Raw genomic sequence first — 228,123 nt, forward strand, 5'->3', positions numbered from 1 at the left:
CCTTCCGCGGATCGAACCGGTGAGACAGACTGGATTGACCGAACCTGCTCATCTTTCGACCGGACGAACAGCTCATCTTTCGACCGGACCCGACAGCACCATTCTCGTCGACATTCCACCAGCGGAATCAAGGCAGGGTTCGGCCACCCAGAGCGGATTCGCCGATGCCACCAGGTGGTCGCTCTTCGTCGCGGCTGCCTTCCTCACTGCAGGGCTGGTGACCGCGACACAGTTGCAGCCCGCCAAGCGGCCCGGCGGATGAGGTGCTCGACACGGCTGTCGCCTGCTCCGTGCGATCCTCGTCGGAGCAACGACAGTGAGGGTGCGAGATGACATTCGTGAAGATGTGTGGGCTGCAGGACGAGGCAACAGTCGATCTTGCCGTCGAACTGGGGGTCGACGCGGTCGGTTTCGTCTTCGCCGAGAGCCCTCGGCGGGTCTCTGCCGAGCGGGCCGCGGCGCTCCGGGCCCGTGTCCCGGCGGGCATCCTCGCCGTCGGCGTCTACGTGAAGATGTCCCTCGAGGAGATCATCGCGACGGCCGAAGCAGCCGGTCTCGATCATGTCCAGGTGCACGACCTGCGGTCGTCGGACGACGTGCGCGCACTGCACGACGCCGGATTGACCGTCATCCGGGCCGTGAACACGGGCGGCATCGAGGCCCTCACGGACGACTTCGGGGCCGATTTGCTCCTCGTCGACGGGGCTGTCGCCGGCGCCGGGAAGACCTGGGACTGGCGGGACCGCAGTGCTCTGCCGTCCGGCCGGTGGATTCTCGCGGGCGGGTTGAATCCGGACAACGTCGAGAAGGCGATCACCACGTCCGGGGCCTGGGGTGTCGATGTGTCCAGCGGTATCGAGGCCGAACGCGGTGTCAAGGACCCCGATCTGATGAGAGCGTTCGCGGAGGCGGTGCGGCGAAGCACCGCGCAGTAATCTGCCGGCACCGACGCCGCAGCGTCAGTGCGCGGCCTCGGTCTTCTTCCGCTTCGGAATCAGGTGCATGATCAGCACGACGACCGCGCCGACGAGGAGCCCCACCAGGGCAGACACCACGGTCCCCGCGGTCCACGACAGCACACCACCGAAGCCGCCGTGCATCAGTTCGCCGAACCAGTGCTCGACGTCGTGGAGGCGGTCGGCGGGCCAGTGGAATCCGGCCTCGCCGACATTGATCAGCAGGATGTGGCCACCGACCCACAGCATGGCGGCGATCCCGACCACGGTGAGCACGGTCATCAGCTTGGGCATCGCCGCCACGAGACCCCGGCCGACGCGCTGGGCGACGGTCGACTGTCGTTGCGCGAGGGACAGTCCGACGTCATCCATCTTCACGATCAGAGCGACCACGCCGTAGACCAGAACGGTGATGAGGAAGGCGACGACGATGAGCACCGCCAGGCGGGTGAGGAACGGCTCGTCCTCCACCGACGACAGTGAGATCACCATGATCTCGGCCGACAGGATGAGGTCGGTACGGATCGCACCGCCGACCATCGCCTTCTCGAATTCGGGGCCTTTCTGCGCAGCAGTGGCTTCCTCTTCGTGGTGCTTGCCGCTGAGTGCTTCGTAGACTTTCTCGGCACCTTCGTAGCAGAGGAACAGGCCGCCGGCGATGAGCAGATAGGGGAGAGCCTGGGGGAGGAACTGGCTCAGGATCATCGCGACCGGCAGGATGATCAGGAGCTTGTTGCGAATCGACCCGAGGGCGATCTTGCGGATGATCGGCAATTCGCGATCGGGAGAGAATCCGTGCACGTAGCGCGGCGTGACGGCGGTGTCGTCGACGACCACACCGGCGGCCTTGATGCTGGCCTTGCCCGCCGCGGCGCCGATGTCGTCTATCGATGCCGCCGCCGCCTTCGCAAGTACCGCGACGTCGTCCAACAGGGCGACGAGACCACCAGCCACGGGAACCTCCCACAGTTCGGCTGTGCCGAGCCGATCGGCCGGCACGCGTTTCGCGAGCCGTCTCCGAACGCTACAGAATCCGCGGTGACGTGCAACGCGGGTGTGCGTAACGTGGCGGATGGCGACTCCGTCCTCGGTCGTGCCGCGACCCGTTCGATGCTCAGCGCGGCAGAACTGTGAGTACCCGGTGGATGCAGTCGTCGAACTCGCTCCCGATCACCCGATGCTCCCACCTTCACGAGGGGGAACGAGCGCCGTCCTCCTTCCGGGTCGCGGCGGAGCGATCCGGTCGGCAGCATGTGGGATCCAGCACGGCGCGTAGTGCCTCGAGCGCCTCGCTGCGCACGCGGTAGAAGACGTTCATCCCCTGGCGCCGGGACTCGACCATGCCTGCCTTCCTGAGCTGCCCCAGGTGGTGACTGGTGGTCGATTCCGCGAGGTCGACCCCTGCAGCGAGGTCGCACGTGCACAGTTCCCCTGCTTCCGCTGTGAGCAGGATCGACACGAGTCTGATGCGGATCGGATCGGCGAGAGCCTTCAACCGGAGGGCGACCTGCAGCGCGGCATCGTCGCTCATCGGTGCTGCGGAGACCGGAGCGCAGCAGATCGGCTCGGTGACGTCGATGACCGGGAGAGCCTTGGGCATGACCCGACCCTACGCACATACTTGACATATGTCGAAAAGGTGGGAGTCTGGCAACGTCAATAGTTCGATATAAGTCGCAGAGGTTGGAGGCCGCCATGGCACGCACTCAGCTCGCTCTCAACGTGGACGACCTGCAGGAGTCCATCACGTTCTATTCGAAGCTGTTCGCTACCGAACCGGCGAAAGTGAAGCCCGGTTACGCGAACTTCGCAATCGTCGATCCGCCTTTGAAATTGGTCCTCATCGAGAATCCCGGCGAGGGCGGAACGATCAATCATCTCGGGGTCGAGGTTGCGACGAGCGAGAAGGTTCATTCCGAGATCGCACGGCTGACCGGCGAAGGGCTCTTCACCGACGAAGAGATCGGCACCACATGTTGTTTCGCTACTCAGGACAAGGTGTGGGTCACGGGACCGGCCGGGGAGAAATGGGAGGTCTACACGGTGCTCGCCGATTCCGAGACGTTCGGAACGAGTCCCCGGAACATCGACGCGCCCGACGGTCAGGAACAGGTGTGTTGTGGAACTTCCCGCGAAGACACCACGCCCGGCGCGACATCCGCGAACTCCTGCTGCTGAGGATGCCGTTTCCCGTGGGGGTGAATGTCGCTGCTACCGAGGCGGTGTGCGCGAGGTCAACTCCGCGATCAGAGCCTCGACCCGGACTCGGATCTCGTCTCGGATGATGCGCACCGTCTCGAGCCCCTGGCCGGCAGGATCTTTCAGTTCCCAGTCCCGATAGGACTTTCCGGGGAAGACGGGGCAGCTGTCGCCGCATCCCATCGTGATGACCACATCCGACGCTTGCACCGCCTCCGTGGTGAGAACCTTCGGGTTCTCGGTGGAGATATCGATGCCGACTTCGGCCATGGCCACGACCGCAGCAGAATTGATCCCTTCGGCGGGGGCGGATCCTGCGGAGCGGACCTCGATTCGGTCGCCGGCCAGATGCGTCAGGAAACCCGCCGCCATCTGGGAGCGACCCGCATTGTGGACGCACACGAACAGAACCGAGGGGACGGAACCGTCAGGCATACATATCCTTTCGTGATAGGTCGACATCGGCCGCCGAGGGTTACGAGCCGGACGAAGCCACCGAGCGGGGAAAACGCTTGCGCAGGGCGAGAGAGACGTAGACCAGGGCGACGAGTACGGGGACCTCGATGAGCGGGCCGACGACTCCGGCCAAGGCTTGTCCGGAGGTGACTCCGAAGGTCGCGATCGCCACGGCGATCGCGAGTTCGAAGTTGTTGCCCGCAGCAGTGAAGGCCAGTGTGGTGGTGCGCTCGTAGCCGAGTCCTACTGCGGCGCCGAACAGATATCCGCCACCCCACATGATCGCGAAGTACGCCAGTAACGGCAGAGCGATGCGCACGACGTCGAGCGGCTGCGAGGTGATCTGCTCGCCCTGCAGCGCGAACAGGATCACGATGGTGAACACTAGGCCGTAGAGCGCCCAGGGCCCGATCCTCGGCAGGAACTCGTCCTCGTACCACCGGTGCCCCTTCGACCTTTCTCCGAAGTGACGAGTGAGGAACCCGGCAACGAGAGGCACTCCGAGGAAGATCAGCACGGATTTCGCGATCTGCCACGGCGAGACGTCGAGGGTGGTCTGTTCGAGGCCGAGCCATCCGGGGAGCACCGACAGGTAGAACCAGCCGAGGACGGCGAACATGATCACCTGGAAGACCGAGTTGATCGCGACGAGCACGGCCGCGGCTTCGCGGTCACCGCACGCGAGGTCGTTCCAGATGATCACCATCGCGATACAGCGGGCGAGGCCGACGATGATCAGACCGGTGCGGTATTCGGGCAGATCCGGCAACATCAGCCAGGCGAGCGCGAACATCAGTGCGGGACCGAGGATCCAGTTGAGTATGAGCGACGAGACCAGCAGCTTACGGTCGCCGGTGACGGTGTCGAGGCGGTCGTAGCGCACCTTGGCCAGCACCGGATACATCATGATCAGCAGGCCCGCCGCGATGGGCAGCGAGATGCCGTCGATCTCGACGAAACTCAACGCTTCGCCGAGGCCGGGGATCGTCCGGCCCAGTAGCAGTCCCGCGACGATCGCGGCGCCGATCCATACCGGAAGGAATCGGTCGAGGGTCGACAACCTTCCCATGACGGCCGCGTTCACGGAGGTGCCCTCGGTCATGCCGGTACCTCCGCCGGCTCGGTCGTGAGTACTGCCGAGAGTTGCTGCAGTGCAGACGGAACCACCCAGTAGTACACCCAGGTTCCTCGGCGCTCGCAGTCGAGCAGGCCGGCTTCGCGCAGCACCTTGAGATGGTGCGAGATCGTCGGTTGCGACAGGTCGAACGACCCCGAGATGTCACATACACAGGCCTCACCGCCGGCGTGGCTCGCGACGAGCGACAGCAACCGCAGGCGTACGGGGTCGCCGAGGGCCTTGAACATCCGCGCCAGGTCGACAACTCTTTCACCCGTCAGAGGCTCGCGTACGAGCGGGGTACGGCAGGCAACGTCACCCGCGCGTTCTTGATTCGACACCCATCTATATTGACAGATGTCGAATTCTGGTGTGGACGCGGGGTGCTCGGTCTGTCGTGGGGGTTGCGTCCACACGAAAGCCTCCCGGCGGAACAATGGCGGCATGGCCAATTCGCCGTCGGGTGACTCGATGCTCGATCGCGTCGTGCGCATCCTCGAGTCGTTCGACGACACTCAACCCCGGCTGACAGTCGGTGCGCTGTCCCGCAGGTCCGGTATTCCCCAGGCCACGACGTACCGGCTCGTCGGGGAACTTGTGCAACACGGACTGCTCACCCGGGAGACCGACGGCCGGATACGGCTGGGGCTGCGCCTGTGGGAACTCGTCGCCCGCAGCGCGCCCGCGCGCGACCTGCGGGAGGCGGCGTTACCGTTTCTGCAGGACGTGCAGTCCGTCGTGCATCAGCACACCCAGCTCGCGGTCCTGCAGGACGGCGAGGTCCTCGTGCTCGAGCGTCTCTCGGCATCCGATTCGGTGGTCAACCAGGCATCGGTCGCCCGCCGGCTCCCCGTCCACGACACGTCGCTGGGCATGGCGATGCTCGCGTTCTCGCCGCCGGAGGTGCAGGACTCCTATCGACACCGATTTCCCCGCGTAGACGAGCGATCCGCCGCTACGAGGAGAGATTTCCGCCGTACCCTCGCCGAGATCCGCCGCCGGGGCCATGCGCGTTTCGACGGCATGCTCGACGAGGGGACCACAGGGATCTCGGTGCCCGTCCTCACTCGGGCTGGGTACGCATTGGCGGCACTCGGCGTGGTGGTGCCGACGAGCGCTGTCCGGCAGCACGCGGTGGTTCCCGTCCTCATGGCCGCCGCTCGCGGCATCGCGCGCGGGGTCGGAGAGCGGCCGCCGGATGGCGCATCGTTTTCTCATTGAACGATAAGGGGGAGTGAGCGGCAGGAGGTGCGAACCACACTCGACGGGACGCGGACCGGACACGCGCAGCGAAGGAAGTACACATGAACCCAACCCGTACGGCCGTCACCACGCAGGTCGGCATCGTCGGTGGAGGCCCGGCCGGCCTCATGCTCTCCCACCTCCTCGCGACGGCCGGGATCGACAGCATCGTCGTCGAGAAGCGCGACCACGAGACCATCCGGACCACCCACCGTGCGGGCATTCTCGAGCACGGGTCGGTGTCGTTGCTCACCGAGAGCGGCGTCGACGGCCGTGTCCTCACCGAGGGACACCGTCACGACGGCATCGATCTACGGTTCGGAGGCGAGAGTCATCGCCTCGATTTCCGGGAACTCGTGGGTGAATCGGTGTGGTTGTATCCCCAGAACGAGGTCTTCGTGGATCTGGCCGCCGCCAGAGAACGCGACGGCGGCGATGTGCGCTACAGCATCTGCGACACAGAAGTTCTCGATATCACCACCGACGCACCGAAGATCCGATTCACCGACTCCGACGGCACACCGGTCGAGATCCGGTGCCGCATCCTCGTCGGCGCCGACGGTTCGCAGAGCATCTGCCGCAAGGCGATTCCGGACCAGGCCCGTACGGACCACTTCGTCGAGTATCCCTTCGCCTGGTTCGGGATCCTCACCGAGGCTCCTCCGAGTGCACCCGAATTGATATATGCGCGTTCCGATCACGGGTTCGCTCTCATCAGCCAGCGCAACGAGTCGGTGCAGCGAATGTACTTCCAGTGCGACCCTTCGGAGAATGCGTCGGCGTGGACCGAGGATCGGATATGGGCGGAACTGCAGTCTCGCGTCGACGGCCCCGACGGCTTCGAGCTGAAGCGCGGTCGCATCTTCGAGCAGATGGTACTTCCGTTCCGCTCCTATGTGTGCGAACCGATGCGTCACGGAAATCTCTTCTTGGCCGGGGATGCCGGTCACACGGTGCCCCCGACCGGCGCGAAGGGGCTCAACCTCGCTCTGGCGGATGTCCGCGTGTTGTTCGAGGCTCTCGACTCGTTCTTCGCCACCGGTGCGGAGAATCTCCTCGACGACTACAGCGACACCGTCCTCCGACGCGTATGGAAGGCGCAGAACTTCTCCTACCGGATGACTTCCATGCTCCACACCCGCACGGACGCAACATCTTTCGAGAAAAGGCGCGCCTTGGGTGAACTGGAGTCGATCGTCGGATCCCGGTACGGGCAGCAGTATCTCGCGGAAGCGTACACCGGTTGGCCCCGCCACGATCGCATCCGAGGAGTTGCTTCGTGAGGCGGTTGCCCGGATCCGGCTAGGCGGGGAGGGGGTCGGATGTCTTCTTCGCCAACTGGCCGGCGATGGCGGCGCACACGAGCAACTGCATCTGGTGGAACAGCATGAGGGGAAGCACGATCAGGCCGATGGGTTCGCCGGGGAAGAGGACGATCGCCATCGGAAGGCCGGTCGCGAGGGACTTCGTGGAGCCGCAGAACATGATCGCGACACGGTCCCGGTACTCGAAGCCGAGTCCGCGGGACGAGTACCAGGTGAATCCGAGCACGAGCGCGAGCAACACGGCGCACACTCCGACGAGGGCCACAAGCCGGCCCACGGAGAGCATCGACCAGATGCCCTCGTTCATGCCGCGGCTGAACGCCACGTACACGACCAGCATGATCGAACCGCGGTCCACGAGCTTGAGCGGTTTGCCGTATTCTTTGATCCAGCCGCCGATCCAGCGGCGCAGGAGCTGCCCTGCGACGAACGGCACGAGCAGCATCAGCACGATGTCGACGACCGCGGAAGCACTGAAGGTGACCCCCTGGGTGCTCATGGTCAGCGCGACCAGTAAGGGGGTGACGACGATACCGAGAAGACTCGAGGCGCTCGCGGAGACGATCGAGCCGGGAATGTTGCCGCGCGCCACCGATACCAGGGCGATCGCCGACTGCACCGTCGACGGCAGCAGGCACAGGTAGAGCACACCCAGATACAGCGGCTCGGTGAGAACGGACGGCACGAGCACCTTCGCGGCGAGGCCGAGCAGTGGAAAGACGACGAAGGTCGTCGCGAGGATGGTCGCGTGCAGACGCCAGTGTTTGAGACCCTCGATCGCTTCCTGTGTGGACAGGCGGGCGCCGTACAGGAAGAACAGCAACCCGATGGCGATCTTCGCCGCCCAATTCGCGGCCTCGAGCGCTACTCCGTCTGCGGGCAGGAGAGCAGCGACGAGCACGGTGGCGAGGATGGCGAGCAGGAACGGATCGAATCGTCCGAGCACCGGAATCTTGGAGAGCACGAATCGACGGTACGGCAGGGGTGGGTGATCACAGAAGAAGGTAACCGCGTTTTCGGTGATCATGAATTGTGATTACACTGCAACGATGCTCGATCCGGTTCACCTGCGCAGCTTCCTCGCCGTCGAGCGGGAACGTGGCTTCACGGCCGCGGCCGACCGGCTCGGCCTGCGCCAGTCGACCGTGAGCCAGCACGTCGCCCGCCTCGAAAAGGAGATCGGACGGCGGTTGTTCGTGCGCGACACGCACACCGTCGAACTGACGGTGGACGGTGCGGACATGGTGGCCTTCGCTCGTGAGATCCTCGACCGCCACGACGCTGCGCGCAGGCACTTCTCGGAGTCGCCGTTGAGCGGTCGACTGCGTTTCGGGGTCTCCGAGGATCTGGTGCTCTACGAGCTGCCCTCGATCCTGGCGGAGTTCCGACGCACTCATCCCCGTATCGATCTCGAGCTCACCGTGGACCTGAGTGAGGATCTGCAACGTCGCCTCGACGACAACGAGCTCGACCTGTTCTTCGGTAAGCGTCGTCCGGGCAGCCGTCACGGTGAGGTGATCTTTCGGGAGCGTCTGGTCTTCCTGTCCGCCCCGGACTACGTTCTCGACCCGGACGAGCCGACACCTTTGGTGTCCTATCCGCCGCCGTCGTTGACCCGCGACATCGCCCTCGGGGCGCTCCAGCGCTGCAGACGTGGCGTCCGTGTCGCGTGCACGACCGACAGTCTCAACGGTCTGCGCGCCGCTGCTCTCGCGGGGCTCGGTGTGGTGCTGCACGCCGAGCGCCTTCCACCTCCGGGCCTCGTCCCGGTGCGCGACCCTCAGCGTCTGCTTCCCGATGCCGGCGACATCGAGTTCGTGCTCGTCGCACGTCGTTCTGTGCTCAGCGCACCCGAGGCGGCGCTGCGTGCGGCCATTCTGGCGAATGCGGACCGCGTCCGCGTGTGACGTTGTCCCGGACGGGTATTCCAGTGCCACGCCCAAAGGGGATGGCACTGCTCACGCCGCAGGAGGAAGCATGTCCACAGACGCGATCGTGTTGCTGAAGGAAGACCACAAGGAGATCAAGAAGCTCTTCCGTGATTTCCGTCAGGCCGACGGCAAGAAGGAGAAGGGCAAGATCGTCGAGCGGATCATCGAGGCGCTCACCGTGCACACCTATCTCGAGAACGAATGCATGTATCCAGAAGTGCGATCACTGCTCCCGGATCTCGAGTCCGACATCCTCGAATCCTACGAGGAACATCACGTCGCCGATCTGCTGGTCGTCGAGCTGGCCGGAATGGATCCCGACGCCGAGCGGTTCGATGCGAAGACGACGGTGCTGATCGAGAACGTCGAGCATCACATCGAAGAGGAGGAGGACGAGTGGTTCCCCGAGGTGCGCGAGGCGCTCGGCCGTAAACAGTTGCAGGACATCGGTGCGCGGATGCTCGAGATGAAGAAGGATGCACCGCGATCACCGGCGCAGCCCTCGGCTCTGAAGAAGACGATCGATGCGGTGATCAGCTGACGGTGTGCTGAGGCCGGGTGAGGGAAGCGCCTCGCCCGGCCCGACTCGCCCGGTAGGCGTCCCGGCGGACCTCGCGGAGCCATGCCGGCCACGGTTCGACGAATCCCGGACAGTGGACGGTCGGATCGAAAGAAGGCTGTTCGGAATCGGCTTCGGGAATCTCCCGATTCAATATCAGGTGACCGGCCGGTTCCAGGGCACCGCGAGCGGAACCCACGAGAAGGGAGAACCGCATAGGCGCCTCGAGCGCCTGCACGGAAGTGGTGGAGGACGAATGTCGCCCGAGCGGAACGGCAGTGATCCAACGTGGGAGGGGGTCGGTGTCGGTCCGGTAGGCCATGAGTGTGCTGTAGCGGGCACTCGACCAGGATCGTGCCGGAAGCAGTGCCACTCGACCGGGCAGATAGGCGGACGCGAGGAGGATGTCCCACGGACCTGCCTCGAGTGGAAAGCGCAGTGCCAGGCCGAGCACGTCCGGCAGTCCGTCGGGCGTGCCGATGCCCCGCGACACTCGTGCCATCACGGGTGCGGTGCGGGGAATCTGCCGGGGCCACCAGGACGACTCGAGTTCGGCGCGCGCTTCGAAGGTTGCACCGCGCGGGTGGAACACACGCGCCGATCGCAGTGCGGATCCGGCGCGAAACGGCGCAGACAGCACCGAGGTCAGGGCGCTCATGCGCACCGCATACCCGCCGGCCGAGCGGTTCAATCGGGCACGGGACCGACATGTGGCGGGTTGCGTTCCGGGGTCAGGATGGAAGGCATGCGTTCACCTTTGCCGGACTATTTGACCGAAGTCCTCGAAGCCTGTGTCGACGACTCGGGCGCCCTCGCCGATTACATCCCCGAACTGGCGAAGGCCGATCCGGATCGGTTCGCCCTCACGCTGGTGACCGCCGAGGGTGCGATCTACTCGGTGGGCGATGACGACACCGAGTTCACCATCCAGTCCGTATCGAAGCCTTTCGTCTACGGTCTCGCGCTGCAGGAAAGGGGTTTCGACCAGGTTCTCGACGTGATCGACGTGGAACCTTCCGGTGAGGCGTTCAACGAAGTGTCGCTCGAACGCAACACCGGCCGGCCACTCAACCCGATGATCAACGCCGGCGCACTGGCCGCGCACGCTCTGGTGCTCCACGGCCGGCGACCGGAAGAGGCGGTGGAGTCGATCCGTTCTCTGCTGTCGTCTCTGGCCGGGCGCGATCTCGTGATCGACGAGAAGGTCGCGACCTCCGAACTCGGCACCGCCTACCGGAATGTGGCGCTCGCCAATCTCCTTCGGGGCTACGAAGTGTTCGAGGACGATCCCGACGAGATAGTCGAGGGTTACATCCGGCAGTGTTCGGTGACGGTCACTACCAAGGATCTGGCGCTGATGGCCGCGACGCTGGCCGCAGGTGGCGTCCAGCCGGTGAGTGGGGAGCAGATCTTCTCCCGCGACGTCGTGCGTCAGGTGCTGTCGGTGATGACGACCTGCGGAATGTACGATGCGGCGGGGGACTGGCTCTCCACCGTCGGCATTCCTGCCAAGAGCGGCGTCTCCGGGGGGATCATAGGAATCCTGCCGGGACAGTTGGGTATTGCAGCGTACTCCCCGCGGCTGGACGAGCACGGAACGAGCGTGCAGGGTGTCGCTGCCTTCGGCCGCCTCTCCCGCGATATGAACCTGCATCTGATGGATGCTCCGATCGTCGCGCACTCGGTAGTGCGCAGGAAACGCGTGTGGGGTGAGGGTGACGATGCTGTCACCGTTCTGGAACTGCAGGGCGACCTGCAGTTCACCAGTGCCGAAGTACTCGTGAGAGCAGTCGTCGACGAGCCACCGGCTACGAAACGCCTGGCGTTCGACCTGTCGCTCGTGCGCGCGATCCTGCCCGTCGGGCGACGTATGTTGCTCGAGATGATCGGTCGGCTCCATCGGGACGGCCTGGAAGTGGTCGTCGTGGATCCCGATGGGCACCTACCGGAACCGGACACCGGATACGGCTTCCGGCCACGGGTGTACGCCTCGCAGGACGAGATGGAGGCGCGTTCGTGACCGACCGTCGGCTACGAAAGTGACCCGCGGGACGCGTGTGAACGTTCCGGGAATGTCGGCTGGCATTCTCACCGAGCACTGGGCTACGGTGTCCTGCGGTGTGCCGGAGGCTGGTCGGCGAAACTTGTCGTATGCACGAAGGAAGATGCACTCATGCCGTTCACCTGTGAACGCCTCGCCGTTCCCGGAATCGTCCGGGTAGGAGGGTGATGGTGTTGCTCACACGTTCGCCGTATCGCTGTCCGGGTGACCACAGCGTCATCCACCATGCGTGCGCGGAACTGCTGACCCACTGGGAGCGTCCGGTGGAGGAGCACGTCGCCCGCACGTCGCTCGGCGAGACCTACGTGCTCACCACTGGTCCTGCGGCCGCACCTCCGATCGTGGTGCTCGCCGGTGGCGACCTTCCTGCGGCGGGACTGCGAATGCTCGCCGACCAGTTCGGCGTGCAGCGCCGCGTGGTACTCGTGGACATCCCCGGCCTGCCCGGTGCCAGTGCGGGCAGCCGCCCCGACAGCCGGATCCACGCCGTCTACGGGCACTGGCTCGTCGAGGTGCTCGATGCGCTCGGCGTCGATCGTGTTCCCGTCATCGGCCTGGGCTGGTCGGCGTCCGTGGCGGCTGCCGTCGAGGACCCCGACCGGATCGAGAAGTTGGTGCTCGCTGCGCCGTTGGGGCTCGTTCCCCGCGTCCGGTGGAACCGTGTGCTCGTCCCCGGGCTGCAATGGCGCAACGAACCCAACTTGGAGAACACCGAACGGTACCTGCGTGCTCTGGCCGGCCACGGCTACGAACCCGACGATCAGACCTTGCGCTGGTCCTGCCGGGTGGGTGCGTACTGCACGTCGTTGACCAACATGCCGCGTCTCGACCGATCCATGGTGCGACGCTGGCGGGGACGCTCGGTCGACGTGATCGTGGGCGAGAGGGACCCGCTCGTGCAGGTCGAGTCGTTGCACAAGGTCGCCGACGACATGGGAGCGAGCTTCACGTCGGTATCCGAGGCGGGTCATCTCCTGGCGGTCGAGGCGCCGGAGCTTCTCGCGGCGACGGCGTCCCCTTCGGCCGCGGAGAACTGAGAGGAAAGTAGCAGGCGCCGGACCGCCCCCGACGGGCATGATCATCAGTCCGGCACCGCCACTTCCGGTCACCTGCCGGGTGAAATCCGAGTGCTCGGGTACCCGTCGCCGGGCTCCGCTAACCCGGAAATATCACAGTTTGGTCACGGTGCCGGGTATGACCGTACCACCTGCATGGGCAAGTCGGTGCAGCTACGTGTCGGCGCGTTCCCGACTGCCCGGCTTGCGCACATCCGTGCTGGTCACGCGGCAGTGACGTGCCAATCGATCACGACCGACCTCGCACCGATGTACTCCAGCAACTCCCGAATCGGCCCGCCGAAGCGGAGTTGACGGTCGATCTCGCGTTCGTCGAGTCGGTCGTCGTCGGTGCCGAGGAGAACCCCGTGCACGGTGCTGCGGGCCGCGGAGACGACGAGGGCCTCCTCGGTGGCAGCCCACACCGGCACATCGTTCTCACCCGCCACGGCGCCGACGGCCACGGCGACGTAATCCCTGTCGCCGTCTGCGTCGTGGTACGCGACCAGGCGACCGTGCAGCAGGGATTCGGGCAGGATCCGGTCGAGTGTCACGCCCGAGGGAAGGCGGTCGTCGGGACCGACGCTCGGGTCGGGCGCGACGGAGTACAGGGGCACACGCCGAGACGTCCGGCCGAAGTAGGTATCGCGTCGCGCATACATCGCACCTGCGCCTCCTCGATGGGATCTCGTCTCTATCCGTAGTGTGCTCCCGGACCCCGACAACTTCGTGGCCCGTCCGCACGGGCGGAGATCAGTCGCGGGCCGCACGCACACCCGGCGAGAAGAGCAGACGTCCGAGGGCCGCGAAGATCGCCAGCACCAGCAGGGAACAGACCGCCGCAAGGACCGCGCCGCCCACCACCAGGGCATAGTCGCTGCGCGCGAGACCGTCCACGATGGGTCGGCCTACTCCGCCGAAACTCACCGACGCAGCGATGGTGGCTGTCGCGACGATCTGCACCGCTGCGGTACGCATGCCGCCGAGGACCAGGGGTAGAGCGACAGGCAGCTGAGCGCGCATCAGGATCTGCGACGGAGTCATGCCCATCCCTCGGGCAGCATCCGTCAGTGCCGGGTCGACCCCGCGGATCCCTTCGTAGGAGTTCAGCAGGATCGGAGGCACCGCAAGCGCCACCAGCGGCACCAGCACCGGTACCAACCCGATTCCGGTCAGCACCACCAGCAGCACGAGCAGGCCGTAGGTGGGAAGAGCACGGGCGGAGTTCGCCATCAGTGACACGAGCACACCACCTCTGCCCGTGTGCCCGGTCCACAGGCCGAGAGGCAGCGCGAGAACAACGGAGATGGTGAATGCGAGCATCGTGTACCCGAAGTGCTGTACGAGCCGCACGGGAATCCCGGATGGTCCCGACCAGTTCGCGGCATTGCCGAAGTACTCGGCAAGATGGTGCAGCAGTGTGGTCATCGGTGCGCCTCGGGAGTGTGACGCATCCACGGCGTGGCCAGCCGTTGGACGAGCACGAGCACCGCATCGACGACCAATGCCATCACCACGGTCACGACGATGCCGATGATCGCCAGATCGAGCCGGTCGAGCTGCACCGAAGCGGTGAACAGGGCCCCGAATGCCCCCATGCCGATCAACGCTCCGACGCTCACCATGCTGATGTTCGCAACCGTAGCGACCCGCAGGCCGGCGACGACCGCAGGGATCGCGAGCGGCAGGTCGACGGTGAACAGCCGTCGCGGGGTCGAGAATCCCATGGCCACCGCGGACTGGCGGACACTGTCCGGCACGGAACGCAACCCGTCGACGACGTTGGGTACGAGTCCCGCCAGTGCGTAGACGGCCAACGGCAGGACGACGGTGGTGTGGCTGATCCCGGTGAATGCGATGAGGAGAACGAAGAAGGCAAGCGACGGAACGGAGTACAGGACGCTGCAGATCGCGAGCACCGGAGAATACGCCCGCGGCCACCGCACGCACGCCAATCCCAGGGGAAGCGCGACGACCAGGCCCAGCAGCGACGCGCCGAGCGCCATGACGAGATGGTCACCGAGCAATTCCCAGAAAGTTCCGAGATATCCGGGAATACGAAGGCTCACGGCGACTTCCGCATCGCGACCGCGCGGGGAGCGTCGGCCGCTCGCCCGTTGTGTCCCGAACGGGCTGCCGCCGCTACGTCCTCACCGCTGACCACCCCGAGCACTCGGCCGTCGTCGTCTACCGCCACCGCATGACCCGACGGCGAGAGAACCGCTGCGTCGAGCACGACCCGCAGCGGATCGCGCCCCGGTACGAACGGTCGCCCTACTGGCACTATCGTCGAATCGGCCCGGGCACCACGCCAACCCAGTGGCCTACTGTCTTCGTCGACGACGAGAATCCAGCGGTCGCCGCCGAGGTCCTCGGTGCCGGTACCGGTGACCACCGGGTCCTGGCGTAACGGCAGGTCTGCGGACGAGAAGAACGACATGAGCCGAACGCCCCGATCGACACCGAGGAAGCCGGCGACGAATTCGTCGGCGGGGGAGGTGAGCAGGTCTTCCGGCGTTGCGTACTGGGCGAGCACCCCACCCGGACGTAACACGGCCACCCGGTCGCCGAGCGTGATCGCTTCGTTGATGTCATGCGTGACGAGCACGATCGTCTTGGCCAGTTCCGATTGCAGGCGGAGCAGTTCCTGCTGCAGTTCCTTGCGGACCACGGGGTCGACTGCCGAGAAGGGTTCGTCCATCAGCAGGATCGGCGGATCGGCTGCCAGCGCGCGTGCCACACCGACGCGTTGCTGCTGCCCGCCCGAGAGTTGTGCCGGATAGCGCTGTGCCAGTTCTTTTCCGAGACCGACACGGCCCAGGACATCCATTGCGGTGGCCCGGGCCTGCTTGCGGGTGGCTCCGAGCAGCCGAGGAACCGTGGCGACGTTGTCGACCACCGTACGGTGTGGGAAGAGTCCGGCGTGCTGAATGACGTATCCGATTCCGCGGCGCAAGAGATGGGGATCCTCGTCGCGGATGTCGCGCCCGCCGACGAGTACACGACCACTCGTGGGCTCGACCATTCGGTTGATCATGCGCAGCGAAGTGGTCTTTCCGCATCCCGACGGCCCGACGAACACCGTCAGGCTGCCTGTGGGGACCTCGAGCGACAGCCCGTTCACGGCAACGGTTCCGTCGGAATAGCGCTTCTCGACGTTGTCGAATGTGATCACGCGGCACCGACTTCCGTCAATTCAGGTTGTTCTGCTGCAACCATTCCTCGGCGACGACGTCGATATCGCGGCCGTCCGTGACCACCTGCCCGACGAGTTCGACGAGGCTGTCGGTAGTGAGCCTCTCGGACACCGCGTCGATTGCCGCGATGTCCTCGTCGTCGAGATCTGCCCGGTGGACGAGCGGCGTGACATTCTGAGCTCCGAACACCGATTCCGGATCCTCCAGGGCCACGAACGGTTCGGTGGTCAGTGAAGGATCGGTGGTGAAGATGTTCGCGGCCTGTACCGTGCCGTCCGAGAGCGCCCGGATCGTGATGGGACCTCCGGTGTCGGTGGGCACGAACTCACGGAATTCGACTCCGTACACCTCGCGCAGACCCACCACACCCTGTTGTCGTGTCTCGAATTCCGGTGGTCCTCCGAGAGCGAGTTCGCCTGCGATCGGTGCGAGATCGGCGATGCTCGTCAGGTTGTATCGCTGCGCTGTCTCCTCGGTGACGACGAGGGCGTCCTTGTTCTCGCCGGGGGCGGAGGTCAGGATCTCCAGCCCCTCCGGCAGAGACTCGGACAGGGCCGCGTTGACGTCCTCTGTGGTGGCGGCGAGGCTGTCCGGATCGATCCGGGCGAGCAGAGCGCCGTTGTACTCGGGGATGAGGGTGATCGCTCCCGAAGCGACCTGGTCGTAGTAGATCTCGCGGCTACCGATGTTGAACTGCCGGGTGACCTCGGTTCCCGCGCCTTCGAGTGCCTGCGAATAGATCTCGGCGAGCAGCACGTTCTCGGGAAAATTCGCAGAACCGACGACGACCGAGCCGCCGTCCGCCGAGTCGGCCGCGAGAGGATCGTCGCCCCCGTCGCCGGAACAGCCGGCCAGGACGATCGTGGATGCGGCGAGAAGTGCTGTGGTGCGCGCGAAACGTTTCACGGGTGGCTCCCTCGGAGACGGCACGGTCGGCTCGTCGACTTTATCCCGCCGGGTGCCCACTGTGCCGGATATGCCGCGTGAGCGGGTCGGCGGTCGTCGCCGTCCCGCTCACGCCGGACTGCCGCCCTACTGTCCTGTGCCGCGAGGAACCCATCGTTCGTGCAGCTGACCGCGCCGAACACCGGGACTCGTGCCGGGCGCCGCAAGCGCGGGCGCCGGTGCAGCATATTGGTTTCCGAGCGCCGGCTGCGGAGCGGACACCGGGGCAGCGTAATGATTTTCGAGTGTGGGCTGCGGTGCGGACGCCGGTGCGGACTGGTACTGCTCGAAGTTGTCTGCGGGAGGATCGGGCAGACGTCGAGGCCGATCGATCCGGTACGGGTCCTCGTGGGTTCTGGCCGTTCCCTTGAGCAGGCTCGTCGGTAGGTAGATGCTCGCGGTGATACCCGCATTGGTCGAGGAGTCGAAGGTGGGACGCAGGCGCACGGTGATGCCGTGGCGATCGGCGAGGCGGGCGACCACGAACAGGCCCATTCGTCGCGCGGCACCGGATCCGGCTTCGCTGTCGGACCCGAGTCGAGCGTTGATCTCCATGAGTTCGTCTGCCGGGATGCCGATTCCACGGTCCGCGATCTCGAGCAGAAGACCACCGTCCACGGCACGGGAGAAGGCGAACGCCACGGTGCTGTCGGGCGGTGACGCGCGCAGCGCATTGTCGAGGAGTTCGGCGACCATGTGGACGACGTCGGTGACGGCGCTACCGACCAGATTGCCCTCGGGCGGGTTTCCGATATTGACCCGCTGGTAGTTCTCGACCTGCGAGACGGCGGCGCGCAGCACGTCGACGAGCGGTGTGTCGGGAACCCGGCCGAGTCGCTGTCGGGTACCTGCGAGGACGAGCAGCGAGTCACCCGTGCGCCGCATACGGGCGGCGAGATGGTCGAGCGCGAACAGGTTCTGGAGACGGGTGGGATCGCGTTCTTCGTGTTCGAGCGAATCGATCAACGCGAGTTGCTGTTCCACGAGCGTCTTGTTGCGGCGGGCGAGCGTCTCGAGCATCTCGTTCACCTGGCGTCGCAATTGAGCCTGTTCGCCTGCGAGACGCAGGGCGCCCTCGTTCATGCTGTCGACGGCGCGCGCGACCTCGCCGATCTCCTCGCGGGTGTGCACGCGAACGGGAGAGAGCGTGACAGTATCGATCTCGGCGCCGTCCTTGATGGCGGCGAGCGCGGCCGGAAGATCTTCTTCGGCTGCACGCAGCGTGTCGTTGCGCAGTCGGCGCAGTGGCTTGACCAGGGATGCGGCGATCATGATCGCCAGTCCGAGGGCGAGTGCGAGGACGAGGCCGATGCCGATGGCATTCGCGAGGGCCTCGGTGCGTGCGTCCGCCGCGAGAGTGTCGAGGACGGCCACGGCGCGAGTAGCCGAGCCGGCGACCTCTTCCTGGTAGATCATGAGACTCTCGAAGATCGAGCCCTGCAAGGCACGGACGTCCCCGCCCCCGCTCTGGAGATCGCTAGTGAGAGTGCGCCGATTCTCGAGAATGGTGATGAGGGTGTCGACCTTCGCGGGATCGGCAGCGGGGTTCGCGGCGAAAGTGTCACGGAGGACGGCGAGTTTCGCGGCCTCGACGCCGAGGGCGTTGCTCCACATCAGCAGCGCACCATCGGATTCCGTCCTCAGATCGGAGAACGCGAGAACCTGGTCGAGCAGGGTCCACTGCGTGGTCCACAGGTCGAGAAGGGTGGCGCTCTCGACCGAGACCGCGGGATTGTCGCTGGCGGTCGTGATGGCGCGGTAGGCGGCCTGGGCGCGGGTGACGAATCCGTCGGCGCGTTCGCTGGCCACGGTCGGTGCCAGCGTTCCGGACGAGGCGCTGGAGAGCAGGCTTTCGCCTTCGGCGAGCAAGCGGTTGATCTGCCCGGCGATCTGCGGATCGATTTCCTTGGCGTCCAGCTGATCCGTGAGCCTGGCCGCGGCTTCGTTTGCGACCTGAGCGCCGTTGTCCACGGGCAGCGACAAGATCGTCGCGGCGGCGGCACCGGCGACACCGGTGGAGTATTCGGCGAGCGTGGGCAGAACGGAGACGTTCTCGGCCGCGGCGCGGTAGTCACCGCTCTCTTCGAACTGGCCGTAGACGCGCATCGAACCGTACGTGGTCGCAGCGATGATAGGGACGGCGACGACCACGGTCATCTTGCGCCACAGCCGCCAGTTCTCCGGCGTGTACTGCCGCAGTTGTTTCATGAGACTCACAGTCTTCCCGCCCCCGAACCTCTCTGCATGCCTGAGTCGGCGGCCGACCGAACTGAACTTCGGCAGGGGAGAATTTCACCATCGAAATTCGGGCCAGGGCGAATCACGGTTCGCTGCCGTCAGGACGTTGGCCAGAGTAGGTAGTTGTTCGTCGTGCTCACAAGATCAGGATGCAAGTCCGATAGCTGGTATACGACCTTGTGTATACATCGCGGTGGTGCGCTACTATGCCGCCTGAATTTCCCGTTCCGCCGGGTTTCGATGTCAGGGGGTCGAATGGATCTGCGACGGGTCGATCTGAACCTGCTCGTCGTCCTCGATGTCCTGCTTTCGGAACGCAATGTCACCCGCGCCGCTCGACGACTGAATATGTCCCAGCCGGCGACCAGTACAGCTCTCGCTCGGCTGCGCAAGCAATTCGACGACCCCCTGCTCGTCAAGAGCGGTCGCGTCCTGCGCCCGACCGCACGGGCCGAGGCGATCGCCGCGCCGCTCCGCGAGGTACTCCGGACCCTCGAGCACTCCGTCCTGGCCGTACCGACTTTCGATCCGACGACCGAGTCGCGCACTTTCACGATCATGACCAGCGATTATGCGGAGATCGGTCTGCTGCGGCGGCTGGTCCGGGGAAATACCCCTGCCGCCATCCGTTTCGATCTGCTTCCATCGAACGCCGTAAGCCTCGAGGCCTTCCGTCGTTCGGAGATCGACCTGGCAGTGTTGCCCGAGCACGTCCTCGAATCACTCGAGTTCGAGTCTTTCCGGCGACAGCTCTTGGTGTCCGACAGGTTCGTGGGGGCGGTCTGGTCGGGGCACCCGTACGCGGGGACAAAACTCACGCGGGACGTACTCGGACGTTATCCCCTGCTGTCCTACGCGCAGTACTCCGAGGAGGCCGGCCTCGGTCGCGCGCTGCTGCGTGCCGGAGTGGTAGCCCGGATCGGAGCGACCACCAGCAATCTCGCGGCTCTTCCGTGTGCCTTGGAGAGCACTCGCATGGTCACACTCATGCCCGAACGTATGGGCAGAAAGCTCGCAGAGGTGGCCTCCCTGCGAATCCTCGAACCGACCTTCGAGCTTCCGCTGCTGCGGGAATTCGCCGTGTGGCACGCCGAACGCGATGAGGATCCCGCCCACATGTGGTTACGGTCGCAACTCGATCCGGGCGGCCGTCGACGGGTCGCAGCGCAAGCAGTCTGAACCGCACGGGCGCTGTGGAACGGCTGCTCGGGCAAGCGATCCACAGCGCCCGGATCTTCTGCGTCTCGATCAGCGCCCCGTTCGGCGCTGGAGGATCACCGCGATGACCACGACGAGGATCGCGACCACTCCGACCGGTGCCATCCGCGCCGCGACCGACCCCCGGGCGTACTGCATCAGGTCGAGCGGTTCGGCCTCGGGCTGCGGTGGAGCAGCAGGGGACGGTGTCGGCGCGGGCGTAGGGGTCGACGGTGCGGGTGTCATCGCCGGCGCAGGGGTGGGGGTCGAGGGGCTGGCGGGTACGGATTCGTTGGGACGCGCCACTGCGGATTCGTTCTCCCCGGTGGCCGCTCCATGGCCCGGTCCGACGAACGCGCCACCCGGCTGTTCGGCACCCGGGCTCGCCGCGGTGAGCGGAGGGCTCGCCGGAACCGACTCGTTGGGCTGTGATTCGGCCGCCTGCGCTGTCGCAGCCTCCGTGGATGCCGTCTCGGGCCCGAGCTTCTTCGACAGGCAATCCGCGAACTGCTCGAGAATCTTGCCGCCGACGTCGGAGATCATGCCCCGCCCGAACTGCGCAGGCTTACCGGTGATCTTCATGTCGGTCTTCACGGTGCCGTCGGTGCGGTTCCCGTCGCCGCTGAGGGTGACGGTGATCGTGGCGGCCACCGTCCCGTTGCCGCGCGTGTCCTTCGCATCGGCCTCGATCACCGCTCGACGAGCATTCTCGTCCTTCTCGACATAGACACCGGTGCCCTTGAAGGTGAGCGCCACCGGTCCGAGCTTCACCTTGACGGTCCCGGTGAACTTGTCGCCGTCGACTCCGGTGAGAGTCGCGCCCGGCATACACGGTGCGACCTTCTCGGGGTTCAGCAGTGCGGTCCACACCTCGTCGACCGGCGCGGGGACGGACAGTGTGTGTTCGAGTTGCATGGTGTCCTTTCCGAACGTGTACTTCCCGGGATCCGGGCGTTCCGGGTGGATCGTCTAGACCCCGGTGGCAGTGGTCACCGCTCGTCGCGTGAGTACCCGGGCGAGGTGACTCCGATACTCGGCGTCCGCGTTTCCGTCCGTCATCGGATCCGTGCCCTCCGCGGCGTGCTCGGCGGCCGCGTGGATCGTCTCGGCCGTCGCCGGCTTGCCGACCAGTGATTCCTCGACGCTGCGCGCCCGGACGGGGACGGCCGCCATGTTCGTGAGGGTGATCCTGGCCTGTTCGATGGTGCCGCCCGGAGCTTCGAGGGTCGCCGCGACACCCACGATCGACCACTGCTGCGCCGCACGATGGAACTTCTCGTAGCGGGCGGCCCAGCCCGTGTGCTTGGGAACCCGAACCTCGACGAGGATCTCGCCTGGTTCGACGGCGGTGGTGAAGTAGTCCTGGAAGAAGTCGTCCGTCGCGATGGTGCGGCGTCCCTCCGGCCCCGCGAGGGTGAAGGTCGCCCCGAGCGCTACGGCGGGTGCCGCGAGGTCCCCGGCAGGGTCGGCGTGCACGAGCGACCCCCCGAAGGTGCCACGATGCCGAATCTGAGGGTCGGCGACGGTGGCAGTCGCCTCGGCCAGCAGTCGTGCGTGTTGCGCGACGAGCGGATCGTTCAACACCTCGTGGTGTGTGGTGGTCGAACCGATCACGAGCGCGTCTCCGTCGTCCCGGATACCGCGGAGTTCGGGGATCCGACCGAGATCGACGAGCACGGTCGGCGCGGCCATCCGCAGTCGCAGGACCGGCATCAGGCTCTGGCCGCCGGCGATGACCTTCGCGTCCTCGCCGGCCTCCCGCAACGCGGCGACTGCGTCGTCGACACTCGACGGGGCGACGTAGTCGAACTGGGTCGGAATCATTTCGTGCCTCCTCGGGCGTCGCGGAGCGCATGCCAGATCCGCATCGGTGTGCAGGGCATCTCGACGTCGGTGACGCCGAACTGCCGTACCGCGTCCAGTACGGCATTGACGACGGCCGGCGTGGAAGCGATGGTTCCCGCCTCGCCGACACCCTTGACACCCAGTGGATTTCCGGGGGCCGGGGTGTCGGTCCGGTCGGTGACGAAGGGAGGGAGATCCACGGCCGTGGGCAACAGATACTCGGCGAACGACGAACTCAGCAAGGTGCCGGACTCGTCGTGCACGGCCTCCTCGTAGAGCGCTTGGGCGATGCCCTGGGCGAGCCCGCCGTGCACCTGTCCTTCGACGATGAGGGGGTTGACGACGTGCCCGACGTCGTCGACGCACACGTACTTGCGGATGCGCGCGTGGCCCGTCTCGGTATCGACCTCGATCGCACACAGATGGGTGCCGTGCGGGAAGGAGAAGTTGTCGGGATCGTAGGTCGCTTCGGAGTCGAGGTTGGGTTCGATCCCGTCGGGCAGGTCGTGGGCTGCGAACACCGCGAGCGCGACGTCGGTGAGGCCGACGGATTTCGAGGTTCCCTTCACACGGAACTGTCCACCTTCGAAATCGAGGTCGTCCTCGGAGCATTCGAGCAGGTGTGCCGCAATGGGCCGGGCCTTGGCCACCACCTTCTCGGCGGCCTGGACGACGGCGATGCCGCCCACCGCGAGCGAGCGTGAGCCGTAGGTGTCGAGACCGCGGGGGGAACTCTGCGTATCGCCGTGCAGGATCTCGATATCCTCGAACGGAATTCCGAGCCGGTCTGCGACGATCTGACTCCACGCCGTCTCGTGGCCCTGGCCGTGCGCGGACGAACCGGTGACCACCTCGACTTTGCCGGTCGGAAGCATGCGGATCGCGGCGTGCTCCCATCCGCCGGCGCCGTAGTTCAGCGAACCGAGCACCCGAGACGGAGCCAGGCCGCACATCTCCGTGAACGTCGAGACACCGATTCCGAGCTGGACCGGGTCGTTGCGCTCACGTCGCTCGGCCTGCTCGCGGCGCAGGCCGTCGTAGTCGAACAGTTCACGGGCCTTTGCGGTCGCGGCTTCGTAGTTGCCCGAGTCGTAGGTCAGCCCGGCGACGGTGTCGAACGGGAACTCCTCGTGCCTGATCCAGTTCTTCTCGCGGAGTGCGAGTGGATCCATCGACAGTTCGACGGCGAGTTCGTCCATGATGCGTTCGATCGCGAAGGTGGCCTCGGGTCGTCCGGCGCCGCGGTAGGCGTCGGTGGGCACCTTGTTGGTGAACACGTTGGTGCACGAGAACCGGTAGGAACCGAACTTGTAGATGCCGTTGAACATGAACGCGCCGAGGATCGGAACGCCCGGTGTGACCAGGCGCAGATAGGCGCCCATGTCGGCGAGCAGTTCTACCTTCAGGCCGGTGACGGTGCCGTCCCGGCGAGCGGCGAGGGTGAGCTTCTGGACCTGGTCGCGGCCGTGGTGTGCGGCGAGCATCGACTCGCTGCGCGTCTCGGTGTACTTGACCGGCTTGTGGAGCCGGCGCGCGATGATCAGGGTGAGAACTTCCTCGGGTGTCACCTGCAGTTTGCCGCCGAAACCACCGCCCACGTCGGGGGCGATCACGCGCAATTTGTGTTCGGGGAGACCGAGGGTCATCGCGAGCATCAGTTTCAGCACGTGCGGTACCTGGGTCGCCGACCACATGGTGATCTGCGAGGCGGTCGGATCCACGACGACCGAACGCGGTTCCATGAAGGCCGGGATGAGCCGTTGCTGCCGGAAGGTCCGCTCGACGACTACCTCTGCCTCGCGGATCGCGTCCTCGACGTTGCCGCCGCTGCCGGCCTCGGCGGAATCGAAGATCCACGTCGCGCTGACATTGGTGCCGAGGTCGGGGTGGACGAGGTCGCCGTCCTGCGCCGCGGTCTCGAGGTCGAGGACGACAGGCAGGTCCTCGAAGTCGACGTCGATCGCGTCGAGGGCATCGTGCGCTTCGTACGGGCTGCGGGCCACGACGATCGCGACGGCTTCTCCCGCGAACCGCACGGCGTCGACGGCGAGAGCGGGCGCGTTCGGTGTCTTCATGTCCTCGGTGATGGGCCAGGCACACGGCAGACTGCCCTGTTCGTCAGCGAGGTCGGCGCCCGTGTAGACGGCGACGACACCCGGCTTGCTCTTTGCCTCGGAGACGTCGAGGCCGGTGATGCGCGCGTGTGCGACGGGGCTGCGCAGGATCGCCGCGTGGAGCATTCCGGGAAGCACGATGTTGTCGGTCCAGCGGGTACGGCCGGTGATGAGGTGCTCGTCCTCCTTACGGCGTCGCGCCCGGCCGAGTTCGGATTCGACGGTTCCCTCGGCGGTGGCCGGGTCCACGGTGCTCGTCATCGTGCAACCTCCTCGGTAGTTGCCGTGTTCTCGCGCAGTCGCTCCGCGGCGTCGCGCGCTGCGGCCACGATGTTCTGGTATCCGGTGCAGCGGCACAGATTTCCCTCGAGTCCGTGCCGCACGTCCTCGTCGCTCGGATCGGGATTCTCCGAGAGCAGATCGATGGTGGCCATGATCATCCCGGGTGTGCAGAATCCACATTGCAGAGCGTGCTTCTCGCGGAACGCTTCCTGTACCGGATGCAGTGCATCGCCGACGGCGAGACCTTCGACGGTGGTGACCGAGCAACCGTCGGCCTGCACCGCGAGCACCGAACACGACTTGACGCTTCGGTCGTCGAGCAGCACGGTGCACGCACCGCAATTGCTGGTGTCGCAACCGACCACCGTGCCGACCTTGCCCAGGCGCTCTCTGAGGTAGTGCACGAGAAGCAGTCGCGGCTCCACCTCGTCCGTGTACTGCGTTCCGTCGACGGTGACAGTGATGCGCATCGATCCTCCAGGTACCTTCGCATAGCGCAGTGATACAGATCACTGACACTCTGCTGCATATCGCGCGTAGAAAAGACCCGAATCGACGAAATAGCGTTCGCGTCTCCGAACCGGCCGAATGCGGCAAACGAGAACGAGAGGAAATCGATGACCCGTCTCGAGGGCAAGGTCGCATTCATCACGGGGGTCGCGCGAGGTCAGGGGCGTGCTCATGCGATCCGCCTCGCACGGGAGGGCGCGCAGATCGCCGGTATCGACCTCGCCGGTCCGCTGCCGGGAGTCCCCTACGATTCCGCAACCCTCGAGGATCTCGACGAGACGTCTCGGCTCGTCGAGGCGGAAGGTTCGACGGCCCGGCTGGCGCAGTGCGATGTCCGCGACCTCGACGGGACGAAGAAGTTCCTCGAAGAGGTGAGCGCGCAGTTCGGCGGCCTCGACGTGGTGGTCGCCAACGCGGGTATCTGCATCCCGCAGACCTGGGACGAGATCACACCCGAGAGCTTCCGCGACACCCTCGACATCAACGTCACCGGTGTGTGGAACACGATCACTGCCGCCGCTCCGCACCTCGTCGCTCGTGGAGGTGGCTCGATCATCGTCACCAGCTCGCTCGCCGGCGTGAAGATGCAACCCTTCATGGTCCATTACACGACCAGCAAGCACGCCCTCGTCGGAATGGCACGGGCGTTCGCCGCCGAACTCGGGCAGCACGACATCCGGGTCAACAGCATCCACCCGGGCGCGGTGAACACCCCGATGGGATCCGGCGCGATGCGTGAACGCATCACGCAGACCGCCGAGAGCAACCCCCGCCTCGCGGGCATGACCATGCCCTTCCTGAACAAGTACATGGCGGAGGCGGACGAGATCGCGAACATGGTCGCCTTCCTCGCGTCGGACGAGTCGGCCTTCGTGACCGCGCAGAGTTTCTCGATCGACGGTGGCGCTCAGTACTTCTGAGGATCGAGACCTTCGGATCGGGCAGGTTCTTCGTGGGCGTGGATGGGACCGTCGGTGTCGGCCAGCCGTCGCCCGCCCCCGCCCCACCGCAACGCGATGATCTCGGCGGCGATCGACACGGCGGTCTCCTCCGGGGTGCGGGCACCGAGATCCAGGCCGATCGGGGACGACAGACGTCCCAGTTCTTCCTCGGTCAGCTCCGTCTCCCGCAGGCGCGCCATCCGGTCGGTGTGCGTGCGGCGTGAGCCCATCGCCCCGACATAGGCCACGTCGAGCCGCAGGGCAACCTCGAGAAGCGGCACGTCGAATTTCGGGTCGTGGGTGAGCACCGCGATCACGGTGCGGGCATCCACGCGTCCGGCCTCTGCCTCGGCCGCGAGATAGCGATGCGGCCAGTCGACGATCACCTCGTCGGCGCCGGGGAAGCGGGCTTCGGTGGCGAACACTCCGCGCGCGTCGCACACGGTCACCGTGTAGCCGAGGAACGAGCCGATGCGGGCCATCGCCGACGCGAAGTCGATCGCCCCGAACACGATCAACCGCGGTGGAGGCTGAAAGACGTTGACGAACACCGACATTCCTTCACCTCGGCGTTCACCGTCGGTGCCGTAGTGGAGGGTGCCCGAGCGTCCGACTTCGAGCAGTCCGCGCGCGTCGTCGGCCACGGCGTCGTGCATGCGCGGTGAGGCGAGTTGCCCCTCGACACGATCGCGCCACACCACCAACCGCTGCCCGCGCACCGCCGGATCCGGATGATCGGTGACGGTCGCGAGGGCGACGGGATCCCCGGCACGGACGGAGTCGACGAATTCGACGAAACCGGGGAAGCTCTCGGTGTCGATCCGTTCGACGAAGACATCGATGATGCCGCCGCATGTGAGCCCGACGGAGAATGCGTCGTCGTCGGACACTCCGTAGCGCTGCAGGACCGGCTGACCGTGCTCGATGATCGTCTGGGCGAGTTCGTAGACGTCGCCTTCGACGCATCCACCCGAGACGCTGCCGGTGACGGTGCCGTCCCGCGCGACCAGCATCGACGCGCCGGGTTCTCGTGGAGCCGATCGGAACGTCGAGACCACCGTGCCCACCGCGGCGGGCTCACCGGCCCGGTACCGCCGGTCGAGCTCGTCCAGAATCTCACGCATGCCGGACCTCCTCGAGAAGCTCTTCCAATGTCGCGAGGCTGTGCCCCGCGAGGAGACGATCGATGTGCGGCAGGGCCGCAGAGATGCCCGACTGGATCGGTTCGTATCCCTCCCCGCCTGCGTGCGGGTTCACCCACAGTACGCGGTGTGCGAGGCGGTGCAGTTGCGCCATCTGTTCCCCGAGCAACAAGGCGTCGCCTCGTTCCCAGCCGTCGGAGAACATCACGACCACCGCGCCCCGCGCGAGGCCTCTGCGCCCCCAGCGGTCCAGGAATGCGCGGAGGGTGTCGCCGAGACGTGTTCCACCGGCCCAGTCGGGTACCGCGCGTGACGCCCCGGCGAGTGCGACACCGGCGTCGCGGGCACGCAGGGCGCGGGACAGCCGGGTCAGTCGGGTCCCGAGCGAGAACACTTCGGTGGACGACGGTGCAGCACGCGTGACGACATGTGCGAACCGCAGCAGCGCATCGGCATAGGGGCTCATGGACCCGGACACGTCGATCAGCAGTACCACCCTGCGCGGCCTACTCGCACGGGCGTGGTGTCGTGGTCGGACCGGTTCGCCTCCGGACGCCAGCATGTCGCGCAGGGTGCGCCGCGGATCGACCGGACCACGTCGGGAGGGACGCGAACGCAGTGCCCGCCGCCGGGGCGGACGAGGCCGCAGCCGGGTGAGCAGCTCGGCGAGGTGAGCGCGTTCTGCGGTCGTGAGCTCGGCGATGTCGCGATGGCGGAGGACGTCGGTGTCGTCGGCCGCGACCTGCAGCCGCGGTGCGGGGTCGCCGGAGCTGCTCCTTCGCCCTTCACCTCGCGTCAGCGCGGCGATGCGTGCTGTCCGGGTGCGCTGTCCCAGCGTCCGGGAGGCGGTAGGAACGGTGTCGCCGAACCAGTGCACGAATGCCGCGTCGTAGCGTGCCGTGTCGTCCGGTGTGCGGCACAGGGTGGCGCGACCCGCCCAGTAGACCTGCATGGGATCGCCGAGGTCGAGGCTGTCCAGCGCCTCGAGATAGGTGGTGGTGGAGTCGAGGGTCACGGGCAGGCCGGCTTCGGCGAGGGCACGGCCGAAACCCGCGAGCCCTGTGACCGGGCCGGAGCCGGCCGTCATCCCGCCCTCGACAGATCGACACCTGTGCGGGTGACTCGGTCGATGTCCTCGCGGTACTTGAGCACTGCGCCGAGCGTTGCTGCGGCGGTGGCCGCGTCGAGGACATCACGGTCGAGTGCCTGCAACGCGCGGGCCCAGTCGAGGGATTCGGCGATGCCGGGGGGCTTGAGGAGGTCCTGTTCGCGGAGAGACCGCACCGCCCTCGCGATCTGCTCGGCGAGGGAGCGTCCAAGCCCCGGTAGCCGCCGCTGCAGGATTGCGACTTCACGATCGAGATCCGGATGCTCGACCCAGTGGTAGAGACAGCGGCGTTTGAGAGCGTCGTGCACCTCGCGAGTGCGGTTGGAGGTGAGAACGACCAAGGGCGGGACCGCTGCCCGGACCTCTCCGAGTTCGGGGATCGTCACGGCGTTCTCGTCGAGCAGCTGGAGCAGAAACGCCTCGAATTCGTCGTCGGCACGGTCGATCTCGTCGACGAGCAGCACGCACGGAGATTCGATGAGCGCTTGCAGCAACGGACGGGCGAGGAGGTAACGCTCGGTGTAGAGGGAGCGCTCGGCCGCGTCGGCATCGAGCACGCCGCCGCTCGCCGCCTCCAGCGACCGCAGATGAAGCAATTGCCGCGGGAAATCCCAGTCGTAGAGGGCCTGCGACGCGTCGATGCCCTCGTGGCATTGCAGGCGAATCATCGGCAGATCCAGGGCTTGGGCGAGAGCCGCTGCCAGCGAGGTCTTCCCGGTGCCGGGTTCCCCTTCGCAGAAGATCGGTCTGCCCATCCGCATCGCGAGGAAGGCGACTGTCGTCAGGCCGTCGTCGGCGAGATAACCCGTGGTCTCGAGCGCGGCCGAGAGATCCTCGGGTGAATCGAAGCGTGTCGGGTCGCCGGTCATGAAGCGAGCCTAGGCCGTATTTTGTAAGCCTGGGGTACGGAGCCACTGATTGATCGCGGCATTACGCACGGTGGCGGTGTAGCGGACCGCGAGTTTGTCGTATCTCGTTGCTACCGCATGGTTCTGCTCGAGCAGGTTGATGCCGAACTGCGAACTGTCGCCGCACTGACCTGCAGTGACGGTGAGTGAAGGGACCCTGCGGCCCTGCTCGCATGCCAGATGCATCTTGGTTGTCCAACCGCCGCGTGAGTGTCCCAACGCGTGATCATCGGGCTCGGTGTCGACACCGCCCGGCGGCTCGGCCTGCCGATGGCCACGCGGGCCCCGGCGGCGTGCTGGTGTGCTCGGGCGATGGCCGAGTCGACGCCGACATCCCACACGATCTCACCGGCAGCAACGGCTCCAATCGCGCCACTGCGCGTCGCGACGATTTCTGTACCGGCCGCCCGATTCGGCGCACCCTATCCAGGTGGACCTCGGCGCGACGTCGTGCTTCGCCCGCCCCAGGACACTCCTGCGGCCTACTCTCGCGTCATGATCACCTGCGTTGTGGAATACACGATCGACCCGGCGAAAACCGACGACTTCGAGCGGTTCGCACGCGCATGGATCGCGCTCGTCGACAAACACGGCGGTACCCATCACGGTTACTTTCTGCCCAGTGAGGGTGCCAGTGACCGGGCGCTCGCTCTCTTCTCGTTCGAGTCCCTCGCCGCCTACGAGCGGTACCGCACGTTGTTCGATTCCGACGACGAGTTTCGCGCCGCCGACGCGATTCGTGACCGGAGTGGCTGTGTGCTCCGGTACGAGCGCACCTTCATGCGGCCGATCTTCGACGGCAAGCTGCCCTGAACCTCGGTGTGGAAACACGACCGGCCGATTCGGGATTCGGACCCGTTGCCGGTGAACCGAAAGGCGATCTTGTGAAACAGGGCCGCAAAGGGGATGAAACACAGTCACGGTAGCTTGGGCGCTCCGACACCCGACCGGAGGTTTACTGTGCCCGAACAGTTTTCACGGAGTGCCGCAGAACTTCTCACGCGGGGGCTCGGCCGTCGCCGTTTCATTCAGAGTGTGGCAGCGATCGGTGCCGGCGTAGGTGTCGCCGGGGTAGCGACGGCGTGCTCGGACGCATCAGCGGGACCGGCAGTCTCCTCACCTGCTCTGCCGTATGCCGGCGGCATTCCGATCCTGCAGCCGGGTCAGGGCAATCGGTCCGGTGACGTATACCTGGAATCGCTACCCGACCAGGTGCTCTGGGGTTACGTCCCGAACGTGCACAGCAGCCCGGTTGTGCGGATGAAGTCGGGGCAAACCATCACCATCGACACCGTCTCACACGAGGGAATCCTCGAAGACCAGGGCCGCAACCCTGTCGACTTCTTCGGTACCGAAGGTGTCGCCGCGGGCGACGTGCTCCAGGACGCTGTGGCCATCGCCGCCGAATACAAGCGCACGCCGCGCAACTTCAGCAAGGATGGACCGCACGTCGTCACAGGACCGGTCTTCGTCGAAGGTGCAGAACCCGGCGACGTCCTCAAGATCGAGACGTTGGAGGCCGTCCCACGCGTCCCGTACGGCATCGTTTCCAGTCGGCACGGCAAGGGCGCGCTTGCAAGGACCAACGACGGTGGAGCACCTGCGGGCATAGACATCGCCGAGGTGATGCCGCCGGTCGCCACAGACGGACGAGCCGCTCCCGATCCCACATCCCACGGCAACGTATCGGTGTTCACATCCATCGAAAACGGCCTGGGCGTCATGCCCTTCGGCCAGAACTCTCGCGTACGCTTCCCGCTCCGCCCGTTCATGGGCATGATGGGCGTGGCGTTTTCCACCGACGCCGATCCGACCTCACCGAATTCGAACTCGATCCCGCCGACACTGGGCGGTGGCAACATCGACATACGACTGCTGGGCGAAGGCTCGACCTTCTTCCTACCCGTCTTCGCGCCCGGCGCACTCTTCTACGTCGGTGACCCGCACATGGCGATGGGCGATGGTGAAGTCGCGCTCACCGCAATGGAGGGTTCACTGCGCGGGACCTTCCGATTGACCGTCTGCAAACCCGGATCGGGAGATGCACCGAGCGTCGCCTACGGTTACCCGTTTGCGGAAACAACCGAGTCGTGGATTCCCATCGGGCTGTCCGATCCCGACGGCGGGGTCGGCGGTCAGAGCAGCGACCTCGATGCTGCGATGCGGCGGGCAGTCGTCAACGCTCTGGACTTCCTCGAACACGATCAGGGCATGGACCGCGCGACCGCGTACGCATATCTTTCGGCAGCAGCCGACTTCACGGTGTCGCAGGTGGTCGACCGGACCGTCGGTGTTCACGGTCAGATCTACAAAGAGCATTTCAGCTGATCGTGTAGGCACACCGGATGGGGCTCGGCGATCGTCGGCCCCTTCCAGCCTGCTGGTGCTCTCTTTCAACGTCTGGGGCGATCGGGCACCCTGTTCAACTGTCGGCACCTGCGAGCGGTGCGATCGTGCGCGTGAACAGTGTTGCGCATCCTGGGCACAGGGTCTTCGGCTCGGTGGCCCAGCCGTTCACCTGGGCGTGAAGCTTCGCCTGCAGCGCGCTGTGTGCGGCGGTGCGGTAGCAATGATCGCAATGGTCGCAACGGAAGACCCACCGGTCACCGGACAGTGGGTCGCGGCGCGGAATCATATGTCCACCTCGGTGTCGACGAAACGGTCGGGAATTCGGCGCCGGAATCGATTCCGGTCAGGAAACGGATTTGCCCATGACGCGGGCCCACCATCCGTCGAGGGGGCTGGGGTCGGGCCAGCGAATCGTGTCGTCTGCGATGTTGTTCGGCGGGGACACGGTGTCGTCACGTCCCTTACCGGCGATCGGTGATTCGGAATGTGCACTGCGCACGGAGGTCACCCCTTTTGCCAACGGTGCGTCCGGTCGGCGGACGCACTCCACGCACGTGGGAGGCGTTCTTCGATGCTAGCCGCTTTCGGGCCTGCTCGGGTCGGGTTTCCCGGTATCCCCGCTTCTCGTGCAGGGACCTACAGACCGCTCGGCGGGGGAGGAGGCTCCCCGCCGAGTGCGGAGCGCAGACGTGTGTTGTCTTCTCGCAGTGCCGCATTGCTCTCCTCGAGTTCGAGGATCCGTGCGACTCCGGCGATGTTTATACCCGATTCGACGAGCTCGGCGATCCGTCGCACGGTCTCGAGGTCGTTGTCGCTGTAGCGGCGTGTTCCGCCGGCCGTGCGGGCGGGATTCAGAAGTCCTCGGCGTTCGTACAGGCGCAGGGTCTGGGGGTCGAGACCGGACAGTTCGGCGGCCACCGAAATCCCGTAGACCCCTCGCTGCGCTCGCAGTGACGGATCGTGCGCCATGGTTCCTCCGGTCAGCCGTGCCGGCCGTTCCTGTCCCGGCCGGAGTTGCAGAAGTGTTGACGAAATTCTAGCAATGTGCAGATAATAAAATCTGTGTCAGATGGCACAGATAATCGAATCGAGTGTGGCCGTGACGAACGGCAGGACAGTCGGAGGTGACAGACCCTATGTTGATGCGCACCGACCCCTTCCGCGACGTGGATCGTTTCGCGCAGCAGGTATTCGGCACCATGGCCAGGCCTGCGGTGATGCCACTCGACGCGTGGCGCGAGGGTGACCACTTCGTCGCAGAGTTCGACCTGCCCGGGGTCGAAGCAGATTCGATCGACCTCGACGTCGAACGCAACGTACTCACCGTTCGTGCCGAACGTCCGGAAGTCGATCGCAACAAGGAGTTCATCTCGACGGAGAGGCCGCGAGGAGTCTTCACCCGACGGCTTTTCCTGGGCGACACCCTCGACACCGATCGAATCGAAGCTCAGTATCGCGGTGGTGTTCTGCGCGTGACGATTCCGGTGGCGGAAAAGGCCAAGCCACGCAAGATCTCCGTGATCGACGCGGAAGGCAACGGCCAGGCCGCGATCGAGAAGTGAGTCGATGCGGCGAGCCGGGCCCGGCTCAGACCGGGCCCGGTCTCGTTCCGCTTCTCAAGGCTTGAGCATGATCTTGATGGCGCCGTCCTGCTTCTTCTGGAAGATCTCGTACGCGTGGGGGGCGTCGTCGAGCGGCAGTCGATGAGTGGCGAAGTCGTCGACTCCCAGAGGATCGTCGTCGGTCAGCAGGGGCAGGATTTCCGGAACCCAGTTCAGGACGTTGGCCTGGCCCATCCGCAGGCGGATCTGCTTGTCGAACAGCGTGAGCATCGGAATCGGATCGGCCGCTCCGCCGTATACGCCACTCAGCGAGATCGCGCCGCCGCGCCGCACCACGTCGATCGCCGTGTACAGGGCGTGGAGCCGATCGATGCCGGCCTTCTCCATGAACGGCTCGGCGATCGCCGACGGCAGGAATCCCGCAGCGCTCTGTGCGAGTTTGGCGACGGGCGATCCGTGCGCTTCCATGCCCACGGCATCGATCACCGAATCGGTGCCGCGCCCGTTCGTCATCTCCCGGATGGCGTCGCCCGGGTTGTTGTCGACGTCGCGCAGATCGACGACCTCGATGCCGCGGGAGGCCGCGCGAGCGAGTCGTTCGGGAACGAGGTCCACACCGATGACACGTGCGCCCCTGTGTGCCGCGATCCGCGCGGCCATCTCCCCGATCGGGCCGAGGCCGAGCACCGTCACGCTCCCGCCTTCGGGGATCTCCGCGTACTCGACGCCCTGCCATGCGGTTGGCAGCACATCGGAGAGATAGACGAAGCGGTCGTCCGCCGGCCCCTCCGGAACCTTGATGTGGGTGGCGTCAGCGTGAGGCACCCGGAGGTACTCTGCCTGCCCGCCCGGCACACTGCCGTAGAGCTTGGAGTAGCCGAACAGGGCGGCACCGGTGCCCTCCTCCCGGACCTGTGTGGTCTCGCATTGCGAGTGCAGCCCGTGGGAGCACATGAAGCACTGGCCGCAACACATCTGAAAGGGGATGACCACCCGGTCGCCGGGCTTCAACTTCGTGACCTCGGAGCCCACCTCCTCCACGATTCCCATCGGCTCGTGACCGAGGATGTCGCCGGGCGTCATGAATGCTCCCAGCACCTCGTAGAGGTGCAGATCGGATCCACAGATATTGGTGCTGGTGATGCGGATGACGGCGTCACCGGCTTCCTGGATCGTCGGATCGGGCACCGTATCGACGCTCACGTTTCGGCGGCCTTGCCATGTCACTGCCTTCATGTCGCTCCTCGGCTCGTCGGATGCGGGCATGCCGGGCAGGCGCCGGCATGTCTCCCGATGCCTACCCGCGCTCGGAGCGGACAAACGCTGCACCCGGACGAGCCGAACCGTGTCGTGCATGTTTGCGAGTGGCGGGGGAGAGGTATGTCGGCACAGAACCGAATCACTGCGACACATGTGTGCGGTCGCGCTGCGGTAGTGAACCGCGCGGAAGGAGGTCAGGTGACTGTCTCGGACCCCGAACCCCATGGAAATCAGGACCCCGAACCCTCACGCACGCCGGACCTGGAGCCTGGCGGCGGCGTGCCGCCCGGATCGACGCCCCCCGACTCCGGGACCACGTCCGGCCTGTCCGCCCCCGAACCGGACACGGCGAAGCGCTTTCCCATCAGTGGATGGCTCACGCTTCTCGCCGTCGCGGTCATCGTGATCATCTTCGTGGTTGCGATCTTCGGCATTTTGTCCTGAGCGAACTCGGGCGGTCCGCTCGATCGGGGCTGTGCCGGACACAGGCACCGTCGACACCGAGCCCCCTCGGCTAGTGTGCAGGCATCGGCTGGGGCACTGCCCCCGATTCGGTGCGCGCCCTACCATCGTGTCCGGCCAGGGTGTGCGAGCCCTCGGCGAGCAGGAACTGCCCCGCGCCGATCGCAACGGCGACCGGCCAGTCCAGCATGTCGAAGGCCACCAGGGCGGCCAACCCGGCGAAGTAGGCCATCTGTTCGGGTCTCGGGACGGGAATGTGTCCTACTCCGGGCAGGCGCACGGCGAATCGCTCGGCATCACGCACCAGATCGACGAGCGCTCGGTGCGATTGCAGGAAGGACTGGTCGTCGGCCATGGTTTCCTCTCTCGTCAGATCCCCGTAGCCCATGCGCCATGCGGTGCTTCTACCGTGGAGGCATGGCAAATCCTGTGAGTAGGGCGGGGCCCGATTTGGTACTGGGTGCTGTGGTCCGCATCCTCACCCCGCCGCTGTGTCAGGTCTATGCGGTCCTGATACGTGCGGGCGTGGTCGTCGTCGACGACCGGAGGACCGAGCGCTAGGCTTCGGCCTTCGCCGTGCGAGAGGAGCGTGCGGTCGGCGACGAATTCGTCTTCGTCGCCGGACCACCAGGTGGCACAGAATTGCTTGATGCCCCGGACTTTTCGGTCGGCGTCGTGGCCCGGGGCGTCGCACGGCCGGGGCCCTGGGGGGAGTGCCGGTTCCCGGTCAGCAACGTCACGGCCAGCGCACTGCCCCCGACGGCGGCGAGTACCGGCCACTCGACCAGACCGGTGATTCCGAGGGCGGCAAGTGTGGCCGCAGCGGCCGGAGTCGAGCCGGAGCCCTTGCTCAGACCTTCGCGTGCGCCGTCGACAGCGCCACGGACGCTACCGGCCAGGCCGCCGAGGGCGGCTCCGCCGACTGCACCGGCGACGCTGGTCGCGGCGTGAGCGGTATCGGTGACCAAACGAGCCGAGTCGCCGGCCAGGCGAGTGGAGGTGTCACGAATTCCCATAGCAGTTCCTCGGGTTCGGTGAACCATCATGGCCCCGGCCGGGTACCCGCCCTGTCGGGCTCTTCCCTCGGTCACTGCGATGTGCGATCCGGCCGCTACGCCTCACGAGTTCCGCGGGCATCGGAACATCGCCTCGACCGGATGAACACCTGTACTTCCCCTGCGCCCGAGGGTCGATTTCTCACTCTAGCCCTATCCGCCCCGAGACGCAGCTGTCTCCGGTGTGTCTGCGTCGACCCGCTAGTGCTCTCCGGGCGAGGGCTCCCGCACGAAGGCATCGAGGCGGCGGCGCAGCTCGCCGAGGCCCCGGGAGTCGGACATCGCGCGCATCACCGCATCCATGCCCGGGATACGCGCTGCCGTACCAGGAGCGAGTCCGGCCAGCAGGGTGGCGATCACGGCACAGCCGAGACCTTGTGCCCAGCCGACCGGCCCGACCGGTACACAACCGAGCATGCCGCTGATACCGGGGACACTGATGACCACCGCCATCATGGCCAGCGACCCGAATGCGGTTGCGACGACCAGGGGACTGCGCGAGTCGAGCAGGGTCTGTCCGAGTTGGGTACCGACGAGAGCGATCAGCGCCACGGTCGAGGCCCTACGCTGCGTTCCGGTCACCCGGGCAGTCAGCCACGCGGCGGTGGCGCCCGCAGTGGTGGTGGCGCCGCGCACCGCTATGGTCCGCAACAGGGCCGATCGCTCCGCTTCGATCCCGGCCTCGGCGTGACCGGTGCCGTTCTCACGGGGAGTGCTGACCGCGAGCGCCGCAGCGGGCAGAGCGTCGGTGAGCATGTTCACCAGCAGCAGTTGGCGAGCATTGAGCGGTGAATGCCCGGTGAGCACACTGCCGATCAGTGCGAACCCGACTTCGCCGGCATTACCTCCCAGCAGGACGCCGACGGCCGCGTGCACGCGTTGCCACAACTGACGTCCTTCGGCAAGAGCATCGAGCAACGCACCGACCCGCCCGTCGAGAAGTACCACATCTGCTGCCCCACGGGCAGGATCGCTGCCGCGCGAGGCCACTCCGATACCGACACTGGCTGCGCGGATCGCGGCGGCATCGTTCGCGCCGTCTCCGACCATGGCGCACACCTGGCCGGACTTCTCGAGGGCCTGCACGATCTGCACCTTGTGTTCGGGGGACATGCGGGCGAAGACCGCGTGCTCCGCGACGGCGCGAGCCTGCTCGGTGCTCGACATCGCCTCCCAGTCGCTGCCGGAGACCACCTGATCGGTGTCGACGTCGAGTCCCAGATTGCGCGCGATCGCGACGGCGGTGACCGGATGATCGCCGGTGATCAACCGCACTCCGAGGCCCAGATCCTTCAGGGCCGGCAGCAATCCGAGGGCATCGGCGCGCGGGGTGTCGGCCAGGCCGATCAACCCCACCGGCCTCACGGAAACGGTGGAGAGCGCGGCCAAGGCTTCGGGGTCCTCGACGGCAGCGCGCACCTGAGGGCGGGTGAGTGTGCGCTCTCCTACGGCGATGACCCGCAGACCATCCGCTGCCATCGCCTGCACCTGCTGGGCGAGGCCGGGATCGGGCCGATCGGCGAGGGCTCCGAACATCGCTTCGGGTGCACCCTTGACGGCCAGGTGCCGACCGGCGATCGCTGCGGCGAACGCCCGTCCGGAACGAAAAGGCAGATACGCGATCCGCATTCCCTCCTCGTCGGCGCTGCCCTGATCCGCGGCCTCCGACACGGCGACGTCGGTCGCATGATCGGGGGGTCCGCCGTTCTCGGAGAAACTGGTGCGCGCGGCATAGGTGAGGACCTGCTCCCGGGTGAAGCCTTCGGCCGGTTCGACCGATACGACACGCAGACGGTTCTCGCTCAAGGTGCCGGTCTTGTCGAAGCACACCACCTGCACCCGGCCCAGTGCTTCGACCGAGCGTGGGGTGCGCACCAACGCCGACGAACCGGTCAACCGACGCGCGGCGGCCATCTGTGCCAATGTGGCCACCAACGGCAATCCTTCCGGCACTGCCGCCACGGTCACTGCTACTCCGCTGGTCACCGACGCTCGTAGCCCGGTCCCGCGCAGCAGTCCCAACGCCGTCACCAGCACCCCGCCGACGAAACTGACAGGCATGGCCTTCCGTGTCAGGAGACCGAGTTGGCTTTGCAGGCCCACCTCGCGGACCTTCACCGGAGCCATGGCGCTCGCCCGCCGGGTCTCGGTCGCTGGTCCTACCGCGGTGACCAGGACGACAGCGGTGCCGGTGAGCACGGTAGTGCCCGCGTAGAGCATGCAGGCGCGTTCGGCCAGGGGCGCACCGGGCGTCGGCTCCGTCTGCTTGGACACCGGCAGCGACTCGCCGGTCAGCGAGGACTCGTCCACCTCCACCCCGGTCGCGACGATCAACCGGCCATCGGCCGGGACCACCTCGCCGGAGCGGATCTCGATCAGCTCCCCTCGCTGCAAGGACACCGCCGGAACGTCCTCGTAGTGGTGCTCGTCTGCCGGTCCGATGATCCGCCGCGCCGGCGGATCCTGGCTGCGAAGCAACTCGTGCAGTACCTTCTCCGCCCGCAATCTCTGAGTCGCAGAGATCGCAGCGTTGACCAGCAGAACCGACCCGACGAGCACCGCGTCCAGCGACGATCCGAGCACGGCGCTCGCTGCCGCACAGGTCGCCAGCACGGGGGTCAGCGGATCGGAGAGCTCGGTACGCACTGCCCCGGCGAAGTCTCCTACGGCCCGCACCGGCCGGCTTCCGGTGCGCCACGCGATCCGGACCGGACCTGCAGCGACCGAGACCCACCGGTCGTACGGTCGGGAGCGCACGGGAAGCTCTCCGTCCGACGGAGGGGGAAGCAGGCGCCGCACCTCCTCCGTCGACAGCGAGTGCCAGTCGTGCCCGGATCGCGGCTGCGGCGAGGGTGTTGCGAGTACTGCGCGGGCCGACGACCGGCCCAACCACAAGGCGGCACCCGCACCGGCGGTCACCGACTCCGGCCCGCTACCCGGTACGCCGGGCAGCATCAGAAGCGCACCCAGCACCGATGCGTTCAGCGACAGTTCCACTCCCCGGCGACTCGCCTTCCGGGCGGCGGGCAACGCATGCAGAATCCGCCATGCCGCCGCCAGATCCTCCACCAGCACATCGGCTTCCCAGGGGGGTGGCCCGTCCCCACCGACCACACCGAGGGAGAAGTCGGCGAGGGCTACTGCCTCGGGTGCATCGGCGGTGAGCACAGCGACGGTGCAACCCTCGTCCTGCAGCCGTTCGACCGTGGCACGCAGAGAGTCGCCGATGTCTACGTCGAATGGATAGAGATTGTCGAATCCTGTTCGTAAAGAACGTAATCCGTCGTCATCGACCGATACGACCCGAACCTGGGCAGCTCGGGCGGCGGCGAGGACCGATGCGGCGAACCGATCGTGGACGTATCCGACGAGCACCCGAGCCTGCTCGTCCCCGTCGAGTTCGAGGTCCGGCACAGCCGAGACCGGGTGCGGGCCAGGGCCGAGGGCACCGCGCTCCACGGCCGCTCGGGCAGCATTCCACACGCGGGTGCGGTTGTTCTCGGACACTCCGGAAACCCTCGTCACGCTCAGTTGCGTCGTGTACAGGGCGCGCGGGTCGACCACGAGCGCGTCGACTCTGTCCAAGCGCCGCAACGACTTCGATCGCAGTACGAGCACACCTCGCTCGGCCAGGCCGCTTCCGAGCGTGGATGCGAAGGCCTCACGCGCGGTATGGGCGGCCCTGGGCGCAGCCACGATCACAGCGTTACCGGCGACAGCCGGACTACCGGTCGACGAACCCAGCAGGGCTGTGGCACCCGCACCGATCAGGCCGGCGCGGTCACCGTGTCGCTCGATCGGGCCCTGCGCCAGTGGTGTGGCTCGGATGTCTTGGGGCGGAAGAGGAGACGATTCGACGTGCCTGGCAAGGATCGGTTCGAATGCGAGCCAGGCATTGCGACCCGCACGCGCCTCGGCGGCCTGCAGGGTGCGCAGTACCGAATCGACTGCCAGTGACGAAGGGGACACCGTCAGCGTCGAGACCGTCGAAGTCGTCAGAGCAAGGAGCATATCCGCTGTTTCCGGCCCCACCGCCGTTTCGATCGCTCGACGAAACCGGGGCAGATAGTCTGCGGCGACCACCGGTGCTGCGAGCGGCCCGGGCAGCCCGGGTATCCGCAGGTATCGCTCGACCAGGGTCACTGTCAGCCCCGCTACTGCGGCTGCCAGGGAGATATACCGGCGCGCCGGAACGATGTCGTCGCCGGGGAGTTCCCGGCTCCTCTCGTCGGAGCGGCCGACGCCGGAATCCTTCTCCACGTCGTCGACGATCCGGCACAGTGTGCGTGGATCCGGGCCGTCGGGACCGGTGGTCACCACAATCCGTGACCACGGCCGGTTCACCTGGACCTCTTTTACCCCCGGCACGGCGCGTAGCGCCCGGCGCTCCCGTTCGGCGGCCTGATCTCCGTCAGGATCGTCGGAACCGCCCATCTCGATCCAGACCCGCGGTGCAGCCACCGCTGCCCGCCGCACGCCTGCACCCGGGATACTGTCGCCGATCACCTCCGCGACCGCCCGTACCGCGGTCGCTGCCGAGTCGGTGACCGCTGTCGCCGGGGCTCGCAGCAAGGTGGACCCCAGGCCGGCCGCGGTCGCTGCTCCTGCGATCGAGACGTTCATCCCGGTGCCGACAGCAGCCATCGTCAGTCGGGCGCCGGCCCGAGCCCCGCGCTCGGGTACAGCCGCGACTTCGGCGGCCATCGCCGGCACCGAAAGGGCCGCCGACACCAACCGGTCACGCCACGAACGAGTAGGCGAAGAGGAGATCGAGACGGTCATGGATGCCTCCGACCGGACGACGGCGAGGGCGACCCCGTCGTGTTCTGTCGGCCGACCGCATCCGGGCACCGCGACAGGGCCTACTGGCCTCAGAGCCTAACGCCGTCCTGTTGCACAGGGCGGACGGTTCGGCGACCGCGGTGTCAATCGATATCTGGGCAGTTGATATCCCGGACCGGTTCCGCCTAGTGCCGACCGCGGCGCGGTAGCCGCACGACCTGCACGAAGAACTCGTCGATCTGTCGTACGGCGCCGATGAACTGGTCGAGATCGACGGGCTTGGTGACGTACGCATTCGCATGCAGCTTGTAGCTGCGGAGGATGTCCTCCTCGGCGGAGGAGGTCGTGAGCACCACGATCGGGATGTCGGACAGGTCGGGATCGGACTTGATCTTCGTCAGGACCTGTCGGCCGTCGTATTTGGGCAGATTGAGGTCCAGGAGGATCAGGTCCGGCCTCGGTGCCTGCGCATGAGTGCCCCGCCGGTACAGGAAGTCGAGAGCTTCCTCGCCGTCTCGGACGACGTGGAGGGCATTGCCGATCTTGTTGTCCTCGAATGCTTCGCGGGTCATCAGTTCGTCGCCGGGATCGTCCTCGACCAGCAGGACGTCCACCGGTTGGGCAGCGGGGTAGGTCATCATGGTGCTCCTCAGGCGGTGGTCCCGTGCTTCTGCTCGGCGGGGCGTGGTGCGATTCCGAGGGTGAAGCAGATTCGAGTGCCCTCAGGATGAGTATCGCCGTACTCGGTGTCGATCCAAATTCTTCCCGCGTGATACTCGACGATTTTCTTGCACAATGCCAGTCCGATGCCCGTGCCCTGGTAATCCTCGCGGGGATGGAGGCGTTGGAAGATGACGAACACCCGCTCGGCGTACTCGCTGCCGATCCCGATGCCGTTGTCGGTGACGCAGAACTTCCAGTGTCCATTGTCCGATTCGTCCGCAATACGCTCGCACTCGATCCGGATGACGGGCGTGCGATCGGGATGCCGGAACTTGATCGCATTACCGAGCAGGTTCTGCCACAGCATCGTGAGGAGTGTCGGGTCGCCCGTGAGTTCGGGCAGACTGTCGGGACGCTCGATGCGTGCGTTCGACTCCTCGATCGCCGTCGAGAGATTGGACAACGCCTTGTCCAGCGGCCGGCCGAGGTCGACCTGCACGTAGGCGTCGTGGATGCGTCCGACCCGGGAGAAATCGAGCAGGTCGTTGATCAGCACCTGCATTCGCTTCGCGCCGTCCACGGCGTATTCGACATACTGCCGACCTCGATCGTCGAGGACATCGCCGTATCGTTTCTCGAGCAGCTGGCAGAAAGAGGCGACCTTCCGGAGCGGTTCCTGCAGGTCGTGCGAGGCGACGTAGGCGAACTGCTCGAGTTCGGTGTTGGAACGTCGGAGTTCTTCGGCCTGAGCGTCGAGATCCTCGGCTTGTTTGGCCAGCAGGACATGTTGCTTGCGTGAGTCCGCAAGGGCATCCGCGATCCGGCCCCGCATGGTCTCGACGTCGTGCGCCAGCGCCCGGATGTCCTTCGGCCCCTGCGGGTAGATGTGCTGGTAAAAGTTCTCCTCCAGCGCAACCCGGCGACTGGCCTTGCGTAGCCGGCCGAGCGGGACGGCGACGAGGTTGTGGACGAGCGCGACCATGGCGAGCCCGGTCAGGATGAATGCGACGACCATCGCGATCAGGACCGAGTTGCGGATGATCCGGGATCGAGCGAGATCGTCGGTGTGCTCCTCGAGCAGCCGCGCGAGCGCACTGTTCTCCTCGACGAACATCGACCGGATCTCCCCGAACGCCAGCCGGGCCTCTTCCGCCAGAACGGGATCGAGGGGGCGGGGGTCGCCGGGGATGACGGCTTCGACCACCCGTTCGGTGTACTGCTCGCGCCACTGCCGGCCGGCGGCATCGATGGCATCGACGTCCGCGACGAGATCCGGATGCTCGGCCAGGAGTTGACGGAGGCTTTCTGCTGCTGCCTGCTGTTCGTCCCGGCCGACGAAGTACGGCTCGAGGAAGGCGGGGTTCGTCGTGAGCGCGTACCCGCGCGCGCCGGTCTGCTGATCGAGGAGGGCGGTCTGCATCCGGTAGGCCTGCACCATTGCGGGCTGGATCCGCTTCGTCAGCTCGTCGGTGATCTGCACGGTGCGATGGATGAAGACTGCACCGACGATCGAACCGACGACGGCGAAGACCGCGAGGATCGCGAATGCCACCTGGAACCAGCTCTGCACGACCAGCCGCGAGGAGATGCGCTCGATACGCGTTTCGGGAAGCGACGGATCTCTCATCGCTGCACTACCGTCCCGACGTCGGCGGAACGAACGAAACCGGTCACATCTACCCCAGCTCCCCGGTCCGTGCCCGATTCACGCCGAAAGGACACGATCCCGACGGCGGTGCGGACCGGACCATTCGGTCTGCGAACACACGTATGTACGGGCTGTCTGCTGAACCCAGGAGCGAACTGTAGCCCACCCTTGCGGTCGTGCCCGAAGCGGTAGCGGGCCAGGAATACCGCGAGGTCGTGGCGATGGGGCTAGGGTCGGTCCCATGACACGACGGGTGAGTGTGTGGGGTGGCGCGTTCTGGCTCAGTCGCAGACTTCGGGAGGAAGCGCTCGACGCGGCCCGCGAACTCGAGAAGCTGGGGTACTCCCGGCTGTGGACCTCCGGAGGTTTCGAGGAGGGGTTCCCGTCGGTCTACGGCGAACTGCTCGCGGCGACGACGACCCTGGAGTTGGCGAGCGGCATCGTCAGCATCTGGCACGCCGACCCCGACACGGCCTCCGCCGCGGTCGCCGACCTGGAGTCGCGGCATCCCGGCCGCTTCCTGCTCGGAGTCGGAACGAGTCACGCTCCCGTCGTCGAAGCACGAGAGGGAACCAGCTACACCAAGCCCTATACCCGGATGGTGGAGTACCTCGACGGGCTCGACGCCGCGACCTCGCCGGTGCCTGCGGAACGCCGGGTCCTCGCAGCCCTCGGTCCGCGCATGCTCGCCCTGTCCGCCGAACGTGCGGCAGGAGCGCATCCATATTTCGTTCCGCCCGAGCACACGGCGTTCGCGCGCAGCGTTCTCGGAGCGGAGCCTCTGCTCGCACCGGAGGTCGCCGTCGTGCTCGAAACGGATGAGGTCGTCGCACGTGGCGTCGCCCGCGAATACATGCGCGGCTATCTCTCCTTACCGAACTACTCGAACAACCTACGGCGTCTCGGGTACACCGACGATGATCTCGCCGACGGCGGCAGTGACCGGCTGATGGACGTGCTCATCCCGTGGGGCGACCTCGACAGCGTCGTCTCCGGTATCGAGAAGCACTACGAAGCGGGCGCCGACGAGGTCGCCGTCCAGGTGCTCACCGCAGATCCGCGCTCCTTCCCGGGCGCCGAGTACCGGCAGCTCGCGTCTGCACTGATCGGCTGAGCGGTCCCGGAGTAACCGATCAGAAGGGGCGCACCGTCAGGATCTGGGACATCGTGCCGATCGGACCCGACGTGTCGTGCAGCACCGTGCTCGTCAGACCGACACCGTCGGCGCCGAACGAAACCGATGTGTCGAAGCCGACCCATTCTCCGCGGGGCTCGGTGAACAGGTGGACGGTGAGGTCGAGATTGGGGAACGCGACCTCCTTGGGGTCGGCACGCACCGCCATGCCGTTGGCGATGTCGAACAGGCCGGCGGTGGCGGCGAGAGAGCTCACCTTCTCGTCGTCCACGAGCGGTATCGGGGTGCGGACCCAGAACGAGGCTCGGCCCGGCTCGACCCACGTGCGGCGCACCTCCACCGACCCGATGAATCCTCCCGGCCACACGGCCGTGGGGTCCCAGGGTTCGCTCTCCTCGGGAGACGGGATCGGCTGCAGGGTGGTGCCGGCGAGTTCGGTGGTTGCGCGGGTCTGCATCAGCCACGCACGGGCACGTACGATCGTGCGCCCGTCGTAGGCCAGAGTGGCCTCGACGAGTTCGATGGTGCGCCCGGGCCGGAGGACCTCGACCGTCGTGACGACGGGTCCGACCGGGACGGTACCGAGGATGTCGTAGGACAGGCGCGCGATCACGAGTCCGTCGTCGCGGCGGTCGTCGCGGTCCGTCTCGATGACGTGGGCGAGCAGTCCCAGCGCGGGCGCGATGTGCTGTTCCGCCTCGTTCCATGCTCCGCTGACGTGCTCGGTTGCGCGGAAGGACGTCGGGCCGAGTCGTTCGAAGTAGGTCACACCTTCTCCTCGGGTCGTGCAGTCGTGGACAGGGAACCGCGTGGAGTCGCGGTGAGCGCGGACAGGGCCATGTGACGGAGCACCGCGCGCGTGTTGTCGGGCGCGCTGGGATCGGCGCTGTGCGGAGTCGAGTTGATCAGCCCGAAGGTCGCGTGGGCCATCGTGCGCGCATCGGATTCGGGTAGCCCGGGCGTGATGCGGCGCAGAATGTCCACCCAGATCTCGACGTAGCGACGCTGGGTCTGCCGCACCTCGCGTCGCGCGTCGTCGGGAAGGGAGGCGAGTTCGCGGTCCTGAACCCGGATCAGATCGGGCTCGCCGAGGGCGAAGTCCAGGTGGAAGTCCACGAGACCTTCGAGGGCCTCACGCGGGTCGGGCACCGTCTCCGCGACTTCCGTGCCGCCGGCGAGGAGACGTCGGCTGATGTCGACGAGAATCTCGACAAGCAGGGCGTCCTTGTTGGAAAAGTGCCGGTAGACGGCAGGTCCGCTGATTCCGACGGCGGCGCCGAGGTCTTCGAGTCGGACGCCGACGAAGCCGCGTTCGGCGATCAGGTGCGCTGCGGCCCGCAGGAGGTCACGGCGACGTTCGGCCTTTGCAAGGCTCCGCCGCGTCGGCGCGGCTGCGGGGTCGGTCATGGATGAAAACTTCCTCGAGTGATCTGGACAACTCGGTTAATGATAACTAACCTAGATTTTCAGTTAATGACGATTAGGTCAATCTACCGAGGATGGTGTTCGTGACGACCGCTCAGACGGCCTCGACGACCAGCCGCGACCAGCACGAACAGCTGGTCCGAGAGCTCCGCGACAAGCTCGCTGCCGCGGCGCTGGGAGGCAACGAGAAATCCCGCGAGCGGCACGTCGCACGCGGCAAGCTGCTTCCCCGCGATCGCGTCGACGAACTGCTCGACACGGGGAGCCCGTTCCTCGAGCTCTCGCCGCTCGCTGCGAACGGCATGTACGACGACGAATGCCCCGGCGCCGGGATGATCGCCGGCATCGGCCGCGTCGCGGGCCGCGAATGCGTCATCGTCGCCAACGACGCCACCGTCAAGGGCGGCACCTACTACCCGATCACCGTCAAGAAGCACCTGCGGGCACAGGAAGTCGCGCTGCAGAACAACCTGCCGTGCCTCTACCTCGTCGACTCCGGTGGCGCCTTCCTGCCGCGCCAGGACGAGGTCTTCCCCGACCGGGAGCACTTCGGCCGCATCTTCTACAACCAGGCGACCATGAGCGCCAAGGGGATTCCGCAGATCGCCGCGGTCCTGGGTTCGTGCACCGCCGGCGGCGCCTACGTTCCGGCGATGAGCGACGAGGCCGTCATCGTCCGCAACCAGGGCACCATCTTCCTCGGTGGTCCGCCGCTGGTGAAGGCTGCGACCGGCGAGGTCGTCACCGCAGAGGAACTCGGCGGCGGCGACCTGCATTCGAAGGTCTCGGGCGTCACCGATCACCTCGCCGAGGACGACCGCGACGCGCTGCGCATCGTGCGCGACATCGTGTCCACCTTCGGCCCGCGTAGCCCGCGCCCGTGGGACGTCCAGCCCACTGTGGAACCCGCCGCCGACCCCGCCGGGCTGTACGACGTGGTGCCCACCGACTCGCGCATCCCGTACGACGTGCACGAGGTGATCACCCGAGTGGTCGACGGCGACGGCAACGGAAACAGCTCGTTCCACGAGTTCAAGGCCGAGTACGGCAAGACCCTCGTCACCGGTTTCGCGCGCATCCACGGTCACCCCGTCGGCATCATCGCCAACAACGGCGTCCTGTTCGGTGAATCCGCCGTCAAGGGGGCACATTTCATCGAGCTGTGCGACAAGCGATCGATTCCGCTGCTGTTCCTGCAGAACATCTCCGGCTTCATGGTCGGCCGCGACTACGAGGCCGGTGGCATCGCCAAACACGGCGCGAAGATGGTCACCGCGGTCGCGTGTGCCCGCGTGCCGAAGCTGACCGTCGTCCTCGGCGGGTCGTACGGAGCCGGCAACTACTCGATGTGCGGGCGCGCGTACTCGCCTCGCTTCCTGTGGATGTGGCCCAACGCCCGCATCTCCGTCATGGGTGGTGAGCAGGCTGCATCGGTTCTCGCCACCGTGCGCTCGGATCAGCTCGACGCCTCGGGCAAGCCCTGGACTCCCGAGCAGGAAGAAGAGTTCAAGGCTCCGATCCGCGCACAGTACGAGGAGCAGGGCAATCCCTACTACTCCACCGCGCGGCTGTGGGACGACGGCATCATCGATCCCGCAGACACCAGAAAAGTTCTCGGACTGGCACTGTCGGTGTGCGCAAACGCACCTCTCGAGCCGGTCTCCTACGGCGTCTTCCGGATGTGAGTGCACCCATGACTGATACGAATCGGATCGATACGGTGTTGGTCGCCAACCGCGGTGAGATCGCGGTGCGCGTCATCCGCACCCTGAAGGCGATGGGCATCCGCTCGGTCGCCGTGTTCAGCGAAGCCGACCGCGACGCGCGGCACGTCCACGAAGCCGACACCGCGGTACTCCTCGGACCGGCTGCGGCACGCGAGAGCTACCTGGTGATCGACAAGGTCATCGAGGCGGCACTTGCGACCGGGGCACAGGGAATCCATCCCGGTTACGGATTCCTCTCGGAGAACTCGGCTTTCGCGGCGGCCTGCGCCACTGCGGGCATCGCCTTCCTCGGTCCGTCGGCCCACGCGATCGAGACGATGGGCGACAAGATCACCGCCAAGGCGGCGGTGTCGAAGTTCGGTGTTCCCGTCGTGCCCGGCATCTCCCGGCCCGGCCTGACCGATGCCGAACTGATCACCGGTGCCGACGAGGTGGGTTATCCCGTACTCGTCAAGCCGTCCGCCGGCGGGGGCGGTAAGGGAATGCGCCTGGTCACCGACCCGGCCGATCTGCCCGCCGCGCTCGAATCCGCTCGCCGCGAGGCAGCTTCGGCATTCGGCGACGACACCCTCTTCCTCGAACGGTTCGTGCAGCGCCCCCGCCACATCGAGGTCCAGATCCTCGCCGATGCACACGGCAACGTCGTGCACCTCGGTGAGCGCGAGTGCAGCCTGCAGCGACGACATCAGAAGGTCATCGAGGAGGCTCCTTCACCCCTGCTCGACGAGGCCACCCGCGCCCGCATCGGTGAGGCGGCATGCAACACCGCGCGTAGTGTCGACTACACCGGTGCCGGCACGGTCGAGTTCATCGTCTCCGCAGACAAGCCGGACGAGTTCTTCTTCATGGAGATGAACACCCGGCTACAGGTCGAACATCCGGTCACCGAGATGGTCACCGGCCTCGACCTCGTCGAATGGCAGGTGCGTATTGCTGCCGGCGAACCGCTCGGCTTCGCACAGGACGACGTCACGCTCACCGGTCACGCGATCGAGGCCCGCGTCTACGCGGAAGACCCTGCACGTGGCTTCCTCCCGACGGGTGGCGAGATCGCCGACGTCGTCGAACCCACAGTGCCCGGCGTACGCGTGGACTCGGGTATCCGCGCCGGTACCGTGGTCGGCAGCGATTACGATCCGATGCTCGCCAAGGTCATCGCACATGCCGACGACCGCGCCGGAGCCCTGCGCCGTCTCGACCGCGCGCTCGCGGAAACCGCGGTGCTCGGTGTCGTCACCAACATCGATTTCGTCCGCTTCCTGCTCGCCGACGACGAGGTGGTCGCAGGCGCACTCGACACCGGCCTGCTCGACCGCCGTCTCGGGGACTACACCGCACCGGGTGTAGCGGATTCGACACTCGTCGCGGCTGCTGCTCTGCGGTGGCTCGAACACTGGGACGACAACGGCTCCGATCCGTGGGCGGTACCCGACGGCTGGCGGATCGGTGCCCACCGGCCGCTCGTCTTCCGGCTCACCGCCGGCGACCGCACCGCGCACGTCCACCTCACGGGGTCGCCGCGTGAGGGTCGTGCCGAAGTCGAGGACGGGCAGAGCTTCTCGATCTCGGCGGAGCGCAGCGGATCCACGCTCGCCGTCCTGCTCGACGGTCGCCGACACAGTTATCGCGTCGCCGAATCCGACGGCACGATCTGGCTTGCCGACGGCCACGGCAGCGTCGCCGTCCGCGAGGTGCGGGAGGCCTCGGTCCGCGGCGACGACGCACACGCCGGCGACGCCGACATCACGAGTCCGATGCCCGGTGCCGTCATCGCGGTCTCCGTGGCTTCGGGCGACACGGTGACGGCCGGGCAGGCGCTCGTCGTCGTCGAGGCCATGAAGATGGAACATTCGCTCACCGCCCCCATCGACGGCACCGTCGAGTTGTTCGCTGCCGCGGGTGAGCAGGTCAAGGTCGATCAACTTCTCGCGCGGGTCACCCCGCACGCCGACACGAATGAGGGACAGTAATGACGGAATACCTTGCTACGGGACAACTTCCCGACGAGTACGAGCAGCTCCGCAAGACGGTCGCCGACTTCGCGCGCACGGTCGTCGCGCCGGTCGCGGCCAAACACGACGCCGAGCACTCGTTCCCCTACGAGGTCGTGCAGGGCATGGCCGAGATGGGCCTGTTCGGTCTTCCCTTCCCCGAAGAGTACGGCGGCATGGGGGGCGACTACTTTGCACTGTGCCTCGCCCTCGAGGAGCTCGGCAAGGTCGACCAGTCCGTCGCCATCACCCTCGAGGCCGGCGTCTCGCTCGGTGCGACGCCGATCTACCGCTTCGGCAACGAGAAGCAGAAGCAGGAATGGCTGCCGCAGCTCGCCAGTGGCCGCAACCTCGCCGCCTTCGGGCTCACCGAGCCGGGCGCAGGTAGCGACGCCGGAGGCACCAAGACCACCGCCAAGCTCGAGAACGGTGAGTGGATCATCAACGGCAACAAACAGTTCATCACGAACTCGGGCACCGACATCACCTCGCTCGTGACCGTCACCGCTGTCACCGGTGTGCGGGAGAACGGCAAGAAGGAGATCTCCACGATCCTCGTGCCGACCTCCACGCCGGGCTTCACCGCGGAGCCCGCCTACAACAAGGTCGGCTGGAACGCTTCCGACACGCATCCGCTGACCTTCGCAGATGTCCGGGTTCCCGAGGAGAACCTCCTCGGCGAGCGGGGACGCGGCTACGCGAACTTCCTGCGCATCCTCGACGAGGGCCGCATCGCGATCGCCGCCCTGTCGACCGGCGCCGCTCAGGGCTGTGTCGACGAATCGGTGAAGTACGCGAAAGAACGCGAAGCGTTCGGCAGCCCGATCGGCAGCAATCAGGCCATCGCCTTCAAGATCGCCCGGATGGAAGCGCGCGCCCATGCCGCGCGCACCGCCTACTACGACGCGGCCGCTGCGATGCTCGCCGGCAAGCCGTTCAAGAAGCAGGCCGCGATCGCCAAGCTCGTCGCCTCCGAGGCCGCGATGGACAATGCACGCGATGCGACGCAGATCCACGGTGGCTACGGCTTCATGAACGAGTATGCCGTCGCGCGCCACTACCGCGACAGCAAGATCCTCGAGATCGGTGAGGGCACCACCGAGGTGCAGCTCATGCTCGTCGGACGGGAGCTGGGGCTGTGAGCGAGACCGTGCCCGACACCTCCGTGGAGAAGCGGATCATCCAGCGCGGCCTGTGGTTCGAGGAGTTCGAGCTCGGTGCGATCTACGAGCATCGCCCGGGACGGACGATCACCGAGGCCGACAACACACTGTTCACGACGCAGACGATGAACACACAGGCGCTCCACCTCGACGCCGCCTACGCCGCCGAAACGAGTTTCGGTGAGCGACTGGTCAATTCGATGTTCACGCTCTCGACTATCGTGGGTCTTTCGGTCACCCAGCTCACGCAGGGCACGATCGTCGCGAACCTCGGTTTCTCCGAGATCTCTTTCCCCAAGCCGCTCTTCCACGGCGACACGCTCTACGCCGAGACGAAGATCGTCGACAAGCGGGAGTCGAAGAGCCGGCCGGGTGAGGGCATCGTCACGCTCGAACACACCGGTCGGAATCAGCACGGCGACGTCGTCGCCGTTGCCGTGCGCAAGACCCTCGTACAGAAGAGGTCCACGACATGACCTGGAAATTTCCCGGCCCCGCCTGGCTCTTCTGTCCCGCTGATCGCCCGGAGCGCTACGGCAAGGCCGCCGACCGTTCCGACGTGGTGATCCTCGACCTCGAGGATGCGGTCGCGGCGGCCGACAAGCAGGCTGCGCGGGAGGCGCTCGTCGCTACCCCTCTCGATCCCGAACGTACCGTGGTGAGAGTCAATCCCGTGGGCACTGCCGACCACGAGGCCGACCTCGAAGCGCTGAGCCGCACGTCGTACACGCGAGTGATGCTGCCCAAGTGCGAGAGTGGTGACCAGGTGCGGTCGGTCGCGCCGCTCGAGGTGGTCGCGCTCCTCGAGTCACCCCTCGGGGTGCTCGCCGCCGAGGACATCGCCACCGCGGAGAACACCATCGGAATGATGTGGGGTGCCGAGGATCTCGTCGCGGGACTCGGTGGCAATGCGAGCCGTCGCGCCGATGGGACCTACCGCGCGGTGGCGCAGCACGCCCGGTCGGTGACCCTGCTCGCCGCCAAGGCGCACGCTCGCTGGGCGCTGGACTCGGTGTACCTCGACATCAAGGACACCGACGGGCTGTACGAGGAAGCGCTCGACGCGGTGGCGGTCGGATTCGACATCAAGGTCTCCATCCATCCAGGTCAGGTCGATGCCGTCCGGCGCGCGTACGCCCCGACCCCGGAGGAGGAGGCGTGGGCGCGACGGGTGCTCGAGGCTGCCGGATCCGAGCGGGGAGTCTTCGACTTCGAAGGGAAGATGGTCGACGCTCCGGTGCTGCGGCACGCCGAGCGGGTCCTGCAACGCGCTGCGGCTGCCGCTTCGGCATGACCGCCCCTCACCGGGGGTGGCGACGCAACAGCTGAGTCAGCCGATGGGCGCTGTCCAGTAGCGCTTCCCCGAGTTCGGGCAACCGGTCGGGGCGGAAGCGGCTCTCCACTCCGGTCAGGCTCAACGCCCAGGTGGGGGCGCCGCGGTGATCGAACACCGCGGCGCCCATCCCCCAACTGCCTTCGACGAGCAGTGCCGGATTGACGGCATATCCGGCCAGCCGGGTCGCCTCGATCCGTTCCTCGAGTGCGGAGCGCGCATGATCCGGTCCCCACTCCGGTGTGAGATCCACCCGTGAGAGATATGCCGCGATGTCCTGGTCGGGCATGTGAGCGAGGATCGCCAGGCCCGCGGACGCGACGCCGAGCGGGAAGCGGATCCCGATGTGGAGGACGTGCGAGCGCAGGGGGAAGCTCCCCTCCTCGCGCGCGAGGCAGACCGTCTCGTCGCCCCGCCGTGCGGACAGGAATGCGCTCTCGCCGGTCGCGCGGGCCAGATCGCGCAGCACGTCGCCCGCGAGACCGGTGATGTCGTAGCGCACGGATGCCAAGGAGCCCAGTAGGTAGAGCTCGGGGCCGAGGGTCCAGCGCCCTGTGGCTGCATCCCGGTCGACGAGGCCTTCCTCGGCGAGCGAGGTGAGCAACCGGTGCACGGTGGGTCGCGCGAGGGCGGTTGCGCGAGCCACCTCCGAAGTCGTCACGCCGCCGGGTTCGTGCGACGAGACGGTGCGCAGCAATGCTGCAATCCGCGTGACCAGTTGACCTCGCGCCTCGGACGACATGCAACCATCTTAAGTCCACTCAGTGAACGCAATACCAGCGTACGGTTCGATGAGCGACCAATTTTGCTCGTATCGGAACGAAGACTTGTGTTCTTCACCTGCAGCATCTTTATTTGAAGTCGAACAAGTGGATGCGTTCATCCAGTGGACGTATTCCCCGGTCGAGGAGTCCCGCGCTCCCTGGATCCCGAGAGGTGTGAGTTGGCAACGAAAGTGTTCGAAACGGCGGCGGAGGCCGTCGCCGACGTCCGTGACGGTGCAACGCTCGCGGTGGGCGGATTCGGATTGTGCGGTATCCCCGACATCCTGATCCAGGCCATCGCCGACTCAGGTGCCACCGATCTCGAGGTCTTCTCCAACAACTGCGGTGTCGACGGCCACGGTCTCGGAATTCTGCTGGGAGAAAAGCGGATCCGCCGGGTCACGGCATCCTATGTGGGCGAGAACAAGGAATTCGCCCGCCAGTACCTCTCGGGCGAGCTCGAGGTCGAGCTGACGCCGCAGGGCACTCTTGCCGAGAAGTTGCGTGCCGGTGGCGCAGGCATCCCGGCCTTCTTCACCCCTGCGGGGGTCGGCACGCCCATCTCCCAGGGTGGTCTGCCGTGGAAGTACAACGCCGACGGATCGGTCGCTGTGGCGTCGCCGGCCAAGGAGATCCGCGAGTTCCGCGGTAAGCGGTACGTGCTCGAGGAGTCGATCACCGCCGATTTCTCGCTGGTACATGCCCTGAAGGGCGATACCGAGGGCAACCTGGTGTTCAACAAGGCCGCGATGAACTTCAACCCGCTCGCCGCCATGGCCGGTCGCGTGTGCATCGCCCAGGTCGAGGAACTCGTCGAGCCGGGCGAGATCGATCCGGGCGAGGTGCACCTGCCCGGAATCTTTGTGAACCGGGTCGTGCACACCGGTGTCCAGGACAAGCAGATCGAGAAGCGCACCGTCAGCGCCGCGAAGGGAGCCTGATCATGACCACAGCTGTCGAGACGTCGGGATGGACGCGCACGCAGATGGCCGCGCGCGCCGCCCAGGAACTCGCCCCGGGGGAGTACGTCAACCTCGGCATCGGCCTGCCGACGCTGATCCCCAACTACCTACCCGAGGGTGTGCACGTCACCCTGCACAGTGAGAACGGCATCCTGGGCACCGGGCCCTACCCCACCGAGGACTCGGTCGATCCCGACCTGATCAACGCCGGCAAGGAGACCGTGACGGTCAACCCCGGTGCCGCCTTCTTCGACTCGGCGCTGAGCTTCGGCATGATCCGCGGCGGCCACATCGACACCGCCGTGCTCGGCGGCATGGAGGTCTCGGCCACCGGCGATCTCGCCAACTGGATGGTGCCCGGCAAGATGGTCAAGGGCATGGGCGGGGCGATGGATCTCGTCCACGGTGCCCGCAAGGTCATCGTGCTCATGGAGCACACCGACAAGCAGGGCAATCCGAAGATCGTCTCGGAGTGCTCGCTGCCGCTCACCGGTGAGGGGGTCGTGCAGCGGATCATCACCAATCTCGCGGTGATCGACGTGACCGCCGAGGGCCTCGTGCTGCGCGAGTGCGCACCCGGTGTCACCGAAGAGCAGGTCCGCGCCGCAACCGGAGCGCCGCTCAGCCTTCCCTGACGACCTGGTGGTTCCGCCTGCGGAACCACCGGAACATCCGCCTTCTCCGCACGGCCCCGGCTTCGGACATCGTTTCGAGCCGGGGCCGCGTCGAATTCAGCGCCGTCCGGGCCTCCTCGCGGCGACGTGCCCGCTCGGCCTTCCATACCTCGACCGCCTCCTCGGCGTCGACTTTGTGGATCGGCACCGGCAGACCGCTGGGAAAGCGCAGGCAGTCGGCGATCCTGCGATTGAGATCGGCGACGATCTCGCGCACCACCTTCTCGCTGGGAGCCGACCCGACCGTTCCGGGCAGCCGTTCGATCTCGCGTCGCAGCTGTAATTCGGGAGGCAGCAGCGCTTCCGTCGAAAGCCCCTCGCGCGCCAGGTAACTCTTGATCCACCACAGTTCGTCGTCGCCGTGATCGGGAATGGGCTTGCCGTAACCGGGGAGATCATCGAAATCGCCCCGCTCCTGCGCTACGCGGATCTGCCGTTCGATCCACGTCTCGAACGTGAGGTCCCATCGCTTGCGCTCGGTCACACATCCAGGATGCCAGTGGCGAGCACTCCGCCCGGGCGCCGCTGCGGTGTCCTAACCTGTGCCACGTGGAAGGACGTCGGGAGTCGCCGGTGCGCACCCGCCCCCCGGGCGACGGGGTGGATACCAATACCGTGCTCGGCAAGGTCGTCACGGTGCTGTGGGCGTTCACCGCGGACGACCACGTGCTCACCCTCGCCGAACTGGGCCGGCGCACCGGGCTGCCGAAGGGGACGCTGCACCGTATCGTCACCGATCTCGTCGGCGTCAGGCTGCTGGACAAGGACGCTGCGGGCTACCGGCTGAGCGGTCAGCTCTTCGAACTAGGTCTGCGAGCCTCGGTCGAGCGGGGTCTCGTCGAGGTCGCGATCCCCTTCATGGAAGACCTGTACGAGCGCACCCACGAGACCGTCCATCTCGGCATCCCAGAGGGTGTCGAGGTCGTCTACGTCTCCAAGATCGGCGGGCACCGTCCCGCGTCCACGCAGTCCCGGATCGGCGGGCGAATGCCCATGTACTGCACCGGCATAGGCAAGGCGCTTCTCGCCTTCTCGCCGCCGGAGATGCTGGCCGAGGTGGTTGCGGCCGGGTTGTCGCGCAAGACTCCCCGGACGATCACGACAGCCGGTCGGCTCGGCGCGAATCTCGCCACCGTGGTCGAGCGCGGCGTGGCCTTCGAATTCGAGGAGTCCGCGGTCGGTCTCGCCTGTGTCGCCGCCCCGATCTTCGACGCGGACGAACGTCCTGTCGCCGCTGTGAGCGTCACCGGTCCGGTCACACGGTTCCGCCCGGACAAGCATGCGGGCGCGGTGAAGGCCGCCGCTGCCGGTATCGCGGCGACCCACGCCCGGCGCGAGGCCATCCGCAACTTGTGAGGCCAACGTTCCACTCACCGGAACCTCACGCTATGTCGGAGCGCATGTCCCGGTAACGATTGGGCTTGACCATCGAACGACGAGGACGTGATGACTACGAGCTCCAACACCCCATCCGCGGCGGATCGCACCCGCGTCGCCGGCGCGGCGGCAGACCGCCTCATCGAGGCCACGCGCAGCTCCGTGCCGTGCGGCCCGGTCCGCGATCTGATCGGGGAGACCGACATCGACCTGGCGTACGCGGTGCAGCAGCAGCTCACCGACAGCCGGCTGGCCGCCGGTGCCCGCATCGTCGGCCGCAAGATCGGCCTGACGTCCCCGGCGGTGCAGGGGCAGCTCGGGGTCGATCGTCCCGACTTCGGTGTCCTCTTCGACGACATGGACGTCACGGACCTCGACGAGGTGCCCAGCGAGCGTCTGCTCCAGCCGAAGGCCGAAGCCGAGATCGCATTCGTCCTGTCCGCCGACCTCGACTCGGACGATCTCGATCTCGCGACGGTGCGGGCCGCCGTCGGGCACGCGGTCGCCGCACTCGAAATCGTCGACAGCCGAGTCGCCGGCTGGGACATCAAGATCACCGACACGGTGGCCGACAATGCATCCAGCGGCCTCTACGTGCTCGGCTCGCAGACCCTCACGCTCGACGAGTTCGAGCCGATCGACGTCACGATGCGCATGTACGTCGACGACGAGCTCGTCTCCGAGGGGAACGGAGCGGCATGCCTCGGCGATCCTCTGAACGCACTGCTGTGGCTCGCCCGCACGGCACGTGAGTTCGGACAGCCCCTGCGCGCCGGGCAGGTCGTCCTGTCGGGCGCTCTCGGCCCGATGGTTCCGGCGCCGCCCGGCGTCACGGTGCGCGCCGAGATTTCTTCCCTCGGAACCGTCACAGCGCGTTTCTCTTCCGAAAGCTCCACCGCACAGGAGAACTCATGACTACCAAGGTTGCCATCATCGGGTCGGGCAACATCGGCACCGACCTGCTCATCAAGATCAAGCGATTGGCCGACGCCGAACTCGAGACCCTCGCATTCGTGGGTATCGATCCCGAGTCCGACGGACTCGCCCGGGCGAAGCGCCTCGGCATCGACGCCATCTCGACCGGTGTCGAAGGCCTTCTCGAGCACCCCCGGTTCGACGAGATCGAGATCGTCTTCGACGCGACGTCGGCGAAGGCGCACGAATACAACGAGAAGCTCCTTCGCCCCCACGGCAAGATGCTCATCGACCTCACTCCGGCCGCGATCGGCCCCTACGTCGTGCCGCCGGTCAACCTGACCGAGCATCTCGACGCGCCGAACGTCAACATGGTCACCTGCGGCGGACAGGCGACGATCCCGATCGTCGCGGCCATCTCGCAGGTCACCAAGGTGCACTGGGCCGAGATCGTCGCCTCGATCTCGTCGAAGTCCGCCGGTCCGGGAACCCGCGCCAACATCGACGAGTTCACCGAGACCACCTCGCAGGCCATCGAGAAGATCGGTGGTGCCACCCGTGGCAAGGCGATCATCATTCTCAATCCCGCCGAGCCTCCGATGATCATGCGCGACACCGTTCTCGCGCTCGTCGGTGAGGATCGCAAGGACGAGATCGTCGCGTCGATCGAAGCGATGATCGCGAAGGTCGCGCAGTACGTGCCCGGCTACATCCTCAAGCAGGAGGTGCAGTTCACCGAGGTCACCGAGTCGATGGCGACCCTCACCGACCACACCGGCCCGCTGTGGAAGGTCGCAGTGTTCCTCGAGGTCAAGGGCGCAGCACACTACCTGCCCGAGTATGCGGGCAATCTCGACATCATGACCTCTGCGGCGCTGCAGGTCGCACGCGCCGTGGCGGCACGCAAGAAGGATCAGGTGACGGCATGACCGCGGCAACGACAACCACGCGTGAATTCGCAAGCGACGGAACAGCTCTGTACATCCAGGACGTGACCCTGCGCGACGGCATGCACGCCATCCGTCACCGCATCACGCCGCAGGACGTCGCGGCGATCGCCGGCGCCCTCGACCGTGCCGGTGTGGACGCCATCGAGGTGTCGCACGGCGACGGTCTCGCCGGTCACTCGCTGACCTACGGTCCGGGCAGCAACACCGACTGGGAGTGGCTCGAAGCTGCTGCGGGAGCCATCAATTCGGCAACCCTGACGACGCTGCTGCTCCCGGGTATCGGCACCGTCCACGAGCTGAAGCGCGCTTATGAGATCGGCGTGCGGTCGGTGCGCATCGCGACGCACTGCACCGAGGCCGACGTCTCTGCGCAGCACATCGCGGCGGCGAAGGAACTCGGCATGGACGTGTCCGGCTTCCTCATGATGTCGCACATGGCTCCGTCCGAGGAGCTCGCGCGGCAGGCCGCTCTCATGGAGTCCTACGGTGCCGATTGCGTGTACGTCACCGACTCCGGCGGACGTCTGACGATGGACGGTGTCCGCGAGCGTGTGCGGGCCTACCGTGAGGTCCTGAAGGAGACGACGCAGATCGGCATCCACGCCCACCAGAACCTGTCGCTCTCGGTCGCGAACTCGGTCTGCGCGGTCGAGGAGGGTGTCATCCGCGTCGACGCGTCGCTCGCCGGCCAGGGTGCCGGTGCCGGCAACTGCCCGATCGAGCCCTTCGTCGCCGTCGCCGACCTGCTCGGCTGGAAGCACTCCTGCGATCTGTTCGGGCTGCAGGACGCCGCAGACGATCTCGTGCGCCCGCTGCAGGATCGTCCGGTGCAGGTGGACCGCGAGACCCTCACCCTCGGTTATGCCGGTGTGTACTCGAGCTTCCTGCGCCATGCCGAGACGGCTGCGAGCATCTACGGCCTCGACACCCGCGACATCCTGGTCGAGATCGGTCGCCGTGGCCTCGTCGGTGGGCAGGAGGACATGATCACCGACGTTGCCCTGGACCTGCGCAATCGCACAGGAAACTAGGACACGCTAGTCGGCGAGCTCGCGGTACTCGGGATGCTCGGCGATGTACTTGTCGACGTACGAGCAGATCGCCACGATTCGCTCACCACGATCGCGGACATCGTCGAGTGCGAAGCCCACGAGCTTGCCGGCGAGTCCCTGGCCTGAATAACCCTTGTCGATCTCGGTGTGGTCGAAGACGAGGCGACCGTCGTCATCGGGGTGATACTGCGTGTACCCGATGACGGCGTCGTCGTCCCGGACCTCGTAGCGGTGCGCGTCAGGGTTGTGCACCACGGTCACGGATGCATCGCTCATGGGTCTTCCTCTCCACCGTCGACGAAGCAGATGTGACCCACAGCATAGAGAACGGGCCGCGGCGCGATGCCGCGGCCCGTTCCGTTGTGCCGACTACTGCGGAGGGTCGATGTGCTGGGCGAGGTACAGCGGTTCGCCGAGCTGCTCGATCAGATCGAGCTGGGTCTCGAGATAGTCGATGTGCTCTTCTTCGTCGGCGAGGATGTCCTCGAAGATGTTCGCCGACGTGATGTCGCTGACCGAGCGCATGTACTCCGAACCCTTGCGCAGCCGGTCGCGGGCTTCGATCTCGACCTGGAGGTCGGCCTCGAGCATCTCCTTGACGGTCTGGCCCAGACGCAGCGACCCGAGGCGCTGGTAGTTGGGGAGTCCGTCCAGGTAGAGAATCCGATCGGTGAGCGTCTCGGCATGCCGCATCTCGTCGAAGGATTCGTCGCGAGTGTGCTTCGCAAGCTTCGACCATCCGCGGTCCTCCTGCATCTTCGAATGCAGGAAGTACTGGTTGATCGCAGTGAGTTCGGCAGTGAGCTGCTCGTTGAGCATCTCGATGACCTTCTTGTCGCCCTTCATGGCACCTCCCGGGGTGGACCATCAAGTTCACCGCCGGGTAGGGGCTGGCTACACGGCGGTCTCGAGCTCGATCATCTCATTCCGCTGCCGGGCCTGCCGGATGATCGCCGAGATGTTCCGTACGCAGTTGCCGCAATCGGTGCCCGCACGACACTTCGCGCTGACCTCGCGCGTGCACCGCGCCCCCGCAGCCACCTCCGCTTCGATGTGGTGGTGGGTAAGGGCGTGGCAACTGCAGACGATCATCAGAGCCACCTTTCTGCGACTGAGGGGACACTCACTTAGGCTGCCCAAACCTTACATTCCGTTAGGCTAGCCTAGCTTGTGATCGTAGTCACAGAAATACCGGTGCGGATCCGTGTTATGCCCGGGCCCTCCCCAGGGCCCTCAGAACTGTTGCTGTTGCTGTAGCTGCTGCGAAACCACCTGGTTGATGCGCTGTAGCCCCGGCGAGGTGAGGCCCGGTATCTGATTCTCGATGGTGCGCACCAGCGACGAATCGTCGAGGACCTTCTCACTGGACTGGATCAGTACGGTGCCGACGCCCGTGAAGTCGAACTGCCGCTCCTCGCCGGATTGCACCCCGAAGCGGCGTGCACCGGCCGAGACGAAGCCGGTGATCCACGATTCGTCGTAGTGATGGCTGGGGGACGGGCAGTCCGCCCAGCCGACGAGTGCCTCCGGGTCGACCCGCAGCGGAGGCTCGGCGAACATCACCGGCCCGTTCGACGACGCGAGGAACCGGCCCGTGCCGATGAGCGTGAGGAAGCCGGGAACGATCGACTGGTTGAGCGACAGCCCCGGTTCGAAGGCCAGCAGGTTCGCCTGCCGGATCGTGAGGTTGCCGTCGTCGAGATCGTACGAGTTGATGTCGTATCCGCGGTCGCCGAGGATCAGCTTCCCGAAGCCTTCGGCGACGACGTAGTCGCCGAGATACAGCGGAGCCGAGAACTGGCTCGCCACCATGTGCAGCAGCTGTCCCTGCAGACCGTGGGTGAGCGCCGAGAACTGCACCTGCCCGTAGTACGCGATCATCGCGCCCTTAGACAGGAACCAGGGCGACTGCAAGTCGATGCAGTAGGCGTACGGATTGCCCGGCACGTTGTCGCTGTCGGTGAAGCTCGACGGGTTCAGGATGGTGCTCACAGTTTCTCCTCCGATGCCTGCACATAGACGATGCCCTGCCCGCTGCACTCGAGCTGCATGGCTTCCCCTCCGGTACGCCCGACATTTCGCCAGCTCATCGAGGATTTCAGCTCGGTGCGCACAGAGCCGTAGGACGCCACGAAGGCCTGCGGGTCCACGACCACCGGACTCGGGCCGCCGACCTGCAGTTCGAACACGCCGCCGTGGGCGAGCAACACCGCTGCGCCATGTCCTGTCAGCTGGGTGGTGAACATGCCCGTGCCGGTCATCGCGCCGGTCGCGGCGCCGCGCAGTGCCCCGAGCAGACCGCCTCCACCCCCACCACTGCCACCCGAGCTTGCTGCCACCGAGACGACTGTGGACTGCAGCTCGGTCGTATGCGCCAGCAGACGGGACGCCTCCACGCGCAGTTCCCCGCCGGCGGAGATGTCGACGATATGAGTCTCGAGCCCCCGGAAGCCGTAGTGCACGACGCCGTCGCCCTGCGCGAGCATCGTGGCCTCGTGTTCGCCACGCAGCATGCGGCCCGCCATGCCGGTGAGTCCGCCCAGGCCGGGGGCGCTTCCGGTCCCTCCCGGGACACCGTGCGGGGAGAACTGGACTCTGCCCGTATAGAAGAGCATCGCACCGCGACGCGCCACGACCGGCCCCGACCGTCTCAGATCGACGCGAACGACCTTGCTGTTGATCTTCGTGAAGCTCATCTGCCCCTACCGTTCCGCCGGCTGGATGGACACCACACCCACGCCGTCCCATTTGAGCGAGAACGCCTCTCCGCTGCCCTGGCCGATGGCGGACCGCCACGACACGTCGGTGACGAACGACTGCGTCAGCTGCCCCTTCGCGCACACGAACGCGTCGGGATCGACGACGAGCGGGTACTGCGGCGACACCTCGAGGTGGATGAGCGGCCCGCCGGCCGAGAGCAGCGCGACCTGCCCGGTCCCCGTCACCGTCGTGGTGAACAGGCCCTGACCGCTCATGCCGCCGCGCAGACCCGCGAAAGTGACGTTCGTGTTCAGCTGCCCGCTCAACGCGAGCAGTTGCTCGGATTCGACCTGCAGAGTCTCGTTGTGCAGATCCAGCACGGTGACGTCCTGTGCCTGATGTGCGAGGTGGACGATGCCCGTACCGCTGCACTCCATGAGCGACAGGCCCTCGCCGGTCGCACGCTGCCGGAGCCCGGCGAGAACCCCGTCACCGCCACCGAACCCGGCGGACTTGAAACCGATCTGTCCTTCGTAGGCCACCATCGACCCCGACAGTGCCCGTACGGACGAGTTGTTCAGGTGGGCTTCGATCACCCTCTTGGTCTTCGCCACTAACCGCATGCCGGGAAACGATAGCGTGAAACGACTTCGGTGGAGTGAACCCCGGATAGCGGGGCGCACTCCACCGAAGAAGGGCGACGACCTACAGGCCCAGGTCTTTGGCGATGATCGTCTTCATGACCTCGTTCGTGCCGCCGTAGATGCGGGTCACGCGCGTGTCGGCGTAGAGGCGGGCGATGGGATATTCGGTGATGTAGCCGTAGCCGCCGTGAAGCTGCAGGCACTTGTCGATGATGCGGCCGGCGGCCTCCGTCGCGAACAGCTTGGCGCGAGCTGCATCCGGCACGGTCAGTTCGCCCCGATCGTTGAGCTCTATCGCATTGTCGACCATGAGCTGCATCGCCTGCAGCTCGGTCGAACACTCCGCGAGCACGAACTTGGTGTTCTGGAAGGATGCGACCGGCTTCCCGAAGACCTTGCGGTCCTTGGTGTAAGCGAGGGCGTGCTGAATCGCGGCCGCCGCGGTCGCGGCAGCGCCGAAGGCGATCGTGAGGCGTTCCTGTGCGAGATTCTGCGTAAGGTACGAGAACGCCTCGCCTTCCTTGCCCAGCAGATCGGCGACGGGGACCTTCACGTCGTCGAACGACAACTCGGCGGTGTCGGAGGTCTTGAGGCCGATCTTGTTCAGCTTGCGGCCGACGGCAAACCCTTCGCTCGCGGTATCGACCACCAGGATCGACAGGCCACCGCGGCGGTCCTCGGGGTTGTACGGCGAGGTGCGGCACACGACCAGGACGCGATCGGCCAGGGCACCGCCTGTGATGAACGTCTTCGCGCCGTTGAGGACGTAGTGGCCGCCGTCCTCCGACAGTGTGGCCGTCGTCGAGATGCTGGCGAGATCCGAACCGGCACCCGGCTCGGTCATCGCGATCGCGAACATCAGTTCACCGGAGGCGAATCCGGGAAGCCAACGCTGCTTCTGCTCCTCGGTGGCGTTCTGCATGATGTACGGCAGGATCAGGTTGGAGTGCACCGACGACGAACCGAACGACACTCCGGCTGCGGAAGCCTCCTCCGCGACGATCACGTTGAACTTCAGCGAGTTCTCGCCACCGCCGCCGTACTCCTCGGGGACCTGAATGCCGAGGAGTCCGAGTTCGCCCATGCGGTTGTAGAACTCGCGCGGAGGATGACCCGCCTCTTCCCACTCGTGGTAGACGGGGACGACTTCCTTCGCGATGAAATCGCGGACGGTCTGCCGGAACGCCTCGTGGTCCTCGTTGTACAGCGTGCGCTTCACGCCTTGTCCTTCCGGAGATGGATTATGTTGTGGAAGAACATGTTACAGAGAATAGCTACGTAGTACACCCTTGCTGATGATGGTTTTCTGGATCTCGCTGGTGCCCTCACCGATGAGCAGGAAGGGCGCCTCACGCATGAGACGTTCGATCTCGTACTCCTTGGAATAGCCGTAACCACCGTGGATCCGGAAACTGGCCTGGGTGACCTCGGAGCAGTACTCGCTCGTCAGGTATTTGGCCATCCCCGCGGCGACGTCGTTGCGCTCGCCGGAATCCTTCAGGCGTGCGGCGTTGACCATCATCAGGTGCGCGGCTTCGACCTTCGTGGCCATCTCGGCGAGGGAGAACGAGATCGCCTGGTGCTGGGCGATGGGTTTACCGAAGGTGGTGCGCTGCTGCGCGTACCGGGCGGCGAGCTCGAACGCTCGGATGGCGACCCCGCACGCGCGGGCCGAGACGTTGACGCGGCCGACCTCGACGCCGTCCATCATCTGGAAGAAGCCTTTGCCGGGAGTGCCGCCGAGGATCGAGTCGGCCGAGATCCGGTAGTTGTCGAAGATGAGCTCGGTGGTGTCGATGCCCTTGTAGCCCATCTTGTCGATCTTGCCGGGGATGATCAGGCCCGGTGCGACCTCACCGAAACCCGCGGGCTTCTCGACGAGGAAGGTCGTCAGGTTCCGGTGCGCCTGGTCGGCGCCTTCCTCGGTCTTGACCAAGGCGGCGACGAGCGTGGAGCTGCCACCGTTGGTGAGCCACATCTTCTGGCCGTTGACGACGTAGTTGCCTTCGTCGTCGCGTTTGGCCTTGGTGCGGATCGCGGCGACGTCGGAGCCGAGCTCGGGTTCGGACATCGAGAACGCCCCGCGGACCTCGCCGGTGGCCATGCGCGGCAGGAAGTGCTGCTTCTGCGCTTCGGTGCCGTGCTGACGAATCATGTACGCGACGATGAAATGGGTGTTGATGACGCCGGAGACACTCATCCAGCCTCGGGCGAGTTCTTCGACGCACAACGCATAGGTGAGCAGCGACTCGCCGAGCCCGCCGTATTCCTCGGGGATCATCAACCCGAACAGGCCCATCTCGCGCATCCGGTCGACGATGGCCTGCGGGTAGGTATCGGAGTGCTCCAGCTCCTGCGCGTTCGGGATGATCTCACGGTCGACGAAAGTACGTACGGTGTCGAGGATCTCGGTCTGGAACTCGGTCAGTCCGAGAGTCTGGGCGAGGCGGGTCATGCGTGCTCTTTCCGGGAGGTGCGGATGGTGCCGGACGCTGCGAGGCTGTCGATCTCCTCGTCGGTCAGCCCCAGATGTTCGGCGAGTACCTCAGCGGTATCGTCTCCGTTGGCCGGCGCGGGCCGGACTTCGGGATAGCGGCCGTCGAAGGACATCGGGGTGCTCGGTGCGTGATAACTGCCGATGCGCGGTTGGTCGAGCTTGTGGAACATCGGGTTCTCGGTCACGCGGGGGTCGGCGGCGAGTTCGGCGAAGGTGCGGTACCGCTCGTGCAGGATCGAGGTGCCTTCCAGGGCCGCTTCGATCTCGGTGGCCGTATGGCGGGAGAACCACGCGCCGAACAGGCTGTTCAGGACGTGACGATGCTCGAAGCGGGTGCCTTCGTCGCGGAAGTCCACGCCCAGGGCCGATTCGAGGGCGGCCACCGCCTCGGCGGTGCCGGTGAGTTCGGTCAGATCGCGGAAATGCCGCGGAGTGAGCGCGACGATCATGAATCGGGCGCCGTCGCCGGTGGCGAAGTCGGCGCCGTAGGTGCCGTAGACGGCGTTGCCCACCTTCTGCCGAGCGGGACGACCGAGCTGGGCTTCGGCGATGTAGCCCAGGTTGCCGACGGTCGCGAGCGCGACGTCTTCGAGTGGCAACACGACCTTCGTTCCGGCACCGGTGATCTCGCGTCGGTAGACGGCCGAAGCGACCGACAGTGCGGCGTAGAGTCCGCACGAGACGTCCCAGGCGGGCAAAACGTGGTTGACCGGGGTCGAGACGTTCTCCGCGCCGGTGACCGACGGGAAGCCGGCGGCGGCGTTGACCGTGTAGTCGACGGCAGCGGTGCCGTCCGCGCGACCGAGAACCTGCACGTGGATCAGGTCGGGGCGGATCGCGGCGAGCTCGTCGTAGTCGAGCCACGAGCGACCGGCAGCGTTGGTGACGAGCACCCCGGAATCGATGATCAGATCACGGATCAGCACCTGAGCATCGGGATTACGGAAATCCGCCGCAAACGAGCGCTTGCCCTTGTTCAGGCCCGCCCAGTAGATCGACTCGTTCTCGTCGGTCACCGGCCAGCGGCGATAGTCGGCGGCACCACCGATGGGGTCGACCCGGATCACGTCGGCGCCGAGGGCGGCCAGGGTCATGCCGCACAGTGGTGCGGCCACGAAGCTCGACACCTCGACCACTCGCACCCCTGCCAGCGGTGCAGTGGACGAGGGCAACTCGTCGGTGGAAGCGGAGGAGTTCATGCTGGGCTCGCTCGTTCTCGTCACGGATTGTCTCGGGCACAGTCAGCATGCCCCAGGCCCCGCCACCGGCAACAGCACCGATCGGCTATCTCTCGATTAGCGCAGACCAATACTCTGGTCAGCGCAGGCCGGCGATCGATGGTGCGAATCTGCCTTGTGAACGGTCATAGCTATAAGTGATCGATTCCTTCACCACCCACACTGTGCGCGCGCTGCCGTGGCCCATGATCAATACGGGTGACGGCAGGCGGCCTGTTCTTCCCGAGGGGACATTCGCACCGTTCACACGGGTTCTTCGTCGGGGTGTCGGCTCGGTACCTCGTCGGTATAGCTTCCACCTAACGGAATCTTCCGCCGAAAGACTTACCGCTCCCGGCAGGGTGCATGGTCTCCTCGAATGTGAGGACCACCACCCGGCCGGTCGTCGTTTCCCCACAGCGGTTGCCCCGGCAACCGTGTCCTGCCAGAGCAAAGGATCGTTTCGCATGCGCGATGCCGTGATCGTCGACGCCGTCCGTTCCCCCATCGGACGCCGCGGTGGTGCACTGTCCGAGATCCACCCCGTCAACCTGTCCGCGCATGTGCTGACGGCACTGGCCGAGCGAACCGGCCTGGACCCCGCCACCGTCGACGACGTGCAGTGGGGTTGTGTGAGCCAGGTCGGCGACCAGGCCGGAATCGTCTCGCGCAGCGCCGTGTTCGCTGCCGGATGGCCGGTCACCGTGCCTGCCACCACCATCAACCGCGCGTGCGGGTCGAGTCAGCAGGCCGTGTCTTTCGCCGCCGCGACCGTCGTCTCCGGACAGAGCGACGTCGTGATCGCCGGTGGTGTCGAGTCGATGAGCCGCGTGCCGATGGGCAGCGCGAGCAAGGACGGACAGCATTTCCCGCAGAACGTGCTCGACCGTTTCGGGGTCGCCGGCTTCGGGCAGGGCATCGGCGCCGAGATGATCGCCGAGAAGTGGGGCTTCTCCCGCACCCGGCTCGACGAGTACTCGCTGCGTTCGCACGAACTGTCCGCAGCCGCCACGGATGCGGGAGCCTTCACCGGGCAGATCGCCCCGGTCGGGGACTTCGCCACGGACGAGGGCATCCGCCGCGGCGGCAGCCTCGAATCGCTCGCCAAGCTGAAGACGGTCTTCAAGGAGGACGGCGTGATCCACGCCGGTAATTCCTCGCAGATCTCCGACGGTGCCGGGGCCCTGCTCATCACCACCAGCGAATACGCTGCGGCCCAGGGCTGGACCCCGCTCGCGCGTATCCACACCGCCGTCGTTGCCGCCGACGACCCGGTCGTCATGCTCACCGGCCCTATCCCCGCGACCGCGAAGGCACTGAAGCGGTCCGGGCTGTCCATCGACGACATCGGTGTGTTCGAGATCAACGAGGCGTTTGCGCCGGTGCCGCTCGCGTGGCAGGTCGAGACCGGCGCGAAGCCCGACCGGCTGAACCCGCTCGGTGGTGCGATCGGTGTCGGCCATCCGCTCGGTGGATCCGGCGCGATCCTCATGACCCGCCTCGTACACCACATGCGTGACAACGGCATCCGCTACGGCCTGCAGTCGATGTGCGAGGCCGGTGGCATGGCCAACGCCACCATCCTCGAACTTCTCTGATCCACCTCGTCATCCAGCCGCTACGAATCTCGAAGGAGCACTATGGAACTCAAGGGTCTGTCCGTCGCCGTCACCGGCGGAGCGTCCGGTCTCGGTCTCGCGACCGCACGTCGCGTCCTGGCTGCCGGGGGCAACGTCACCCTGATCGACCTGCCGAGTTCGAACGGCGAGGAGGTCGCAAAGGAACTCGGTGACGGTACGGTCTTCGCGCCCGGTGACGTGACCGACCCGGAACAGTTCGCCGCGGCTCTCGACGTCGCGCACGAGCGTGGGGGTCTGCGCGGTGTGGTGCACTGCGCCGGTGCCGGTCGCAAGATGCGCGTCCTCGACAAGGAGGGCAAGGCCGGATCGCTCGAGGACTTCGAGTTCGTGATCCGCCTCAACCTCGTCGGTTCGTTCAACGCGTTGCGTCTCGGCGCCGAGCGGATGGCCGAACTCGACCTCATCGACGACGAACGCGGTGCAGTGGTCATGACGGCTTCCGTCGCCGCCTTCGAGGGCCAGATCGGCCAGATCAACTACTCGGCGTCGAAGGCCGGCATCGTCGGCATGACGATCGTCGCCGCGCGCGACCTCGCGAGCAAGGGCATCCGCGTCAACACCATCGCCCCGGGCATCATGGACACCCCGCTGCTCGCCCGTCTGCGCGACGACGTCCGCAAGTCGCTGGAGGAGACCGTCCCCAACCCGTCGCGTCTGGGCAGCCCCGACGAGTTCGGCCGCCTCGCCACCAACATCCTCGAGAACGGCTACCTCAACGGCGAGACCATCCGTCTCGACGGCGCCATCCGTATGGCACCGCGTTGAGCCGGAAGGCGATGAAGGCGTTCGTCGCCGAAGGCGTCCTGCCGTACAAGAAGATTCGCGAGGTCATGATGGTCGACGAGCTGCCGACCTCGCCGGCGGGCAAGATCCTCGAGACCGATCTGCGTTCGCGACTGTCGGTTTCCTGACGCATCACGGCGAAGCCCCCGGTATCGCGTACCGGGGGCTTCGCCGTGGGAAAGTGATCGTGAAGCTCAGGAGTTCTTCTTCTGTTCCTGCTTGACGAGTCCGCCGCCGATGATCAGACGCTGGATTTCGCTGGTGCCTTCGTACAGGCGCAGCAGCCGCACGTCGCGGTAGATCCGTTCGACCGGCACCTCCCGCATGTATCCGGTACCACCGTGGATCTGCACTGCGAGATCGGCTACCTTGCCGACCATTTCGGTGCAGTACAGCTTCGCTACCGAGGGCGCGATCCGGCGGTCGGTCTCCTCGACCCATGCCTTCGCGGCGTCACGCACGAGTGCGCGGCCGGCCATGACACCGGTCTGCTGGTCGGCGATCATCGCCTGGACGAGCTGGAAGTTCCCGATCGGGCTGCCACCCTGGGTGGCGGTCGCGGCGTAGGCGACCGATTCGTCGAGGGCTCGCTGGGCCTGGCCGACCGACAGCGCGGCGATGTGGACGCGACCACGGGCCAGGGAGATCATCGCGGCCTTGTAGCCGACGTCCTCACTGCCGCCGACCAGTGACGAGGCCGGCACGCGTACCTCGTCGAAGTGCACGTCGGCGGTCCAGGCGCCTTCCTGGCCCATCTTCGCGTCCTTGTTGCCCACCCGGACACCCGGAGTGTCGGCGGGGACGAGGAAGACCGCGATGCCGGTCCCGTTCTCGTCTGCCGGACGGGTGCGGGCGAAGACGACGAACAGGTCCGCCAGCGGGGCGTTTGTGATGAAGCGCTTCTCGCCGGTGATCACCCAGTCGTCGCCGTCGCGCACCGCCTTGGCACGCAGTCCCGACGGGTTCGACCCTGCGCCCGGCTCGGTCAGGGCGAAGGATGCGACGACCTCTCCGGAGGCGATGCCTTCGAGCCACTGCTCCTTCTGCTCGTCGGTACCGAAATTGACGAGAACCTGGCCGGCGATGCCGTTGTTGGTGCCGAACATCGAGCGCAGCGACAGTGTCGTGTAGCCGAGTTCCATCGCGAGTTCGGCGTCCTGCTGAAGATTCAGGCCGAGTCCGCCCCACTGCTGCGGAATCGCGTAACCGAACAGGCCCATCTCCTTCGCGGCCGTGCGGATGTCCTCGGGAATCGCGTTGGTGTCCGCGATCTCCTGCTCGCGCGGGACGACCATGTTCCGGACGAACGCGCGGGTCTGGGCGAGGATCTCGCGGAAGTCGTCTTCGTCGACTTCGGGTGCAGGGATGGAGAGTGTCATGTACCCGAGTTTCGTATCGCCCACGTGAGGTGTCCAATACGAATGGCGCCACTCCCGTATAGGCATTCTCGATGGTTCGGAAGGGCGTTACCAGCACCGATCGCCGTTATATTCGACGACATCGACACATTCGGGGGCCATATGTGCCCCGCCGAAAGGAATCTTGGATGTCTCTGCTGGAGAATCGCACTGCCGTCATCACCGGTGCCGCTCAGGGTATCGGTTTCGCCATTGCACAGGAATTCGTCGCCGCCGGTGCCCGCGTGGTGATCGGCGACCTCGACCTCGACGCCGCGAACGCCGCCGCGGAGAAGCTCGGCGGCCGTGACGTCGCCCGCGCGGTGCGGGCGAACGTCGTCGAGTCCGACGACTGGGACACCCTGCTCGCCGAGGCTGTCGACGGTTTCGGCTCGCTCGACGTCGTCGTCAACAACGCGGGCATCACCCGCGACGCCACCATGCGCACGATGACGGAGGAGGACTTCGATCTGGTCATCGCGGTGCATCTGAAGGGCACCTGGCACGGCACCCGCAAGGCCGCCGCGATTATGCGTGAGGCCAAGCGAGGCGCGATCGTCAACATCTCCTCGCTGTCCGGCAAGGTCGGCATGGTCGGTCAGACCAACTACTCGGCCGCCAAGGCCGGCATCGTCGGCCTGACCAAGGCCGCCGCGAAGGAGATGGCGCACCACGGTGTGCGGGTCAACGCGATCCAGCCCGGCCTGATCCGCTCGGCGATGACCGAGGCCATGCCGCAGAAGGCCTGGGATCAGAAGATGAACGAGATCCCGATGGGCCGGCCCGGTGAGGTCGGCGAGATCGCCTCCGTCGCACTGTTCCTCGCCTCCGACATGTCCTCCTACATGACAGGCACCGTCCTCGAGGTCACCGGCGGCCGCTTCATGTAACGGTCGCTCCGTCACCCGGTTCTCCCGAAAGGTCATCATGCGCGAAGTAGTCATCTGCGAGCCGGTCCGTACTCCGATCGGCCGCTACGGAGGAATGTTCAAGTCCCTCACCGCAGTCGATCTCGGTGTCGCAGCACTGAAAGGGCTGCTCGAACGCACCGGTGTTGCGCCCGAACAGGTTCAGGACGTCATTCTCGGTCACTGCAACGGGAACAGTGAGGCACCTGCGATCGGCAGGGTCGTCGCACTCGACGCCGGACTGCCGGTCACCGTGCCCGGCATGCACATCGACCGTCGCTGCGGTTCCGGTCTGCAGGCCGTCATCCAGGCCGCCTTCCAGGTCGGCAACGGCGACCACGATCTCGTCGTCGCCGGCGGTACCGAGTCGATGAGCAATGCCGCGTTCTATTCGACCGACATCCGTTGGGGCGGCGCCCGCAGCGGTGTGCAGATGCACGACGGTCTCGTACGGGCGCGCTCCACGGCCGGGGGACGCTTCTACCCGGTGCCCGGCGGCATGATCGAGACCGCTGAGAACCTGCGTGCCGAGTACGGCATCACTCGTCTCGAGCAGGACGAGCTCGCCGCGGAATCGCACGCCCGCGCCGTCGCCGCGCAGAAGAACGGCATCCTCGCCGAGGAGATCGTGCCGGTCACCGTCAGCAGCCGTAAGGGCGACGAGGTCATCGACACCGACGAACACCCGCGCGCCGACACGACCGTCGAAACGCTCTCGAAGCTCCGTCCGATCATGGGCAAGCAGGACCCCGACGCCACCGTCACCGCCGGCAACGCCAGCGGCCAGAACGACGCGGCGTCGATGGCGATCGTGACCACCGCAGAGAAGGCGTCCGAGCTCGGTCTGACCCCGCTGGTGCGGATCGTCTCGTGGGGTCTCGCCGGTGTTCAGCCCAAGATCATGGGTATCGGCCCCGTACCCGCCACGGAGGTCGCACTGAACCGGGCCGGCATCACCCTCGCCGACGTCGACCTCATCGAACTCAACGAGGCATTCGCCGCGCAGGCACTCGCGGTGACACGCGAGTGGAAGTTCGGCAAGTCCGACTTCGAGCGCACGAACGTCCACGGTTCCGGCATCTCCCTCGGCCATCCGGTCGGCGCGACCGGCGGGCGCATGCTCGCGACCCTCGCGCGCGAACTGCACCGTCGCGGAGCCCGTTACGGCCTCGAGACCATGTGCATCGGCGGCGGGCAGGGCTTGGCCGCGGTCTTCGAACGCGTCTCCTGACATCCGAACCCGCGGCGGCGGGGAGGTCGTGTGCGTGTTTCCTGGGAAGCCCGCACGACCTCCCCGCCGTTCTGCCAGACGGCCCTATCCGGTGCTGAGCAGGTAGAAGCGGAAGAATCCGAAATCCTCGATGGGCAGAACGTCCACACCGGCGAAACCCGCGTCGAGTGCGTAGCGCCGGAGCGTGGCGGGGCGCATGACCGTTCCTGTCGCGGCGCTCGGTGTGTGGCTCATGCCGTCGGGAAGGCACACCGTGAGGCTGTAGCCGTACATGAGTCGTTCGAGGTCGTCGCCGGGAGCGGTGAAGGTCTCGGCGACCGCTTCGTCCATGACGATCATGAACCCGCCGGGTGTGAGCGAACGCCGTACCGCAGCGAGAACCTCGACCGGATGCGGCATGTCGTGGAGGCACTCGAATGCGAACGCCGCACGGAAATGTCCTCCCGGCAATTCGGATGCGTCGCACCGGGTGAAGGTGACCCGTTGTGCCACATCGTCGCCGACGCGGCTCTCGGCATCGAGATTCGACCGCGCGAGATCGACCGAGGGGGCATCGATGTCGACGCCGTGCACGCGGGCATCCGGATAGGTGCGCGCCAGCGTGATCGTGGACCATCCTCCACCGCAACCGATATCGGCGATCCGTGCGCCGGGCTCGCCGAGCACCCGGTCGATCTCGGATATCGAGCGCAGGGCGCCGGGTAGCGACTTCTCGAACAGTGCTCTGTTCGCATCGGCCTGGGATTCCCGCACGTCACGGCCGAACCGGCTCCAGCTCACGCCACCGCCGTCGCGATAGGCCTCCAGCAGACCGGGAAGTTGCATGGTCGCGCCGCAGATCATCCGGGCGAGCGGCGCGAGATAGGACAGGCTGTGGGGATCGGTGAGTACCTCGCGACCCGCGCGCGACAGGACGAAGCGGGGCGGATCACCGTCGTCGACGCCCAGCAGGCCTGTCACGGCCTGCTGTTCGAGCCATTCGCGGGTCTACCGCGGGTGGGTGCCGGTGCGTGTCGCCAGCTCGTCGGCGTCGGCGGGCCCGTCCTCGGCGAGGCTTCGATACCAGCCGAGACGGTCACCTAGCAGGATGGCGAGGGTGTCCATGCTGCCGAGCACGGAATCGAGGACGCGCTGCGCGAAGGCGTCGACGGAGTCGAGATCGGTGGGGGAGGTCGTCGAAGCGGACATACGGATCATCTCCCGAAGCGGAAGCAGGCGTCGTACCCGTCCATCCTCGCGCCCGGCCTTCCGGATGTCACCGTCCCCCGGAAAGTCGACGTCACTCCTTCGGCGTGACGACCCCGGACGACCGTACGAAGTCGACGAACGCCCGGCCCGCCTTCGACAGCGACGCCGGGTCGAACACCAATCCGTACGCCTGCGCGAAGGTCGGCTCGCACGGACGGACCACGGCCACGTCCTGCACCGACTCGGCGAGGGAACGTTCGACGAACGATCCGCCCAGACCTGCGAGCACCATAGGCAGGCGGGCCTCCCGATGGTCGGTGAGTACCGAGATGGGCCGTCGCACCTCGGCGCGCCGCAGCGCGTGATCGATCGAATCGCTCACCGACCCCATACCTCGCGGTACGAAGACCATCGGGATGTCGGGGAGATCGGCCAACGGCAGAGGTCCGGGTGGGAGGTCGGTGCCGGGTGGATAGGCCAGCCAGTACTCCGTCTGCCCGAGCTCGATGATCTCGAGCCCCACCTCGTCCTCCCGGGACAGATGGGTGACGACGAATTCGCAGTGACCGTCGTGGATCACCGAGGCCGTGGACTCCTCCGTCCGCAGATCACCGAGCCGCGCGGTGACCTTGGGATGCCGGCGCCGGAATTCGGATACCAGATCGACGATCGGCCCGGTCGCGAGAGCGGGGAACACCATCAGATCCAGGCGGCCGGTCACCTCGGTGGTGGACACCGTCAGCAACTCCTCGACCACGTTCACATCGCGCAGGATCTGCCGGCTCGGACCGATGAGAGCCTTGCCCGCCGCTGTGAGCACCATGCCGCGCCCGATGCGATGGAACAGCTGCACGCCCAGCTCACGTTCGAGACTGCGCAGCGCCTGGGAGACGGTGGGTTGCGCGACCCCGAGTTCGGCGGCGGCACCGTTGATGCCGTCGTTCTCCACGACGGCGAGGAAATATTCGACCTGCCGGAACTCCATGTGGTCACCCCTCCCAGGTGCTGGCAGTGGTGGTCGCGACGAAGGTCGCGGCCGCCGGGGAAGGTTCGCCCGGTCGCATCACCAGTCCGACGGGACGCAGGAACGGCGGGTCCAGCGACCGCACCACGGCGCCGGGGATCTGCTTCTCCGCGACGCGTCGCGGAACCACCGTGCCGGCCGTACCACGTTCGACGAACTGCCACAGGGCGGCCTGGTTGGCGCAGTCCACCACGACATTCTGTTCCCCGAGCAGTTCACCGGTGCGCGCGGCGCTCGCGCGGGACCCGAGGTCGAGGACCAGCGGGAAATCGCGGACCTGCGCCCGTGTCACCGGGTCGGGAACGTCGGTCGCGAGATCGGGATGCAGAGCGAGCACCATCTCCTGCTCGAGCACCGGCACCGTGATCATGCCGGCGTGCTCGACCGACAGGTCGGTGATGCCGATCTCCGCTTCGCCGCGGCGCAATGCCGCATGCACCCCGGCCGGCCCTTCGGCGTCGCTCACTCGAACGGTCAGCTTCGGGTAGCGGCTGCGGAAGCGCTGGACGAACTCGATGACGGGGTGGATCGAGAACGTCGCGTAGGTCACGATCTCGACGCGGCCGGCCTCGAGATCGCGTACCGCCGCGACCTTCTGTTTCGCACGCTCGACGTCGGCGAGGATCCGGCGCGCCGCGACCTCGAGAGCGCGGCCGTCCTCGGTGAGCGTGAGCCGGCGTCCGGTGCGGTCGAACAGCGTGGTACCCAGCCGGCGTTCGAGGGTGCGGATCGCCTGCGACAACGACGGTTGCGAAATATACAGAGCACGAGCGGCCTTCGTGATTCCACCGTGGTCGACGACAGCCACGAAGTAGGTCACGAGGTGCAGGTCCACCCGGCTATCCTAGGCGACGGTGTGAATCGGGCCTCGGGAAACCTGCCGTGACCACCGGATGCGCGGCAGGTCTACTCGCCCTTCCAGACGGGTGCGCGCTTCTCGGCGAACGCCCGAGCGCCCTCTTGTGCATCGGACGACGCGAACACCGGGTCGATGAAGGCGCGCTGGGCGGCGAAGGCATCGGGATCGGTGTAGCCGGCGGCCATCGAGACGACCTGCTTGGTCGCGCGCACCGCGAGCGGGCCGTTCGCCGCGACGCGAGCCGCGAGTTCCTTTGCCACCGTCAGGGCCTGGCCGGGTTCCGTGACACGGTTGACCAGCCCGTGTGCGTAGGCAACCTCGGCGGTGAGCGGATCGCCGGTGATGGCCATCTCCATCGCTACGGGATACGGCAGGATCTTCGGCAGACGCAGGAGTCCGCCCGCGGCCGCTGCGAGCCCCCGCTTGACTTCGGGGATACCGAATTTCGCATCCCGCGACGCGACGATCAGGTCGGCGGCCAGGGCGAGTTCGCATCCTCCGGCCAGTGCCCAGCCCTCGACGGCGGCGATGAGCGGTTTGGTCGGCGGGGCCTCGGTGATGCCACCGAAACCGCGTCCCGGGATCGTCGGACGTTCGCCTCGGGCGAAGGATTTGAGATCCATTCCCGCGCAGAATGTTCCGCCGGATCCCGTGAGGATACCGATGGTCAGGTCGGGGCGCGCCTCGAACTCGTCGAGGGCTGCGGCCAGTGCTTTCGAAACCTCGAGGTTCACGGCGTTCTTGGCCTCGGGGCGGTTGAGGGTGAACACGGCAACGCCGTCGGCGAATTCGGTGAGGACAACGCTCATGTCAGTCTTCCTTCGAGTGGGTCGGGCGCGGAGAAAGTCCAGCGGTCAGGGATGCCGCCGTCGAAACGGACGACGTCCCTGGCGGCGAGAACGATGAGATGGGCTCGGGTTTCACGGCGTGCTTTCCTCCGACACTCGGGCGAACTCGTCGCGCAGTGTGCGCTTGAGGACCTTGCCGCTCGCATTGCGGGGCAACTCGTCGACGAAATGGATGCGCTGCGGCTTCTTGTAGGAGGCGAGGCGTTCGACGACGAACTCGAGGAGTTCGGCCTCGGTCGGCGTCCCGGCTCCGGGCGCGACCCGTACGATTGCGGTCACGGCTTCACCCCAGCGATCGTCCGGAATTCCGACGACGGCGACCTCGGCCACGGCGGGATGCTCGGCCAGGACGGATTCCACCTCGATCGGGTAGACGTTCTCGCCGCCGGTGATGATCATGTCCTTCACGCGGTCGGTGACGAACAGGTAGCCGTCCTCGTCGAGGTGTCCGGCGTCGCCGGTGCGCAGGAAACCGTCCGCGGTGAACAGGGCGACATTCTCCGCGTCGCGGCGCCAGTATCCGGACGTGTTGTTCCGCGACCGGCACACGATCTCACCCGTCTCGCCGACGGGAAGCGGTTCGCCCGTGGCGATGTCGCGGATCTGCACTTCGATGCCCGGAAGCGGGGTTCCGGCCGAACGCAGCAGGTAGGAGCGCGGTCCGTGAGGGTCGTGGTCGTGGGCGCGCAGGGCAGTGAGGGCACCCATCGTCTCGGTCATGCCGTAGCGCTGCACGAAGCGGCAGCCGAGGACGTCCATGGCCCGGGCGAGCTGGGTGGGCGTGATCGGGGAGGCGCCGTAGGCGACGAGGCGCAGACTCGACAGGTCGTGGTCCGCCAGCCCGGGCATCTCCACGAGCATGCCGATCGCGGACGGAACGAGGAAAGTGTGGGTGATGCCGTACCGGGAGATCGCGGCAGCCACCGGTTCCGGGCGCATCTCCCCGAGCAGCACCAGGTGCACGCCGGCCGACAGGGTCGTGCTCATCCATCCCACACCGGCGATGTGAAAGAGGGGCAGGGCGTCGAGAGCGACGGAATCGTCGGTGAATTCGTAGATCTCGAAGTTCCGGGGTTCGTTGAAGATGTTGTGATGTCTCGCCACCACACCTTTGGGAAGTCCGGTCGTCCCGGAGGTGTAGAGCTGCAGGACCTCGGCCTGCGGATCGTCGCCGAAGCCGGGATCGACACCGTCACCGGAGGCGACGAAGTCGTCCCACGCACGCGCGCCGGGAACCGAGGAGGCATCGCCCACCACGACGATCTGCACATCCGGCAGTGCCTCGGCAGCAGCACGCGCGGACGCGGCGAACTCGTCCTCGGCGATCAGAACGTCGAGCCGGGCGTCGTCGGCGATGTCGGCGATCTCGTCGGGACGCAGGCGCCAGTTCAGGGGCGTGAACACCAGTCCGGCCTTGGCACAGCCAACGAACGAGGCCGCGCCGGGAAGGTCCATGCGCAGGAGCGCGCCGATCCGGCGGGACCTGGAGGGGACCGTCGTGAGCGCCGAGGCGACCCGGTTGGTGAGCGTGTCGAATTCGGAGTAGGTGAGTGTCGTTCCGCCGGAACTGACTGCGGCCCGATCCGGATGTTCTGTCGCAAGCTGCCGAATTCGGTTGGGAAGGTGCAACTCGCTCACATCACGCTCCTGCTCGACACGGACACTGCGGACGTACCGTCCACGCCGGTCCAGTCGATCACGACGGTGACGGCGGCCACAAAGACCTGCCGCCGCACGAATCGTTAGGACAAACCTATGGGCGCGCATCGAACAGGGGTGTGTGCCGGGATCGGACTCCGGCACACACCCCTGTCGTCGATCGGTGGATCAGCCGATTTCGAGTTCGCCCATGCGCGCCCAGTCGGTGCCGGGAATCTCCGTGTTGAGAATGCGGGGTGTCTCGGCCAAGGCCGGCCGCATCGCCTCGAGTCCCTTGCGGAAGTGGTCGGACTTCACGTGCTCGGCACCGGCATCTCCGTCACGGAACGCTTCGACGAGAACGAACTCGGACGGATCGTCCACACTCCGCGACCAGTCGAACCACAGGTTCCCGGACTCGCTGCGGGTTGCCTCGGTGAACTCCGCAGTCGTCTCGAGCCACCTGTCCTGGTACTCGGGACGCACCTTGAAACGGACCACGATGAAGATCATCTTTCCTCCGGTCAGTAGATGTTCGAGGGGCGGATCATGCCTTCGGCGAGGTCGCCGAAGCCGGGTGCGGGGATCGCTCCGGGATTGCCCACGACCTCCTCGACCACGGCGGTCTCGGTGGTGATGAGCAGGGCAGCGATCGAGGCCGCGCTCTCGAAGGCCGCCCGGGTGACCTTGAACGGGTCGATCACGCCCTCGTCGAACATATCGCCGTACTCGCCGGTGAGGGCGTTGAATCCGTGACCGAGCGGCAGCCCTTCGACCACCTCGACGACCTGATCACCGTCGAAGCCTGCGTTGATCGCGATGCGCCGCAGCGGTTCGGCGAGTGCCCGGCGCACGACGTCTCGGCCGACCGCCTCGTCGCCGGGCAGGTCGAGGTCGGTCAGTGCCCGGTATGCCTGTCCGAGTGCGGTACCACCACCGGCGACGACACCGGCTTCGAGTGCCGCGCGGGTCGCGGCGAGCGCATCCTCGACCCGCAGCATCCGCTCCTTGAGTTCGACACTCGTGGCGCCACCGACCTTGATGACGGCGACACTGCCGGTCAGGCGCGCGAGCCGTAGCTGCAGGGCGTCCTGATCGGCTTCGATGCGGGCCCGGCCGAGCTGGGTCTCGAGCTGCGAGATGCGTGCCCGGACGAGGTTCGGGTCGCCGTGGCCGCCGACGATGGTCGTGTCGTTCTCGGTCACCGTGATGCGATCGCAGGATCCGAGGTGCTCGCGGGTGACCTCCGACAGTTCGATGCCGGTGTCCTTCGCGATCACGTGACCGCCGAGCGCCACCGCGAGATCCTCGAGTTCCGCGACCCGGCGGTGCCCGAAGCCCGGGGCACGCACGACGACGGACTGCATGGTCTTGTGCATGTTGCCGCCGACGAGCAGGTGCAGGGCCGGCCCGTCGACGTCCTCGGCCAGCACCACCAGGGGCCGGTCCGCGCGCTTGGCCGCCTCGATGCTCGGCATGATGTCCTGCACCTGGCCGATCTTCTTGTTGGTGAGCAACACCAGCGGGTTCTCGTGGACGGACTCCATGTGCTCGGGGTCGGTGATCATGTAACCCGAGATGTAGCCGTGGTCGAACTCGATGCCGTCGACGACATCCACGGACATGCCGAGCGTGTCGGATTCCTCGGTGGTGACGATGCCGGAGCGTCCCACGTGGGCGACGGCGTCGGCGATGACCTCGCCGATCGTGTCGTCGTCGCTGGCCGCGAGCGAGGCGATGCGGGCGAGATCGTGACGGTCCCGGATCTGCACCGAGTGGGCGTGCACGGCATCGACGACGACGGGGACCGAGCGTTCGATACCGCGACGCACCCTCATCGGATTGGCACCCGCCTCGACGGCCCGCAGCCCCTCGCGGACCATGGCCTGTGCGAGCACTGTCGCGGTGGTGGTTCCGTCACCGACCGTCCCGTTGGTCTTCATGGCGACTTCTTTGACCAGCTGCGCCCCCATGTTGGCGAACGGGTCGCGCAGCTGGATCTCCCGGGCGATCGTGACCCCGTCGTTGGTGATGGTCGGAGGGCCGGTGAGTTTCTCCAGTACGGCGTTGCGACCCTTGGGCCCGAGCGTCACCTTCACCGCGTCGGCGAGTGCGTTGACGCCGTACTCGAGCAGCGTGCGGGCTTCCTGTTCGAACCGCAGTTCCTTGGCCATTGCGGGCTCTCCTTTCGTCGGTGATGCGGTTCAGGAGCCGGGGACGAGGATCGCGCGGCCGCGCACGCGACCGGCGTCGAGATCGTCGATGGCCTGCTGGAACTGATCGAGCGGGTATTTCGTGGTGTGGAGCGTGACCTTGCCCTGCGCGGCGAGGACCATCAGGTCCTGCAGGTCGTTGTAGGAGCCGACGAGATTGCCGATGAAGTTGATCTCCGTCGAGATGATGTCGATGGTGGGTACGTCGATGTTCTCGCCGTAGCCGACGACGTAGTAGTTGCCGGCGCGGCGCAGCATCGCCACACCCTCTTCGGTGGCACCACCTTCGCCGACGAAGTCGATGACAGCTTCGGCGCCCTTGCCGCCGGTGAGGTCGAGGACCTGCTGTACGTGCGTGCCGTCCGCGACGATCGCGTGGTCGGCGCCGATCTCGGCCGCGAGCTTCACTGCGTCCGGATTACGGTCGACGACGACGAGCGTGGCGGGTGAGATCGCTTTCAGCACCTGTATGCCGATGTGTCCGAGCCCTCCGGCGCCGATCATCACACAGGTGTCTCCGGGACGAAGGGTCTTCGCGGCCTTGGCAACCGCGTGATAAGCCGTCAACCCGGCGTCGGCCAGCGCAGCGACGTCCGCGGGTTCGAGCGAGTCGTCGATCCGCACCACGCTGCGGGCAGTGGTGCGCAGGTATTCGGCATAGCCACCGTTGGTGTCGATGCCGGGGAAGGCATTGTTCTCGCAGTGCACGTCGTCACCGGACCGGCAGGCGCGGCACTGCCCACACGTGATCAGCGGGTGCAGGATCACCTTGTCGCCCACCGCGACGTTCGTGACCGCATCGCCCACCGCGTGCACCCAGCCGGCATTCTCATGACCGATCGTGTACGGCAGGTCGACCCCGCTCTTCTCGGCCCACTGGCCTTCGAGGATGTGGAGGTCGGTGCGGCACACGCCCGCTCCGCCGATTCGGACGATCACATCGAGTGGGCCTTCGATCTCCGGTTCCGGAACATCGGTGAGTTGGAGTTTCGTGTGGTACCCCACGACCTGCACGGCCTTCATGACACTCTCCTGACTGGAACGGGCGAAGTTGATCGGACATCGACGATCCGCGGGACCTCCGCCCCGTCGTCGTCGGAATAGCGGGTGGCGAGAAGGCCGCGGCAGAAGTGCGAGTTGCCTTCCATGGATATGCGTACGGACTTCGCGAATCTCAGCCGCATCGGAATCTTCTCGGCGGGGATGGTCCTGCCGTCCTCGTCGACGAATGCCCGCCCGGCCGGACACAGGGTCAGACCGAGGGCCAGGCGCCGCCGGAGCAGAGCCGATCGGTGGCGACCCGGCGGGATGTCGCTCAGGGTGAGCGATCCGACCTCGTCGACGGTGAGGTCCGTCTCGCGGAGCATCGATTCGATGCATCGCTCGAGCGCTGCGAGGTGGGCCTTGCGCAGGAAGGTCCGGCGAAGATCCTCGAGACTGTCGACGGCCTCGACCCCGAAGGTGCCGCGATAACCCGCATTCGCTGCGAGGCCGTCGTTGATCTTGTCGCTGTCGTGGTGATCGTCGAGCATGATCCGCACCCGGCCGATGCCCTCGACGGCCTCGAGTACATCCTGCGCGTCCGAGGCCATCAGGTAGGCGAAGTTGGGCGAGCAGAATGCGGTGGGCAGACGCAGGTGCACGGTCACACCCTCGTCGTCGAGAACCACCGAACGGACGAACCCGAGGTCGGTGATGGGTTCGTCCAGCTCGGGGTCGACGACCTCCGACAACGCCAGCAGGACGTCGTCGGCCGTCACGGGTTCGGTGGTCATGACGACGCCGCTTCCTGCGCGCCCGCGGCGACCTCGACCCCTTCCTGTCCCGCCGGTTCGGGAAGACGCAAGTGCTCGGGCACCTCGATGTCGTAGAGCGCGGCCGCGTTGAGGCCGAGCACCTTCTTCTTCTGCTCGATCGTCAGCGGGGCGTATTCGGTCATGTCCTCGGGGATCTGGAAGTCCACGAACTTCTCGATCAGCCACCGCGGTGTCCACAGCGCGTAGTCGCTCGAGAACAGGATCTTGTCCTCGCCGATCCAGTACATCAGCTCGCCGATGATCTGTGCGAAATAGCGCGGTCGGGTGTGGATGAACGGAATCGCCACGGCCAGACCTCCGTAGACGTTGGACTCTTGGGTCGCGATCCAGCAGAAGTCCTCGAGCCGGGGCAGGCCGACGTGTTCGACGATGAACCGCAGGTCGGTGTAGTCGGTGGCGACCTTGTCGACATCGGCGACGTCGAAGGCGTCGCGGTCCAGCGGCCGGATCGTGGGCCCTTTGTGAACGTGGATATTCTTGATACCCAGCTCGATACACTCCTCCAGGTACCGCCGCGACCATCTGTCGTCCAGCTTGTATCCGCGTGAGTCGCCGAACCATTCGGCGGTGTAGAGCTTGACGCCCTGCAGGTTCATACTCTCGGCGTCGCGCCGCAGCTGCTCGAGGCCGGCCTCCCCGTTACGCGGATCGTAAGCGTGGTTGTAGGTGAGCTTGCCCGGGTTCTTGCGGGTGAGTTCGAGGCACTCCTCGGTCTGCCCGAAACCGTCCTTGTAGAACTCGCTCAGCAGGGTCGCCTGGAAGATCGCGTGGTCGACGTACCCGTCGACGAACAGATCCTTCATGAATCGTTCGCTGCCGTAATAGGCGTAGGTGTCGAAGTCCCACACCTCGTCCTGTGGGCTGAGATTCTTGTGGTAGTCGTAGAAGCAGTCGATGAACTGCTGTCCGTGAATGTTCTTCAGGTTGGAAGGCCTTGCGTCCCAGATATGTACGTGTGCGTCAACGATGAAGTAGTTCTCGTCGTCCTTGGTGTACATGCGGTCCTCGATTCCTAGGGCGCGGTGAGGTCGAAGCCGATGTACTCGGCGGCGTCCTCGGGGCTGGCGAACAACATGGTCTTGTCGTCGAGATGCACCATGCGTCCGTAGTGGGTCGAGCTGATCTCCTCGAAGACGGATCCGTCGAAGTCGCTGCCGAGAGCCTCGGTCAGCTCGTCGTAGTCGAACTCGAGCAACTTCGTGCCGTCGACGCGGATCATCGAGGGATACTCCGTCAGTTCGACCCCTTCCTTGGCGCCCATGACGTCCGCGACGACTCGTCCGATCGGAGTGTTCATGAGCGTCACTCCGCACTTGTTGGAGAACTCGGTGGAGGATCCGAAATTCATGCTCACTGGTCCAGCTCCTTCGGTGCTTCCAGGCCGATCTCCTCGAGCAGGGACCGGAACTTCGACTGGGCGGATTCGAAACTCGTGGCGAAGGTGACGGCCTTGTCGGACGGCTGCGACCAGATCGGCTGCAGCGATCGGGCCGCCTCGATGCAGCGCGGCACCCACGTGCTCATCCAGGTGGAGAACAGCTCCTTGTTGGAATCGCCGAATTCTTCGTCGCGCGTGAGCATCCGGTACAACGACCGGGTGTAGGACAGATCGCGATCGTAGTCGTGTTCGCCGGTGCCGACGATCGTCGGAGTGATGTAGTCGCCGTTCCGCGCAGCGATCTGCATGATCAGCTCGGACCGGAAGAGCGATCCCACGAGTTGCTCGAAAATGATGTTGGTGGCGAAAAGCAGCTCGCACCAGTCGCCGACCGCGGTCAGCCGCTCCACCACCTCACGGGTGCCCTGCCACTCCGGTGCGGACTGCCAGACCTCCTTGTGCACGGAGCCGTCGAAGGGCACACCGGACTCGGAGAGGTCGAGATTGAACAACGCCAGATCCTGTGCGAAACGCAGCTTGTGCGCCGCGTTGACAGCAACTGCGTTGTTGATCATGTTGGTCGGACCGGATCGCTGGATCGAGGTGAAGACATGCAGTCCGAGGCCATTCTCGGCATGCATCCACGCGCCGAGGTTCCGGGCGATGAAGGTGAGCCAGGGGGTGTTCCACATCTCGTAGGCGTGCGCGCGTTTCGCGTTCTTCAGGCACAGATCCACCTGCCGGACGACTGCCGCGTTGTTGCGGTAGATCGACTGTTCCCATTCCTCGTTCGGATCGCGGAACTGGTGCCAATCAGAGGATTTCGCGTCCGTCCAGTCCTTCGGATAACCTCCGGGGCCGCCGGCGAACCCGTAGATCCAGCCCTGGCTGAGGTATCGTTCCGGGTCGGGTTGCACGTCGACGGTGACGTCCTCGTAGGTCGTCGCCCGCAGCTTCGCCGGCTTGTAATAGTTGTAGCTGCGGCTCTTCGAGCTCGGGAACTCCAGGGCGCCGGCCTCGGCATCGGTGAACTCGATGCGGGGGAAACTGCGCCGGTGAGGTTCTGCAGTGGCGGTCATCTGTGGATCCTCCTGTCACTGGGACGAAGTGGGGACTTCGATTACTCGAAGGTGGGGCTGGTGAACTTGTCGTAGAAGATCTGGTCCTTCGGCACGCCTCTGCTCTCGAGCAGATCCAAGGTTGCATCGACCATCGGAGGGGGGCCGCACAGATACGTCTCGCACCGGTGCAGTTCGCTCTCGTGGGCACCGACGACGTCCGGAACCATCCCCGTTTCCACTCCGGTGATGCCGTCGGGTAGGGAGCCCGTATTCTCCGACAAGCATGGCACGAAGACGAAGTCCCGTAACGTTTTCGTGAATTCTCGTATCTCGTCGAGATAGAAGAGATCGGCGCCGGTGCGGGCGCCGTAGTAGAAGCGCACCGGCCGGGGATCGCCGGTCTCGCTCATGTGCCGTAGCAGCGACAGGATGGGCGCCATCCCCGCCCCTCCGCCGATGCACACGATGGGCAGTACGTGACCGTTCTTGAGCGTCGACGACCCGTAGGGTCCGGTCAGATCCAGTTCGTCACCGACCTTCAACCCACCGTCGAGCAGGCCGGAGAAGACACCTCCGGGGTACTTCTTGATGAGGAACTGGACACGATCGGAGGTCGCGGGGGTCGTGGCCATCGAGAACGATCGGTGGTCGTCCGTCCCGGGAATGGTGATGTCGGCGTACTGGCCGGATTTGAACTCGAACGCTTCGGGCCGGGTGGGGCGAACTTCCAGGGAGACGATGTCACGGGTCACGGGTTCGATCGAGAGTATCTGTGCCCGCACGTTCTGGATCGGCGCGCCGCCGAGGAGTTCGTCCTCGTCGAAGTTCAGCAGTTCGATGGTGCAGTCACTGAACGCGTGTGCGCGGCAGAGCAATACGTAACCCTCTTCGGCCTCCGCGTCGTTGCATGCGAACGTCGAGTAGCGGTCCATCTGGATCTCACCGTCGAGGATGTAGGACTTGCAGGCCGAACATTGCCCCTCGCGACATCCGTGCATCAGATGGATGCCCTGCCGGAAAGCCGCGTCGAGGATCTTCTCGTCCTCGCTGACGTCCATCTCGATGTCGACGGGTTCGAAGTGGATGCGGTGGATGTCGGCCACGGGAACCTCCTGTGCGTCGGAGTAGGGACCCGGCCGGCGCGGATTCGGGGAATGAAACCGAGCCGGCCGGATCGGGTTGTGTCAGAGTGGGGTAGCGCCGGCGCGGTATTCCGCGATGTGCGCTTCCCGTTCCGCATCCGACATCTGGTTCAGCAGCACGTTCGGACTCTGGAAGGTGTTTCCTCGCATGTCGTCCAGGGTCCACATCTTCTTCGGGTCCAGGTCGAGGTGTGGCTGCCCGACGAGCGTCCGGCCGTCGTCGCGGACATAATCGAGATCCTTCACGATGTCGGCGAGATCCTTGTCGTGGTGCAGGGTCTCCCATTCGCGGAAGCCGGTGAGCCGTCCCATGTTCGGCGTCTCGCGGCCCTGATATTCGCTGCGGAACGCGACCGCGTCGGTCCAGTAGCACGGTTCCGAGCAGTATGTGCGCCACTGGCCGTCGACCTTCTCGACCACCATGTCCTCCCGGATGAGGCACGGCACCATGCAGGTCCAGCAACGGTGGGGATACTGGTATCCGACATCCTCGAAGGCGATCGGCTTGTTGCGGCCGGGGTATGCGAGCCGGTTGTAGTTCTCCCACCACTTGCCGAACTTCGAGTACCAGCCGGGATATTTGTCCTCGAACCACTCGAAGTCGGCGTCGGTCATCGCGTCGATTCGCCAGTAGTTCACCGGCCAGCCGGTCGCGAAGAACCGTGCGACCTCGTGCACGTAGCTCTTCTCGGTGATGCGCTTCCACGCTTCCTCGACGAGATCGTGCGGAATGGTCAGTCCGTACTTCTCGAGCGGCAGCAGGTAACTGCGGTAGTAGTCGTCGTAGATCCACCGCCGCCACATCTCCGCATAGGATTCGCGGTCCTTCCGGCGGTCCTTGGTGCCGTACTCGATGAACGTGCCGATCGCTGCGTCGACGACGCAGTGGTTGTTCCACCAGGCATAGCGCAGGTCGCGTTCGAGGAGTGGGCGGTTGCGTTCGTCGGCGAGCGCCATCAGCAGGATCGAGTAACCGTTGGAGATATGCCGGGATTCGTCCGACTGCACGGAATGGAAGACCGTGGGCAGCAGATAGTCGCCGTTCGCGGCGGCTTCGTCCGGCATGGCGACGAACAGCGTGTTCGTGAAGGCGGTCTCGGCAACCACTGTCAGGTAGATGTTCGCTGCCGTGATCGCATCGCCGGTGATGAAGCCTTCACCGAACTGCCGCCCGATGGTGCCGGCGTAGTTGTTCGCGAAGGCCTTCTCCGTGATGTCGAAGCCGGCCGGATCGATGTAGTTGTTCATGTACAGCTTCTTGAGGTTCATCTGAATCGTGGAGTGACGAACCTCGTCGATCATCTGCACCGCGAGCCCATTGTGGATCTCGGGATTGGGCACGGCGTCGATCGCCATGGGCATGGCGCGTGCCGCCGAGATCTCGGGGAATGGGATGATCGACAGGAACAGCTTCTGCCATTCCAGCCAGCGCTGCTGGACCTGACGGAACATGTTGCCACGAATCGCGCCGTCCATCGCGCCGTAGACGCGGTTGTCCTTCTCCTCTTCCATGGGGAAGTACGACCGCATGATCTGCTTGAGCGGATCCTTCTTCGGGGCCTTCTCGAAGGTGTAGTCGGTGCCGAAGCGCGTCGCGGGGGTGGCGAAGGTCGGTTCCCACGACAGCTCGGTGATCTTCGCATGCGCCTTGGTGAGGCTCTGCCTACTCAATGTGTGCCTCCTGGATCGGGACCGGCTGCTGCCGGCCGTGGGAGATCGGGGTGAGGCCGATACAACCGCTTACGAGGCGCACAATCTGTCTCAATGTGAGACGTGGATCACAGTTTGAAGGTTAAAGTAGTGGTTGAGTAATCCGAACAGCGATCCGTGGCGACCGACAATCGGGAGATCGACGGTGAGTGCACAGAGGCCGGGCGCTGCGTCGAATCGCGCAGCGTCCCGCGGTGAAGCCGGAGGTAGCGCGATCACATCAGGCGACGGTGGGCGGCGGCGGAACTGGTTACGTGTCTCCTGGCTGCGGTCGGAACAGGCGAACGTCGACACCGACCAGCCGGGCGCCGACTACGTCGACCCGGAAACAGTGGACACCGTGCTCACCCGCGCCGCAGCACCGGTATTCGACGTGATGGCGCGCGAGATCGAGAGCGAACCGGTCTCGCTCATCCTCACCGACTCCACGGGAACCGTGCTGCATCGACGACTCGGGGACAGCGGCCTCGGCGAGGCACTCGACAGTGTTCATCTCGCTCCAGGATTCCGATACGCGGAGACGAAGGTCGGCACCAACGGCATCGGAACCTCACTCGAGGTCGGCGCGCCGCTGCTCATCCGCGGGGACGAGCACTACAACGGGCAACTGCGGCGGTTCTCGTGCGCGGGGGCTCCCGTGACCCATCCGGTGACCGGTGCTGTTCTCGGCGCCGTGGACCTGACCACGCTGGCCGAGAACACCAATGCGCTCCTGCTGTCGTTCGCGAAGATGGTCGCGCACCGTATCCGGGAACAGATCCTCGAAGAGGCCGGTGAACTCGATCGGGCCCTGCTGCGCGACTACCATCTCGCCTGCCAGCGCTCGGGCAGGCCGGTCATCGCCATCGGCGACGAAGTGCTCATGATCAACGAACTCACGCAGCGGGTGTTCGACTCGCGCGATCAGGCCGCGATCATCGACCGTACCCGCGACTCGCGAGGCAGGTCCGAGCCGTTCACGCTCCTCGCCGACCTGCCCAGCGGCGTCACCGCGCGATTGTCCTATCGCCCCACCTTCGTCGACGACAGGCTTGCGGGTGGGATCGTGCACATCAAGGAACAGGTGAGCCGTCGGCGGCCACCTTCCGGTGGTCGCGTTCGTACACCTGTTCTGCGTACCGTCGCCGGGACGAGTACCACGTGGAGACGAACCGTCGAAGAGATGATCGACGCCTGTGCGCGGCGCGAGTGGATCGTCGTAGACGGTGAGCCGGGGACCGGCAAAGCCACTCTGATCCGGGCGGTGCACGAGTATTCCAGGAGCGGACGTGTTCTCGTCTCCGTGGATGCGTCGACATCGAGCCCCGACGAGACGGTCGAGCAGGTCGCTGCGGCCGCGGAGGATGGTTCGGATCTCCTGATCACACGTGCGCACAGTCTCGACGACGAGACGCTCGATGCCGTGAGCGAACTTCTACTCGGTGTGTCCTCGAATTCCGCTGCGGAGGATTCCTGGGTGGCGATCACGACGCACCCGGCCGACGGCCTGCCCGACACCCGACCGCTCTTGCGGCTGTTCCCGAAGACGGTAGTGGTGCCGCCGCTGCGCCACCACATCGAGGACCTTCCGGAGCTGTCACGATTTCTGCTCGACTCCATGGGCGCGGCGAATTCGACACTGTCCCGACCTGCGGCGAACCAGCTCGCACGACTGTCGTGGCCCGGCAACGTGAGTCACCTGAAATCGGTGCTCGAAGACATCTGCAGACGCCGGCGCTCCGGAACGATCGAACTCGAGGATCTGCCCGCAGAATGCCGGTCCACCACCCGCCGTCGACTGACGCGGCTCGAGTCGCTCGAACGCGACGCGGTCGTCGAGGCACTCGCTCTTCTTAACGGTGACAAGTCTGCCGCGGCAAAGGCCCTCGGAATGTCGCGGGCGACGATCTACCGGAAGATCCGCGAGTACGGGATCGAATACAGAGCAAAATCGGTCAGGTCTCGCGATCACTCGTGATGTGAGAATGACGGCATGCGCGAAACTGCCGACGAACTCGGCGAACTCCAGACGCTCCTCGACGTGTCCTTGTCCCGCTCCACTTCCCATCTGCGGTCGATCATCGACCGGCAGACCACGGCGACCGCCGCGCAACTCGTGGAGGTGCTCACCGGTATGTGCGTGCTCACGCTGGCGACGGTCACCGCCACCGGTGAGCCACGGATCAGCGGCGTGGACGGCCACTTCCTGCACGGGAAGTGGCATTTCGGTACGGCCCGCAGTGCCGCCAAGGCCCGCCATCTCGCTGCTCGCCCCGCCGCCAGCGTGGCCCACATGCGCGGGGAGGACCTGGGGGTGTTTGCACACGGGAGAGTGGAGATACTCAACCCGCAGCACGGTGCGCCGGCCGACGACTGGCCGGAACTGCTCGCGTACTTCAAGTCCTTCTACGGCGCGGACGGGTTCGACTGGGACAACGATGTGGTCTATTACCGCCTGCACCCGCAGTGGATGACCGTCTACGCGCCCGATATCGCGAAGCTGGTCGACGGGTGACGAACAGCCGTCCGAGTCGATCAGTCCTGCAGCGAGTTCCCATCCAGCACACCGCGCAGGTGCTCGGTTTCGGTCGGCAGCCTGTCGGGTGTGAACACCCAACGGCCTCCCGTCCACGGATCGGCCAGTCGTCCGTCCACCGGCAGGGTCTGGGCGTCGCTCCGAAGGATGCGCACGACCGGATCGTCGTCGTCGGGTGGATCGCCCGCGAGAACGACCGAGATACGTCCACCGCCAACAGATCTCGTGATCCGGACAATCTGCAGGAGGTCCTCGTGGTCGTAGCCGTACGGGAATCCGCCGAGGACGACGAGTACCGGTGAGGTCGGCACGCCCCCGTCCACCTGCTGAGCGAGGACGTCCAGATCCAGTGCATCGGCCAGGCCTCGAAGCTTGGCCGGGACCTGTGCGCGGTCGTGGACAGGTGGCCCGGCGAATCGTGCTGCGGTGAGGGCTTCGAGTTCGGCCAGGCTCCGCCCGGGATCGACGAGATGCACAAGTGTGCCGGGCCGGGCAGCGAGCAGCCGGACCACCAGGGATGAGACGACGGGCCCGAGTTCGGCGGGATCACCTTCGACCCACAGTGGACGGCTCAGCGGCGCCGGCAGGCCGAACGGAATGCGCAAGAACTCGTGATCGGCTGTCAGCTCGCCGATGAGCACGCCGTCGCTCGCCGTGTTCGCCCGCTTCCAGGCAGGGGAAGTCCAGGAGGCGAGAGCGGGTGGCAGGGTCGCGTCGAGGGTGAGCAGTTCGGCGGCGAGCGCTGCGCTGTCATCCCGGTACCGGGACTCGGCTGCTTCCACGAGAGCGTCGTAGCGTCGTTGTGCACGCCCCCTCACCCGTTCGGCCTCAGGCCCGGTGCGGCGAGCGGGGTCGGTCACGGCCGCCGAGAGTTCGTCGTCGAGTCGCTGTCGAGCGAACTCGATGCTCGACGTGTACGCGGCCGTCGACCGGGCAGCGTCCTCGAAGATGCGCCACAGCATTTCGAGAGGTGAGAGCCCGACAGCCGGTGTGGGCACTTCCTCCCCCTGAACCTGTGCCGCGTCCGTGGCGGAGATCTCCGGCGGAGCCTCGACATCGACTCCGTGCGCGGTGAACATCTCGACTAGCCCGCCGGCGTAGCCCTGTCCGAGCGCGCGCACCTTCCAGGTGTCGCGGTGACGGTATATCTCCCAGCACAGCAGTGCGGTCTCGGTGCCCGCCCCCGGTTCCACGTGAAACGTCGCGACGGTGCGTCCCGTCGCGACGGTCAGGCAGGTCGCCACCGGCACCGGTCGCTCGCAGCCCACCGCGCACAGCACTCGTGCGCCGGGCCGGATCGCATCGACGTCGACTACGATCGCATCGCCGTCGATCCGCACACCGGTCGTTGCGGGCTGGTTGTAGAACACCGCGTCGTCCGACGAGGTCACCTGGAGCCGGTCGTCCACGACGAACGCGCAGAGGTCCAGCAGGACGGACGCGGTCGCCGTGAAACGGACCGTACGGGTCGACAGCGGGGCGTTCTGCCCCGCTGTGAAGTGCTCGTCCACCGGCTCTACGAGGCCAGGAATCTGCCCAGTTGCGGCGCGGCCTCACCGGGATGCTTGGCCTGCATGCCCTCACCGATGGCCTGCAACTTCCACTCGCTGCCCTGTCGGTACACCTTCGCCATGACCATTCCTGTGAAGGGCATGCCACCCTGCAGCGTGTAGCGGGCGAGTTCGCTGTTGGTGGTGCCGTCCACCAGACGGCAGAACGCGTTCTTCACCTGCTCGAAGGTGTGGCCCTTGTAGGAGGTCACGATGAACATCACGGTCGTGACGTGGGCGGGGACGCGCGTCAGATCGACGAGCATCACCTCGTCGTCGCCCTCACCGGCTCCGGTGAGATTGTCGCCTTCGTGCTGGACCGAGCCGTCCTTCGAGCGCAATTGGCCGTAGTACACGACGTCGGCGATCTGATTGTCGGCGAACAGCACCGCCGACGCGTCGAGGTCGATGTCGGCGGAGCGGTTGCCGAACAGCCCACGCTTCTCGACCGGATCCCAGCCGAGCCCCATACGCAGGAAGGTCAGTGCGACACCGCCGTCCTTGCGCAGCGTGACCTTCTGGCCCTTCACCAGGCTGACGGGACGATCCTTCGTGAGGCTGACCTCGGCCGACTGGGCCGGTGACGTCGGCTGAACCGGTTGCGCCGGAGCGGGCGGGGGAGCGACGGGCTGCGGCGCAGGAGTGGGCGGCTGCGGTGCTGCGGCAGCCGGCTGGGCCGGGGCGTCGTCGACGGACACACCGTGGTCGGTCACGAGCGCTGCGAATCCGCCGGCATATCCCTGCCCCACGGCGCGGACCTTCCACGCACCCTGGCGCCGGTACAACTCCAGCGCGATCACAATGGACTCGCTGCTCAGCCCGTCGATCCGGTACTCGTACAGCACGGTTCCGCTGCTGTCGGACACGCGCGCGGTGGGCGGCGCGAATCGGCCGAAGCTGCTCGAGGGATCGTCGAGGGTGATCACGGCACGCACCTGATCGATGTCGGCAGGCACCTGCGCGAGCGACACAGCGAGCGACGCGGCCTGCCCCGGCGCTCCGGAAACGAGGCGCACGCCCGGGCCGGTCGGCTGGTTGAAGAAGACGAAGTCGGCGTCGGAACGCACCTTGCCGTCGGCCTTGACGAGCAGCGCGGACAGATCGGCGGGCGTGGTCAGCTCGAGCGAGACGACGACGTCGGACGCGGTGAGCGGTCCGTTCTGACCCTTGGAGAGCGGAGTCGGCAAGAGATATGTCCTCACTGTGCGGGTGGCCGGGTGACCTCTACTCTACGAAGCGACCGGGAGTCGAGCGGTTCGGGCGAACCAGGCAAGAATCTCCTCGCCGGCGGCGACACCGGCGGCCGCGGTCACCGACACGGTCGGGTGACGCCAATCCATCAGCTCGAGTTCGCCGTGTCGCGGCCGGATCGCGGCGTCCGCGGCCTTGAGCATCTCCGCGTCGAGCGCGCCGTCTCCTGCGGCGAAAACCGGTGCGTCGTGCGCGAGGACGCCGCGATCGCGGAGCCGGCGGTGCACCTCGGCGACCGCGCGGCTCTTGCACACGCTGTTCGGCATCGTGTAGATCTTCCGGCCCTGCTGTGAGGCGTTCCAGCCGCGCGACGAGCACCAGTCGTTCCAGTCGTCGAGGAACCCCGCGGGTTGCGTTCCGACGTCGACGACGAGATAGCAGAACAGGTCGTCGGCAATCCGGAACTTCGATACCCACTCCTCGGAGATGCGAGAGCGCAATTCGGTCGTGATCTCGTCGAGGCTCACGCCGCCCTCACGCACTGCGCGATCGACGCTCGTCCGCCAGTGCGGGTCGAGCCGCCCGTCTTCGAGGATCGATCCGCCGTTGCTCGCGATGGCGTACCGCCACGGCCCGCCGGGCAGGTCGATGCGACGGAACTGCTCGGGTGTGCGGGTGGTCGTCGGCACCACCTCCGCCTCTGCCGTGAGGGTGCGCAGTTGTTGCGCCGCATCGGTGGTGACATAGGACAGGGGAGCGCCCTCGTAGTACTCGACGCACATCAGATCCCGGCTGTCGAACTGGTCGCCGGTCATCGCGGCACGTGAATAGATGAGCGTGCGGTCGAGATCGGTCGCGACCAGCACTGGCGTAGGGGTACTCATGGCAAGTCCTTGATCAGTCCCATACAGGAGTACGCGAGATCGGGGACCTCCTCGACGGGGACGTCACGCGCGGCCGCGAGCATGCGGATGTGGGCGTGCTCGCTCCCGGTGATGTCGCGCACCAGTATCTTCCAGGGAACGCGTCGTAACAGCACGCGAGTTGTCTCTCCGACACCGGGTTTGACGAAGTTGACGCTCGAGATGCCGTAACGTGCCCGCACTCGTTCGACGGACTCCCATCCGGACCAGGTGGGGGTGCGGTCGGAGTCGAGGACCGCCTGTGCGGCCGCCGTGGCGTCCCCACACGTGTCGAACTCCGCGGTGACACTGTCGAGCAGGTGGTTCGACACATCGTCCGCCGCGAGTTCGGCGTAGAACTTCGCACCGTGGAACTCTCCGGGACCGATCCACGCGTCGTTGAGAACCGTTCGCGACACCAATCCGGAAACGGTCGAGTTCAGGCATGCGGACGCGATGAGGAAATCGTCCCGCGTTCCGTAGGTGCGTACGCAATGTCCGGGATCGGCGAGCACTGCGAGATCGTCGGAGAGGACGGGACCACCTCGCGCTGCGTATTCGGCCAGTGCAGCGGACAGTTCACGTGCGATGGCGCCCTTACCTGTCCAGCCGTCGACGAACACCACGGACTCGGGGTCGTGCCGCTCGGTGATGTAATCGAGAGCAGCGGAGTCGATTCCGCGGCCCCGGACGATCGACACCGTGTAGTGCGGCAGGGACAGGCCGTGCCGGCGCTGTGCCCACCGTCGGATCAGGATGCCGATGGGGGTGCCTGCCCGCGCCAGCGATACGAGGGTCAGGTTGGTCCCGCGTTCGGCGAGAAGCAGTTCGGTGACCGTGCCCACCGCGTGAGCCAACCTACCGGCCGTCGCGGCAAGCGCCTTGTCGAACAGTTCGCGATAAGCGGCGTCGGGTTGGTACTCGATCGGCAATGACTCGGCGTAATGCGCGAGGCCGGCCTGGATGCGCGCCTCACGTTCGGCGATGCTGCCCTCGAGGTCGACGTGGGAGAGATCCTTCAGCAGCCACGTCACCTCGTCGGAGGCATACGAGCCGAACTCGGGTCCGGTGAGCGGCACGGTCATGACGTCTCCCTGTAGATGCGCAGTGCCGTCGGATCGGCTGCGGGCACGATTACGACGAGGACGTCCTCGCCGGCGGCGGTGAGCACGTCGAGAAGACCCCCCGGTGCCCGGAGGCGATCGGTGTCGGCCGGCGAATCGATCACGAGCACCAGTTCGGGCCGGATCTTCGTCGGTGTGGGCCACTGCGCGTTGTAGAGATACCGCGGCACCTCGTTCTCGAACTCCGTGTCGATGTGTTCGGGCGCGGTGAAGCGGAATCCGCGGCGCAACGGATATCCGGCGACGTCCATCACGTAGGCGGGGGAGCGGGTGGTGGTCTGGAACAGGGTGGGGGTACCGCGACCGGCGAGCGCCTCGGCGAGTCGCAGCGGCAGGTACATCAGTTCCTCGTGCCCGACGACGATGGCCGGTCGGTCCGCCTCCCGCATCTCCGCGATCGTGTCGGCAACCGAGGAGAGAGCGAGATCGAACGCCGCTGTGTCGGTGCGCAGCACTCCGTGCCGCCCACCGTCGGGCACATGCAGGGGCCAGGGCACATGGACGAACCGGACGTCGCCGCGCCGATCGCCCACAGGGTTCAACGGCGGGTCGGGCAGCGCCGCGACGCGCGGGACGAGGTCGTCGGGCACGACCGAACGCCCGTTCGCGAGGCTCACGTGCTCGATCGTCGCACCGAGCTCGGCCGCGACCTCTTCGGTCCGTCGACGGTCCTCGGCCGAGCGCATGTCGACAAGGGAAGCGAGCACGTAACGATCACGGGGATGGCCGCGGTGCAGTGCCTTGATCGCGTCGAGGGCGGTTGCCCCCGTGGATATCTCGTCGTCGACCAGGACGAGTGGGGCCGAGTTCGCGAAGAGTGCCCCGGAACTCGGTTGCAGAAGATGGAAGGTGGCGTGCGAGTGCCCTTCCTCGAAGCCCGCGAGCACGTCTGCTCCCGGCACGTGCCGGCGCGTCGAATGCAAGTAGCATGCGGCAGTGAGGGCGTCGGCCACGCAGTGGCCCAGACCCGTTGCGGTCTCTGCGAACCCGAGGACGACCGCGTCGGAAGATGCTTCACCCAGCACGTCGGTGACGAGTCGTCCGAGTCGATGGCCGGCGCCGATCACCGCTGAGGGCTCGGTGGGAATGTGCTTGCCGAGCACCGTGGACACCAGTAGGTGCGCGCGACGCGGATTGCGCCGAAGCCCCGGCAGGACGAGTTCGGGCACGGTGAATCCGCACGCCGAGGAAGTGTGGTCGAGAGCGAACCCGAGCTCTGCGGTTGCCCAGGGGATATCGAGAAGGCCGGTCATCGATCCACCAGCGCCGTCAGCAGGTCGACGAAGGTGATGCCCTTGCGGGTGACACCGAATACCGAAGCGCGCAACAGGGTCTGCTCCGCCCATGTGCGGTGCGGTCGGCGTTCGTTCATCTTGTTTCCGTATCCCGAGGCCTGCACGCCCCCGGTGTCGCGATCGAGGATGTCCGTCGCGTCGTGATACTCCTCGTGCGTGACGGCCGACAACGCGTGTACGGCAGCGACATGCGACGGGTGGATGACGGTCTTACCCTGGATTCCGTTGGCTCGGTCGAGAGCGATCTCGCGCAGCAGGCCGTCGAGATCGCGGCTGACGAGTTGCTGCCGGAACAGAACTGCGTCCTGCTCCTCGAACGGCGTCGCGCGCAGCATCGGCCGGAACATGCGCTCGTGATCGGCGAAGTACTCCCATACCGGGCCGGTGATCACGAAACCCGTTCCGTCGGTTCGCCCGAGATGGTTCACGACGTCAGCGATCACATCGACGACGACCCGCACGTCGTAGATCGTCAGGTCGCGGTCGCGCCGGATGCCGAAGGTAGCGCACATGTCGGTCGCCCCGATACGGACGGCGAGCACGCGGTCGCGGTGTTCGGCCAGAATGCTGGAGATGGCGCGTAGTTCGTCGTCGCGCGTCTCCCGGTGCACCACCTCGGCCGATTCGATGACCGGCATCGCGTACAGATGCCGGCCGAGGAACGTCGACGCTGCAGCGACAGCCTCGAGGAAGGCGGGTCCGGTGCGGGCGGTGAATTTCGGCACGACGAAGCCGGTCAGCACGGACTTGCCGGCGCCGAGCATGGAGACGATCCGTCCGACGCCGTCGGCGGTACGAACGCGCACGAACAGCATCATCGTCGACGGTCCACGGCCGGCGAGCGTATCGAGAGTCGCGACAGCGTTCTGCAGTCCTTGTTCGACTTCGTCGTCGGCGACGGCGTCTTCGAGATCGAGCACCATCGAGGTCACACCCTCGGCAGCGCGCCGCACGATCGTCGAGACGAGATCGCCGCGCGTCGCGGGGACGTAGAGCGTGGCGCCGAGAGCGGTCGCGAGGCGGTCGCGGTTGTCGCTGTGCCCGAACGGCTCGGGGCGATGCAGGAACAGCTCCTCGACCGTCGCGGCGTCGAGATGCCGGAAGTGCTGCATTGCGCGCACTTCGGTTAGCGTGGCCCCGCTCATGGGTTCTCGGTCCGTCCTCTCATTCGATCGACCACTCCTGCGATGAAGGTCGACACCGCATCGAGGTCTCTGACATAGGCCCAATAGTCGGGGTGCACACCGGTGAGTGCGTCCACTGCCCTGTCGATCCGGCTCAACTGCGAGTCGAGGACGGAACCCCATTCTGCGGTGAGGCCGCGTTGCACCGCCAGGTGTTGTGCGTCACGGAGGCGGAACCGCACCTCGTCGACCTTGGCCCCCGGATTCTGCCGGACGGAACGCAGAGTCGCGAGGCGCGAGGTGACGGCGTCGACGAGTTCCTCGGCCCGGGACAGCTCGGCGCGGATCGCCGTGACCAGCGCGAGCGCGTCCTCGGGGCGGCCGTCGTTCGCGGCAGCGCGTGCCCGCTGGAGCTGTTCGTCGGCGCGGGCGAGAAGCTCTCTCGCCTGTTTCTCGTTGCCGGACAGATCCGCGGAACTGGCTGCATTGAATTCACGGAGGAGCGTGGAGAAGGCCGGTGCCAGGCCTTCTGCGCGCGTGTGGACTGCTCCGAGCCTGGTGGTGACCGACGCGAGTGTGCGCGCAGCCTCGTCGCGACGTCCCGGAGCCTCGGCGAGCGCGGTGCCGAGCGCGGCCGTCGCATCTTGGACCCGGAGGGCGGCTGTGCGGGTGGCGCCTGCGCCCTGTGCTGCATCGAGGCTGATCAGCGCCTTCTCGAGAGTTTCGGTGGCGGCTCGGACCGAAGGGTAGTGCGCAATACCGGCGGAATCCGGTGCCTGCGCTGCGGTCAGGGCGGCTTGCGCTTCGGTGCGCATCCGACGCGCGAGTTCGGGCACCGTGTTCGCCACGGCTGTCATGTGTTCGAGGTGACCTCGATTGTTTCCGAAAAATTCATCAAGTGTTCGTGTTGCTTCGGATATCTGCCGGAGAGCCTGTTCGTAGGCTGCGGCCGGAGCAAGCGGCTGATCCGGATCCGTCACTGCCAGCTGAAGATACGTCTCAGCGGCGCGATAACAGGCCTGCCGGATCGGGTCCCATTCACGGAGTAGGTGCCGTTCGGGCTCGAGTTCGTAGGAGGCGGACACACCGGCCTCGATGATCGACTGGCGGCGGTCCATGTCCAGGAACGCCGCGACCATCGCATCGTGTGCACGACGAGCCGCGGGATCTTCGGTATTTCCCCCGCCGAAAAGGCGGTTCGTCCATCGGCTCGCCACAGGACCGAATGGTACTGGTCGCACGCTCACGCGTCCGATCCGTCGTCTTCGGTCGACCTGAGGGGTGATCCCCGATGGTCGCGGGGCCGGTGCGCGGGACCGGGCATAGTGGATATGGGCGTACCTCGCAGCAGCTATTACTGTGGGGAGATACGCACACCGGGCGTGCCCACACCGGTACGTCGACCGTTGGAACGATCGAAAGGACCCCGCATGGGCGTCAGCTTGACCAAGGGCGGAAACGTCTCCCTCACCAAGGAAGCTCCGAACCTGACGGCAGTGGCCGTCGGCCTGGGCTGGGACGTTCGCACCACCACCGGCACCGACTTCGACCTCGATGCCAGCGCCATCGCGACCGGGGCGGACAAGAAGGTCGTCTCCGACCAGCACTTCGTCTTCTTCAACAACCTGAAGTCGCCCGACGGCGCGATCGAGCACATCGGCGACAACCGCACGGGTGAGGGTGAAGGCGACGACGAGGTCATCAACGTCGACCTCGCTGCCACACCGGCCAACATCGAGAGCATCTTCTTCCCTGTCTCGATCTACGACGCAGACGCTCGCAGCCAGTCGTTCGGCCAGGTCCGCAATGCCTACATCCGCGTCGTCGACCGCGCGAACGGCAACGAACTCGCTCGTTACGACCTCTCCGAGGACGCATCGACCGAGACCGCCATGGTCTTCGGCGAGCTGTACCGCAACGGTGCGGAGTGGAAGTTCCGCGCTATCGGCCAGGGCTACGCGTCCGGCCTCGCAGGCATCGCTCGCGACTACGGCGTCAACGTCTAGTCAGACCCTTCGACGGTTCCGGCTTCGGTCGACGTATCGAAGCCGGAACCGATGCAGTAACCACCCTGCAACGCCCTGATTCCGATTAGAAAGGCCACGCTTCGTGGTTCTGCGAATATTCGGTGCTTCCTTTGCGGTCACCGTTGTCTCCCTCGTGGTCGCCTTCCTCTACGGCGGTCCCCAAGCTCTGTTCCTCTGCGTGATCCTCGGCATCCTCGAGGTTTCGCTGTCGTTCGACAACGCGGTCATCAACGCCACCGTGCTGCGTCGGATGAGCGAGTTCTGGCAGAAGATCTTCCTCACCATCGGCATTCTCATCGCCGTGTTCGGTATGCGTCTGGTGTTCCCCCTCGCGATCGTGTGGGTGGCTTCCGGACTCGGGCCGATCGAGGCCTTGAACCTGGCGCTCAACCCGCCGGCCGACGGAGCTGCCTACTTCCCCGACGGCAGCCCCAGCTACGAGACCTTGATCACCGACGCGCATCCGCAGATCGCAGCGTTCGGCGGCATGTTCCTGCTGATGCTGTTCCTCCACTTCATCCTCGAAGAGCGCGAGATCAAGTGGCTGCAGTGGCTCGAGCGTCCCCTTGCGAAGGCCGGCAAGCTCGACCAGCTCGAGGTTGTCGTCGCGACCGTGCTCCTGCTCGTCACCGCCACCGTCATCGCCCCCTCCGACAAGGTCTCGACCGTCATGATCGCCGGCGCGCTCGGTATGATCACCTACATCGCGGTCAACGGCCTCGGCGAGATGTTCCACATCCCCGAGGAAGGCGAAGAGGCAAGCGGCGGACCGAGCGGCCTGGCGAAGGCCACCGGCAAGGCCGGATTCTTCCTGTTCCTCTACCTCGAGGTGCTCGACGCATCGTTCTCGTTCGACGGTGTCATCGGCGCGTTCGCGATCACGTCGGATCCGATCATCATCGCTCTGGGGCTCGGCTTCATCGGCGCGATGTTCGTCCGCTCGATCACGATCTTCTTGGTGCGCAAGGGCACGCTGTCCGAGTACGTGTACCTCGAGCACGGTGCTCACTGGGCCATCGGTGCACTGGCGCTGATCCTGCTGTACTCGATCGGCACCCATGTTCCCGAGGTCATCACGGGTCTGGTCGGTGTCGCTCTGATCGGTGCCGCCTTCGCCTCGAGCATCTACCGCAATCGCAAGATCGCGGCACGCGAAGGCGAAGAGGCCGTGAAGACCAGCATTCCCTGATCTTCGACAGTTCCGAATCACATGCCGATGGGAGCTTCTCGATCCGATACCTCGGGTCGGGTGCTCCCATCGGTTTTTCGTATCCCGTGCGCAACTGCGCAGCTACTCCGACGAAAGGCTCGACATGGCCATCGACTACAACAAGAAGCCCGAGCAGAACGCCGGCGGCATCAACCTGAGCAAGATCAATCTCACGAAGGAGTCACCGACCGTCAGCCTCTCGAAGGCCGGCTCGGGCCAGGGCGTGACGCGTGTGAACCTGAACTGGTCGCGTGGCGAGCAGAAGAAGGGCTTCCTCGCGAAGCTCACCGGTGCGAGCGGCGGCGTCGACCTCGACCTCGGTTGCCTCTACGAACTCGCCGACGGATCCAAGGGTGTCATCCAGGCGCTCGGAAACAGCTTCGGCGCGCTGAACACCCCGCCCTACATCCACCTCGACGGTGACGACCGTACCGGTTCGAGCACCGGGGGCGAGAACATGTCCGTCAACCTCGAGCGCCCCGAACTGTTCAAGCGTGTGCTGATCTTCGCGATGATCTACCAGGGTGCGCCGAACTGGGCGGCTGTGGATGGTGTCGTCACCCTCACCCCGCCCTCCGGGCCGCAGATCGAGGTGCGTCTCGACTCGCCGAACAACGGCGCGCGGATCTGCGCGATCGCGATGCTGCAGAACACGGGGCAGGGCGTCACGGTCGAACGTCTGGTCCAGTACATCGATGGCAGCCAGTCCGATCTCGACCGCGCCTTCGGGTGGGGCATGCAGTGGCAGGCCGGGCGTAAGTAGCCGACCTCGAAGTCGCGGGTTCCACAACGGGTCCGAGGCCGAGCGTTCACGCGATCAACGGCGTGACCTCGGCCTCGAACCGTTCGAGCTGCTCCACCCCGGCTCGCACCGACAATCTGTTGGGCACTTCCTTACGCGTGCTTCCGGACAGCGCCCGCACTCGTAACGCCAGATGCGAGATGCCGGCAGCGTCGAACGCACGGATGCGTTCGGCGACCTGCTCAGGTGTGCCCACCAGGTGGATTCCGCCATGGTCTTCTTCGGGCCCGACGGGCCGGTCGCGTAGATCCAGCTCGCACAGGGTGGTGTAGCGGCGGGAGATCGTCGCACGTCCGCAGGCAGCGGCGTACTTCTCGATCTGCGCGATCGCCTCCCCCGCCGCGGCCGGACTCAGATTCGTACCGTGGAAACCGTCGCCGTGACTCGCGACCCGGTGCAGCCCTCGGGCGTTGCTCGCCGCGAGCAGGATGGGGATCCCGGCTGCGGGACGCGGTTCGAAATGGATCGGGCCGAACGAATAGAACTCGCCGCTGAATCCGTCGGAGGGATCGCTCCAGCAGGTTCGCAGGATGTCGATGAACTCGGCAGTGGCCGAGCCGCGACGACGGAAACGGTCACCGGCTCCGAGCGCGCGGAATTCGTTCTCCTGCCATCCGGTACCGATGCCGGCCACCACACGCCCGGGCGCGAGCAGATCCAGCGAAGCCCACGCCTTCGCGACGACCACAGGATTGCGATTGGCGAGGACGAGGACCGACGTGCCGAGCTCGACGTGCTCCGTGGCGCCGGCCACCGACGCCAGCGCGACCAGCGGATCGACGGCAGGAGTGTCGAAGTCGACGGGGAAGCGGCGGTCCGGGTGATCATGCTCCGTGGTGGGGGTGAAGACCACGTGGTCGCTGGCCCAGACCGCGGTGAAACCGAGGCGCTCGGCGGCCGTCCCCGTGGTCAGGATCGCGTCTCGCGATGCGAGCGGGCTGAGATTGGGAAGCTTGACTCCGAAGGTGATCGCGCCGGACGTCACGGCGTGACCAGCCCGACGATCTCGTCCAGCCGTGCAGCAGTCGCGGCGTTGTCGGTCGGCACGTACTCCGCCGGTCGCGAGACCCCGGATGTCACCGAATCGATGACCGGAACGGCGAGATCGCCGACGGCGATTGCCTGTCCGGCGTCGGAGAGCAGGAAGTCGACGAACAGTCGTGCCGCGTTCGGATTGGGCGCGCTGTTGCCGATCGAGGCGAGCATGGCGAAACCTGTGGTCTTGTCCGGAACGACGACCCGCACGGGAGCGCCTGCCTTCTGCACCGTAGACACCGTGCTGAGCGGCGCGGGGACGAAGGCGCCGACCTCCCCGGCCGCGACCTGCTGGATGGCGTTGCTCACCGAGTCACCCATGGAGTAGTTCTGGGTGCTCCACAGGTCGGCGAAGTAGTCCTCGCCGAAGGTGTCGAGCCAGAAGTTGTAGACACCGGCCGTGGCGACGCTGTTCTGAGGCGCGGCGACGAGCAGTCCGCGTTCGAGCGCATCGCCGGAGACGAGGTCCTCCCAGGAGGTCGGGGGATTCCCTGTGATCAGGTCCGTGTTGTAGGCGATGCCCCAGGGCTGTTCGAGGACCGGCACGGAGTAATCGGTTCGATCGGCCGCGTCGACCCGTTCCAGGTTGGGGATCTGCGCCGGGTCCAGCGGGGCCAGCCATCCGTTCCCGGAGGCGCTCTCGGCGAAGACCGGATCGGGTTGCCACAGGACGTCGGCTCCCACCGAACCGGCCTCGGACTCGGCAGCAAACCGTGCGTCGAGGTCGGCACTGGCCTGGCGGACCACCTGGACATCGATGGAATATTCGGCCTCGAAGGCGTCGGCCAGGCTCTGGGTGAGTTCGGCGTTGTAGGCGCTGTAGACGACAACGCTGCCCTCTTCCTGGGCGGCGTCGACGACCGCGTCGAACGAGTCCATCGCGCGGCTGGGTCCTGCGACGCTGCTCTCGCCGCACGCAACGAGTAGAAGAGCGATGGTGCCGAGGGCGCCGAAGACGTGCAGTCGGCGTCGGATCGGTGACGGCATGGATGTACCTCTCTCGGGATGGGCGGTTGCGCCGGTGTATGGGTGACGGGGATCTATCGCCGACGAGTCAGGAATCGGGCGAGCGACAGTGCGGCGAGGACGAACGCCACCGAGATCAGGCTGAGGATGCCGGCGAGCGCTGCGAGTTGCGCGTGATCGCCGCCCTCGTACAGATCGACGAGCGTCGAGCCGACGACCGGATTCCGTGAACCGGCGAGGATCGCAGCAGCGTTGACGTCTCCGATGATGTGGACGAAGAAAAGGATCCCGGCCGAGACAAGGCCGGGGGCCATGAGCGGCAGGATGATCCAGCGCAATGTCCGGCCCTCACCGTGACCGGAGGTGTAGGAGGCGTCGGTGAGGTCGTCGCCCACACGGGAGAGCGCATCGGAGGACTGTAGTACGGCCTGGTAGAGGTATACCGCAACGAACGCGATGAGCAGCAGCCAGCGGGTATTGCCGAGCCGGAAGGGGTCGCCGGCGAAGGCCAGCACGAACGCGACGGCCAGCACGATGTGCGACATGTTGCCCGGCAGTTTGAGGACACCGTCGGCGACTCGGGCCAGTCGTGAAGTGCTGCGGTACAGATAGAGTGCTGCGAACACGGCTGCGAGAACACCGACCACGCTGCCGACGGTGCCCAGCCACAGGCTGTTGCGCAGCGCTTCACCGGCAGGTCCGCTGCTCGACAGAAGTGCACGGTAGTTCTGCAGCCCCAATTCGTCCCACTTCACGTCCGGCGTCCAGTAACGCTGAACCGAGACGAACAACAGCGCGGCCAGTGGAACCAGGGACATCAGCAGGAGATAACCGATCATCGCCAGCCGGGCCGGTGCTCGCCAACGTCCCAGCAGCACGACAGCATCGGATTGTCCTCGGGAGGAGATTCGGGCGTAGTTCCCACTGCGGGCACTGCGTGCCTGGAGCAGCCAGACCACACCGATCACCAGGAGCATCACCAGTCCGAGCAGGAGTGCGCCGCGGGTGTCCGGAGGGTACGAGAACTTCATGGACTGCACGATGCGGGTGGACATCACATCGATACCGGATCGGGTACCGAGGATGCTCGGTACCGAGTAGATGCCCAGACAGACCACGGTGACGAGGAAAACCGCCGACAGCGCAGCAGGTTTGACGGCCGGAAGGGTCACCGTGACGAAGGTGCGCAACGGAGAGGATCCCGACATGCGGGCCGCTTCCTCCAGTGCAGGGTCGAGGGAACGTAGCGATGCCGCCAGCGGTAGATAGGCATAGGGAACCATGTATGCCGTGTACGCGAGTATCACGCCGTACCAGCTGAAGATGTCGACCGGTCCGCTCTGGAGGTCAATTCCGATCGCGCCGAGTGCATCACGGATCAGGACGTTGGCGAAGCCGCTGTTGGGGGAGAAGAGGAAGGTCCACGCGATCGAACCTGCGATCGGCGGAACCAGCAGGGAAGCAATGGGAAGGAGTTCGCCGACGAGCCCGAATCGCGCATCGGTCCGCTCGTTGAGCCACGCGAGCATACCGCCGACGACCAGAGCGAGTGGCGCGGCAGTGAACAGGATGATGGCCGTGTTGGTGACGGCAGAGCGAGTGCGAGGGTCGGTGAAGACGCGTTCGAGGTCGTCGAAGCCGATGACGTCGCCGCCGAGGACGAACGTGCGCCAAACCATGATGGTCAGCGGGTAGAGCAACAGGAGGCACAAGACCAGAGTGACCACGGCCGTGACCGCATGCAGCGGCCGGTAACGGATCCCCTGCGGTCGAAGTATGGAACGCAACCACGTCCGCCTTCGGCCGGAAGGCCCGGACGCGGGCACCGGGAGGTCCGCGACGGACTGCGGAGTACTCACCGGTCGCCCCGCTCGCCTGCGGACAGTTCCGTGCCGTCCATGAGCCAGCAGTTGGCGGTGTCGAAGTCGACCCACACCTTGGATCCGGGTTCTGGCCCCGAGCTGTCGCTGGGGCGCCACACCTCGATCGGCTCGTCGCCCAGATCCACTCGGATCCGTACCTGTGCGCCGCCGAATACGACCGAGTGCACCATCCCGGAGTGTACGTTCGTCCCGGAGTCGGGTTCTTCATCCGTGATCCGGATCGATTCGGGGCGAACGACTCCGAGTACGTGGTCGCCGACCGCGAACTCGTGGTTCGCCATCCCGAGCATCGGCCCCAGTGCTGATTTGAACTCGACGACGTCGCCGTCGATGCGTGTGACAGGACCGTCGAACTCGTTGGTTCGCCCGACGAAGTTCGCCACGTACCGGTTCGCGGGCTGCAGATAGACCTCCCGAGGGGGAGCGAGTTGCTCGATCACCCCCTCACGCAGCGTGGCGATTCGATGCCCGAGTTCCATCGCCTCGGTCTGGTCGTGTGTGACGTACAGGGCGGCGAATCCGAGCTCCTGCTGCATCTCCAGCAGATCACCTCGGAGTTGATCACGGACCTTGGCGTCGACGTTGGACAGCGGTTCGTCGAACAGGACCAGATCGTTGCCCGCCACGAGAGCGCGGGCCAGCGCGACCCGCTGTTGCTGACCGCCGCTGAGACGACCCGGATACTGTTGCGCCAGATGCCCGACGCTGACCAGTTCGAGGACGTGTGCGACCCGCTCGGCGACGGCCGCGGTACCCAACCGGCGCCGACGAAGCGGATACGCGACGTTCTTGAACACGGTCAGATGCGGCCACAGTGCGTAACTCTGGAAGACGACGCTGACCGATCGTCTTTCCGGAGGCACGAGAATTCCTTGCTCAGAGGAGAAAACGGTGCGCCCTCCGATCGCGATCCTTCCGTTGTCGGGTTGCTCGAGCCCGGCGACGCAGCGCAACAGGGTGGTCTTGCCGCACCCGCTGGGACCGAGCAGCACCACGAACTCGCCGGCGTGCACCTCTAGGGAGATGTCGTCGACCGGCGTGATCGTGGCGCCGTCCCGTCGGCGGAAGCTCTTCTGAAGATTACGGATCTCGACCACGGCCGAACCGGTGGGCGTCGTTGTGTGCACGATCTCGGGCACCTCGCTTCGGCATTGCCTGATGTATTGGGAGACAACCTATTCGGCAATCGATTGGAGGTGGAACGTGCTCGTGCCGATCAGTGGGATCGTGGTCGGATAGCCGCTCCGCGATCAGTCGGTGTCGTCGACGGCGGCACCCGATTCGATCAGTTTCCCGGGTTCGTCCACACCCCACGCTGTGAGTACGGCCAGGGTGTCGCGCCCGGGTGAACCTGCCGGCCGCACCACGGCGGCAGGGGTCCGGGAGAAACGAGGGGCCGGTGCCCCCTGAACGACTCCGTCGATGTCCAGATAGACCTCGCGAGCGATGTTGTGCGGGTCGTGCGGAGCCTCGAGCAGGGACAGCACGGGGGCGCCACAGGCGTCGAACTTCTCGAAGATCGCCGTCCATTCGTCGCGGGTCCGCTCCGCGAAGCGCGCCGCGAAGGCGTCGCGGATTGTCGGCCAGTTCGCGCGGTCGCTCCGATCGGGCAGATCGGTGAGATCCAGTGCCTCGAGCAACTGAGCGTAGAACTGGGGTTCGACGGCACCGACGGCGAACCACCGGCCGTCACCGGTTGCGTAGACGTCGTAGTACGGAGCGCCGGAATCGAGTGTGTTGACGCCTCGTTCGTCGCGCCAGTAGTCATCGGCTATGAAGCCGTACTGCATGGCCATGAGAGCTGCGACTCCATCGACGATCGCGGCGTCGACGACCTGACCGTGGCCGGACGACGAGCGCTCGAGCAGTGCTGCCAGCACCCCGTACGCCAGCAGCATTCCGCCGCCGCCGAAGTCACCGATGCTGTTGAGCGGGATCTGGGGCGGCCCTCCCGCCCGGCCGACGGCGTGCAATGCTCCGGTGCGGGCGATGTAGTCGATGTCGTGGCCGGCGGTGTGGGCCAGCGGTCCGCTCTGCCCCCACCCGGTCATGCGGCCGAAGATCAGCCGAGGGTTGCGTTCCAGACACAGGTCCGGACCGAAACCGAGTCGTTCGGCGACGCCGGGGCGGTACCCCTCGAGGAGGACGTCCGCACGATCTACGAGTTCGAGTAGGGCCGCCACCCCTTCCGGCTTCTTCAGATCGAGCACGATGTGACTGCGATTGCGGTTCAGCACGTCGGTGTGGGGTCGTTGCGGTCGGCGTCCGGGGCGGTCGACGCGGACCACCTCGGCACCGAGGTCTGCCAGCATCATGGCTGCGAACGGCGCGGGCCCGAGTCCGGCGAGTTCGACGATCCGGATGCCGCTGAGCGGCCCTGTGGTCATCGGGCCGCCTCCGGGGCAGTGGTGGCGGTCAGCTCGTCGATCAGGTGACGACGCACGACCTTACCGGTCGGGGTCCGGGGAAGGTCATCGACGAAGACGACGTCGTCCGGGGTCCGGGAACCCCGGACCTGCTGCCGGGTCCAGGTCCGGACGTCGTCGGCGGTCAGTCCGCTGCCGGCGACCCGGACCACTGCCGCGGTGATCCGCTCGCCCCATTCGTCGTCGGGCAGACCGACGACGGCTACGTCGGCAACCTCCGGATGGGTCAGGACGGCATCCTCGACTTCGGCAGGCGCGATGTTCTCGCCGCCGCGGATGATCGTGTCGTCGGCTCGGCCTTCGATGAAGAGGTAGCCGGCTTCGTCCAGGCGGGCCCGATCGTTGGTGGGGAACCAGCCGTCCTCGTCGAGGACCGATCCCTTCTCGAGATACCGGCCCGATACCTGGGCGCCGCGGACCCAGAGCAATCCGGTCTCGCCGGGCGCCACCGGCACGCCGTCCTCGTTCCGGATGAGGACCTCGATGCCGGGCACGGGTCGTCCGACCGACACCAGCCGGGCACGCACAGCCGGATCGTCGGAGGCCATGGCTGCGCGGTGATCGTCGGGGCCGAGCAGTGCGATCGTCGAACTGGTCTCGGTGAGTCCGTAGGCGTTGACGAATCCGGTGTGGGGGAAGGCGGTCAGGGCGCGTTCGAGGACGGGCAGCGGCATCCGGGCGCCGCCGTAAGCGACGGACCGTAGCTCGGGGGTGTCGGCGGGTGCGCCGTCGAGATGGTCGACGATCCGGGCCAGCATGGTGGGAACCACCATGGCGCTGCTGATTCGTTCGGTGCGCACCAGGTCGAGCCACGCGGCGGGGGAGAAGTCGGCCAGATAGACCATCCGGCGTCCGGCGTAGATGTTCGTGAGAATCGTTCCCATACCGGCGATGTGGTAGGGCGGAGTGCTCACCAGTGCCGCGTCGGTCGCCTCCGCGCTGCCCAGATCGACGGTCTGCAGCACGTAGGAGATCAGATGGGAGTGCTGGAGCAGCACGCCTTTCGGCTCCGAGGTGGTACCGCTGGTGAAGAGGACGACGGCCACCGAGTCCTCGCCGACCTCGGCGGCAGCGGGCGACGGTTCAGTAGCCCTGAGGCGGGATGTGAAGTCGTCCACGGACATCGCGGTGATTCCACTGCCTGCGAAGGTGGTCAGGTAGTCGTCGTCCGCGACGACGACGGGTCGTTCGAGGCGGCGCGCCAGGGCTACGAGTTGATCGCCGGGGAGCCGGTAGTTGAGCGGTGCGATCGGGATTCCTGCCCAGGCGGCGGAGAATGCCAGGACTGGCAGGATCGGCCCGTTGGTGCCCACGAAGATCACCGTTCCGGCATCGAGGTCGGTGAGCACTCGACTGCCGTGCGCTGCGTGTTCGCTCAGTTCGAGGTAGGTGGTGCCGTCGTACCAGGAGCCGAGGGCGTTGCGGTCGGGGTGGCTCGCAATCGCCATGTCCAGGATCGTCGTCAGATTCATGCTCGGTCCTCCGGAGGGATTCGGATATGACGCGGATGTGTCTTCGCTCTAAACATAGACATGTTTAGAGGTTTTGGGTACGTTAGCGACAGCCGTCGAGGGGCGGCCTGACGTTTTCGCGTGGCCCACGTGCCACCAATACCGATGAGGACCGTGCGATGGCCTGGGATTTCTCGACCGATTCGGAGTTCGAACAGAAACTCGACTGGATGCGTGAGTTCGTCGACCGGGAGATTCTCCCGTTGGAGACACTGGGGGAACGCTTCCGCGGGCGTGAGGGACGAGCCGATTATCTGCGTCTGGTCCAGCCGCTCAAGGATCAGGTCAAGGAGCAGGGTCTGTGGGCCGCTCACCTACCGCCGTCGCTGGGAGGTGCCGGCTACGGCCAGGTCAAACTCGGTCTCATGCACGAGATTCTGGGGCGTTCCCATCTGGCCCCTCACATCTTCGGAAACAATGCCCCCGACTCCGGCAACACCGAGCTGCTGGCTCTCGGCGCCACCGAGCAGCAGCGCAAGGACTATCTCGAGCCACTCCTGGCCGGCGAGCTCACCTCGTGCTATTCGATGACCGAGCCCGGCGCCGGAGCCGATCCGAAGCTGATGACGGCCACCGCCCGGCTCGACGGTGACGAGTGGGTGATCGACGGGCACAAGTGGTTCATCACCAACGCGGCACTGGCCGATTTCCACATCGTCATGGTCCGAACCGAATTCGGTGAGGACATCCGTCCGCACAAGGCCTTCTCGATGATCATCGTGCCCGCGGGGACTCCGGGTCTCGAGGTCGTACGCAACATCCCGACGATGGCCGAGCCGGACGTCCGCGACGACGACTACGGCGGCCACGCCGAAGTGATCTACCGCAACGTCCGCGTGCCCCGGGAGAACCTGATCGGGGAGCGGGGAGGCGGTTTCGCTCTTGCGCAAGGTCGGCTGGGCCCGGGCCGGATCCATCACGCGATGCGATGGCTGGGGCAGAGTCGACGAGCCTTCGACATGCTCTGTGAGCGTGCGGTGAGCCGGAACGCTCACGGCTCGCTGCTCGGCGACAAGCAGATGATCCAGGACTGGGTCGCCGAGTCCTACGCTGCGATGCAGGCCGCGCGCCTGCTCACCCTCCAGGCGGCATGGCGCATGGATCGCCTCCACGACGAGGGGCGCCCCTACAGCGACGCCCGCCTCGACATCGGTCTGATCAAGTTCTGGGGCGGTCGCGTCCTGTACGACGTCCTGGACCGTGCAATCCAGATCCACGGGGCACTGGGATACTCGTCCGACCTGCCGCTCGAGTACATGTACCGCCGCGCTCGCGCAGCCCGGCTGTACGACGGTCCGGACGAGGTGCACAAGGTCACCGTGGCCCGTCTGCTGCTGCGCGAATACGAGCCGCACGAGGTTCCCAGCGAGCACGTGCCCACCCGGCGCGCCGACGCCGAGAAGAACTTCGCCGCACTCCTGGAACAGGTCGCGCTCAACGCATGAGACCTTGGGGATAGGGAAAGCAGGAACCCGAGGCGAGGAGTCGCACATGAAACTACCCACCGGAGTCGAAGGGGAGCGCGTGCAGCGCGGCAACCGGACGTTGCTCAAGCCGCTGCCGCGACGGATGCGGCCGCTCAAACTCGCCGAGGTGCTGGCCCGCGAGATCGTCGAAGCGATGATCGAGGACGGTGTCGAGCCGGGGGATGTGCTGCCTTCCGAAGTCACGATGATGGCGAACTACGGTGTCGCCAGAACCACCCTTCGTGAGGCATTGAGACTGCTCGAGGCGCAGGGGCTGGTCGTCGTCAAGCAGGGCCGCGGCGGCGGCCCGGTGATGGCCGCGGTGGATGCCTCCGATCTGGGGCGCACCTCCGCGTTGTACTACCGGCTCGCCGGTGCGACCTATCGTGAACTGGCCGAATCGAAGGTCGCGCTCGAACCGTGGCTGGCCGACCTCGCAGCCCGGCGTTCCGACCCGGAGCACGCGAGAAGTCAGTTGTCGGTCACCTTCGGTGAGGGTGAAGCCGAAACGGAGGACACGGAACGTCCACGTGGAATCTGGCGTGCAACACCGCAATTCCACGAGACTGTCTACGCGCTGAGTGGCAACCTCGTCCTCAGTACGTCGGCGAGCGCGATGTCGGCGATCTTCCGGGAGCAGGTGCTCGCGGCGGTCGATCTCTCGCCCAAGCACGACGACTTCTTCGACGCACATCGACAGATCGCCGCCGCAATCATCGAAGGTCGTCCCGAGGACGCGCACCGACTGTCGTACGAGCATCAGCAGGACATCAACGACTACTGCGAGGAGCGGATCCCCGAACTCCTCGACCGGGTCATCGAATGGCGCTAGTCATTCCGGACGGGCTCGGCAACGAGGCGAAAGGAGCGGAGTGAGTACGGAACTGGACGTGGCAATGCTGGTGTTACGGGTCGCGCTGGGTGGCATGCTCATGGCACACGGCGTGAACAAGATCGCCGGGAGCGGAGGTCTGGACGGCACCGCAGGATGGTTCGAAGCACTCGGCCTGCGCCCGGCTCGACTGCATGCACGCATCGCAGCATTCACCGAGATCGGCGCCGGCGCACTGCTTCTGCTGGGATTGGCCACACCACTGGCATCCGCCGCCTTCATAGGTCTGATGCTGGTCGCGACCTTCACCGATCATCGCGGTAAGGGATACTTCGTGTTCAAGGGCGGATGGGAGTACACGGCCCTGGTGGCGATGGTGGCCGTCGTCCCTGCGCTGACCGGGCCGGGACGATGGTCGCTCGACCACGTGCTCGGTGCGGACGCCTTCGGCTTGATCTGGGCAGTTGCAGCCGTTGTGGTGGGCGTCCTCGCCACTGCGGGCCTGATGGTGACCTGCTACCGGCCGCGATCGACGATTTCCTGAGACTCCGGTCGCGTCCGTGAACGCACCGCGGAGCCGCCGGCGATCCACCTGAAAAGGGAAGGATTCCCGCAGAGACGGCCGCACGGAGACCGCCCGTGCGGTGATCGGAAGTGCGGCATGCTCCCGAGTCGTGCCGCTATGAGAACGGGACGGAAGGCAAGCTATGACTGCGCAACTCGAAACCGGTATCCAACACACATTCCGAGAGGCCATGGCCTCCGTCGCGACTCCGGTATCGGTGGTCACGACCACCTGGGAGGGTGACCATTACGGAGCGACGGTGAGCGCGTTCTCGTCGCTGTCCATGGATCCGCCCATGTTGCTGGTCTCCCTCGACCGGCGTTCCTCCCTACTCACGGCCATCCGTTCCGCCGACCGATTCGGCATCAACATACTCTCGGCCGCACAGGCATCGACCGCGCTGCAGTTCGCGTCCAATCGCGGCACGGGGAAGTTCGACGGTGTCTCTTGGCATCCGGATTCGGGTCTGCCGCGCCTGGACGGCGCTGTGAGCTGGCTGGCCTGCGATCTCGTCGACTCCGTGCAGGGCGGTGACCACATCATCGCGCTCGGCCGCGTGGTCTCGGTGGAAACCGGCGAGGGTACCCCGCTGACCTACCATCGCCGCGTCTTCGGCACCCACGTCGCGCTGTAGTGACAGCAAATTCCCTCGTCGAAAAAGTTTCCTGTCGCAATAGTTGCCTGACCCAAAGAAGTGTGGTCTGCTTCACACGTGACCGCAGACACAAGGATGCAGATCGAGGGTCGTGACGTCGCCGTCTCCCATGTTCTCGACGCCTGGGTGCGTGCTGCCCGCGCCTTCTCGGCCGCGGGGGTGTATCCCGTGGATACAGGTATCCCTGGCGTCCGGCTGGAACGCCCCGCGTACACCATGCTCCGGGAACTCGCTCAGCGTGGGCCCCGAAGGCTCGGTGATCTGGCCTCGGCGAGCAATCTCGGAGTTTCCCACGCCAGTCGCCTTGTGGAGGGTCTGGTTCGAGAAGGATTGGTTGAGCGCACGGTTCCCGCCGGTGATCGCCGCGTGACGATCCTTGCCGTCACGCCCGAGGGTGCGGGTGCGGCCCGGAGGATCGAGCAGCAGTTCCGCGCTCTGATCACCGACCGTCTGGAGAGTTTCGGCGAGAAGGAAATCATCGATTTCGCAACGCTCTTCCAGCGATTTGCCGACGAGCTCGTCGGCTGGTCGACCGCGAAGACGTGCGGTTCCGACGGCCCCGAGTCTGATGGCTACCGGTAAGTAACCTTCTCGCGGAGCGAGATTCAACTCCGCAGGCGTCCCCCATGTCCTAGCGAATTACCGCAATTCCGGAGGGAAAAGAAGGGCTCTTCCGCTTCCTCTCGGCTTGACGTAGATCACATTCCGCATATTCTATGCATATATCGAAGCAATGATGATGATTGTCTAGGAGTGGCCATGACCGTCTTGCAAAACACCCCCGAAGACCTCGAATTGGACACTGTCCCACGTCGATCCGGAGGGCACAGATCGGTGTTGGGGCGTGCCGCGGTGGTGATCGACGCGTTCGACGACGGGCGTGCCCTCTCGCTCGACGATCTGACTGCGCGCACGGGGCTACCCCGCTCCACCGTCTATCGCCTGGCGGAGCAGCTGCGCGACGTCGGCTGGATCGAACGAGTGTCCGCCGGTTACCGAATCGGGCTGCGTCTGTTCGAAGTCGGGGGTCTCGCTGCCGATGCCGCACGTCTTCGCGCGCAGGCCTGCACGTGGCTCTACCAGGCACAGCAACAGTGCGCGCAAATCGTGCACCTGGGCATCCTGGATGGTGACGAGGTCGTCTACATCGACAAGGTCGGACCCGCACGCAGCGACATCCCGACGCGAATCGGAGGTCGTCTGCCGGCTTACCGGACTGCGATCGGACGTGCGCTCCTGTCGGCACAGCCGGAGACGAAATGGCAACGCATCGTCGCCGACGCTGCCAACGTCCCCGTCCGTCCGGGTGCACCCAGCCTGGCGTCGATACTGGAGACCGCTCGTCGTACCGGAATCGCAACCGACTTCGGTGATTCCGTCAGTGGTCTGGCCTGTGTAGCCGCTCCGATCCTGTCGTCGTCCGGCGTCGTCGGTGCGGTGTCCATCACCGGACCCGGCACCACCAACCGAGGGACGCTCCAAACGCATGCTCGTATCGTTAGGCAGACCGCCGAATCCATTGCGAGCCGTTTGATTCCCGCTGTGCCGCCGAGCCGTGGCGGCACCCGGCGCATCGGAGACGGGCAGGAACCGGTGCACACCGATCCGGTCGACTACATGCGTGCGTTGTGACGCGCGGTCGAGGAGTATGCGACGACCTGCTCGTCACCCGTTTCGTGCCGCCGGGCAGGTGAGAATCCTCCCGCCGCCGGATATCCGTTCATCCACTATCGCTTGGAGGTTCGCCCCCATGGTCTGTCCTTCCGAACCAGTCCGCGTAAGTTTGGACAACCGGCTGGCCGAGTCGTTCCGCGCGGGTGTCGAATTGCCCGATGACTGCCGGATCGAGATCGCCGACGACCGGTTGTGGGTCCTCTTCCCGGAGTCGGACTTCGTGCTACAGACACGGACTGCCGCGGGACCGGATACGGTCCATCTGATCTTCTCGGTCGCAGTTCGTGCTCCCGAGCCCTCACTCGAGACCTGGTGGGACAAGTGGTCGGTTCTCGCCGACGGCCGAGATCAGGCGGAGGTCGCACGGGACGAGATCCTGACGAATCGGAAGATGATCCTGCGCATGCTCGACGAGCGTTTCGGTGCAGGCCGTCACCGTGCGGAAATGCGGTACGCGTAGGTGTGAACCCCCCGGTGGTCGGAGATCCGGCCACCGGAGGACTGGTCAGACGTGGTGGCAGGCGACAAAATGATTGTCGTCGATCTCGCGCAACAATGGCTCCTCCTCGGCGCATCGTTCCGTCGCGAGCGGACAGCGGGTGCGGAAACGGCATCCGGACGGGGGGTTCAGCGGAGACGGAAGGTCCCCCTCGATCGGTGGCGTGGCCTCCGCTTCCCCGCGGTGGATGTCCGGATCGGGGATGGACGCCAGCAGCAGGCGCGTATACGGATGGCGCGCTCGATGTTCCATATCGAGGCTCGGTGCGATCTCGCAGACCTTTCCCAAGTACATCACCATCACACGGTCGCTGACGTTCTTGACCACCGCCATGTTGTGGGCGATGAAGATCATGGTCAGCTCGAACTCGTTCTTCGTCTGTTCGAGGAGGTTGAGGATCTGTGCCTGGACCGAGACATCGAGGCTGGAGACCGGCTCGTCGCAGATGAGCACTTTCGGTTCGAGCATCATCGCGCGGGCGATGCACACGCGCTGACACTGACCGCCCGACAGTTCTCCGGGCAGACGCTCCCACACCATGTCCGGATCGAGCCCGACAGCGCGCAGGAGTTCGCGTCCCCGCCTCTCGAGCTGTTCCTTGTTCTGCCGTCCCCACATCCGGGGCCCCTCGGTCACCAGGTGCTTGACCTTGCGACGCGGATTGAGTGACGAGATGGGATCCTGCATGATCATCTGCAGTTTCGACCGTATCCGGCGCAGTTCGGACGGGCTCGAGGTCGTCAGTTCCGTACCGTCGATCTCGACGCTGCCCGATTTCGGTGACGGCAACTGCATCACCGCGCGGCCGGCGGTGGATTTGCCACATCCGGATTCGCCTACAATTCCGAGCGTTTCACCCGACAACAGATCGAAGCTGATGTCCGACACCGCGTAGACCGTCCGGTGGCGGCCGGCCGGAAATTCCACGACCAGGTTCTTCACGGACAGTACGGGATCGTCCTCCGTGCGCAGGTGCGCAACTCCACTACCGGCCATCAGATTGCCTCCATTTCCAGCACGCGATCGTCTGCGGCCGCCACAGTGGGTATGCCGAGTTCGGCCACAGCCGGCCCGCCCAGGGGGAAGTGGCAGGCCACCTCGTGGGGATGGCGGGCGCCGGCGGTGTCCGCGGAAGCGCTGAGCCCGGGTACGACCTCCCGGCACTTCGGTTGTGTGTACTTGCAGCGGGATACGAACGCGCAACCCGCCGGAGGCCTGGTCATGTCCGGGAGGCCACCCTCGATGGATTCGAGGCGAGTGTGAGGATCCTGCTCGAGCCGGGGGACCGCGGCCAGCAGTGCCTCCGTGTAGGGATGACGGGGGGTGGTGAACAACTGGCGGGTCGGAGCGGTCTCGACGACACGTCCGGCATACATCACGGCCACTCGATCGGTCTGCCCGGAAACGACTCCGAGGTCATGGCTGATGAGGATCCCCGCCATATGCGTCTCGGTGCGCAACGAGTCGAGCAGTTCGAGGATCTGTTTCTGCACGGTGACGTCCAAGGCAGTTGTGGGCTCGTCCGCGATCACCAGCTTGGGATCGCAGGCCAACGCCATCGCGATCACCACGCGCTGTCGCATGCCGCCGGACAGCTCGTGAGGATACTGGTCGATACGTCGGGTCGGCTCCGGGATGCGGACCTTGCGCAGGAGTTCGATCGCCCGCTCACGTGCCTGCTTCTTGTCCAATCCGAGATGGGCACGCAGCGACTCGGTGATGTGCGTGCCGATCCGTTTGAACGGGTTCAGTGCCGACATCGGATCCTGGAACACCATCGCGATGTCCTTGCCCCACAATCGCTGTTGATCCTTACGGGAGAGGGATTGCATGTCTCGTCCCTCGAAGAGCACCTGCCCGGTCACTGTGGTGTTGCCGCCATGGGAGACGAGTCCCATGATGGTCTGTCCGAGAACCGACTTCCCCGAGCCGGATTCGCCGACGAGCCCCAGAGTCTCGCCTGCCTCCACCTGGAGGGAGACCTGTTCGACTGCTCTGAGCAGACCCCGCTTGGTCCGGAACCGGGTGGACACCTCGTTCACCGTCAACAGCGGCTCGTTGCAACTCACAGCTTCACCTCCCGGGTACCGCCGGTGCGCTTCTGCGCCTTCTCACCGACGAGATTGAACGAGAACACCGTCAGGAACAGGAACAGGCCGGGCACCCACACGATGTGCGGATGTTGTTCGAATACGGTGCCCTGACCTTCCGAGATCATGTTTCCCCAGGTCGGAGTCGGCGGCTGAATGCCCAACCCTAGGAAACTCAATGACGCTTCCGCGACGATCATCGCCGAGATGAGGACCATTCCCATCGACGCGAGCGGCAGGATGACATTGGGCGCGATCTCCCTCACCATCACCCTCATCCTGGTGGCGCCCATTGCCCTGGCTGCGAGAACGAATTCGCGTTGCGCGAAGACGAGAGTATTGGCTCTGGCGATACGCGCCATACTGGGAATCGCCAGAATCGACAACGCGAACGCGATGTTGCGCAGGTTCGGCTCGAGCACCGAGGCGAGCGCGATCAGCAGGATCAGCGAGGGAACCGCGAGCAGCGAGTTGGTGAGCACACCGACGATCCGATCGAGTTTGCCGCCGAAGTATCCGGCGAGGATGCCGATCGCGCCGCCGACGATCATGCCGATCAACACCGCCGAGACGGCGACCACCAGCGAGTAGCGCGCGCCGTAGATCGACCGGGCGAGCAGATCCAGCCCGAAGTTGTTGGTGCCCAGTGGATGTTCCGAGAACAGGCTCGGAGTTGCGTAGCTCGGCTCGGTGAGGGTCCGGGCGGTGTTCTCGTGCTCGGCCAGAGGGAGCAGCGGAGCCAGCAGCGCTGCGGCGGCCAAGGCGGCCAGCCACGTGCAGGACAGGATGAAGGTCAGATCGAAATCGGATCCGAATCGGGCCAGTCCGAGCCTCCGCAGGCCGGTGTACAGCGCTACGAGACCTACCAGGAACAGGGATATGCGGACCGGCATGATGAGCAGCGGCGCGAGGCCGAGGCCCACGGCGATCACACCGACGACGATGAGGCATGTTCCCAGGCGGTAGAGATGCCGGCGTTCGTCGGCATCCGACGGTTCGAGCACGGTCTCTGGAGCGGAGTCTTCCGGAGGACGGCCGGTGTCGGCCGGAATCTCGATAGTCGTCTCAGACATGAGCTCGTCGGCTCCTTGGGTCGAGGTATCCGTAGGAGATGTCGATGACGCCGTTGGCGATGACGTAGATGGCTGCGATCACCAGCACGGCCCCCTGGACCATCGGTATGTCGCCCTGCTGCGCTGCCCGGACGATGAGCGAACCCATCCCCGGCAACGAAAAGAGGGTCTCGACGATGACGGTGCTACCGATCATCGACCCGATCACGACACCGATCATCGTGATGAGCGAGAAGGACGAGGGGCGCAGTGCGTCGCTGAACAGCAAGCGGGCGTTCGACATGCCCTTCGCCTTGGCGACGAGGATGAAGTTCTCCTTCAAGGTGGTCACGAGGTCGCTTCGCAGGATGCGCGTGAACATCGCCATCTCGAGGAGACTGATGGTGAGCGCTGGGAGAAACGCGTGATAGAGGTTCTGGCCCAAGTCCTCCGAGATGCGCACCCACTGCGAGCGGGGGAACCAGCCGAGGTAGTTGACCATGACCATGATCAGCAACAGGCCCGCGAGGAAGCTCGGGATCGACAGGATTCCGAACGTGCCGGCGCTTATCATGCGATCGATCCAGCCACCCTGGTGGCGAGCCGAGTACATCGCGAGCGGGACCGAGACGACGAGTGCGATGACGAGGCCCATCAGCGCCAACTGCACGCTCACCGGCAATGCCGTGCCAATGCTGTCGGTGACCGCACCCTGCGGCGGAACCATCGACTGACCGAGATCGCCTTGCAATGCCCCCGAAAGCCAGCCCCAGTATCTCGTCAGGAAGGGGTCGTCGAGACCCATCTCCTCACGAACCTGGGCGTACTCCTCGGGCGCGCGGCCTTCACCGAGAACGGCAACCGACGGATCGCCCGGGATGAGCGATACGAGGGCGAACGTGCCGAGACTGACGATGAAGAGCACGACGACCAGTTCGATCATCTTCTCGATCATTGTTCGCGCCACCGCGTCACCGCCTCCTTCCTCTGTTCATGAACGGCCGGACTTCTGTACGGCGATTCCGTTGTCGGGACGCGGAATCGGAAGCGTGCTGCACCGCGGGCATCTTCCCGAGGTGGCGAACTGTCACCCGGTAGGACATTCGCTCGCCCTTCCGGGTACACGTCTCCGCGGACCGTGCAGCTGCCGGGTCGAGGGACGAAATGCCCGTCGTCGCCCGACCGGGTGCGCCTCGAATGTAGCGTTCGACACATCCGAAGCCGGGCGCACATGTCCCACTCAATGGCATCGACTTCCTCGGAGATCGACGCGTCTTCCGCGACCTCCGAAGGCGGCGGACCGACAGGTCACGCAGGGTGGATGGTGCCCGGGGGAACAGCGCGAGATCTTGCCTGCCGAACGGCGGACCGCGTCGCGGTTCGCTGTGTGCCCGGCCCGCGAACGGACTCGGGGCGGGCCCTCTCGCCGACATGGCGACGAGAAAGAAAAGTCCTGGTGAAGACGGTGATCGTGTCTGGTCCTTCCGCCGTCGGTGACTCTCGTCCGAGTCCTCGGGCGCCAATCCGGTCCCGAATCTACCCCGATATCCGCCCGGTGGCAGCGTGGGTCTTCTGCGCACCGGCCGGACTTGCCGGCACGGCACTCCACAGTCCGTCATCTCGGTGGCGCGGACGGTCACTCCCGTGGTCGCGGGCGTGCTTCCGGTGCTCGCCGTCGAGTTGTCCGCCGATTCCGGTGTTGTCCGCGGGGGTGGTGCTGCGGTACGCATTGGCGATACGGCAGAAACGGCCGCGGAGGACGCACGCCCGACGAAGGGGCTCTCGGCGGAAGGATCGTGTCGTCGGTGGTCCGCGTGCGTGTCGGTGGACTCGGATGCGTTGTGGCGATCGTGAACTCCGTGGCGCGCGTAGTTCAAGCGAAAGCTATTGTGACCCAAGGATACTGGCATATAGAGTCGGCGGCGCAACGGATCGGGCGACGTCGTCGGTGTGGGGGCCGATCCTCACTCTAGGAGGTTGTTCATGAGCAGATACTCGAAAGGGATCGGCCGACTACTGACGACGGTCGTGGTCGGTGCCGTTGCACTCAGCGGCTGCGCAACAGCCGACGGCAGCGACGATCCGGGCCGGGGATCCAGGTCGGAGAACAAGGAACTGGCCTATGGCATCGTCGGCGACCAGGGGGACGGTGGGCCGCCGGTGAAGGGCGGAACGCTCATCTTCGCCGGACTCGCACCGGTCACCAACCTCGACCCGACGATGACACAGGTCACCGGCCCGACCGGCGGCACCGAGATGGCCGCGGTGTACGACGTGCTGGTGAGGTACGACATCGAGTCGCAGAGCTTCCAGCCGCAACTCGCACAGTCGATCGAGGAGAGCGACGACCAGCTGAGCTGGACCCTGAAACTGCGTGACGGTGTCACTTTCAGCGACGGAACCCCACTCGACGCCGACGCCGTCGTCGCCAGCATCGAGCGGTACAACCGCTTGAAGGGCGCCCACTCCCAGCTCTTCCAGAAGGTCGTGACCGGGATCGAGGCCGCCGATCCGTCGACCGTCGTGTTCACCCTCGACCAGCCGTGGCGCACCTTCCCCGCCATGCTCTCGTACGGCCACGGCATGATCGTCGCGCCGAGTTCCCAGCAGGGCGACACCTTCACTCCGATCGGTGCCGGACCCTTCACCGTCGTCAGCCTGCAGCCCCAGCAGGAGCTGCAACTGAAGGCCCGCCCGGATTACTGGGGTGGAGCGCCCCACCTCGACGGACTCAAATTCGTTGCCATCGCCGGCGATCAGCCCAAGGTCGATGCATTGAGGACCGACGGCATCGACATGGCCTATCTCGGCAACGCCGAAACCGTGAACGTTGCGCTCGAAGAGTTCCCGGGCTACGCCGAGGCTGCGAATCTGAAAATGGTCGGACAGCTCAACTCCGCCGAAGGCCGGCCGGCTGCGGATCCGCGCGTTCGCCAGGCGATCGCCTATGCCGTCGACCCGGAGGTGATCGACCAGCGGGTACGCGAAGGTGAGGGCCTTCCCGGTACCGACCTGTTCCAGCCGTGGTCTGCGTGGCACGGTGAGACCACCGGGATCACCCCGTCGGCAGACAAGGCGCGGCAACTGCTCGACGAGGCGAAGGCCGACGGGTACGACGGCAGGATCACCTTCCTCAGCGTCAACAACCCTGACTCGCAGGAGCTCGCACTGGCCGTCCAGGCGCAGATGAACGCGGTCGGATTCGACACCTCGGTGGAATACGCCAGCAGCACCACCGATCTGGTCAAACGACGTTATGTGGACCGCGACTTCGACATGAGCTTCGGGTCGTACACAGTCTCGGACATCGACCCCGAGATCCGGCTGTTCAGTGCACTGCACAGCGAGTCCACCAACAACATCCTCGGGTACGCCGACCCGGAGATGGATCAACTGCTCGCCCGGGTCGTGTCCGCCCCGGACGACGAAGCCAAGCGCGCCGCGATCAGTGAGGTGCAGAACCTCGTCAACACCGATCAGCCGCTGCTTCTGTGGGGAGCCGGAATCAACTTCGTCGCGTGGGCACCCGACGTCTACGGTGCCCAGCCCACCGTCGACGGAATCATCCTGCTCGACGAGGCATTCATGACGAACTGACGGGCGCCTCGGAGACGACCCTGGTCACGCACGTGTTCGGGGTCGTCCTCGTTGCGCGTCCCGGTCGGTCGGACCCGACGTCGTGAAACCCGATTTCACGAGATGGGACGAAGCTGGTGAAACCGCCCTTCTCCCACTGATACAACTCACCTGTGTCCGAAGCACATCCGATCTCGGCGAATGAAGGAAGGGGGATCGGGATGTCCTCCGAAGGTCTGCGATCCACCCACTCCGCACCCGGGAGCACCGGGCGTGGTTGGCCTCGGATAGTCGATTTCTCCACGCATTTCAGCGGTCCGATGGCAAGTCGGGCCCTGGTCCACCTCGGTGCCGACGTGGTCAAGGTAGAGAACCCGCGTGGAGGTGACGGCAACCGTCAGGTGGGAAATCCGTTCGCCGGCGCCTCCGATGTGCACTATGCGCTCAATGCCGGTACCCGGAGCATGACGCTCGACCGGCGTTCCGCCGCATGGCCGCTCGTGGTCGACGCACTCACACGGTGGGCCGACGTCGTGATCGTGGGTGCACGGCCGGAGGACGCGCGCAAGCGCGGTCTGGACGCGGAGACATTGCTCGCCATCGATCCGGGCCTGGTGTACTGCTCTGTGACCGGATACGGCGACGACGGACCGTGGTCCGCGATGCCGGCCCACGGCCTGCAGCCCGACGTCATGGCGGGACTCGTCGAGATCGAATGGCACGACGGGATGCCCCGTGTGCCTGCCTCCTATCAGGCACACGGCACCGCCCTCGCCGGCCTGTGGGCGGCTCTGGGAATCCAGGCGGCTCTCCTGCGGCGACTGCGTGGAGAGCCCGGCCAGGTCGTCAGCGTCTCCATCTGGGAGGCGGCACTGTCGTGGATGTGGCGTGAGGCGCAGGCGGGTCTCAACGACCTGCCGTCCCGGCCGGCCTTCCAAGCGATGGGTTCGCGTTACCGGATGTACGCGTGCAGCGACGGCCGGGTTCTGCTGGTGTGCCCCATCGAACGCAAGTACTGGGAACGGTTCGTCGACCTCGTGGGACTTCCGGAGTCCTACCGCGCCAGCGGATCATGGGAGCGGGGTGCCGACTACGGCGCCGGTCGCGACGACGAAACCGCAGTGATCGCAGCTTCTCTCGCGACACGTCCGGCATACGAGTGGGAGACCCTGTTCGCCGAAGCGGGTATACCCGCCGCGATGGTGCGTACCGTTCGTGAGGCCGTGGACACCGATCACGCCCGTCATCTCGGAGTGAGCACCACGGTCCCGCTACCCCGAGATTCGTACGCCCTCCCGCTGAGCCCCGTCGCGGTCGTCCCCGTCGACGGCGCCCATCCGGGCACCGAGGTCATGGCCCGTCGGCGCCGGGAGCGGGGCGCAGGACTCACCGCAGCACCGGAACTCGGCGCCGACACCGTCGGCGTGCTCACCGAGCTCGGGCTCCACGACTTGGCAGCGGAACTCGCGGCCGCACAATCTCATCGAGCCAACTAGTTCCGAAACCAACCAAGGAAGAAGGAAGGTCAATGCGCAAACTCTTCAGCGTCGACGATCATATCGTCGAACCGCGCGACACCTGGACTTCGCGGGTTCCCGCGCGGTTCAAGGACCGCGCCCCACGCGTTCTCGAGGACGAGAACGGTGCAGAGTTCTGGATGTACGAGGACACCCGCCACACCTACCTGGGCCTCAACGCTGTCGCCGGCAAGCCGCAGGAGGAGTGGGGCAGGGAGCCCATGCGATTCGAGGACATGATCCCGGGTTGCTACGACGCTGCTGCTCGTAAGACGGACTTCGAGCGGGCCGGCATCATGTCGAGCCTCAGCTTTCCGACCCTTCCGCGTTTCGGTGGTGCTCTGTTCATCAACTTCCAGGACAAGGAACTCGCAGACTACTGCGTGAAGGCCTGGAACGACTTCATGTACGACTGGCACCTCGTCGCGCCCGAGATGTACGTGCCGATGGCGATCATCCAGCTCTGGGACGTCGAAGCCGCGGTCAAGGAGATCAAGCGCAATCTCGAACGCGGCTTCCGGGCGATCACCATCCCGGAGGAGACCAGCAACCTCGGTCTGCCGTCCTACTACTCGGATTACTGGAACCCGATCTGGGAGATCTGCGAGTCCGAGGGAATTCCGGTCTGCATGCACATCGCATCCAGTGGCTGGAAGGCGTACCGCCCGCCGGAGTCGTCGGCTGCGCTGGAGATCGCACTGAGCATGACGCAGACCATCACCCACGCAGTCGGCATGATGTACGGGCCGGTGGCCCGCAAGTACCCGAAGATCAAGCTCGTGTACTCCGAGGGTGGAATCGGCTGGGTTCCTGTCACTCTCGAGCGCGCGGATCGTCAGTACGGCCTGCACAAGTACTGGGGTGACCTCGATCAGAGCCTCACGCCCTCGCAGATCTGCAAGCGCAACATGTGGTTCTGCATGATCGACGAGCCGTACGGCCTCGCCAATCGTCACGAGATCGGTCTCGACAAGATCTTCTGGGAATGCGACTACCCGCACGCCAACTGCATCTGGGACGAGACCCAGCCGAAGGTCGAGGAACTCTTCGCCGACATCCCGGACGACGAAGCGGAGATGATTCTCTACAAGAACGCAGAGAAGATGTTCGACTGGAAGGTTCCGGAGATCCCGGATTGGGCGCGCGAAGCGCATATCCCGACCTTGGTTTCGAAGTAAGAGGGGAGTACTCACATGCCCGGGCCGCTCGACGGACTGCTCGTCATCGATGCCTCATGGGGGATGCCGTCCTCCATCACCTCGCTACTGTTGGCTGACTATGGCGCGCATGTCGTGAAGGTCGAGCGGCCGGGCGGTGGCACCGACACCACCGCTCCGGAACGTAAGATGTGGGATCGCGGCAAGTGGAGCATCGTGCTCGATCCCGAAAACCCTGCCGACGCCGAGACCTTGCGTCAACTTCTCCGCCGCGCCGACGTCTTCATCGAGTCGTACGGTGTGACGCGGAGCAAGGAACTCGGACTCGACTACGACGATCTCCGCGTTCTCAACCCGCGGCTGTTGCACCTGTCCACCACGGGATACGGTCGGTCCGGCCCGTGGCAGGACCGGCCTGGTTACGAGGCGCTGGTCGCCGCCCGGATGGGCTTCATGGCCGAGCAGCCGGGACACCGGAAGGGCCCGATCTTCCTGGGGCATCCCAGCATCGGATACACGACGGGCTTCCTCGGTGCCATCGGCATCCTCGCCGGTTTGCGCGCCCGCCGTATCACCGGGCGCGGGCAGCGCGTGGACGTCTCGATCCTCGATGGCGTGCTGGGTCAGGCACCGATGAACTGGTGGTTCACCTCGAAGGACGAGTCCTACCTCGACACCGAGGAGAAGGGCCATTTCGGTCACCGTCGGGTGCTCATCGACCTGTTCGAATGCGGTGACGGCGAATACCTCATGATCCACACCGGTGGAAACGGGGCCTTCAAGGCCGCTATGGAAGTGCTCGGCGTAGGGGAGCATTTCCGCACGGTCACTGGCAAGGTCGAGATGGCGGTACCCCTCGACGAGGAGGAGTTCCGCATCGCCCGCCAGGAAGTGCCGAAGATCTGGAAGACCCGTCCACGTGACGAATGGCTCGAGCTCCTCCGCGCGCGCGACGTGGCCGTCGTGCCCGTGCTGCGCCCCGGAGAGATTCTCGAACACGAGCAGGTGAGCCACGCCGGTCTGGTGATGTCCATGCCCGACGACGAGTACGGGACGTTGCGGCAGGTCGCACCGGTCATCAAGTTCTCCACCGCCGTGCCCGAACTTCCTGCTCCCGCACCTACCGTCGGCCGGGACCAGGAGAAGCTGGCCGAGTTGCTCGCTCGCGAGCCGAAGGTCGAGGAGCCGGGGCAGAGCCTGGACCATCCGTTGTCGGGTCTTCGTGTTCTCGACCTGAGCCAGTTCATGGCGGCGGCCTACGGAGCGAAATACCTGTCCGACCTCGGCGCGGACGTGATCAAGATCGAACCGCCGATCGGTGACACGATGCGCTCGCTACCCGACCCGTTCGAGGCGTGTCAGCGCGGCAAGCGAGCCATCGTGCTCGACCTCACGACGGAGGAGGGCAAGGGTCACTTCCTGCGTCTGCTGCAGACCGCCGACGTGGTCGTTCACAATCAGCGGCCGGGCAAGGCCGAGAAGCTGGGAGTCGACTACGAGACGCTGCGCCGGCTCAAGCCCGACCTCATCTACTGCTACCAGCCGGGCTGGGGTGCAGACGGTCCGTGGGCGATGGAGAAGAGCTTCGCACCGCTGCTCTCGGCGCTGACCGGGCTCATGTACATCGCCTCGGGCACGGGCAACAAACCCGTGCGCCGCGCCCGGGCGAGCGAGGATTACTACGGCGGTTTCCTGGGCGCCACCGGCATCCTGATGGCGCTCGAACATCGGGCCCGCACCGGGGAGGGCCAGTTCGTTCTGGCTCCGCAGTTGCACGCCAGCTTGTTCGCGGTGAGTGAGCACATGACCGACGGTGATCACAAACCGCTGGACACCGCCAGGCTCGACGCCCGCCAACTGGGATTGTCGCCGACCTATCGCCTGTTCGAGACCACTGATGGGTGGGTCTGCGTCGCGGCGGTGGGGAAACGTGCACAGGACCGTCTGCGGGAGGCGTTGCAGTCCGCCGGCGTCGATCTCGGTGGTCTGCGTTGTGTGGAGGCTCTGGGAGTCTCCCTGGAGACATATCTGTCCACTCTCGACACGACCTCTGCAACGGCATGGCTCGACTCGCATAGGATCGCCAACGAGGTGGCGCGGGACACGCCCTTCATGCCGGAGTTCTTCTGGCAGGAATGGGCTGTGGCGTCGGGTCACGTTTTCGAACACCTAGAGCACGCGGACTGGGGCTACATCAGGGAAGTGGGCTTGACCGTGAGGTTGTCCGAGACGCCGGGTCGAAAGACCGGCCCCGGACCGACTCTCGGACAGCACACCGCAGAGGTTCTCGACTCCTTGCAGGCCTGAACCTCGCCCTGGTCGCTCGAGCGATCAGAGGAGAGAGATGCCTGCTGAAGAGTCGAAGAAGCGCACCGTGGGGAAGCCGGTTCGTGGTGAGTCGGGCCCTGCCGCGCCGCTGCGGCGTCCGCAGAAGATGTCGGAGTACACCGCGCGTCAGGTGGTGGCCGACATCGTGGAATCGGGTCTCGGCGCCGGCGACCGGCTTCCTGCGGTGGCTTCCATGGCCGAGCATTACGGGGTCGGCTATGCCTCCGTCCGGGAGGCTCTGCGCATGCTCGAGTCGATCGGTCTGATCAAGGTGAGGCCGGGCCCCAACGGAGGGCCGGTCGTCAACGACCGCGAGGGTGCGGAATTCAGTTCGGTGATCCGCCTGTACTGCCAGATCATGGGCGTCACGTACCGGCACATCATCGGAGCACGACAGGCCCTCGAGCCGATTCTGGTGCGAGAACTGGCGACCGGAGGGTCCCCGGAGGCCCGTAAGGAACTTCTGGATGTCACCGCACGAGATCCCGCTCCCGGCGCCGACTTCCGTGCGCAGGCGCGCAGCTTTCATGATCTGATCGCGTGTTACTCGGTCACCAATCCGGTGCTCAGTCTCTTCGCACGCGCAGTCGGCCAGATCTACCGGGAGTTCATTCGCGCCGAAGGGCCCAGTACGGAGCCGGCGGACCGGCCCGAGATCCACGCCGAACACCGGGCCATCGCAGAGGCTGTTGCGGCAGGTGACGGCCCCCTTGCCGAGCAGCTCATGACCCGGCACATGGCCGATCTCGCCCAGTACGTGGAAACGCACTACGCGATGGCGCTCGATTCGGTCATCGAGTGGGTGTGATCGAGCTCGTTCCTATTGCACCGTAGTTGTTTTCGTATAATTGGTCCGATTCTCGATTTCGTGTGAACCGGATCTCATCCAGTGGCACCTTCCTCTCCTCCACCCCCCGTGACTGCGCTTACTGTCCAGATATCGCGCAGCCCGGAACAGAGGAGGAAAGATGCCAAGGAGAGGCGACCCGCATCCAGGTTCAGGAGTCGGTCACGAGGCTGCTGTAGCCACCGTGCTCGAGGCCGTGAACGAGCTGCTTCCCGGCATCGGTGAACGTGCCGCCCAGGCCGAGGCCGATCGTCGCGTCCCGGACGCCACGGTCAAGGAGCTCACGGACACCGGCGTGATGCGCCTGCTGCAGCCCAAGGCCTTCGGTGGTTACGAAGCCGACCCGGTGGCGTTCTACGAGGCAGTGCTCTCGATCGCCGAGCACTGTGGTTCGACTGCATGGGTGACCGGCGTCGTCGGAGTCCACAACTGGCAGCTCGCGCTCTTCGAAGACAGGCTGCAGCACGAGATCTGGGACGAGAACCCCGATGCCTGGGTCAGCTCGTCATATATGCCCGGGGGCAAACTCACGCCGGTTCCGGGAGGATTCGAACTCACGGGCCGTTGGAGCTTCTCCTCGGGTAGCGACCATTGTCAATGGGCCATCCTGGGCGCGCTGCAGATGAACGAGGGTGGACCCCCGACGACATACAACGTGGTGGTTCCGCGAACCGACTATATGGTCGAAGACGTCTGGCGCACAGTGGGTCTGCGAGGAACCGGCAGCAACGACATCGTGATCGAGGGCGCCTTCGTGCCGTCGCATCGCGCGCTGACCCGCACTCAGGTCTACTCGAACGACGCACCGGGGCGCGCGAGCAACACCGCCGCGCTCTACGGCATGCCCTTTGCGACCATGTTCCCCAGTGTCATCACGGCTCCGGTCATCGGTATGGCGCAGGGCCTTTTGGACATCGCGATCGACTACCAGAGCACGCGGGTCAGCCGGGCTCACGGCAAGATGCTCGACGCGGACCCCTACTCGGTGGCCGCCCTCGGTGCCGCTGCGAGCACGATCGATGCCTGCCGCCGACAGCTGCTCGGCAACATCTCCGGCATCCACGCCACGCTGGTGGCCGGCGAACTGCCGACGATGGACCAGCGTTCCACCGCCCGTCGCGACCAGGTCCTGGGTACGGTGCGGTGCGTATCCGTCATCGACGACGTCTTCGACCGGGCCGGCGCCGCAGTCATCAGCGACACCCATCCGATGCAACGCATCTGGCGTGACGCTCACGCGGCCAAGCACCACACCGTGAACACCAACGAACGCACCCTGCACAGCTGGGCCCACAACGCCATGGGGCTGGGTCCGAGCGAATCCGTAGTCTGAGCAGAAGGACCGATAGTAATGAGCGAAAAGAAGAACTACACCATCGTTTCGGCCGACACGCACGCCGGAGCAGATCTCTGGGATTACAAGAATTACCTTGCTTCGAGCTGGCACGAGGAGTTCGACGAGTGGGCGAAGGCATATTCCAGCCCCTGGGACGATCTGGTCAACGACACCGCCGCCCGGAACTGGGACAGCGAACTCCGCCGCACCCATATGGAAGAGGACGGCGTCGTCGGTGAGGTGATCTTCCCCAACACCATCCCGCCGTTCTTTCCCTCGATCGTCAACGTCGTTCCGCTGCCCTCCAACAAGGAGGACTACGACAAGCGCTGGGCCGGAATCCAGGCCCACAACCGCTGGCTCGTCGACTTCTGCTCGGAGCTGCCGGTGCAGCGCCGTGGCATGATCCAGGTGTTCCCTCACCAGGTCGAGGACGCGGTCAAGGAGATCTACTGGGCTGCCGAGACGGGTGTCATCGGCGGTGTGGTCATTCCCGCCAGCCCGCCGAACCATCCGACGGCCCTGCCGCACTACACCGGCCACTACGACCCTGTCTGGCGTGCGTGCCAGGAGACCGGCCTCGTGGTCGGTACCCACAGCGGCAGCGGTGAGCCCGAATACCCCGAGGACCCGGCAACTTCCGCGGTCATGCTCTACGAGTTCGGGCTCTTCACCAACCGCACCCTGTCGCACATGTTGATCGGCGGCGTCTTCGAGCGGTTCCCCAACCTGAAGTACTCGATGACCGAACAGGGTGTGAAGTGGGTCGTGGAGACCCTGCAGAAGCTCGAGATCCAGTTCTCGGCGCTCGCCGACCGCCCGTGGCTCGAGATGTTCGTCAAGCAGGCCTACGACAAGCTCTCGCTGCGGCCGAGCGAGTACTTCGAACGCAACTGCTTCGTCGGTGCCAGCACCATCCGTCCGGGTGAGGTCCAGCCCGCCCTCGGCCTCGGAGCGGGCAACGTCATGTGGGGCAGCGACTACCCTCACCGGGAGGGCACCGCCCCCTACACTCGCCAGCATCTGCGCGTCGCCCTCCAGGGCACCTCGGAGGCGGAGGCACGCCGTCTGCTCGGTGAGACCTGTGCCAACCTGTACGGATTCGACCTGGCGGCACTGGACAAGATCGCCGAGCGCGTCGGACCCAGCGTCGAAGAACTCCGCGAGCCCCTCGACCCGGCCGACTTCCCGCGTGACTGCGAGTGGTTCCACGACGCCATGCAGACCCTCGCGCGGTGACGGGAAAACCCCGATGACGATCCACTCGCTCGGCTACCTCCGTCTGACCTCGGTCGACGTCGACGCGTGGACACGGTTCGGGACCCACGTCCTGGGGATGACCGCCGAGCGGTCTCCCCAGGGCGGGGTCGCCCTCCGGATGGACGAACACGCCGTCCGGCTCGAGATCGTCCCCGGCGAGTCGAGCGGTGTCTCGGGAGTCGGATTCGAAGTGGAGAACCGTGCCGAACTCGATTCCCTGACCGCAACCCTGCAGTCTCGCGGAATCGACGTTCGCACGGCATCATCCGCCGAATGCGACGCGCGCAGAGTACGCGACCTGCGGCTGCTGAACGATCCGTTCGGAATACCGCTGGAGTTCTACAGTGGTCCGTCGCTGGTGCACGACCCCCTCGAGACCCGTCACGTGCGGGAGTTCGTCACCGGCGACCTCGGGATGGGACATGTCGTCTTCGGGGGACCGCAGGCGGACGAGGCGCTCGAGTTCTACCGGGACGCCCTCGGTTTCGTCGATCGCAACACCATGCGGGCGATGGGGCCGGACGGCAGACGCGGAGACGAGAGGATCACCTTCCTGGGATGCAATCGACGCCATCACACGGTGGCGCTGATGAAGCGGCCGGCACCCGCCCAATTGATCCACTTCATGGTGGAGGTCGGTTCGATCGACGACGTCGGCCGCGCCTACGACCGCGCGCTTGCTTCGGGGATACCGCAGCGTCTCACGCTCGGCCGGCACAGCAACGACGGGATGATCTCGTTCTATTCCATGACCCCCGATGGTTTCACCGTCGAGGTGGGTTGCGAAGGGCGGCTGATCGAGCCCGGGACACCGACCTACGAAACCACTGCCACCAGTTATTGGGGGCACAGAAAGGTGAGTGCATGACGCCGTCGCTCGAGTGCGATGTCCTCGTGGTCGGCGGCGGTGCGGGCGCACTGACAGGTGCTCTCACCGCCGCTACCCTCGGTCTCGACGTGATCCTTGCGGAGAAGACCGAGTATCTCGGAGGTACAGCCGCCTACGCCGGAGCAGGACTGTGGTTGCCGCTGAACAAGATCTCCGCCGCCGCCTTCTCCGATTCGCGTGAGGAGGTCGGTGCCTACGTCGCCGCGACGACGGACGACACCGGGTTCGCAGATCTGCGCACGGCATATCTCGATGCCGCGCCGGAGATGATCGACTTCCTGCTCCAGGACCATTCCCTCGACTTCTACTGGCGCGCCTTTCCCGACTACTACCCGGATGCACCGGGTTACAAGCCTCAGGGACGCGCGATCTTCCCGAAGCCGCTGCCCGCCTGGGTGCTTGGCGACCTGATCCACTTGATCCGGCCGGAACTGCCGTTGATCCGCGGCGGCCACGACACGGGCAGCCGGGTCGAGGGTGGTCGTGCGCTGCTGGGACGTCTCATCCAGGCGTGTGTGCGTGCCGGTGTCCGGATCGAACTGGAGTCACCTCTGGTCGAGCTCGAAACCCGCGAAGGCGCCGTCGTCGGAGCCCGACTCGGGGGACCCGAGGGTGACGTGCACGTCCGTGCCCGCGGCGGCGTTCTGCTGGCCGCCGGTGGATTCGACCACGACATCGAGATGCGGAAACAGGAAGGTCACCCCGTCGAATCCGGTTGGCAGATGGGCGCTCCTGGGAGCACCGGTGAAGTGCTGGCGGAGGCCCGCCGCATCGGTGCCGGTGCCGACCTGCTGCACGAAGCCTGGTGGACTCCGGCCTTCCGGACTCCGCTGGGCCCGTCCTTCCGGGTACGTGAGCGGGGCCACCCCGGCTCGATCGTCGTCGATCAGGACGGTCGCCGCTTCTGCAACGAATCGCTTCCCTACGACCGCATCGGCCGGGCATTCCGCACCAGGGTTCTCGACGGCACCCTGACCTTGCCGGCCTGGTTCATCGTCGATCAGGCGTACGTCGATCGCTACGGGCTCAACGGTGAGCCGCCGCGTGCCCCTGTCCCGGAGGAGTGGCTCTCCGGCGGTTTCGCGTACTGTGGCGAGGATTTGGAGAAGCTGGCTGCGGCCCTGGGTATTCCGGGTGACAACCTGGTGGAGACGGTGGAGCGGTTCAACCGGTTCGCCGAGACCGGCGTGGACGAGGATTTCGGTCGGGGTGGCAACGCATTCGACCTGTTCTTCGGCGATCCGGAGGTCGACCCGAATCCGGCGCTCGCGCCGTTGAAGAAGGGGCCCTTCTATGCCCTGCCCATGATCCTCAGCGATCTGGGTACGAAGGGTGGTCTGCGCGCCGACCCGCATGCGCGGGTTCTCGACGAATCCGGTACGCCGATCCCCGGGTTGTACGCGGCCGGGAACATCATGGCCTCGTGGACGGGGTCCTGTTATCCCGGTCCCGGCGCCCCGATCGGTTCGTCGATGGTCTTCGGGTACCTCGCTGCGAGGCACATGGTGGACAGGGCTGCGACGTGAGTGGGACCGGACTGTCGTGCGGCGCGGTGGCGACCGCGACCGGCGAGCCCGATCCCCGTCTCGCGGACTGGGATCGGCTCGCGCAGTGGCTCCGCAGCCGGGAGATCGGACCCGACCCGGGAAGTCCCGTCGACGTGCTCGCCGGGGGTACCCAGAACATCCTCATCCGGTACACGCACGCAGATCGTGATCTGGTGCTTCGACGCCCGCCCTTGCACCTGCGCGCGAGCAGCAATGCGGTGCTCCGTCGAGAGGTCGAGATCCTCGGCGCGCTGGCCGGAAGCGCCGTCCCGCACGCCGGGCTCGTCACGGCTTGCATCGACGAGAGTGTCACGGGGTGGGTCTTCTACGTCATGGAGATGGTCGACGGATTCAACCCCGCCGTCACTCTCCCACGCCGATTCGCCGATGATCGGAATCTGAGGCGCGATATCGCGTTCCATGCGATGGATGTCCTCGCCACGATGGGAAACCTCGACTATCGCAGCATCGGCCTCGGAGAATTCGGAAAGCCCGACGGCTTCCTGGAACGCCAGGTACCTCGATGGTTGCGGGAACTCGAATCGTTCGGCGCCCTGGACGGTTACGAGGGTGTGGAGCTTCCAGGTCTCGAGCGCATCGTGGAATGGCTACGAGCTCGGCGGCCGGCCACCTTCAGGCCCGGCATCATGCACGGCGATTATCATCTCGCCAACCTGATCTTCTCGGAGCGGGATGCCCGTGTCCTCGCGGTGGTGGACTGGGAAATGGCCACTATCGGTGATCCACTTCTCGACCTGGGCCGGTTCCTGGCGACCTGGCCGTCTACCGGCGAACCGATCGGAACGGCCGGTCCTATCTACCTCACCGACGGGCTTCCCCGGGCCGATGAACTGGTGGAAAGGTACGCCGCCACCAGCGAACTCGACGTGAGTGCTGTGGATTGGTACATCGTACTCGCCTGTTTCAAGATCGGCGTCATCCTCGAAGGGACCCACGCGCGTTCGTGCGCGGGACTGGCCGACCCCGTCGTCGGCGCACGGTTGCATCGGATGAGCCAAGCCCTGTTCCACCGCGCAGAAAGAATCGTCTCGTGACCACCACCTCTCCGCACGTCCCCACCGACCCGCTGTTCGACGTCCGCGGCAAGGCGGTGTTGATCACGGGAGGTACGCGCGGCCTCGGCCTGCAGATGGCCCATGCCTTCGCGGCTCGTGGCGCGAACGTGATCGTCGCCAGTCGCAAGTCTGCCGCGTGCGAGGAGGTCGCGGCGGAGTTGCGCGAGAGCTACGGAGTCGACGCAGGTGCGTATGCCTGCAACGTGAGCGACTGGTCGCAGTGCGACGACCTGATGGAGACGGTGCACGAGCGGTTCGGCCAACTCGACGTGCTGGTGAACAACGCGGGACTCTCGCCGTTGTATCCGAGTCTGGACAAGGTCGAGGAAGCCCTGTTCGACAAGGTGATCGGCGTCAATCTGCGGGGTCCTTTCCGCTTGTCGGTGCTGGCCGGTACCAGAATGGCCGAAGGCCGAGGTGGTTCGATCGTCAACATCACCTCGACCCAGTCGATCAAGCCGAGACCACATGCTCTGCCCTATGCGGCCGCGAAAGCCGGATTGAACGCTGTGACAGAGGGTCTCGCCCACGCCTTCGGCCCGACCGTCCGGGTGAACGCGATCCTGTGCGGGCCGTTCCTGACGGAAGTGTCCGAGGCGTGGGACATGGAGGAGTTCGAGGAGCGGGCACAACGGACGATGGCCCTGCAGCGCGGCGGTCGTCCGGAGGAGATTGTCGGTGCAGCACTGTATTACGCCAGTGACGCGTCGAGCTTCGCCACAGGGGCAGTGCTGCGTCTCGACGGTGGTTTCGTCTGAGGCGTCGCGAAATGTTCTGGATCCGTGGTGACGGCAGAATCCGGTCCCATCCCCCGGCACAGAACTCTGTCGGCCGCCCGCCGCGACTTCTAAGTTCGCTCGTATGGGAACGTACAGTTCGGATCTGATCGTCCAGCGGAACATCGAAGTGCCGATGCGAGACGGCACGATCCTGCGGGCCGATCTCTACCGCCCCGCAGCCGAGGGCCCTTTCCCGGCACTGCTCCAGCGCACGCCGTACAGCAAGGACTTCGATCCCGGTCTCTGGGTGGTGCTCGACCCGATCAAGGCGGCCTCCGCCGGCTTCGCGGTCGTCGTCCAGGACGTTCGCGGGCGCGGGCGTTCCGACGGCGACTTCTACCCTTTCACCGCCGAAGCCCAGGACGGCGAGGACTCGGTGGCATGGGTGCGCGAACAGAGTTGGTGCAACGGGGCTGTCGGCATGTACGGCAGCTCGTACATGGCCGCCGCTGCGTGGCAGGCTGCCAAACGCTCACCCGATGGACTGATGGCCCTCGCTCCGTTCCAGGCCAGCAGCGATTACTACGAGGGACGCAGCTATCGTGGCGGCGCCTTCGAACTCGGTGCTCTGCTGGGTGTCTCGCTCAATGCCCTCGGCGGTGGCATCGCACACCGGATGATCAAACGCGGCGAGTTGCGTCCCTCCGCCGCACGCGAGGCACGGGAAGCCGTCAACGATCTGGCTCCCTGGGCGCGCACCGCGCCCGTCGAGAAGCTGCGCGAGACGGTTCTCGGGGACATCGCCCCGTTCTTCTTCGACTGGGCCGCCGCGAACGATCCCGCCTCCGAGATCTGGACCTCCTTGTCGGTGGAGTCCTGCTACCCGGATGTCGAAATGCCGGTTCTGCACCTCAGCTCGTGGTTCGACCAGGCGCACGTGGGCACCCTGCGCAATTTCGAGGGCATGACCACACGTGCCCCCGAATCGGTACGCGACCAGCAGTTCCTGCTCATGGGCCCGTGGGCGCACCGCGTTCCGCGGGGCAGCACCCTGGGCCAGTTGAAGATCGGCGACCTCTACTTCGGTACAGGCGCGATGTTCGACATGGACAACCTCCAGATCCGTTTCTTCCGTAGCGTTCTGGCCGGTGAGCCTGCGGCGTGGCCGTATCCGGAGCGCGTTCGGCTGTTCATGATGGGGGAGAACGTCTGGCGCGACTATCCGCAGTGGCCCCCGGCCGAGGCGCAGGTACGCCGTCTGCACCTGGCCGGCAACGGCACCGCGACCCGGCAGGACGGCAGCCTGTCCTGGGAAGTACCTGCGGTGGAGGTCTCCGACAGCTGGAGGCACGACCCGGAGAATCCCGTGCCCACGCTCGGCGGCGCCCACATGACCCCCGAAGCGGTCTGCCCGGCCGGCCCGGTCGAGCAGACCGAGGTGCAGCGACGGGACGACGTGGTGGTCTTCACCGGTCCCGAACTCACCGAGGATCTGGACGTCATCGGCTGGGTCGAAGCCGAACTGTGGGTGGACGGTAGTGCCGTGGAGGCCGACTATTCGATCACCCTCAGCGACGTCCATCCGGACGGTCGCAGTTACAACGTCTGCGACGGCTACCTGCACGTTCCCGCGGGCACCGCGACACCGGACGCTCCGTTGCGGATCGGCCTCGGAGCTACCGCACAGCGTTTCCGGACGGGTCATCGCATCCGCGTGCACATCGCAGGCAGTTCGTCACCACGCCATCCGATCGTCGGGGGTGTCGATGGCGCGGTGCGCACCCAGACCGTCCGTTCCGGGGGAGTGGCGGCCTCGGCGGTACTGCTTCCGGTCGTCGCCGCGGATTCGACCGCTCCCTGACCCGTTCGTCACCCCGATAGGAGACCAGATGCTGCACACGGTGGATACGACCCGTGAGGGGACACGACGCACGTTCGACGGCGTCACTCCGCTGAGCTACCACATCGCCGGCGAGGGAGAGACTCTCGTCATGCTGCACGGTTCCGGGCCCGGCGTCTCGGGATGGGGCAATTTCGGCGCCAACCTCCCGCTGTTCTCGCAGCACTTCCGCACTGTCATCCCCGACCAGCCCGGTTTCGGCCGAAGTCCGCGCCCGGAGATGGATCGCCCCTATCACCGGATCTCGTCGGACGCGATCGCTGCCCTCCTCGACGACCTGGGCGTGGAGAAGGCGCATGTCCTGGGCAACTCGATGGGCGGCAGCGTTGCGGCCCGCTTCGCACTCGATCATCCCGACCGTCTCGACAAGCTGGTGCTGATGGGGCCAGGCGGCGTCGGCGCCGCGATCTCGGCACCGTCCCCGCCCGAAGGGCTCTCTCGTCTGGTCGAGTTCGCTCACGACCCCACGCGCGAACGGCTGGTCGCATGGATGAAGACGATGGTCAGCGACAAGGCTTTCATCACCGAGGAACTCATCGAGGAACGGTGGCGCAACGCGATGGAGCCCGGAGCCATCGAGTGGCTTCGTCTCTTCTTCTCCCACATCGGCGGCAAGAGCAAGCGCCCCACCGAGGAGATCCCGTTGTGGGCCCAGGTACCCAAGATCGCAGCTCCGACCTTGATCACCTGGGGCCGTGACGACCGGGTGACCCCGCTGGAGATGGCGTGGCTTCCCCTGCGTCAGATGCGCGAGGTCGAGCTCCACGTCTTCTCGGGGTGCGGCCATTGGGCGATGACGGAGAAGCGTGAGCAGTTCGAGCGCGTGGTCATGGAATTCCTGACCCGCCCAGTTGCCACATCCGTGGCGTGAATCGGAGGTACGACATGCAGGTTCGTTCGGGTCAGCGCTACGTCAGCGCGGTGTGCGCGACGTCGATCGTGGTGGTCAAGGGGCCACAGTCCGATATCGATCTGCGGTGCGGCGGAGCGGCGATGCTGGCCGCCGGCAGCGAGGTCGAATCCCGCCCGGGACCCGCTGCGGGCTACGACCAGGGCACGATCATCGGTAAACGCTACTGGGACGAGGAGACCGGCCTCGAGGTCGTGTGCACCTCCGCGGGTCCGGGTTCACTGAGTCTTGGTGACCGCACTCTTCCGGAACGCCCTCCGCAGCCTCTTCCCTCCTCCGACTGATCCGCCGACCGACCAGACCGACCGATCCGTAGACAAGGAGTCCGGTGAACGACTTCGCAGCCCTGAAGGAGTCCGAGATCGTCGCGTGGGACCGACAGGTCGACGTGATCGTCGTCGGGTGCGGTGCCGCCGGCGTCTCGGCAGCGATCGAGGCGCGCACCGACGGCGCCGAGGTACTCGCGCTCGAGGCCGCCGGCGAATCCGGTGGCACCTCGGCGATGTCGGGGGGCCTCATCTACCTCGGGGGCGGAACGGCACTGCAGAAGGCATGCGGATTCGAGGACTCGCCGGAGCAGATGACCCGCTTCCTCCTGGCGGCGTGTGGTCCCCACGCCGACGAGGAGAAGGTGCGGATCTACTGCGAAGGCAGTGTGGCGCACTACGACTGGCTGGTCGAATGCGGTGTGCCGTTCAAGCCGTCCTTCTGGTCGGCTCCTACCGCGGAGCCGTGGAACGACGACGGGTTGATGTTCTCGGGTGGAGAGGATGCGGCGCCCTTCGCCGACCTCGCGAAGCCTGCACCCCGCGGGCACTGCCCCGCCGCACCGACGGCGTCGCGCCACGGAAGTGCCGGTGGGTTCCTCCTCATGCAGGTGCTCGCCCGCCGCGCAGCCGAACTCGGTGTCGAGCAGAGCAACAACACGCGCGTGCGACGCCTCGTCGTCGACGATCATGGTGCGGTGGTCGGAGTGGTCGCCCGCCGGTTCGGACAGGATATGTACCTGGCGGCGCGTCGCGGGGTGGTACTGGCAGCCGGTGGCTTCGTCCATGACGACCGACTGCTCTCCGAGCATGCTCCGGCCCTGGTCGGTACGGACAAACTCGGGGTGGAGGAGAACGACGGATCCGTGCTCCGAGCGGCGATGGCGGTCGGCGCCGCGACAGTGCACATGGATGCCGGCGAAGCTGCGTTCTCGGTTCCTCCCGCTCTGGTCAAGCCGGGCATACTCGTCGATGCCGAAGGCCGGCGGTTCATCAACGAGGATGCCTATCTCGGCCGGGTCGGACAACACGGACTCTTCCATCGTGGCGGGCGGGTCTGGCTCGTCCTCGACGAGAAGATCTTCGACGCCGCAGAAGAATTCCGCGGGCCGGTGCAACCCGATTTCGTCGCCGAAACCGTCGAGGAACTCGCGGAGGAAGCCGGTCTGCCGGTGAGTGCTCTCGTCGAGACCGTGGCGGCCTACAACCGGGCGGCCGAAGCCGGTCGCGACGAACAGTTCGGAAAAGCCGGGCGGTGGCTCGAACCCCTCCGGCCACCGTTCGCGGCCCTCGATGCCCGCGGACGATTCCGTACCTTCACTCTCGGCGGTCTCCGGACCGCCCCGGACGGAGTGGTGCTCGACCGCGAGGGTGTACCCGTGCCCGGCCTCTATGCAGCCGGCCGGATCACCTCCGGCATCCCCGCCACCGGCTACGTGAGTGGTGCCTCACTGGGGGATTGCACGTTCTTCGGCCGGCGTGCCGGGGCGTCGGCGGCCCTCGGGCGCACCGGCAATTCGACGGCAGTGGAGGTCGGCTCGTGCGCAATCAGGTGATCGACGACGCCGCACGGCATCCGTGGCAGGAGGTGTTCGACGTCGTCGTGGTCGGAAGCGGCGCAGCCGGTCTCGTCGCTGCGGTGACCGCCGCCGACGGTGGTGCGTCGGTGTTGTTGCTGGAGAAGAGCGACCGGCTCGGCGGGACGACGGCGCTGTCGGGCGGTGCGGCTTGGATTCCGGCCAACAGTCATTTCGGAGAACTGGGCGGGACCGATTCACGATCCGACGCACTCGCATATATCAGGGCACTGTGCGACGACCACGTTCCCGATCCCGCACTGGTCGACGTCTTCGTGGAGACCGCGCCGCAGATGCTGGCCTATCTGGAGGAGCACACTCCTCTGAAAACGGCCGCGATCCCCGGTTTCCCCGACTACTACCTGCACCTCGAAGATCTACCGGGCCGGACAGCGGGTGGCCGTGCCGTCGAGGCCCTGCCGTTCGCGGTCCGGGACGAACTCCCCGATCACGCCGACGCCCTGCCCATCCGTTCGACGTTGAACATACTGGGCGAAAGAACCACTCACGCCGAGGAACGGGCTCCGCAGGATCCCGACGAATTGGCGGAGTCGATCGCTCGGCGCACGGCCACCGATGTGCGGGTCAAGGGTGTCGCATTGGTGGCGCGATTGCTCCGCGGTCTTGTGGACCGTGGGGTGGCCGTCCGGACATCCAGTCCGGCCGATGGTCTGGTCCTCGCCGACGGAGAAGTGGTCGGTGTACGTACCGGTGGCGGCGCGGTCGCTGCCCGTCGGGCCGTCGTGCTGGCCAGCGGGGGTTTCGAGTGGGATCGCGATTCGGTCCGGGGCTTCATCGGATACGACGTCGTGCCCGTCAGTGCCCCCACGAATACCGGGGACGGACTGCAGATGGCGCTGGAGGCCGGTGCATCGGTGGCGAACATGCGGTCCTACTTCGGTACCGCCGTCGCCTACGACCCGACGGTGACGAACCATGACGTACCGGTCGCGCAGGCGGGCCTGCCGATACGTACTCACGCCGCATCGCTGATCGTCGATGCCCGGGGTGAACGGTTCCTGAACGAACACACCCGCTACAACGACTTTCCGAAGGTATTCGGCAATTTCGACACTCGAGGGCCGGGATTACCCAACCTCGGTCCGGCATGGCTGATCTTCGATGCCACCGCGCGTTCGCAGATGGCCGTCCTGTCGGCAGCTCCGGGCGACCCCGACCCGGACTGGTTGCATCCTTCACCCGACCTCGATCGGCTCGCACAGCGGTTGGACATCGATGCCGTGAGGTTGGCGGTGACGGTGGCGGAGTACAACGACTTCGCGAAGCGCGGGGAGGATCCGAAGTTCGGGCGCCGTGCGATGTCGCCGGTCGAGGTGGCGCCCTATTACGCACTGCGCGTACATCCGGGAATGTTGAGTACCACCGGTGGACCCCGCATCACCCGTCATGGTCAGGTGCTCCGGCGGGACGGTATGCCGCTCCCGGGTCTGTATGCGGCGGGGACCGTCGCTGCCGGTATTTTCGGTGATCTTTATCCTTCGGGCGGATCGCCCATTGCTATGGCGATGACTTTCGGTTTCCTGGCGGGGGGCCATGCTGCCACTGCTCCCGTACGCTCACTTCATGTCGGCACTTCGGCCCTCAGGGGGAGTCGACGTCGAGCACCGTCTTGATCCAGCCCTCTTCGCGAGTGTCGAACCGGCGATAGGCATCGAGGGCGTGGCGTGGGGCAGTTTCCTGAGTGATGAAGGCGGTGGGGTCGAGCGCACCGGAGGCGACCATGCCCAACAGCTTCGGGATATAGCGGCGATGGTTGCAATTGCCGGCCTGCACCGTCAGATTCCGGTTGGTCACCTCACCGAGGGGGAATCGGTCGAAGTTCGGCGGGTATACGCCGATGATGCCGATGCTCCCGGCCTTGGCGACGCACTGGGTCGCCCATCGCAACGCGAGGCTGGGGGCATCGCCGGGTACCCACAGGTTTCCGTCCGGCGAGGACTGTGGTGCGGCGAGTTGTCTTTCGGCATCGAAGGTTTCGGCCGGAACTGGTAAGTCGTCGGCCGCCGGGCCGGTCTCGGGGCGTTGAGCATCGACACCTACGGCGTCGACGACCCGGTCGACGCCGATGCCGCCGGTCAGGTCGAGCACCGTCTGGACGGGATCCTCGATGTTGAAGTTGACAGGTTCTGCGTTCTGGGCGCGGGCCATCTCGAGACGCGAGTCGATTCCGTCGACGACCAGGACGCGTGCGGCACCTTGTCTCTTGGCGGAGGCGATGGCGCATTGGCCTACGACGCCGGCACCGAGCACCAGGACGGTATCGCCTTCGGTGACCTGCGCCAGTCGGGCGCCGAACCAACCGGTGGGCAGGACGTCGGAGACCATGATGGCTTGTTCGTCGATGACCTCGTCGGGAACCTTCACCAAAGTGGTGGTGGCGTAGGGGATGCGAGCGTATTCGGCTTGCAGTCCGTCGACAGAGCCGGTGGCTTCGGGGCCACCGAAGAAGCTCGTGCCGGCCTGGGAGCCGTTGGGGTTGGCGTTATCGCATTGGGCGAAGTATCCGGCGCGGCAGTACGAGCAGTAGCCGCAGGAGATCGTCGAGCACACCACGACGCGGTCGCCGGGGCGGAAGCCGCGTACGTCCTCGCCGACCTCCTCGACCACTCCGACGGCTTCGTGTCCGAGGACGGTGCCGGGTTTCATGCCGGACATGGTGCCGCGGACCAGGTGCAGGTCGGTGCCGCAGATCGCGCTGGAGGTGACGCGGATGATGGCGTCGGTCGGTTCTTGCAGGGTGGGCATGGGGATCTCGTCGAGTCGGATGTCACCGACGTCGTGCCAGACGACAGCTTTCACAACAGGGCCTTTCATCGCAGAGGTATCTCGTGCTCGGGTGCCCGATCGCCTCGGCCTGAAACACTTGTCATGGTCGTAACAACGCGGATGCTCGATACGTACCCGAAGGATGACGGCAGCGTCGACAAGCCTCTGCCGGGAGGTGCTGTCCACTGTTGACGGCGCTCGAATGTTGGACGGTTCCGGTGCTCGAAAAGTGACCGGTTGAGGGCAGTTTAGTCTCCGTTGTTTCCGGTGGTGGTGCGGATGCTGGGAAGACTGTCGACGTTTCTGCCGCGCAGTCGGTAGCTGGCGCCTTTGAGGGTGAGCACATAGGCGTGATGGACGATCCGGTCGATCATTGCTGCGGCGACGGCCTGGTCACCGAAGGCTCCGCCCCGGCCGCTGAAGGGCAGATTGCTGGTCAGGATCAGTGAGGCGTGTTCGTAGCGGGACGAGACGAGTTGGAAGAACAGGTTGGGGCGTCCTGTGTCGGCCCGCGCGCCGACGTGGCGATCGAGCGGTAGATCGAGGAAACCGGAGGTGAGCATGATAAGTGACAAGCGCACATTCCGTCGCGGCAACGACCGGATCGCCCAGTTGACTGCGAAGACCGCCATTGCCGAGCAGGTCGAGCAGGCGGCGGTGTCGAAGATCGAACGCCGCAGCGATCTGTTGTTGTCGACACTGCGGGAGTACCTGGCAGCGACCGGTGTGGAGCATCCGCGGATCGTGGTGGAGAAGGACGGGGTGGAGGTCAGCCTGGAGCTGGATGCCTTCATCAGCTGAACAGTAGTGGCGAATCGGGGACTCATACGTCGGGACGATGGGACGCACCACCGCTCTGCGTGACGCAAGGGCGTCATGCAGAGCTGGGTGTTCCGTTGCCGGGGTAAATGTTTCGGCTTACTGGGTTCGGTCCCGGTGTGCCACGGGTTTGTGCGCAACAGCCCGATCACGTCGGCATGCAGATTGCTGTGAAGATCCGCGCAAGGGCGCGTGTGCCGGGATAGGGCTCATCTCTACCTGGACTGCTCCGAAGCATGTAAGCACCGGTCTGACCTGCCCGATGCCCGCCACGATGTCATTCGGACGATGGACAGGGCGGCGTGTCATCCCCGTCGATTCCGACAATGAGTGCCCTGAGCAAGGACTATGCGTCGGGCGTGTATATGCGCCGAACAGATTCTCGGAGGGACTGCTATGCCAACCAAGCACGCGTTGGGCTTCGGTAACGGAAAGATTTTGGAGTACGAGGACGGCACCGCCGCGTACATCAAGAGCGGGGAGTTCACTCAGGCTTGCCGCGTCAATATCGCCGACGTCAGGGGTTTTTCTGTCACTCGCAACGGCAAGATGCTTACGCGAATGCTTCACTTCCTGGGGAATGGGACGACGCTGGCGTCCGTGGAGGTCGCCCATGGGACATCTGAACTGATCGAGAAGTGGTTCCAGAGTCACCGGCTGTTCAATAGCAAAGCGATACCGACCACGCCTGCATCTGGTCAGGTCGCGCCGCCTGCGCCGCCTGCGCCGCCTGCGCCGCCTGCGCCGGCAGCAATGGCACCGTCCCTGATCGCCGATGAGCTTCGGAAGCTCGCCGAGCTGCGTAGCGAGGGGATTCTGACGTCGGAGGAGTTCGAAGTGCAGAAGGCGAAGCTCTTGGCGCTCTGACCGGCCATGGAGGGAGCGTCCCGCCGTGGTGACCGAGAGGTAGACGGTTACCGGATGACTACTAGTTCGGGTTTTCTCGGACCGGCGCGCGCACCGCGGTAGCGGGAGGGGCCGGCACCATCGGGTGTCGGTCCCTCCCGTCGTGTGAGGTGTGTGGTCTACAGTTCGTTTGGCGAAGTTGCACCGTGACGACTTTCTTGTCGTGGTCACCGCCATTGATGGTCGACCTCCGCCGCCGAAAGTGCGCCCACCGTCTTCGAAAGCTCATTCGCGCTGAGTAATCGGTCGATCTCTTTATATGGTCCCCGTGCCTCGTCGAGGTCGATCGAAGGTGCTCGGGTTCTTCCGGGTGCAGTCTCACAGTGGAGATTTCGCCGTCGACCTTCACGGCGCACGGCCCGTCGTCGGCGGGGCGCCAGTTTCCAGGTGGCTCGTTCGACGCCGCGATAGTCATGGACATACGGTGCCGTGACCGGTCGTCATTGCTTTCGTAGGGTTCACGCGCGTCAGTGTGGCTCGGGCGCTCCGGTGAGACTCCTGTACGGGGCGTGTGATTGTCGCGGGGCGTGGTGGGTGTTGTTGAGTGGTTCACCGGTAGCGTGGATCTGCCGACCAGGCGAAGTCGAATTCCTGCGTGTTGATGTCGGCGGTGAGTGATCAGCCGATATCGGCAGGGACAGGACTGCCGTTGTCGTCGCGTTCGTAGATGGTGACTGTGACCTCGAAACCATTCGAGACGGGGTGGTGGGCGAGCGCTGCGGCGTTGTCCGCACAGATCGACCGCTGGCCTGCGGCGGGATAGCAGGAGTCGATCGCTGCGGGTGGGGTGTAGCGGCCTCCCAGTTCGTCCTGTCGGTGGGTCCATTGCTGGCGGACTGTCCACCAGCGCTGGAGGGCTTGCTCGTGGGCGAGATTGCGTGGCACTTCGACCCCGAGGACGCGCACGCTGGTGTAGTCGGCGGCGGCGAGTTCGGTCAGCAATCGCCGGCCGTGGTCGGGCCAGCGCAGGGTGCCTTCGATGAGCACGTTTTCGTGCCGGTCAGTGCAGATCCGGCGGATCTGATCGATCAGTGCGGTCGATTCGTGGTGGACCAGCGCGGCGAGTTCGCGCGGCGCGATCGGGTGACCGTCGGCAAGACGGTGTTCGAGCAGGTCGTCGTAGATCCCCTCGTCGAGGGCCTGGCGGAGCAGATGGTCCTTGACCTCGTCGGCATCGAGACGTCGATAGTCCTGTAGGTCCGCGATCTGCTGGCTGAGCAGGGTAGATTTGCCGGCCCCGGGTGGCCCGGCGGTGATCAGCGCCGAGCAGCCTTCCCGTGGCGGCATGGGAGCCGAGTCGAGGTACCGGTCGATGACGGTTTTGCGGAACACCCGCCGGCGCACGGAGGTGGCATACAACTGCGTGGTGTTGCGTCGTGAGTCGGTGTTCAGGGGTGCGTCGGGTGCGGACAGGTCGGCGAGTTGCGCGGCGACGGCGTCGCGCAACAACAAGGAATCGTCATTCACACAGAACGCGCCGCCTGTTCGAGCTTGTCCTTGTTCTTGTCCATCAGGCTGGCGAGTTCGGATTCGGTGAGTTGGCCGCGGTAGAAGGCCCGTTCGACATCGTCCCAGCTGCCGGGCTCGTATGCGTCGGTGGCGACACCGCCGACTTTCGGGACGGTGCCGAAGGTGAAGGTCCAGCTCAGCAGCTGCTCCATCATCTTATCGGTGGTGATCTGCCCGGCGGTGCGCTGATCGATGATCTCGGCGGGGGTCGGCTCGAGCACTGTGGGGTTCTCGGCGCTTTGGCGCAGCAAGCGGTGCACGGTGGCCTGGGAGACGTCGAGGTGCTGTTCGATGGCGCGTTGCCGCATGCCGGCCTTGTGGGCGCGGGCTACGACCCGCAGCAGTGCGCGGTTGTTCAGCCGTAGCCGGGCGGCGACCTCGTCGAGTTCGGCGGCTGCCTGGTCGCGGGTGATGTCCATGGTGCTCATCTGTCCCACCTCCTCTGATTCAGAATGAATCACCTTCAGGATAGCAGGACAACTTCTATCCGGATCTTCCACCGCCTCTCGCGAAGAGCCGACTGGTCAACCAGCAGCTGTCCTAGCATGCCCCGCCGTGCCCCACCCTCACCGCACTCGTCTCGCGCTGGAGGAGTGGGTCTTCGACATCGGTCTCGAGCGATCAGGTGTTGCCGGGTTCACCAGCTGCTACTGGCAAGGCGTGCGTCGGCGCGCTCGACGATGGTGGTGATCATGGTGTCGATGTTTTCGTGGGGATGTGTGGCGGGCAGGCCGGGGATGACGGGGTCCGACATGACCTCGAGCAGGACTGCGTAGGGCCCGTTGGACCAGCTCACGCGTGAGATGCCGAGTTCGGTGTTGATGATCTTCGCGCCGCCTCGGAGGGGGCCGAAGGGAACTCGGGTGCCGCCGTCGATCAAGAACCTTTGGTCGTTGCTGGTGTTGTAGTCGGCGGCTTCGCGGGCCGACTCCGGGGTGTTGTGCAGGTCGATTTCGACGATGATGCTGGCGTCGGCGTTGCCGCATGCGTAGGTGGCGAGGACATCACCGCGGGCGGTCGATTCCGGGGCGCTGGGAGCCTGCTCGGTCCGGTCGCTGAATCCGCCGGCGGTCAGGACGCCGGCCTCGAGCAGGGCGCAGGCGTTGTGCACGGGAGTGGCAAGACGGCGGAACGGTCCACGTCGGTGCCGGACTGTGGTGTGGGATCGACTGCGGGCTCGGCCTCACCTACGTCCTCGGGCAGGCCGACGGACGGTGGGCAGTGACCGGAACGACTGGACCAGTCTCAGTTTCGTGACGAAGTGATCACCAAGAAGTGGGATGGGTGGGATGTAGGACCGCGGTTCGAGTCGAGGGATCGTTGTCAGTCGTCGTGGTCGGGCTCGTCAGTTTCCGCTGCCGCTCGACGCTTGTCCTCTCCGAGCCGACTGTTTCCCGAATGTCCGGCTCGGGTAGACCACGAGCATCCACCACCGACAGGAGCCGAGACGCCATGAAGCTCAGCACCGTGCTCGCAACCGCCGCTGCTACGACGACAACGGCCATCGTCGGATCGATCGCCTCCCGAGACTCCGATTCCCGGTGGTTCCGCAAGCTCCGCAAGCCCGGTTTCCAGCCCCCTGCCGAAGTCTTCCCGATCGTATGGACCGCGCTCTACGCGGATATCGCAGTGACCTCGGCTGTCGCGATCGACGAGTACACCGGCGCCGCCGATTACGAGGGCCGGCGTAAGTACATCACTGCGCTCGCCACGAACCTTGTCCTCAATGCGTCGTGGTCGTGGGTGTTCTTCAAGTGGCATCGGCTGATGCCGTCCACTCTGGTGGCCGCTGCGCTCGCGGTCAGCACGGCTGATCTCACCCGGCGGACAGCCGAGGCGAGCCCCGCAGCCGGAGCTGCCCTTGCCCCGTACTCGGCGTGGACCGCCTTCGCCACGGTGCTCACCGGGCGGATCACGAAACTCAATCGCTGATTCGGACCCTCACGGGCGGTAGATCGCTTCGGTGATATATGCGGCGATGTCGGCGTGGCTCATGTGCCGGGCGGGGGAGAGCAGTTGAGTGAAGACCACGCCGACCATGAATTCCACGGCCGCCTCCGGCGTCGGTCCGAGATGTTGCGCCAAGGGTGAATCGGCGATGTGAGTCAGTGCCCGTTCGGTGACGATGTCGACGAGCGTGCTGCCTCCCTCGGAACGGATGAGCCAGGGGGTCAGTGCCGAGCCGTCGATGCGCAGAGCGGCCTGCAGGGCGTCGTTGCCGGCGTTGTAGTCCAGAACCTCGCGCACGAGCATGTGTACGGTCTGCCGCGGTTCGTCCGCGAACCGGAGTCGGCCGAGTACGAGTCGCTCGAGCGTGTCGAGTTCGTGGGCCACGATCACGCCGAGCAGATGCTCTTTCGACGCATAGCGACGGTATATGGTCGCCCGGCTGATTCCGGCTTCCCGGGCGACGGCCGCGAGAGACAGTGCGCCGACGCCGACACGCCGCACCACTGCCCGAGCCGCTGCAATCACGTCATCGCCATTCGTCACCGGCCAAGCCTATCTACCACGGTCACCCCTCCGGAATGAGACTTATCTTCACAATCTGTCTCAGATGTGCGACGGTCGATGCATGATTGTTGCAACCGGAGCGTCCGAGCGGGTTGTCGACGAACTCGGAGGATCGCCGTGGGATTCCCAGCATCGAGAATTCGACTACGAGCTGCGTGATATCGAAGGTGTGATTCCCGAGGAACTGCGGGGCACCCTCTATCGAATCGGGCCTGGCCGCCTCGACCTCGACGGTCATCCCATGAGTCATATCTTCGACGGCGACGGAATGGTCTCCCGGATCCGTATCGGACCGGACGGGCTGCACTACCGGAATCGATATGTGCGCACGAAGGCGTTCGAGCGGACCAACGAGACACGGCGTCCTGCCAAAGGGTTCAGCACACAGCGACTCGGAGGTCCGCTCGCCAACGCGCTGAGGTTCCCGGCGAATCTCGCGAACACCAGCGTGCTGTTGCACGACGACGAGCTCTACGCCCTCTGGGAGGGAGGGCGCCCGCATCGACTCGACGCGGAGACCCTGCAGACTTTCGGTCCCGAATCGTTCGGCGGTGCGTTGAAGCGCCTCGGCGCATTCTCCGCGCATCCGAAGGTCGATCCGAATACCGGAGAGGTCTTCAACTTCGGGCTCGATTTCTTCCCCCGGCCGGTGATCCGCTGCTACCGGCTGGAGCGCGGCGGACGGCTCCATGGGCTCGCGACGATCCCGATCCCCAAGCTCGGGTTCGTTCACGACTTCGCTCTCACCGAGCGGCATATGGTGTTCGTGCTCGGGCCACTGGTGGTCCGCAATCCGGTTCCGGTCGCCCTGGGGCTGCGCCCCTTCGACGACGCGTTGTCGTACCGGCCGGAACTCGGCACCACCATCGTGCTGGTACCGCGGGACGGAAGTGAGTCGACCGTCTTCGAATACGACGCGCTGTTCCACTTCCACGTCACCAACGCCCACGAGTCCGGGGACCGCACGGTCGTCGAACTCGTCGTGCACGATCCCGTCGACGGTTGGGAAGGCTGGAACGGCCACCTGCGCAACTACCACGGAGACGCGGGACCGGCCTTCGGTGGCACGCTCACGCGACTGTCCGTCGACCGCAGGACCGGCCACATCACCGCGACCGCGCTCGACGACCGTGGGTGCGAGTTCCCCCAGCTCGACCCGCGCTTCGCCACCACCGAACACCGCTTCAGCTACCTCGCGTCCGCCTCGGTTCCGGGTGGAGACCCCGACTCGATCACCACGATCGACCACCACACGGGCGCAGCGAGTCGATACACGGCCGGCGCGAACAACACCGTGTGCGAGCCGTTGTTCGCGCCGCGCGGCGGTGCCGAGGGCGACGGCTGGCTGCTGACCTTGGAACACCAGCCCGCACGCAAGAGCAGCAGGCTCGTCGTCCTCCGTGCGGACCGCCCGAGCGACGGTCCCGTCGCTGCGGTACAACTGCGCCACCACGTCCCGATGACCTTCCACGGTGCATTTCGTCCCGATGGTCCTGCCGGACCGGGCTACCGGAAGTAGACCGACGGAAACTCGGGACCGGCATGGGCGATGATGGAGGCATGCTGGAAACACCCGTCGTCATCGGTATCGGATCCATCTGCTTGGGTTTCGTCTTCTTCATGCTCGCCGCGACGGGAACGCGCTCACGCTGGAACAGGAAGGTCACGATCACGCTCTTCGTGATCGCGATCGTGTTCATGACGATCATCCCGGTCATCGGCGCGGTGGGGTTCGCGGCGTGAGGTCCCGAAGATGCGGCCGGGCGGAAGGCGGTCGTTGGCGTCGCACAGGACAACTGGAAACATACGTTTCCTGATTCAGCGGAAGCAGTCCTTTCGGCGAAGGGGGTGGCATGGCGTCTCCGGCGTCACTCGGCGGTGCCACCGAAGATCACGGATACTTCGGCCCCGACTCGCTCGCCTGGCGGATCTTCCTTCATCCGGCGACACAAGTGATGATCGCGCAGATCACGAACGTGCTGGAATCACCGCACATCGCCTTCCAGTACGTGCTTTCCGAGCACGATCCCGTCTTCGGTGCGCATCGACGCAGCAGGCACGTGCCGCCCGGGCGACCGGTGACCTTCCACGATCGGATCGTGCGGACCGTCGGCGTCCCGGCGCCGATCCTGTTCGGTTCGCGTGCGGAGGCCGACACCGCTGCGAGACAACTGTTCGCCTATCACCGCCCCATGCACGGGACGATCGGTGAGACGGGTGAGCCCTACTCCGCGACGAGCACAGCGAACATGCTGTTCGCGGCGGTGACTATCGCACACGCTGCGCTGCTCGCCTACGAGCACTTCGCGTACGTCGGCGGCAGGCGCGTACCTTCGCTCACCGACGACGAGGTGCGCCGCTATCTCGCCGAGACGGCCCAACTCGCGGTGCTGATGGGAGTGCCGCGCGAGGAGTTCCCGCGCACCCCGGACGAATTGGAGAGCTACTACGACTCGGTGTCGGGTTCGTTCTACGACAAGCGTGGCTGGTGGGGCGACCGGATCCGGGCGTTGGGCAATCTCGTCCGACCCGGCGGAGGCCGCCGTGTTCGCGACGTGCTGGCCGACGCCGTGCTGCTGCTGTCGGAACTGATGTCGCTGGCGGTCGTCCCCTCGCGCTTCCGGCGGCACAACGGCCTGCCCGCGGTACTCGACCCGCTACCGAAAGCGGCCTACCTGCTGTCGTTGCCCGTCTTTCGGATCGTCGCCGGACGCGCGCGGATCCGGAAACTGGTCGACGGCGCCTACTGCCGCGGTGACGCCCACATCCACGATCTGCTTGCCGAAGCCCGAGCGGCGATGCGGTAATCGGCGTCTCGTCCCACCGGGTAACTTCTGCGACGGAAGTGCTCACACACCTCGGATCGCCGTGGAAGTATCCCGGCAAGGAAAAAGAACAGGGAGGTCGTTGTGGGTAGCGTCAGTGGTGAGATGAAAGACGCACTGACGATGCGCCTTTCGTCGGTGCTCGGTGGTCGGTGGATGTTGCGGCGCATCGAGCGGCTCACCGGCGGTGCGAGCCGGGAGACGTGGGCGCTCACAGCAGTGTCGGCCGCCGGGGCTGCCCGGGAGCTGATCCTGCGGCGCGACCCGCCGGGGCGCGAGGATGCACACAGGATCGCGATGGAAGCCGCGGCGTTCGAGGAGGCGGCGCGCGTCGGTGTTCCCGTACCCGATGTGATCGACCGCAGCGGAGACGAACCGCACCCCGGAATCGGCGCTTATCTGGTCATGTCCCGGGTGCCAGGTGAGGCACTGCCGCAGAAGCTTTTGCGCGACGACGACCTGGCCGGGGTCCGTGCCGAGCTGCCCTACGAACTCGGGCGCATCCTTGCGAAGATCCACCGTATGGATATCGGGGCCGTCCCGCACCTGCCGGAATACGATCCACTGTCGTTCCTGTTCGACGAGTACGCCGCTACCGGGACACCCGTGCCGGCACTCGAGGCGGCCTTCGCCTGGCTGACGGATAATCGGCCGACGGCGACCGGTAAAACGTTCGTGCACGGAGACTTCCGTAACGGAAATCTGCTCATCGATACCGGTGGGGTACGCGGAGTCCTCGACTGGGAGCTGGCCCACGTCGGTGATCCGATGGAGGATCTCGGGTGGCTGTGCACCCGAACGTGGCGGTTCGGGGCACCGCACGCGGTTGGTGGCTTCGGTTCCCGTGAAGACCTGTTTCGCGGTTACGCGGACGAGTCGGGGCAGACACCCGATCCCGAAGTCGTCCACTGGTGGGAGATCTTCGGATCATTGCGGTGGGCGGTGATCTGCCGGATTCAGGCCGCTGCCGCGCCGTCGGGCGGCGACAACGCACTCGAACTGCTCGCCATCGGGCGCCGTGTCGCCGAGTGCGAACACGACCTGCTGGATCTGCTCGACGTCCCTCCCTACGACGACACGACGACATCCACTCCCGAGCCGGACCTACTCGGAACGCCACCCGTAGAGGAATTGCTCGACGCCGTCCGGGAATTCGTCCTCGAGGTCGGTTCCGCCGCCGATGCGAAGACGCGCTACCGGAGCCGGGTTGCGGCGCACGTACTCGGAATCGCCGCGCGTGAGGCCCTCATTGCTCCGGCAATGCGTGAGACGTACGGAGTGCGGCTCGCCGGGCTCGGCTACCGCTCGGAGACCGAACTTGCCCTCGGCGTGCGTGCAGGACGAGATCGCCTCGACGACGAGCATGTCGCCGAGGTGGTCAGGGGGTTGGCCGCGAACCGGCTGAAGATCGCGAACCCGAAATATCGATGAGGATCAGCGCGGGCCGGCGACCGCCGCACCGCGGGCGCCGGCGAGCGCGAAGGGGTTCTCGTCCCAGCCGTCCTCGAGCCGGGCGATGCGTTCGTCCAGGGACGGCTCGGGGCGGGGGAGGGGACACAGATCCGCCGAGACACGTTTGGCTAACGATCGTTCACGTGATTTGGGCCATATCGCCGCCGTTTCTTTCCGCCGATGGGAATGTTGTTGCTGGTCGGCGGCTCTTGTGCTTACTGTGCAGGGATGAACAACCGGTCGAACGGTGCGTCGTCGTCCATTCGCGAACGGATCCTCGAAACTGCACTCGACGAGTTCTACGAGTGCGGCTTTCATGGCGCGACGATGCGCAAGATTGCCAAAGCCGCAGGTTGTAGCGCTGCCAATGTTTACAACCACTTCGAGAACAAGTCCGAACTCCTGGTGGAGATCCTTCGCCGCGCGAGCGACGAGCAGTTCACCGCGACCCGCAATGCACTTCGGAAGGCCGGCGCCGATCCTGCCGAACAGTGGCGAGCCGCGGTGGCCGCCCACGCTCTCTACACTGCGCGCAACCCGCGTGCCTGTCTCGTGGCGAACTCGGAACTGCGCTATCTCGGCGCGCTCGACCGCAAACGCGTGGTGGGCTCCCGGGACGCACAGGAGCAACTTTTCATTGATATTGCGGAAGATGCTGTGGCCCAAGGTTTGTTCACACTCGAAAGAGTGCGGCAGGGAGTTGCCGCGGTGCTGACGATGTGTGCCGGGATCCCGCTGTGGTTCCGGGAGGACGGTCCGCTCACGGCGCAGGAAGTGGCCGACGATTTCGCCGGGTACGCGCTCAATCTGGTCGGATACTCCCGATGAACCGTTGGCGTGCCCGGAGTGCCGTGCTGCGTCCGGTGAACAATCATTCATGACCTACTCCGGCCCGGGTCGGTCAACGTCTCGGGGCTGCGTCGCGAACTGGGACGTCGCCGGACGTGAATCCGCTCACCTGCCCGGAGAGCGGTACTCCGCATCGCGTCGCGCGGCTTCGTCGACCTGTTCCGGAGTGAGCAGGGCGATCGGCGTGGATCGTGCGGCTCCGGACGCGATGGTGCGGAGTTCGAGAGTCGCGGCCGCGATCTCGTCGGGCACCTCACCGAGGACGTACAGGTCGTGTCCGCCGAGCGCGAAGTACACGGATTCGACCGTGCCGCCTACACTTTCGACCATCTTGACGATGGCATCGCGACGGGACGTGCCACCGTCGGTGAGCAGACCGCGTGCGCCGTCCGCGGTGTAGTTCACCTGCCAGAGATATCGTGGCATGAGCCTCTCCTTCTTCGAGGATGTCGACTTCCATGGTCGGCCCACCCGCCGTCACCGGGGACTGTTTCACCGGTAATCGCAACCTTGTCTCGATACGATTCACCTCACTTCACCGCATCGAAAAAGGAGTGCCGTGCCGAAACGACCCATGCCCGACACCGTCGCCGAATTTCTCGCCCGGCCCAACTACGCCACCATCAGTTCGTTGCGTCCGGATGGCCAGCCCGTCTCCGTTCCGACCTGGTACATCTTCGAGAACGGACGCATCCTCGTGAACATGGACGAGAGTCGCAAGCGTCTCGAATATCTGCGCAACGATCCCCGGGTGAGCCTCTCGGCGATGGATCCGCAGGACTGGGTCACGCATGTCAGCATCCAGGGGCGTGTCGTGGAATTCGCTGACGATCCGTCGCTGGAGGACATCGACCGGATCTCGCGTCACTACACGGGGAATCCGTACTACGTACGGGAGAACAAGCGCGTGAACGCGTGGATCGAAATCGATCGCTGGCACGCGTGGGGTCGCCTTCGCGACGCATGAGAACCGGCGGGTAGGGCCGGGGTCAGAGGACCCCGGCCTTCTTCGCAGTGCTGCGCACCTGGAAGGCGAGGACGATCAGCACCACGCCGAACAGGATCGCATAGATGCCGAGCAGGACGATCAGACTCAGAATGCCCTCGCCGGGGAAGATCAGCAGCACGATTCCGAGCAGAACGGCGAGGACGCCCGCAAGCACCGACCATATCCATCCGGAGTCGTGGACCTTCCTGAATCGGATACCCCCGACGATGCCGGCGATGCCGAACAGGATGGCGTAGAACGCGATCACGTACAGCAGCGCCAACGCGGTGATGCCGGGCCAGAACAAGGCCACGAGACCGGCGATGACCGAGACGACAGCCATCGCGAGCCACCAACCCCAGCCCTCGATCTTGTCGCGGACCGAATGAACGGCGAGCACGATGCCGTCGACGATGACGTAGGCGGCGAAGACGATTACGAGTGCCCACACGGTGATGTTGGGCCAGACGAGGGCGACGATACCGAAGAGGACTGCGAGGATCCCGCGCAGCAGCACCACCCACCAGATCTGCTTGAACAACGATCGGAACGGATCATTGGAAGAAACCGAGCTCGCGGACATGAGGGCTCCTGGCATACGAGTGGTCGTGTAGCCCTGAGAATAGGCGCGATCCGCGGGTGCGCGTGTCGAATTGCCGGGTGAGGTTACGCTCGGGGGATGGCCACGGCGAGGATCGGAATATCCGGTTGGCGTTATCCGAGCTGGCGCGGCGACTTCTACCCCGATGGGCTCGTCCAGCGCCGAGAACTCGAATACGCCGCGCAGCGCTTCGGGTCGATCGAGATCAACGGATCGTTCTACTCGCTGCAACGTCCGAGCAGTTATCTCTCGTGGCGGGACGCGACGCCGGAGGGCTTCGTCTTCGCCGTCAAGGGAGGTCGCTTCGTCACCCACATGAAGCGACTCGCGGGTGTCGAGGATGCGCTGGCAAATTTCTTCGCCTCCGGCGTACTCGCACTCGGGCCGAAACTCGGACCGGTGCTGTGGCAGCTTCCTCCCACTCTCGGGTTCGAGAAGAACCGGCTCGCGGAGTTCTTCGCACAGCTGCCCCGTACGACTGCGGCCGCAACCGAACTCGCACGCCGGCACACCGACAAACTCTCCGAGGACCGGGCATGGGTGGACATCGACGCCGAACGCCCGTTGCGGCATGCCGTCGAAGTGCGGCATCCCGACCTTGCGAGCCCGGAAGCGGTGGAGTTCCTGCGCACCCACGACATCGGGCTCGTCGTCGCCGACGCCGCAGGAAAGTTCCCCTTTCTCACGGATGTTACGAGCGACTTCGTCTACGTGCGGATGCACGGAGACAAGGAGCTGTATGCGAGCGGGTACACACCCGAGGTTCTCGACGTGTGGGCCGAGCGGATCGACGGATGGGTGCACAGCGGAAAGGACGTCTACGTCTATTTCGACAACGACATGAAAGGCTATGCCCCACACGACGCGCTCGCGTTGCAGAAACGTCTGTGACCGAGTTGCCACGAAGGACGAGGAGATCGCTGTGTGGCCCGACCACTGGCCGAGAACGCCCCGTGAGATCGCGGCGGCCACCGCGGATGCGCTGGCCGCTGCACACGACGAGTCGGCACAGGCCTTCGACGACGCGGTCGTGGTTCTGATCGGTCTGCCCTACGAACAGGTCACGGCCGTCCATGCGGGCATGATTCGTGAACTGCTCGAAGAACTGCATCCTGACGGCCTGGCCGGAGAGGATGTCCAGGCGGTGCTCGAACGCTGCGTCCGGTCGGGGCTGCGGTGGTTGCCCTCGCTGGAACTCGACGCCGTCGTGGCCGTGCTGACGGGAGCGCTCGGTGTCTCCGATCCGGATGCCGAAGGCCCGAGGATCCGAGCCGAGCAGTATCTCGCTGCCGGGTTGCTCGTCGTAGCCGATCTGGTAGCGGCGCGCCGCGTGGCACCCGAACCGTATCTGCGTCGCGCCGTGAGCGAGATCGAACGAGCCGAGACGCAGGAAATGCCCTGACCTTCGGCGGGTCAGGACGGGTAGTGGTTCTCGACGTTGCGGACGACTCTGCGCAGGAGATCGGACAGGGTCTGCAGTTCGCCGTCGTCGAGTCCGTCGAGCATCTGCTTCTCGCGAGCCAAGCGACGCGGGAATTCCTTCTCGACCAGCGCGCGACCTTCGTCGGTCAGAGTGAGCAGCACGACACGACCGTCGCGTTCGAGTCGTTTGCGTTCGACGAGACCGAGTTTGGCGAGTCGTTCGGTGTGCTTCGTGGTCGAGGCCCCCGAAATGCCCGTGACGGAAGTGACTTCACTGGCCCGCAACGGATTGTCGCTGCGGGCGAGGGCGCTGAGTACCTCGTATTCGGTGCGGCTGATTCCGCTCGATTCGAGTTCCCGATCGAAGTGGGCGAGCGCGAGCGAGCCGATACGGGTGATACGGCCGATCACGTCTATGGGCCGGGCATCGATGTCCGGGTACCGGGCGGTCCATCCGAGACGTACGCGGTCGACGTAATCGGGCTGGGGCGGCTCGGAGGGCATGTGGCCAGTCTAACTGCATGCGAGGAGTAACTTCATAGATATTTTACTAGTGAAGTAATACGGTGGGCGGATGCTCTCCCTCCGATTCGAAGACCGCGTCCAACTCCGTCACACCCACGGAGCGCTCGCGCATTCACTGTCGGCGACCGCATGGAGGGATGCTCTCGAGCTGCGTCGCGGCGAGCCCACCGTGGCCGTCGCACTGCGCGTGGGGTTCGCGACGATGCTCGCGCTCGTCGTCGGAGGTCTGCTCGGTTACGAACAGGTGGCCGGCTTCGGCGCGCTCGGAGCGCTGACCAGTGCCTTTCTGCGTTACGAGCCGTACCCGCGTCTCGCGGCCCGCCTGCCCTGGGTCGGTCTCGGCATCGTCGGTTACACCGCCTTCGGTGCCGTGCTCGGAGCGGCCGGTGCTTCACTGTGGTTCCAGATCACAGTGCTGTCACTGGGTTCGGCCGTTGCCTACTGGGTGTTCGCGGCCTTCTCGGTCACCGGTCCGGGTCCGGTGATTCTCATCTTCGCAGCGGCTGGTGCTGCGGGTTTCGCCGACGAATGGAGTGATGTGGGCCTGGTCGCCGCAGCGGCGGCCGCCGGAGCAATGATCGGCTTCGCCATCGCACTGATGCCGGTACTGTCCCATCCTCATACGCCTGCCCGGATCGCGGTCGCGCGGGCTCTCGCGGCGGTCTCCGCGCTCGAAACCCGCGGTTCGGAAGCGGTTCCCGCAGCACGAGAAAGTATCCGAAAGGCCCGGGAGATCATCGCACTGAACGCGCCGCGACGACCGTGCCCCCACGTGCACGAATTGGTCGCACTGGTCGAGGCGGCGGAAACAGTCCTCGACAGCGGTTCGCGCGACACCCACCGCGCCGGGCGCGACGACTTCGCCAGGTTCGAGATCGAACTCCGGAAGGCGCGGCGCGACATCGCGATTCCGCGTGTCGATGTCGACGGATATCCGGTACCGCCCACGCCGCCCGGGTTCGTCCGTGAAGGATTCGGTCGGCTGCTCGACCGCCTCGTACTGATCGGAGGAGGCCGGGTCTTCGTCGCTTCGTTGCTCGCGGCGTCGTCGGCAGCACTCGTCGGGCTCGACCATCCCCTGTGGGCGTCGATGGGTGCCATGGCCGCGCTGCAAGGTCTGAACTACCGCAACACGGTTCAGCGCGCCATTCAACGTCTGATCGGAAATGTGGGAGGCGCCGTGATCGCGGCCGTGCTGCTGGCACTCGATCCGGGATACTGGCCGGTGGTCGCCGCTGTCGTGTTGTTCCAGACACTCACCGAACTCTCGATCACCCGGAACTATGCGCTCGCCTCGGTCGGAGTCACCGCCATGGCATTGCTGCTCACGGGACTCGGTCAGCACGCCGGTCCCGACGTCGCGTTGAGCCGGGTCGCCGACACTCTCGTCGGTGTGGTCGTCGGGGTGATCGTCGCTGCGGTCACCATCCGCCGCGACGACCGGCACCATCTCGTCGCCTGACGAGGTGATGCCGGCCGCGGTGATGCTCAGGAGTGGGCAGCCTCGAACTGCTCGAGGATGTGCCGCGGGATGCGGCCGCGCGAGCTGATGTCGTACCCCTCGTTGCGAGCCCAGTGCCGGATCGCCGCGAGTTGCTCAGGTGACCGAGTGGGGGGAATCGCCTTGTGGGTGCCCGATGTCCGGGTGCGCACCTTCGCGGGTGTTTTCTTCGGCGTGATCGTGCGAGCGTTCCGACCACGCTTGGCAGGCGACTTCTCGTGGAGCCACGGGCGGAGTACCGCCAGGAACTTGTCGGCATTGGCAGGCCGAAGATCGAGTTCGTACTCGTCGCCGTCGACCGTGATGCGGAATGACTGGGCCAGGCCGTCCATTATCGGTTGGCCGTCGATATCGTCGAAATATTGGACGCGCACTTTCTGTGCCACGTTTATCTCCTTGTCCCCGAACTGTGCGCCGTCGACGCTAGTTCTTACTCGGGGGTAGGTTCAAGTCGCGAATGTACGATCCCACCCGCTCGACGAAGTGATCGAAGAACTCGGCCGGCCGGGTGCCGGCAACAATATCCGTGTTCAGGGATCTTTTCCACATATCGGACAGATCGGCCACGGTGGTGCCACGGGTCAGCCGACCGTCGAGTTCGACGTCGACCGTCGCCGGGCGTGTCGTGTAGGGCACCGTGCCGAGCGCGACCGCGGCGGCGAAGGGGTCATGCACGTGTGCGAGAAACCCGAGTCCCTGATCGCGATGGAACTCCATGTAGAACCGCAGGGCGTCGGAGATGTGGCGTACGAGTGGGACGCCGGCCGATGACCGCGTGCCGCGCGGGGCGTCGGGTGAGAGCGCTTCCGAGAGAGGCACGCCCACGATATCCGCGATGCGGGAGACATGCTCGGGATACATCTCGATCGACTCGGTGACGTCGAGGGGGCACACGATCGTCCGCCTGTCCGCAGGCATGATCGAGAATGCGTCGAACACGACCTTGGCGGCTTCCGGATCCACCGCGACGTTCCATTCCGAGGTCGGGGTGGTGTTGCCGGGATGGTGGAAGCACCCACCCATGATCACGAGGCGGCGCATCCGCAACGGCAGGCCGGGGTCGAGGCGCAGGGCCAGTGCGAGGTTGGTGAGCGGGCCGGTGACGAGTCCGGTGAGCTCGCCCGGATGCTCGCGGGTGAGTTCGACCCATGCCTGCGCGGCGGACCGTGACGACGGCGCACGGGACGGCGAGGGAAGTTCGGCGTAACCGACACCGTGCGGACCGTGGGTGTCCTCAGTGGTCATCAGCGGCGCGACCAGCGGGACCTGCGATCCCGCAGCCACTTCGATGTCGGCCCGGCCGCACACCTCCAGCCAGGACAGCGTGTTGGTCGTGACCTGATCCACGGGCACGTTTCCCGCCGTGCACAGGGCGGCGACGATGTCGGCCTCGGGACTCGCGACGAGGTAGAGCAGTGCGAGGGCGTCGTCGATTCCGGTATCGACGTCGACGATCAGCCGGGTACGGGCGGGCGGCGCAGCGGGTTCGTGAACGTGCACGATTCCATCTTGGGGTATCCCGGTGAGCACGCCGAGGCCGGCATTGGGAGAATCGGCGAATGCACGAGCGCAAGAACCGCGGGTACTTCACCGAGGACGACGGTGTCTACCTGCCGACCAAGTATGCGACGAGCCCGTGGTCCGACAAGATGCTCAACGGACCGTGTGTGAGCGGTCTGGTGGCGCGTGAACTCGAGATCCACCACGCTGTCGAGGGTTTCGTTCCGGCTCGGTTCACGCTCGATCTCTTCACTCCGGTACGCAACGAGCCGATCACCTTCACCACCACCCGGGTGCGTGACGGCAATCGCATCCGTGTGGCCGACGCGAATCTGATGCAGGGCGGCCAGGTCGCGGCGCGTGCGACGCTGACCTTCCTCCGCAAGTCGGCGCCGCCACCCGGCTCCGTGTGGACGCGCGGTGAATCTCCGACCCCTCCGCCGGGATCGCAGGAAACGCAGCCCCGCCCGCTCGAATACTCCGCGTGGTACGGCAGCGATGGACCGGGATGGACCAGGGTGCGGGCGGAGCATCAGAACGCCGACCGGAAACGTTTGTGGTCACGGCAACTGCCGATCATCGTCGGTGAGGAGTTGTCGCCCTTCGTCAACACCGCCACCGTGGGGGAAGGCACATCTTTCGTGACCAACTGGTCGGACAAGGGTGTCGGTTACATCAATTCCGACGTCACCCTTGCGCTGTCCCGTCTGCCGGAGGGACTCGAGGTGGGTATCGAGGCCGACAACCACATCAGCAGTGAGGGCGTCGCCGTCGGCACCGCCGTATTGTTCGATCGTCTCGGTGCTTTCGGCACCGGAGTGGTGACCGCTCTCGCGAACGCGCACCGGCAGGTGGATTTCGGCTGATCTGTCGCGCTGTCGACTCGGGCTAGCATCGACGGTATGCGTGTGCGTCGAATCGTCGACCTGACCCACGTCGTCTCTCCGGATATCCAGGTCTATCCGGGCGATCCGTCACCGAATTTCACCCGGCACGCCACGGTCGCGAACGACGGTTTCGAGCTGACGCGGATCGACATGGGATCCCAGACCGGCACCCACGTCGACGCTCCGCGGCACGTACACAGCGGCGGCGCCGCAATCGACGCCGTCGCACCCGAGGTCTTCGTCGGGCGCGGTGTCGTGCTCGACGTGCGCGCACAGGTGGGACCGGGTTCGCTCATCACTCCTGACATGTGGGGCGAACCCACCCTCGGTCCAGGTGACATCGCGCTCGTCCGTACCGGATGGTCGCGGTATTTCGGGACCGACCGCTATTTCGAGCATCCCGCCCTGGAAGTCGCCGCCTGCCACTGGTTGCTCGACCGAGGAGTACGCACGATCGGCATCGACGCACCGAGCGTGGATCCGACCGGAGACGAGACGCTTGCGGCGCATCACGTACTCGCCGGCGCGGGCGCGATCATCTGCGAGAATCTGACGGATCTCGACTCGATCGACTTCCCGGACCCGCTCGTGTCGCTGCTGCCGATCCCGTTCGCCGGTGCCGACGGAGCCCCGGTACGGGCCGTGGCGATGGAAATCGAAAACTGACCTCCGGCAACCGACTCCGTCAATCGAGGATGTCGCGGACCTCGATGTCCTCGCGTCCGTCGAGGACGAGTTCACGCGCGGCCGCCATGTGTTTCTGCCAGTGTGTGAAGGCACCCTCACCGTCGCGAGCGCGCAGCAAGCGGATGAGTTTACGTTGCGAGCGGACGAACACCTTGTAGTTGTCCTCGTACTTGCCCGCGTCGCTCTGCATGCTCTCGCGCGTGACGTTCATGGTGTGTCGTTCGTAGATCTCGTGCAGCATGCCGGCGATGAGCGACAGCGTTGCGTTGCCTGCGAGTTGAACCATGCGGAGATGGAACATCGCAGCGGCCTGCCCGAAGGTGCCGTCGGCGAAGGACGACGGAATGGTATCGTCCACCAGGCGCTCGAGTTCGTCGAACGCCTCATCGCTTCCCGTTTCTGCGAGCAGTTGCGCGGCGGCGGGTTCGACGGCTTCTCGCGCGACGTATACATCTGCGACGGTGGCACCGGCGAGTTCGAGCAGCAGGGAGGCCGGGCGCGCCACGACTTCGGGACCCGGGACGCAGATTCGCGCTCCCGACCGGGATCCGCGCCGCACCTCGACGAGCCGTTCGGCCTCGAGTACACGCACCGCCTCGCGCAGCGTCGGCCGGCTCACCGAGAAGTGTTCCATGAGTGACGCCTCGTGAGGCAGGTGGTCGCCGTCCTTCAGTTCGCCGTCGACGATCATCCGGCGGAGCTTCCTGGCGACGAGTTCGGCCGTCTTCGGAGTGCGGATGGCTCGGCCTCCGGCCGCGCGGGTGTCGAATCCGGACACCGACACTTCGTCACTCACGGGACCGCCTCCTGATCAGAGATCACTTCGGATACTTGGTGAAAGTTCTTGGCCAATCGTACTCACAGGTAACCGGTCGATGCGCCGCGAGATGCTGCTTCCGCCACTATTGCTGATGCCCAGATAGTAAACTATGTTACCTATGTATTGCCCGGCTCGCGCGCTCGAACAGGAGCATTCATGCTGAACACGCGGTTCACAGCGGAATTCGGGATCGAACACCCGATCGTCCAGGGCGGCATGATGTGGGTCGGCCGCGCGGAACTTGCGGCGGCGGTCTCCGAAGGAGGCGGACTCGGGATCATCACCGCTCTGACGCAACCCACCCCGGAAGCCCTGGTCGAGGAGATCGACAGGTGCCGTGCGCTGACGGACAACCCGTTCGGTGTCAACCTCACGCTCACCCTGTCTATCAACCAGCCTCCCTATGCCGAATATCGTCGGGCGATCATCGACTCGGGCGTGACGATCGTCGAAACAGCGGGTTCCGACCCGACCGAGCACGTCGCGCACCTGAAAGAGCACGGCATCAAGATCATCCACAAGTGCACGAGCGTGCGGCACGCACTCAAGGCGCAGCGGATCGGCGCAGACGCGGTGAGCATCGACGGCTTCGAGGCGGCCGGACATCCGGGCGAGGACGACGTGCCCGGTCTCGTCCTGATCCCGGCCTGTGCCGACGCCCTCGACATCCCGTTCATCGCGTCGGGTGGATTCGCCGACGGTCGCGGCCTCGCTGCGGCACTCGCCCTCGGTGCCGACGGCATCAACATGGGCACGCGTTTCATGTGCACGCGGGAGAGTCCCATCCACGAACGCATCAAGCAGCAGATCGTCGACGCGAGCGAACGAGACACGCAACTCATCTTCCGGCAACTGCGCAACACCATGCGCACCGCGCGGAACTCGGTGAGCGAGGAAGTCGTGGACATCCTCGCCAAGGGCGGACGGTTCAAGGACGTCAAGGATCTGGTGGCCGGTTCACGGGGGCGCACCGTATACGAGGACGGCGACCCGGAAGCCGGCATCTGGACGGTCGGGCAGTCGCAGGGGCTGATCCGCGACATCCCCCCGGCAGGTGAACTGGTCCGGAGAATCGCCGCCGAAGCCGAGTCGAAACTGCGCGCCCTGGCCGCCGATGTCGTCGACTCCGTCCCCGTCCGGTGAGGAGAAGCCGATGACACGACATGCCGGAAACACGGAGGAGACCCGGGAGGACAGTGTGCCGCTGCGGGTCGAACACGATGGTGGCGTCACGATCCTCACGCTCGACCGCCCGGAGCGCCGCAACGCGATCGACCGCGCTATGCGGAAGGCGCTGAAGAGGGAATTGTGGCGTGCCGACGCCGACGACGAGGTGAACGTCGTCGTTCTCACAGGGGCCGGTACGTCCTTCTGTGCGGGCGTCGACCTGCCCGAAGCGTTGTCGGGGCCCCCACCCGCCGCGGAGGGGGCGACCCCCACACACGTACTGCGCGGCATCTCCAAACCCGTCATCGCGGCGGTCAACGGACCCTGCTACACCGGGGGTTACGAACTCGCCGTGAACTGTTCGTTCATCATCGCGTCCGAACGCGCCGAGTTCGCCGACACCCACGCGCAGATCGGCCTGCTCAACGGCTGGGGCGGCAGCGCGATGCTGCCGCGGATGATCGGTCTGCCCGCCGCAATCCAGTTCATCCTCTCCGGAGAACCGATCGACGGTGCCACTGCCGCGCGCATCGGACTCGCGAACGAGGTCGTCCCGCACGACGAACTGATGACTCGCAGCCTGGCCGTCGCCCAGCGGATCGCCGCCGGACATCCCGGGGCGATCCGAAGGATGCTGCGACTTCTCAAAGAAGGCGCGGGCACGTCGCTCGCGCACGCCCTCGCACTCGAATCCGAAGCGGCCGCGACCTATCGGGCGGACGGTGCCGACATCGGGGCGCGCTACGCGCGGCGCCGCGCGCAAACCGACTGAGTCGCCGTCGTTCTCCGGCCGAACCGCAACATCCACCCGGGAGGTGACGTGGAGGAAGACAAGCCCACGGTGACGCTCGAATCCGGAAGACGCAGCGACTGGCGTCCCCGTCTGTCCGCTCTGCTCGACGATTTCCGGCAACGTCCACGCCCCGAGACCTCCCGCGCACGTTTCGAGGCCGCAATCGCGTGGCAGTCCGAACTCGTCGACCACTCGCTCGCGGCCCCCGGATGGCCCGAAGAGGTCGGTGGCATGGCACTGTCGCTCGAAGATCAGCTCGACTACTACCGGGCGATCACCGAAGCCGGTGCGCCGAAACATCCGTGTCCGTTGTCGTTCATCGTCGCGCCGACGATCATCGTCCACGGCACCGCCGAGCAGAAGAATCGATTTCTCGAGCCGCTGCTCCGTGCAGACGAGTTCTGGTGCCAGGGCTTCTCCGAACCCGGCGCCGGTAGCGACTTGGCGTCGCTGTCCACGCGCGCCGTGCGGGACGGTGAGCTGTACCGCGTGACCGGCAGCAAGATCTGGACGACCATGGCCGACCGCGCCGACTGGATCTTCACCCTCGTACGGACCGGCCCGCCCGGGCGAGGCACAACGGGCATCACCTACCTGCTCATCCCGATGAACTCACCCGGCATCGAGGTGCGGCCCCTGCGTGATGCCGCCGGTGGACATCATTTCGCGCAGGTCTTCTTCGACGATGTCGAGGTGCCGATCGACAACCTCGTGGGAGAGGAGGGGCAAGGCTGGTCGATCATGCGAACCTCGCTCGGCCACGAGCGTGCGACCGCCTTCCTCGCGGACGAGTTCCGTTACCGCTCCACCGTCGACAAGGTCTTCCGTCTGGCCGTGGAACGCGGATATGCAGACGATCCGTCGATCCGGCAGGAGCTGGCCACCGTCGAGACCGGCGTACGCGAGATCGCCGCGAACAGCGCTCGCGCGCTGGATGCCGTTCTCGCCGGCCGTGATCCGGGTGGGATAGCGTCGATCAACCGATTGGTGAAGGCAGAGTTCGAGCAACACATGCACCGGCTCGCGTTGCGCCTGACGGGCTCGGCGGCTGTCCTCGGTACCCGCTCGGAAGGGGTCGTGGAGAAGGGGCGCTGGACTTTCGGATATCTCATGTCGCGAGCCGCGACTATCGGCGCCGGAACCTCGGAGATACAACGTAATACGATCGCCGAGAACGTTCTCGGGCTGCCCTCGCACAGAGGCGAAGGCACCCGCGCTCCGGCCGTGGTGCCGGGTCGTCCGCTCTCGCCACCCGAAGAAGACGAAGCAAACCTTCGGGAAGCGCTGCGCGACATGCTGTCGGATCGGGTGGACACCGCGTCGCTGCTCGAAGGTGCCGACTCCCCGGGTGAATACGATTCCGAATTGTGGTCTTTGCTGGTGGCATTCGGTCTGCCAGGTCTGTCGTCTCCCGGCCGTCTCGGTGGAGACGATCAGTCGCTGCGCATGTTGTGTGCGGCCGTGGAAGAGGTGGCCTTCCATCTCGGTCCGGTTCCGCTCGTTCCTACCGCGATCGCGCTCGAGGTGCTCGTCGAGACCGGAGCCGAAGACCAGGCGCGTCGGGTCGTGGGGGGTTGCCCTGCAGCATTCGTCGCACCCGTCGGGGATCGTGGTTGGGAGACCACCGGCCTTCCTGTGCTGCGGGACGGCCGGCTCACCGGTCGAGTGGAGAGGGTCGCGGGTGCGCCCGTGGCCGAGGTATTCGTCGTCCTTGCGACGGACGATGCCACCGGAGAACATCTCCTGCTCGCGGTCGACCGCGTCGATGTTGCCGTCACGGTCCAGACTTCGGTCGACCCGACGGCGACTGTAGGGATCGTCTCGATCGATGACGCTGCCGCGACCGTGCTCGCGTCCGGAGCCGATACAGACGCCGCACTCGAATCGGCTTTCCGGGTTGCCGAACTGCTCGTTGCCGCCGATGCGGTGGGTGTGGCGAACCGAGCGCTGGCGATGGCGGTGGACTGGGCGGGACAGCGCGAGCAGTTCGGCAGGCCGATCGGTTCGTACCAAGCGATCTCGCATCGCTGCGCCGACATGCTCGTCGCGGCGGAGGGAGCACGTGCACTGGTGCTGGCGGCAGCCGATCGTGCTCCTCGAAGTCCGGAGGAGGCCGCGGCGGTACATCTGGCGACCGCGGCAGCGTTGCGCTCCGCCGTAGCGAACGCCGAAGGTTGCATCCAGATCCACGGCGGCATCGGCTTCACCTGGGAGCACCCCGCGCACCTGCTGCTCCGCCGCGCAATCGCCGATGAGGCCCGGATCGCGCGCCCGGAGGTGCTACGGGATCGAGCCGTGAGCGAGGTTCTCGAGCGACCTGCCCGAACCCGCGGAATTACGTAGCCTCCCACCTGTGAGCGAATTCGGAATCCGGGTCGACGGCGACAGATCGGTGATGATTCGGGACACCGGCGGCGCGGAGGACGATCCCGTCGTGTACTTCCACGGGACACCGGGATCGCGACTCGAGGCCGCTTTCGGGGACGAGATCGCGCGCCGGATGGGTGTCCGGGTGATCAGCTTCGACCGCCCGGGTTACGGGCGGTCCGATGCGACAGCGATCGACCTCGGCTCGGTGGCGCGGGACATCGAGAGCGTCGTCGACAGTCTCGACGTGGACCGCTTCGCCGTGTTCGGATGGTCGGGAGGCGGACCGTTCGCTCTGGCGGCTGCGGCCACCATGGGTGAGCGCGTGACCAGGTTGGGGATATCCGGTGGACCTGCGCCCGCACTACAGGTACCAGGGGGCCGGGAAGCACTCACGGAGAACGATCTCGAGGCTCTGTCGTTCCTGCCCGAGGATCCGGCCCGGGCGGCCGAGCAGTTCTCGACGGGTAACAAGGATCTCCTCGACGCCATGATGTCGGTGAGAGACGACGAGGCCGCGCCGTGGATCGACTGGATGTGGGGCCGGAGCGATCCCGAGGTTGTGGCCGATGGTGTGATGCGCCGGGTGCTCGTCGTCTCCTTCGGAGAAGCGCTTCGGCAGGGCCCCACGGCGATCGCCTGGGACAACGTCGCATTCGTCGGCCCGTGGGAATCGATCTCGACGCAATCTCCGCCGCGGTGCATCTCTGGTACGGCAGTCGAGACGAGATGACACCTACGGCGCACGGAGAGTGGCTTGCACAGCGGCTGCCGAACGCCGAGTTGGTCATCCACGAGGGCGAAGGGCACCTGTTGCCGCTTCGGCACTGGGAGGAGATGCTGCGGGCCGTGACCGCTCGTCGGTGAGGATGACCACTCGGCGTTCGGCCTTCCTCAGTTCGCGATGTGCTCGCGCGGCAGCCCCAGCAACCTTTCGGCAATGACGTTGCGATTGATCTCCGACGTGCCGCCGGCGATGGTCATCGCACGGCACAGCAAGTAGTAGTTGGTCCACACCGGTTCGTCTCCCAGCAGCACCGCAGGACCGGCGATCTGCATCGCGAGTTCACCCACGTGCTGCGTGTGTTCGGCGAGGAGCATCTTCGTGACACTGCCCTCCGGGCCGAAGTCACCACCGGCGACCGCCCGCACGACCTGCCGGAGGTTGAGGATCGCGAAGGCCTGCTCGCGGGCGATGAGCGTCGCGATCCGGCGCGTGACGGAGACATCGCCGGGTGCGTACTTCGCCGCGAGACCGAGCAGCGCGTAGGCCGAGTAGGTCTCGTCGGTCTTGCCCCCACCGATCGAGACACGTTCGTTGCCCAGCGTCGCGCGGGCAACCGTCCAGCCGTTGTCGACTGCTCCGACCACATCCTCGTCCGGGACGAAGACGTCCTCGAAGAACACTTCGTTGAAAGCGGCGTCGCCGCTGATCTCCCGCAGCGGACGGACCGTCACCCCGGGCGCCTTCAGGTCGATGACCATCGTGGTGATGCCTTTGTGTTTCGGAACGTCGCGGTTGGTGCGAATGGTGGCGAGACCACGTGTCGAGTTCTGAGCGTTCGACGTCCACACCTTCTGGCCGGTGACGCGCCACCCGCCGTCGACCTTCACACCGCGTGTCGAGACGGCGGCCGCGTCGGAACCCGCGCCGGGTTCGGAGAACAATTGACACCAGACCTGCTCGCCGATCAGTCCCGGGCGAATCCAGCGTTCGATCTGTTCCGGAGTGCCGTGCTGGGTGAGGGTGAGCAGGATCCACGCGCCGATGCCGAGTCCGTGCGGCTCGACCTCGGTGAACTCCTCGTCGATCACGAGTTGTTCGACCGGAGATGCGCCGCGGCCGAAGGGGGCGGGCCAGTGCGGCATGAGGTAGCCGGAGTCGACGAGCAGGGCACGACGCTCGGATTCGGGTGTCGAGGCGTGCGTCGCGACGAATTCGCGCGCTGCAGTGCGGAATTCCTCGGCCTCGGCGGGGAGGTCGACGGCGTAATGACGGCGCAGCCCGGCGGTTCCCGACTCGGTGAGGGAGTCGAGCGCAGAGGTCGTTTCGCCGAACAGGATTCGCAGGGCCTGGGCGCGCCGCAGATACAGATGGCAGCTGTGTTCCCACGTGAATCCGATGCCGCCGTGGATCTGGATGCTCTTCTGTGCGTTGGTGACATAGGAGTCGAAGGCGATGACGCGGGCGACGTCGAGGGCGAGTCGTGACTGTTCGCCGTCGACACCTGCGCGTGTGGCGTCCCATGCGACGCCGGTCGCCAGTTCGCTCGTCGCGAGCATGTCGGCGAGATGGTGCTTGATCGCCTGGAAGGAACCGATCGGGCGGCCGAACTGTTCGCGCACCTTCGCATAGGCCAAGGCTGCCTCCAGGGTCGCCCGGGCTCCGCCGGACGCTTCTGCGGCTGCGAGTGCGCGGGCGACATGGCTCGCGTGGCGCCCGGCGCCCGGCACGACGGCCACTGTGGGCGTCTCGCGGACGAGAACCCTGGCGGCTCTCGAAGTCGGATCGAAATCCCCGGTGGGGACCACCGTGACGGAGGCGTGGTCGGGATCGACGAGTACAAGATCGTCGCCTGTGACGAGGGCGAGAAGCGTGGCGCCGACGCCACCTATCACGAGGCCTGTTTCACCACTGACCACATCACCGGACAAGGTCGGAGAACCCGACAACCCGAGTCCGGGGGTCACCGAGCCGTCCGCGAACTTCGGGAGCCAGGTCGACCGGAGGTCGTCGTCCCCCTTAGCGTCGAGCGCCGCGGAGATCGCCACGCTCGCGATATAGGAGACGGGGACGACAAGACGCCCGAGTTCCTCGACCACCACCGCGACCTCGGGCAAACCGGCATCGGAACCCCCGAACTCGCCGGGGAGGTGCAGGCCGAGCCATCCGAGGTCGGCCAGTTGCTTCCACAGCTTCCCGGTATCGGCGGACCCGTCGTCGATCATCTGCCGGGCGAGTGCGCCGGCGTCGAGGCCCTCGAGGAAGGATCGGACGGCCTCCGCGACGGCGCGGTGATCGTCGGTGAGCGGAAGTGGCATGAAGTTCTCCTCGGCCGTGCACGGATCGGGTCACTTGTAGCACTATCTAAACTATGTGACGCACGCTACTTTGGGAAGGCGCAGGGGCAATACTGCACGATCGGAGGAACCGTGAAACTCGAAGTAGGCCGATCCTGGGCCAGCACCGTCGACCGCACCGCTGTGGTCGTTGTACGTGCGCCGGAACGCGAGGTCGCACTCACCTGTGGAGGAGCCGGCATGGTGCCGGGAAAGAAGGGCACCGGAGAGGGCGCGGCGATCACGAACGCACATCTCGGCCCGACTGCGCTCGGCAAGCGATACACCGACGCCGACGGCACCGTGGAGCTGCTGTGCACCACGCCCGGCACCGGCGTGCTGGCTGTCGACGGCGTCCCTCTGTCGCTGAAGGCCGCCAAACCGCTTCCCGCCTCCGACTGATCCCCGAACCCGACCTCCCAGGGGCCTCCATGAACATCACGATGTTGCTCGACATGGCCGCGGACGGCCTCGAGGAGCGTTTGGTGGTGGGTCGCCGAGACAATGGGATCACCGCCCGCCGTCTTCGGGATCTGTCCGTTGCCGGTGCCGCCGTCATCCGCGAGGCCGGCGCCGACGCTCTCGTCTATCGGGCCGTCAACGGCGACGCCTTCCCCGTCGCCCTGTTCGCCGCAGCACGAGCGGGCGTTCCGCTCGTGCCGATCAACTACCGGCTCGGACGCGAACAGAGCGAGGCACTGCTGTCCCACCATCCCGAGGCCCTGGTGATCGCGGACGATACCGGCGACGAACCCGGCGTCCTGTCGCCGTCCGCCTGGATCGACCGGCTCGAGCGGTCGGAAGTCGCGGCGGAGGACGATCTCGACTCGGATGCGCCCGCCTTGGTCATCTACACATCCGGTACCACTTCGGCGCCGAAAGGTGTGTTGCTGCATCACCACAATCTGGTCTCGTACGTGCTCGGGTCCGTCGAGTTCGCGTCGGCCGACGACGCCGATGCAGCACTGGTGAGCGTGCCTCCTTATCACATCGCCGCAGTGGCGAACGTGCTCACGAACCTCTATGCGGGCCGGCGGACGGTGGTGCTCGAGCGCTTCACTCCGGTCGAATGGCTCGACACCGTCCGGAGCGAGGGCATCACCAACGCGCTCGTGGTCCCGACGATGCTCGCGCGCATCCTCGATTCGGGTGCCGACACTTCGGTACCGTCCATGCGTTCCCTCGCGAGCGGCGGAGCGCCGATGCCACGCCGGGTCGTCGAAAGCGCCCTCGGCACCTGGCCGCACGTCGATTTCGTCAACGCCTACGGACTGACCGAGACCAGTTCGACGATCACGGTTCTGGGCCCCGACGACCATCGGGCTGCGATGACGAGCACCGAGGAGCGGGTCCGAGCCCGCCTCGGATCGGTGGGCAGGACCGTCCCCGGAATCGACCTCGAGATCCGCGACGCGGACGATCGCGTCGTCGAGCCCGGGTCGGTCGGGCGTATCTGGGTTCGGGGAGATCAGGTGTCGGGGGAGTACGCGGGTGTGGGAAGGCTTGTCGACGAACGGGGATTCTTCGACACCCGCGATACCGGCTTCGTCGACGAAGACGGCTATCTGTTTCTCGGCGGGCGCAGCGACGACACCATCATCCGTGGAGCGGAGAACATCGCTCCGGCCGAGGTCGAGGATGTGATCCTGCGCCATCCCGCCGTTACCGATGCGGCCGTCGTGGGCGTTCCCGACGAGGAGTGGGGCCAGCGCATCGAAGCGGTGGTGGTGCTGGGGCCGGGGGAGTCGGTCGAGGCGGAAGAACTCCGCTCCTTCGTCCGTGACACGCTCCGCGGCTCCAAGACGCCGGATCGCATCGTGTACTGGGACGAACTACCGCGCACCGAGACCGGAAAGCTGGTGCGCCGGCACGTCGTCGAGCGCCTGGTCGACGACGAGTTGCTCGGCCGAACATGACGGCGAAAGCCTTTACATATATAACTAGGTTGCCCTACTGTGGGGAAGGCGGGCCGCTCGCGTCGGGCGTAGTCCCTATACGGAGGTAGTCGATGACCACGTCGGAGAAGACCGAGAAGCCTTCGGAGATCTACACTTTCCGCGACGAAGACATTGTGCGGGCAAGAGATCTCGTCGGCGTCTACCACGCGATGACCCAACGGGAGCAGTACACACGTGCCTCTCCCGACATCATGCGCAACTTCGCGCGCAGCTACGGAGACGACAATCCGCTCTTCACCGACGACGAGTACGGTGCCGAGAGCCGCTGGGGCGGCCAGATCGCACCACCGATGATCAACATCGCGGTACGCAAGGAACTGCTCGCTGATCCCGTCCCTCGCGAACAGCGTCGCCCCTCCTTCCGGGGCATCCACGTGTTCGTCTCCGGCACCACCACCCACTGGTACCGGCCGGTCCTCGACGGCGATACGCTGTACGCCTTCCACGGCACCGAGAAAGTCGAGGAGAAGCAGTCCGAATTCGCCGGGCGCTCGCTCATCATCACCGGACTCCAGGTGCAGTTCAACCAGCGCGCCGAGGTCGTGCAGACCCAACGGGTCATCACCATCCACACCGAACGCCACGAATCGAAGAAGCGTAAGAAGTACGACGCGATCGAACCGGCCTCCTACACTGCCGACGACATCTCGGAGATCGACGCGATCTACGCGCAGGAACAGGTACGCGGTGCGGCCACCCGCTATTGGGAGGACGTGACCGTGGGCGAGAGTCTCGGAACGATGGCCAAGGGTCCGCTCACGACCACCGACATGGTCGTCTTCCATTCCGGCGGATACGGTTTCGCACCGTACACGCCCTGCGCGAGCCGCCTCGCCTACAAGAACCGCCAGCGCATCGCGCCGTTCTACATTCCGAACGAGCAGGGTGTCCCCGACGTGGCCCAGCGGATCCACTGGGACAGCGGCTATGCGCGCTCCATTGGTCTGCCGGCCGCCTACGACTACGGCATGATGCGCGACTGCTGGCTGAGCCACTACCTCACCGACTGGATGGGCGACGACGCGTGGCTCGAGTCGATGTCCAGCCAGATGCGCAAGTTCAACTACCTCGGAGACACCCACACCTTCACCGGAGAGGTCGTCGGTAAGAGGGTCGAAGGCGGGCGCCACCTCGTCGACGTCGAACTGCGGGGCACCAGCCAGCGCGACGAGATCACGTGCCCCGCCACCGCGACGATCGCACTGCCCTCGAGTGCCGGTGGTTCGGTCGATCTGCCCGATGCGCCCGCCGAGTTCGAACGGCTCGCGGCGCAGATGCTCGAGCGCGACGCCGAACTGCGCGAGGAGCGTCGGCGCTCGGCGCGAAACCGGGAAGCATCGTGAAACAGCACATACGCCCGCGGGAGGCGGGCGAGGATGATTGCGATGCGGTGCGAACGCCTCGAGGAGGACTTGTGGACCTGAGCAGCACGACCACGGTGGTCGCCGAGTCCGCGGACCATGTCCTGACCATCACCCTCGATCGCCCCGACCGGCTCAACTCGTTCACCGACACGATGCGTGCCGAGTTCCGGCAATTGTGGCACTACGCCTCCGAGACTGACGATATCCACGTCGTGGTCTTGCGAGCCAACGGCGAACGGGCATTCAGCACGGGAGTCGACGTTCACGAGGGCACTTACCTGTCCGACAACGTCTTCAGTCGTCGCGATCCCGGCGTCGACCTGTCCCCGAAGCAGAACAACTGCTGGAAACCACTCGTGTGCGCGGTCCACGGGATGGTCGCCGGAGGTGCGCTCTACTGGTTGAACGAGGCCGACATCATCGTCGCGAGCGAGGATGCTCAGTTCTTCGATCCGCACGTCTCCTACGGCATGGTCGCCGCACTCGAACCGATCGGCCTCGCGCACCGCATCCCGATCGGTGAGGTGCTGCGCATGGTGCTGCTCGGCCTAGACGAACGAATGTCGGCGAAAAGGGCCTACGAGATCGGGTTCGTCAGCGAGATCGTCGCGCGCGAGGATCTGTGGGACCGCGCACAACGCCTTGCCGAGCGTATCGCCGCGAAGCCGCCCGCCGCGATCCAGGGCAGCATCCGTGCAATCTGGGAATCCAAGGACCGCACTCGATCTCATGCCCTCGCCACCGGGATGATGTACACGGATCTGGGAAATCCCATCGGTCTGGCACAGGTCGATCGCGAGCAGGTCCTCACGCGCGACTACGAGGTGCGCTGACATGGACTACGGGCTGACTCCGGAACTCGAGCAGTTCCGCAAGGAAGTAAGGGATTTCGTCGAGACCCACAAGCCGGATGTCCCGGTGAAGGCAGGCGTGCGCAGTGCTGACGACGCAGACGAACTGGCTGTCCTGAAGGAGTGGACCCGCAAGCTCTTCGACGCCGGTTACATCGGGTCCGACTGGCCGGAGCGATACGGCGGTGCCGGACGGGCGCATTCACCCGAGAAGGACGTCGTCGTCGGTGAGGAACTCGCGCGCGGTCGAGCACCGGCGGCTGTTCAGGGCGCCGGACTGCTTGTCGCACACGCTCTGATCGATTTCGGTACCGAAGAGCAATGTGAGAGGTATCTTCCGGGTATCCGCTCGGGTGAACTCGTCTTCTGTCAGCTGTTCAGCGAGCCGGGTTCCGGCAGTGATCTGGCCTCCTTGCGCACGAAGGCCGTACCGGTCGAAGGGGGTGGGTTCACCGTCACGGGGCAGAAGGTGTGGACCACCAACGGGCACTGGGCCGACTACGGTTACCTCCTGGCGCGAACGAATCCGGAGGCGCCGAAGCACCGAGGAATCAGCGCCTTTCTCCTCGACATGCGGGCGCCGGGCGTCGACGTGCGACCGCTTCGCGAGATGACCGGAACCTCGGATTTCAACGAGATCTTCCTCGACGAGGTGCCCGTCGGAACCGATTCGCTGATCGGCGATCTCGACAACGGATGGCTGGTCGCGAACTCGAGTCTTGCTCACGAGCGCAGCGCGGTGGCATCGGCCGCGGTACGTCTGCAGCAGGACGTCGAGGCGCTGAAGGGTCTCGCACGCACGACGATCCGATACGGACGTCCTGCGATCGAGGACGGTGCCGTGCAGGAACGAATCGGCGAGCTCGAAGCGTCGGTCGAAGCGTTGTCGGCATTGGTGTATGCAAACATCGGCCGCTGGTCGCGGGGTGCCGAGCGGCCCCACGACGCAGCCATGGCCAAACTGATGTTCAGTGAAATAGGAGTCGAGACAGCACGTTTTGCTCTGGAACTCTCGGGAGAGGCCGGCATCCTCGTCGAGGGTGACCCACAGGCCGTGGGCGGGGGACGATGGCAGGACGAGTTTCTGTACGCCCGCGCTTACACCATCGCCGGCGGTACCTCCGAGATCATGCGCAACATGATCGCCGAGAGAGGCCTCGGTCTTCCGCGCTGATGCGCGCTTCCCGGCCGGATCGCCGGCCGGTACTACGAACACCTTCGGGTCGACCGAAGAGGAGGCTCCGTGATGACGGGCATCAGAGAGGCGTTGACCATGCTGTGGTCGACCCCCGATAGCGCGAAGATGGTGCAGGAGAGCAAGACCTGGCACACGTGGGCGGAGGTGCGCGAGACTGCCGAACGGATCGACGCGGAGCTCGGCAGGCTGGGGTGCGGTCCGCGCAGCCGGATCGGTGTCGTGCTGACGAACCGAACGGAATCCGTGGCGGCACTGATCGCGATCCTGGCACACGACCGCATCCTGCTCACGCTCAATCCGGCTCAGCCGGCGCGGAGAATCGTCGAGGATGCGGTCGGTGCACATCCGGATGTGATCCTCGCACCTCGCGAGTACTGGGCCGACGAGGAGTTCGCCGCACCCCTCGCCGAAGCCGGGATCATCGGTCTCGCCTTCGACGGACAGGCCGTAACGTGTGTCTTCGGTAGCGGCCCGGTTTCTCGACACCCGGAGCAGCAGGATCCGGTCGCGGTCGAGATGTTCACCTCCGGCACGACAGGTCCACCCAAGCGTGTACCGCTCACCTGGCGGCAACTCGAAGCGGCACTCGCTGCGGTGCACGGTCACACAGGTAAGGGGAGAGGAGATCATGAGCCTTTCACCGGCCCCGTGGCGTTGATCTCCCTGTCGATGGTGCACATCGGCGGACTGTGGGGTGTGATCCAGGCGTTGTCGGAGGCACGCCCGATCGTGTTGATGCCCCGATTCACGGTCGATGGCTGGGCCGACGCGGTCTACGAGCACCGGATGATCCTGGCAGGCCTTCCTCCCGCTGCGATGCGTTCGGTCCTCAACGCCGACGTGCCGAAGGAGAAGCTCGCGAGCCTGCGGGCGATCACCGCCGGCACCACTTTCGTCAGCCCCGAACTGGCCGACGAGTTCACGGCCCGCTACGGCATCCCCATCATGATCATGTACGGGGCAACGGAATTCGGTGGTGCCGTAGCAGGATGGACCAAGCCTTTGATTGCGCGATGGTGGGAGAGCAAACGCGGCAGCGTCGGCCGGCCCTTTCCCGGAGTCCGGATGCGGACGGTCGACGAGAGCGGCACCGTGTTGCCCGAGGGAAGTACGGGCCGCCTCGAGGTGAGTTCGCCGCAGACCGGCAACGGTGTCGGTGACTGGGTGCGGACCAGCGACCTCGCGCACCTCGACGAGGACGGCTTCCTCTACATCGACGGCCGGGCCGACGACGCGATCGTTCGGGGTGGCTTCAAGATCCAGCCCGAAACGGTCTGCAACGCACTCCGAGCACACGAGTCGGTTCTCGATGCGTCCGTATTCGGCCGACCCGATGAGCGACTCGGTCATGTGCCGGTCGCCGTGATCGAAACGGTCGAAGATGCAGGCGAGGTCGACGTCGACGACCTGAAGACTTTTCTACGTACACGGTTGGCGGCGTACGAGATTCCTGTGGAGATACACACCGTCGAGGCCCTGCCGCGCAGCGTCTCCCTCAAGGTCGACCGTCGTCGGTTGCTGGAGATGGTGGACGAGATCGAGTCGTCCCGCGCTCGCTGACACGCCGAGGGAAAGGGTGCGGGATCTCTACGGATCCGGCACCCTTCCTCGGCCTCTCAGGCCGTGGCGAGCCGACGGCGGTGGTAGGAGACGGAACCGTCGAGGAGTTCGTCCACCTTGATGCGACGCAGTAGCAGGTGCACGTCGTGCTCCCAGGTGAAACCGATCCCGCCGTGGACCTGCAAGGCCGTCTGTGCGGTGGTGGACGCCCCGGTGCACGCGTAGGCGACCGCGCCGGAGACCGCCCGGGTCCGTGCCGCGGGATCATCGCCGTCCAGGGCGACCGCGGCGGCCCAGAGTGTGGCGCGGGAGGTTTCGGTCGTCGTCGCCATGTTCGCGCAGTGGTGCTTCACGGCCTGGAAACTGCCGATCGTCTTGCCGAACTGGGTTCTGCTAGAGGCATATTCGACACTCAGATCGACGAGGCGGGCAGCAGCGCCGAGGGCATCCACCGCTCGGAAGGTAGCGAGGCGGTCGTGAATGGCGGCCACGGTGCCCGGCGGTAGGTGCGACCAGGCGCCCTCCGGAAGTGCGACATCGACACCGGCGACGGCCCACGAACGGGTGAGATCGAGCGTCTCGAGCGACCGCACGTCGAGCGTCTCCACTGGCAGGAGGGCCGCGACCTCGGTGCCGCTGTCGGTGACGGCGGCCAGCACGATGCTGTGCGCGTCGATCAGACCGGTGACGGGTGCGGTGGTACCACTCAGATGCAGGATGTCCCCGTCGATTCCCGCACGCAGCGCGAGTGTCTCGGGGGAGCCGACGGCGGGCAACACGATGTGCTCACCGGTCTGCGCCGAGGCTGCGGTGGGATGGCCGACCGCGTCGAGCAGGCTCGCCGCGATTGCGAGGTCCGCGACGGGGAGCGCGCTGCCGGCACGGCCGTGCTCCTCGGTGAGGACCAGGAGATCGACGTGGGTGCCGCCCGTCTCCGCAGTGAGCAGTCCGATCAGTCCGGACTGGGCGAGATGGCGGAGTCCGCTCGCGGGCAGGCGGGCCGGGCCGTCGTCGATGGCCGGTCTGCGTGCGGCGATCGGGTCGTTCTTGGCGAGCCACGCGCGTTCGGTCTCGCCGAGATTCACCTGTTCGTCGCTCAGCGCGAAGTCCATGACTCTCCTTCGGTTGGTCGTCAACGTAGTTAACCATGTCGGATTCCCCTTCGGGAGACTCCAGTGCTTTTCGAGCCCTGGGCAATATTCTCCGAATCCTGGCGCTCACATAGTTGAACAGGTAATACTTGTCGCCGACGTCCACGAGGGAGTGCCGATGACGATGCCGTCGATGAATCCGACCGATCTCGCCGCCACCTTCGGTGACAAACCGGCGATCGTCATGGTTGAGGACGGCGCGACCCTCACCTACCGCGAACTCGAATCGTCGTCCAACCGCATCGCCCACCTGTTCCGGCAGCGCGGGCTCCGTGCGGGTGACCACATCGCGATCCTCATGGAAAACTGCCTCGGCGTATTCCCGGTGGTGTGGGCCGCACAGCGCACCGGCTTGCTCTACACACCCGTCAACTGGCACCTGTCCGACGACGAGGCCGCATATGTGGTCGAGAACTGCGGGGCCCGAATTCTCGTGCACTCGGCGCGCCTCGATCGTCTCGGCGCGGTCGTCGCTGAGGGGAACACGGTGCTGGAAGCGCGTTTCACCACCGGAGACCATTCCCCGAGCGGCGCCGAGATCCTCGCCGACCGTGTTGCGGCGCTGCCTGCTACGCCCGTCGACGACGAACTCGAGGGCTACTACATGCTGTACTCGTCGGGCACCACCGGTCATCCGAAAGGGATTCTGCCGGCACTCACAGGCGCACCGTTCGGCACCGGGCTGCCCATCGACTCGACGATGCGCGACGCCTTCGGTTTCGGTCCGCACTCGGTCTATCTCAGCCCCGGCCCGCTCTATCACGCCGCGCCACTCGGCTGGACGATGGGCACGGTCCGAAACGGAGGCACCGCCTTCGTGATGGAGACTTTCGACGCCGAGCGCGCACTCGACGCCATCGACCGCCATGCTGTCACCCACGTCCAGTTCGTGCCGACCATGTTCGTGCGGATGCTGAAACTTCCCGAGAAGACCCGAGCGAGCTACGACACGTCGAGCCTGCGCGTCGTGATCCATGCTGCGGCGCCGTGTCCGATCGAGGTCAAGGAACGCATGATCGATTGGTTCGGTCCGAAGATCCTGGAGTTCTACGCCGGCAGCGAGGGCAACGGGTTCTTCATGATCACCACCCCGGAGTGGCTCGAACATCGAGGTTCCGTAGGCCGGCCCACTCTGGGACAGGTCCACATCTGCGACGAGTCCGGTCGCGAACTGGGGCCGGGCGAGGTGGGCACGGTGTGGATCGGCGAGGGCCTGCAGTTCGAGTACCACGGGGATCCGGAGAAGACCGCCGCCGCCTACAACGACAGGGGGTGGAGCACGCTCGGCGATCTCGGCCACGTCGACGACGACGGTTACCTGTACCTCTCTGCGCGCCGCACCGATCTGATCCTCTCCGGCGGCGTCAACATCTATCCGGCCGAGGTCGAGGACGTGTTGATCATGCACCCCGCGGTCCTGGACGTCGCTGTCATCGGTGTGCCCGACGAGGAGATGGGACAGCGCGTCCATGCCCTGGTCACCTCCGCGGACGGGGTACGGGCCGACGCCGCTCTCGCGAACGAACTTCTCGAATACACCCGCGACCGCCTCGCACACTTCAAGGTGCCGCGCACGGTCGAGTTCGGCGAGGTTCCGCGACTGCCCAGCGGGAAGATCCTGCGCAGGGCCCTTCTGGACCGATACGGCGAGATGTCACCGGCGCCCTGAGCGTTCAGGCGAGTTGTGTGACCACGATGCGCGCTGTGCCGTAGAGCGCGGTACCTGCCGTGACCATCGCGAACAGCACGATCCACACCGCGGCCGGGATGCGGGTCAGTCCGCGCAACTGGTCGGCATCCGAACCCCGGCCGCGACCCCTCGAGTGGGTACGGGCGAGTTCGAGAACCGGGCGGGTTGCGCCGAGGAGCAGGATCCACGTGATCAGGTAAGCCGCCGTATACCGGACGACCGGATCACCGAGATAGGCGGCCGTGCCGACGAGGGCACCTGCGATCACGACCGAGACGAAACCGTACAGATTGCGGATCAACAGCAGCAGCACGGCGAGAGCAGCGAGGATCGACCACAACACCGCGGCGGGTCGGTCGAGGGTTAGCAGCGTCGCCGCCGCGAAACCGAGTACGGCGGGGCCGGTGTATCCGGCGAAGGTGGTCGCGACCATGCCGGGCCCGCGCGGGTTGCCGGACGACACCATCACCCCCGACGTGTCGCTGTGCAGGCGGATACCCGACAGCTTGCGACCCACGAGTGCCGCGACGAGCGCGTGCGATCCCTCGTGCGCCTGAGTGATGACATGGCGGGTCTTCAACCACAGCGGACGCACGGTGACGAGCACGAGCGCGACGATCGCCGTTCCGAGGACGACCGCCGTCGGAGCAGGTTCGTCGACCGTGGATACTGCCTGCCACGCGGAGGACACGGCCTCCGTGAACGAATTGGACACAGATCACCTTTCTTCGGGCCGGGCGCAGGGCCCTCGGGCCCGGCGATAGCCTGATGAGCATGCCCGACCGCCGTACTCTCGAGATCCGCGCGGGCATCACGGACTCGTGGGCCGTCGGCCTCGGGCTGATCCCGCTGGGTCTCGCGTTCGGTGTGGTTCTCACCCAGGGCGGGTTCGAATGGTGGTGGGCACCGATCTTCTCGACGGTCATCTACGCCGGTTCGATGGAGTTTCTCGCAATCGGCCTGATCGCGGCGGTCACCCCGCTCGCGTCGGTTGCGGCGGCGACGCTGCTCGTGAACTTCCGGCACGTCTTCTACGGACTGTCGTTTCCTCTGCACCGGATCCGCAGCCGGCTCGGGCGTCTCTACGGTGTGTACGCGCTCACCGACGAGTCGTATGCGATCGTCGCCCCGAAGGCCCGTGAGGCCCTCTCGGGCACTCGCATCCTCACGGTCCAGGTGCTCTGCCAGCTGATCTGGGTCGCCTCGGGGACCCTCGGCGCGCTGATCGGGGCGGCGCTTCCCGCAGGGCTGGCGGGCCTCGAGTTCGCGCTCACCGCGTTGTTCGCGGTACTCGCGCTCGATGCCTTCCGTGCCAACCGGGACGTGCCCGCACCGGTGATCGCTCTGATCTGCGGTCTCGTCGCTCTGCTGGTCGCGAGGGAGCAGATGCTCGTCGTAGGGCTCGGCCTGTTCGTGGTGTGCCTGTTCGTGCGGTTCGTCTACCGGAACAAGGTGGCACGTGCCTGAGTCGGTGCCCGGCGCCGGATACGTTCTCGGTGCTCTGTTGGTGATGTTCGTCGTGACGGTGGCGCTGCGTGCGGCCCCGTTCCTCGCCTTGTCGGCGTTGAAGGACTCCGCCTTCGTCGACTTCCTCGGCCGCACGATGCCCGCAGGCGTCATGGTGATCCTCGTGATGTACACGCTGCGCGATGTAGGTGGGTCGACCTGGTTGCCCGCGGCGGTCGGTCTCGCGGGCACGATCGGCGTGCACCTGTGGCGACACAATGCCGCGTTGAGCACCGTCGCCGGGACGGTCCTCTACCTCGTCGCGTCGGCCTTCTGGACCTGAGCGGCCTCGGGGGCCGTCTCCTCGCGCTCGACGGCACCGCTGTGGACACCGGGCCGGCGGCTGCGCGCGGCGATCATCGCGGCTACGAAGACCGCGATCGCGGCCAGGCACTGCGAGGTACCGAGCACTTCGAGGACGAGTTGCTCGACCCAACCGCCGGAGGCCGCTTCACGCAACAGGTGGTTGGGTCCGATGAGGAAGACTGCGGTGGCCGGGACCAGCACAGGCCACCAGCGGCGGTACGCCGGCGCGAGCAGAAGGGGCACGAGGAACAGCGCGTACACCCAGTGGTGAGTGACGGCGATCGGAGCGGCGAGCAGCGACGCCAGGCCCACCAGAGCCACGGCGACCACTGGTTCGTCGGCTCGGAGGAAGCGATACGCGGCCCACGCCGTACCCGCGACGATCAGTGCGGCACCGACCACCCAGAGGACCTTCGCGACGCCGTCCGACAAGTCGAATCGGGCGATCAAGCCGGTGAGGGCCTGGTTGCGGAAGAAGGACGGATCGCCGGCGCGGTCGGTCGCGAAGAACTCGGTGGTCCAGAAGTAGACGGTCGAGTCGGGGCGCAACCAGTATCCGAACGCGACGGTTGCAATGAAGGCGCCGAACGCTCGAACCACCGACGGCAGGTCGCGGCGGAGAAGGAAGATCAGTCCGAAGGCTGCGGGTGTCACCTTGATCGCGGCCGCAAGTGCGACACCCACGCCGCGGAACCGTTTCGGGATCACGCCGAGCAGGTCGGCGACCACCAGGGCCATGAGCACGATGTTGATCTGACCGAATGCGAAGTTCGAGCGGAAGGGCTCGAGCCACAGCACCGCGCCGAGGGAAGCGGCGGCGATCAGACTCGGCTGGGACACGTCGAGACGCCGGTAGACGACCTTCAGTACCCACCACACCAGAGCGATGAGTCCTGCTGTCCACAACACCTGCAGTGCGGTGCTGCCGACGAGCGCCATCGGTGCGAACAGGAAGGCCGCGAACGGTGGGTAGATGAATCGGAAGCCGGAGTGGCTGAAGAACCCTTCGGTGTACAGCGGCGTGTGGTGCAGGAAGGCCCATCCGGCGTCACGGAAGACGTCGAGATCCATCAGGTACTCGTTCACCGCATCGCGCATGTAACCCGCGACTGCCAGGGCCGAAACCGTCAGACCGATGGCGATCAGGAGAGATCGGATGGGTCGGGAACGGACTTCGGTCAACAGCACGGGCGTTACCTCCCGGTCGGAAACAGATGCCTCGCTACGTTACACAATCGTTGTCTTTCAGGAGGGGGGACGAGAAGAGTGTCTCCGCAACCGCTTTGGATAGAAGTCCGCTTTGACCGTTTTTTCGGGTGACCGAGATCACCCTTCTGGTTGGGTATGTCGCGCCTCGACAGCAGTATTCGGCTTTCTAGCTTTCGAACTAGAAAGCCGAATACGCCTACATATGTCTTACGCGACGCTGCTGATCTCGTTCGGTGTGTAAGGCAGTTCGGCCGAGCGGATCTCACCGGAGACGACATCCACGGCGTGCAAGGAGTTGGTGGCGGGATCGATGACGAATGCCGTTGTGTCGTGTACTTCGAGTGCCGGTCGGGGCGACTGCCAGTCGTCGGGCTCGATCCACGGCTCGGTCACCGGGATTCGCCGGACGAGCTCGCCGGTCTCGGGATCGATGATCCGAAGGTCGCCGTCGGTGCCGAGAACGAGCGCTTCGCCGTGCGGTCCGCGACCGAGTGAGCGGAAGGTGTAACTGGTGCCGAGATCCACGAGGCGCACCGATGCTGTGCGAGTGTCGACGAGTGCGATGCGCTCCGGGCGCTCGAGTTCGGCATCCGGGTCGGTCTTGTAGTCGCCGAGTACGACCGGTGAATTCACGGTGCCGGACTGATTTCCTATCCGGCCGTACGGATCCGGTGCCGAGGCCTTCTCGAACGAACCCTTGCGGAAGATCACGGTTCCGTCTTCACAGCCGAAGACGACGACCCCGTCGGCTGCGACCGTTGCTCCGTGGATTCCGGGGCAGTCCTCGGTGCGAACGATCTCGGCGCCGGACTTGTCGAGGAGCGCCACCCCGGTCCGCTTGTCGGAATCGCCCAGGGTGACGAGCATTCCGCCGCCGGGCACCGGAACGGCGAGTCCATGGTGGGCCTCGGCGAGTGTGTAGCTGTCGAGTGGTGGGAGTTCGGTCGCGGATTCGAGCCCGGCGGGATCGAACACGTCGATGCGGCCGGTGCCGTCGTCGAACAAGGCGGTGACACCGGCGTGCGCAACGGCGTGGCCGGGCTTCTCGGCGTCGAACTTCAGGGCCGTGAGCGTCGGCGAGCCGGCGTAGTGGTGATCGTGGTCGCCGTGGGCCTCCGTCCAGCTGCCCGTGTCGAGGACACGGAAACCCCCGTCGGTGGAGATCAGCACGTGGCGTCCGTCCCCGGCAGGGGAGAGGCGGTTGAAGCCGTCCAGTTCGAATTCGTCGACGACGGCGAGGTCGCCTTCGTCGGCGACGAGGACGCCCCCGTCGTAGGTGAGGGTGAGGCGTGGCTGAGCGCTCGACACCTCGGTGGCGGGGACGGGCGTTGCCGGGTAGGTGGACTCTTCGGCTCCGGTCGTGCCGGCGCATGCGGTGGCGAGTGTTGCGAAGGCGGCTGTGAGGGCGGTGCCGCCGTAGCGGAAGAACGTGGTCATAGATCAAGGAATAGCCTTTAATGAAAATGATTGTCAAAGCCATCGATGCGCATATGTGCATGTCGACTCCGTGGGTCCGGGGTCTGTGCCGGGGAATACGGCCATCTACGACACGGTCTAGATGAACGCAGAAATCGCTGAAGTGCTCGTTAGCATCGACCGATGGATCCGGTCCGCAACCCGTACGCCCCGGGCGCGGGACAGCGCCCACCCGAGCTCGCCGGCCGCGAGAAGCAACTCGACGCATTCGAGGTCGTGCTCGAACGTGTCGCGCGGGCACGGCCCGAACGCAGCGTCGTCCTCACCGGCTTGCGCGGCGTCGGCAAGACCGTCCTTCTCAACCATCTGCGTTCGGCCGCCATAGCGAAGAGCTGGGGAACCGGCAAGATCGAGGCCCGACCCGACCAGGGTCTGCGGCGACCACTGTCGTCGGCGCTGCATATGGCCATTCGCGAAATCGCTGCCGCGCATCCGAATCCGGAATCGGTCGACTATCTCCTCGGCGTGCTCAAGTCGTTCGCATTGCGGGCGACCGCCGACAAGGGCATGCGCGAACGCTGGCAACCCGGTATCGACGCTCCGGCGGTGAAAGGGCGGGCCGACTCGGGTGACATCGAGATCGACCTCGTCGAACTGCTCGTCGACGCAGCCGGACTCGCGCGCGATGTGGGCGTGGGCATCGCTCTGTTCATCGACGAGATGCAGGATCTCGGTGCGGAGGACGTCTCGGCGATCTGCGGTGCGTGTCACGAATTGAGCCAGGACGCCGCGCCGCTCATCGTCGTCGGGGCCGGGCTGCCACATCTGCCCGCCGTGCTCTCGGCGTCGAAGTCGTACTCCGAGCGCTTGTTCACCTATCACCGAATCGACCGGCTCGACCGCGCAGCGGCGGACCTTGCCCTCATCGCACCCGCAGAACGTGAGGATGTCGAGTTCACACAGCAAGCCCTCGACCTGCTGTACGAAACCGCCGACGGGTACCCGTATTTCGTGCAGGCCTATGGGAAGGCGACCTGGGATGTCGCTGCGGATTCACCGATCACCGACGAGGATGTGCGGGTCGCGGCACCTGCTGCGGAGGAGGAACTTGCTGTCGGTTTCTTCGGATCGCGCTACGAACGGGCGACACCGGCCGAACGCGAGTACATGCGGGCCATGGCAGACCTGGCCGGGGACGACGGACCGGTCGCGACGTCGAAGATCGCAGTCGAACTCGGGCGCAAACCGGCCTCGCTCTCACCTGCACGCGACGGATTGATCAAGAAGGGATTGATCTACTCCGCCGAGCGCGGGTTCATCGGGTTCACTGTCCCCCACTTCGGGCGTTATCTGCGCGCACAGAACGACTGAACGGTCGATCGACCCACTCGACCGTCTCGTCGAGCGACGCACGCTCCGTGCGACAGGCATTGGCCGGATGCGTTTCGTCGGCGTAGCCGAACGAGACGGCGCAGACGATGTCGCGGTCGTCACCAATGTCCAGTTCGCGTCGCAACGCAGTAGCTGTCATCGCGACGGCAGCCTGAGGGACGGCGGCGATTCCGAGCGATTCGGCTGCGAGCAGCAGCGTCGAGACGTACCGCCGCAGTCGACCGCCCCGTACACGCCGAGGGACTTGTCGGTGGTGATGATCGCGACGTGCGGCGCACCGAAGAACCGGTAGTTCTCGAGCATCTGCTCGGTACGGCGCCGGTAATCGTCGCGGGCGATACCCAGCGCGTTGTACAGAGCGTATCCGGCGCGGCGTCGGCGTTCGGCATACGCACCGCGGTATTCGGACGGCCCTGGGATATCCGGATCCAGAGCGCCCGCGGTCGCCTGCGCGTAGACGGCGTCACGCAGGCGGTCGGTGGCCTCGCCGCTGACGATGTGGATCTGCCACGGTTGTGAATTGCACCAGGACGCGGTGCGCGCGCCCATGCGCAGCATGCGTTCGATGTCCTCGCGCGGAACCGGCTTCGACAGGAAGGCGCGGCAGCTGAAGCGGGTGTCGAGAAGGGACGACAGCGCGTCGGCGGCAGAAGTCATGGCACCACGATGGCACAGCACTTCGGCCGGTGCTCGTTCCACCTGCCCAGGGCGTCGGCAGGGAACTATTCGTCTTTCTCGGATCTATCCGAGAAAGACGAATAGAAGGTCAGACGATGTCCCCCTCGTGGCCCGGCGCGACGCGCGTCAACCCTCGATAGGCGTCCTTGGGCGTGCTCTTGCCGGTCACCACCGACGCGACCTCTGCTGCGATGGGCATCTCCACCGCGTACTCGTGTGCCAGTTCGACGACCGTTGGTGCGGTCTTCACCCCTTCGGCGACCTGCCCCAGAGCCTCGACAGCCTCGTCGATAGTGAGTCCACGCGCAAGCGCCTCCCCGACCCTGCGGTTCCGCGACGAGGGACTCGTGCACGTGGCGATCAGATCACCCATTCCGGTGAGGCCTGCGAACGTGCGGGGATTCGCACCCATGGCCTCCCCAAGACGCGTCATCTCCGCCAGTCCGCGGGAGAGGACCATCGCTCGCGTGTTGTCGCCGACGCTGAGTCCTTCCGCCATTCCCGCCGCGATCGCCACGATGTTCTTGAGGATCCCGCCCAGTTCGCAGCCCAGGACATCGGTGTTGCGATAGACGCGGAAAAGCGACGTGGCGAACAGGGGTTGCAGTGCGGCGCCCACCGATTCGTCCTGCATGGCGACGACGGCCGCAGCCGCCATTCCGTCGGCGATCTCCCCGGCGATGTTCGGTCCCGCCAGCAATCCGACGGGGTGCCCCGGCATGCATTCGGCGATCACCTGGGTGGGCCGGAGGCGCGTGCCCGGTTCGAGACCCTTGACGAGCGAGACGACCGGCACCCAGGCGCGTACCTCGTCCGCGACCTGCTCGAGCGTCTTGCGCATCGCGTGCGAGGGGAGGCCGACCACCAGGACGTCGGCTTCTCGTGCGGCTTCCGCGAGATCCGAGGTTGCGTGCAGACTCTGCGGCAGAGGGCGTTCGCCGAGATAGCGGCGGTTGCGGTGCTCGGTGTCGATCTCGCGGGCGATGTCGTCGTTGCGCGCCCACAGCGTCGTGGGAGTGTTCCGTGCGGCCAGTGATGCGAGGGTGGTGCCCCACGATCCCGAGCCGAGAACAACGACGCGAACTCCACGAGCCATCGGTGACCTTCCGTTCGTACGTGAGCAGGTACCGACAGGTTGGCAGGTCGCCGCCGCTGACGGGTGATGATTCCCAGCGTTTCGTCGTGGGGGGTCACGCCGACCGGAAACGTGGCACGATCGGATCGTGCCCGGTCGAACCGTCGCCGATCAGCGCCTGCGCGAGCTTGCGCTGCTGCGTCGCGTGCGCGACCGCATCGACCGCGAGTATGCACAACCCCTCGATGTGGAGGCACTCGCTCGGGGGGTCAACATGTCGGCTGGGCACCTCAGCCGCCGGTTCCGCGCCGCGTACGGCGAGTCGCCCTATTCGTACCTCATGACCCGCCGCATCGAGCGGGCCATGGCGCTGCTGCGGCGCGGCGACCTCACCGTGACCGAGGTATGTTTCGAAGTGGGGTGCTCGTCGCTCGGCACCTTCAGTACCCGCTTCACCGAACTCGTCGGTGTGCCCCCGAGTGTCTACCGAAAGCAGACGGCCGAGGAGACCGCGGGGATCCCGTCGTGCATGGCGAAGAATGTCACCAGACCGATCAGGAATCGAGAAGCACGGACGAGCCCGCCGGTCCTACCGTGATCGGCATGGACCTCACAATTCACCTGACATTCCTTCCCCACACCGATCCCGAGGCATCCCTCGCCTTCTACCGGGACAAGCTCGGCTTCGAAGTTCTCAACGACGTAGGCTACGACGGCAAGCGCTGGATCACCGTCGGCCGCAAAGACTCTCCTGGACCCTCAGTCGTGTTGTACCCACCGGACGCCGACCCGGGTATCACCGACGCCGAGAGTGCGACGATCGCCGAAATGATGGCCAAGGGAACCTTCGCGTCGATCATTCTCGCGACGAAGGATCTCGACGCGACATTCGAGAAGCTACAGGCCGGAGACACCGAAATCGTCCAGGAACCGACCGACCAACCCTATGGTGTCCGTGACTGCGCACTCCGTGATCCTGCCGGAAACATGGTGCGTATCCAGGAGCTTCGCTGACCGATCGCTGAGGGCGACCACCCTGATGGCAGGAGGTAGTGATGGTATCGAAGGACGGCGAACGTAGACGCGACAGAGTCCCCGGAACGCCGGGTCGCGTGTCGCGATGGTTCCAGCGCAAGTCGAACGAGAGAATCAACCGCAAGATCCGGCGAGGGCGGGAGAAGGTCATGGGTATGCGCCTTCTCGTCCTTCACACAGTCGGACGGCGCAGTGGACGGCCTCACGCCACCCCTCTGATGTGGCTGGAGGATGGCGACGGACTTCTGGTCGTCGCATCCGGGGGCGGGAGCAGGAATCCCGACTGGCACGCCAACCTCTCCGCTCGTCCCGAACGGGTGGCAGTGGAACTTCCGGGCATGGAACCCGTGCCGGCCGCAGTCGCGTGTTTGACGGGTGCCGACCGGGAGCAGGCGTGGCAGCTCATCGCCGCCGAGCAACCCCGCGTCGCGAAATATCAGAGCAGATCCGAGCGTGAATACCCGGTGATCCGGCTTACCCTCCGAAACGCCACCACTGGCCAATAGACCCCGGGAGTACCTGCATGACCTCGAAGAAGGACACCGTATCGCCCGACGTGCACGTCGCGGACAGCCACGACGTGATCAGCGTGCACGGTGCGCGGGTGAACAACCTCCGCGACATCGCTGTGGAGATTCCGAAACGCCGGCTCACAGTCTTCACCGGTGTCTCGGGCTCGGGGAAGAGTTCGCTGGTCTTCAGCACCATCGCGGCCGAATCGCAGCGGCTCATCAACGAGACGTACAGCGCGTTCGTCCAAGGTTTCATGCCGACCCTCGCCCGACCTGACGTGGACGTACTCGACGGAATCACGGCGGCGATCATCGTCGGGCAGGAGCGGATGGGATCGAACCCCCGCTCCACCGTCGGCACTGCCACCGACGCCAATGCGATGCTGCGCATCCTGTTCAGCCGGGTCGCGCAGCCGCACATCGGCCCGCCCAACGCGTACTCGTTCAACGTGCCGTCGGTGCGGGCCAGTGGCGCGGTCACCGTCGACAAGGGTGAGGGGAGAACGCAGGCGGAGAAGGTCACCTTCAACCGGCTCGGCGGCATGTGCCCTCGGTGCGAAGGCAAGGGTTCGGTATCCGATTTCGACCTGACGGTGCTCTACGACGACAGTCTCTCACTCAACGAGGGCGCGCTGAAGATTCCCGGCTACAGCATGGACGGCTGGTACGGCCGGATCTATCGCGGGTGCGGCTTCTTCGATCCCGACAAGCCGATTGCGAAGTTCACCAAGCGGCAACTCCACGACCTGCTCTACAAGGAACCCACCAAGGTCAAGGTCGAGGGCATCAACGTCACCTTCGAAGGCTTGATCCCCAAGATCCAGAAGTCGTTCCTTTCGAAGGATCTCGACGCGATGCAACCGCACATCCGCGCATTCGTCGAGAAGGCGGTCGTCTTCTCGACATGCCCGGAGTGTGACGGCACGCGCCTCGCTCCGGAAGCCCGGTCGTCGAAGATCGACGGCAAGAGCATCGCGGATGTGTGCGCGATGCAGATCAGTGATCTTGCCGAATGGGTTCGCGGACTGGACTATCCGCAGGTGTCACCGCTGCTGACCGGCCTCCGGCATCTGCTCGACTCCTTCACCGAGATCGGTCTGGGGTATCTGTCGCTCGACCGCTCCACCGGAACGCTGTCCGGAGGAGAATCACAGCGCACCAAGATGATCCGCCATCTCGGGTCGTCACTGACCGACGTGACCTATGTGTTCGACGAACCGACGATCGGTCTGCATCCACACGACATCGCCCGCATGAACAACCTGCTGCTGCAATTGCGCGACAAGGGCAACACGGTGCTCGTCGTCGAGCACAAACCGGAATCCATCGAGATTGCCGATCACATTGTCGATCTCGGCCCGCGTGCGGGTACCGAAGGCGGGCAGGTGGTCTTCGAGGGCACGGTGGACGAACTGAGGAGTGCCGACACGCTCACCGGCAGGCACCTCGACGACCGGGCGTCGCTCAAATCTGCGGTGCGTACTCCTACCGGAGCGCTCGAGATCCGCGGTGCCGACACCCACAATCTGCAGAACGTCGATGTGGACATCCCGCTCGGTGTGCTCGTCGTGCTGACCGGCGTGGCCGGTTCGGGCAAGAGTTCGCTGATCGACGGATCGGTGGTCGGCCGCGACGGAGTGGTGTCGATCGACCAGAGTCCGATCAAGGGTTCGCGCCGCAGCAACCCCGCGACCTACACGGGCCTGCTCGAACCCATCCGAAAGGCGTTCGCGAAGGCGAACGGCGTCAAGGCGGCACTGTTCAGTTCCAATTCCGAGGGTGCCTGCCAGACTTGCAAGGGTGCCGGAGTGGTCTACACCGAACTCGGTGTGATGGCCACGGTCGAGTCGGTCTGCGAGGACTGCGAGGGCAAACGCTTCCAGGCTGCGGTCCTCGAGTACACCCTCGCCGAACGGAACATCGCGGACGTGCTCGGCATGTCCGTCGCGCAGGCCCAGGAGTTCTTCGCCGACGGTGAAGCGCGCACACCGGCCGCGTCGAAGATCCTGCAGCGACTGGCCGACGTCGGTCTCGGATATTTACGGCTCGGGCAGCCCCTGACCACTCTGTCCGGCGGCGAGCGGCAGCGTCTCAAGCTGGCCACGGCGATGGCCGAGAAGGGTGATGTCTACATCCTCGACGAACCCACCACCGGTCTGCATCTCGCCGATGTCGAGCAATTGCTCGGACTGCTCGACCGGCTCGTCGAGTCCGGAAAGTCGGTGATCGTCATCGAGCATCACCAGGCGGTGATGGCTCACGCCGACTGGATCATCGATCTCGGCCCCGGGGCCGGCCACGACGGTGGACGTGTCGTCTTCGAGGGCACCCCGGCCGAACTCGTGGACAAGCGATCGACCCTCACCGGCGAGCATCTTGCAGAATATGTCGGGGTTGGGGTCAGCGGCTGAAGTCCGGACGTTCCATCAGCCACGACACGGCGACCCCGGCGACGAGCCCCCAGAAGGCCGCGCCGATGTTCCACACGGTGATGCTCGAGGCGGTGACGACGAAGGCGACGAGCGCGCCCATCGTGTGCTTGTGCGCGAATCCGGCCACGAAGGCACCCTGCAATGCTTTGAGCATCGCCAGGCCACCGAGTGTCGCGACGAACGCGGCGGGCGCGGCGATCATCCACCGGACGAACAGGGGCGCGAACAGGCCGAAACCGATCGCCAGTGTGCCGCACGTGATCGCTGCGGTGTATTGACGGGCGCGATCACCGGAGGCGACGAGCAACGCGTTGGTCGGCCCGGTGAGGCAGGTCGACACCGCGCCCACACAGGCGGCGGGGAAGGACCACAGACCGCACGCTATCGCGGACACGTTGACCGGCGGGTTGTGGCCGGCCGATCGCAGGACCGCGATGCCCTGGCCGTTCTGCACCACGAGCACCGTGATGGCGAGCGGTACGACGAGTTCGAGAATCGCCGACCACGTGAACTGCGGCGCAGTGAAGACCGGAGCCGCGAACACCGCACTGTCGGACCCCGTGGGCGAGAATCGGCCGGACAGAGCCACCGCGGCCACGCCGGCGAGGAGCGCACCGAGGATCGGAGGCATCCACTTGCCCATGACTGCAACGGAACTGAGCAGAAGGAAGACGATCACCATCGGCGCTGCGATCGCTACGTCGGAGCCGAGTGCAACCACCAGGTCGATGCCGAACTTCAGGAACACTCCCGCAACCATCGCCATGACGATCGGCATCGGCAGCGCTTCCATGACGCGGCGTACCATCCCCGACGCTCCCAGCACCGTCACGAGGGCAGCGGTCACGAAGAATGCGCCGACCACTTCCGCCCAACTCAGATGCGTCAGTGAACCGCCGACGAGCACGGTGCCGGGGATCGTCCAGAAGAACCCGAGGGGCTGCCGGTAGGCGACACTCATCGCGATCGTGAGCAACCCGTTGAGCACGAACACACCGAAAATCCACGACGCCAGTTGCGGGGCGCTCAAGCCACCGGCCGCCCCGGCCGCGAGGATCACCGCAACCGGCCCGGTGCACGAGAATACGAGCCCGATCAGACCGTTCGCAGCGTATCGCGGGCCCAGGTCCCGAAGTATGTCGCGTGGTCCGGCGACCGGGCGCGCGGGGCGCTCGAGCAGGCCGACCTCGGCGGTGGGGCGATCGTCCACGGCGGTCATCAATCGTCAACCTCGATCCTGTTGTCGGAACTTGGCAGCGAGTTCGCTGCGCGAGCGGATACCGAATTTCGAGTACACGCGGGTCAGGTGGTACTGCACCGTCTTGACCGACAGAAACAGCTCGCCGGCGACCTCCTTGTTGGTGCGGCCCGACGCCACGAGGTTGGCGACGGCGCGTTCCTGTGGTGTGAGCGTCGAGAGATCCGCACGAGGAACCTCCGTCTCCTCCCCGGTGCGCAGCCCACCGGCCTTGAGTTCGCGGTCGCAACGTTCGACGTACGTGACAGCACCGAGAGACGAGTACAGTTCGCGCGCGGTACGGATCACGGCATCGGCGTCCCGTCGGCGTCCTGCACGTCGCAACGTCTGACCGTACGCGAAATTCACGCGTGCGCGGTCGTAAGGCAGTGGAAGCGTGTCGATCTCGGCGAGTGAGTTCTCGAAGACGTCTCGGGCGGCGTCGATGTCCCCGCGAGCACCGAGTATCCGCCCGCGCACGTAACCGAGACGTGCCTTCGCGGATCGGTGTCCGCGTTCGGCAGCGAGTTCTTCGTGTGGCAGCAGGAATTCGTCGGCTTCGTTCACCCGTCCGGTGATCACGAGAGCGTTGCCGTACAGATCCGGCCAAGGCCAGTGCCCGGGCTCGTCGATCGCCCCCCGATCGCGCATGGCGACGATCGGCTGCAGATAACGCAGAACGCTCGCGTAGTCGGACACGACCTCGGCGCACTGCGCGAGACACAGGCAGGCCGGTACGAGCATCAACGGGTAGTCGTTGTTCCCCGCGCGCGCCCGATGTGTGTGTTGCCTTGCCGCATCCCAATTTCCGCGCAGAGCATTGATCTGGGCCCCGGTCCAGTGGACGAGCGGTCCGAGCAGGTCGAGTTGCGTCGCGTCGAGTTGTGCCGCGGCGCGGTCCACAGTACGGAGAGCGTCGGACCATGCGCCCAATGCGAACTGTGTTCGTGCGAGCCACGCCTGCGCCCACAATGAGATACGCAGTGAACCGCCGCGGAAGGTGGTCGGTTCTGCGGCTTCGAGTTCGGTTCGCGCGAGGTCGGGCCGATCGAGCGTCAGGGCGAGCCATCCCTCGGCCATGCGGATACGCTGACTCTGCGCACCGAGGCGGATGGATTCGGACAGCGCGGAGTACGACTCCGTCGCGTCGTCCACCCGGCCGGTCATCGCCAGTCCGAGCCCGCGGATGGCCTGAGACTCGACAACGGGAGGAGCAGTATCGGGCAGGGCGTCGGAGGCACGATCGGCCCACAGTACGAGATCGTCGCCGCGCAGACGTGCCAGCGAATGCAGTACCAGACGCTGTGAGATCGTCGCCGCGAGTTCGGGCCGGGAACTCGGATCGTCGATCATCGACCACGCTTCGGTGAGCAGGTGATGGGCTTCGGCGGCTCGCCCCTTCTGAATCGCGAGATATCCCAGTACGGCGTTGCGCATCGGTCCGCTGGGCACGCTTTCGATCTCGGGAACGAACGTCTGGGCCTGGGGAAGGTCTGCGGCGCCGGTCAGCGCGTCGACCCCGCGGATCATTCTCAGCGTGCGCAGATCTCGGTCGAGACTGATGCGGCTCGCAGTGATCAATGCTTCGGCGGCCAGCGACCACGCACCGTCGGCGGCGCAGCGACGGGCGTAAGCGTCGAGACGCGTTGCGAGTTCCTCGTTTCCGGTCGGCGTGGCGGAGACGAGATGGAACAGCCTCGCGCCCTCGTCGTCGACGAGCGACGCGGCCCGGGCATGAAGGCTGTGCCAGCGTGCCGGGCCGATCTCGTCGGCAACTGCCGCACGGGTCATGGGATCAGGAAACGACAGCGACACCACCCCGCGTTGTTCCCGCATCGTGAGCAACCCGAGGTGGTGGGCTTCGTCGAGTGCTTGCGTGGTATCGGTGAGCTCGGCGAGTTCGGCTACCAGTGCGAGCGATTCGGTGGAGCTCTGCACGGCCGCGGTGCCCAGCACGGCGACGGCTTCGACGAGGGCACGCGTGTTCGGGGAGCAGCGGTCGAGGATGCGGCTCACGCGGCCTGAGTGTTGCCGGGGTGCCGGAAATCGTGCCTGCCACCGGTGCCATTCGTTGCGGGGGATCTCATCGAGGAGTTGCAGGATCGAGCGTGGGTTTCCGAGGGTGTGTTCCTGCAGGCGGCGTGCCGTCCACGCGGACAGGTCGACGCCGATGCGATGAAGGGCGAGTTGCGTGATGTCGGGCGGTGTCAGAGGTCCTACGTGGACGGTATCCGTGCGGTGGCAGTTCGAGAGAAGGTCGGCGGTCGCCTGGGCGACATCGTCGGGAAGCACATCGGGCAGGATCCAGATCATGAGGAGGGAGCGGCCGTTCGCTCGCCGGATCGACGAGGAGAGGGCCTGCAGCGACTCGATGTCCGCATAGTGTGCGTCATCGACAACGATCATGGTGGCGTCGCCGACGCGACCGAGAAAGCCGTGGGCCGCCTCCACCGGGTCGTCCGCGACGACGGACTCACCGAGAAGTTGCTCGAGCACGGACCACCGATGGTCGGCCTCCCAGTGTGCGCCGGACGCCTCGTGAACGATCAGATCACCGTGACGTTCGACGAAATGCGAAACGAGTGAGGACTTTCCGGTGCCGGAGGCCCCCTCGACGAGGACGAGCAAGGGGACCCCCGTGCGCGATTCGTCGAGGAGGCGTTCGAGTTGCGTCAACTCGGAGTTCCTGCCGATGAGCACTGCGGTGTCCGTCACACATCCACGGTAGTCGGCAGGGGCCGGTCGGAACTGCGGACCGGCGAGACGGTGTGGACCGGCCGGGGTACGAAGTAGGTGACCAGACCGCCGGCGAGTGCGATACCCGCGAAGATGTAGAAGTTCACGTTGTTCGCGAATCCTGCGCCGATGAGCAGGCCACCGATGACAGGGCCGACGATGCCGCCCAGGCGGCCGAATCCGGCACACCATGCGACACCCGCAGCGCGTGCGGGAGTGTCGTAGTAGTTGGACACGAATCCGTAGATGAGCACCTGGGTGCCGATCGTGCCGACACCGGCGATCGCAACCGCGGTGAGCAGCACCGGGAGCGGGAAGCCGAGCGTGAGCAGCACCAGCGCGACGGCCGCGAGGAAGAAGGTGGTGACGATGACGGATTGCGGTCCGCGGCCGTCGGCGATCTTCGAGGCGAGCAATCCTCCGAGGATGGCGCCCCCGTTGAGGACGAGCAGGAAGCCGAGTGATCCGTTGGCGTTGTAGCCGGCGTCTGCCATGATCTTCGGCAGCCAGGTGTTGAGGCCGTAGGTGAGCAGCAGTCCGGCGAAGCTCATCATGCCGAGCAGTCCCGTGCCGACCGCGTATCTGCGGGTGGCGAGGGCAGCGAAGCCGATCTTTTCGCTCGGGGCGACCGGGGCGGCGGCCGGCACCGGGAAGCCGAATTTCGCGCATACGGCCTGCGCCTCGTCGGAGCGTCCCCGCGACTGGAGCCAGGCCGGTGACTCGGGAAGCTTGAACAGGGCCAGCGGAAGCAGGATGACGAGAGGTAGCGCGCCGATCAGGAACAGCCCGCGCCAGCCGATGGCGTCGCGCAGCAGGATGGCGAGCAGCGAGGCCATGACACCGCCTGCGGGAACACCGCTGTAGACAATGGCATTGAAGAGATTGCGCTTGCCGGGAGGTGCGAACTCTGCGACCACGGCGCCGGCGGTGGCTACCAGACCGCCGACGCCGATACCGGTGAAGAAGCGGAGTACACCGAACATCGGGATGCTCGCGGCGAAGGCTGCTGCGCCCATGCCGACCGAGAACCAGACGATATTGATCAACATCATCCTTCGCCGTCCGACGCGGTCACCGAAGGCCCCGGTCAGCAGCGCACCGACCATGACACCGATGAGGGCGTACGAACCCAGGGCGCCGCCCTGCTGGGCGGAGATTTCGCCGAGTTGCGTCGGGTCGGCCATCAGTGTGGGGAGGACGGTGCCGTAGACGACGAGATCGTAGCCGTCGAAGATGATCGCGAGTGTGGCGAGCGAGACGATCCAGATGACGCTGCGCCGATGTTGCGGGTTGGCCCAGGTCTGCGTGGCATGGGTCATGAGGGCTCCGGTCTGTGAGGGGAGTCACTTCTGATTCCGGCTGAAAAAAATGGCCTCACCGGCGTATGAGTATGAAAAGCCTCCGGTGAGGCCCGACGACAGGGGCGTCAGCCCAGATCGCCGCCGGCCACGGGAAGGACTGTGCCGGTGATGTACGAGGCCTCCTCGGAGGCCAGGAAACAGATCGCGGCGGCCTGCTCCGCGAGCGTGCCGTACCGCTTGAGCAGGGACGAATCGACGGTCTGGTCCACGATCTGCTGGTACCAGGCCTTCTCCTGCTCCGACTGTGGGGACGGGCCGCGCGCGACCCGTCGTTCCGGTGCGACGGTGCCTCCCGGTGCCGTCGCCACTACGCGGACCCCGTAGGGCGCCAGCTCGAGCGCCAGCGACGCGGTGATCGCGTTGACGCCTCCCTTCGCTGCTGAGTACGGGACGCGGTTGATGCCGCGGGTTGCAACGGAGGAGACGTTCACGATCGTCCCGGCGCATCGTTCGATGAGGTGCGGAACGGCGGCGCGACACATCCACAGGGTGGGAAACAGCGAGCGCCGGATCTCCTTCTCGATCTCCTCGGGCGCGTAGTACTCGTAGGGTTTCGCCCAGATCGTCCCGCCCACGACGTTGACGAGTACGTCGATACGACCGGTGGCCTGAATCGCATACGAGACAGCACCTTCTGCGCCCTCGAAGGTCTCGAGATCCGCCGTCACCGAGTGTGCCTTGCTTCCGGATTCGCGCAATTGCCGGGCCACCTCGTGCACGAGTTCTGCGCGGTCGACGAGCACGACCTCACCGCCCTCGGCGGCGATCCGCGTCGCGACTTCGAGGCCGATGCCCTGCGCGGCGCCGGTGATCGTCAGGCAGCGCCCATCGAAACGGCCGGGGAAGATCTTCGTGTCGGTCATGAGGAAGTACCCGCTGTGGTGCCGCTTGCGATCGCCCGGCGCATGGTCTCCTTGGCATGCTGGGAGTGGACGACGATCAGATCGCGGGCAGCGGCCTTGTCGCCCCTCTCGAACGCCTCGACGATCTTCATGTGCTCGTCGACGATGTGCTCCTCGATCCACTGCGTGTCGCGCAGGACCTGCTTCATCAGCCGGGTCACCTCGAGCTTCTCGTAAGCCTCGAGCAGGACCGGGTTGGTGCAGCACCGGAAGAGAAACTCGTGGAAGGCTGCGTTGGTGTCGGTGAACGCAGCGGCGTCGGTGAAGCGATCGCCTTCGACCGAGGCGCCGGAGGCCTCGGCGAGAATCCGGAACTCGACGAGCTGCTCCGGGGTGAGCCGGCCGATCGTGAGTTCGACGACGCCGAGCTCGAGGGCCATGCGGGCGTCGAACTGCTCATCGGACTCGGCGACGGGCGGATGCTCTTCACCGATCTCGTAGTTACCGGGTTCGGGGTTCTCGAGCACCGCCGGACGACCGGTCTCCTCGGCAGCCTTCTCGGCCGCTGCTTTCTCCGCGTCCGTCGCCACCGAGGTGGTCGCCCCGCCCGGGGTCGCGGACGTGTTGAACTTCTCGAAGTAGAAGTTGGTCGGTGTGATGTCGTTGTCCGACAGGTGGTTACGCACTGATTCCACCATGGGTGGGGGGCCGCACAGGTAGATGTCCACGTCCCCGCCGTTGAGGTGCGACGGCTCGAACAGGCTGGTCACGTATCCCTTGTTGGGTGCGGCCGACGACTTGTCGGAAACGCAGTAGTCGAACGTGAAGTTCGGGAGCTTCTTCGCGTACTCCTCGAGTTTGTCGAGTTCGACGAGATCGTGATCGAAGGTGACACCGTAGATCAGATGCACTGGATGGTCGGCACCGTCGGACTCGATCGTCGACAGGATCGACAGCAGTGGCGCCAGTCCCGTGCCGCCGGCGAGCAGCAGCGACGGGCGCTTGCGCTCGCGGAGGAAGAAGCTGCCGAAGGGGCCGGTGAACTCGAGGGGGTCGCCGACCTTTGCGCGGTCACGCAGGTACTCCGACATCAGACCACCCTCGGTGATCTTCACCAGAAAGGCGAGCGAGTTCTCCTTCGGACCGGTGCTGAACGAGTACGAGCGGGTCGCAGGCTTGCCGGTGCCGTCGTCGCTGCCGGGCACGCCGATGTTGACGTACTGGCCGGGCAGGAAGACCAGATCGTCGCGATTGTCGATCTCGACGGTGAACCCGACGACGCTCTCGGAGTAGCGACGCAGGTCCGTGATGGTCGCGGTGTACGAGGCCGCCGCGGTCTTCGCGACGTCGGAGGTGCTCGCGATCCGAACCACCAGGTCCGACTCGGGCATCATCTGGCACGGCAGGCAGTAACCCTGCTCGGCCTCTTCGTCGGTGAGAGCGTCCTCGATGTAGTCGCCGCCGTCGTAGCTGCCCGATTCGCAGAAGGCCTTGCAGGTTCCGCAGGCACCGTCACGACAGTCGAGCGGGATGTTGATCCGGGCCTTGTACGAGGCGTCGGCGACTGTCTCGTTCGGGTTGACCTTGATGAAGCGGGTGACCCCGTCCTCGAAGCCCAATGCCACCTGATATGCCATGGCACATGCCTCCTTTCGTGATCGGGATCGGACTCAGACGACGTAGATGTCGACGATGTGGTGGATGTAGTCGTTCTTGAGGACGACCTTCTTCTTCCTGATCACCGGTTGCTCGCCCGAGACGTCCAGGGTGATGAAGGTGGTCCCGAAGTAGGTGTCGGTGGTGTTGTACCGGAAGTACAGTGAGAACCAGTTGTGGCGCAGGTCGATCTCGGTGCCGCGGCGCTCGAGGATCTCGACGTTGGTGATGTTGTGGCCCGTGCGAGGTTCGGGCAGCGACGTCGCCGACGAGCGGTCGGTGCGGATGCGGAACACGCGGTCCTCCAGGCCACCGCGGTTCGGATAGTAGATCAGCGAGATCTCGGTCTGCGGGTTCTCGGTGAGCTCACCGGCGTCGTCCCATGCCGGCATCCAGTATTCGGCGTCGGGGTGGTAGCACTCGAGCCACTTCTCGAACTCGCGGTCGTCGAGCAGCCGGGCCTCGCGGTAGAGAAACTGTTCGATGTCGGTCTGCGTGAATTCGCGTACAGCAGTCATGATCCGAAGTCCTCTCAGAGCGCGGCGGTGTCGGCGGCGGAGCACTCGGATGCGATGGCGTCACGCATCGCTTCGAGCCAGTAGCCGTGCTGGATCGGGTACAGACCTTCGTCCTCGGTCTTGACGCCGCTCGACAAGACCTTCGTCATGCCCAGATCCTTCGCGACCTCGTCCGGTCCGTTGAGGATGTGGGTCGCTCCGCGGCTCATGTCGTTCCAGGGCGCAGCCGTTGCGAGATAGGTCTTCTGGCAGGAGCGGAACTCCTCGAGATCGTCCGGGGTGGCCATGCCGGTCGCATTGAAGAAATCCTCGTACTGACGGATCCGGTTGGTGCGGGATTCCGGGCTCTCACCCTTCGGTGCGATGCAGTAGATCGTGACCTCGGTCTTGTCCACCGAGATCGGGCGGAAATGCCGGATCTGCGAAGAGAACTGGTCCATGATGTAGACGTTCGGGTACAGGCACAGGTTGCGCGATGCTCCGACCATGAATTCGGCCTTCTTCTCTCCGAACTCCTTCGCCAGCTCGTCCTTGCGCGGGTACAGCGGGCGATCCTCCGGGTTTCCCCACCACATCCACAACAGAAGGTGGCCGTGATCGAAGGAGTAGTAGCCACCGCCCTGCTTGCCCCACGTGCCGGCGTCCATCGCCTTGGTTTCGTTGGCCGACTCACCGGCCGTGCGACGTGCGGTGGTCGCGGCGTAGTTCCAGTGGGTGGCCGAGACGTGGTAGCCGTCGGCGCCGTTCTCCGCCTGCAACTTCCAGTTGCCGTCGTAAGTGTAGGTGGACGAACCACGCAGTACCTCTAGGCCCTCGGGGGACTGGTCGACGAGCATGTCGATCATCTTCGTGGTGTCACCGAGGTGCTCCTCGAGCGACTTGACGTCCGGGTTGAGGCTGCCGAACAGGAAACCGCGGTAACTTTCGAAACGGGCGACCTTGCGCAGGTCGTGGCTGCCGTCCGTGTTGAACTGCTCGGGGTAACCGGCGTCGCGAGGATCCTTGACCTTCAGCAGCTTTCCGTTGTTTCGGAAAGTCCAACCGTGGAACGGGCAGGTGAAAGTGGTGCGGTTGTCGGTCTTGCGACGGCACAGCATCGCACCGCGGTGACTGCATGCATTGATCAGGCAGTGCAGTTCACCTTCCTTGTCACGGCTGATGACGATCGGCTGCCGCCCGATGTAGGTGGTGAAGTAGTCACCGACGTTCGGGATCTGGCTCTCGTGTGCGAGGTACACCCAATTGCCCTCGAAGATGTATTTCATCTCGAGTTCGAAGATCTCTTCGTCCGTGAAGACGTCACGGCGGATCTGGTACCGCCCGGTGCTCGGGTTCTCGACAAGAGCGCCGTCCAGTCGAGCGCGGATGTGTTCCACGGTGTCGGTCATGAGATCCTCCAGGTATCGGGCTTCGTTCCGGTGCGGACGGGGCAGGATTCGAACCGTCCGGCGCGGGCAGAAGGCGCGGTGGATGGGTGCCATCCGGTCCTGTCCGGCCGCGGTGTCCGGCAATACATCCACCATGACATCCTGTGTCCGCAGTCACACCAGGCAAATGCCTAGGGATACCTAGGACCCCTGGGAAGGGGTCGGAAGCCTCTCGACGCAGAGCGCCGCCTGTGAAAACACAGGCGGCGGTGGTGCAAGGTCGGCGTAGGGCGATGTCGGATACTGCGTGCATGACGCGTGCGAGCGGGTGACGACGTCGTTGCCGTAACCCACTCGGTGTCTCGTCAGGACGGCGACGGGGCGTCCACGACTTTGCGTGGGTGAACACCCTCAGCGGTGGCGGTAGCCCAGTTCGCTGCTGAGCCGTTCCGCGCAGTCCACTATCCGCTTCGCGGTGAGGCCGCGGAAGGAGGCGAGAGTATGCCGGCCGGTCGATGTCGAACATGCGAGCACGCCGACCGCGTAACCCGAGGGGTCGAAAACGGGTGCGGCGATCGTGATGAGCCCTTCTTCGAGTTCTGCGGCGGTGACGGCGTAACCCCGGCTGCGCACCTGGGTCAGTTCGGCCCGCAGATCATCCGGGTTGTCGATGGTTGCGCTCGTGAGCCGCTCGAACCGCGTCTCGTCGAGCACTCGATCGACCAGCTCACGCGGTGACCAGGCGAGGAGCGCGCGGCCCATCGATGTGGCATAGGCGGGGACACGGGTACCGACCGAGACGTTGATGCTCATGATCCGGCGGACGGGAACACGCGCGGCGTAGACGACCTCCGTGCCGTCGAGCACACCGAGTGAGGCGGATTCGTTTGCATGCTCGGCGATCTCGACGAGTTTCGGCAGCGCCGAGTCCACGAGTGTATGCGACGCGGTGTAGTGCTGGCCGATACTGAGCACCCGCGGAGTGAGCGACCATCGCGTTCCGCGTGAGGTGACGTACCCGAGCTTCTGCAGCGTCAGGAGGATGCGGCGAACGGCGGGTCGGGACAGTTCGGTCTTGGCTGCGAGTTCGGCCAGGGTGGGGTTCGGGTCCTTGTTGTCGAACGCGTGCAATACCGCAAAACCGCGCTCGATGCTCTGAATGAAGTCCCGATCGTTACTAGGACCATTGCCTAGGTCGATGCCCGACATCTCGCCTCCTACCTGCTTACTCGTCGATGTTGCCTGATCCGGTGTTGACAACCTGTGTGACACCACGCACAGTATGTGGTGTACGCACTGCGATCGGCAAGTACGCATAGCGTACAGACTGGTGATTACCGCAGTGCCCGCGTCGCACCGGCCCACCTTCCGACAGTTCCGCCCTTCAGAGGAGAGCCATGACCACCATGGAGAACCCCACCGCCCACGGGTCCGGCAACGCTGCGACCGACAAGTTCAAGACCGAGCGGGTCTCGTCCGACACCTCGGTCGAGCGCGCATCCGCGATCTACAAGGACCTCCTGGAAGCTCTCGCCGGCATCGTCGAGAAGCATCAGGTCACCTACGACGAGTACCGCGTCCTCAAGCAGTGGCTCATCGACGTGGGTGAATACGGCGAGTGGCCGCTCTGGCTCGACGTCTTCCTCGAGCACGAGATCGAGAAGGTGCATTACAGCCGCAAGGGCTTCGCCGGCACCAAGGGCTCCATCGAAGGCCCCTACTACGTCCCGGACAGCCCCAAGCTGCCCTCGAAGTGCACTATGCCGATGCGGGAGAAGGACAAGGTCGCCCCGCCGCTGATCTTCAAGGGCCAGGTAACCGACCTCGACGGCAACGGACTTCCCGGCGCCACCGTCGAGCTGTGGCACGCGGACGAAGAGGGCTACTACTCGCAGTTCGCCCCCGGCATCCCCGAGTGGAACCTGCGCGGCACCGTCGAAGTGGACGAGGGCGGCAACTTCGAGATCACCACGCTCAAGCCGGCCCCGTACCAGATCCCGTCCGACGGCCCGACCGGCTGGTTCATCGAGTCCTACGGCGGACACCCCTGGCGACCCGCTCACCTGCACCTGATGGTGAAGGCGCCGGGCAAGCGGGCCGTCACCACCCAGCTGTACTTCAAGGGCGGCGATTGGGTCGAGGACGACGTCGCCACGGCGGTCAAGCCCGAGCTCATCCTCGATCCGCAGCCGAACGCCGACGGCATCCACGAAGTCACCTACGACTTCGTGCTCGATCCGGAAGCGTGATCCCGCATCGCGGATGCGGCGTGAATGCCGGTGTTCCCCTGGGGCACCGGCATTCACGCTGAATGTGCCGGCGGCGTCCCCACGCCGCACCCCGAACCGATTGTGAGTTGTTCCGATGTCCGATCCCGATCTGAAGATCGCATCCGTCACCACGACGATCATCGATGTGCCGTTGATCCGGCCGCACAAGTTCGCCACCACTACCTCGGAAGTGCAACCGATCCTGCTCGTTGCGGTGACCACCGAAGGTGGGGTCACCGGCTACGGTGAAGGCGTCGTGCCGGGAGGGCCGTGGTGGGGAGGCGAGTCGGTCGAGACGATGCAGCAGATCGTCGACCGCTACATCGGTCCGTACATCATCGGGCGCGGAGTCGACGAGATCAGCGGCGTCATGGTCGATATCGAACGCATTGTCGCCAACGCGCGATTCGCGAAGGCTGCCGTGGACGTCGCCATGCACGACGCGTGGGGTCGCGCACTGGGCGTGCCGGTCGCGTCGTTGCTCGGCGGTGCCTTCCGCACGGGTGTCGACGTGCGCTGGGCGCTCGGCGCGGCACCGCTCGAGGAGATCGTGGAAGAGGTCACCCACAAACGCGAACAGCGCCTGAACTTCTCCTTCAAACTCAAGATGGGTGCGCTCGACCCGGTGGTCGACACCGATCGTGTCGTCAAGATCGTGGAAGCGTTCGACGGCAAGGTCGGCTTCAGCATCGACGTCAATGCCCGCTGGGACCGCTTCACCGCCCTGCGCCACGTCCCGCAACTCGTCGACGGCGGTATCGAACTCATCGAACAGCCCACGCCCGCAGAGCAACTCGACGTACTTGCCGAGATCAATCGCCGGGTCGCGGCGCCTGTCATGGCCGACGAATCCGTCCAGACCCCGCACGACGCGTACGAAGTGGCCAAGCTGGGGGCCGCCGACGTGATCGCACTGAAGACCACCAAGTGTGGTGGGCTGCAGCGCAGCAAGCAGGTGGTCGCCGTTGCGCGCGCGGCCGGACTGCGCTGCCACGGCGCGACTTCGATCGAGGGCCCGATCGGCACGGCCGCCTCCGTTCACTTCGCCTGCGCCGAGCCAGGGATCGACTACGGCACCGAATTGTTCGGTCCCCAGCTGTTCGCCGTCGAGCTACTGCAGAAGCCGCTCGACTACTCCGAAGGCCAGGTGCATCTGCCCGAGGGGCCGGGACTCGGGGTCGAACTCGACATGGACGTCGTGAAGAAGTACGCGCGTTCCTGATCCGCGCGTGCAGGCAGAACAGAAGAAGGAGAAACGTCATGGCACTGTTCCACGTTCGGATGGATGTCGACATTCCGCGCGATCTCGACCCGGTGGTGCGGGCCGAGACCGTGGCCGAGGAGAAGGCGTACAGCCAGGATCTGCAGCGTCAGGGCAAGTGGCGTGAGATCTGGCGCATCGTCGGCCAGTACAGCAACATCTCGATCTTCGACGTCGAGTCGGCGGACGAGCTGCACGAGATCCTGTGGAACCTGCCGTTGTTCCCATACATGAACATCGAGGTCACGGCGCTGACCAAGCACGGGTCCGACATCAAGTAACAACCCTGCGCCGCGCGGTGGCCCATACTCTGGATATGAGCCTGCCGTTGCGCGACGTCTACGCTGAGCCGACCCTCGCCGACCTGATGCCGTCGGTGCTCTCGTCCGCCGGGGTTGCCGGTGAGGAGAATCGACTCGGTCTCGCCCCCTCCGATCACACCGTCGTACTGCTCGTCGACGGCATGGGATGGGAACTGCTGCAGCGCAACGCGAAAGCAGCGCCATTTCTGACCCAGGCCCAGGGGAATGCGATGCGGGCCGGTTTTCCCACTACTACTGCGGTCAGCCTCGCGTCCCTCGGGACTGGACTTCCCTCCGGTCTCCACGGCATCACCGGCTATCAGTCGTACGTCGACGAGATCGATGCTCCGGTCAACTGGCTCCGATGGACGGTCGCCGGCACTGCGATCGACCAGCGTGAAGATCTCGTCCCGGAAACCGTTCAACCCCACCCGACGGTGTTCGAACGTGGCCGCAAGGATGGTCTGACCGTCACCACCGTCGTGCCCAAGGCATTCGACGGAAGCGGGCTCACACGCGCAGTACTGCGCGGCGGCAACTTCGTCGGAGTCTCCGCCTACGGCGATCTGCTTGCGCAGGTGGTCGCTGCAGTACACGCCGGCGACCGCAGTCTCGTCTACTGCTATATCGGCGAGGTCGACACGCTCGGGCACGTCTACGGCCCGGAATCCGCGGCGTGGCTCGCGCAACTCACGGTCGTCGACCGTTTCGTCGAACAACTCGCCGCGGCGCTCCCGGAGGGCACCCGGCTGCTCGTCACCGCCGATCACGGCATGATCGACGCTTCACGCGGACGCCGCGTCGATTTCGACCGACTCCCCGGGCTCGCAGAGGACGTGACCGTCATCGCCGGCGAACCGCGGTGCCGCCACATCTACACCGAGCATGTCGACCGGGTCCTCGAGCGGTGGCGCAACGAACTCGGCGACGACGCGTGGGTCGGCAGTCGTGACGAGGTGATCGCGGCGGGACTCTTCGGTCCGGACCCCGAACCGGCTCTGCGTGTGCGTATCGGCGACATCGTGGTGGTGGGGGACGGCGAGGCGTCGGTGATCCGGAGCGACGGCGAACAGGTGATGTCGAAGCTGCCGGGGCAGCACGGCGCCCTCACCGATGAGGAGCTGCTCGTCCCGCTGTTGCGGATCGGGTGAACGGATCGGCAGTCGAGGTACTCGGTGTCGGACTCGCGCTGTTGCGAGCGCACCGGTCAGATGATGCACATAGTGTGTTCACATGCGAACAAATGCGGTGATCTGGCACGACCGCAGCAGCAAGATCGCGTTGATCATCCTCTGGGTGGCCCGGATCCTGTTCAAACCGCTGCTGAGCCTGTGGCCGAGCAACGACTTCGGAATCGCCCTGCTCGGCCGGCTGTCCTGGCTGGTCGACAAGCTCACCCGCCCCCCGCGCGCCGTGCATGTCACGCAGACCGAACTCGGTGGGGTACCGGGCGAAAGGATCATCTCGCCCAAACCTGTGGACGACCCGCTCGAGGCCGCGACGATCCTGTACTTCCACGGGGGCGGCTTCATCTTCTGCGGCCCGTCCACCCACCGTCAGTTGTGTGTGCAGCTCGCGCTGGACTCCGGGGCGCCGGTGTACTCGATGGATTACCGCCAGGTGCCTGCGGTGCCGATCGCAGGTTCGGTGCAGGACGCGATGAACGCCTACGTCGCGTTGCTCGAGGTGGCCGAGGACCCCACCCGCATCGTCGTCGGGGGCGATTCCGCCGGTGGCTATCTTGCGGCGAAGGTCGCCGAGATCGCTGCGCGTCGGGGCATCCAGCGACCGGCAGCGGTGATCGGTTACTCGCCGTTGCTCAACCTCGACCTCGAAACGCACGACCCGGCATACATGGCGAAGGACGCATACTTGCCGATCAAGGCGCTCGGAAAGATCCGTCCCCGCTGGTTCGCCGGTGAGGAAGCGATCGAGGGAGAGATGAATCCCGTCGACGCGGATCCGTCCCTGTTCCCTCCGATGTTCATGTGCGCCGCCGAATACGAGCTGACCCGGCCGGACGTGGAGATCATGACCGAACGACTCGCATCGGCCGGACGGTCGGTGGAGACGCATCTGTGGCGCGGGCAGATCCACGCGTGGCCGGTCCTCGCACGAGCGATTCCCGAGGCGATGGAGTTGATCGGATCGAGCACCCGGTTCGCGCGACGCGTCGTGACGGCCGTCGACGACGACAAGAGCGCCTGAGTCCTCACAGATTGGTGTCGGACGGTTCCGGAGTGGCGGGCAGCCCGGCGCCGTGTCCGTCGCCATCGGAGGACGGACACTTCTCTCCGGCGACATAGGACGTCATCGACAACGAGCCGTATTCGACACCGTTTACGAGTGTCGTCGGCTGTTCTCCGGCTTCGGCGAGGAGTCCGGCGACGTACAGCAGCGGCAGGAAATGGTCCGGGGTGGGCACGGCCTTGCGGTAATCGGCGTGCTCCTGCAGCGCCGCCGCATCTTCGGGACGGTCCTGCAGGACGGTGAGGATGTCCTCGTCGAATCGATGAGCCCAGTCGAAACCCGCACCCGGTCGTTGCGGATCCATCGCACCGAGATTGTGGACTGCATTGCCGCTTGCGACGATCAGCACTCCGCGATCGCGCAGCCCGGCGAGGCGCGCGCCGAGGTCTACGTGATAGTCGAGCGGCTTGTACGCGTTGAGACTGAGTTGCACCACCGGCACATCCGCATCCGGGAAGGCGTGGGTGAGCACAGACCACGTGCCGTGGTCGATTCCCCACGAATCGACATCGGCGCCTATCCACGTCGGGTGGACGAGGTCGGCGATCTCCTCGGCCAGTTCCGGAGCACCGGGAGCCGGATATTCGACGTCGAACAGCTCCTGCGGGAACCCGAAGAAGTCGTGGATGGTGCGCGGAGATCGCATGGCGGTCACCGCAGTGGCGTTGATGTACCAGTGTGCTGAGACGGCCAGGATCGCGCGGGGAGTGGGCACGGAGCGTCCGAAGGCTGCCCACGCCCGCGTGTACCGGTTCGATTCGACCGCGTTGAGCGGACTGCCGTGGCCGAGGAACGCGAGCGGCATGCGTGCCGGCACGAGATCTCCTATCGGTTGGGGAGCCGAGCCTTCAGCCAGTCCGTGAGGTCGTCGAGCACGCGGTCCTTCTCCGGCTCGTTGAACACCTCGTGGAACAACCCGTCGTACAGCTTCAGCGTCAGGTCCTTCGAACCGGCACGGTCGGCGATGAGCCGGGCCCCCGCCGGATCGGCGAGCGTGTCCTCGGTCCCGTGCATGACGAGCAGCGGCAAGGTCAGATCCGGCAGGCGCTGTTCGAGGCTCTGCTCGTTGAGTACCAGCACACGTGCGAGTCCGGCGGGCACGAGACCGTGGTGCACGAGCGGATCGGCGTCGTACGCCGCGACCACCGCAGGATCGCGTGATACCGCCTTGCTGTCGAGCTTCTGCACCGGCACACCGGGGAGGAAACGCCCGAGCAGCTTCCCTATCTCGACCACGGGTTTCGGCGTTCCCGACGTGACGATCACGGCCGGTCCGGACAACACGAGTGCGGCGAGTCCGTCCTGATGGTCGAGCGCGTAGGCGAGAGCGATCGCACCACCCATCGAATGCCCGAGCATGAACACCGGGAGCCCGGGATGCTCATGGGTCGCCAGACCGATCAGGGTGTCGAGGTCGTCGGTGAACTCGCGCATCTCGCGTGCGTGCACGCGCTTGCCGCCCGACCGCCCGTGACCACGGTGGTCGGGCGAGTACACGACCAGCCCGAGCTCGGTGAGTCGTTCGGCGACATGGTCGTAGCGACGCGCGTGTTCGCCCAGTCCGTGGCTGAGGATCAATACACCTGTGGGGGACTCGGGTGACCATACGTCGTACACGATCGGGATCGCCCCGCCCCCGCTGAACGACGATTCGGTGTGCTGCATCGGCATCTCCTGCGGCCCGGTCGACTGCTGCTCCTCGCATCCTCGCACGAGTGCCGACCGAAGGCCCGAGTCCTGTCGGAGGAGCAGGATCGTCTCGGCGCGGAGATTCGACGAGAAGAAATTCGATTGACGGTGGCCGAACGCTCGGTACCCTGGGAATCGTGATTCAGGCGCTCAACTTCTACTGACGACACCCGCACCGCGACCTCGTGACGTGACCGAGGGCGCGGCGCGCGGCGTACAGCATCCGGCCGACTGTCGGCCGTTCGTCAGCGAGCGCATCGTCCCACCCGTATTTCGGGACGAGTGTGCCTCCGATCGGAGGAATCCATATGGCCATCGGCATCACCCTGCCCCGGCGCTCCGGAGCGCAGCTCGGCGCCGTCGACGTGCATCTCGCACGAGGCGGCCACCCGGTGCTGCGCGGAGTCGACCTCGCGGTCACGCCGGGTTCCCGAATCGGCGTCGTGGGAGAGAACGGTCGCGGAAAGTCCACACTGCTGCACGTGCTCGCCGGCCGTCTCGAACCGGACTCGGGGACCGTGCGCCGCTTCGGATCGCTCGGCATCGCCGAACAGGAGATGACCGTGGCCGAGGGGCGCACCGTCGGCGATCTCATCGACATCGAACTCGTTCACGTTCGTGCTGCCCTGCGCGCGCTCGACGAGAGCATCGAAGCACTCGCCGACGACCGACCGGGTGCGGCCGATGCGTACGCCGACGCGCTCGAGATCGCCGAACAACTCGACGCCTGGGACGCGGACCGCCGCGTCGACACTGCTCTCGAGGCGCTCGGAGCGGTCACCGACCGTTCTCGGTTGCTGGAGAAGATGTCCGTCGGGCATCGCTACCGTGTGCGGTTGGCCGCACTGCTCGGGGCCGAGCACGATTTCCTGCTGCTCGACGAGCCGACGAACCATCTCGATGCGTCGGGACTCGACTATCTCACCGAACGTCTGAAGCAGACGCGCAGTGGCGTGGTCCTCGTCAGCCACGACCGTGCACTTCTGACCGACGTCGCCACGTCGATCCTCGACCTCAATCCCAGCCGTGACGGGCGTCCGCGCCTGTACGGGGGTGGATACGCCGGATTCCGGACGGGACGTGAAGCCGAATATGCGCGCTGGGTCAGTGAATACGCCCGCGATCAGGCAGAACGTGCCCGACTGGAGTCGGATCTCGAGACCGCGCAGGATCGGCTCGTCGCGGGGTGGCGTCCGGACAAGGGCACCGGTAAGCACCAACGTGCCACTCGCGCGCCGGCACTCGTGCAATCGGTACACCGTCGTCAGGAAGCGTTGGACGAACGTGCCGTGGCCGTACCCCTACCGCCACTGCAGTTCTCGATGCCTGCGCTGGGGGCGGATGCCGACGGGCTCGATCCGGACACTCCGCTCGTGCGCGTCGAGGACGCCGAGGTGCGTGGCCGGCTCGACCGTCCGGTCACGATGTCCGTCCTCGCCGGTTCGCGACTTGTGATCACCGGACCCAACGGCGCCGGTAAGTCGACGCTGCTCGCGGTGCTGGCCGGTGAGGTCGAGCCGACGACGGGCAGCCGTGAGAGCGACCCCGTGGTCCGGATCGGGCGTCTCGCGCAGGAGTCGCCGGCACCGTCGGCTGCCCGAGTGCGAGAGGCCTACGACGCCCACGTGGGCGCACTGGTCGTCGCCGGTCACATCCCCGACCAGGGGGCGGTCGACCTCGACGAACTCGGGCTGTTCACGGAACGCGATCTCGGCAAGCGTGTGCGCGACCTGTCGATGGGACAACAGCGACGCCTCGACCTGGCGATGGTGCTGGCTGCGCGACCACACGTGCTGCTGCTCGACGAGCCGACCAACCACCTGTCGATCACGCTGGTGGACGAACTGACCGATGCCCTGGGAGCAACCGACGCGGCGGTCGCCGTGGCCACCCACGACCGTCAGATGCGCCGCGACATCGCCGACTGGCCGCATCTGGCATTGGGTCTCGAGCCACAGGAATGCGCGAACGAAGGATCGGGAGAATGACCGTCCGGGTCCGGGTCCGGGCCTTGGCGCCTCTGCGGCACCGCGACTACCGCCTGCTGATCGGAACCGGGTTAGATTCTCTCCGTGGTGGCTGCTGATGCCGGAGCCGTGCCGGCATCAGCAGCCACCGGCCGTGCCGGCCGCAATGCGACCAGGGCCACGGCCGCCAGGACGACGACTCCTGCAACGGCGAAGTACAGTTGCTCCGGGGTCCATCCGGCATCGAGGAGCATCCCGGCCGCAGTTGGTGCAAGGATCGCTCCCGCTCGGCCGATCCCGATGGCAGAACCCACGCCGGTCGCCCGCACCTGAGGTCCGTACAGGGACGGGGCCAGGGTGTACAGGCCGGCAATGCAGCCGTTGATGAGACCGCCGATGACGATGCCGAGCGCGAACGCCAGCGTGAGTGTCGAGATCGATATGATGAACACGGTCATCATCACGGCAGACGCCACGGTGAAGGTGATCAGGACCGACCGGGTGGTCCAGCGACTTGCCAGCACCCCGAAGAGCACGGATCCGACGGTACCGCCGAGGGTGAGCATCATTCCTGCCGTGGCACTTTGATCCTTCGTGAGACCGGCAGTCTCCAGCAGGGAGGGTGTCCAAGAATTGACGAAGTAGAAGCCGAACATGGTGGCGAAGAAGGCTGCCCAGAGCAAGACGGTCGGGCGGGTGTTGGCTCCCGAGAACAGATCCGAGATGCGGCCTGCCCGAGTTGCAGACTTGTCCGTGGAAGCGACGAGAGCCGGCACGGGGCTCTGGCCGATGCGTCGCGCGATTGCATTGACCCGGTCGAGATCGCCTGCGCGTCCTCGACCGGCAAGGAAGTCGAGAGATTCGGGCAGGAGAACGGTAAGGATCGCAAGGGTCAGGCCGGTGAGCACTGCGCCTGTGACGAAGACTGAACGCCAACCATATTCGCTCTGCAGACTCACGGCGGCGATGCCTCCGATCGTCGCGCCCACACCGTATCCGGCGGTATAGATGCTGATCGCCAGTCCACGCCAGCGAGCCGAGGAATATTCGCTTGCGATCACCGTGGTACAGGCGAGGACACCGCCGATGCCCAGCCCGGTGAGGACCCGCCAGATACCGAGTTCCCAAACGGATCCGGCGCTCGCGGACAGGCCCATGCCTGCGGTGGCGAGCGTGACGGACATGAGGATCAGCGGTCGGCGGCCGATCCGGTCGGCCATGGGGGCGAGAGCGAGAGCTCCGACGGCCATACCGATCAGTCCTGCACTGAGCAGTACTCCGAGTTCGGATCCGCCGAGACCGAAGTCGCTACCGATGCTCTTGGCGGTGAATGCCAGGGCCATGACGTCGAAGCCGTCGAGGATGTTCAGTACGACGCACAGGGCGACGATCATCCATTGATAAGGATGCATCGGCGAGGCATCGATGCGGGCGCGAAGGTCCATCGGGATTCCTTGTGGTGTGAAATGCGCTGCGGTCAAGGAAGGTCGAGCGTGACGGCGCCTGTCGTGGATCGGGGAGACGCCGAGTCGCGCGCTACGCGTGAGACGCATGCGCACATGCGGCTTGCAGAGTTCTTCTGCTGCTCACTGAAGAAGACATCGCGGTGGTCGACCCGTCCGTCGACCGAGGCGACGGAGACCTGGCACAGGCCGCATTCGCCTTTGAGGCAGTCGAACATCATGTCGACGCCGGCGCGGCGGAGCGCGTCGAGCATGGATTCGTCGGCACCGACGGTGGTGGTGACGTCGAGTTCGGGGACGGCCACGGTGAACTCCTCGGCTTCGAACCAGCCACTGTTGCCGAAGGTCTCGTATCGGAGGTTCGGCATCGGGAGATTGCGGTCGTGCCACTGGCGCCGCACGGCGTCCATGAGCCGGATCGGCCCGCACATGTACAGCTCGGTGTGGTGATCAACTCCGTCAACGAGCGTCACGACGTCCAATCCGGATCCCTCGTCGTCGATGTGGACGTCGAGGTGGTCGCCGTGAAGGGCCTCGAGTTCGGAGAGGAAGGCCATCGCCGAGCGGCTGCGGCCGACGTAGACGAAACGGTAGTCGGCGCTGAGACGACGGAGCACCGCTCCCATCGCGCAGATCGCGGTGATGCCCACACCACCGGCGAGCAGCACGTATCGCGATGCCCCGACCCGCAGTGGGAAGTTCTGCAGCGGTTCGGTGATGTCGATTTCGTCGCCCGGCCGCAGGGAGTGCATGTATTCGGATCCGCCTCGGGAGGTGGACGAGCGGTGGACGCCGAGCGTGAGGCGTCGACCGTCCGCACTGCCGGCGACGACGGAGTACGAGCGTGTGTCGCCTGAGGGAAGACGCACGTCGATGTGCGCACCGGGTTCGATGCGATGGGCGATGTCGATGGCCAGGACGATCTCGGCGATCGAGTCTGCGGCATGCTCGACTCCGACGACTCGGCCGCGTTGCCAACGGATCTGGTTGGTACTCATCTCAGCGCACTCCCTCGGTAGCGACAGCGCCCGGTGCCGGATTTCGTTCTGCTTCGACCATGCGCTGGATCAGGCGACGGACCCACATGCCGCCGGCATCGATGTTCAGGTTGTAGAACTCGTGATCCGGGTTGGCTTCGATCGCCTTCTGCTGCGCGGTGAGCATCGCTTCGTCCTCACCGAACACACCGTGCACACCGTCGCGTAGTTGTGTGGTGATGAGCTGGCTGTCGAGGCGGTAGTTGCGCATGAACGCCCAGAAGTAGAGCGCGGTGCGTTCGTCGACCGGAGAGATGGTGTTCATGACGAAGCCGTTGACGCCCTGGCTGCGGTCCCCTTCGTACGCCCCGGTACCGGCCTTCGCCACTCCGACGTCGATTCGGATCGTCGACGGCGCTTGGAACTCGATGATCTGCCAGCGATCGACCTTGCCTTCGAAGCCTGGGAACTTGTCGCGCATGTTCTTCAGCCAGAACGGGGGTGCGTCGATGTCGTGCATCCAGCGGGTGACCGTGACGGTGCGATCGTCATGGATGACGACGAAATCGGATTCGCTCAGTTCGTCCTGACCGATCGACGAGGAGTGCACGAATTCCTCGTGGGTGAGATCCATGAGGTTGTCGAGTACGAGTTGGTAATTCGCCTGCACGTCGATCGTGCGTCCGTCTCCCGCCCAGGCAGGGGAGTCCATCTGGAACATGTCGGGGATGAGGTCCGGGTCTGCTTGTGTCGGATCTCCCGGCCAGACCCACACGAATCGGTGGCGTTGGATCACTGGATACGACGCCACCATCGCGGATGGGTTGATCGTCTGCTGGGCGGGCATGTGAGTGCAGCGACCGGCGGAGTTGTACTGCAGTCCGTGATACGGGCACCGGACTCCGTCACTACCGACGAGTGTGCCCATCGACAGGGGCGCCAGTCGGTGCCAGCAGGCGTCGGCCAGCGCGACAGCACGTCCGTCCTCGGTGCGGTACATGGCCATCGGTTTTCCAGCGATGGTGCGGGCGAGGATCTCTCGGCGATCCACCTCGTGGTCCCACGCGGCGACGTACCAGGCATCAAGCGGGTAGGCCATGTTCTTCGCGGTCGCCCCGGTAGGGCCCAGGTCGGTCATGTCGGATCCTCCGAACTGATGAAGGGCTGAATATCTATCTACATAGATATTTGGTGAGCTGGAGCACACAATATCTATTGAGATAGTTATTCGCAAGGGTGGAATACTCGCCAGGGAAAGGTGGTGGTTCATGAGCCTGCGGTATGCGCTGCTCGCGCTGCTCACCGCCGAGCCTCTGACCGGCTACGATGCGGCAAAACGGTTCGGTGGATCGGTCGGGCACGTATGGCACGCCCCCGATTCGCAGATCTATCCCGAACTACGCCGGATGGAGCGGGAAGGCCTGGTCGAGGGCGAACAGGTGCGCTGGGGTCCAAACAGCACCAAAACCCGGTACTCGATCACCGAGGCCGGCATCCGGGCCTTCCGGGACTGGATGGCCACTCCGCTGGACTACGCGCCGGTCCGCGACGCGGTGCATATGCGCGCCGCCTACTTCGAGTGGGCCGACCCGGACAGTGCGCGCGAGTGTCTGCGCCGGCACATCGATCACTACACCGACCAGATAGCTCAGTGGACCGCCGTGCGCGACGCGATACTCGACCTCAGTAACGACACCATTGCGACGCGCGTGCGGAAGTATCCTGCCGAGGACCACGAACGGATCATCGCGTTCAAGGCCTTCGCCTACGACGGGTTGATCGGCCGAGGAGAAGCCGAGATCACCTGGGCACGTCAGGGACTCGATCTGCTGGACAAGCTGTCGTCCGTATGAGGCGTTCGAGGGCTCACGGCGCGCTGTCGGTCGGCGGCACGATCGACCGCGCCAGCGCCCGCATGAGGAATTCGAGTTCGGGGTTCGGGGTCGCGTTGCTCCGCACCACCCCGCACACCGGCACCTGCAGTCGATGGTGGATCTCGCGCATGAACTTCAATCCCTTCCGCGGTGTGTCGGCTGCCGTTCCGGCGTAGAGCACCGTCCACGCACGCGGATTGGTGATGACCTCGAGGGTCGCCGTGTGGTCGCTGGCGATCGGTGGGCCGAGGGTCACGCGGCGACCCGCCTCGACGAAGGCGTCCTCGACGACACGGTGCAGCAGGACTTGGTTGCCGCGTGGTGGCAGCAACAGCGGGTAGTGGGCGAGGTCGCCGAGATCCACGGTCGAGAACGCCGACAGTGGATGCTGACTCGAGGTGACGATCACCAGTTCCTCGATGCCGAGCCGTACCGCTTCCAGGCCGGGCCGATCGACCTCGCCGCGGATGAGGGCGAGATCGGCTTCTCCCGAGGCCACGGCGTTGACTCGGTCGGTGAAGTCCTTGATGACGAACTCCACGTCGAGCTGGGGATGACGTTCCCGGACGTGCGAGATCGCATCGAGGCTCTGCGACGCGAAACTCATGTTCGCGGTGATCCGGATGCTTTCCCGCGGCTCGTGGGCGACTTCGAGTGCCTTCGCTTCCAGGCTGAGCACTTCCGCGGCGATCGGCATCAGGCGTCGGCCGGCGGAGGTGAGCTTGACCGAACGGGTAGTGCGGTCGAACAGCGTCGTGCCCAGCTCGTGCTCGAGCTTCGCGATCTGGTGACTGATCGCGGACTGCGAGATGAAGCAGCGCTGCGCGGCGCGGGAGAAGCTCCCCTCCTCGCCGACTGCGAAGAAGTAGCGCAGCTGACGGAAATCCATTGCTCCTCCCGGTCGACGTGCCACCCGTATTTATGAGCAGAACAGATAACAGTATTTCGAATATCCCAGGTTACTGGATAACAAGAGTCGTTCGTACCTACGTTGGACGTCATACATCAGCGGGGACAGCTATGGCATGGAGGTTTACGACAGCATGGACGGTGCGGACACAGAGACGAATCAGGTCGATCGAACGGACGTAGTGATCGTCGGCTCCGGCTTCGGAGCATTGGCCACCGCGAAGAAGCTCGCCAAGGCGGGCACCCCCTTCGTCCTCATCTCGGAAACCACCGAACACCTGTTCCAGCCCCTTCTCTATCAGGTCGCGACCGGTGTCCTGTCGCCCGGCGAGATCGCACCCTCGGTGCGCGCGATTCTCGCCGAATACCCCAACGCCGACGTCCGCCTCGGACGGGTGGTCGACGTGCTGCCCGATGAGAACACCGTCGTCTACGAGGCCGGCGGCGCGCGTCTCCGCCTCGGTTACAAGTATCTCGTCGCCGCGACCGGCGCTCGCCAGGCGTATTTCGGGCGCGACGAGTTCGCCGACCTGACGTTCGCGCTGAAGACGGTCGAGGACGCCGAGCGACTGCGTCGCCAGATCGTCCGGTGCTTCGAAGAAGCGCACGTCACCACCGATCCGGAGCGGCGGAAGAATCTGCTCAGCTTCATCGTCGTGGGAGCCGGCCCCACCGGCGTCGAGCTCGCGGGTCAGATCAAGGAACTCGCGCAGCGGTACTTCGCCGAGTCCATCGGCAACATCCGCGCGGAGGACGTCACCGTCACCCTCGTGGAGGGCGCCGACAAGGTGCTGCCTCCCTTCGGCGGCAAGCTCAGCGAGTACTCGAAGGCATCGCTCGAGAAGAGCGGTGTCGACGTCGTCCTCGGAACGATGGTCACCGACATCGACGAGCACGGTGCCACGCTCACCACGCCCACGACCGAGGAGACCCGTCGGCTCACCGCGGAGACGATCATCTGGTCGGCCGGCATCCAGGCCAACGACTTCGCCGACGTCCTCGCCGAGCGAACCGGTTGCGAGACGGTTCGCGGCGGCCGCCTGCTCGTCGACCCGGATTTCACCGTCGGACGTAGCGACAACATCTTCGCGATCGGCGACATGGTCACGCTCGACAATCTGCCGGCGCAGTCGCCGTTCGCGATGCAGGGTGGCCGTCACGTCGCGAAGATGATCACCGGGAAGACCGCCATGGGCACCCCGTTCCAGTACAAGGACAAGGGCAGCATGGCGATCATCAACCGCTTCCGCGCGATCACGCGGGTGGGGAAGATCGAACTCACCGGGTTCATCGCATGGGTGCTGTGGCTCGCCGTCCACCTCGTCTACCTGGTCGGTTTCCGCAACCGGTACATCGCGGTCCTGTCGTGGTGCGGTTCCTTCCTCGGACATCGTCGCCCGCACTTCTATTACGCGCAGGAATCGACACCGGTCGCGGTGATCGAACCCGATGCGGAGAAGAGCGAACCTGCACCGCAGGCGGAGGACGCTCCGGAGAAGAGCGACAAGCAACCCGTGCGGACGTCTGCGTAAGCACCTCCTCCGATGAAAGGCTCCGACCGTCTCGGTCGGAGCCTTTCGTCGAAGTTGACGCGGTGAAGCGGGATGGACGCCGGCTGTAGTGGTGGCGAACCGCATTTCACCGCGCGAACGGTGGGCTGGCTCGAGCGCGGTCCTCATGGTCCGCGCTCCGACTGCGTGTGCCCTGATCCGGCGGCTCGGCCGGGTGAAACTCGAGGTGAATTGCGGGCTGTCGCCCGGGCCGGAAATGTCCCAGTAGTGTAGATCGGCCGTCCGGTCGGTTACCGTGTGCATCGCATCCCGAGGAGTGACCCATGAACGTCGATGGCAACGGCCCCCGCGCGGTGATGACGACTCGCGTCGGTTGCGACGTCGTCACCGTCCGCGACGTCGCGCGCAGCATCGACCGATTCGGCGACCGCTATCTGCAGCGCATGTTCACGCCGCACGAACTGGCGGTGTGCACCGGTCCGGGTCGCGCACAACGGCTCGCGGCGCGCTTCGCCGCGAAGGAAGCAGTGATGAAGGTCCTGCGCCCGCGTGATCAGGCCGTGCCGTGGCAGGCTATCGAGATCCGCCGTGAGACGTGGGGTGGATGCGCCGTCGTGCTGGCAGGTAACGCGGCTGCCCTGGCGCGAGATCAACAGTTGACCGACATCCAGGTCTCGATTTCCCACGAGCCTGAATACGCCATCGCGACGGTCGTGGCGACCCGCGTCGGAGAAACAGAAGGTGGAGTACATCCATGACGGAGCAGGTGATCCGCAAGGTCCTCGGCGAGCACGCGAAGCTGTCTGTCGACAGCGCCGGACTCGATCCCGCGGCCGATCTCTACGAACTCGGTCTGACCTCCCATGCCAGCGTCAACGTGATGCTCGCCCTCGAGGACGCCTTCGACGTCGAGTTCCCCGACGAGTTGCTCCGCAAGAGCACGTTCGCGAGCGTCGGGGCCATTCGCTCGGCATTGACAGAACTGGGCGTCGGGTGACCTCGGCGTCCGCGCCACTCGCCGTGGCGGAGGCCGGGCCGTCGCTGCTCGAGCGCGCCGAGATCGTCGGACGCGAGAGCGCCGGACCTGCCGCTGCGGAGGTGGATCGCCTGGCACGATTTCCACACGAGGCCGTCGATGCTCTACGCACCCACAAGCTGCTGAACTGCGCAGTTCCCGTCGAACTGGGCGGTGAGGGAGCCTCGCTGGGTGAGTTGTGCTCCGTCGCGCGCATTCTCGGCCGCTACTGTGCCTCGACGGCGATGATCTTCGCGATGCACCAGACCCAGATCCTGTCGTTGGTCCGTCACTCCACTCCCGGTGTGGCGGCTTTCGTCGCCGAAGCGGCGGCGAACGACTACCTGATCGCCTCGGCGACCACCGAACTCGGTACTGGTGGCGACGTGCGCAGCAGCGTCTGTTCGATCACGCGGGACGGTGAGGTGGTATCGCTGACCAAGAATGCACCGGTCATCTCGTACGGCGAGTACGCCGACGCGATTCTGGCGACGGCGCGCCGCACCGTCGACAGCCCGCCCAGTGACCAGGTGCTCGTCGTGTGCCGTCGCGAGGACGTGACTCTCGAGCCGACCGGAGAGTGGGACACACTCGGGCTGCGAGGAACGTGCAGCCCCGGATTCGTCCTCACCGCTACGACGTCCAGCGACCTCGTGGTCGGCACAGCCTATGCCGAGATCTCCTCGCGCACCATGCTTCCCGTCTCACACTGCGTGTGGTCGGCAGTATGGCTCGGAATCGCCGACGCAGCGATGGAGAAGGCGCGATCGTACGTGCGGTCGGCAGCTCGGAGGAGCCCCGGGGTCACACCTCCCGGTGCGCTGCGCCTCGCCGAGGCGGCTGCTGTGCACCAGCAGTTCTCCGATCTTGTGACCTCCTCCGCCGCCCGGTTCGACGCCGCTGTCTCGGCGCAGGAGGGGACGGACCGCTTCGAAGCGACGTCGGGCATGGGATTCTCCCTCGCGATGAACAACCTCAAGGTCACCGCCTCCACGCTGGTCGTGGATCTGGTCACCCGCGCGATGCTCATCTGTGGAATCGCCGGCTATCGCGAGGATTCTCCGTTCTCGCTCGGCCGGCACCTGCGCGACGCGCACGGTGCCGCCGTCATGGTCAACAACGACCGCATCATGAACAACTCGGCCCAGTTGTCGATCGCCTACCGGGGGACGCTGTGACCCGCACCGTCACGACGAGCACTGCCACGACCGGTGCCGCAACCGAAGAACTCTCCGAACTCGAACGTGCCCGCCTCGCCTTTCGGCAGGAGTTGCTCGACGCCGAAATACTCGTCGAGACAGGCGTTCCCGGACTCTACGGACGTTCGGGTCTCTTCGAGGACCTCGTGGACGGTGTCGACCGTGTGGTGGTCGCAGCAGGTCCGGGACGGTCGGCGACGCGACTTCGGTTCCCTCCGGTCTTTCCGAGGACGAGCTTCGAGCGCACCGATTACATCGCGTCGTTCCCGCATTTGACGGGAGCTGTGAACACGTTCGCGGGCAGCAACGTCGAGCATGCCGAACTGCTTGCTGCTCGTTCCCGGGGTGAAGCCTGGGATCCGTGGCTCGCACCCACCGACACCGTGCTCGTCTCCGCAGCATGCCATCCTGCCTATTCGCGCTACACCGGAACTCTCCGCGAGGGCGGTGAACTGCTCGACGTCTACGGATACTGCTTCCGGCACGAACCTGCCGTGGATCCCGCCCGCATGCAGGCCTTCCGGATGCACGAGTTCGTGCGGATCGGCACCGAGAGCGACGCTGTGCAGCATCGTGACTCATGGGTGCAGCGCGGCCTCGAGGTGCTCGACTTGCTCGGGCTCGATGCAACCGCCGTGCCGGCCAACGATCCTTTCTTCGGCCGGGCGGGGCGCATGCTGGCCGTCAATCAGCGTACCGAGAACCTCAAGACCGAACTGGTCGTCCGACTCTACGGCGACCTCGACGACGGCACCGCCGTGGTCTCCTGCAACTGCCATCGCGGCCACTTCGGGGAGACCTTCGAGATCAGCACGGCCGACGGCGCGGTCGCACACAGTGCGTGCGTCGGCTTCGGCATGGAGCGCATCGCGCTCGCCATGCTGCGGACCCACGGACTCGATGTCGACCGCTGGCCTGCTCCGTTGCGCGACAGGCTGTTCCCGTGAGCACACCGCTCATCGACGTCCGCGTCGACGGGTACTCACCGCACTTCGTGCACGCCGCAGACCGGATCTGGACCGAGACGAACTGCTACGTCGACCTGTGGGTCGAGGTGCTGCACGCGCTCGGCCACGACCCGGTCCCCGCGGCGGCATGTGCGTTCTCGACCCGGTTCGACGGCGCGCAGTGGACCTTTCTCAAGTTCCGGCCTGAAGACCTGTTGTCGCTCTATGGGATCGACGTCGCAGAGATGAACGTGTGGCGCCGTCCGGTGGAGCATATCCAGGACAACACCGACGCCGGATTGCTGTCCACCGTCGAGGTGGATGCGTTCTGGCTGCCCGACACCGCCGGAACCGGATATCGGGAAAGCCGCTCCAAGACGACGATCGTGCCGAATCTTCTCGATCGCGACGCCGAGATACTCGAGTACTTCCACAACAGTGGCTATCACGTCCTCTCCGGTGAGGATTTCCGTGGAGTGTTCGGTCTGGACCTACCGGTTCCCACTTGGCCGCCCTATCTCGAACAAGTACGACTCGATGCGGCACTGCCGCAGTGCGACGCCTTCGACATCCTCGTGCTCCGGCACCTGCGAATGCGTGCCCGGTCCAACCCGGTGCGAGAGCTTGGCGTCCGAGTGCTCGCCGACGTCGAGCGGATCCGCTCCGGTGGCATGGACGTCTTCCATCCGTGGACGTTCGGAGTGCTCCGGCAGTGTGGTGCCACCGCCGAACTGGCCGCGGACGTGAGTCTTTACATGGACGGGCACGGATATCCCGGTGCAGGCGGCGCCGCCGAGGGATTCCGCGCTGTCGCCGAGGGAGCGAAGAGTGTGCAGTTCCGTATGGCGCGCGCCGCACGGGGACGCAGCGTAGACCCGGGCGACCAACTCGCGGCGATGGCCGACGCGTGGGGGGATGCCATGGGGACCGTCGTTCGCGCTGCCGGCGTGCGTTGACGGGTTCGGCGCACATGGATCTGCTCGGTGAAGCTCGATGGCGTTGTCTGCGTGTCGAACCCGGGTCGGTGAATCACCCCGGAGAACTGTCCGACGAGGGCCCCTGGTTGCCGGTTCGCATACCCGGTACGGTGGCCGGCGCGATCCGCGATGCGGACGGCGCTGCTGCGGCCCGCGCATCGTCACCCGACGCAGACGATTGGTGGTTCGTCACCGACGTCGCGGTTTCCGGGCACGGGCCGTGGCGCCTGAGTTTCGACGGACTCGCGACTCTCGCGGATGTGTGGGTCGACGGCATCCACGTCGCATCGTCGGAATCCATGTTCGTGCCGCTCACCGTCGTCCTCGACCGCCTGCCGCCGACGGTGCGGATCGCGGTCCGGTGTGCCTCGCTGGACGCTGCGCTCCGGAGGCGGCGCCCACGTGGCCGGTGGCGCTCGTCGCTCGTTCCGGCGCAAGGATTGCGGTGGTTCCGTACCACGATGCTCGGCCGCGCTCCCGTCTTCGGGGGAGCGCCCGCGCCGGTGGGTCCGTGGCGCCCGGTCCGGCTCGTCGACGCGAACAGTCCTGTGCTGCTGGAACGTTCGGTTCGTTCGAGTCTGCGGGGATCCGACGGGGTGGTCGAAGTCGACCTCGTTCTGTCCGGCGCCACCGTCGCCGAAGCCGTGCTCGACATCGGCGGTGTGACGACCCGCGTGCAACCCGGATACGGAGCGGACGGGACGGCGCGAATCAGTCTCCGACTGACTCTCCCCGACGTTCGGACATGGTGGCCTCATACCTACGGTGCGCCGAATCTGTATGCGGTGCAATTGTTTCTGGATGGTCTCCGGATGGAATTGGGGAACATCGGTTTCCGGTCGGTGGAAAAGTCCCCGGGTGACGGATTCGGTCTGCGGATCAACGGTGTCGACGTCTTCTGCCGTGGCCTCGTGTGGACGCCGAGTGACTCGATCTCCCTCGATGATCCGGCGAGGACCCGGCGGACGCTCGAGATGTGTGTGGCCGCCGGCGTGGACACGATTCGGATCCCGGGCACGATGGTCTACGAAAGCGACGAATTCTACTCGGCATGTGCAGAATTGGGCATCATGGTGTGGCAGGACGTCATGCTTGCCACAACCGACCCACCCGACGATCCGCACTTCCGCTCGTTGCTCGAGGACGAGGTTCGAGCACTGCTCCGCCGGTGGGGTGGCAACCCGGCTCCGGTGGTGCTGTGCGGGGGAAGCGAGACCGAACAGCAGCCTGCCATGCTGGGGCTGACCGACGTGTCCATCGCGGCACTCGACGAATGGTTGCCCGCGATCGTGGCCCGAGAACTGCCGGGAACGGTCTGGGTGTCGTCGTCCCCGTCGGCGCCACCGGGCAGCGACGCGCTGCCGATCGCGGTGAGATCGGGCATTGCGCACTATTTCGGTGTCGGAGGCTATCGCCGCCCGATCGGCGACGTGCGTGCGGCGGGCGTGCGCTTCGCCGCCGAGTCGCTTGCGTTCTCGATTCCGCCGTCCGACACCGCGATCGAAGCTGCCTTCGGAAGCGTGAATGTCGCCGGCCATCATCCGAGGTGGAAGGCGGCCGTGCCACGGGACAACGGGGCGTCGTGGGATTTCGAGGACGTGCGAGACCACTATGTGCGCACGATCTTCGGTGTCGACCCCTCCGAGGTGCGATGGTCCGACCCTGCTCGATATCTCGTTCTCGGGCGTGCCGCGATCTGCGAGGCGTACTCCGAGGTGCTGCAGTACTGGCGCCGGTCCGGGTCGGGGTGCCGCGGCGCCCTGATCCTGTCGGCCCGCGACCTGCAACCGGGAGCCGGATGGGGTGTGCTCGATGCCGACGGTAACCCCAAGGCACCGTGGTGGGTGGCGGCTCGGATATTCGCACCCATCACCGTGCTGCTCACCGACGACGGTCTCGACGGTCTGCGAGTGGACGCGATCAACGACACCTCGGATGTCCTCGACGTCACCCTCAGGTTGCAGGCCCACACGCCGTCGGGTGCCGTGCCGGTGGATGTCTCGGTACCGCTTCGTCTCGGCCCGCACGAGACGAAGGTGTTCTCGTGGGCGGCGGTGACGGGCGGTTTCACCGACATCAATTCTGTGTATCGGTTCGGCCCGCCCGCGTTCGAGACGGCGACGGCTCGACTCCTCGATCATGCCGCCGGGATCCTGGCGGAATCGGTGCGTTTCGTCGGTGGCCCGGCGCGGGCCGTCGAACGCGGAATCGGCTTGAGCGCGACCGCGCGACCCGTCGAGGGCGGGTGGAGTGTATGCGTCGGGACCGAGACCGCAGCACAGTACGTGCACCTCGATGTCACCGGGGGTGACCTGCAGGATTCGTGGTTTCACCTGCCTCCCGGAGGTTCTCGGACGGTCGCCGTTCGGGCGTGGGATCCGACCTCGGTCCTGACCGGTCGCGTGAGCGCACTGAACTCGGCTACGAGCACTCCGATCCGCGTCGTTGTCGACTCCGGCGACGGGTCCGTGAGCGTTTAGGCACTCGCACGTACGGGGCGAACCGGAACACGCCGCGCCGAAATCGACAGGTGCATATCGGGCACCGACGGGGTATATGTATCTTCCAAGGGGTCGATCACCCGATTTGCACCTTCTGCACGGTGCCGGTGACCACCTCTTCCCGCCTTCCGAGAGGAGATCGACATGGCGATCCGCTCCACGTCCCAGATCGGTGCCGCGCGCGCCACTACGTCCACCCGCCGTCCTGCCCGCGTCGAGCAGGACGGACCGTCCTATACCGAGCAGATCCACTCGCAGTTGTTCTCGAACTACCAGCTTCCGCGCGGTGAGGTGCAGCGCAGCGCCTGAGTGAGCAGTCTCCGCCACGAAGGCTCCGTTGTGGCATCGCCACGCCATCTTCTCGACGCGGCGTTTAGGGCATTGCCGTGTGCGGCACACTGTCGGCATGAGTGAGTCCACGACGAGTCAGAGCACGCGCATAGTCCTCGCGTCGCGTCCGGAGGGAGCGCCCACCGCCGACAACTTCCAGTTCGAGAGTGTGGATCTTCCCGAGGTCGGCGACGGGCAAATTCTGCTGCGGGTCGTCTACCTGTCCCTCGATCCGTACATGCGGGGCCGGATGAGCACCGCGAAGTCGTACGCCGCGCACGTCGAGCTGGGGGACGTGATGGTCGGCGGCACGGTGGGACAGGTCGTCGAGTCCCGGCACCAGGGCCTCGAACCGGGCGACTACGTCCTCGCAGGGGCCGGCTGGCAGACGCACGCCGTCGTCGACGGTTCTGCGGTGCGCAAGCTCGATCCGCAGGCCGCGCCGATCTCCACCGCTCTGGGCGTACTCGGAATGCCTGGATTCACAGCCTATTCCGGATTGCTGAAGATCGGGCAGCCGAAGCAGGGCGAAACCGTCGTTGTGGCAGCCGCTACCGGTCCGGTCGGATCGGCGGTGGGGCAGATCGCGAAACTGAAGGGAGCGCGCGCGGTCGGTATCGCCGGTGGGCCCGAGAAGTGCCGGGCGTTGCTCGACGAGTTCGGTTTCGACGCGGCACTCGACCACCGCGATCCGAACTTCGCCGACCGCCTGGCCGAAGCAGTTCCCGAGGGCATCGACGTGTACTTCGAAAATGTCGGCGGTCCGGTCCAGGAAGCGGTATGGCCGCTGCTCAACACCTACGCGCGAATTCCCGTGTGCGGTCTGGTCGCGCAGTACAACGGCGCCGATCTCGATCGCAAGGATCGCCTGCCCGGATTGTTCAGCTCGATCCTGACCAAGAGCCTGACGATCCGCGGCTTCATCCAGACCGAGTTCGTCAAGGAGCTGTACGGCGACTTCCTGCGCGACGTCTCGGCATGGGTACGCGACGGGCGGATCAAGTACCGCGAGGACATCGTCGACGGCCTCGACAACGCCCCCGAGGCGTTCATCGGCATGCTCGAGGGGAAGAACTTCGGCAAGATGCTCGTACGGGTGGCGCCGGAGTAACGGATATCGGTCCGCTGCTCCGGCACCGGTCGCGTCAGCGGCGGGGAATTCCGGTCGACCACAGCGCCCACAGGATGAGCACCGGCTGGAAGAACAAGCGGATCAAGCGCTTACGGTCGGTGTCGAGGCCGAATGCGCTGCGCTTGCCGAGATACTGCGCGATGTTGCCCGGGAAGACGGCGACGAAGAACAGCGCGGCCAGGCGGCCGACGCGCACGCGGTCGCGATTCGCGACCGCGAGCCCGGCGCCCAGCATGATCTCGACACCGCCCGAGGCCATGACCACGCCGTCCTTGTCCATCGGTACCCAGTCGGGGACCTGGGCCTGGAACTCCCTTCGGCCCCAGAACAGGTGACCGAGTCCGGCGAATACCAGGGAGGCGGCCAGCAGATAACGCGCCGCAGTGCGGAGCCGCGTGGTCGGTGGGGGAGGGGCTTGGGTGGGTCGGGTGATCTTTACTTCGCTCATGATCCGAGGCTACGGATTTCCCGGCGCTCGCGACGGCGGATCGTGTCGCGAGCACCGGATTCCGGATGTCAGGAGATGCGTTCGAAGACCGCGGCGAGCCCTTGGCCGCCGCCGATGCACATCGTCTCGAGGCCGTAGCGCCCCTCCCTGCGATCCAGTTCGCGCAACAGGGTCGCCAGGATGCGACCACCGGTCGCTCCCACCGGATGACCGAGGGAGATACCCGACCCGTTGGGATTGAGACGTTCGTCGTCGGCCTCGAGACCCCACGACCGAGTGACCGCGAGGGTCTGTGCGGCGAACGCCTCGTTCAGTTCGATGACATCCATGTCGGCGAGCGTCAATCCGAGGCGCCCGAGTGCCTTCTCGGTGGCAGGCACCGGCCCGATGCCCATGGTGCGCGGCGGGACACCGGCCACGGCCCAGCTCGCGAGGCGAGCGAGGGGACGCAGTCCCAGCGCCGCGGCCTTCTCGGAGGTGGTGACGATGGCGATGGCGGCACCGTCGTTCTGGCCGCTCGCGTTGCCGGCGGTCACGGTGGACTCGGGATCGATCTTGCCCCGGATGGGCCGCAGCTTCGCGAGAGTCTCGATCGAGGTGTCGGCGCGCGGGTGTTCATCGGTGTCGACCATGAGAGGGTCGCCCTTGCGTTGCGGCACCGCGACGGGCACGATCTCCTGCGCGAACACGCCGTTCTTCTGCGCGGCGACCGCCCGCTGGTGCGACTGCACGGCCAGCGCGTCCTGATCCTCCCGACTGATGGAGAACTCCGCCCGCAGATTCTCGGCGGTCTCGATCATGCCACCGGGCACGGGGAAGTCCCGGCCACCTGCGGTGACACGGGCACGGGCAAGGCGATCGGACAACGCGACGGCCTCACCCTTGACACCCCAGCGCATGCCGGTCGCGTAGAACTCGGCCTGACTCATCGACTCGGCGCCGCCGGCCAGGATCAGATCACTGCCGCCGGTCTGTACCTGCATCACGGCCTGGAGCACCGCCTGCAGTCCGGAACCGCAGCGCCGGTCGACCTGAAGACCCGGAACCTCCACGCCCAGACCCGCATTGAGGGCCGCGACGCGACCGAGAGCAGGCGCCTCGCCGTTGGGCGACGCCTGGCCGAGGAACACATCGTCGATGTCCGACGGCGCGATGCCGGTGCGGGCGACGAGTTCGCGGATGACGGTGGCGGCGAGATCCTCGGGGGCGACATCCTTCAGCACGCCACCGAACCGGCCCACAGGGGTACGGAGGGGCTCGCAGATCACTACGTCGGTCATGATTTACCTCGATCGAGTCGAAACTAGTGGGTTTGGGTGCGGGTGAGATCCGCGGTGATCGCTTCCGCGGTAGCGAGCAGAGCCGGGACGAGTTCGTCGTGCACGGTCTCGAGCCGGTACCGGGCGGCGTGGGTGGACAGATTCACCGACGCCACGACGCTTCCCGACGCGTCGCGGATCGGCGCCGCGAGCGATCGCAGGCCTTCTTCGAGTTCCTGGTCGACCACGCAGTATCCGTTGCGGCGCACCGCGGCGATCTCGGCGCGAAGAGCATCGGCCGTGGTGACGGTATTGCCCGTGATGGGCGCGAGATCGGCCCGGGCGAGATAGGCCTCGAACTGGTCGTCGGTGAGCCCGGCCAGCAGCACCCGTCCCATGGAGGTCGCGTAGGCGGGGAATCGGGTGCCGAGGGTGATGGTGACCGTCATGATGCGACTGACCGGCACTCGCGCGACATAGACGACGTCGTCGCCGTCGAGTACCGAGACCGAGGTCGATTCCTTGACCTTCTCGGCGAGCGTTTCGAGGTGCGGCCGCGCGACCTCCGGCAGTGTGAGAGCGGAGAGATAGCTGTAGCCGAGTTCGAGTACCCGGGGTGTCAGCCAGAAGCGCGAGCCGTCGGTGCGGACATAACCGAGCTCGATCAGTGTCAGCAGGAACCGCCGGGCGGTGGCGCGGGTGAGGCCGGTCGTGCGGGCGACGTCGGAGAGTGACTGTCGTGGCGAGTCGGCTCCGAAGGCCTTGATGACCGACAGGCCGCGCGCCAGCGACTGTACGTAATCGGGTGACGCGGCGATGTTCTCGCGTGTGACCTCGGATGTCTCGATATCGGGAGTGTTCACGATCCACCAGCTTCCTCTGCCTCGGCCAGGGCCTGCTTGCCGAGGGCGAACGCTCGGTTGCTGTTCGGCACGCCCGCGTAGACCGCGGTGTGAAGAAAGACTTCGGCGAGTTCGTCGGCATCCGATCCGGCACGAAGCGCGGCGCGGATGTGCATGTCGAGTTCGTGCTCGTTGCCGACAGCGGTGAGGATCGCGAGGGTGAGCAGTCGGCGGGTGTGGTGATCGAGGCCCGGCCGCGCCCAGATGTCGCCCCACGCCGTGCGGGTGATGAAATCCTGGAAGGGGCGGGTGAAGTCGGTGGCCGACTCGATGGAACGGTCGACGTGCGCGTCGCCGAGGACCGAGCGCCGGACACGGAGTCCCTCCTCGTACACCGCGGTGCGGTGGGCGGCGGACGGGGTTGCGCGCGAGATGTGTTCGCGGATGAGCTTCGTGATCCTGCCGGCCTGCTCCACACTGGCGAGGTGGGCTCCGGGGGACACGATATGGAAGGCCGAGTCGGCGATCCCGTCCGCGAGTGCCCGCATCGTCGACGGTGGGGTGGCCGGGTCCTGCTCGCCTGCGATGACGAGGGTGGGTGCGACGATCCGGGCGAGGTCGGGTCGGCCGTCCCAGGTCGCCAACGCCTCGCAGCACCCGGCGTAACCTTCGTCGGTGGGGCCCTTCACCATTTCGACGTGGCGGGCGACGAGTTGCGGATCGTGTTCGGCCAGTTCGGCGGAGAACCAGCGGGAGACGATGGAATCGGCGATCGAGGCCAGGCCGTCGATACGCACGGACGCGGCCCGGTCGTACCACGGCTGCGCCGGCTGGAAGGCCGGCGACGTGCACAGCAGCGTGAGCGTGTCGACGCGTTCGGGATGATGCGAGGCCAGCCACTGGCCGACGGCGCCACCGAGCGACAATCCGACGAAGTGGACGTGATCGAGTCCGAGCGAGTCGAGCAGGGTCACGACGTCACCGCCGAGTTCACCGACCGTGTAGGGGCCGGCGGGGGCAGGTGACCCGCCGTGCCCGCGGTGATCGACCGCAACGATGTGCCAGTCGGCCGACAGCGCATGGACCTGCGGGGTCCACATCGACAGGTCCGAGCCCAGCGACCCGAGGAAAAGCACGGTCGGCTTCGCGGGGTCGCCGTGCTGTTCGTAGTTGAGCATGACGGTCATCGTGTGTCTCCTGAGATCCGGTCGGCGCTGTCGTGATGGGCGAGAACACGATCGACGATGTCGGTGGCATGGCCGAGATAGCGTGTGGGGTCGAGCAGTTCACGCACTTCGTGTGGGTCCAGATGTGCTGTCGTGCCGGGATCCTCGTCGAGGCGCCTTCCGGCGAGCGCAGCATCGGTGACGATGGTGCGTGCGTCGTCGGTGTGTTCGGACAGGGCGGCCGTGACCTTTTCGGCAAGGATCGCGCCGCCGGTGAGGTCGAGGTTGCGATCGAGAGCGTCGGTATGGATGTGGAGCCCGTCCAGACTCACCGAGAGTTGATGTGCGGCACCGCCGGTGAGGCGCAGGATGTCGCAGATCGTTTCCCATTCGGCGTGCCACGCGCCTGCGGCGCGCTGGAATTCGTGGTCGGTCGACGACAGGATCGTCGAGACGAGGCCGGGAACCCGGCGAGCGGCGGCGCGTGCCGTGATCGCTGCGACGGGGTTGCGTTTGTGCGGCATGGCGGACGATCCGCCGGGCGCATCCTCGCTGACCTCACCGACCTCGGTGCTCGCCATGAGTACGACGTCCGTGGCGGGTTTCGCGACGGCGCCGGCCGCGACGCCGAGCGTGGTCGCGAGGGTCGTGATCGGGGTGCGCGCGGTGTGCCACGGCGCGAGCGGCCGCGCGAGACCGAGCAGGTCGGCGACGGCGTCTGCGAACGCGAACCCGTCCGGATGGACTGCGGCGAGAGTGCCTGCGGCGCCACCGTACTGGGCGGGCAGGCGAGTGAGAGCACGGTCCAGTTCGGTGACGGCGTCGTCCAGGGACAGCAGCCAGCCGGCTGCGAGCGCGCCGAAGGTGGTGGGCAAGGCCTGCTGGCCGAGAGTGCGCGCGACCATCGGCGTCGCGCGGTGGGTGGCGGCGAGGCGAGCGGCGCCGTCGGCCGCGGAGCACAGATTCGTCAGGACGATCTTGCCTGCGCGTCGGGCGAGCAGCACCAGAGCGGTGTCGAGGATGTCCTGGCTGG

General features: G+C 65.9%; 217 protein-coding genes and 5 pseudogenes (1 of these 222 only partly in view). 109 read left to right on the forward strand and 113 right to left on the reverse strand.

Features of this window, described 5'->3' with window-relative positions:
• Together ABZ789_RS05720 and ABZ789_RS05725 are read left to right on the forward strand one after the other, a co-directional pair.
• A pseudogene (locus tag ABZ789_RS05720) lies at positions 1 to 262 on the forward strand (hypothetical protein); the annotation flags it as partial.
• A gap of 67 nt (positions 263 to 329) precedes the next feature.
• On the forward strand, positions 330 to 935 hold the full coding sequence (locus ABZ789_RS05725) for a phosphoribosylanthranilate isomerase (protein WP_358420250.1): 606 nt from the start codon (positions 330 to 332) through the stop codon (positions 933 to 935).
• Between the two features lie 24 nt (positions 936 to 959).
• Here ABZ789_RS05725 and ABZ789_RS05730 read toward each other — a convergent pair whose 3' ends face one another.
• Positions 960 to 1,910 (reverse strand): DUF808 domain-containing protein, encoded by a 951-nt coding sequence (locus tag ABZ789_RS05730; protein ID WP_358420253.1) that lies wholly within the window; start codon positions 1,908 to 1,910, stop codon positions 960 to 962.
• Between the two features lie 235 nt (positions 1,911 to 2,145).
• Complete coding sequence (locus tag ABZ789_RS05735) at positions 2,146 to 2,556, reverse strand: Rv2640c family ArsR-like transcriptional regulator (RefSeq protein ID WP_358420256.1); 411 nt, start codon at positions 2,554 to 2,556, stop codon at positions 2,146 to 2,148.
• 95 nt (positions 2,557 to 2,651) lie between these two features.
• On the opposite strand from ABZ789_RS05735, the gene ABZ789_RS05740 reads away from it, so the two are divergent.
• Positions 2,652 to 3,134, forward strand: coding sequence for an ArsI/CadI family heavy metal resistance metalloenzyme (locus ABZ789_RS05740; protein WP_358420259.1), 483 nt, complete (start codon positions 2,652 to 2,654; stop codon positions 3,132 to 3,134).
• A gap of 33 nt (positions 3,135 to 3,167) precedes the next feature.
• Here the strand turns inward: ABZ789_RS05740 and ABZ789_RS05745 are convergent, their stop codons facing one another.
• From ABZ789_RS05745 to ABZ789_RS05755, 3 genes are read right to left on the reverse strand one after another with little or no spacing between them, the layout of a single operon-like run.
• Positions 3,168 to 3,590 (reverse strand): arsenate reductase ArsC, encoded by a 423-nt coding sequence (locus tag ABZ789_RS05745; protein ID WP_358420262.1) that lies wholly within the window; start codon positions 3,588 to 3,590, stop codon positions 3,168 to 3,170.
• A gap of 40 nt (positions 3,591 to 3,630) precedes the next feature.
• Positions 3,631 to 4,713 carry an ACR3 family arsenite efflux transporter gene (gene arsB, locus ABZ789_RS05750; RefSeq protein ID WP_358420265.1) on the reverse strand — a complete coding sequence of 361 codons (1,083 nt, stop codon included), beginning with the start codon at positions 4,711 to 4,713 and terminating at the stop codon, positions 3,631 to 3,633.
• Positions 4,710 to 5,069: a metalloregulator ArsR/SmtB family transcription factor gene (locus ABZ789_RS05755; RefSeq protein WP_358420268.1), complete on the reverse strand. Its 360-nt coding sequence runs from the start codon at positions 5,067 to 5,069 to the stop codon at positions 4,710 to 4,712. Before ABZ789_RS05755 ends, arsB begins: the two co-directional genes overlap by 4 nt.
• 103 nt (positions 5,070 to 5,172) lie before the next feature.
• On the opposite strand from ABZ789_RS05755, the gene ABZ789_RS05760 reads away from it, so the two are divergent.
• Together ABZ789_RS05760 and ABZ789_RS05765 are read left to right on the forward strand one after the other, a co-directional pair.
• Positions 5,173 to 5,949 (forward strand): IclR family transcriptional regulator, encoded by a 777-nt coding sequence (locus ABZ789_RS05760; protein ID WP_358420271.1) that lies wholly within the window; start codon positions 5,173 to 5,175, stop codon positions 5,947 to 5,949.
• Positions 5,950 to 6,032: 83 nt separating this feature from the next.
• Positions 6,033 to 7,253, forward strand: coding sequence for a 4-hydroxybenzoate 3-monooxygenase (locus tag ABZ789_RS05765; RefSeq protein WP_358420274.1), 1,221 nt, complete (start codon positions 6,033 to 6,035; stop codon positions 7,251 to 7,253).
• A gap of 19 nt (positions 7,254 to 7,272) precedes the next feature.
• On the opposite strand, the gene ABZ789_RS05770 is transcribed toward ABZ789_RS05765, so the two are convergent.
• On the reverse strand, positions 7,273 to 8,259 hold the full coding sequence (locus tag ABZ789_RS05770) for a bile acid:sodium symporter family protein (protein WP_358420277.1): 987 nt from the start codon (positions 8,257 to 8,259) through the stop codon (positions 7,273 to 7,275).
• 85 nt (positions 8,260 to 8,344) lie between these two features.
• Between ABZ789_RS05770 and ABZ789_RS05775 the strand changes: the two genes are divergently transcribed.
• Both ABZ789_RS05775 and ABZ789_RS05780 read left to right on the forward strand, forming a co-directional pair.
• A complete protein-coding gene (locus ABZ789_RS05775) occupies positions 8,345 to 9,202 on the forward strand; it encodes a LysR family transcriptional regulator (RefSeq protein WP_358420280.1) in 858 nt (285 codons plus the stop codon).
• A gap of 70 nt (positions 9,203 to 9,272) precedes the next feature.
• Entirely contained in the window at positions 9,273 to 9,767 is a 495-nt protein-coding gene (locus ABZ789_RS05780) for a hemerythrin domain-containing protein (protein ID WP_358420283.1), read from the forward strand.
• Here the strand turns inward: ABZ789_RS05780 and ABZ789_RS05785 are convergent.
• A complete protein-coding gene (locus tag ABZ789_RS05785) occupies positions 9,760 to 10,443 on the reverse strand; it encodes a phosphodiesterase (protein WP_358420286.1) in 684 nt (227 codons plus the stop codon). The genes ABZ789_RS05780 and ABZ789_RS05785 overlap by 8 nt on opposite strands.
• Positions 10,444 to 10,530: 87 nt before the next feature.
• On the opposite strand from ABZ789_RS05785, the gene ABZ789_RS05790 reads away from it, so the two are divergent.
• Together ABZ789_RS05790 and ABZ789_RS05795 are read left to right on the forward strand one after the other, a co-directional pair.
• On the forward strand, positions 10,531 to 11,805 hold the full coding sequence (locus tag ABZ789_RS05790) for a glutaminase (protein ID WP_358420289.1): 1,275 nt from the start codon (positions 10,531 to 10,533) through the stop codon (positions 11,803 to 11,805).
• Between the two features lie 209 nt (positions 11,806 to 12,014).
• Complete coding sequence (locus ABZ789_RS05795) at positions 12,015 to 12,884, forward strand: alpha/beta hydrolase (protein ID WP_358420292.1); 870 nt, start codon at positions 12,015 to 12,017, stop codon at positions 12,882 to 12,884.
• 242 nt (positions 12,885 to 13,126) lie between these two features.
• Here the strand turns inward: ABZ789_RS05795 and ABZ789_RS05800 are convergent, their stop codons facing one another.
• The 6 genes from ABZ789_RS05800 to ABZ789_RS05825 form a co-directional block, all read right to left on the reverse strand.
• Positions 13,127 to 13,564, reverse strand: a complete 438-nt coding sequence (locus tag ABZ789_RS05800; RefSeq protein WP_358420295.1) for a hypothetical protein — start codon at positions 13,562 to 13,564, stop codon at positions 13,127 to 13,129.
• Between the two features lie 91 nt (positions 13,565 to 13,655).
• On the reverse strand, positions 13,656 to 14,330 hold the full coding sequence (locus ABZ789_RS05805) for an ABC transporter permease (RefSeq protein WP_358420298.1): 675 nt from the start codon (positions 14,328 to 14,330) through the stop codon (positions 13,656 to 13,658).
• Positions 14,327 to 14,971, reverse strand: coding sequence for an ABC transporter permease (locus ABZ789_RS05810; RefSeq protein WP_358420301.1), 645 nt, complete (start codon positions 14,969 to 14,971; stop codon positions 14,327 to 14,329). Before ABZ789_RS05810 ends, ABZ789_RS05805 begins: the two co-directional genes overlap by 4 nt.
• Complete coding sequence (locus ABZ789_RS05815) at positions 14,968 to 16,077, reverse strand: ABC transporter ATP-binding protein (RefSeq protein ID WP_358420304.1); 1,110 nt, start codon at positions 16,075 to 16,077, stop codon at positions 14,968 to 14,970. Before ABZ789_RS05815 ends, ABZ789_RS05810 begins: the two co-directional genes overlap by 4 nt.
• Positions 16,078 to 16,093: 16 nt before the next feature.
• Positions 16,094 to 17,005 (reverse strand): ABC transporter substrate-binding protein, encoded by a 912-nt coding sequence (locus ABZ789_RS05820; RefSeq protein WP_358420307.1) that lies wholly within the window; start codon positions 17,003 to 17,005, stop codon positions 16,094 to 16,096.
• Positions 17,006 to 17,131: 126 nt separating this feature from the next.
• On the reverse strand, positions 17,132 to 19,252 hold the full coding sequence (locus ABZ789_RS05825; protein ID WP_358420310.1) for an ATP-binding protein: 2,121 nt from the start codon (positions 19,250 to 19,252) through the stop codon (positions 17,132 to 17,134).
• Between the two features lie 285 nt (positions 19,253 to 19,537).
• Here ABZ789_RS05825 and ABZ789_RS05830 point away from each other — a divergent pair, with 285 nt between their 5' ends.
• Positions 19,538 to 20,461, forward strand: coding sequence for a LysR family transcriptional regulator (locus ABZ789_RS05830; RefSeq protein ID WP_358420313.1), 924 nt, complete (start codon positions 19,538 to 19,540; stop codon positions 20,459 to 20,461).
• Positions 20,462 to 20,530: 69 nt separating this feature from the next.
• Here the strand turns inward: ABZ789_RS05830 and ABZ789_RS05835 are convergent, their stop codons facing one another.
• The 4 genes from ABZ789_RS05835 to ABZ789_RS05850 are packed head-to-tail and all read right to left on the reverse strand — an operon-like array spanning position 20,531 to position 25,190.
• A complete protein-coding gene (locus ABZ789_RS05835) occupies positions 20,531 to 21,394 on the reverse strand; it encodes an SRPBCC family protein (RefSeq protein WP_358420316.1) in 864 nt (287 codons plus the stop codon).
• A 54-nt stretch (positions 21,395 to 21,448) separates the two neighbouring features.
• Complete coding sequence (locus ABZ789_RS05840) at positions 21,449 to 22,303, reverse strand: xanthine dehydrogenase family protein subunit M (protein WP_358420319.1); 855 nt, start codon at positions 22,301 to 22,303, stop codon at positions 21,449 to 21,451.
• Complete coding sequence (locus tag ABZ789_RS05845; RefSeq protein ID WP_358420322.1) at positions 22,300 to 24,699, reverse strand: xanthine dehydrogenase family protein molybdopterin-binding subunit; 2,400 nt, start codon at positions 24,697 to 24,699, stop codon at positions 22,300 to 22,302. Before ABZ789_RS05845 ends, ABZ789_RS05840 begins: the two co-directional genes overlap by 4 nt.
• Positions 24,696 to 25,190 carry a (2Fe-2S)-binding protein gene (locus ABZ789_RS05850; protein WP_358420325.1) on the reverse strand — a complete coding sequence of 165 codons (495 nt, stop codon included), beginning with the start codon at positions 25,188 to 25,190 and terminating at the stop codon, positions 24,696 to 24,698. The genes ABZ789_RS05845 and ABZ789_RS05850 overlap by 4 nt, the downstream gene beginning before the upstream one ends.
• A gap of 147 nt (positions 25,191 to 25,337) precedes the next feature.
• On the opposite strand from ABZ789_RS05850, the gene ABZ789_RS05855 reads away from it, so the two are divergent.
• Positions 25,338 to 26,150, forward strand: coding sequence for a mycofactocin-coupled SDR family oxidoreductase (locus ABZ789_RS05855; RefSeq protein WP_358420328.1), 813 nt, complete (start codon positions 25,338 to 25,340; stop codon positions 26,148 to 26,150).
• Here the strand turns inward: ABZ789_RS05855 and ABZ789_RS05860 are convergent.
• From ABZ789_RS05860 to ABZ789_RS05875, 4 genes and pseudogenes are all read right to left on the reverse strand, one after another.
• The gene (locus ABZ789_RS05860; protein ID WP_358420330.1) at positions 26,138 to 27,295 is read right to left on the reverse strand and encodes an XdhC family protein; all 1,158 of its coding nucleotides are present in this window, start codon (positions 27,293 to 27,295) and stop codon (positions 26,138 to 26,140) included. The two genes, ABZ789_RS05855 and ABZ789_RS05860, sit on opposite strands and share 13 nt — an antisense overlap.
• A complete protein-coding gene (locus ABZ789_RS05865; RefSeq protein WP_358420333.1) occupies positions 27,288 to 28,400 on the reverse strand; it encodes a VWA domain-containing protein in 1,113 nt (370 codons plus the stop codon). The genes ABZ789_RS05860 and ABZ789_RS05865 overlap by 8 nt, the downstream gene beginning before the upstream one ends.
• Positions 28,397 to 29,290 (reverse strand): MoxR family ATPase, encoded by an 894-nt coding sequence (locus ABZ789_RS05870; RefSeq protein WP_358420336.1) that lies wholly within the window; start codon positions 29,288 to 29,290, stop codon positions 28,397 to 28,399. The genes ABZ789_RS05865 and ABZ789_RS05870 overlap by 4 nt, the downstream gene beginning before the upstream one ends.
• 9 nt (positions 29,291 to 29,299) lie before the next feature.
• Positions 29,300 to 29,655 (reverse strand): annotated as a pseudogene (locus tag ABZ789_RS05875) (IS5/IS1182 family transposase); the annotation flags it as partial.
• A 169-nt stretch (positions 29,656 to 29,824) separates the two neighbouring features.
• On the opposite strand from ABZ789_RS05875, the gene ABZ789_RS05880 reads away from it, so the two are divergent.
• Together ABZ789_RS05880 and ABZ789_RS05885 are read left to right on the forward strand one after the other, a co-directional pair.
• Positions 29,825 to 30,142 (forward strand): NIPSNAP family protein, encoded by a 318-nt coding sequence (locus ABZ789_RS05880; protein ID WP_358420339.1) that lies wholly within the window; start codon positions 29,825 to 29,827, stop codon positions 30,140 to 30,142.
• 147 nt (positions 30,143 to 30,289) lie between these two features.
• On the forward strand, positions 30,290 to 31,657 hold the full coding sequence (locus ABZ789_RS05885) for an acetamidase/formamidase family protein (protein WP_358420342.1): 1,368 nt from the start codon (positions 30,290 to 30,292) through the stop codon (positions 31,655 to 31,657).
• Between the two features lie 94 nt (positions 31,658 to 31,751).
• On the opposite strand, the gene ABZ789_RS05890 is transcribed toward ABZ789_RS05885, so the two are convergent.
• The 3 genes from ABZ789_RS05890 to ABZ789_RS05900 all read right to left on the reverse strand — a co-directional run bounded on the left by ABZ789_RS05890 (position 31,752) and on the right by ABZ789_RS05900 (position 32,647).
• Positions 31,752 to 31,964 carry a hypothetical protein gene (locus ABZ789_RS05890; RefSeq protein ID WP_358420345.1) on the reverse strand — a complete coding sequence of 71 codons (213 nt, stop codon included), beginning with the start codon at positions 31,962 to 31,964 and terminating at the stop codon, positions 31,752 to 31,754.
• A 57-nt stretch (positions 31,965 to 32,021) separates the two neighbouring features.
• On the reverse strand, positions 32,022 to 32,177 hold the full coding sequence (locus ABZ789_RS05895; protein ID WP_358420348.1) for a hypothetical protein: 156 nt from the start codon (positions 32,175 to 32,177) through the stop codon (positions 32,022 to 32,024).
• Between the two features lie 137 nt (positions 32,178 to 32,314).
• Positions 32,315 to 32,647 (reverse strand): helix-turn-helix transcriptional regulator, encoded by a 333-nt coding sequence (locus tag ABZ789_RS05900; protein WP_358420351.1) that lies wholly within the window; start codon positions 32,645 to 32,647, stop codon positions 32,315 to 32,317.
• A gap of 167 nt (positions 32,648 to 32,814) precedes the next feature.
• Between ABZ789_RS05900 and ABZ789_RS05905 the strand changes: the two genes are divergently transcribed.
• Positions 32,815 to 33,240 carry an Hsp20 family protein gene (locus ABZ789_RS05905; RefSeq protein ID WP_358421233.1) on the forward strand — a complete coding sequence of 142 codons (426 nt, stop codon included), beginning with the start codon at positions 32,815 to 32,817 and terminating at the stop codon, positions 33,238 to 33,240.
• 54 nt (positions 33,241 to 33,294) lie between these two features.
• Here ABZ789_RS05905 and ABZ789_RS05910 read toward each other — a convergent pair whose 3' ends face one another.
• On the reverse strand, positions 33,295 to 34,476 hold the full coding sequence (locus tag ABZ789_RS05910) for a zinc-dependent alcohol dehydrogenase (protein ID WP_358420354.1): 1,182 nt from the start codon (positions 34,474 to 34,476) through the stop codon (positions 33,295 to 33,297).
• A 222-nt stretch (positions 34,477 to 34,698) separates the two neighbouring features.
• On the opposite strand from ABZ789_RS05910, the gene ABZ789_RS05915 reads away from it, so the two are divergent.
• Positions 34,699 to 34,944, forward strand: coding sequence for a DUF6480 family protein (locus tag ABZ789_RS05915; protein WP_358420357.1), 246 nt, complete (start codon positions 34,699 to 34,701; stop codon positions 34,942 to 34,944).
• A gap of 70 nt (positions 34,945 to 35,014) precedes the next feature.
• Here the strand turns inward: ABZ789_RS05915 and ABZ789_RS05920 are convergent, their stop codons facing one another.
• A complete protein-coding gene (locus tag ABZ789_RS05920) occupies positions 35,015 to 35,317 on the reverse strand; it encodes a hypothetical protein (protein ID WP_358420360.1) in 303 nt (100 codons plus the stop codon).
• A gap of 62 nt (positions 35,318 to 35,379) precedes the next feature.
• Here ABZ789_RS05920 and ABZ789_RS05925 point away from each other — a divergent pair, with 62 nt between their 5' ends.
• On the forward strand, positions 35,380 to 35,523 hold the full coding sequence (locus tag ABZ789_RS05925) for a hypothetical protein (protein WP_358420363.1): 144 nt from the start codon (positions 35,380 to 35,382) through the stop codon (positions 35,521 to 35,523).
• On the opposite strand, the gene ABZ789_RS05930 is transcribed toward ABZ789_RS05925, so the two are convergent.
• The 4 genes from ABZ789_RS05930 to ABZ789_RS05945 form a co-directional block, all read right to left on the reverse strand.
• Positions 35,520 to 35,978 (reverse strand): hypothetical protein, encoded by a 459-nt coding sequence (locus tag ABZ789_RS05930; protein ID WP_358420366.1) that lies wholly within the window; start codon positions 35,976 to 35,978, stop codon positions 35,520 to 35,522. The two genes, ABZ789_RS05925 and ABZ789_RS05930, sit on opposite strands and share 4 nt — an antisense overlap.
• 240 nt (positions 35,979 to 36,218) lie before the next feature.
• Positions 36,219 to 40,721, reverse strand: a complete 4,503-nt coding sequence (locus tag ABZ789_RS05935) for a cation-translocating P-type ATPase (protein ID WP_358420369.1) — start codon at positions 40,719 to 40,721, stop codon at positions 36,219 to 36,221.
• 263 nt (positions 40,722 to 40,984) lie between these two features.
• Complete coding sequence (locus ABZ789_RS05940; protein WP_358421236.1) at positions 40,985 to 41,437, reverse strand: response regulator; 453 nt, start codon at positions 41,435 to 41,437, stop codon at positions 40,985 to 40,987.
• Positions 41,438 to 41,448: 11 nt separating this feature from the next.
• A complete protein-coding gene (locus tag ABZ789_RS05945; protein WP_358420373.1) occupies positions 41,449 to 43,089 on the reverse strand; it encodes a CHASE3 domain-containing protein in 1,641 nt (546 codons plus the stop codon).
• Positions 43,090 to 43,351: 262 nt separating this feature from the next.
• On the opposite strand from ABZ789_RS05945, the gene ABZ789_RS05950 reads away from it, so the two are divergent.
• Positions 43,352 to 44,224 carry an LLM class F420-dependent oxidoreductase gene (locus ABZ789_RS05950; protein WP_358420376.1) on the forward strand — a complete coding sequence of 291 codons (873 nt, stop codon included), beginning with the start codon at positions 43,352 to 43,354 and terminating at the stop codon, positions 44,222 to 44,224.
• 19 nt (positions 44,225 to 44,243) lie between these two features.
• Here ABZ789_RS05950 and ABZ789_RS05955 read toward each other — a convergent pair whose 3' ends face one another.
• Positions 44,244 to 45,014 carry a thioesterase family protein gene (locus ABZ789_RS05955; protein WP_358420379.1) on the reverse strand — a complete coding sequence of 257 codons (771 nt, stop codon included), beginning with the start codon at positions 45,012 to 45,014 and terminating at the stop codon, positions 44,244 to 44,246.
• Positions 45,011 to 45,652 (reverse strand): TetR/AcrR family transcriptional regulator, encoded by a 642-nt coding sequence (locus ABZ789_RS05960; RefSeq protein WP_358420382.1) that lies wholly within the window; start codon positions 45,650 to 45,652, stop codon positions 45,011 to 45,013. The genes ABZ789_RS05955 and ABZ789_RS05960 overlap by 4 nt, the downstream gene beginning before the upstream one ends.
• 92 nt (positions 45,653 to 45,744) lie before the next feature.
• Between ABZ789_RS05960 and ABZ789_RS05965 the strand changes: the two genes are divergently transcribed.
• Genes ABZ789_RS05965 through ABZ789_RS05985 form a run of 5 tightly spaced genes read left to right on the forward strand, consistent with a single transcriptional unit; the run spans position 45,745 to position 51,845 of the window.
• Complete coding sequence (locus ABZ789_RS05965) at positions 45,745 to 47,355, forward strand: carboxyl transferase domain-containing protein (protein WP_358420385.1); 1,611 nt, start codon at positions 45,745 to 45,747, stop codon at positions 47,353 to 47,355.
• Between the two features lie 8 nt (positions 47,356 to 47,363).
• A complete protein-coding gene (locus ABZ789_RS05970; RefSeq protein ID WP_358420388.1) occupies positions 47,364 to 49,367 on the forward strand; it encodes an acetyl/propionyl/methylcrotonyl-CoA carboxylase subunit alpha in 2,004 nt (667 codons plus the stop codon).
• On the forward strand, positions 49,367 to 50,530 hold the full coding sequence (locus ABZ789_RS05975; protein WP_358420391.1) for an acyl-CoA dehydrogenase family protein: 1,164 nt from the start codon (positions 49,367 to 49,369) through the stop codon (positions 50,528 to 50,530). The genes ABZ789_RS05970 and ABZ789_RS05975 overlap by 1 nt, the downstream gene beginning before the upstream one ends.
• Positions 50,527 to 51,027: a MaoC family dehydratase gene (locus tag ABZ789_RS05980; protein ID WP_358420394.1), complete on the forward strand. Its 501-nt coding sequence runs from the start codon at positions 50,527 to 50,529 to the stop codon at positions 51,025 to 51,027. The genes ABZ789_RS05975 and ABZ789_RS05980 overlap by 4 nt, the downstream gene beginning before the upstream one ends.
• Positions 51,024 to 51,845, forward strand: coding sequence for a CoA ester lyase (locus ABZ789_RS05985; RefSeq protein WP_358420397.1), 822 nt, complete (start codon positions 51,024 to 51,026; stop codon positions 51,843 to 51,845). Before ABZ789_RS05980 ends, ABZ789_RS05985 begins: the two co-directional genes overlap by 4 nt.
• 7 nt (positions 51,846 to 51,852) lie before the next feature.
• On the opposite strand, the gene ABZ789_RS05990 is transcribed toward ABZ789_RS05985, so the two are convergent.
• Positions 51,853 to 52,626 (reverse strand): IclR family transcriptional regulator, encoded by a 774-nt coding sequence (locus tag ABZ789_RS05990; protein WP_358420400.1) that lies wholly within the window; start codon positions 52,624 to 52,626, stop codon positions 51,853 to 51,855.
• A gap of 201 nt (positions 52,627 to 52,827) precedes the next feature.
• On the opposite strand from ABZ789_RS05990, the gene ABZ789_RS05995 reads away from it, so the two are divergent.
• Positions 52,828 to 53,589 carry a CoA transferase subunit A gene (locus tag ABZ789_RS05995; protein WP_358420403.1) on the forward strand — a complete coding sequence of 254 codons (762 nt, stop codon included), beginning with the start codon at positions 52,828 to 52,830 and terminating at the stop codon, positions 53,587 to 53,589.
• Between the two features lie 2 nt (positions 53,590 to 53,591).
• On the forward strand, positions 53,592 to 54,245 hold the full coding sequence (locus ABZ789_RS06000; protein WP_358420406.1) for a CoA transferase subunit B: 654 nt from the start codon (positions 53,592 to 53,594) through the stop codon (positions 54,243 to 54,245).
• Here the strand turns inward: ABZ789_RS06000 and ABZ789_RS06005 are convergent.
• Positions 54,232 to 54,768, reverse strand: a complete 537-nt coding sequence (locus ABZ789_RS06005) for a DUF1992 domain-containing protein (protein ID WP_358420408.1) — start codon at positions 54,766 to 54,768, stop codon at positions 54,232 to 54,234. The two genes, ABZ789_RS06000 and ABZ789_RS06005, sit on opposite strands and share 14 nt — an antisense overlap.
• Positions 54,769 to 54,884: 116 nt before the next feature.
• On the opposite strand from ABZ789_RS06005, the gene ABZ789_RS06010 reads away from it, so the two are divergent.
• From ABZ789_RS06010 to dmpG, 4 genes are all read left to right on the forward strand, one after another.
• Positions 54,885 to 55,640 (forward strand): IclR family transcriptional regulator, encoded by a 756-nt coding sequence (locus ABZ789_RS06010; protein WP_358421239.1) that lies wholly within the window; start codon positions 54,885 to 54,887, stop codon positions 55,638 to 55,640.
• Positions 55,641 to 55,730: 90 nt separating this feature from the next.
• Complete coding sequence (locus ABZ789_RS06015) at positions 55,731 to 56,576, forward strand: fumarylacetoacetate hydrolase family protein (RefSeq protein ID WP_358420411.1); 846 nt, start codon at positions 55,731 to 55,733, stop codon at positions 56,574 to 56,576.
• Positions 56,573 to 57,505, forward strand: a complete 933-nt coding sequence (locus ABZ789_RS06020; protein ID WP_358420414.1) for an acetaldehyde dehydrogenase (acetylating) — start codon at positions 56,573 to 56,575, stop codon at positions 57,503 to 57,505. Before ABZ789_RS06015 ends, ABZ789_RS06020 begins: the two co-directional genes overlap by 4 nt.
• Positions 57,502 to 58,557 (forward strand): 4-hydroxy-2-oxovalerate aldolase, encoded by a 1,056-nt coding sequence (gene dmpG / locus ABZ789_RS06025; protein ID WP_358420417.1) that lies wholly within the window; start codon positions 57,502 to 57,504, stop codon positions 58,555 to 58,557. The genes ABZ789_RS06020 and dmpG overlap by 4 nt, the downstream gene beginning before the upstream one ends.
• A gap of 6 nt (positions 58,558 to 58,563) precedes the next feature.
• On the opposite strand, the gene ABZ789_RS06030 is transcribed toward dmpG, so the two are convergent.
• The 9 genes from ABZ789_RS06030 to ABZ789_RS06070 form a co-directional block, all read right to left on the reverse strand.
• Complete coding sequence (locus ABZ789_RS06030; RefSeq protein ID WP_358420420.1) at positions 58,564 to 58,854, reverse strand: GNAT family N-acetyltransferase; 291 nt, start codon at positions 58,852 to 58,854, stop codon at positions 58,564 to 58,566.
• Between the two features lie 93 nt (positions 58,855 to 58,947).
• Positions 58,948 to 59,424: a bacterioferritin gene (gene bfr, locus ABZ789_RS06035; RefSeq protein WP_358420422.1), complete on the reverse strand. Its 477-nt coding sequence runs from the start codon at positions 59,422 to 59,424 to the stop codon at positions 58,948 to 58,950.
• A gap of 48 nt (positions 59,425 to 59,472) precedes the next feature.
• Positions 59,473 to 59,670: a (2Fe-2S)-binding protein gene (locus ABZ789_RS06040; RefSeq protein ID WP_358420425.1), complete on the reverse strand. Its 198-nt coding sequence runs from the start codon at positions 59,668 to 59,670 to the stop codon at positions 59,473 to 59,475.
• Positions 59,671 to 59,811: 141 nt separating this feature from the next.
• On the reverse strand, positions 59,812 to 60,570 hold the full coding sequence (locus tag ABZ789_RS06045; RefSeq protein WP_358420428.1) for an AIM24 family protein: 759 nt from the start codon (positions 60,568 to 60,570) through the stop codon (positions 59,812 to 59,814).
• Positions 60,567 to 61,274, reverse strand: a complete 708-nt coding sequence (locus tag ABZ789_RS06050) for an AIM24 family protein (RefSeq protein ID WP_358420431.1) — start codon at positions 61,272 to 61,274, stop codon at positions 60,567 to 60,569. Before ABZ789_RS06050 ends, ABZ789_RS06045 begins: the two co-directional genes overlap by 4 nt.
• Positions 61,275 to 61,280: 6 nt before the next feature.
• A complete protein-coding gene (locus tag ABZ789_RS06055; RefSeq protein ID WP_358420434.1) occupies positions 61,281 to 61,901 on the reverse strand; it encodes an AIM24 family protein in 621 nt (206 codons plus the stop codon).
• Between the two features lie 82 nt (positions 61,902 to 61,983).
• The gene (locus ABZ789_RS06060; RefSeq protein ID WP_358420436.1) at positions 61,984 to 63,141 is read right to left on the reverse strand and encodes an acyl-CoA dehydrogenase family protein; all 1,158 of its coding nucleotides are present in this window, start codon (positions 63,139 to 63,141) and stop codon (positions 61,984 to 61,986) included.
• Between the two features lie 42 nt (positions 63,142 to 63,183).
• Complete coding sequence (locus ABZ789_RS06065; protein WP_358420438.1) at positions 63,184 to 64,377, reverse strand: acyl-CoA dehydrogenase family protein; 1,194 nt, start codon at positions 64,375 to 64,377, stop codon at positions 63,184 to 63,186.
• Entirely contained in the window at positions 64,374 to 65,618 is a 1,245-nt protein-coding gene (locus ABZ789_RS06070) for a CoA transferase (protein ID WP_358420441.1), read from the reverse strand. The genes ABZ789_RS06065 and ABZ789_RS06070 overlap by 4 nt, the downstream gene beginning before the upstream one ends.
• A gap of 485 nt (positions 65,619 to 66,103) precedes the next feature.
• Here ABZ789_RS06070 and ABZ789_RS06075 point away from each other — a divergent pair, with 485 nt between their 5' ends.
• The 3 genes from ABZ789_RS06075 to ABZ789_RS06085 are packed head-to-tail and all read left to right on the forward strand — an operon-like array spanning position 66,104 to position 68,187.
• Positions 66,104 to 67,234 carry a thiolase family protein gene (locus ABZ789_RS06075; RefSeq protein ID WP_358420444.1) on the forward strand — a complete coding sequence of 377 codons (1,131 nt, stop codon included), beginning with the start codon at positions 66,104 to 66,106 and terminating at the stop codon, positions 67,232 to 67,234.
• 42 nt (positions 67,235 to 67,276) lie between these two features.
• On the forward strand, positions 67,277 to 68,041 hold the full coding sequence (locus tag ABZ789_RS06080) for an SDR family NAD(P)-dependent oxidoreductase (protein WP_358420447.1): 765 nt from the start codon (positions 67,277 to 67,279) through the stop codon (positions 68,039 to 68,041).
• On the forward strand, positions 68,038 to 68,187 hold the full coding sequence (locus tag ABZ789_RS06085; protein WP_358421265.1) for a hypothetical protein: 150 nt from the start codon (positions 68,038 to 68,040) through the stop codon (positions 68,185 to 68,187). The genes ABZ789_RS06080 and ABZ789_RS06085 overlap by 4 nt, the downstream gene beginning before the upstream one ends.
• A 66-nt stretch (positions 68,188 to 68,253) precedes the next feature.
• Here the strand turns inward: ABZ789_RS06085 and ABZ789_RS06090 are convergent, their stop codons facing one another.
• Positions 68,254 to 69,438, reverse strand: a complete 1,185-nt coding sequence (locus ABZ789_RS06090; RefSeq protein WP_358420450.1) for an acyl-CoA dehydrogenase family protein — start codon at positions 69,436 to 69,438, stop codon at positions 68,254 to 68,256.
• Between the two features lie 167 nt (positions 69,439 to 69,605).
• Here ABZ789_RS06090 and fabG point away from each other — a divergent pair, with 167 nt between their 5' ends.
• Positions 69,606 to 70,346, forward strand: a complete 741-nt coding sequence (gene fabG, locus ABZ789_RS06095) for a 3-oxoacyl-ACP reductase FabG (protein ID WP_358420453.1) — start codon at positions 69,606 to 69,608, stop codon at positions 70,344 to 70,346.
• Between the two features lie 37 nt (positions 70,347 to 70,383).
• The gene (locus ABZ789_RS06100) at positions 70,384 to 71,595 is read left to right on the forward strand and encodes an acetyl-CoA C-acetyltransferase (protein ID WP_358420456.1); all 1,212 of its coding nucleotides are present in this window, start codon (positions 70,384 to 70,386) and stop codon (positions 71,593 to 71,595) included.
• An 84-nt stretch (positions 71,596 to 71,679) separates the two neighbouring features.
• On the opposite strand, the pseudogene ABZ789_RS06105 reads toward ABZ789_RS06100, so the two are convergent.
• The 14 genes and pseudogenes from ABZ789_RS06105 to ABZ789_RS06170 form a co-directional block, all read right to left on the reverse strand.
• Positions 71,680 to 72,792, reverse strand: a pseudogene (locus ABZ789_RS06105) (class I SAM-dependent methyltransferase).
• An 82-nt stretch (positions 72,793 to 72,874) separates the two neighbouring features.
• Positions 72,875 to 73,768: a LysR family transcriptional regulator gene (locus tag ABZ789_RS06110; RefSeq protein ID WP_358420458.1), complete on the reverse strand. Its 894-nt coding sequence runs from the start codon at positions 73,766 to 73,768 to the stop codon at positions 72,875 to 72,877.
• A gap of 4 nt (positions 73,769 to 73,772) precedes the next feature.
• Entirely contained in the window at positions 73,773 to 74,642 is an 870-nt protein-coding gene (locus ABZ789_RS06115) for a LysR family transcriptional regulator (RefSeq protein ID WP_358420461.1), read from the reverse strand.
• 71 nt (positions 74,643 to 74,713) lie between these two features.
• The gene (locus ABZ789_RS06120; RefSeq protein ID WP_358420464.1) at positions 74,714 to 75,475 is read right to left on the reverse strand and encodes a crotonase/enoyl-CoA hydratase family protein; all 762 of its coding nucleotides are present in this window, start codon (positions 75,473 to 75,475) and stop codon (positions 74,714 to 74,716) included.
• A gap of 111 nt (positions 75,476 to 75,586) precedes the next feature.
• Entirely contained in the window at positions 75,587 to 77,152 is a 1,566-nt protein-coding gene (locus tag ABZ789_RS06125; RefSeq protein WP_358420467.1) for an AMP-binding protein, read from the reverse strand.
• 189 nt (positions 77,153 to 77,341) lie between these two features.
• The gene (locus ABZ789_RS06130) at positions 77,342 to 77,665 is read right to left on the reverse strand and encodes a putative quinol monooxygenase (protein ID WP_358420470.1); all 324 of its coding nucleotides are present in this window, start codon (positions 77,663 to 77,665) and stop codon (positions 77,342 to 77,344) included.
• An 11-nt stretch (positions 77,666 to 77,676) separates the two neighbouring features.
• Entirely contained in the window at positions 77,677 to 79,326 is a 1,650-nt protein-coding gene (gene groL / locus ABZ789_RS06135; RefSeq protein ID WP_358420473.1) for a chaperonin GroEL, read from the reverse strand.
• 30 nt (positions 79,327 to 79,356) lie between these two features.
• Positions 79,357 to 80,388 (reverse strand): NAD(P)-dependent alcohol dehydrogenase, encoded by a 1,032-nt coding sequence (locus ABZ789_RS06140; RefSeq protein ID WP_358420475.1) that lies wholly within the window; start codon positions 80,386 to 80,388, stop codon positions 79,357 to 79,359.
• Positions 80,385 to 81,140: an iron-sulfur cluster assembly protein gene (locus ABZ789_RS06145; RefSeq protein ID WP_358420478.1), complete on the reverse strand. Its 756-nt coding sequence runs from the start codon at positions 81,138 to 81,140 to the stop codon at positions 80,385 to 80,387. Before ABZ789_RS06145 ends, ABZ789_RS06140 begins: the two co-directional genes overlap by 4 nt.
• Complete coding sequence (locus ABZ789_RS06150) at positions 81,137 to 82,180, reverse strand: amidohydrolase family protein (protein WP_358420481.1); 1,044 nt, start codon at positions 82,178 to 82,180, stop codon at positions 81,137 to 81,139. Before ABZ789_RS06150 ends, ABZ789_RS06145 begins: the two co-directional genes overlap by 4 nt.
• A gap of 14 nt (positions 82,181 to 82,194) precedes the next feature.
• On the reverse strand, positions 82,195 to 82,536 hold the full coding sequence (gene mimD / locus ABZ789_RS06155; RefSeq protein WP_358420484.1) for a propane 2-monooxygenase effector subunit MimD: 342 nt from the start codon (positions 82,534 to 82,536) through the stop codon (positions 82,195 to 82,197).
• Positions 82,533 to 83,639 (reverse strand): aromatic/alkene monooxygenase hydroxylase subunit beta, encoded by a 1,107-nt coding sequence (locus ABZ789_RS06160; RefSeq protein ID WP_358420487.1) that lies wholly within the window; start codon positions 83,637 to 83,639, stop codon positions 82,533 to 82,535. Before ABZ789_RS06160 ends, mimD begins: the two co-directional genes overlap by 4 nt.
• Positions 83,640 to 83,680: 41 nt before the next feature.
• A complete protein-coding gene (locus tag ABZ789_RS06165) occupies positions 83,681 to 84,724 on the reverse strand; it encodes a 2Fe-2S iron-sulfur cluster-binding protein (protein WP_358420490.1) in 1,044 nt (347 codons plus the stop codon).
• 81 nt (positions 84,725 to 84,805) lie between these two features.
• On the reverse strand, positions 84,806 to 86,434 hold the full coding sequence (locus ABZ789_RS06170; protein ID WP_358420493.1) for a methane monooxygenase: 1,629 nt from the start codon (positions 86,432 to 86,434) through the stop codon (positions 84,806 to 84,808).
• Positions 86,435 to 86,618: 184 nt separating this feature from the next.
• Between ABZ789_RS06170 and ABZ789_RS06175 the strand changes: the two genes are divergently transcribed.
• Both ABZ789_RS06175 and ABZ789_RS06180 read left to right on the forward strand, forming a co-directional pair.
• Complete coding sequence (locus ABZ789_RS06175; RefSeq protein ID WP_358420495.1) at positions 86,619 to 88,430, forward strand: helix-turn-helix domain-containing protein; 1,812 nt, start codon at positions 86,619 to 86,621, stop codon at positions 88,428 to 88,430.
• Positions 88,431 to 88,445: 15 nt separating this feature from the next.
• Complete coding sequence (locus tag ABZ789_RS06180; RefSeq protein ID WP_358420498.1) at positions 88,446 to 88,967, forward strand: pyridoxamine 5'-phosphate oxidase family protein; 522 nt, start codon at positions 88,446 to 88,448, stop codon at positions 88,965 to 88,967.
• 20 nt (positions 88,968 to 88,987) lie between these two features.
• On the opposite strand, the gene ABZ789_RS06185 is transcribed toward ABZ789_RS06180, so the two are convergent.
• The 7 genes from ABZ789_RS06185 to ABZ789_RS06215 are packed head-to-tail and all read right to left on the reverse strand — an operon-like array spanning position 88,988 to position 97,313.
• A complete protein-coding gene (locus tag ABZ789_RS06185) occupies positions 88,988 to 90,499 on the reverse strand; it encodes a TerD family protein (RefSeq protein WP_358420501.1) in 1,512 nt (503 codons plus the stop codon).
• A 5-nt stretch (positions 90,500 to 90,504) separates the two neighbouring features.
• Positions 90,505 to 91,725: a TerD family protein gene (locus ABZ789_RS06190; protein WP_358420504.1), complete on the reverse strand. Its 1,221-nt coding sequence runs from the start codon at positions 91,723 to 91,725 to the stop codon at positions 90,505 to 90,507.
• Positions 91,726 to 91,767: 42 nt separating this feature from the next.
• Positions 91,768 to 92,613, reverse strand: coding sequence for an HAD family hydrolase (locus ABZ789_RS06195; protein WP_358420507.1), 846 nt, complete (start codon positions 92,611 to 92,613; stop codon positions 91,768 to 91,770).
• A complete protein-coding gene (locus ABZ789_RS06200) occupies positions 92,610 to 93,716 on the reverse strand; it encodes a cysteine protease StiP family protein (RefSeq protein ID WP_358420510.1) in 1,107 nt (368 codons plus the stop codon). The genes ABZ789_RS06195 and ABZ789_RS06200 overlap by 4 nt, the downstream gene beginning before the upstream one ends.
• Entirely contained in the window at positions 93,713 to 95,008 is a 1,296-nt protein-coding gene (locus tag ABZ789_RS06205; protein ID WP_358420513.1) for a phosphoribosyltransferase family protein, read from the reverse strand. Before ABZ789_RS06205 ends, ABZ789_RS06200 begins: the two co-directional genes overlap by 4 nt.
• Complete coding sequence (locus ABZ789_RS06210) at positions 95,005 to 96,162, reverse strand: HpcH/HpaI aldolase/citrate lyase family protein (protein ID WP_358421242.1); 1,158 nt, start codon at positions 96,160 to 96,162, stop codon at positions 95,005 to 95,007. Before ABZ789_RS06210 ends, ABZ789_RS06205 begins: the two co-directional genes overlap by 4 nt.
• A 29-nt stretch (positions 96,163 to 96,191) precedes the next feature.
• A complete protein-coding gene (locus ABZ789_RS06215; RefSeq protein ID WP_358421245.1) occupies positions 96,192 to 97,313 on the reverse strand; it encodes a hypothetical protein in 1,122 nt (373 codons plus the stop codon).
• 291 nt (positions 97,314 to 97,604) lie between these two features.
• On the opposite strand from ABZ789_RS06215, the gene ABZ789_RS06220 reads away from it, so the two are divergent.
• The 3 genes from ABZ789_RS06220 to ABZ789_RS06230 all read left to right on the forward strand — a co-directional run bounded on the left by ABZ789_RS06220 (position 97,605) and on the right by ABZ789_RS06230 (position 100,174).
• On the forward strand, positions 97,605 to 98,180 hold the full coding sequence (locus ABZ789_RS06220) for a TerD family protein (protein ID WP_358420516.1): 576 nt from the start codon (positions 97,605 to 97,607) through the stop codon (positions 98,178 to 98,180).
• Positions 98,181 to 98,283: 103 nt separating this feature from the next.
• Entirely contained in the window at positions 98,284 to 99,390 is a 1,107-nt protein-coding gene (locus ABZ789_RS06225; protein ID WP_358420519.1) for a DUF475 domain-containing protein, read from the forward strand.
• A gap of 124 nt (positions 99,391 to 99,514) precedes the next feature.
• Positions 99,515 to 100,174, forward strand: a complete 660-nt coding sequence (locus ABZ789_RS06230) for a tellurium resistance protein (protein WP_358420522.1) — start codon at positions 99,515 to 99,517, stop codon at positions 100,172 to 100,174.
• 46 nt (positions 100,175 to 100,220) lie between these two features.
• On the opposite strand, the gene ABZ789_RS06235 is transcribed toward ABZ789_RS06230, so the two are convergent.
• The 6 genes from ABZ789_RS06235 to ABZ789_RS06260 all read right to left on the reverse strand — a co-directional run bounded on the left by ABZ789_RS06235 (position 100,221) and on the right by ABZ789_RS06260 (position 107,995).
• Positions 100,221 to 101,198, reverse strand: a complete 978-nt coding sequence (locus tag ABZ789_RS06235; protein WP_358420525.1) for a TIGR03619 family F420-dependent LLM class oxidoreductase — start codon at positions 101,196 to 101,198, stop codon at positions 100,221 to 100,223.
• Complete coding sequence (locus tag ABZ789_RS06240; protein WP_358420528.1) at positions 101,195 to 102,235, reverse strand: extracellular solute-binding protein; 1,041 nt, start codon at positions 102,233 to 102,235, stop codon at positions 101,195 to 101,197. The genes ABZ789_RS06235 and ABZ789_RS06240 overlap by 4 nt, the downstream gene beginning before the upstream one ends.
• Before the next feature lie 53 nt (positions 102,236 to 102,288).
• On the reverse strand, positions 102,289 to 103,941 hold the full coding sequence (locus ABZ789_RS06245) for an iron ABC transporter permease (protein ID WP_358420531.1): 1,653 nt from the start codon (positions 103,939 to 103,941) through the stop codon (positions 102,289 to 102,291).
• Positions 103,942 to 104,069: 128 nt separating this feature from the next.
• The gene (locus ABZ789_RS06250; protein ID WP_358420533.1) at positions 104,070 to 105,224 is read right to left on the reverse strand and encodes an ABC transporter ATP-binding protein; all 1,155 of its coding nucleotides are present in this window, start codon (positions 105,222 to 105,224) and stop codon (positions 104,070 to 104,072) included.
• A gap of 123 nt (positions 105,225 to 105,347) precedes the next feature.
• Positions 105,348 to 106,484: a CaiB/BaiF CoA-transferase family protein gene (locus tag ABZ789_RS06255; protein ID WP_358420536.1), complete on the reverse strand. Its 1,137-nt coding sequence runs from the start codon at positions 106,482 to 106,484 to the stop codon at positions 105,348 to 105,350.
• Complete coding sequence (locus ABZ789_RS06260; RefSeq protein ID WP_358420539.1) at positions 106,481 to 107,995, reverse strand: fatty acid--CoA ligase family protein; 1,515 nt, start codon at positions 107,993 to 107,995, stop codon at positions 106,481 to 106,483. Before ABZ789_RS06260 ends, ABZ789_RS06255 begins: the two co-directional genes overlap by 4 nt.
• A 158-nt stretch (positions 107,996 to 108,153) precedes the next feature.
• On the opposite strand from ABZ789_RS06260, the gene ABZ789_RS06265 reads away from it, so the two are divergent.
• The 7 genes from ABZ789_RS06265 to ABZ789_RS06295 all read left to right on the forward strand — a co-directional run bounded on the left by ABZ789_RS06265 (position 108,154) and on the right by ABZ789_RS06295 (position 113,686).
• Positions 108,154 to 109,479, forward strand: coding sequence for an acyl-CoA dehydrogenase family protein (locus ABZ789_RS06265; RefSeq protein WP_358420541.1), 1,326 nt, complete (start codon positions 108,154 to 108,156; stop codon positions 109,477 to 109,479).
• Positions 109,480 to 109,525: 46 nt separating this feature from the next.
• Complete coding sequence (locus tag ABZ789_RS06270) at positions 109,526 to 110,332, forward strand: GntR family transcriptional regulator (RefSeq protein ID WP_358420544.1); 807 nt, start codon at positions 109,526 to 109,528, stop codon at positions 110,330 to 110,332.
• Between the two features lie 40 nt (positions 110,333 to 110,372).
• A complete protein-coding gene (locus tag ABZ789_RS06275; RefSeq protein WP_358420547.1) occupies positions 110,373 to 110,876 on the forward strand; it encodes a DoxX family protein in 504 nt (167 codons plus the stop codon).
• Positions 110,877 to 111,039: 163 nt separating this feature from the next.
• Complete coding sequence (locus ABZ789_RS06280; RefSeq protein ID WP_358420550.1) at positions 111,040 to 111,531, forward strand: flavin reductase family protein; 492 nt, start codon at positions 111,040 to 111,042, stop codon at positions 111,529 to 111,531.
• 78 nt (positions 111,532 to 111,609) lie between these two features.
• Positions 111,610 to 112,134, forward strand: coding sequence for a MarR family winged helix-turn-helix transcriptional regulator (locus ABZ789_RS06285; RefSeq protein WP_358420553.1), 525 nt, complete (start codon positions 111,610 to 111,612; stop codon positions 112,132 to 112,134).
• Between the two features lie 177 nt (positions 112,135 to 112,311).
• A complete protein-coding gene (locus ABZ789_RS06290) occupies positions 112,312 to 113,184 on the forward strand; it encodes an IclR family transcriptional regulator (RefSeq protein ID WP_358420556.1) in 873 nt (290 codons plus the stop codon).
• Positions 113,185 to 113,302: 118 nt separating this feature from the next.
• Positions 113,303 to 113,686, forward strand: coding sequence for a hypothetical protein (locus ABZ789_RS06295; protein ID WP_358420559.1), 384 nt, complete (start codon positions 113,303 to 113,305; stop codon positions 113,684 to 113,686).
• A gap of 45 nt (positions 113,687 to 113,731) precedes the next feature.
• Here ABZ789_RS06295 and ABZ789_RS06300 read toward each other — a convergent pair whose 3' ends face one another.
• The 4 genes from ABZ789_RS06300 to ABZ789_RS06315 are packed head-to-tail and all read right to left on the reverse strand — an operon-like array spanning position 113,732 to position 117,834.
• Positions 113,732 to 114,721, reverse strand: a complete 990-nt coding sequence (locus ABZ789_RS06300) for an ABC transporter ATP-binding protein (RefSeq protein ID WP_358420563.1) — start codon at positions 114,719 to 114,721, stop codon at positions 113,732 to 113,734.
• Complete coding sequence (locus ABZ789_RS06305; protein ID WP_358420565.1) at positions 114,721 to 115,794, reverse strand: ABC transporter ATP-binding protein; 1,074 nt, start codon at positions 115,792 to 115,794, stop codon at positions 114,721 to 114,723. The genes ABZ789_RS06300 and ABZ789_RS06305 overlap by 1 nt, the downstream gene beginning before the upstream one ends.
• Positions 115,791 to 116,888 carry an ABC transporter permease gene (locus tag ABZ789_RS06310; RefSeq protein ID WP_358420568.1) on the reverse strand — a complete coding sequence of 366 codons (1,098 nt, stop codon included), beginning with the start codon at positions 116,886 to 116,888 and terminating at the stop codon, positions 115,791 to 115,793. The genes ABZ789_RS06305 and ABZ789_RS06310 overlap by 4 nt, the downstream gene beginning before the upstream one ends.
• Positions 116,881 to 117,834 carry an ABC transporter permease gene (locus tag ABZ789_RS06315; RefSeq protein WP_358420571.1) on the reverse strand — a complete coding sequence of 318 codons (954 nt, stop codon included), beginning with the start codon at positions 117,832 to 117,834 and terminating at the stop codon, positions 116,881 to 116,883. The genes ABZ789_RS06310 and ABZ789_RS06315 overlap by 8 nt, the downstream gene beginning before the upstream one ends.
• 1,016 nt (positions 117,835 to 118,850) lie before the next feature.
• Between ABZ789_RS06315 and ABZ789_RS06320 the strand changes: the two genes are divergently transcribed.
• The 16 genes from ABZ789_RS06320 (at position 118,851) to ABZ789_RS06395 (ending at position 139,406) form a co-directional block, all read left to right on the forward strand.
• Positions 118,851 to 120,464 (forward strand): ABC transporter substrate-binding protein, encoded by a 1,614-nt coding sequence (locus ABZ789_RS06320; RefSeq protein ID WP_358420573.1) that lies wholly within the window; start codon positions 118,851 to 118,853, stop codon positions 120,462 to 120,464.
• A 200-nt stretch (positions 120,465 to 120,664) separates the two neighbouring features.
• Positions 120,665 to 121,939 (forward strand): CoA transferase, encoded by a 1,275-nt coding sequence (locus tag ABZ789_RS06325; RefSeq protein ID WP_358420576.1) that lies wholly within the window; start codon positions 120,665 to 120,667, stop codon positions 121,937 to 121,939.
• A 32-nt stretch (positions 121,940 to 121,971) separates the two neighbouring features.
• A complete protein-coding gene (locus ABZ789_RS06330; protein WP_358420579.1) occupies positions 121,972 to 123,138 on the forward strand; it encodes an amidohydrolase family protein in 1,167 nt (388 codons plus the stop codon).
• A gap of 15 nt (positions 123,139 to 123,153) precedes the next feature.
• Positions 123,154 to 125,424: a CoA transferase gene (locus tag ABZ789_RS06335; protein WP_358420582.1), complete on the forward strand. Its 2,271-nt coding sequence runs from the start codon at positions 123,154 to 123,156 to the stop codon at positions 125,422 to 125,424.
• Positions 125,425 to 125,461: 37 nt separating this feature from the next.
• A complete protein-coding gene (locus ABZ789_RS06340) occupies positions 125,462 to 126,253 on the forward strand; it encodes an FCD domain-containing protein (protein WP_358420585.1) in 792 nt (263 codons plus the stop codon).
• 160 nt (positions 126,254 to 126,413) lie between these two features.
• A complete protein-coding gene (hsaA, locus tag ABZ789_RS06345; protein ID WP_358420588.1) occupies positions 126,414 to 127,625 on the forward strand; it encodes a 3-hydroxy-9,10-secoandrosta-1,3,5(10)-triene-9,17-dione monooxygenase oxygenase subunit in 1,212 nt (403 codons plus the stop codon).
• Positions 127,626 to 127,643: 18 nt separating this feature from the next.
• Positions 127,644 to 128,867 (forward strand): amidohydrolase family protein, encoded by a 1,224-nt coding sequence (locus ABZ789_RS06350; RefSeq protein ID WP_358420591.1) that lies wholly within the window; start codon positions 127,644 to 127,646, stop codon positions 128,865 to 128,867.
• Between the two features lie 13 nt (positions 128,868 to 128,880).
• Complete coding sequence (locus tag ABZ789_RS06355) at positions 128,881 to 129,756, forward strand: VOC family protein (protein WP_358420594.1); 876 nt, start codon at positions 128,881 to 128,883, stop codon at positions 129,754 to 129,756.
• Positions 129,753 to 131,303 carry an FAD-dependent oxidoreductase gene (locus ABZ789_RS06360; protein ID WP_358420597.1) on the forward strand — a complete coding sequence of 517 codons (1,551 nt, stop codon included), beginning with the start codon at positions 129,753 to 129,755 and terminating at the stop codon, positions 131,301 to 131,303. Before ABZ789_RS06355 ends, ABZ789_RS06360 begins: the two co-directional genes overlap by 4 nt.
• Entirely contained in the window at positions 131,300 to 132,379 is a 1,080-nt protein-coding gene (locus ABZ789_RS06365) for a phosphotransferase family protein (RefSeq protein ID WP_358420600.1), read from the forward strand. The genes ABZ789_RS06360 and ABZ789_RS06365 overlap by 4 nt, the downstream gene beginning before the upstream one ends.
• On the forward strand, positions 132,376 to 133,158 hold the full coding sequence (locus tag ABZ789_RS06370) for an SDR family oxidoreductase (protein WP_358420603.1): 783 nt from the start codon (positions 132,376 to 132,378) through the stop codon (positions 133,156 to 133,158). Before ABZ789_RS06365 ends, ABZ789_RS06370 begins: the two co-directional genes overlap by 4 nt.
• A gap of 103 nt (positions 133,159 to 133,261) precedes the next feature.
• The gene (locus ABZ789_RS06375) at positions 133,262 to 134,980 is read left to right on the forward strand and encodes a CocE/NonD family hydrolase (RefSeq protein ID WP_358420606.1); all 1,719 of its coding nucleotides are present in this window, start codon (positions 133,262 to 133,264) and stop codon (positions 134,978 to 134,980) included.
• Positions 134,981 to 135,008: 28 nt separating this feature from the next.
• Positions 135,009 to 135,890, forward strand: a complete 882-nt coding sequence (locus ABZ789_RS06380; protein WP_358420609.1) for an alpha/beta fold hydrolase — start codon at positions 135,009 to 135,011, stop codon at positions 135,888 to 135,890.
• Between the two features lie 14 nt (positions 135,891 to 135,904).
• Positions 135,905 to 136,213, forward strand: coding sequence for a hypothetical protein (locus tag ABZ789_RS06385; protein WP_358420612.1), 309 nt, complete (start codon positions 135,905 to 135,907; stop codon positions 136,211 to 136,213).
• A 44-nt stretch (positions 136,214 to 136,257) separates the two neighbouring features.
• Positions 136,258 to 137,751: an FAD-dependent oxidoreductase gene (locus ABZ789_RS06390; protein ID WP_358420615.1), complete on the forward strand. Its 1,494-nt coding sequence runs from the start codon at positions 136,258 to 136,260 to the stop codon at positions 137,749 to 137,751.
• Positions 137,736 to 139,406, forward strand: coding sequence for an FAD-dependent oxidoreductase (locus ABZ789_RS06395; protein ID WP_358420618.1), 1,671 nt, complete (start codon positions 137,736 to 137,738; stop codon positions 139,404 to 139,406). The genes ABZ789_RS06390 and ABZ789_RS06395 overlap by 16 nt, the downstream gene beginning before the upstream one ends.
• On the opposite strand, the gene ABZ789_RS06400 is transcribed toward ABZ789_RS06395, so the two are convergent.
• A complete protein-coding gene (locus ABZ789_RS06400; protein WP_358420621.1) occupies positions 139,375 to 140,592 on the reverse strand; it encodes a zinc-dependent alcohol dehydrogenase in 1,218 nt (405 codons plus the stop codon). The genes ABZ789_RS06395 and ABZ789_RS06400 overlap by 32 nt on opposite strands.
• 215 nt (positions 140,593 to 140,807) lie before the next feature.
• A pseudogene (locus ABZ789_RS06405) lies at positions 140,808 to 141,050 on the reverse strand (ATP-binding protein); the annotation flags it as partial.
• Between the two features lie 70 nt (positions 141,051 to 141,120).
• On the opposite strand from ABZ789_RS06405, the gene ABZ789_RS06410 reads away from it, so the two are divergent.
• Both ABZ789_RS06410 and ABZ789_RS06415 read left to right on the forward strand, forming a co-directional pair.
• Positions 141,121 to 141,360, forward strand: coding sequence for a hypothetical protein (locus ABZ789_RS06410; RefSeq protein WP_358420624.1), 240 nt, complete (start codon positions 141,121 to 141,123; stop codon positions 141,358 to 141,360).
• 414 nt (positions 141,361 to 141,774) lie between these two features.
• Positions 141,775 to 142,245: an SHOCT domain-containing protein gene (locus tag ABZ789_RS06415; protein WP_358420627.1), complete on the forward strand. Its 471-nt coding sequence runs from the start codon at positions 141,775 to 141,777 to the stop codon at positions 142,243 to 142,245.
• A gap of 657 nt (positions 142,246 to 142,902) precedes the next feature.
• Here ABZ789_RS06415 and ABZ789_RS06420 read toward each other — a convergent pair.
• The 3 genes from ABZ789_RS06420 to ABZ789_RS06430 all read right to left on the reverse strand — a co-directional run bounded on the left by ABZ789_RS06420 (position 142,903) and on the right by ABZ789_RS06430 (position 144,904).
• Positions 142,903 to 143,751, reverse strand: coding sequence for a zeta toxin family protein (locus ABZ789_RS06420; protein ID WP_358420630.1), 849 nt, complete (start codon positions 143,749 to 143,751; stop codon positions 142,903 to 142,905).
• Positions 143,748 to 144,221: a winged helix-turn-helix domain-containing protein gene (locus ABZ789_RS06425; RefSeq protein ID WP_358420633.1), complete on the reverse strand. Its 474-nt coding sequence runs from the start codon at positions 144,219 to 144,221 to the stop codon at positions 143,748 to 143,750. Before ABZ789_RS06425 ends, ABZ789_RS06420 begins: the two co-directional genes overlap by 4 nt.
• A 209-nt stretch (positions 144,222 to 144,430) precedes the next feature.
• Positions 144,431 to 144,904 (reverse strand): hypothetical protein, encoded by a 474-nt coding sequence (locus ABZ789_RS06430; RefSeq protein ID WP_358420636.1) that lies wholly within the window; start codon positions 144,902 to 144,904, stop codon positions 144,431 to 144,433.
• A 341-nt stretch (positions 144,905 to 145,245) separates the two neighbouring features.
• Between ABZ789_RS06430 and ABZ789_RS06435 the strand changes: the two genes are divergently transcribed.
• The gene (locus ABZ789_RS06435) at positions 145,246 to 145,725 is read left to right on the forward strand and encodes a TspO/MBR family protein (protein WP_358420639.1); all 480 of its coding nucleotides are present in this window, start codon (positions 145,246 to 145,248) and stop codon (positions 145,723 to 145,725) included.
• Between the two features lie 9 nt (positions 145,726 to 145,734).
• On the opposite strand, the gene ABZ789_RS06440 is transcribed toward ABZ789_RS06435, so the two are convergent.
• Positions 145,735 to 146,286, reverse strand: a complete 552-nt coding sequence (locus ABZ789_RS06440; RefSeq protein ID WP_358420641.1) for a helix-turn-helix domain-containing protein — start codon at positions 146,284 to 146,286, stop codon at positions 145,735 to 145,737.
• An 82-nt stretch (positions 146,287 to 146,368) separates the two neighbouring features.
• Between ABZ789_RS06440 and ABZ789_RS06445 the strand changes: the two genes are divergently transcribed.
• The 5 genes from ABZ789_RS06445 to ABZ789_RS06465 all read left to right on the forward strand — a co-directional run bounded on the left by ABZ789_RS06445 (position 146,369) and on the right by ABZ789_RS06465 (position 151,412).
• Complete coding sequence (locus ABZ789_RS06445; protein WP_358420643.1) at positions 146,369 to 147,826, forward strand: carotenoid oxygenase family protein; 1,458 nt, start codon at positions 146,369 to 146,371, stop codon at positions 147,824 to 147,826.
• 41 nt (positions 147,827 to 147,867) lie between these two features.
• Positions 147,868 to 148,050, forward strand: a complete 183-nt coding sequence (locus ABZ789_RS06450) for a hypothetical protein (protein WP_358420646.1) — start codon at positions 147,868 to 147,870, stop codon at positions 148,048 to 148,050.
• Between the two features lie 110 nt (positions 148,051 to 148,160).
• Positions 148,161 to 149,114: an oxygenase MpaB family protein gene (locus tag ABZ789_RS06455; RefSeq protein ID WP_358420649.1), complete on the forward strand. Its 954-nt coding sequence runs from the start codon at positions 148,161 to 148,163 to the stop codon at positions 149,112 to 149,114.
• Positions 149,115 to 149,216: 102 nt separating this feature from the next.
• Complete coding sequence (locus tag ABZ789_RS06460; RefSeq protein ID WP_358420651.1) at positions 149,217 to 150,563, forward strand: phosphotransferase family protein; 1,347 nt, start codon at positions 149,217 to 149,219, stop codon at positions 150,561 to 150,563.
• A gap of 249 nt (positions 150,564 to 150,812) precedes the next feature.
• Positions 150,813 to 151,412, forward strand: coding sequence for a TetR/AcrR family transcriptional regulator (locus ABZ789_RS06465; protein WP_358420654.1), 600 nt, complete (start codon positions 150,813 to 150,815; stop codon positions 151,410 to 151,412).
• Positions 151,413 to 151,538: 126 nt separating this feature from the next.
• On the opposite strand, the gene ABZ789_RS06470 is transcribed toward ABZ789_RS06465, so the two are convergent.
• Positions 151,539 to 151,859, reverse strand: coding sequence for a GYD domain-containing protein (locus ABZ789_RS06470; protein WP_358420657.1), 321 nt, complete (start codon positions 151,857 to 151,859; stop codon positions 151,539 to 151,541).
• Positions 151,860 to 151,992: 133 nt separating this feature from the next.
• Between ABZ789_RS06470 and ABZ789_RS06475 the strand changes: the two genes are divergently transcribed.
• Positions 151,993 to 152,400, forward strand: a complete 408-nt coding sequence (locus ABZ789_RS06475; protein WP_358420660.1) for a TIGR03618 family F420-dependent PPOX class oxidoreductase — start codon at positions 151,993 to 151,995, stop codon at positions 152,398 to 152,400.
• Between the two features lie 22 nt (positions 152,401 to 152,422).
• Here ABZ789_RS06475 and ABZ789_RS06480 read toward each other — a convergent pair whose 3' ends face one another.
• On the reverse strand, positions 152,423 to 153,004 hold the full coding sequence (locus tag ABZ789_RS06480) for an HdeD family acid-resistance protein (protein ID WP_358420663.1): 582 nt from the start codon (positions 153,002 to 153,004) through the stop codon (positions 152,423 to 152,425).
• A gap of 96 nt (positions 153,005 to 153,100) precedes the next feature.
• Here ABZ789_RS06480 and ABZ789_RS06485 point away from each other — a divergent pair, with 96 nt between their 5' ends.
• Together ABZ789_RS06485 and ABZ789_RS06490 are read left to right on the forward strand one after the other, a co-directional pair.
• A complete protein-coding gene (locus ABZ789_RS06485; protein ID WP_358420666.1) occupies positions 153,101 to 153,913 on the forward strand; it encodes a DUF72 domain-containing protein in 813 nt (270 codons plus the stop codon).
• Positions 153,914 to 153,944: 31 nt separating this feature from the next.
• A complete protein-coding gene (locus tag ABZ789_RS06490) occupies positions 153,945 to 154,424 on the forward strand; it encodes a hypothetical protein (protein WP_358420669.1) in 480 nt (159 codons plus the stop codon).
• A gap of 11 nt (positions 154,425 to 154,435) precedes the next feature.
• Here ABZ789_RS06490 and ABZ789_RS06495 read toward each other — a convergent pair whose 3' ends face one another.
• Complete coding sequence (locus tag ABZ789_RS06495; protein WP_358420672.1) at positions 154,436 to 154,948, reverse strand: MarR family transcriptional regulator; 513 nt, start codon at positions 154,946 to 154,948, stop codon at positions 154,436 to 154,438.
• 70 nt (positions 154,949 to 155,018) lie between these two features.
• On the opposite strand from ABZ789_RS06495, the gene ABZ789_RS06500 reads away from it, so the two are divergent.
• Positions 155,019 to 156,431 (forward strand): FUSC family protein, encoded by a 1,413-nt coding sequence (locus tag ABZ789_RS06500; RefSeq protein ID WP_358420675.1) that lies wholly within the window; start codon positions 155,019 to 155,021, stop codon positions 156,429 to 156,431.
• Between the two features lie 26 nt (positions 156,432 to 156,457).
• Here ABZ789_RS06500 and ABZ789_RS06505 read toward each other — a convergent pair whose 3' ends face one another.
• Both ABZ789_RS06505 and ABZ789_RS06510 read right to left on the reverse strand, forming a co-directional pair.
• Positions 156,458 to 156,856, reverse strand: coding sequence for an Lsr2 family protein (locus tag ABZ789_RS06505; protein WP_358420678.1), 399 nt, complete (start codon positions 156,854 to 156,856; stop codon positions 156,458 to 156,460).
• 37 nt (positions 156,857 to 156,893) lie between these two features.
• On the reverse strand, positions 156,894 to 157,970 hold the full coding sequence (locus ABZ789_RS06510; RefSeq protein ID WP_358420681.1) for a nucleoside hydrolase: 1,077 nt from the start codon (positions 157,968 to 157,970) through the stop codon (positions 156,894 to 156,896).
• A gap of 59 nt (positions 157,971 to 158,029) precedes the next feature.
• Between ABZ789_RS06510 and ABZ789_RS06515 the strand changes: the two genes are divergently transcribed.
• Entirely contained in the window at positions 158,030 to 158,836 is an 807-nt protein-coding gene (locus ABZ789_RS06515; RefSeq protein ID WP_358420684.1) for an acyl-CoA thioesterase domain-containing protein, read from the forward strand.
• A gap of 36 nt (positions 158,837 to 158,872) precedes the next feature.
• Positions 158,873 to 159,523 (forward strand): cyclase family protein, encoded by a 651-nt coding sequence (locus ABZ789_RS06520; protein ID WP_358420687.1) that lies wholly within the window; start codon positions 158,873 to 158,875, stop codon positions 159,521 to 159,523.
• A 19-nt stretch (positions 159,524 to 159,542) separates the two neighbouring features.
• Here ABZ789_RS06520 and ABZ789_RS06525 read toward each other — a convergent pair whose 3' ends face one another.
• A complete protein-coding gene (locus ABZ789_RS06525; RefSeq protein WP_358420690.1) occupies positions 159,543 to 160,340 on the reverse strand; it encodes a GntR family transcriptional regulator in 798 nt (265 codons plus the stop codon).
• Positions 160,341 to 160,520: 180 nt separating this feature from the next.
• On the opposite strand from ABZ789_RS06525, the gene ABZ789_RS06530 reads away from it, so the two are divergent.
• The 4 genes from ABZ789_RS06530 to ABZ789_RS06545 are packed head-to-tail and all read left to right on the forward strand — an operon-like array spanning position 160,521 to position 165,424.
• Positions 160,521 to 161,507, forward strand: coding sequence for a nitronate monooxygenase family protein (locus ABZ789_RS06530; protein WP_358420693.1), 987 nt, complete (start codon positions 160,521 to 160,523; stop codon positions 161,505 to 161,507).
• 10 nt (positions 161,508 to 161,517) lie between these two features.
• Positions 161,518 to 162,303 (forward strand): enoyl-CoA hydratase-related protein, encoded by a 786-nt coding sequence (locus tag ABZ789_RS06535; protein WP_358420696.1) that lies wholly within the window; start codon positions 161,518 to 161,520, stop codon positions 162,301 to 162,303.
• Between the two features lie 48 nt (positions 162,304 to 162,351).
• Positions 162,352 to 164,667 carry an acyl-CoA dehydrogenase family protein gene (locus ABZ789_RS06540; RefSeq protein WP_358420699.1) on the forward strand — a complete coding sequence of 772 codons (2,316 nt, stop codon included), beginning with the start codon at positions 162,352 to 162,354 and terminating at the stop codon, positions 164,665 to 164,667.
• 10 nt (positions 164,668 to 164,677) lie between these two features.
• Complete coding sequence (locus tag ABZ789_RS06545) at positions 164,678 to 165,424, forward strand: alpha/beta hydrolase (protein ID WP_358420702.1); 747 nt, start codon at positions 164,678 to 164,680, stop codon at positions 165,422 to 165,424.
• Positions 165,425 to 165,585: 161 nt separating this feature from the next.
• On the opposite strand, the gene ABZ789_RS06550 is transcribed toward ABZ789_RS06545, so the two are convergent.
• Positions 165,586 to 167,733 (reverse strand): acyl-CoA dehydrogenase, encoded by a 2,148-nt coding sequence (locus ABZ789_RS06550; RefSeq protein ID WP_358420705.1) that lies wholly within the window; start codon positions 167,731 to 167,733, stop codon positions 165,586 to 165,588.
• Positions 167,734 to 167,844: 111 nt separating this feature from the next.
• Between ABZ789_RS06550 and ABZ789_RS06555 the strand changes: the two genes are divergently transcribed.
• The 6 genes from ABZ789_RS06555 (at position 167,845) to ABZ789_RS06580 (ending at position 174,682) form a co-directional block, all read left to right on the forward strand.
• A complete protein-coding gene (locus ABZ789_RS06555; protein ID WP_358420708.1) occupies positions 167,845 to 168,153 on the forward strand; it encodes a hypothetical protein in 309 nt (102 codons plus the stop codon).
• Between the two features lie 29 nt (positions 168,154 to 168,182).
• On the forward strand, positions 168,183 to 169,667 hold the full coding sequence (locus ABZ789_RS06560; protein WP_358420711.1) for a long-chain fatty acid--CoA ligase: 1,485 nt from the start codon (positions 168,183 to 168,185) through the stop codon (positions 169,665 to 169,667).
• A 92-nt stretch (positions 169,668 to 169,759) separates the two neighbouring features.
• Positions 169,760 to 171,052 carry a MaoC family dehydratase N-terminal domain-containing protein gene (locus tag ABZ789_RS06565; protein ID WP_358420714.1) on the forward strand — a complete coding sequence of 431 codons (1,293 nt, stop codon included), beginning with the start codon at positions 169,760 to 169,762 and terminating at the stop codon, positions 171,050 to 171,052.
• Positions 171,053 to 171,123: 71 nt separating this feature from the next.
• Positions 171,124 to 171,906, forward strand: coding sequence for an enoyl-CoA hydratase/isomerase family protein (locus ABZ789_RS06570; protein ID WP_358420717.1), 783 nt, complete (start codon positions 171,124 to 171,126; stop codon positions 171,904 to 171,906).
• A 1-nt stretch (position 171,907) separates the two neighbouring features.
• Entirely contained in the window at positions 171,908 to 173,098 is a 1,191-nt protein-coding gene (locus tag ABZ789_RS06575) for an acyl-CoA dehydrogenase family protein (protein ID WP_358420720.1), read from the forward strand.
• Between the two features lie 72 nt (positions 173,099 to 173,170).
• The gene (locus ABZ789_RS06580; protein WP_358420723.1) at positions 173,171 to 174,682 is read left to right on the forward strand and encodes a class I adenylate-forming enzyme family protein; all 1,512 of its coding nucleotides are present in this window, start codon (positions 173,171 to 173,173) and stop codon (positions 174,680 to 174,682) included.
• Between the two features lie 56 nt (positions 174,683 to 174,738).
• Here the strand turns inward: ABZ789_RS06580 and ABZ789_RS06585 are convergent, their stop codons facing one another.
• Positions 174,739 to 175,794 carry an acyl-CoA dehydrogenase family protein gene (locus ABZ789_RS06585; protein WP_358420725.1) on the reverse strand — a complete coding sequence of 352 codons (1,056 nt, stop codon included), beginning with the start codon at positions 175,792 to 175,794 and terminating at the stop codon, positions 174,739 to 174,741.
• Positions 175,795 to 175,951: 157 nt separating this feature from the next.
• Between ABZ789_RS06585 and ABZ789_RS06590 the strand changes: the two genes are divergently transcribed.
• A complete protein-coding gene (locus tag ABZ789_RS06590; protein WP_358420727.1) occupies positions 175,952 to 177,502 on the forward strand; it encodes an acyl-CoA synthetase in 1,551 nt (516 codons plus the stop codon).
• Positions 177,503 to 177,506: 4 nt separating this feature from the next.
• Here ABZ789_RS06590 and ABZ789_RS06595 read toward each other — a convergent pair whose 3' ends face one another.
• Positions 177,507 to 178,238: a M50 family metallopeptidase gene (locus ABZ789_RS06595; protein ID WP_358420730.1), complete on the reverse strand. Its 732-nt coding sequence runs from the start codon at positions 178,236 to 178,238 to the stop codon at positions 177,507 to 177,509.
• A gap of 53 nt (positions 178,239 to 178,291) precedes the next feature.
• Here ABZ789_RS06595 and ABZ789_RS06600 point away from each other — a divergent pair, with 53 nt between their 5' ends.
• Both ABZ789_RS06600 and ABZ789_RS06605 read left to right on the forward strand, forming a co-directional pair.
• Entirely contained in the window at positions 178,292 to 178,990 is a 699-nt protein-coding gene (locus ABZ789_RS06600; RefSeq protein ID WP_358420733.1) for an AzlC family ABC transporter permease, read from the forward strand.
• A complete protein-coding gene (locus tag ABZ789_RS06605) occupies positions 178,983 to 179,312 on the forward strand; it encodes an AzlD domain-containing protein (RefSeq protein WP_358420736.1) in 330 nt (109 codons plus the stop codon). The genes ABZ789_RS06600 and ABZ789_RS06605 overlap by 8 nt, the downstream gene beginning before the upstream one ends.
• Here ABZ789_RS06605 and ABZ789_RS06610 read toward each other — a convergent pair.
• Positions 179,282 to 180,523: a glycosyltransferase 87 family protein gene (locus ABZ789_RS06610; protein WP_358420739.1), complete on the reverse strand. Its 1,242-nt coding sequence runs from the start codon at positions 180,521 to 180,523 to the stop codon at positions 179,282 to 179,284. The two genes, ABZ789_RS06605 and ABZ789_RS06610, sit on opposite strands and share 31 nt — an antisense overlap.
• Positions 180,524 to 180,751: 228 nt before the next feature.
• Positions 180,752 to 181,981, reverse strand: a complete 1,230-nt coding sequence (aztD, locus tag ABZ789_RS06615) for a zinc metallochaperone AztD (RefSeq protein WP_358420742.1) — start codon at positions 181,979 to 181,981, stop codon at positions 180,752 to 180,754.
• Between the two features lie 162 nt (positions 181,982 to 182,143).
• On the opposite strand from aztD, the gene ABZ789_RS06620 reads away from it, so the two are divergent.
• Positions 182,144 to 183,331, forward strand: a complete 1,188-nt coding sequence (locus tag ABZ789_RS06620) for an ATP-binding protein (protein ID WP_358420744.1) — start codon at positions 182,144 to 182,146, stop codon at positions 183,329 to 183,331.
• Here ABZ789_RS06620 and ABZ789_RS06625 read toward each other — a convergent pair.
• Both ABZ789_RS06625 and ABZ789_RS06630 read right to left on the reverse strand, forming a co-directional pair.
• A pseudogene (locus ABZ789_RS06625) lies at positions 183,285 to 184,009 on the reverse strand (nitroreductase). The gene ABZ789_RS06620 and the pseudogene ABZ789_RS06625 sit on opposite strands and share 47 nt — an antisense overlap.
• Before the next feature lie 109 nt (positions 184,010 to 184,118).
• A complete protein-coding gene (locus ABZ789_RS06630) occupies positions 184,119 to 185,126 on the reverse strand; it encodes an NAD(P)H-dependent glycerol-3-phosphate dehydrogenase (protein WP_358420747.1) in 1,008 nt (335 codons plus the stop codon).
• A 127-nt stretch (positions 185,127 to 185,253) separates the two neighbouring features.
• On the opposite strand from ABZ789_RS06630, the gene ABZ789_RS06635 reads away from it, so the two are divergent.
• The 4 genes from ABZ789_RS06635 to ABZ789_RS06650 all read left to right on the forward strand — a co-directional run bounded on the left by ABZ789_RS06635 (position 185,254) and on the right by ABZ789_RS06650 (position 189,063).
• Positions 185,254 to 185,703, forward strand: a complete 450-nt coding sequence (locus tag ABZ789_RS06635; RefSeq protein WP_358420750.1) for a helix-turn-helix transcriptional regulator — start codon at positions 185,254 to 185,256, stop codon at positions 185,701 to 185,703.
• Positions 185,704 to 185,708: 5 nt separating this feature from the next.
• A complete protein-coding gene (locus ABZ789_RS06640) occupies positions 185,709 to 186,119 on the forward strand; it encodes a VOC family protein (RefSeq protein WP_358420753.1) in 411 nt (136 codons plus the stop codon).
• Positions 186,120 to 186,217: 98 nt separating this feature from the next.
• Positions 186,218 to 186,646 carry a nitroreductase family deazaflavin-dependent oxidoreductase gene (locus ABZ789_RS06645; protein ID WP_358420756.1) on the forward strand — a complete coding sequence of 143 codons (429 nt, stop codon included), beginning with the start codon at positions 186,218 to 186,220 and terminating at the stop codon, positions 186,644 to 186,646.
• 17 nt (positions 186,647 to 186,663) lie between these two features.
• A complete protein-coding gene (locus ABZ789_RS06650; RefSeq protein ID WP_358420758.1) occupies positions 186,664 to 189,063 on the forward strand; it encodes an excinuclease ABC subunit UvrA in 2,400 nt (799 codons plus the stop codon).
• On the opposite strand, the gene ABZ789_RS06655 is transcribed toward ABZ789_RS06650, so the two are convergent.
• The 8 genes from ABZ789_RS06655 to ABZ789_RS06690 all read right to left on the reverse strand — a co-directional run bounded on the left by ABZ789_RS06655 (position 189,053) and on the right by ABZ789_RS06690 (position 200,010).
• Positions 189,053 to 190,303, reverse strand: coding sequence for a benzoate/H(+) symporter BenE family transporter (locus tag ABZ789_RS06655; RefSeq protein WP_358420761.1), 1,251 nt, complete (start codon positions 190,301 to 190,303; stop codon positions 189,053 to 189,055). The two genes, ABZ789_RS06650 and ABZ789_RS06655, sit on opposite strands and share 11 nt — an antisense overlap.
• 6 nt (positions 190,304 to 190,309) lie before the next feature.
• Complete coding sequence (locus ABZ789_RS06660; protein WP_358420764.1) at positions 190,310 to 193,036, reverse strand: LuxR C-terminal-related transcriptional regulator; 2,727 nt, start codon at positions 193,034 to 193,036, stop codon at positions 190,310 to 190,312.
• Positions 193,033 to 194,376 (reverse strand): aromatic acid/H+ symport family MFS transporter, encoded by a 1,344-nt coding sequence (locus tag ABZ789_RS06665; protein WP_358420767.1) that lies wholly within the window; start codon positions 194,374 to 194,376, stop codon positions 193,033 to 193,035. Before ABZ789_RS06665 ends, ABZ789_RS06660 begins: the two co-directional genes overlap by 4 nt.
• Before the next feature lie 107 nt (positions 194,377 to 194,483).
• On the reverse strand, positions 194,484 to 195,281 hold the full coding sequence (locus ABZ789_RS06670) for a 1,6-dihydroxycyclohexa-2,4-diene-1-carboxylate dehydrogenase (protein ID WP_358420769.1): 798 nt from the start codon (positions 195,279 to 195,281) through the stop codon (positions 194,484 to 194,486).
• Positions 195,278 to 196,897, reverse strand: coding sequence for a benzoate 1,2-dioxygenase electron transfer component BenC (gene benC, locus ABZ789_RS06675; protein WP_358420772.1), 1,620 nt, complete (start codon positions 196,895 to 196,897; stop codon positions 195,278 to 195,280). Before benC ends, ABZ789_RS06670 begins: the two co-directional genes overlap by 4 nt.
• Before the next feature lie 33 nt (positions 196,898 to 196,930).
• Positions 196,931 to 197,434, reverse strand: a complete 504-nt coding sequence (gene benB, locus ABZ789_RS06680) for a benzoate 1,2-dioxygenase small subunit (RefSeq protein ID WP_358420775.1) — start codon at positions 197,432 to 197,434, stop codon at positions 196,931 to 196,933.
• 14 nt (positions 197,435 to 197,448) lie between these two features.
• Positions 197,449 to 198,822 carry a benzoate 1,2-dioxygenase large subunit gene (gene benA / locus ABZ789_RS06685; protein WP_358420778.1) on the reverse strand — a complete coding sequence of 458 codons (1,374 nt, stop codon included), beginning with the start codon at positions 198,820 to 198,822 and terminating at the stop codon, positions 197,449 to 197,451.
• Between the two features lie 390 nt (positions 198,823 to 199,212).
• Positions 199,213 to 200,010 carry an IclR family transcriptional regulator C-terminal domain-containing protein gene (locus ABZ789_RS06690; protein WP_358420781.1) on the reverse strand — a complete coding sequence of 266 codons (798 nt, stop codon included), beginning with the start codon at positions 200,008 to 200,010 and terminating at the stop codon, positions 199,213 to 199,215.
• A 188-nt stretch (positions 200,011 to 200,198) separates the two neighbouring features.
• On the opposite strand from ABZ789_RS06690, the gene catA reads away from it, so the two are divergent.
• The 5 genes from catA to ABZ789_RS06715 all read left to right on the forward strand — a co-directional run bounded on the left by catA (position 200,199) and on the right by ABZ789_RS06715 (position 204,842).
• A complete protein-coding gene (gene catA, locus ABZ789_RS06695) occupies positions 200,199 to 201,050 on the forward strand; it encodes a catechol 1,2-dioxygenase (RefSeq protein ID WP_358420784.1) in 852 nt (283 codons plus the stop codon).
• A 115-nt stretch (positions 201,051 to 201,165) separates the two neighbouring features.
• Positions 201,166 to 202,293 carry a muconate/chloromuconate family cycloisomerase gene (locus ABZ789_RS06700; RefSeq protein ID WP_358420786.1) on the forward strand — a complete coding sequence of 376 codons (1,128 nt, stop codon included), beginning with the start codon at positions 201,166 to 201,168 and terminating at the stop codon, positions 202,291 to 202,293.
• Between the two features lie 38 nt (positions 202,294 to 202,331).
• A complete protein-coding gene (catC, locus tag ABZ789_RS06705) occupies positions 202,332 to 202,613 on the forward strand; it encodes a muconolactone Delta-isomerase (RefSeq protein ID WP_358420788.1) in 282 nt (93 codons plus the stop codon).
• Positions 202,614 to 202,648: 35 nt separating this feature from the next.
• A complete protein-coding gene (locus ABZ789_RS06710; RefSeq protein ID WP_358420791.1) occupies positions 202,649 to 203,785 on the forward strand; it encodes a nucleotide pyrophosphatase/phosphodiesterase family protein in 1,137 nt (378 codons plus the stop codon).
• 82 nt (positions 203,786 to 203,867) lie between these two features.
• Positions 203,868 to 204,842, forward strand: coding sequence for an alpha/beta hydrolase (locus ABZ789_RS06715; RefSeq protein ID WP_358420794.1), 975 nt, complete (start codon positions 203,868 to 203,870; stop codon positions 204,840 to 204,842).
• Between the two features lie 4 nt (positions 204,843 to 204,846).
• Here the strand turns inward: ABZ789_RS06715 and ygiD are convergent, their stop codons facing one another.
• Positions 204,847 to 205,689, reverse strand: a complete 843-nt coding sequence (ygiD, locus tag ABZ789_RS06720; protein WP_358421247.1) for a 4,5-DOPA dioxygenase extradiol — start codon at positions 205,687 to 205,689, stop codon at positions 204,847 to 204,849.
• 20 nt (positions 205,690 to 205,709) lie between these two features.
• Complete coding sequence (locus tag ABZ789_RS06725; RefSeq protein WP_358420797.1) at positions 205,710 to 206,549, reverse strand: lysophospholipase; 840 nt, start codon at positions 206,547 to 206,549, stop codon at positions 205,710 to 205,712.
• Positions 206,550 to 206,881: 332 nt separating this feature from the next.
• Here ABZ789_RS06725 and ABZ789_RS06730 point away from each other — a divergent pair, with 332 nt between their 5' ends.
• On the forward strand, positions 206,882 to 208,561 hold the full coding sequence (locus tag ABZ789_RS06730; protein WP_358420800.1) for an ABC-F family ATP-binding cassette domain-containing protein: 1,680 nt from the start codon (positions 206,882 to 206,884) through the stop codon (positions 208,559 to 208,561).
• A 71-nt stretch (positions 208,562 to 208,632) separates the two neighbouring features.
• Here the strand turns inward: ABZ789_RS06730 and ABZ789_RS06735 are convergent, their stop codons facing one another.
• From ABZ789_RS06735 to ABZ789_RS06745, 3 genes are read right to left on the reverse strand one after another with little or no spacing between them, the layout of a single operon-like run.
• Complete coding sequence (locus ABZ789_RS06735; RefSeq protein WP_358420803.1) at positions 208,633 to 209,985, reverse strand: MFS transporter; 1,353 nt, start codon at positions 209,983 to 209,985, stop codon at positions 208,633 to 208,635.
• A gap of 32 nt (positions 209,986 to 210,017) precedes the next feature.
• The gene (locus ABZ789_RS06740) at positions 210,018 to 211,001 is read right to left on the reverse strand and encodes a PDR/VanB family oxidoreductase (RefSeq protein ID WP_358420806.1); all 984 of its coding nucleotides are present in this window, start codon (positions 210,999 to 211,001) and stop codon (positions 210,018 to 210,020) included.
• Position 211,002: 1 nt separating this feature from the next.
• Positions 211,003 to 212,118, reverse strand: a complete 1,116-nt coding sequence (locus ABZ789_RS06745) for an aromatic ring-hydroxylating dioxygenase subunit alpha (protein WP_358420809.1) — start codon at positions 212,116 to 212,118, stop codon at positions 211,003 to 211,005.
• 130 nt (positions 212,119 to 212,248) lie between these two features.
• Between ABZ789_RS06745 and ABZ789_RS06750 the strand changes: the two genes are divergently transcribed.
• Positions 212,249 to 212,833 (forward strand): PadR family transcriptional regulator, encoded by a 585-nt coding sequence (locus ABZ789_RS06750; RefSeq protein WP_358420812.1) that lies wholly within the window; start codon positions 212,249 to 212,251, stop codon positions 212,831 to 212,833.
• Positions 212,834 to 212,846: 13 nt separating this feature from the next.
• On the opposite strand, the gene ABZ789_RS06755 is transcribed toward ABZ789_RS06750, so the two are convergent.
• Positions 212,847 to 213,743, reverse strand: coding sequence for a LysR family transcriptional regulator (locus tag ABZ789_RS06755; protein WP_358420815.1), 897 nt, complete (start codon positions 213,741 to 213,743; stop codon positions 212,847 to 212,849).
• Positions 213,744 to 213,879: 136 nt separating this feature from the next.
• Between ABZ789_RS06755 and ABZ789_RS06760 the strand changes: the two genes are divergently transcribed.
• From ABZ789_RS06760 to ABZ789_RS06800, 9 genes are all read left to right on the forward strand, one after another.
• A complete protein-coding gene (locus ABZ789_RS06760; protein WP_358420818.1) occupies positions 213,880 to 215,295 on the forward strand; it encodes an NAD(P)/FAD-dependent oxidoreductase in 1,416 nt (471 codons plus the stop codon).
• A 302-nt stretch (positions 215,296 to 215,597) separates the two neighbouring features.
• Positions 215,598 to 216,032, forward strand: a complete 435-nt coding sequence (gene acpS / locus ABZ789_RS06765) for a holo-ACP synthase (protein ID WP_358420821.1) — start codon at positions 215,598 to 215,600, stop codon at positions 216,030 to 216,032.
• Positions 216,029 to 216,271 (forward strand): acyl carrier protein, encoded by a 243-nt coding sequence (locus ABZ789_RS06770; RefSeq protein ID WP_358420824.1) that lies wholly within the window; start codon positions 216,029 to 216,031, stop codon positions 216,269 to 216,271. Before acpS ends, ABZ789_RS06770 begins: the two co-directional genes overlap by 4 nt.
• The gene (locus ABZ789_RS06775; RefSeq protein ID WP_358420827.1) at positions 216,268 to 217,467 is read left to right on the forward strand and encodes an acyl-CoA dehydrogenase family protein; all 1,200 of its coding nucleotides are present in this window, start codon (positions 216,268 to 216,270) and stop codon (positions 217,465 to 217,467) included. Before ABZ789_RS06770 ends, ABZ789_RS06775 begins: the two co-directional genes overlap by 4 nt.
• On the forward strand, positions 217,464 to 218,435 hold the full coding sequence (locus ABZ789_RS06780) for an amino acid--[acyl-carrier-protein] ligase (RefSeq protein WP_358420830.1): 972 nt from the start codon (positions 217,464 to 217,466) through the stop codon (positions 218,433 to 218,435). The genes ABZ789_RS06775 and ABZ789_RS06780 overlap by 4 nt, the downstream gene beginning before the upstream one ends.
• Positions 218,432 to 219,391, forward strand: coding sequence for a DUF1839 family protein (locus ABZ789_RS06785; RefSeq protein WP_358420833.1), 960 nt, complete (start codon positions 218,432 to 218,434; stop codon positions 219,389 to 219,391). Before ABZ789_RS06780 ends, ABZ789_RS06785 begins: the two co-directional genes overlap by 4 nt.
• Positions 219,392 to 219,405: 14 nt before the next feature.
• A complete protein-coding gene (locus ABZ789_RS06790; protein WP_358420835.1) occupies positions 219,406 to 221,892 on the forward strand; it encodes a glycoside hydrolase family 2 protein in 2,487 nt (828 codons plus the stop codon).
• 165 nt (positions 221,893 to 222,057) lie between these two features.
• Positions 222,058 to 222,222: a hypothetical protein gene (locus tag ABZ789_RS06795; protein WP_358420838.1), complete on the forward strand. Its 165-nt coding sequence runs from the start codon at positions 222,058 to 222,060 to the stop codon at positions 222,220 to 222,222.
• A gap of 97 nt (positions 222,223 to 222,319) precedes the next feature.
• Positions 222,320 to 223,354, forward strand: a complete 1,035-nt coding sequence (locus ABZ789_RS06800; RefSeq protein ID WP_358420841.1) for an NADP-dependent oxidoreductase — start codon at positions 222,320 to 222,322, stop codon at positions 223,352 to 223,354.
• Between the two features lie 34 nt (positions 223,355 to 223,388).
• Here the strand turns inward: ABZ789_RS06800 and ABZ789_RS06805 are convergent, their stop codons facing one another.
• The 5 genes from ABZ789_RS06805 to pcaB all read right to left on the reverse strand — a co-directional run.
• Positions 223,389 to 223,823, reverse strand: coding sequence for a hypothetical protein (locus ABZ789_RS06805; protein WP_358420844.1), 435 nt, complete (start codon positions 223,821 to 223,823; stop codon positions 223,389 to 223,391).
• 68 nt (positions 223,824 to 223,891) lie between these two features.
• Complete coding sequence (locus ABZ789_RS06810; protein WP_358420847.1) at positions 223,892 to 225,103, reverse strand: acetyl-CoA C-acetyltransferase; 1,212 nt, start codon at positions 225,101 to 225,103, stop codon at positions 223,892 to 223,894.
• A gap of 23 nt (positions 225,104 to 225,126) precedes the next feature.
• Positions 225,127 to 225,945 carry an IclR family transcriptional regulator C-terminal domain-containing protein gene (locus tag ABZ789_RS06815; RefSeq protein WP_358420850.1) on the reverse strand — a complete coding sequence of 273 codons (819 nt, stop codon included), beginning with the start codon at positions 225,943 to 225,945 and terminating at the stop codon, positions 225,127 to 225,129.
• The gene (pcaD, locus tag ABZ789_RS06820) at positions 225,942 to 227,111 is read right to left on the reverse strand and encodes a 3-oxoadipate enol-lactonase (protein ID WP_358420853.1); all 1,170 of its coding nucleotides are present in this window, start codon (positions 227,109 to 227,111) and stop codon (positions 225,942 to 225,944) included. The genes ABZ789_RS06815 and pcaD overlap by 4 nt, the downstream gene beginning before the upstream one ends.
• Positions 227,108 to 228,123, reverse strand: partial view of a 3-carboxy-cis,cis-muconate cycloisomerase gene (gene pcaB / locus ABZ789_RS06825; protein WP_358420856.1) — the 3' portion only. It continues 334 nt past the right edge of the window; only the last 1,016 of its 1,350 coding nucleotides appear in the window; its start codon lies off the right edge, out of view — the gene reads right to left on this strand; its stop codon occupies positions 227,108 to 227,110. Before pcaB ends, pcaD begins: the two co-directional genes overlap by 4 nt.

The sequence above is a fragment of the Rhodococcus sp. NPDC047139 genome (assembly GCF_040643435.1).
Taxonomy (GTDB): domain Bacteria; phylum Actinomycetota; class Actinomycetes; order Mycobacteriales; family Mycobacteriaceae; genus Rhodococcus.

Bases quoted from the DNA above. Each gene is read 5' to 3' on its own strand.
- ABZ789_RS05725 (WP_358420250.1), top strand. From the start codon at position 330: ATGACATTCGTGAAGATGTGTGGGCTGCAGGACGAGGCAACAGTCGAT.
- ABZ789_RS05735 (WP_358420256.1), bottom strand. From the start codon at position 2,556: ATGCCCAAGGCTCTCCCGGTCATCGACGTCACCGAGCCGATCTGCTGC.
- ABZ789_RS05740 (WP_358420259.1), top strand. From the start codon at position 2,652: ATGGCACGCACTCAGCTCGCTCTCAACGTGGACGACCTGCAGGAGTCC.
- ABZ789_RS05745 (WP_358420262.1), bottom strand. From the start codon at position 3,590: ATGCCTGACGGTTCCGTCCCCTCGGTTCTGTTCGTGTGCGTCCACAAT.
- arsB (WP_358420265.1), bottom strand. From the start codon at position 4,713: ATGACCGAGGGCACCTCCGTGAACGCGGCCGTCATGGGAAGGTTGTCG.
- ABZ789_RS05760 (WP_358420271.1), top strand. From the start codon at position 5,173: ATGGCCAATTCGCCGTCGGGTGACTCGATGCTCGATCGCGTCGTGCGC.
- ABZ789_RS05765 (WP_358420274.1), top strand. From the start codon at position 6,033: ATGAACCCAACCCGTACGGCCGTCACCACGCAGGTCGGCATCGTCGGT.
- ABZ789_RS05775 (WP_358420280.1), top strand. From the start codon at position 8,345: ATGCTCGATCCGGTTCACCTGCGCAGCTTCCTCGCCGTCGAGCGGGAA.
- ABZ789_RS05780 (WP_358420283.1), top strand. From the start codon at position 9,273: ATGTCCACAGACGCGATCGTGTTGCTGAAGGAAGACCACAAGGAGATC.
- ABZ789_RS05785 (WP_358420286.1), bottom strand. From the start codon at position 10,443: ATGAGCGCCCTGACCTCGGTGCTGTCTGCGCCGTTTCGCGCCGGATCC.
- ABZ789_RS05790 (WP_358420289.1), top strand. From the start codon at position 10,531: ATGCGTTCACCTTTGCCGGACTATTTGACCGAAGTCCTCGAAGCCTGT.
- ABZ789_RS05795 (WP_358420292.1), top strand. From the start codon at position 12,015: ATGGTGTTGCTCACACGTTCGCCGTATCGCTGTCCGGGTGACCACAGC.
- ABZ789_RS05800 (WP_358420295.1), bottom strand. From the start codon at position 13,564: ATGTATGCGCGACGCGATACCTACTTCGGCCGGACGTCTCGGCGTGTG.
- ABZ789_RS05805 (WP_358420298.1), bottom strand. From the start codon at position 14,330: ATGACCACACTGCTGCACCATCTTGCCGAGTACTTCGGCAATGCCGCG.
- ABZ789_RS05825 (WP_358420310.1), bottom strand. From the start codon at position 19,252: ATGAAACAACTGCGGCAGTACACGCCGGAGAACTGGCGGCTGTGGCGC.
- ABZ789_RS05830 (WP_358420313.1), top strand. From the start codon at position 19,538: ATGGATCTGCGACGGGTCGATCTGAACCTGCTCGTCGTCCTCGATGTC.
- ABZ789_RS05835 (WP_358420316.1), bottom strand. From the start codon at position 21,394: ATGCAACTCGAACACACACTGTCCGTCCCCGCGCCGGTCGACGAGGTG.
- ABZ789_RS05840 (WP_358420319.1), bottom strand. From the start codon at position 22,303: ATGATTCCGACCCAGTTCGACTACGTCGCCCCGTCGAGTGTCGACGAC.
- ABZ789_RS05845 (WP_358420322.1), bottom strand. From the start codon at position 24,699: ATGACGAGCACCGTGGACCCGGCCACCGCCGAGGGAACCGTCGAATCC.
- ABZ789_RS05850 (WP_358420325.1), bottom strand. From the start codon at position 25,190: ATGCGCATCACTGTCACCGTCGACGGAACGCAGTACACGGACGAGGTG.
- ABZ789_RS05855 (WP_358420328.1), top strand. From the start codon at position 25,338: ATGACCCGTCTCGAGGGCAAGGTCGCATTCATCACGGGGGTCGCGCGA.
- ABZ789_RS05860 (WP_358420330.1), bottom strand. From the start codon at position 27,295: ATGCGTGAGATTCTGGACGAGCTCGACCGGCGGTACCGGGCCGGTGAG.
- ABZ789_RS05865 (WP_358420333.1), bottom strand. From the start codon at position 28,400: ATGACGGCCGGCTCCGGCCCGGTCACAGGGCTCGCGGGTTTCGGCCGT.
- ABZ789_RS05870 (WP_358420336.1), bottom strand. From the start codon at position 29,290: ATGACCGGCGACCCGACACGCTTCGATTCACCCGAGGATCTCTCGGCC.
- ABZ789_RS05880 (WP_358420339.1), top strand. From the start codon at position 29,825: ATGATCACCTGCGTTGTGGAATACACGATCGACCCGGCGAAAACCGAC.
- ABZ789_RS05890 (WP_358420345.1), bottom strand. From the start codon at position 31,964: ATGATTCCGCGCCGCGACCCACTGTCCGGTGACCGGTGGGTCTTCCGT.
- ABZ789_RS05900 (WP_358420351.1), bottom strand. From the start codon at position 32,647: ATGGCGCACGATCCGTCACTGCGAGCGCAGCGAGGGGTCTACGGGATT.
- ABZ789_RS05905 (WP_358421233.1), top strand. From the start codon at position 32,815: ATGTTGATGCGCACCGACCCCTTCCGCGACGTGGATCGTTTCGCGCAG.
- ABZ789_RS05910 (WP_358420354.1), bottom strand. From the start codon at position 34,476: ATGAAGGCAGTGACATGGCAAGGCCGCCGAAACGTGAGCGTCGATACG.
- ABZ789_RS05920 (WP_358420360.1), bottom strand. From the start codon at position 35,317: ATGGCCGACGACCAGTCCTTCCTGCAATCGCACCGAGCGCTCGTCGAT.
- ABZ789_RS05925 (WP_358420363.1), top strand. From the start codon at position 35,380: ATGGCAAATCCTGTGAGTAGGGCGGGGCCCGATTTGGTACTGGGTGCT.
- ABZ789_RS05930 (WP_358420366.1), bottom strand. From the start codon at position 35,978: ATGGGAATTCGTGACACCTCCACTCGCCTGGCCGGCGACTCGGCTCGT.
- ABZ789_RS05935 (WP_358420369.1), bottom strand. From the start codon at position 40,721: ATGGCCGCCGAAGTCGCGGCTGTACCCGAGCGCGGGGCTCGGGCCGGC.
- ABZ789_RS05940 (WP_358421236.1), bottom strand. From the start codon at position 41,437: ATGACCTACCCCGCTGCCCAACCGGTGGACGTCCTGCTGGTCGAGGAC.
- ABZ789_RS05945 (WP_358420373.1), bottom strand. From the start codon at position 43,089: ATGAGAGATCCGTCGCTTCCCGAAACGCGTATCGAGCGCATCTCCTCG.
- ABZ789_RS05950 (WP_358420376.1), top strand. From the start codon at position 43,352: ATGACACGACGGGTGAGTGTGTGGGGTGGCGCGTTCTGGCTCAGTCGC.
- ABZ789_RS05960 (WP_358420382.1), bottom strand. From the start codon at position 45,652: ATGACCGACCCCGCAGCCGCGCCGACGCGGCGGAGCCTTGCAAAGGCC.
- ABZ789_RS05965 (WP_358420385.1), top strand. From the start codon at position 45,745: ATGGTGTTCGTGACGACCGCTCAGACGGCCTCGACGACCAGCCGCGAC.
- ABZ789_RS05970 (WP_358420388.1), top strand. From the start codon at position 47,364: ATGACTGATACGAATCGGATCGATACGGTGTTGGTCGCCAACCGCGGT.
- ABZ789_RS05975 (WP_358420391.1), top strand. From the start codon at position 49,367: ATGACGGAATACCTTGCTACGGGACAACTTCCCGACGAGTACGAGCAG.
- ABZ789_RS05985 (WP_358420397.1), top strand. From the start codon at position 51,024: ATGACCTGGAAATTTCCCGGCCCCGCCTGGCTCTTCTGTCCCGCTGAT.
- ABZ789_RS05990 (WP_358420400.1), bottom strand. From the start codon at position 52,626: ATGTCGTCCGAGGCGCGAGGTCAACTGGTCACGCGGATTGCAGCATTG.
- ABZ789_RS06000 (WP_358420406.1), top strand. From the start codon at position 53,592: ATGACCACAGCTGTCGAGACGTCGGGATGGACGCGCACGCAGATGGCC.
- ABZ789_RS06015 (WP_358420411.1), top strand. From the start codon at position 55,731: ATGACTACGAGCTCCAACACCCCATCCGCGGCGGATCGCACCCGCGTC.
- ABZ789_RS06020 (WP_358420414.1), top strand. From the start codon at position 56,573: ATGACTACCAAGGTTGCCATCATCGGGTCGGGCAACATCGGCACCGAC.
- dmpG (WP_358420417.1), top strand. From the start codon at position 57,502: ATGACCGCGGCAACGACAACCACGCGTGAATTCGCAAGCGACGGAACA.
- ABZ789_RS06030 (WP_358420420.1), bottom strand. From the start codon at position 58,854: ATGAGCGATGCATCCGTGACCGTGGTGCACAACCCTGACGCGCACCGC.
- bfr (WP_358420422.1), bottom strand. From the start codon at position 59,424: ATGAAGGGCGACAAGAAGGTCATCGAGATGCTCAACGAGCAGCTCACT.
- ABZ789_RS06040 (WP_358420425.1), bottom strand. From the start codon at position 59,670: ATGATCGTCTGCAGTTGCCACGCCCTTACCCACCACCACATCGAAGCG.
- ABZ789_RS06050 (WP_358420431.1), bottom strand. From the start codon at position 61,274: ATGAGCTTCACGAAGATCAACAGCAAGGTCGTTCGCGTCGATCTGAGA.
- ABZ789_RS06055 (WP_358420434.1), bottom strand. From the start codon at position 61,901: ATGCGGTTAGTGGCGAAGACCAAGAGGGTGATCGAAGCCCACCTGAAC.
- ABZ789_RS06065 (WP_358420438.1), bottom strand. From the start codon at position 64,377: ATGACCCGCCTCGCCCAGACTCTCGGACTGACCGAGTTCCAGACCGAG.
- ABZ789_RS06070 (WP_358420441.1), bottom strand. From the start codon at position 65,618: ATGAACTCCTCCGCTTCCACCGACGAGTTGCCCTCGTCCACTGCACCG.
- ABZ789_RS06075 (WP_358420444.1), top strand. From the start codon at position 66,104: ATGCGCGATGCCGTGATCGTCGACGCCGTCCGTTCCCCCATCGGACGC.
- ABZ789_RS06080 (WP_358420447.1), top strand. From the start codon at position 67,277: ATGGAACTCAAGGGTCTGTCCGTCGCCGTCACCGGCGGAGCGTCCGGT.
- ABZ789_RS06090 (WP_358420450.1), bottom strand. From the start codon at position 69,438: ATGACACTCTCCATCCCTGCACCCGAAGTCGACGAAGACGACTTCCGC.
- fabG (WP_358420453.1), top strand. From the start codon at position 69,606: ATGTCTCTGCTGGAGAATCGCACTGCCGTCATCACCGGTGCCGCTCAG.
- ABZ789_RS06100 (WP_358420456.1), top strand. From the start codon at position 70,384: ATGCGCGAAGTAGTCATCTGCGAGCCGGTCCGTACTCCGATCGGCCGC.
- ABZ789_RS06110 (WP_358420458.1), bottom strand. From the start codon at position 73,768: ATGGAGTTCCGGCAGGTCGAATATTTCCTCGCCGTCGTGGAGAACGAC.
- ABZ789_RS06120 (WP_358420464.1), bottom strand. From the start codon at position 75,475: ATGAGCGTTGTCCTCACCGAATTCGCCGACGGCGTTGCCGTGTTCACC.
- ABZ789_RS06130 (WP_358420470.1), bottom strand. From the start codon at position 77,665: ATGATCTTCATCGTGGTCCGTTTCAAGGTGCGTCCCGAGTACCAGGAC.
- groL (WP_358420473.1), bottom strand. From the start codon at position 79,326: ATGGCCAAGGAACTGCGGTTCGAACAGGAAGCCCGCACGCTGCTCGAG.
- ABZ789_RS06140 (WP_358420475.1), bottom strand. From the start codon at position 80,388: ATGAAGGCCGTGCAGGTCGTGGGGTACCACACGAAACTCCAACTCACC.
- ABZ789_RS06145 (WP_358420478.1), bottom strand. From the start codon at position 81,140: ATGACCACCGAACCCGTGACGGCCGACGACGTCCTGCTGGCGTTGTCG.
- ABZ789_RS06150 (WP_358420481.1), bottom strand. From the start codon at position 82,180: ATGTACACCAAGGACGACGAGAACTACTTCATCGTTGACGCACACGTA.
- ABZ789_RS06160 (WP_358420487.1), bottom strand. From the start codon at position 83,639: ATGACCGCCACTGCAGAACCTCACCGGCGCAGTTTCCCCCGCATCGAG.
- ABZ789_RS06180 (WP_358420498.1), top strand. From the start codon at position 88,446: ATGCGCGAAACTGCCGACGAACTCGGCGAACTCCAGACGCTCCTCGAC.
- ABZ789_RS06195 (WP_358420507.1), bottom strand. From the start codon at position 92,613: ATGAGTACCCCTACGCCAGTGCTGGTCGCGACCGATCTCGACCGCACG.
- ABZ789_RS06200 (WP_358420510.1), bottom strand. From the start codon at position 93,716: ATGACCGTGCCGCTCACCGGACCCGAGTTCGGCTCGTATGCCTCCGAC.
- ABZ789_RS06205 (WP_358420513.1), bottom strand. From the start codon at position 95,008: ATGACCGGCCTTCTCGATATCCCCTGGGCAACCGCAGAGCTCGGGTTC.
- ABZ789_RS06210 (WP_358421242.1), bottom strand. From the start codon at position 96,162: ATGCAGCACTTCCGGCATCTCGACGCCGCGACGGTCGAGGAGCTGTTC.
- ABZ789_RS06215 (WP_358421245.1), bottom strand. From the start codon at position 97,313: ATGGTCGCGGCGTTCCTGGACATGGACCGCCGCCAGTCGATCATCGAG.
- ABZ789_RS06220 (WP_358420516.1), top strand. From the start codon at position 97,605: ATGGGCGTCAGCTTGACCAAGGGCGGAAACGTCTCCCTCACCAAGGAA.
- ABZ789_RS06230 (WP_358420522.1), top strand. From the start codon at position 99,515: ATGGCCATCGACTACAACAAGAAGCCCGAGCAGAACGCCGGCGGCATC.
- ABZ789_RS06240 (WP_358420528.1), bottom strand. From the start codon at position 102,235: ATGCCGTCACCGATCCGACGCCGACTGCACGTCTTCGGCGCCCTCGGC.
- ABZ789_RS06255 (WP_358420536.1), bottom strand. From the start codon at position 106,484: ATGACCACAGGGCCGCTCAGCGGCATCCGGATCGTCGAACTCGCCGGA.
- ABZ789_RS06260 (WP_358420539.1), bottom strand. From the start codon at position 107,995: ATGAATCTGACGACGATCCTGGACATGGCGATTGCGAGCCACCCCGAC.
- ABZ789_RS06265 (WP_358420541.1), top strand. From the start codon at position 108,154: ATGGCCTGGGATTTCTCGACCGATTCGGAGTTCGAACAGAAACTCGAC.
- ABZ789_RS06270 (WP_358420544.1), top strand. From the start codon at position 109,526: ATGAAACTACCCACCGGAGTCGAAGGGGAGCGCGTGCAGCGCGGCAAC.
- ABZ789_RS06280 (WP_358420550.1), top strand. From the start codon at position 111,040: ATGACTGCGCAACTCGAAACCGGTATCCAACACACATTCCGAGAGGCC.
- ABZ789_RS06290 (WP_358420556.1), top strand. From the start codon at position 112,312: ATGACCGTCTTGCAAAACACCCCCGAAGACCTCGAATTGGACACTGTC.
- ABZ789_RS06295 (WP_358420559.1), top strand. From the start codon at position 113,303: ATGGTCTGTCCTTCCGAACCAGTCCGCGTAAGTTTGGACAACCGGCTG.
- ABZ789_RS06300 (WP_358420563.1), bottom strand. From the start codon at position 114,721: ATGGCCGGTAGTGGAGTTGCGCACCTGCGCACGGAGGACGATCCCGTA.
- ABZ789_RS06310 (WP_358420568.1), bottom strand. From the start codon at position 116,888: ATGTCTGAGACGACTATCGAGATTCCGGCCGACACCGGCCGTCCTCCG.
- ABZ789_RS06320 (WP_358420573.1), top strand. From the start codon at position 118,851: ATGAGCAGATACTCGAAAGGGATCGGCCGACTACTGACGACGGTCGTG.
- ABZ789_RS06325 (WP_358420576.1), top strand. From the start codon at position 120,665: ATGTCCTCCGAAGGTCTGCGATCCACCCACTCCGCACCCGGGAGCACC.
- ABZ789_RS06330 (WP_358420579.1), top strand. From the start codon at position 121,972: ATGCGCAAACTCTTCAGCGTCGACGATCATATCGTCGAACCGCGCGAC.
- ABZ789_RS06335 (WP_358420582.1), top strand. From the start codon at position 123,154: ATGCCCGGGCCGCTCGACGGACTGCTCGTCATCGATGCCTCATGGGGG.
- ABZ789_RS06340 (WP_358420585.1), top strand. From the start codon at position 125,462: ATGCCTGCTGAAGAGTCGAAGAAGCGCACCGTGGGGAAGCCGGTTCGT.
- hsaA (WP_358420588.1), top strand. From the start codon at position 126,414: ATGCCAAGGAGAGGCGACCCGCATCCAGGTTCAGGAGTCGGTCACGAG.
- ABZ789_RS06350 (WP_358420591.1), top strand. From the start codon at position 127,644: ATGAGCGAAAAGAAGAACTACACCATCGTTTCGGCCGACACGCACGCC.
- ABZ789_RS06355 (WP_358420594.1), top strand. From the start codon at position 128,881: ATGACGATCCACTCGCTCGGCTACCTCCGTCTGACCTCGGTCGACGTC.
- ABZ789_RS06360 (WP_358420597.1), top strand. From the start codon at position 129,753: ATGACGCCGTCGCTCGAGTGCGATGTCCTCGTGGTCGGCGGCGGTGCG.
- ABZ789_RS06375 (WP_358420606.1), top strand. From the start codon at position 133,262: ATGGGAACGTACAGTTCGGATCTGATCGTCCAGCGGAACATCGAAGTG.
- ABZ789_RS06380 (WP_358420609.1), top strand. From the start codon at position 135,009: ATGCTGCACACGGTGGATACGACCCGTGAGGGGACACGACGCACGTTC.
- ABZ789_RS06385 (WP_358420612.1), top strand. From the start codon at position 135,905: ATGCAGGTTCGTTCGGGTCAGCGCTACGTCAGCGCGGTGTGCGCGACG.
- ABZ789_RS06410 (WP_358420624.1), top strand. From the start codon at position 141,121: ATGATAAGTGACAAGCGCACATTCCGTCGCGGCAACGACCGGATCGCC.
- ABZ789_RS06415 (WP_358420627.1), top strand. From the start codon at position 141,775: ATGCCAACCAAGCACGCGTTGGGCTTCGGTAACGGAAAGATTTTGGAG.
- ABZ789_RS06425 (WP_358420633.1), bottom strand. From the start codon at position 144,221: ATGAGCACCATGGACATCACCCGCGACCAGGCAGCCGCCGAACTCGAC.
- ABZ789_RS06435 (WP_358420639.1), top strand. From the start codon at position 145,246: ATGAAGCTCAGCACCGTGCTCGCAACCGCCGCTGCTACGACGACAACG.
- ABZ789_RS06445 (WP_358420643.1), top strand. From the start codon at position 146,369: ATGATTGTTGCAACCGGAGCGTCCGAGCGGGTTGTCGACGAACTCGGA.
- ABZ789_RS06450 (WP_358420646.1), top strand. From the start codon at position 147,868: ATGCTGGAAACACCCGTCGTCATCGGTATCGGATCCATCTGCTTGGGT.
- ABZ789_RS06455 (WP_358420649.1), top strand. From the start codon at position 148,161: ATGGCGTCTCCGGCGTCACTCGGCGGTGCCACCGAAGATCACGGATAC.
- ABZ789_RS06465 (WP_358420654.1), top strand. From the start codon at position 150,813: ATGAACAACCGGTCGAACGGTGCGTCGTCGTCCATTCGCGAACGGATC.
- ABZ789_RS06470 (WP_358420657.1), bottom strand. From the start codon at position 151,859: ATGCCACGATATCTCTGGCAGGTGAACTACACCGCGGACGGCGCACGC.
- ABZ789_RS06480 (WP_358420663.1), bottom strand. From the start codon at position 153,004: ATGTCCGCGAGCTCGGTTTCTTCCAATGATCCGTTCCGATCGTTGTTC.
- ABZ789_RS06485 (WP_358420666.1), top strand. From the start codon at position 153,101: ATGGCCACGGCGAGGATCGGAATATCCGGTTGGCGTTATCCGAGCTGG.
- ABZ789_RS06495 (WP_358420672.1), bottom strand. From the start codon at position 154,948: ATGCCCTCCGAGCCGCCCCAGCCCGATTACGTCGACCGCGTACGTCTC.
- ABZ789_RS06500 (WP_358420675.1), top strand. From the start codon at position 155,019: ATGCTCTCCCTCCGATTCGAAGACCGCGTCCAACTCCGTCACACCCAC.
- ABZ789_RS06515 (WP_358420684.1), top strand. From the start codon at position 158,030: ATGCACGAGCGCAAGAACCGCGGGTACTTCACCGAGGACGACGGTGTC.
- ABZ789_RS06520 (WP_358420687.1), top strand. From the start codon at position 158,873: ATGCGTGTGCGTCGAATCGTCGACCTGACCCACGTCGTCTCTCCGGAT.
- ABZ789_RS06530 (WP_358420693.1), top strand. From the start codon at position 160,521: ATGCTGAACACGCGGTTCACAGCGGAATTCGGGATCGAACACCCGATC.
- ABZ789_RS06535 (WP_358420696.1), top strand. From the start codon at position 161,518: ATGACACGACATGCCGGAAACACGGAGGAGACCCGGGAGGACAGTGTG.
- ABZ789_RS06550 (WP_358420705.1), bottom strand. From the start codon at position 167,733: ATGCCACTTCCGCTCACCGACGATCACCGCGCCGTCGCGGAGGCCGTC.
- ABZ789_RS06560 (WP_358420711.1), top strand. From the start codon at position 168,183: ATGAACATCACGATGTTGCTCGACATGGCCGCGGACGGCCTCGAGGAG.
- ABZ789_RS06565 (WP_358420714.1), top strand. From the start codon at position 169,760: ATGACCACGTCGGAGAAGACCGAGAAGCCTTCGGAGATCTACACTTTC.
- ABZ789_RS06575 (WP_358420720.1), top strand. From the start codon at position 171,908: ATGGACTACGGGCTGACTCCGGAACTCGAGCAGTTCCGCAAGGAAGTA.
- ABZ789_RS06580 (WP_358420723.1), top strand. From the start codon at position 173,171: ATGACGGGCATCAGAGAGGCGTTGACCATGCTGTGGTCGACCCCCGAT.
- ABZ789_RS06585 (WP_358420725.1), bottom strand. From the start codon at position 175,794: ATGGACTTCGCGCTGAGCGACGAACAGGTGAATCTCGGCGAGACCGAA.
- ABZ789_RS06590 (WP_358420727.1), top strand. From the start codon at position 175,952: ATGACGATGCCGTCGATGAATCCGACCGATCTCGCCGCCACCTTCGGT.
- ABZ789_RS06600 (WP_358420733.1), top strand. From the start codon at position 178,292: ATGAGCATGCCCGACCGCCGTACTCTCGAGATCCGCGCGGGCATCACG.
- aztD (WP_358420742.1), bottom strand. From the start codon at position 181,981: ATGACCACGTTCTTCCGCTACGGCGGCACCGCCCTCACAGCCGCCTTC.
- ABZ789_RS06620 (WP_358420744.1), top strand. From the start codon at position 182,144: ATGGATCCGGTCCGCAACCCGTACGCCCCGGGCGCGGGACAGCGCCCA.
- ABZ789_RS06630 (WP_358420747.1), bottom strand. From the start codon at position 185,126: ATGGCTCGTGGAGTTCGCGTCGTTGTTCTCGGCTCGGGATCGTGGGGC.
- ABZ789_RS06640 (WP_358420753.1), top strand. From the start codon at position 185,709: ATGGACCTCACAATTCACCTGACATTCCTTCCCCACACCGATCCCGAG.
- ABZ789_RS06650 (WP_358420758.1), top strand. From the start codon at position 186,664: ATGACCTCGAAGAAGGACACCGTATCGCCCGACGTGCACGTCGCGGAC.
- ABZ789_RS06655 (WP_358420761.1), bottom strand. From the start codon at position 190,303: ATGACCGCCGTGGACGATCGCCCCACCGCCGAGGTCGGCCTGCTCGAG.
- ABZ789_RS06665 (WP_358420767.1), bottom strand. From the start codon at position 194,376: ATGACCCATGCCACGCAGACCTGGGCCAACCCGCAACATCGGCGCAGC.
- ABZ789_RS06670 (WP_358420769.1), bottom strand. From the start codon at position 195,281: ATGACCGACACGAAGATCTTCCCCGGCCGTTTCGATGGGCGCTGCCTG.
- benC (WP_358420772.1), bottom strand. From the start codon at position 196,897: ATGGCATATCAGGTGGCATTGGGCTTCGAGGACGGGGTCACCCGCTTC.
- benB (WP_358420775.1), bottom strand. From the start codon at position 197,434: ATGACTGCTGTACGCGAATTCACGCAGACCGACATCGAACAGTTTCTC.
- benA (WP_358420778.1), bottom strand. From the start codon at position 198,822: ATGACCGACACCGTGGAACACATCCGCGCTCGACTGGACGGCGCTCTT.
- ABZ789_RS06690 (WP_358420781.1), bottom strand. From the start codon at position 200,010: ATGTCGGGCATCGACCTAGGCAATGGTCCTAGTAACGATCGGGACTTC.
- catA (WP_358420784.1), top strand. From the start codon at position 200,199: ATGACCACCATGGAGAACCCCACCGCCCACGGGTCCGGCAACGCTGCG.
- ABZ789_RS06700 (WP_358420786.1), top strand. From the start codon at position 201,166: ATGTCCGATCCCGATCTGAAGATCGCATCCGTCACCACGACGATCATC.
- catC (WP_358420788.1), top strand. From the start codon at position 202,332: ATGGCACTGTTCCACGTTCGGATGGATGTCGACATTCCGCGCGATCTC.
- ABZ789_RS06710 (WP_358420791.1), top strand. From the start codon at position 202,649: ATGAGCCTGCCGTTGCGCGACGTCTACGCTGAGCCGACCCTCGCCGAC.
- ABZ789_RS06715 (WP_358420794.1), top strand. From the start codon at position 203,868: ATGCGAACAAATGCGGTGATCTGGCACGACCGCAGCAGCAAGATCGCG.
- ygiD (WP_358421247.1), bottom strand. From the start codon at position 205,689: ATGCCGCTCGCGTTCCTCGGCCACGGCAGTCCGCTCAACGCGGTCGAA.
- ABZ789_RS06725 (WP_358420797.1), bottom strand. From the start codon at position 206,549: ATGCAGCACACCGAATCGTCGTTCAGCGGGGGCGGGGCGATCCCGATC.
- ABZ789_RS06730 (WP_358420800.1), top strand. From the start codon at position 206,882: ATGGCCATCGGCATCACCCTGCCCCGGCGCTCCGGAGCGCAGCTCGGC.
- ABZ789_RS06735 (WP_358420803.1), bottom strand. From the start codon at position 209,985: ATGGACCTTCGCGCCCGCATCGATGCCTCGCCGATGCATCCTTATCAA.
- ABZ789_RS06740 (WP_358420806.1), bottom strand. From the start codon at position 211,001: ATGAGTACCAACCAGATCCGTTGGCAACGCGGCCGAGTCGTCGGAGTC.
- ABZ789_RS06745 (WP_358420809.1), bottom strand. From the start codon at position 212,118: ATGACCGACCTGGGCCCTACCGGGGCGACCGCGAAGAACATGGCCTAC.
- ABZ789_RS06750 (WP_358420812.1), top strand. From the start codon at position 212,249: ATGAGCCTGCGGTATGCGCTGCTCGCGCTGCTCACCGCCGAGCCTCTG.
- ABZ789_RS06755 (WP_358420815.1), bottom strand. From the start codon at position 213,743: ATGGATTTCCGTCAGCTGCGCTACTTCTTCGCAGTCGGCGAGGAGGGG.
- ABZ789_RS06760 (WP_358420818.1), top strand. From the start codon at position 213,880: ATGGAGGTTTACGACAGCATGGACGGTGCGGACACAGAGACGAATCAG.
- acpS (WP_358420821.1), top strand. From the start codon at position 215,598: ATGAACGTCGATGGCAACGGCCCCCGCGCGGTGATGACGACTCGCGTC.
- ABZ789_RS06770 (WP_358420824.1), top strand. From the start codon at position 216,029: ATGACGGAGCAGGTGATCCGCAAGGTCCTCGGCGAGCACGCGAAGCTG.
- ABZ789_RS06790 (WP_358420835.1), top strand. From the start codon at position 219,406: ATGGATCTGCTCGGTGAAGCTCGATGGCGTTGTCTGCGTGTCGAACCC.
- ABZ789_RS06795 (WP_358420838.1), top strand. From the start codon at position 222,058: ATGGCGATCCGCTCCACGTCCCAGATCGGTGCCGCGCGCGCCACTACG.
- ABZ789_RS06800 (WP_358420841.1), top strand. From the start codon at position 222,320: ATGAGTGAGTCCACGACGAGTCAGAGCACGCGCATAGTCCTCGCGTCG.
- ABZ789_RS06805 (WP_358420844.1), bottom strand. From the start codon at position 223,823: ATGAGCGAAGTAAAGATCACCCGACCCACCCAAGCCCCTCCCCCACCG.
- ABZ789_RS06810 (WP_358420847.1), bottom strand. From the start codon at position 225,103: ATGACCGACGTAGTGATCTGCGAGCCCCTCCGTACCCCTGTGGGCCGG.
- pcaD (WP_358420853.1), bottom strand. From the start codon at position 227,111: ATGACCGTCATGCTCAACTACGAACAGCACGGCGACCCCGCGAAGCCG.